Source organism: Pseudomonas sp. R38(2017), assembly GCF_002112395.1.
Classification (GTDB): domain Bacteria; phylum Pseudomonadota; class Gammaproteobacteria; order Pseudomonadales; family Pseudomonadaceae; genus Aquipseudomonas.
On record NZ_NEHN01000005.1, the window covers coordinates 396804 to 619838 of the forward strand.

Sequence of the window (223035 nt, forward strand, 5' to 3'; positions counted from 1 at the left end):
CACCCCGGTGCTGAACCTGCCGGAAGTGGCCATCGTCGGCGTGAACAAAATCGTCGAACGCCCAATGGTCGTCAAAGGCCAGGTGGTTATCCGCAAGATGATGAACCTCTCCAGCTCCTTCGATCACCGCGTGGTCGACGGCATGGACGCCGCGCTCTTCATCCAGGCCATTCGTGGTCTGCTCGAACAACCCGCGACCCTGTTTGTGGAGTGATGGCATGCAAACTCTGAACACCACGCTACTGATTATTGGTGGCGGTCCTGGCGGTTACGTCACAGCCATTCGCGCCGGGCAACTGGGCATTTCGACCATTCTGGTCGAGGGCGAATCGCTGGGCGGTACCTGCCTGAACATCGGCTGCATTCCGTCGAAAGCACTGATTCATGTGGCCGAGCAGTTTCACCAGACTCAACACCACAATCAGCATTCGGCACTGGGCATCAGTGTTTCCGCACCGACCCTCGACATCAGCAAAAGCGTCGAGTGGAAGGACGGCATCGTTGATCGCCTGACTACCGGCGTCGCCGCATTGCTGAAGAAAAACAAGGTTCAGGTCATCAACGGCTGGGCCAAGGTCATCGACGGCAAGACCGTGGAAGTCGGCGACACCCGCATCCACTGCGAACACCTGGTGCTGGCCACCGGCTCGAAAAGCGTCAATCTGCCGATCCTGCCGATTGGCGGGCCGATCATTTCGTCCACCGAGGCGCTCGCGCCGAAGTCGATTCCGAAACGTCTGATCGTGGTTGGCGGCGGTTACATCGGTCTGGAATTGGGCATTGCCTATCGCAAGCTCGGCGCCGAGGTCAGTGTGGTCGAGGCGCAGGATCGCATCCTGCCGGCCTACGACGCCGAACTGACCCAACCGGTGCACGAAGCGCTGAAACAACTGGGCGTGAAGCTGTACCTGAAGCACAGCGTGTTGGGTTTCGACAGCAAGTTGCAGGTGCGCGATCCGAACGGCGACACCTTGAACCTGGAAACCGATCAGGTGCTGGTGGCCGTCGGTCGCAAACCCAATACCCAGGGCTGGAACCTTGAAGCGCTGAACCTGGACATGAACGGCTCGGCGATCAAGATCGACAGCCGCTGCCAGACCAGCATGCGCAACGTCTACGCCATCGGCGACCTGAGCGGCGAGCCGATGCTGGCCCACCGCGCCATGGCTCAAGGGGAGATGGTTGCCGAGCTGATCAGCGGCAAGACCCGCGAGTTCAATCCGACCGCCATCGCCGCCGTGTGCTTCACCGACCCGGAACTGGTGGTCGTCGGCAAGACGCCGGACGAAGCCAAGGCGGCGGGGCTGGATTGCATCGTGTCGAACTTCCCGTTCGCAGCCAATGGCCGGGCGATGACCCTGGAATCGAAAACCGGCTTCGTGCGGGTAGTCGCCCGTCGTGACAATCATGTGATTGTCGGCTGGCAGGCGGTGGGTGTCGGGGTATCTGAGCTGTCGACCGCGTTCGCGCAAAGCCTGGAAATGGGCGCACGACTGGAAGACATCGGCGGCACCATTCACGCGCACCCGACCCTGGGTGAAGCGGTGCAGGAAGCAGCGTTGCGTGCCCTCGGGCATGCGTTGCACCTGTAAAAACCCGATGCGGGGGAGTTTTTTCATAAGCAGGCTAATAAATCTGCTGCTCCCCCCATCGCCCGGGCTGCGAAACCGCTCAAGAATGAAGTATTGTTGTGCCCATCCAAAAAAACGTCAGAAGCCTTGAACCGCTTCGGCGGTTGTTCAGTGATAGAGGGTGTCATGGGTAACGAAAGCATCAACTGGGACAAGCTGGGTTTTGACTACATCAAGACCGACAAACGCTATCTGTCGTACTTTCGCAACGGCGAGTGGGACAAAGGCACCCTGACCGAAGACAACGTGCTGCACATCAGCGAAGGCTCCACTGCCCTTCACTATGGCCAGCAATGCTTCGAAGGCCTGAAGGCCTATCGTTGCAAGGACGGCTCGATCAACCTGTTCCGTCCGGACCAGAACGCCGCGCGCATGCAACGCAGCTGCGCCCGCCTGCTGATGCCGCATGTGTCCACCGAGCAGTTCATCGAAGCGTGCAAGCAAGTGGTTCGCGCCAACGAGCGCTTCATCCCGCCTTACGGCACCGGCGGCGCGCTGTACCTGCGTCCTTTCGTGATCGGCGTGGGAGACAACATCGGCGTGCGTACCGCACCTGAGTTCATCTTCTCGGTGTTCGCGATTCCGGTTGGCGCCTACTTCAAGGGCGGCCTGACCCCGCACAACTTCCAGATCTCCACCTTCGACCGCGCCGCGCCACAAGGCACCGGTGCCGCCAAGGTCGGTGGCAACTACGCCGCCAGCCTGATGCCAGGCTCCCAGGCCAAGAAAGCGCACTTTGCTGACGCCATCTACCTGGATCCGCTGACCCACAAGAAGATCGAGGAAGTCGGTTCGGCCAACTTCTTCGGAATCACCCACGACAACAAGTTCGTGACCCCGAACTCGCCGTCGGTACTGCCGGGCATCACCCGTCTGTCGCTGATCGAATTGGCCAAGTCCCGTCTGGGCCTGGAAGTGGTCGAAGGCGACGTGTTCATCGACAAGCTGTCGGACTTCAAGGAAGCCGGCGCCTGCGGTACCGCTGCGGTGATCACCCCGATTGGCGGCATCAGCTACAACGACCACCTGCACGTGTTCCACAGCGAAACCGAAGTCGGCCCTGTGACCCAGAAGCTCTACAAGGAGCTGACCGGTGTACAGACCGGCGACGTCGAAGCGCCAGCTGGCTGGATCGTCAAGGTTTGATCTGACGGCCAGATGCACAAAAGCCCCCATCGAGTGATCGATGGGGACTTTTTCATGGGGTCTGTTTTTGCAGCCACGCCACAAACACCTGAGCCGATGCGGAGCCCTGCGGTGCAACGCCGTAGTAATAGCGTGGCAATGGCATGCGCAAGTCAGGCAACGGACAGAACAGCCGACCGCTCGACAAGTGCGTGCCCAATAACGTGGTCGGGCACAAGGCAATACCCTCGCCCGCGACTGCGGCCTCCAGCACCCGATGCATGTAATCGAACTGGCGAATCTCCTGGCTCGCACTCTGACTCTGGCCGAAGCGCAGCGCCCAGTGGTGCCAGTCCTCACGCCGGGCCTTGACGGTCAGCAAAGTGTGCCGCCCCAGATCAGCAAGATCCGCCAATGGGATTCGCTCGATCAGCTCGGGCGCTGCCACCATCAGCAATTCATCCTCAAACAGCGGGTGCGACTCGATGGTCGGTGCCCAATCGTCGCGACCACGGCGAATGACTATGTCGAAACTGTCCTGCGCCGGATCCGGGGATCGGGTCTGGGTGATCACCTGCGGTTCGATGTCCGGATGTTCTGCCGTGAAGTCATTTAGCCGTGGCATCAGCCACAACTGTGCAAACGATGGTCGGGTGTTGATGGTTACTGTCGGCCGTGCTGCCTGCTGCCGCAATTCGGCAGCCGCGCCGGCGATCTGCGCCAGGCCCGCGCTGACCTGCTGATAAAAACGCTGGCCGGCAGACGTTAGCAACGATTGCCGGATGCGCCGTTCGAACAGCAATATACCCAGGTGTTCTTCCAGCAATTTGATGTGCCGGCTTACGGCGCTGTGGCTCACATGCAGCTCTTCGGCCGCCAGCGTGAAACTCTGATGACGGGCGGCGACCGCAAAGGCACGAACCGCATTGAGCGGCGGGAGTGATTTGTTCATGGGTCTAATTTAGTCACGTATGCGCTGCATTTAAAGCGTTTGTCACACGCTCGTCGCCGCGCCAATCTGCCCGTACGCCCAATCCCGCGCCCTGACGGAGCCAGACATGCACAGTTACGGACTCTTTGTACTCTTCGCCACCCTGACTATTTTGAGCCCTGGCCCGGGTGTGATGCTGACCTTGTCCAACGCCGTGCGCCTGGGCTGGGCCGGAGCAGCGCCGGGAATTCTGGGGATTGCCTCGGGGGCGTTCGTGGTTGCCGCCCTCAGCGCTACCAGTGTCGGCCTGATCCTCAGTGCCTCGGCGACTGCCTTCGCAGTACTGAAATACGCCGGCGCCGCTTATCTGTTGTACCTGGGTCTCAAGAGCTGGCGTTCGGATCGTTTTCGCCCACTGCAACACGTTCGCCCCTCTCGCGCGAGTTACCGTTTTCTGGAGGCCGCGTCCCTGCAATTTCTCAATCCCAAAGCCATCTTCTTCTTTCTGGCGGTGTTTCCGCAGTTCATCGACACCGCACAGGCTTTCCACCCGCAGTTCTTCAAGCTGGTGGCTTCTTACGCCGTGCTGGTGATTCTGGTACACGGCACTTATGCGCTGCTTGCCAATGCTGCCAAAGGCTGGCTGTCGAGCCCGAAAGGTTCCTGGCTGGCGGCGAAAGTCTCGGGAGTGACATTTGCCGGTTTTGGTTTGTTGATGGCTTCGGCGACGCGCTGAACGGACGACGGATGCTCCACCTGTTTCAACGCAATACGCTTGCCGCCGCGCCCGGCAATCCCGTCGGCCTGCCCGTTCTGCTGCTTGCCCATGCGCGCCTGGGTAATCAACCCGGGGATCAACTCCCCCTCCGGCAGGTTCTTCCAGAAGCGCATGGGCAAGTGCCCTTGCATGAGCTTCTCGTTCAACCGCGCCGGGTTGAAGATGTGGCTGTAGTACGCCAGCCACAACTCGCCCTGTGGATCATCAACGTTCTGCGCCAGTTGCTGCCATTCCACCGGGCACTGGCGCTGATGAATCATTTGTTCGCCATCGTAATAAACCCCATCACGCGGCGTAGCGATCAGCCAGCGATGGCGCCCCATGCGCCCGATGAAGTGTTCACTGGCGCTGTGCAGGATGTCGTGGGCCGGTTCGTGCCACGCCACGTATTGCGGGCCCGACAGCTCTGACGGGCGCTCGATGAAACGCACGAACGCATGCAGATGATGGGCTTCGCGCTGCACTTGCTTGATCCGCCGCTGCAACTCGCTACCCAGTTTGTCGCCGGCCATCATTGCCGTGCGATCGCCATGGCTGACGCGCCAGAGCACTTCGTAAAGCAGACTCCAGCGCTGATCGCCACGGTAGCGTGACGCTTGTTCCAGGGTGTCGAGCAATGCGCGCGGAATACGCGCCTGAAATGGTCCCTGTCCGTCCGGCACCGACACATCACTGGCAAACAGATCACTCACCCCTTCCGAAGCCCAGCTCACCAGACTCGGATCGATTTCATGGCTGAGTAGCCAGCGCGCCTGTTGGCGCCAGGTGTCGAACAGGTCGTCGCAATCGAGATTGATCATCCCCACAACCCCATCTGCTGCGGCATCGGCCGGTCGCGCAACTGTTGATAGAGCATCTGGCTGGTGACTTCCGCCTGCTGCGGGTGATAGTCGCTGGTGATGATGAATGGCTTGGCTTTGGCCAGAACACAGCGCATGCGAGCCACATCTTCGTAACGAATGCGCCGTTGTTGACGCAGTTCCACCAATCGCTCGGTGGTACGCAGGCCGATGCCGGGAATGCGTGAAATCAACGCCGGTTCGGCGCGGTTGAGATCCAGCGGAAACACCTCGCGATTCTGAAGGGCCCAAGCCAATTTCGGGTCGATATCCAATGCCAGATTGCCCGGCCCAGTGAGCAACTCGCCGGCGCTGTAGCCATAGCTGCGCAGCAGAAAGTCGGCTTGATACAAACGGTGCTCGCGCATCAGCGGCGGCGCGGCCAGCGGCACGCTTTTCGGGCTGTCGGGAATCGGGCTGAACGCCGAGTAATAGACCCGACGCAGGCGGAAGTTGCCGTAGAGCGCCTGAGCGCTGTGCAGGATGGTGCTGTCGTCGGTGTCATCGGCACCGACGATCATTTGCGTGCTCTGCCCGGCCGGGGCGAACTTTGGTGCGCGGGGTTCGTTAAGCACCGCCTGCACACCGGTGTAGATGGTGTTCATCGCCTGCTTGATCGAGCCGATCTGCTTCTCCGGCGCCAGCGTCTGCAAACTGGCATCGGTGGGCAATTCGATGTTGACGCTCAAGCGATCGGCATAACGCCCGGCTTCTTCGATCAGCGCAGGATCCGCTTCGGGAATGGTCTTGAGATGGATGTAGCCACGGAATTCATGCTCTTCGCGCAACAGCTTCGCAACACGCACCAGTTGCTCCATGGTGTAGTCCGCCGAACGGATGATCCCGGAGCTGAGGAACAACCCGCTGACGCAATTTCGCCGGTAGAAATCCAGGGTCAGCGTCACCACTTCCTCGGGCGTGAAACGCGCACGTGGCACATCGCTGGAGCGACGGTTGACGCAGTATTGGCAGTCGTAGAGACAGAAATTGGTCAGCAGAACCTTGAGCAGCGACACACAACGCCCGTCCGGCGTGTAGCTGTGGCAGATGCCCATGCCATCGGTGGAACCCAGCCCGCTCTTGCCCTCGGAGCTGCGCTTGGGCGCGCCACTGCTGGCGCAGGAGGCATCGTACTTGGCGGCGTCGGCGAGGATGCTGAGCTTGTCGATGAGTTGCATGGCATGGACCTTATACTGTTCGTATATACAGTATAGAGTCCGCCCACGGGTCACAAGTCGTAAAACGACCCTTCGTCAGTCAGACTTATTACAGTCGGCTGTCAGCTGCGATGGTCGAGGATTTACGCACCGGGACAGGCTGCATCGCTTCGGGCCATTTCACCCCGAATCGCGCTGTCATCTCCTTACGCCCCACCGCCGTCAACGTCAGCGCCCGACTGTCCAGATCCTGCGTCACCCATTTGCGCTTCAACGCGGTCTGCAACAGCGCCGCTCCAAGCGATCCACCCAGATGCGGCCGGCGCATGCTCCAGTCCAGACATGGGCAGGCAAAGCGTCGGCGCAAGGTCGACAGATCCCTGACCTCGATTCCCAACCCTTCGAACAGCGCCTCTCCGCTCTCGCTCAAGCGATAAACCTGCTCATCGGTTTCCACCAGCCAACCCCGCTCCAGCAACCGGTCATGCAGCATTACCGCCAGCGTGCCGGCCATATGGTCGTAACAGGTGCGAGCGAATTGCAGGCGATCCGGCGTGTGCGGTTTGAAGGTCGGTGCGGGGTTCTGGCCGATCACCATCAGCGCTTCGAGCGCCTGGGCCACGCGTTTGTCGGCGAGGCTGTAATAACGGTGGCGGCCCTGCACGTGCAGGCGCACCAGCGCCAGGTCCTTGAGTTTGGCCAGGTGTGCACTGGCGGTCGAGGCGCTGACGTCGGCGAGGGTCGCCAGCTCCGTGGCAGTGCGAGCGTGGCCGTCCATCAGCGAGCACAGCATTTTGGTTCGCGCCGGTTCAGCGATGGCGGCGGCCACTTGCGAGACGCCGATGTCTTGATGTTCTGCGTGCATATTTCGCTCCCGGACGAATCATCGCCCTCAAGGACTGGAGATAGTAGCAACACTTTCCCCACCGACAAGGTTGCGATCCATGGACCCGATCATTGCTGCAACTCACTCCGATCCTTATCCCTACTACGCCGAACTGCGCGCGTCGGGTGGGCTGACTTTTCATCATGGACTGAAACTGTGGGTCGCCAGCAGCGCCCGGGCGGTTTGCGCGGTGTCGGCGCATCCGGATTGCCGGGTGCGCCCGGTGCAGGAACCAGTGCCCAAGGCCATCGTCGATGGCATGGCGGGCAAGGTGTTTGGCCTTTTGATGCGGATGAATGACGGCGAAGCTCAGCGCTGCCCGCGTTCGGCCATCGAGCCGCCCTTAGGCCTGTTTGATCGGGAAGAAGTCAGCGCTTTGGTGTCCGCGCGGCTGATAACGAACGACGCCGACGGCCTCTATAAAGCCATGTTTCGCGGCCCGGTGTGCGTGGTTGCATCACTACTCGGATTCACCCCGGCGCAAGCGCGGGTCATCAGTGAACTGACGGCGGATTTCGCGGCGTGTCTGTCGCCGTTGAGCAATGACCTGCAACTGGCGGCAGCCCATCGGGCGGCGGAGCAATTGCGCGGATACTTCATTGAATTGTTGGCGGATCCGAACCCGTTTCTCGCGGACATCCAACAGCGTTTTGTCGGCGATGAAGACATGTTGCTCGCCAACCTGATCGGCCTCTGTTCGCAGACATTCGAGGCCACCGCCGGGCTGATCGGCAATGCGCTGGTGGCTTTGCAGCGCCAGCCTGAATTACACGCGGCGTCAGTGGATTCGCTGCTGGCTGAAGTCCAGCGGTTTGATCCCTCGGTGCAAAACACCCGACGATTTGTCGCGACCACTTGCGAAATCGACGGCATGCGACTGGAAGCGGGCGATGTGATTCTGGTGTTGCTCGCCTCGGCCAACCGCGACCCGGCGCTGAATGAAAACCCGGATCAATTTCTGCCGGATCGCCCGAACCGCCGCAGCTTCACGTTCGGCAGCGGTCGTCATCAATGCCCGGGGCAAAGATTGGCGATGACGATTGCCAGCGCCACCGTAGGTAAAATCCTTGCTCATGACATCGACCTGAAGCGGTTCGCCTGGCATTACCGCCCTTCGCTCAACGGGCGAATTCCTCTGTTCAGCGAGAGACAGCCTTAGGCGTTGCGCAATTCGATCGTCAGGTGCGACAACTCATGCACCGGTGCCAGACGCTCGCGAATCGCTTCAGCAGTCACGCCAGCCGCCGCGACTACGCTGACAATCGCCGCCCGCGCCTGCGGGCCGACCTGCCAGACGTGCAGGTCGCTGATGCGCACGTCGTCGGAGGTTTCCAGCAGTTCGCGAATCTCTTCTGCCACCGGTTCATCGGTGGTGTCGAGTAGCACGGCGGCGCTGTCGCGCATCAGGTTCCAGGCCCATTTGGCAATGACGATGGAACCGACGATGCCCATCACCGGGTCCATCCACACCCAGCCCAGGTAGCGACCGGCAAGCAGCGCAGCAATTGCCAGCACCGACGTCAACGCATCGGCGAGTACGTGCACGTAAGCTGAACGCAGGTTGTTGTCGTGATGGTGGTGATGACCATGATCGTGGCTATGGCCGTGGTCATGATGACCGTGATGGCCGGCCAGCAAAAACGCACTGAGCAGGTTGACGCCCAGGCCGACCACGGCAATCAAGGTTGCTTCGCCGAACGCCACGCTGGTCGGTTGGAACAAGCGAAAAACCGATTCCCCGGCAATGCCCAGCGACACCAGCCCCAGCACCATGGCCGAGGCAAAACCCGCCAGATCACCGACCTTGCCGGTGCCGAAACTGTAACGGCGGTTATTGGCGTTGCGCCGGGCAAAACCATAGGCCGCCGCAGCGATGCCGAGGGCGCCGGCGTGGGTCGCCATGTGGAAACCGTCAGCCAGCAGCGCCATGGAGCCGGTGAAATAACCGGCGGCAATCTCGCCGATCATCATCACGAATGTCAGTGCCACGACCCATAAGGTGCGACGAGCATTGTCATCGTGGGATGCACCGAGGAACTGGTGATCGTGGGAAAACGTTTCAGCCTTGAGTGTCATGGCGTGGGTGCTCACTTGGAATAACGGCGAATGGCTTGCAGCAACTCTTCCACGCCTTGGGCGCGGGCTTCGTCGCTGAGGTCTGGATGGGCGACATGCTCGCGGGCGTGGGCCTCGATGAACTGCTCCATCAGGCCGTTGATTGCCCCGCGAACCGCCGCCATCAGGTGCAGCGTCTTGGCGCAATCTGCCTCGGACTCCAGCGCCCGTTCAACCGCCTGAACCTGCCCGGCAATGCGCCGGACCCGGTTAAGCAACTCGCCTTTGTGTTCGTGTGTGTGCGACATACCTATACCCCCTACCCCTATATGGCGAGCATAGTCGCTGTTCGGATTGAAAGGGGCAAGGTCTGTTTTCGACCGCCCGTCGCGGCCTGAAATTTTTTCGTGAAAGGATTGAGGCGGAGCGTCAGACGGTGCCGCCTCTGGAAGGCTTTTCAGATGCAGGGCCGTTGGGACCCCTTGTCTGTCAGGCCCATTGCAGCGGTGGGGACGACGAGAAACAGAGGTCTACGTCCAGTTTTGCAGCGGCCGACAAGTTGACCAGCGCATCCAGCGAGAACTTGTCGATTTTGCCGTTGAGTACGTCGTTGAGACGCGGCTGAGTGATGCCAAGACGCTTGGCCGCCTCTTTCTGAGGGAGCTCCCAGGCACGAATCGTTTCGCAAAGCGTACGCATCAGTTTGGCCCGCAGGCGCATGTTGGCCGCTTCCTGCGGCGTGTCTTCCAGTGCATCCCAGATGCTTGAGAAACGCTGGGGTGGGGTTTGATGATCCTTCATGGTTCAACCTATTTCCTGGTATCTGGCCCGTGCCAGTTCTATGTCTCGCGTCTCGGTTTTGCGCGTGGTCTTTTGCAGGGCGTGCAGCACATAAATCGCGTCAGGCCGGTTGACCACATAAAACACTCGAAACGCCCCTGAATACTCGGTGATTCTGATTTCATTGACGCCCCGCCCAACTGTTTTCATGGGGCGCCAGTCAAAGGGTTCGTCGCCCTGTTGCAACAGATCCAATTGGAATCCTGCTGCTCTGCGAGCATCGAGGGGAAAAGCTCTTAGATCCTTGAGCGCACTCCCGACAAATACCACGTCCTTGTGTCTTGGCATTGGCTTCTCCTGTGTTGGAAGGAAAAGCGTAATAGCCCGGACGGAATCGTGTCGCGGCGGTGTGTTGCAAGGAATGGCAGCTATCACATACCAGCAGACTATATCGAAACCGATATAAATCAAGTTTGAATTGGCTTATCTGACATTTGGTATCACAAAACAGAAATTCACGAGTCGGCACACCTGATAAGCCGACGCAGAAGCCTTGTGGGAGCGAGCTTGCTCACGATGGCGGACTGAAAAATGAAGCATCATTTTGCCCTCATCCGAGAGGCTACATCGCCTTGCGCCTTTGCCTACAACTACGCCAGAATCCGCCGGCTTGTGCGGTTTGGAGCCTACCCGTAACTTGATTCGCATCACTGAATTGGTCAGTGAACGGGTTTAGTCGCTCGGACGGTTTTAAGTTGCATGCAGTCCATTTAGTCAGGTGTTCATTTGCCTGTGCTCAATGGTAGCTGTGCGTAGGGCGTCTTCGGGCGCGCCGGGAATGCTTAGAACCACCGGTCGACTAACCTGCGCATAGCTGCCACCTAATTGTTTAGTCGCAATGACGGTGTAAGCCTCAATTAAAGGTTCTAGGCAAATGTTCAAATACGTTCCCGATCCACCCGAAACAGACGCACCCAACGAGTCCGATCCGACTTCGCCCTACTCCTCCACCGATTCAAAAAAACTCCACGAAGCCGCCGAGCGCGCCCTCGACCATTACCTGAAACCCACCGCCCCGAAACAACACTGCCCCGGCCGCATGTTCCTCGTCGCCCCCGACCTGGATCAACATGCCCTGCTGGCCCACGCCTGCGAATCGATGACTTCGGCCAGCGTGATGCTCAGCGACTTCGCCGCGCTGCTGGACCCGCCCTACCGCAGTACCGTCCTGGGCATCGCCCAAGTGGTGATGTGTGGCGAACTAGCCGTGAACCGGGCGCTGGACACTCTCGATGCCACGACCTGAGGGATCCCAATGGAAAGCAAATCCGATGCACACGTCGTCGCCGCCCTGATCTCCATCGACCTCAACGAGAAAGACAGCCAATGGGCCCAAAAAGCCTGTCTGCTGCTGCTCGAAAGCGAAAGAAAATCCATCGTCACCGCCGCTCTCGAGGCCCTCGTCCAGCTCGCCCGCGATCACGGCAAACTGGACCGCAACCGAGTAATGCCGGTACTTAACAGCGTAAAACGCAGATTTCCGAGCCTGACCAGCACGGTTGCCGCAACGCTGGATGAGATGGCTATAGCTGCGTAACGTCTCAGGTAAAAGGGAAAGAAAAAACCCGCTGTCTCCGTGAGGGGAGGCAGCGAGTTTTGTGTGCAAACGCGATCACCGCCGAAAGTCAGACAGAATGAAAGGCGTATTCCCCCTCAAGTAAGCCTCGACCTCCTCCAGCGAGTGCAGTCCGTCGCTCGAAGAAACAACGGAGCCTTGAACATCTTGTCGAGTCAGGGTCACGGTATAAGTCCCCTCTTCCTCCAGCAGAACGCCGGTGAATCTGATCTGTTGCCCGCCTTCTTCTGCAAAGGAAGTCGCTGTCAGGCTTCCAGACGCCAGCGTCGTCGTCACACGAGCCTTGAGCACTTTGCGCTTTGCAATCAGTTCCTTGGCCGCAACCCAAGTACCAACCGCCACAGCAGCGTTGAGTACAGCCATATACCCGTAAGACCAGCGCCCGTGCGACGAGTGTTTCTCGCCCAACCACTGGGCAATCTGGGAAATCATCTGCCACACGTCCATGCGCTAACCCCTGAATGCGATCATCTATTCTGCACGCCGGATTCAATCCTCCCGCGTCAACACTTCCAACAACTCAATCTCGAACACCAGATTCGAATTCGGCGGAATCTTGCCCATCGTCCGCTCGCCATACCCCAGATGCGCCGGTACCAGCAGTTTGCGCTTGCCGCCGACCTGCATGCCCATGATCCCCTGATCCCAACCCTTGATCACCCGACCGGTGCCGATCACACACTGAAACGGCTTGCCCCGGCTCCAGGACGAATCGAATTCGGTGCCGTCTTCCAGCCAACCGGTGTATTGGGTGGTGATCAACGCGCCTTTGACGGCGGCTTTTCCGTCGCCGGGCTGAAGATCGATTATCTGCAGTTCATCATTCATAACATTCACTCTATTGTTCCGCTGGCCGCCGTTTTCCCAGAAATGCCGGCCATTGGCAACCGTTTGACCCCACGTTGGCCGTGACGGATGATGGCCACCCGCTACCAATCCTGATCGATACGCCATGTCAGCACCGCTCGAATGACTCAACTCTGGATCAGTCTCGCCATTGTCGTTGTGTTGATGGTCGTGATCGTCGTGCTGATTCGTCGCGAGCGTGCCCTGCGCCGGCAGCTCGCCGAGTATCGCGAATTGCTCACCCGCGCCGCCGAAGGCCAGAACATCCGTCAGGATGGCGATGCCGAGCGCTTCAAGCGCAGCCAGTATTTTGCGCGGATCGGCACCTGGGACTGGGAAGTCGACACGGATCGACTGTATTGGTCCGACGCGATCTTCGGCATGTTCGGGTTCAAGATCGGCGAAGTGACGCCGTCCTACGCCTTGTTCTGCTCCTGCGTACACCCGGACGACCGCGCCAAAGTGCGCGCCGGGGAGTTGCGCTGCCTGGAAACCGGCGAAAACCACGACGAGGAATACCGCGTGGTCTGGCCCGACGGCACGATTCGCTGGCTGCGGGAAACCGGCAATATCGTGAAAAACGATCATGACGCGATGATCAAGATGATGGGCGTGGTGCGCGATATTACCGAAGAAAAGGCCTCGGCCAGCTACCTCCAGCACCTGGCTCATTTCGATCCGCTGACCGGATTGCCCAATCGGCTGGTGCTGGAAGAACGCCTGTCGGAAGCGCTGGAACATGCCCGCGCTACCGAGACTCGGGTGGCGCTGGTGTTTATCGATCTCAACAGTTTCAAAAGCATCAACGACCGCTACGGCCACGCCGCCGGCGACCGCGTGCTGATCACCACCGCCACCCGGCTGAAACGCATCCTGCGGGTCAGCGACACCGTCGCCCGGATCGGTGGCGACGAGTTCGTGGTCATCCTGCAAGGCCTCGTCCCCGGCCTGAACCTTCAGGACGAAGCCCGCAGCATTTGCCAGAAAATCTTCATCGAACTCTCCCCGCCCATCACCATCGGCAACGACCAACGCCACATCGGCACCAGCCTCGGCGTGGCGGTATTCCCCGACCATGCACCGACCATGGACCGGCTGCTGCATATTGCGGATCTGGCGATGTATGAGGCCAAGCGCAGCGGGAACAATCAGTATCGGTTGGGTGGCGGACAAGCGTTGAGCCATAGCCGGATCGACTGAATCTCAGCGCCCGGCAGTACCAAATACAACGCCATTGAAGGTATGCGTGCAGCACTGGCAGTTGGGCGTCATATCCTCTGCCTTGAGGTTGGGATTGACGATTTGCAGTCGTTTCTGCTCATCGACATACAGACCGTTGAAGTAACTCGACTCGCCGTGTCGCACTATTTCCTTACGGTCACTTTCAAGCACAGCGACCATCCAGAACACCGGTTCCTGCCGATCCAGCCGCGACACTGCCTCACTGAAAATCTCGTCCCAATCACCACCGACACACGACAGCAGAAAGCGAAACAACGGCGTGTAATCGTAGCCATGGTGCTTGATGCCATGCATCGAGCCACGTGTAGCCTCGCTGTGGATTTCCGCCTTGGTGTTTCGCTGATGCCGATAATGCCCGCCCGGGTTGTTGCGCCAGACGTTGTGGGCCGTGGTGTTTTCTTTGCGGTAAAGAGGTTTCTTTTCCAACGAATTGCTCCTGACATCCAGTCACTCGAAACGCCCCTCGCGTTTTACCCGAACGGCGCTCGAATGCAATCAACCGTCCATGGCCAATTGTTGCTGGCGGCCTAACGCTCCACCGGCTTGATATCCACAATCGTCCCGTTGGTGATCATCACCATCACGTACTTGTCATTCATCTGCACCCACTGCGCCTGAGGATCAGGTTGCTTGAGGCCTTTCTGTTTCCAGTTCTTTATGGCTTTTTCACTGCGCTGATAAATGTCCGGAGCGCGGTCGTTGACCTTCAGTTCGCGGCCGTCGGTGGGCGAGCGTTCGACGGTGTCGGTCGAGGGTTGCGCCGCTTGAACGATTGGGGTGATCCCGGCGATGCCGGCGACGAGGACCAGGCTGGCGATCAGGGTCTTGTTGTTCATCGGTGAACCTCCTTCAGATGTGTGATACCAGAACTCCGACTGCGGGGTTCTGGAATCATTCCTTGTTTATTGATGGAAGTTGAGATTGTAGCCACGCTCCGGAACGCGATCCGGGCTAACCCGCCACCGGGCCAATACAGTCAACGGCATCCATTTGCGATAAGATCGCGCCCCCCCCGCCGAGTGAATAAGGACATCACCGTGAAGATCTACCTCATCGTCAATCTGGTATTGCTTGCGCTTCTGGGGCTCTACGCTGTCAGTCTTTTCAACAAACTTGTTGCCCGGCGCAACGAGATAAAGAACGCATTTGCCCAGGTCGAAGTGCAGCTCAAACGCCGCTATGACCTGATCCCCAATCTGGTCAGCATCGCCAAGGGTTATCTGGCCCATGAGCGCGAAACTCTCGAAGCGGTGATCGCCGCGCGCAATGCCGCCGTGGCCGGGCTTGAGGCGGCACAGTCGAAACCGGGCAATGCCCAGAACATCGCGCAATTGGGGCTGGCGGACAGTGCACTCAGCAGCGCCGTGGGTCGACTGAACCTGACGCTGGAAGCCTATCCGGAGCTCAAGGCGTCGCAGAACATGCAACAACTGAGCGAAGAACTGAGCAGCACCGAAAACAAGGTTAGCTTCGCGCGTCAGGCGTTCAACGACGCGGTGATGGCCTACAACACGCTCAAGCAGAGTTTTCCGGCGGTGCTGCTGGCGACCAGTTTTGGCCATCGCGAGGACGCGGTTCCGTTGAAGTTTGCCGATACGCTGGCCATCAAGACCGCGCCCAACGTTTCTTTCTGATTGCTGCTCTCCATGGATGACCCGATGAACTTTTTTGAACGACAGACCCAAGCTCGAAACCAGACATCACGGCTGATTTACCTGATGATTCTGGCGATTGTCATGCTGATCGGGATGACCAGCCTGCCCTTCGTCTTCAATGGTTTTGAAGATTATCTGAGCGGGACTGGCACGCTGGCGGATGCGTTTCTGGCAATGGCCGTTATTGCATTGTTCATCAGCAGCATCGTGGTGATTGGCGGTCTGCTGAAATATCGGCAACTGCGCGCGGGCGGCAAAGTCGTCGCCGAGAAACTGGGTGGCCGCCTGCTCAACGGCAATGCGCGCACCCTGGGAGAGCAGCGGTTGATGAACGTCGTCGAAGAAATGGCGATTGCCTCCGGCACCTGCCTGCCGGCGGTGTATCTGCTACCGGACGAAAGCATCAACGCCTTCGCGGCCGGATTTACACCGGAAGACGCGGCCATTGGTGTGACCCGTGGCGCAGTGAAACTACTGACCCGAGAAGAACTGCAAGGGGTGATCGCCCACGAATTCAGCCACATCTTCAACGGGGACATGCGCCTAAATACGCAACTGGTGGCGGTAGTGCACGGCCTGTTGGTGCTGGGGCTGGCTGGCACTTACATACTGGCCAGCCTGCTCAAGCGCGACAAACGCGACGTGCGGTTGATGCTGGTGGTTTTTGCGCTCGGGGCCGCACTGTGCGTGGCCGGGTTTATCGGGAATCTATACGGCAATCTGATCAAGGCCGCTGTCAGTCGTCAACGTGAGTTCCTCGCCGATGCCAGCGCGGTGCAATACACGCGCAATCCGCAAAGCATTGTCGGCGCCCTGAAAAAAATCGGCGCCCATGCACAAGGCTCGGTGATCAGTTCGCCCCGTGCCGCCGAGTTCAGTCATTTGTTTTTCAGCACCGGCGGCTCAGGTTTGCTGAGCCGGATGTTTGCGACCCACCCTGATCTGAGCGTGCGGATTCGTCGAATCGATCCGCAGTGGGATGGGAGTTTTACGACAGGGGCTGCACCGAGCACTCCTGATCAGACGGTGAAAGCCGTTGTCGCCTCAACCTGAGGACGACCTGAGCAGTTTATTCCAACCCCAGCCAACGGATGGCCCAATGAATTTTTTTGAACAACAGCGCCAGGCAAAACGCCGTACAGCGCTGCTCGTGGTTTTGATGTTTTTTGCAGTACTGAGCCTGATCCTCGTTTCCTGCGTGCTGATGACCATTCCGGTCGAGGATGGTAATGGCAAAGTCCTGCTGGATCTGGAACTGGACTGGCGGCTGTTCTCGATTGTTTCAGCTGTCGTGATCAGCATCGTGCTGCTGGCCAGCCTGTCCAAGCATTCAGAGTTGTCCGCTGGCGGCAAGGTGATTGCGCGGCGCCTGGGCGGCCGTCTGATCAACCACAGTGCGCAGACTCTTGAAGAGCGTCGTTTACTCAATGTCGTCGAGGAAATGTCCCTCGCCTCCGGCACCGTAGTCCCTTCGGTGTACTTGCTTCCGGATCTGGGCATCAATGCGTTCGCCGCCGGACTCACACCGCAGGACGCCGTGATCGGGGTGACGCAAGGCGCGATCAACGTGCTGACCCGTGAAGAGCTGCAAGGTGTGATCGCCCATGAGTTCAGCCACATTTACAACGGCGACATGCGCCTGAATACGCGATTGGTGGCCATCGTCCACGGCATTCTGGTTCTTGGCCTGACTGGCAGCTACATCCTGCGGGGCATGGAGAACGTTCGCAAAACACCGGCCGAGCGCAGCCGGTTTGTCGCGTTGCCGATGCTGTTCGGTTTCGTGTTGTGTGTCGTGGGATTGGCCGGCACTTTCTTCGGCAATCTGATCAAGGCTGCGATCGGTCGGCAACGGGAGTTTCTGGCCGATGCCACTGCCGTGCAATACACCCGCAACCCACAAAGCATTGCCGGTGCGCTGAAAAAAATCGGCGGTTATCCATTGGGAGCGTCGATCAATTCCGCACACGCCGCCGAATTCAGCCATCTGTATTTCGGCTCGGGCACTTCGTCGATGGGCGACGATTTGATGGCGAGCCATCCAGATCTGAGCGAGCGAATTCGCCGGGTCGATGCAGAGTGGGATGGCACTTTCACAACAATCGCGGCGCCCTTGCAGCCCCACACAGAACCTGTGCCGGCAACCCCGGTGACCGATGCGTTCAGCGGTGTTCCGACTGATGCAATGGCTGTTCTCTACGATGTAAACGCCCTCCAGGGTTCAATCGAAACCATTGGCACGCCGCAATCCGCACACCTTGCTCAAGCTCGCAAGATGCTGCAAGACATTGCGCAGCCGCTCAAAACCGCGGCCCACAGCCCGGAAGGAGCCCAAGCCATCGTGTATGGCTTGCTGCTGTCACGTCTGCCGTCCCTGCAGGCCGTGCAACTGGATTTACTCCAGTCAGAAATCGACGACAACGTGTTCAACACCCTGAGTCTGCTGCGTGAACCGCTCTCGACACTTAACCCTGGACTGCGATTGCCACTGATCGATCTGGCGATTCCCTGCCTGAAAGAACTAGGCAAGAAACCTGTTGCAGCCATGAAGCGCAACCTGAATCTACTGGTCGAAGCGGACAACGAAACTGAATTGCTGGAGTGGACACTGCTGCGCATCATCGAACGCAATGTCGAGGGGGCAACGCCTGTGCAATTCAAGTTCGGCCTGTTCCAATGCGCCGAAGAACTGATGGTGCTATTGAATGCATTGACCCGGGCCGGACAGGAAAACCCTCAAGCGGCAGCACAGGCACTTGAACATGCCTGGAACGGTTTGCCGTTCGAGCAGCCGCAAGAGGTGCGCCCTGAGCTGGAAGATTTGGCCGGACTGGAAAGCGCAATCAAACGCCTGCGTCATCTCATGCCGGAAGAGCGTCCTGTCCTGCTCGATGCCATGACTCGCTGCGTGTTGCACGACGGCGTCATCACGGTGGCTGAAGCAGAACTTTTCCGCGCTCTGGCAGATTTGCTTGATTGCCCATTGCCGCCGTTGCTGGCTACGGGACAAGTACACGATGAGCAAACGCAAACAACGGTAGCGGCATAGGCGGATGCCGCTTTCTGAACAAGACATGCAAAGGATTGATCCGCCTCGAACATCAATCCATGCCAACTATGCAATTAACAAATCGATCCCTGCGCGCCACTATCCGCCCCAATAAGAACCGTGCGCCGCCTCCCCGTCGCGCACGTCATAAAAGCGGTGGAGTACTTTTCTATGACAGCCTCAATCCCACACGGCGGCTCGCGGGCCGGCGCCATTTTCCGGGTCACCTCGGGTAACTTCCTCGAACAGTTCGACTTCTTTCTGTTCGGTTTCTACGCCACGCAGATTGCGGCGGTGTTCTTCCCGGCGAGCAGTGAGTTCGCCTCTCTGATGATGACTTTTGCAGTGTTCGGCGCAGGCTTTTTGATGCGTCCGCTGGGGGCTATTGTGCTCGGCGCGTACATCGATGACGTCGGTCGTCGCAAGGGCTTGATCGTCACCCTGTCGATCATGGCCAGCGGCACGATACTGATTGTGCTGGTGCCCGGATATGAAACCATCGGTCTGTTCGCCCCGGCGCTGGTGTTGATCGGGCGGCTGCTGCAAGGGTTCTCTGCCGGTGCGGAACTGGGTGGGGTTTCGGTGTATCTCTCGGAGATCGCTACGCCCGGCCGCAAAGGCTTTTTCACCGCCTGGCAGTCGGCCAGCCAGCAGGTAGCCATCGTCGTCGCCGCTGCGCTGGGTTATGGCTTGAACCAGTGGATGGCACCGCAAGCAGTCGCCGATTGGGGCTGGCGGATTCCGTTTTTCGTGGGCTGCATGATCGTGCCGTTCATCTTCTTTCTGCGGCGCAATCTGGCGGAAACCGAAGAGTTCGCCGCCCGCAAACATCGCCCGAGCATGAAGGAAGTGTTCCGCACCCTCGGCCAGAACTGGGGCGTGGTGCTGGGCGGGATGCTGATGGTTGCCCTGACCACCACCGCGTTTTACTTGATCACCGTGTACGCACCGACCTTCGGCAAAACCGTACTGCACCTGAGCACATCGGATGCGTTGCTGGTGACCTTGCTGGTGGGCGTTTCCAACTTCTTCTGGCTGCCGATTGGCGGGGCGTTGTCCGATCGTGTCGGCCGCCGTCCGGTGCTGATCGCCATGGCGTTGCTGGCCCTGGCCACTACTTATCCGGCGCTGTCGTATCTGGTACAGGCGCCAAGCTTCAGCCACATGCTGCTGTCGCTGTTGTGGCTGTCGTTCATCTACGGCCTGTACAACGGCGCGATGATTCCAGCGCTGACCGAGATCATGCCGGTGGAAGTGCGGGTGGCCGGTTTCTCCCTGGCTTATAGCCTCGCCACTGCCGTATTCGGTGGATTCACTCCAGCCATGTCGACCTTCCTGATCCAGTACACCGGCGATAAAGCCGCACCGGGTTACTGGATGAGCATCGGCGCACTGTGTGCATTGTGCGCGACGCTGTATCTGTATCGCCGCGCCGGCGGTCGTCTGCAACCTGCTACTGCCTGAGAACATCACCATGAAAAAACTGTTTACCGTTACAGCCCTGCTCGCCGGTCTTGCGTTCAACGTTGCGGCCCAGGCCGAAGAGCTGCGGGTCATGACCTCCGGCGGTTTCACCGCTGCCTACAAGATCCTCGGGCCGAAATTCGCCGCTGCCACCGGCAACACCCTGGACACCCAACTCGGCCCGTCGATGGGCAAGGCACCGGAGGCAATCCCCAATCGCCTTGCCCGTGGCGAAAAGGCCGACGTGGTGATCATGGTCGGCTACGCCCTCGATGATCTGATCAAACAAGGCAAGGTCGACCCCGCGTCGCGGGTAGAACTGGCGGATTCGCGAATCGGCCTGGTGGTGCGCGAGGGTGCCCCGAAACCGGACATCAGCAACGTCGATGCCCTGAAGAAAACCCTGCTTGATGCAAAATCGGTGGCCTACTCCGACAGCGCCAGCGGCGTGTACATCGAGCAGCAACTGTTCAAGAAACTCGGTATCGAAGATCAGCTGAAACCGAAGGCCAAGATGATCCCGAAAATCCCGGTGGGTTCGGTGGTCGCGACCGGCGACTATCAACTGGGCTTCCAGCAGGTCAGCGAGTTGCTGCCGGTGCCTGGTGTGAGTTTTGTGGCGAAGATTCCTGAATCGGTGCAGTCGGTGACACGATTTGCTGCGGGTATTCCGGTGGGTGCGCAGCATCCGCAGGAAGCAAAAGCGTTGCTCGCCTACCTCGCGGCACCTGCCGCCCAGGCTGACGTGCAGGCCACCGGGCTGGATTCGGTCAAGCGCTGACCGTCGGCGGCTGGACTTTCATTTCCACGACCAGCCGCTCCAGTTCCAGTGCCGCCGGGGTCAGCGTACGACCCCGGCGCTTGATGATGCCGACGCTGCGCATCACTTGCGGATCGGTCAGCGGCACCCGCGTCAGGATCGGATGATCCGCCGCCGGCATCGCCATCAACGGCACCGCCGCCACACCCAGCCCCGCCTCCACCAGACCGATCATGGTCGTCACATGCCGCGTCTCGCAGATACTCGGACGCTGCGGCACCACTTTGGCCAGCGCCTGATCGAGCAGAAACCGGTTGCCCGAGGTCTTGTCGAGCGAGATGTAATCCTGCCGGTAGAACTCGTCCCAGGTCACGCTGCTGCGCCCGGCCAGCGGATGATCGCGGCGACAGGCAACCACGTAGCTCTCCTGCACCAGCGGCTCGAAATCCACGCCCGCCTCCTGGGTGCCCATGAAACTCAGACCGAAATCCGCCTCGCCATTGACCACCGCGCTCAGCACGTCGTGGGCGCTGGAATCGAGGACTTTGACTTTGATGCGCGGGAACTGCCGGTGATAGCGGGCGACCACGCTCGGCATGAAGTAATACGCCGCCGACGGCACGCAGGCGACAGTCACGTGGCCCTGCCGATTCGAGGCGACTTCACTGATGCCGAGCAACGCGACGTCCAGATCGTCCAGCAAACGCTCGACGCTAGGCATGAAACCGCGCCCGGCCTGAGTCAGGCTGACCTTGCGTGTGGTGCGTTCGAACAGCTTCACGCCGAGGGCGTCTTCGAGCTTTTCGATGCGTCGGCTCAGGGCCGGTTGCGACAGGCGCACGGTGTCGGCAGCCTTGCGGAAACTGCCCTGCTCGACCACAGCGCGAAAGGCTTGCAGGTCGTTGAGGTCGAAGTTGATGGCCATGGGAGACTCGAGAGGAATTGATTCGCTGAGGCTATAAATGTAACCAATTGATGCAATTTATTACAGAAGCACATCTGCTCAAGCAGGCTCTGCGCTGGATCTGCAATCATTTCAGCCTTTATCCTGTCGCCCCCCGCCGTACCGCGTTACTGGAGTTCCGCTCATGCCCCATGAAGGCAATCTGTTGCAAGCCGCTGTCGTGTTTCTGTTCGCGGCGGTGCTTACCGTTCCCCTGGCCAAGCGCCTGCAACTGGGCGCGGTGCTCGGTTATCTGTTTGCCGGGGTGATCATCGGCCCGTCGGTGCTGGGCCTGATCGGCAATCCGCAGAGCGTCAGCCATATTTCGGAACTGGGCGTGGTGTTGCTGCTGTTCATCATCGGCCTGGAACTGTCACCGCGACGTTTGTGGGTGATGCGCAAATCGGTGTTCGGCGTCGGTCTGGCGCAAGTGCTTTTGACCGGTTCGGTGATCGGCGTTCTGGCGTTGTCGGTGTTCGGCCAGCCGCTGAACAGCGCGATTGTCTTGGGTCTGGGCCTGGCGCTGTCGTCCACCGCGTTCGGCCTGCAAAGCCTCGCGGAACGCAAGGAACTGACCAGCCCCCACGGTCGTCTGGCGTTTGCGATTCTGTTGTTCCAGGACATCGCCGCAATCCCGCTGATCGCTCTGGTACCGATGCTCGCGGGCGTCGATCACCACACCAGCACCGCCGACGATGTGCGCCACAGTTTGCAGGTGCTGGGCAGCATCGCCGTGGTCGTGATCGGCGGGCGTTATCTGTTGCGCCCGGTGTTCCGAATCGTGGCGAAAACCGGTCTGCCAGAAGTCTCCACCGCCACCGCGTTGCTGGTGGTGATCGGCACCGCGTGGATGATGGACATGGTCGGCGTGTCGATGGCGCTGGGCGCATTCCTCGCCGGGTTGCTGCTGGCAGACTCGGAATATCGCCATGAACTGGAAGCGCAGATCGAACCGTTCAAGGGGCTGCTGCTGGGGCTGTTCTTCATCAGCGTCGGCATGGGCGCCAACCTCAGCCTGTTGCTCAGCGCACCGATCACGGTGCTCGGGCTGACGCTGCTGCTGATTGCGCTGAAGTTGCCGCTGTTGTTTGTGGTCGGGCGTCTGGCTGGCGGGTTGAGCAAGGTCAGTGCGATTCGACTCGGTATCGTGCTGGCGGCGGGCGGTGAATTTGCCTTTGTGGTGTTCAAGATCGGTCGCGATCAGGGTCTGTTCGAACCGCGTCTGTACGACTTGCTGGTGCTGACCATCACCCTGTCGATGGCGGTGACGCCGTTGCTGCTGTTGATCTGCGCACGACTGGTCAGCCCGAAGGTGCAGCCGGTGGAGGTGCCGGAGAAATTCCGCCAGATCGACACCGAAACTCCACGGGTGGTGATTGCCGGTATGGGCCGGATGGGCCAGATCGTGGCGCGGATCCTGCGGGCGCAGAACATCAAGTTCGTGGCGCTGGATACCTCGGTGGAAACCATCGAACTGTCACGCAGTTTCGGCGGCGTGCCGGTGTTCTACGGTGACCCGATGCGCCCGGAAATCCTCAGCGCGGCCAAGGTCGGGGAGGCGGAATATTTCGTGATTGCCACGGACGATCCGGAGACCAACATCAAGACCGCCGAAATCGTGCGCAAGCTTTACCCGCACATGAAGATCATTGCCCGGGCGCGTAACCGGCAGCATGTTCATCGTCTGGTGGATGTCGGCGCCGATCCGATCCGGGAGACCTATTACTCCAGTCTGGAAATGAGCCGTCGCACACTGGTCGGCCTCGGTTTGACCCAGGCCCAGGCCGATGCGCGGATAAAACGCTTCAAGCACCATGACGAACAGGTGCTTGAGGCTCAACACGCGGTGTACGACGACGCGGCCAAAGTCCTGCAGACCGCCCAGGAAGCACGGGCGGAACTGGCCAGACTGTTCGAGTCGGATCAACTGGAAGAACAATCGGGCAAGTCCTGAGCCCCGCAATCAATCCTTCCCACGCAATGCGTGGGAAGGTTCTGATCAGGCCATCTCCAGCGCCCGCTCTTCCTGCACAGGCGCCACTGCAAACCGGTCCGCCAGAAACGGTGTGATGTCCAGCGGCAGCGGTTCATCGTTGACCAGTTTGTCCAGCAATACCCCGGTGATCGCCGACGTCAGCACCCCGGTGCGGAAGTGCCCGCAGGCGTTGAGGTAACCTTCCACCCCGGCCATCGGCCCGAGAATCGGCAACTCATCCGGCGAGCCCGGACGCAACCCGGCCCAGGTGCGCTTGAGGTTGATGTCCGCCAGTTCCGGCAGGCATCGCACCGCGCCCTGCACCAGCCCGGCGATTTCCGGCCAGGTGGTGGTGACGTCGAAGCCCTTGTCCTCGGTGGTGCTGCCGATCAGGATTTCGCCGTTGTCCTTTTGCGCCATGTAGCAATCGCTGGTGGTCAGGCAACCGTTGAGGATTTTCGGCAGGCGCTCAGTGAGCAGGATCTGGCCTTTCACCGGTTTCACCGGAATCCGGATTCCCGTAGCCCACTCGCTGAGATCTGCCGCCCACGCGCCAGCGGCGTTGATCAGGGTCTTGCAGTGGAACACCCCGGCTTCGGCGGTTTGCACTCCGGTCACCCGCGTGCCGTGATGCAAAACGCCGGTGATGTTGGTGTTGACGTACATGTCCACGCCATTCTGCCGGGCGCCTTCGGCGTAGGCGTCGGCGAGGCGGAACGGGCTGACCTGGTGATCGCAGAGAAACTCCAGCGCGCCCCGCGCTTCATGGCTGACGCTCGGTTCGGACTCGCGCAATGCAGCCTGATCCAGCCAGCGCACCTGATCGGCCAGATGCGGAATGCAGCCGACGATGTGCTCGGCGTACAACCGGTCCTCGTCGTCATAAATGACGAATTTGAGCCCGGTCTTTTCGAACTTGAAATCCATCCCGTGATTGTCTTTCAACTCACGGTGCAGCGCCGGATACAGCGCGTTGGACTGCAAGGCAAAATCGAAGAACGACGGCGGCAGGATGTGCGGCGTGCTGGAATCCACCGCTACCGCCGCGCCCTGGGTTTCGCGCTTGCGATTGGCCGACATCATGCGGAAGAAAATCACCCCGCAGCCCAGCCCCACTGATTCACCGATGGCCCACAAACCGCCGGCCGAGGCGCGGGTCGCGTTGCCCGGACGTTTGGCGTCGATCATCGCGACCTTGAGGTTTTTGCGCTTGGACAACTGATAGGCGATGGACGCGCCGATCACACCGCCACCGGCGATGACCACGTCATAGAACTTACTCATGGGAAACGGCCTCCGTGCCGAGGGACTGGAACGCGGAAAAGGGAATCGGATCAACCGGGAAACGCGGTCGCAGCCAGCCGACATCCTTGCGCCCGGTGGCCTGACGCAAGCGGTCGCTGCAATAGCCGACGCACATGCGCCCCTGGCAGTCGCCCATGCTCACGCGGGTGCGCATTTTCAAGCTGGCGATGTCTTGCACGCCCTGCTCCAGCGCGCGGTCGATGTCGGCGCGGGTCGCATGTTCGCAGCGGCAGATCACCGTGTCCGCTGCTGGCAATGCGATTTGCCCGACACCGCGTTCGGTGTAGCGATCCACCGCCGCACGGAAACGCACGATGGCTTTGAGTTTGCTCAGGTAACGGTCACGACGGACCCGCGCCAGTTCCTCTTCCAGCACACCGCGTTGCAACAGGATCGAAGTGGCGGCGATCTTGCCGGTCAGCATTGCCGCTTCACCGCCGCGAATCCCGCCCATGTCACCGGCCAGATGCACGTGAGGCTCGCTGCTTTGCTGCCAGATGTTGGCGTTGGCGCGCAGGTAACCGTCGTCGCTGAAGCCGTGATCCAGGCCCATTTGCTGACTCAACTGAGTACGCGGAATGAAGCCGTAGCCGACCGCCAGCGTCTTCGCCTCGAAGCGTTCGATACGGCTCATGTCCGGTTCCCACGTCGCCGAGTACGGCGCCACGCTGACGCTTTTCAGCTCGCCTTCGCCGTGCGCTTCGACCACGCCCCAGCCGTAGTTCATCGGGATGCCGTGCAGTTTCAGGTAGGCGAGCATGCTCAAGCCATCGAGAAACAATTGCGGTTTGTTCAGCAGCGCCAGACTCTCCTTGGCGATCTTGCCGAACGCGCAGGCCTCGTAGACACCGGCAACACTCACGCCCGACGCGTGCAACTGGGTCGCCACCAGCGGCAACAGCGGCCCGGTGCCGGCGATGACCACCGGTCCCTGCGGCTTGACCACGCCACTTTTGATCTGCAATTGCAGACCGCCGAGCATGATGACGCCGGGCAGCGTCCAGCCGGGAAACGGTACGCTGCGTTCGTGACAACCGGCGGCCAGCACCAGTTGCGGGTAGCTGATTTCGTGCAGGCGCTCATCGCCATCGAGCACCACCAGCGAGCGGGTGCCTTCGACGCCGACCACCCGGTGATGCAGACGCACGTCGATCAGCCCGGCCTGCTCCTGAAAGTCGCCGTGCAGTTTGCTCAATGCCTCCGAGTAACGTGGCCCCAGATAATCCAGCTGCACGCCGTCACGCAGCGGCCCGCGATAGACCACGCCGCCAAGACGCGACGCCTCTTCAAGCAAGGTGCTGCGCACACCATGGCGCGCCAGTTCGATGGCCGCCGCCATGGCCGCCGGGCCGCCGCCGACAATAACCGGATGCTGACTCATGGCGCCTCCTGTCCGTGAATGCGGTTGACTTGGGTTTCGACCTGCATGCCGTCATGTACCACGGTCTGGCAGGCGCGGCGCTTGTGCCGGCCGTTGATTTTCACCAGGCAGCACTGGCACACGCCCATGCCGCAATAGGCACCGCTGATCTGGTTGTGATCGTTGCGTGCGACCTGGCGCACACCGAGGGACTGAATGACGCTGAGCACGGTTTCGCCGATGGCGGCAGTGACCGGCTGGCCGTTGATGTGGACAGTCATATCCGCCTGCGTCAAAGGCTGGATATCGAAGGTTCTTTCTAGGCAGTGCATTGCAATGATCATCCGTGAAAAGTTCAGGTGAGGTTGAAACAGCTCCTTGCTGCACTACACCTCGCCGGCACGTGGGGGTTGTCTCTCTATCGGGCCGGCAGGTTGGTTCCGCTCGCGCAGCAACGTGCGCGCAAGCAATGTAGTCGATCCAGCGGCAAGGGCCTGGAAATTTCACGGTAGGGGATATCGCACCGAGGAATATTGATCCAGGCCATGGAAATGACTGTACGGTTCTGCCGCCGATCAGTTGGAAAACACGAACTGCCCTTTGATCTTTTTCGAGCCGATGAAACCGAGGTCGGGGAACAGCTTGGTTTTCAGCCACGCGACATAAAACACCAGGGCCAGGGTGAGGCCTGCGCTGACCAGCGTGGCCACCGGATCTTCGGCGTAGTCCTTGAACAGACGTGAAAACTGGCTGAGCGAGAGGATCACGAAAACGGTGTAGGTCTGCGCGGAGTACTTGTAAAAACCCCACGCAAACAGCAGAGGGATAGCGCCCCCGATCAGCGTAAGCACCAGAGCCAACCCGAGACTGGAGTTCCAGCCCAGGGCAAATCCGATCAGGGCACCGATCAACGCCTGAATGCCGAATAAAACAATCAGAATCGTGACCTTGCGCGCATGCTGGCGTCGCAGTGCCGGGTCAATGCGCGAACCGATCCAGTAAGCCAACACTCGATCCTTGACCGCCCCACCCGACAACGCCTTGAAGGTTTCGGTCTTCGAACGACCGGCATCCAGCATTTCATCCAGTTGTCGCTTGGTTTCCTTCTTGTCCAACGTCTTCATCCTTAAACAGAAATTGAAGCGGCCGATCCGCTTCCGGCGTCGATTCTGGCTGCTGGCTCTCTGGAAAGCAAAAAGCCGCTTCAACCCGAAGGTGGAAGCGGCCGAGGCAAAAGCCCCAGAGGGATCAGTGCACGAACAGGGCGATCAGGATGATGATCGGGATTGGCACGCCGAGGAAAAACAGCAGTAATGAGCGCATGGTGATGCTCCTTGATTAGCGGACTGGGGGCACAGTGGTCGTGGTGTAGGTTTCGACTTCGACGTACTCGACCGCATCCCGGCGGCGACCGCCGAAGGTGGCCGACAGGCTGGCGAAGAACGCACCGGCCAGCAGTGCGATGAACATCCACAGCGAGGTCCAGGCAGCGACTTTGGCGGCGGTGTCAGCGGCTTGCTGTGCTTTGATCTTGGCGTCGGCAATGGCTTTTTGCGTACGGGCGTAGATTTCATCGACGCGACGTTCGGCATCAGCCTGGGTCAGGTTGGTACGTTGCGCGACCAGTTGTGCGAGATAGGTACGATCCTCGGGGCTGAGCTGACCGTTGGCCAGGCTCTGGGCGAAAATCCGGGTCACGGTGCCACGGGCGGCGTCATCGCTGACGGCGGCGGGACGGTCATCGCGGAACAGGCTGTCAACGAAGTAACCATACTGATTGCTGTCGGTGTTGGCGGCGGCAGTACCGGCCGCTTGGGTCATGGCACTGGCCGCACCACCGGCGACACTCGCACCGGCCTGCACACCACCGCTGACGATGCTGCTGACCGAACCGACCACCAAAGTAGCCGTGACCAGCGTGGCCACGCACCAGGCGAGAAAACCATGGGCGGTGTCGCGGAAATACACCTCGTCACCGTGCATGTTCGCCCACTTCACCCGCAGACGACCGGCAATGTAGCCACCCAGGCCGGAAGCGATGATTTGTGTAGCGGCCAGCCAGACAATCGTTGAAATGCCCAGGCCCTTGGCGCTGACACCCTCCCCGGCCCACGGTGAAACAGCAGAGAAGCCCAGACCGAAGCCAAGCAGCACCAGAATCATCGACAGTGCCGCAGCGGCTGCGGCCCCGGCGAAGATCGCGCCCCAGGACACCCCTGAGACGTTGCTCGACTCGCCATCAAAGGCAGGATAAAACCCATCAGAGGATCTATTCATTGTTGTTCTGCTCCCAGCATGAAAAATGGTGTTACAACTCGTCAGCAGATGAATTGCAGTGACCGTGCCAGTCGCCAACATTAAATAAATCTTTGAAATTCAATGATTTAAAAATAAGGAACTTCCCGGGACCATGCAATTTGCAACAACGGTGCAATCGCAGCGGGTTTTATGCATTGGCACAAAAAAACGGCCCGGGCCGTTTGTATCAACTACAACATGAAAGTTAATTTAAAGCGTTATTGCAAAATCTTGGCAAAATGCTGCCATTCCGTTTGAACCGATCAGCAGGCCCACCATGACTCGCATCCTGACCATCGAAGACGACGCCGTGACCGCCCGGGAAATCGTCGCCGAACTGAGCAGCCACGGCCTCGACGTGGATTGGGTCGACAACGGCCGCGAAGGCCTCGACCGCGCCGTCAGCGGCAATTACGACCTGATTACCCTCGACCGCATGCTGCCCGAACTCGATGGCCTGGCCATCGTCACCACCCTGCGTACCATGGGCGTGTCCACGCCGATCCTGATGATCAGCGCCCTGTCCGATGTCGATGAACGCGTGCGCGGCCTGCGCGCCGGCGGTGACGATTACCTGACCAAACCCTTCGCCACCGACGAGATGGCGGCCCGGGTCGAAGTATTGCTGCGCCGCCAGAACAACGGCGGCACTCAGCCGACTACTCTGCGTGTGGCGGACCTGGAACTGGACCTGATCAGCCACGAAGCCAGCCGTGCCGAACAGGTGCTGACGCTGTTGCCGACCGAATACAAACTGCTGGAATTCCTGATGCGCAACAGCGGCCAGATCCTGTCGCGGATGATGATTTTCGAGGAAGTCTGGGGCTATCACTTCGACCCGGGCACCAACCTGATCGACGTGCACATCGGTCGCCTGCGCAAGAAGATCGACCCGCCGGGCAACGTCCCGCTGATCCGCACGGTGCGAGGCTCGGGTTATGTCATTGCCGAACCCGTCTGACGGTTGGCGTTCCTCCAGCAGCCGGCTGCTGGCGCTTTACAGTTCGTTGTTCGTGGCCTGGAGCGGGATCCTCATGGGGGTCATGTATTTTGAGGTGTCCGGTTACCTCGACAACCTGGCCAAGCATTCGTTGATGCAGCGTCAGCACCTGTTCTCGCACTTTCGCGGCGAACAGCTGGAAGATGCACTCGCCGCCAGCATGACCTTCGATATTCGCGGAATCGACGCCTACGGCCTGTTCGCCGCCGACCACACTTACCTCGGCGGGGCTTTGCAGCAGATGCCTGCCGGCCTGCCGCTGGACGGCAAGATCCACGAACTGCGCGACTGCTCCGAATCCGACGACCCGACCCTGCCCGCCGACAGCTGCGATGCGGTCGCCACGCCGACCCGCGACGGTCGCTGGCTGGTGCTGGTGCGCGACAACGGCTCGCTGTTCGCCGTGACTCGGATCATTCTGCGCGCCCTGCTCTGGGGCGTTTCGCTGACGATTGTGCCGGGGATCATCGGCTGGCATTTGCTGCGTCGCCGGCCGTTGCGGCGAATCCGCGCGATTCAGGCCAGTGCCCAGTCAATCGTTGCCGGTGACCTGACCCACCGCCTGCCCGTGTCCAATCGCCGCGACGAACTGGACATGCTCGCGGCCATCGTCAACGCCATGCTCGATCGCATCGAGCGCCTGATGAACGAAGTCAAAGGCGTGTGCGACAACATCGCTCACGACCTGCGCACCCCGCTGACCCGCCTGCGAGCGCAGTTGTATCGCATGCAACAGCAGGCCGGCGAAGGCTCGCCGGAGGCCGCGCAACTGGATCTGGTGCTGGCCGAGGCGGATACGCTGATGGCGCGTTTTCGGGGTTTGCTGAGGATTTCCGAACTGGAAGACCGCCAGCGCCGTTCCGGATTCGTGGAGCTCGATCCGGTGCGGCTGCTGCAGGAGCTGCACGAGTTCTACCTGCCGCTGGCCGAGGAAGACGAACTGCGTTTCGAGCTGAACATGCCGGAAACCCTGCCGATGCTCAATGGTGACCGAGCGCTGTTGTTTGAGGCGCTGGCCAACCTGTTGAGCAACTCGATCAAGTTCACCCCGCCGGGAGGCACGGTGATTTTGCGTGGGGTCAATGATGCGGGACATACGCGGATCGAAGTGCACGATTCCGGCCCCGGCATTCCAGAGTCGGAACGGGAAGCGGTGTTCCAGCGTTTCTATCGCGCTGAGGGCGGGCAACCGCAAAGCGGTTTCGGGCTGGGGCTGTCGATCGTCGCGGCGATTGTCAGCCTGCACGGGTTCAGTCTTGAGGTGGGTCGCAGCGACCTGGGTGGGGCGAAACTGGTGCTTGATTGTCGACAGCGTCTGATTTCACAGTCCTGACTTTTGGGCAGTGATCGTTCCCACGTGCGTGGGAACGATCATGAAACTCAGGCCGGGTAGTTGGCCCGCAGCGCTTCCAGTCCACCCTGATAGATGCCGCTGAACAGCGCCACCACATCCTCATCGCTCACGCCCTTGGCGGTGAAGCGCCCCGACCACGTCACCTTCGCGCCCTGACCCTGGGCTTCGACGCGAATCGTCGCCAGATAATCGGTGGCCGGAAACGGTGCCTGGAGGATCGAATAGCTGTAGGTCTTGCCGGCGTTATCGAAGCTTTCCAGGCGCTCGACCACCTCCCCGCCATCGGCGGTTTGCAGGCTGCGCACACGCCCGCCCTCACTCAGTTCACTCTTGGGAATGAACGGCAGCCAGTCCGGCAGCGTGTTGAAGCCGCCGATCAATTGCCAGACCTGATCGGCCGAAGCCGGGATGTCGATGGATGCTGATGCTGTTGCCATAAATAAATGTCTCTCTCAAAAATTCAGATTGCCAGGCTGTCGACCACGCCGCCGTCGACGCGCAGTGCGGCGCCGGTGGTGGCCGAGGACAGCGGTGAAGCGATGTACGTCACCAGGTGCGCGACTTCTTCGACATTGGCCACGCGCTGGATGATCGAGGTCGGACGTGCTCGGCGCACAAAGGCGTCGGCTTCATCCCGCAGGCTGCGACCGGATTCGGCAGCGGCGTCCTTGAGCATCTCTTCGACGCCATCGGTGAAGGTCGGCCCGGGCAGGATTGCATTGACCGTAACCCCGGTGCCGGCCAGGCGTTTGGCCAGACCATGGGACACCGCGAGGTTGGCGCTTTTGGTCACGCCGTAGTTGATCATGTCGGCCGGGGTCGCCACGCCGGATTCCGAAGACAGGAAGATCACCCGGCCCCAGCCCTGCTCGACCATCGCCGGCACGTAATGCCGCGACAGGCGCACGCCGGAAATCACGTTGATTTCATAGAAGCGCGTCCACTCATCGTCGGGCGCGTCGAAGAAATCCACGGCGTTGTAGATCCCCAGGTTGTTCACCAGGATGTCGGCTTTCGGTTCGGCGGCAAACAGCTTTTGCGCGCCTTCGGCCGTGCCCAGATCCGCCGTCAGACCGCGCAGTTTCGCGCCCGGAACGGCTTGTCGAATGCTCGCCAGCGCCTGGTCGACCTTGGCCGAGTCTCGGCCGATCACCACCACCGTGGCGCCCGCCTCGGCCAGCGACTGGCTGATGCCCAAACCGATACCCGCCGTGCTGCCGCTGACAATCGCCAGTTTTCCGCTCAGATCGATCTTCATGCTTTCACCTCGTCGATAGGTAATGGTGCACGTTCGGACACCAGTTTCGCTTCACGCATGGCCTGCCAGAAACCGGCCGGAATGACCGCCGACAGCGCCGCCATGTCTTCGGCGATGCGCCCCGGTTTGCTCGCGCCGGGAATCACTGCCGCCACTGCCGGATTGGCCAGCGAGAATTGTAGTGCAGCCGCTTTGATATCCACGCCGTGGGCCGCGGCGATGCGTTTGATCTGTTCGACCTTGGCAATGATTTGTGGGCTGGCCTTCTGGTATTCGAAGTGCGCGCCACCGGCCAGGATCCCCGAGCTGTAAGGGCCGCCGACGACGATTTCAACGTTCTGCGCCCGCGCCGAATCCATCAGGCGCTGCAGGGCCCGTTCATGGTCCAGAAGAGTGTAGCGGCCGGCCAGCAGAAAGCCGTCGGGCTGCGCCTCGATCAGATCAAGGGTCAATTCGCAGGGTTCAACCTTGTTCACGCCCAGCCCCCAGCCCTTGATCACGCCCTCTTCACGCAGACGGGTCAGGACTTTGAAGGCGCCGGTGCGGGCCTGATTGAAGTACTCCAGCCATTGGTCGCCGTAGAAATCCTGAGCGATGTCGTGAACCCAGACGATGTCGAGGCGATCGGTTTTCAGGCGTTCGAGGCTGTCTTCGATCGAGCGCAAGGTGGCGTCGGCGCTGTAGTCGTTGACGATCTTGTTCGGGCGACCGTGTTCGAACACCCCGCTTTTCTCGCCCAGATCCCGGGCGGCGGCGTCTTCGACTTCATCGAGAATCACCCGGCCGACCTTGGTGCTGAGCACATAGTCGTCGCGCTTGTAGCGGGACAGTGCTTCGCCGAGGCGGATTTCCGAGAGGCCCGAGCCGTAGAACGGCGCGGTGTCAAAATAACGCACGCCGGCATCCCACGCCGCATGCACGGTGGCCTGGGCTTCTTCCTCAGGAATGGCACGGAACATGTTGCCCAGTGGCGCAGTGCCGAAGCCCAAATGGCCGGGCAGCTTGTCTTTCAAACTCATGGGGATTTCCTCGTAGTGTCTGGGTCGTGGATGACCGTTGAGCAGATCCTAGATTGCGACAATCAGACCGTCCAAGACATAATGCGCAGCACTTGAGTCCCTGAAGGTCTGACATGATCGATTTCCGCCAATTGCGCTACTTCGTAGTCGTCGCCGAAGAAGAGCACGTCGGCCGCGCGGCTGAGCGCCTGCATATTTCTCAATCGCCGCTGAGCCGGCAGATCGCCCAGCTCGAAGAGCGCCTGGGCCTGACCCTGTTCGAACGCAGCCAGCAGCGCATCCGCCTGACCCGCGACGGCCAGACGTTCCTCGCCGAGACCCGCGCCCTGCTGACCCACGCCAATCGCCTGGAATCCCTCGGCAAACGTCTGGGCCGTGGCGAAGAAGGTGGTTTGTGCATTGGCTATATCGAGAACGCCATGCATGCAGGTGTTTTGCCCAACGCATTGCGCGTGCTGCGGGGAGATCGGCCGAACGTGCATGTCGCGCTGTACAACCTCAGCTCCGCCGAACAACTTGAGGGCCTGCGTCAGCGTAGCCTCGATATTGCGCTGGTCAGCGAACCGCCGATGACCGACGATCCTGACTTGCTGGGCTTTCAGGTGTTGGACGATCCGATGTTGTTGGCGCTGCCGGAACAGCATCCACTGGCCGCACAGGCATCGCTGAGCCCGGAGGATCTGGCCACTCAGGAATGGATCGGCGTGCAACCGCGTCAGGATGCCTGCGACGACTTCCTCAGCGCCTGCCTGCGCGCCGGCTTCACCCCGGATGTGCGCATGCAGGCGACCGAGCCGTTTACCGCGTTGGGGTTGGTCGCTTCGGGGCTGGGGATTGCAATGATCCAGAAAGGCCTGAGCCACAACGCCCCGCCGGGTGTGGTGTTGCGGGAGGTGCCGTGGCTGGCGTTTACCACGCCGTTGTGGGCGGCTTGGCATCGGATCAATTTGCGGCCGTTGGTGGAGACATTCAGGACGATGCTGACGGGCCCGGACATCTCGGGGGCGTGACTAAAGGCGTGGTTCAAACGCCCAACCGCGCCCACCCCGCGACCAACTGCGCACTGATACTCACCCCGCCACACACCACAATCACCACATCCCGAGCCCCCGCCAGCGCTGGATGATCCAGATAAGCCACCGCCAGCGACACCCCGCATGCCGGCTCCACCAGTTGCCGCAGATCACTGGCATAATGCACCACGCCCATGATCGCGTCGTCATCGGACAGCACCAGACATTCGTGATCGAACTCGCCGATGTGTTGCACCGGCCACGCCGCTACCTGCGCGGCGCCAAGGGAGGTAGCGACGGTGTCGATCTTGCTCAGGCGTACCGGGTGGCCGGCCTGTACGGCGGCGGCAAACGAGGCGGCGCCCTGGGTTTCGCAGGTGATGATCCGACAGTCACGTCGGTGGTGGCGCAGCAGTCCGGTGAGGATCCCAGCCAGCAATCCCCCGCCGCCGACCGAGGTAACCACGCTGTCGACCTGCGGGCAGTCTTCGAGGATTTCGTCGATCATCGTGCTGTGCCCTTGCCACAACACCGGGTGGTCGAACGCCGGGACGTACTCGGTGTCTGCCGCGCTGGCCATTTCTCGCGCACGCTGGTTGGCTTCGTCCCAGACTTTGCCGTGGACGATGACTTCGGCGCCGGTGCGGCGAATCCGCGCACGGGTCGCTTCGGGGGTGGTGTGCGGCACCACGATGCAGGCTTGCAAACCCAGACTGGCCGCCGCCACCGCCGTAGCCAGGCCTGCATTGCCGCCGGACGGGCAGACGACTTTGCGTTTGCCCTGCGCCGCCGCCTGACTGCACAACAACCCCATGCCCCGCAGTTTGAAAGAGCCGCTGGGTTGCAGGTTTTCCAGTTTCAGCCAGATACGCCGGGAGGTGGTCGACAGAGTCGGATGGAGGATCAACGGCGTGCGGATGTGCAGCATGGCGGGCTCCTGTTGAGGCCACGTCCGGGCGACCGCTGCGTCGGAGCGTGGGCGGATGAAAGTGAAACGTCCCTGCCTGAAGCTTAGTTCACCTCGCCCACACAACGCTGAACGCCGGGGATCGTGCCCGGATCTACACTGAACGGAACAGCCGTGAGGTGCCTATGAAAATGTCAGCACAAATGACCGTGGTCGCGGTGCTTGCCACCCTCGCCTATCTCGGGCTGGCGATGTGGGGCATCGGTGGTGTGGCGGTGTTCTTTTCCCACGGCGCGCTGGTGGTAGTTGCGATGGCGACGCTGGCGATGGTCGTGGTGTCGTTGTTCAGCGAAGTGAACCTCAATTCCGGCGAGCGCGAGGACCGGGCCAATCGCTGGGTGATTCCGGCGTTCGGCGTGATCGGGTTGGTCAGTGCTTTTCTGCCGGCTTACTGCGACCGCGTCGGGTTCTGGACCGTGGGCCGTGAAGGCACCCGTTGGCTGGGGGCGTTGTTGTTCATCGCCGGCGGCGCGTTGCGGCTATGGCCGGTGTTTGTGCTGGGGCATCGGTTCAGCGGCCTGGTGGCGATTCAGCCGGGACATCGTCTGGTGACCGATGGCATCTACACCCGCCTGCGCAATCCCAGCTATCTGGGGCTGGTCGTCAATGCACTGGGCTGGGCACTGGCGTTTCGTTCGGTCGTCGGGATCTTGCTGGCGGCGCTGACGCTGATCCCGCTGATCGCCCGCATCCATTCAGAAGAAGCCTTGCTGCGCACCCAGTTCGGCGCCGAATACGATGCCTATTGCGCGCGCAGCTGGCGGTTGTTGCCGGGCGTTTACTGAGGTTGCAGGCGTAACTGGCCGTTGTTGTCGATGCTCAGCGCAACGTCGCGGTAACTGGCGATGGTCGCGTGTGAGGTCTCAATCGGATGCTGGTGAGTGGCGGTGATGATCATCAGCGGCGCACCGGCCGCTTCTGCCGCCTGAATACCGACAGTAGCGTCTTCGAAAATCAGGCAATCGGCCGGTTCAAGACCCAAACTTTTTGCGGCCAGTCGGTAGCCGGCCGGGTCTGGTTTGCCCGCCGTCACGTCTTCGGCCGTGATCATCACCGCAGGCTCGGGAATCCCCGCCGCCGCCATCCGTCGCAACGCCAGATCCCGTGGCGCCGAGGTCACGATGGCCCACTGGTTTGTCGGCAATGACTTGAGAAACGCCGCCGCACCGGGAATCTCGACAATGCCTTCAACGTCTTCGATTTCCGCTTCAGTGATGAACGCCGCTTGCGCCTCGGCGTCCACCCCCGGCAGATTCAGGCGAGTGATGGTATCGATGGCGCGCACGCCGTGGATGGTAGGCAGAAACGTTTCGACGTTCACCCCGTGGCGCTCGGCCCAGGCCGCCCAGATTCGCTCGGCAGCGGCGATGGAGTTGAGGACGGTGCCGTCCATGTCGAACAGGAACGCGCCGAACGCGCGATTGAAAACAGCATCATGAGCAGACAAGGGATCGCATCCTTAAGCAGAGCCGAGCAAATGTGTCCGGCAATGTAGCATCTGCCGCGGGCTTCAGTGCGGACGCGGCGCCTTGGATTTGAACGCGTCGTCCACACAATCGAGCAACTGGCCGATGGCCCAGGGCTTCTTGATGAACGCCACCGGATGGCGGACGCCGGAAGTTTCCGGCGTTTCATAGCCGGACATGACCATCACCGGTTTTTCCGGCCAGCGCTCGCCCACCAGATTGGCCAGGTCCGCCCCATTGAGAGTGCCGGGCATGGTGATGTCGGTGAGCAGCAGCGCGACTTCCGGCGCGTGCTCTTCCAGGTATTGCGACGCCGCATCGGCACTGGTCTGCGGCTCGACCTTGAAACCTTCCTCCTGAAGAATTTCGCACAGAAACTCCAGAATCAACGGATCGTCTTCCACTACCAGAATCAACCCGCTAGGAAGGTGCGCGCTCGAAGACGGAACTGGACACATGAACTGGCACTCCCTGAACAACATGAACGTTTTCAGCGGAATGAAACCGCTGCTTATCTGGTATGAGCGGCACCTTGTACAGAAATTCATTTTTGATACAGGTCTTTTCGATAACGGCGGTCGGCGGGCCATCGCCACGGCGCATTTGTGGTTAAAATGCCCGCCCTTTTTGCTGGCCGATCCCGATTGATGAACCCTCAAGCCCTCGCCGTTCTCCACGCCCACCTGCTCACCGCGCTGACTTCGGCACCGGCCGAAACCCGGCGCCTGTTCCATGGCCGTGGACGCTGCTGGCCGGGGCTGGAGCAAGTCACCGTGGACTGGCTGCAAGGCGTGGTGCTGGTGTCGCTGTTCAAGGAACCCGAGGCCTCGCAACTGGAAGACCTCAAGCATCTGTTGCTGGAGATCACTCATTCGGAGCAATGGCAGCAATCCGGTGCTCACACCCTGCTGATCCAGCACCGCTACCTGCCGCAGAGCACCGCCGAATGGCTGCTGGGGGACGAGATCGACGAGATGACCATCGTCGAGGACGGGCTGAAATACCGCGTGGATCTGGGCCGCAAGCAGAACGCCGGGCTATTCCTCGACATGCGTTACGGCCGCAACTGGGTGCGCGAGCATGCAGCCGGCAAACGGGTGCTGAACCTGTTCGCCTACACCTGCGGTTTTTCGGTAGCGGCCATCGAGGGCGGTGCCAGCCATGTGGTCAACCTCGACATGTCCCGCGCGGCGCTGAGCCGGGGCCGCGACAATCATCGTCTCAACGGCCATGACCTGAGCAAGGTGAGTTTCCTCGGCCACGACCTGTTCAAGTCCTGGGGCAAGGTGATCAACAGCGGCCCGTACGATCTGGTGATCATCGACCCGCCGTCCTTCCAGAAAGGCAGCTTCCTGCTGACCAAGGATTACCAGCGCGTGCTGCGCCGCCTGCCGGAACTGCTGACAGCACAGGGCACGGTGCTGGCGTGCATGAACGATCCTTCGTTCGGTTCGGATTTCCTGATCGACGGCGTGACCCAAGAGGCGCCGAGTCTGCGTTTCGAGCAGCGGCTGGAGAACCCGCCAGAGTTTCCGGATATTGACCCGGAAAGCGGCCTGAAGGCGCTGCTGTTCAAGCAGATCGGATGACCCCGTCAGAGCGGGCGCAACACCAGCGCAAACAATTCGCCATGCCCGGTGACGTTGAGCTTGTGATAGAGATTGCGCCGATGGACCTTCACGGTCTCCGGCGAAATGTTCATGTGCTGAGCCATGGCCTTGCTGGAAAAGCCCTGGAGAATCAGGCGTGCCGTGTCGATTTCGCGTGCGGTCAGCCGCGCGTCGAAACGATCCAGCAAGGCGGCCAGATCACCGACCGGTGCCTCGACGGCCGCGCCTTGCGGCGGCATCAACTGCACGTGCCGACGCATTGCTGACAACACCCAGTCCCGCACGCAGAGCAGGCGCCCCTGCTCCTGCAAACTGAACGCCGTCGAACGGCCCATCGACAAGCCCAGCACGCCGCCATCGAGGTTCACCATGAATTGCAGCTCATCCGCCCCGACCACCGAACGGAAGTAGCTCAGGTAGTACTCGCTGTGCAGAAACTGGTCCGGCGCCACGGCCGCGAGACTGTGCAAACCGTCGGCAATCCCGGCGACGGAGGCCTGATAGAACGGATCGAGCAAGTACATACCGGCACAGTAACCGGCCAGTTCTTCCTGCTCGTCGGCGCGACCCTGGCTGTCGAAGTCGATCAGCAATTGCGGCGGCCGCCCCGCCTGCATCACCGCCACCAGAGCATTGTCCAGCGGCACCAGCAGCCGCACCGTATCGACCAGCGCCCGCCAGAAGCCCTCCTGACCGACCGTGGCGAACAGCCGCGACAAGCTCTGATGCACCGGCAATTCCTGCAGCAACGCGTCCACGCACTACCCCTTTTGAGTAACCCATGATGGGAATGGGTGCGGCGCGGCCCGCCCGATAGGCTGACCACTCCTGTTCATCACCGGCCTGCCAACAGGCCAGGAGTGCCGCATCATGCGTTGTCATCGTGGGTATATCAACCTGGGCCTGGCGGGCGTTGTGTCCGTCGCACTGACCGCGCAAGCGGCCGAAGCGCCGAGCGTGCATGTTTACAACTGGTACGACTACATCGGCCCGAACACCCTGCATGATTTCAAGCGAGACAGCGGCATCGAACCGGTCTACGACACCTTCGACAGCGCCGAGGTACTGGAAGGCAAACTGATGACCAGTCACAGCGGATACGACGTGGTGGTGGCGAGCAACTTCAGTCTGCCGACCCTGATCAAGGCTGGCGCCCTCGCCCCGCTACCCCGCAATCAACTGCCGGGCTGGAAGAATCTCGACAACGATCTGCTCGGCAAACTGGCCAACAACGACCCCGGCAACCAGTACGCCGTGCCGTATCTGTGGGGCACCAACGGCATCGGCTACAACGTCGACAAGGTGCGCGCCGTGCTGGGCGACAAGGCGCCGGTGGATTCCTGGGATCTGGTGTTCAAGGAGGAGAACCTGGCCAAACTCGGCGAATGCGGCGTGGCGATGCTTGATTCACCATCGGAAATGCTCCCGGTCGCGCTGCACTATCTCGGCCTGCCGCCCAACAGCACCAACGCCGAGGACTATCAGAAAGCCGAAGCGCTGCTGCTGAAACTGCGCCCGCACATCGCCTACTTCAACTCTTCGAAATTCATCAGCGACCTGTCCAACGGCAACATTTGCGTGGCGGTCGGCTGGTCCGGCGCGATGCTCGAAGCCAAGACCAACGCCGAGCAGGCCGGCAACGGTGTGAAGATCCAGTACAGCCTGCCGAAAGAAGGCGCGCCGGTGTGGTTCGACACGCTGGTACTGCTCAAGGACGCGCCGCATCCGACTCAGGGCCTGGCGTTCATCGACTACCTGCTGCGGCCCGATGTGATTGCATTGGTCAGCGATCACCTGTCCTACCCCAACGGCAACCGCGCCGCCACCGCGCTGGTCGCCGAAGCCACCCGCGACAACCCGGCGGTGTATCCGTCTGCCACAGCGATGGCGACGTTGTTCACCCTCGAGCCCCTGCCCAAAGCCACCGAACGGGTGCGCACCCGGGTCTGGAGCAAGGTCAAGAACGGCCAATAATCAAAAATGAACAGAGAAGAAAACACCATGAATCCAAGAGCCCGCGACCTCGACATCCGCATCGGCCAACTGCAGCCCGGCCCGCTCAATGCCATCACCGACGTGCCCGGCGTGCGGGTCGGCCACAGCAATGTGCGGGGGCAAAGCGCCTCTGGGCGCGACATCTGCACCGGCGTTACCCTGATCGAACCCCGTGCCGGCTCGACCAATGCACAACCGTGTTTTGCCGGCGTTCACGTACTCAACGGCAACGGCGATGCCACGGGGCTGGAATGGATTCGCGAAGCCGGCCTGCTGACCAGCCCGATTGCCTTCACCAACACCCACAGCCTCGGCGTGGTGCGCGATGCCTTGATCGAACTGGATCGCGCGCAGCAACCGGACGACGGTCGTCTCTACTGGAACATGCCGGTGGTGCTGGAAACCTTCGATGGCTTGCTCAACGATATCAATGGCTTTCACGTGAAGCCCGAACACGTGGCCGAGGCGATGAGCAATGCCGTTGACGGCCCGGTGCAGGAAGGCGCGGTGGGCGGTGGCAGCGGCATGATCTGCCATGAATTCAAGGGCGGGATCGGCACCGCATCGCGCCGATTGAGCAAGGCTCAGGGCGGCTGGACGGTGGGCGCCATCGTTCAGGCCAACCACGGGATTCGCAGCGAATTGCGGGTCGACGGCTACCCGGTCGGGCGCTATATGGAACAGGTGGATTCGCCGTTCCTGCGCGCGTCATTGCCGCACCCGGGCATGGGTTCGATCGTGGTTTGCCTGGCCACCGATGCGCCGTTGTTGCCGCATCAATGCACGCGACTGGCACAACGGGCGAGCCTCGGTCTGGCGCGTACCGGCGGCGGTAACGAAGACCACAGCGGTGACATCTTCATCGCCTTCACCACCGGCAACGACCACATCCCGCCCGCCGCCTATGAAGGCAAAGGCGCGTCGACCTGTGACGGCTTGCGGATGGTCAACAACGACCACATCAGCGAGTTGTTTCTGGCGGCGACCGAGGCGGTTGAAGAGGCGATCATCAACGCCTTGCTGGCCAGCGACAGCACCGAAGGCAACGGGCATTCGGTGCCGGGGCTGGATGCTGCGACCTTGCTCGCCGCCCTCGAAAAAGCAGGCTGGCCCGGCGCTCGCTGAAACTGTTCCCAAAGACCATTAGCGGAACAACCCAAGTCCGAGTTCGCGCGCCGCCTGCAGTTGCACCGCAGGGTCGCGCAGCTCGGACTCCAGCAACAACGCCGAGCCGGCCACCGTCGCCCCGCAGTAGTCGAAGATGCCGTGATCGATCTGCACCTTCATCGCTGCGCCGTAGCCGTGGCGGTCGTAGGTGCGTGCATCGGCCCCGCCGAGTCCGACCAGATGCACGCGCAATCGTCCGGGCTTCTTCTGCGTCTTATCGCCGTCGAAATCAAACGCCCAGCCATTGCTGAACACCCGGTCGATCCAGCCCTTGAGCATCGCCGGCATCGACCACCAGAACACCGGATACACCAGCACCAGCGCATCGGCGCGGTCGATGCGTGCCTGTTCGGCCAAGACGTCGGCTGGCGGTGCGGATTCGCGATGATGCACGGCCCAATCGGCCACGCCAAAACGCGGATCGAATTTCTCGGCGTGCAGGTCAGCGATTTCGAAGGTGTTGGACGGATCACTCTCCGACAGGCCTTTGGCAATTTTCTGCGCCAGCGCATGGGTCAGCGAACGGGGGTCATCATGGGCCACAACTATCAATGCGTGCATGGGGAAATCTCCGGTTGGTGATTGCTGACCAAGGGCTTATCCTTTCGATAAGTTACACTTGGTAAGTTACCTTCAGTAAGTTACGTTTGGTATATAAGAAATGTCAACCACGGAAATCCCCGAACCCGTTCAACCCCGCCGACGCCTGTCCCGGGAAGACCGTCAGCGCCAGTTGCTCGACATGGCCTGGCAATTGATTCGCGAAGAAGGCACCGATGCCCTGACCTTGGGTTATCTGGCGGAAAAAGCCGGCGTGACCAAACCGGTGGTCTATGACCACTTCACCACCCGCGCCGGATTGCTCGCTGCGCTGTATCAGGATTTCGACAGGCGCCAGACCGCGCTGATGGATGTTGCGCTAGGTAATTGCGAGTCGACGCTAAGCGGCACCGCCTCGGTGATTGCCACGGCGTATGTCGACTGCGTGTTGACTCAAGGCAACGAGATTCCGGGGGTGATTGCCGCACTGGCCAGCACGCCGGAACTGGAGAAGATCAAGCGCGAGTACGAGGCGATCTTCCTGGAGAAATGCCGTCATGTGCTGTCGCCGTTCGCTGACGGGGGCGACATTACACAGGCGGGACTACGCGCCATGCTCGGTGCCGCCGAGGCTTTGTCTCAAGCAGCAGCGATCGGAGAAATCAGCGCCGCGCAGGCCCGCGACGAGCTGTTTGCAACCATCACCGCGATGGTCGAAAGGGCCGCCGTCAGCGCCGCCAAAGCAAGTGACTGACGGTACTTGAGAGCGCCGCCGCACCTTCCTAGGATAGGGATACGCAGTCGCTTGGTTCGCCAAACCATTGCGTAGGTGCGGGTGACCTGAACCCCAATCAAGCTCGCACCTTGTTCATGCGCATCTTGAGCCTCACGGGCTCTACTCCTCCCCATCAAAGAGTCTTGAGGCTCTTTTTTTGTCACTGAAAATCAGCGTTCCGGTTCGCGGCGGATTGAACGCCATGCCGCCTGCGCCAGCAACTCGCGATAAGCCTTCGGACTGCCCTGCACTCTTCCCGACAACCACGCGCGGCAATAGCTGTCGGCCTGGCCGACGATCAATGACGGCAGCAATTCGGCCGGGCAATCGTTGAGTTCGGCGGCGCGTCCGGACTCGGCGAGCCAGGTGCGCAGCCCCAGATTGCGCGTCTTGTTGCGAGCAGCAAGTTCGTCCTTGTGCGGCCCCCGGGTCACGGCATAACGCGCGTGATATTGGAACCGTGCCCATTCCGGCTGGTTCTCGACCCAATCGACGTAGCTGTAGACCAGCGCCTGCACGCCCTCTTCGGTTGTCGTTGCGTCGTTCAGATACGCGTCGCGCAAGCGCGCCTGATCTTCCAGCGCAGTGAAAAACAGTGCGGCCACCAGTCCTTCCTTGTTGCCGAAGTGGTGGTAGATCGCGCCGACGCTGGTGTCGCACTCGGCACGGATCATTTCGATGGTGGTGGCCTCGATCCCCTGTTCGTTGAACAGGCGCAAGGCCTCGCGAAAGATGTCGCGCTTGAGTTCGGCCCGGCGTCCGGGGTAGCTGCGCTCGAGGAGATCTGCGGTATCCATGGGGTTGAAGGCCTTGTAAATCCGGTTGAAAGGCACGCCCGTGCCGGTAATCGAAACGCGCCTAGGTTGACAGATTTCCCATGGACAGAATACCGTTCCGTTACAGAACAATATTCTGTAACGGAACATAATTCTGCAAATTCCCTAATCGCGAGGCTTCACCATGAGTCAGTTTCTCAGCATGTTCACCAGCGTCGGCCCCGAAGCGTTCAGCCAGATGGCCTGTCAGGTCGCGCCGTATTTCAGCAGCATCAATCCGTTGGTCAGCGAATTGCGCGCGGGTTCAGCGACGGTGCAGGTGCCGTTCCGCCGCGAGATCACCAACCACCTCGGCACCGTGCACGCCATCGCCATGTGCAACGCTGCCGAACTGGCGGCCGGGATGATGACCGACGTGTCGATTCCGGCCGGTGCACGCTGGATTCCCAAAGGCATGACCGTCGAGTACCTGGCCAAGGCCAAATCCGATGTGACCGCCGTGGCCAATGGCGAAGCGCTGGACTGGCAGACCGAAGGCGACAAGATCGTGCCGGTGGGCATCCACGACGCCGAGGGCAAGAAAGTGTTCACGGCGCGAATCACCATGAACGTGAAGCTGTCCTGAAATCACGGGCACAAAAAAGCCCTTGTTGCGGTCATCACAACAAGGGCTTTTTGCCTTTGGCCGGATCAGTGCACGGTCAGGCGCTGGCGGACAAATTCTTCGGTGTGCCGCGTGACTTGATCCAGATGCCGGTCACGTTGCTTCTCGGCATCGACCATCGCCCGTTTGCCGTGCTTTTGCAGCAAATAGGTGTGGATCTGCTGCACTTCGAGCGAGCGGTAGATCGGCGTGGTGTCGATAAAACCGCGCAAACCGTTGCTGCGGTAATGCCGGGTGCTCATCAGTACCTGAGTCTCCAACTGGCCCAGCACTTCAAAGCCCAGCGCCTCGAAATACGGGACTTTACCCACGCTGCACGTCAGCTCGGCATGCGGGTAACGCGTCAGCATGTCGGCGATCAACGCCCGAGCCACGCCCTGGCGGCGGTACGGCTGCTGTACCGCCAGATAGGCCACGTTGCACGCCTCCCAATCACCCTGCACCGGCAAGTACAACAGGAAGCCGATCACCTGCTCCGGGTCTTCGTCGTCGGTGGCCACCAGCAGTTCCACCTCGGTGCCCTTCTCGCCGTTCAACGCCTCCAGATACAAATGCACCTCGTAGCCCACCGCGTACTGATAAACGTTGTACAGCAGATTGCTCGGGCCCAGACCGATGGCGCTGATGTCGGTCAGGTAGTCGACCACCATTTGCAGGATCTGGCTGTTGACGCCTTCGGGGCACGGGGATTTGTAGTGGGTGATGCGGGGCATGGCGGGTGAACTCCGGGGGTAAACACAGGTTGCCGGGCGGGTTGAGCGACCGGCGAACCGCGACATCATACCCTGTGCAAGCCTGACAAAAATTTCATCTGCCGGTAAGCGGACTTTTCGCCCGTTTGGCGTCCAATTCTTCAGCTGCGTTCATTTCCCGACGCAGGCCCTGAGGAGTTGTCATGAACGTTTTGCGTTCCCTGTTCAAATGGCGAAAAGCCCTGCTGCTGTTGCCGCTGACGCTGGCCGCGCTGGCCAGTCCCCCAGTATTTGCCCAACCCGAAATGATCATCCGCGAAGCCCCGCCACCGATGCGCATGGAACCGATGCCCGGTCCACGGGCAGGTTATGCCTGGGATCGCGGCCACTGGCGCTGGGAAGGCCGGGGTTATGTCTGGATGCCCGGTCACTGGCAACCGGTGCGTCACCACGGCGCACGCTGGGAACCCGGCCACTGGCAGGCGCGCGGGCCGAACTGGTACTGGATTGAAGGCCATTGGGTGCGTTGATCGCGCAACCGTCTGCCAACGTTACCCACCAGGAACATCACCATGTCGAAAACCATAAAAACCTTGATCACTGCCACGCTGGTGGCAATCACCCTGTCGGGCTGTGTCGTCGAACCGGCGCGCCCGCACCGGCCACCACCGATCGTCGAAGTGGTTCCGGCGATGCCTGCGCCGGGTTATCACTGGGTCGCCGGGCATTACCGCTGGGCCGGCAACCAATGGCGCTGGGTGCCGGGGCATTGGCGGGCGTATTGAGGCCGGTCACTGGGCCGGTGCAACGACCTTGAACTTGATCGCGATGTCGTTCGAAACCACGGTGTCGGCCCACTCGCCGGCACCGAGGCCAAATGCGTCGCGCTTGAGCACAAGCTCACCGTCGAAGATGCCGATGCTGCTATCCGGTTTCAGTTGCACCGGCACCTGCACCTCGCGGGTGACACCTTTGAGCGTGAGTCGGCCGGCAACCAGGTAATGGTTTTCATCGACCCGACTGAAACGGGTCGATTCGAATACAGCCGTCGGAAACTTTTGCGTGTCGAACCACGCCGGTTTCACCAGTTCGGTATTGGCGTCTTCGCTGCCGGCGTCGATGCTCGTGAGGTCAATGTGCAACGTGGTGCGGGCGTTGCTCAGATTGGCAGTGTCGAAGTCCAGCGTCGCATCGAACTTGCCGAACGTGCCGTACATTCGCGAGCCCATCTGGTTGTAGGTAAAACTGATCTGGCTGGCGCTGGTATTGACCCGGGTGTACTCCACCGCCTGCGCCGCCGGCATGACGATCAGGCAACACACAGCAGCCAACAACAATCGAATCGACATGGGATGCTCCGGTGCCTCGATGGGCCTCGACTGACTTAAGCAAACATCCGGCGGTTATGCCAGCCCTTCCACGCCACGTCGATTATCCCGTCAAACCAGCCGCTCGATCTTCTGATGCTGCCAGACCAGTTTGTAGTACAGGGTCTGCAGCACCAGCATCCCGAGGTACGCCACCGGGAACGCCATCCACACACCCTGCAAGCCAAACTGCCCGTCCAGCCAGTACGCAGCCGGCAACTGCACACCGACCACGCAAATGATCGCGATCGCGACGGGCACCAACACTGTGCCGCTGGCGCGCATGATGCCGCCGATGATCGCCTGGAAGCCGAAGATCAACAGGCTCCACAGCATGATGTGCAGCAAGTGCTCGGCCATCGCCCGGGTCGAGTCTTCGGTGAGGAACAGCCCCAGCAACCAGTGTGACAACAGGTAACCGAGCACGATCAAGCCACCGGTCAGGCACACGTTGATCCACAGCCCGGTGCGCAGGATCGGCCCCATACGTTCCAACCGCCCGGCGCCAATCGCCTGGGCGCCGAGTATCGACGCGGTGATCGCAATCGACAGCGCCGGAAACTGCACGTAGTTGACGATCTGCGTCACCGCGCCATACGCCGCCGTCGCCTGGGAGCCGTGCTGGTTGACCAGCGCCAGAATCACCAGCTCCGACAGCGACAGCACGATCATCTGCACCCCGGTCGGCAGACCGATGCGCAATACCTTGCCGAGGATCTCGCCGTCCAGACGCAACGCTCCGAAGAACTCCCGATCCGGCGCCAGCGGATGCCCCTTGCGGATCAGGCTCCAAGCCAGCCACGCCATCGCCGCCAGCGTACCGGCCAGACCGGCGAACGCCGCGCTCTGAATGCCCAGTTGCGGCAAGCCGAACCAACCGCGAATGAACGCCGGGGTCAGCGCCAGACCGACAACGGTCGACAGCAGCAGCGCGAGCATCGGCGACAGCGTGTCGCTCACCCCGCGCAACAGCTGGGTGAACAACACGTATACCAGCACAAACGGCAAGGTCCACATCATCACCCGGGCGTAGGAAACCGCGTCATCCAGAACATCCGTCGGCGTGCCCAACCCCTGCAACGCCTGACGCGCAAACACACTGCCAAACACCGCCGCGACCAGCCCGATCAACACCCCCAGCAACAGCGTCGCCCCGGCAATCGCCTTCACCATATGCGACTCGCGTGCGCCCCACGCCTGACCGATCAACACCCCTGCCCCGGCCCCCAGACCGATGACCAGCGCGATGAAGAAAAAGATGATCGGAAACATCCCCGAGACCGCCGCCAGCGCCTGAGTGCCAAGCATCTGGCCGATGTAGATGCTGTTGACCGTGCCCGACATGGATTGCAGAAAGTTCGACAGCACCATGGGGGCGAGGAACAAAAGGTAGGTTTTCCAGAGGGTTTTTTGCGCGGGGCTTTGCATTGAGAGTCCGTCTCGGGAGGAGGCAATGTGGGAGAGTCTAAGGTATGCATAACCGTTCAGGTCGTACCCCTTTGCATTAAAACTTCGTAATCTCCACCACCTGTCCAAAATGGAAGTGAACCGATCCCATGTCCCGCGTCTCGACCCTGCTGACCTCTACCCTTTTTGCCGTTCTGGCGACGACAGCCAACGCTGCCCCGACACCAGCGCCTGAAGCGCTGCAAAGCCTGCTGAGTACCCTGAACGAACGTCTGAACATCGGCGACCTCGTCGCCCTGACCAAATGGGACAGTGGCAAGCCGATCCAGGACAGTCCCCGCGAAGCCCAAGTCATCGCCAATGCCAGGACGCTAGCCGCCGAACGCAAACTCGATCCGGAAGACGTGGCGCAGTTGATCGCCGCGCAAATGGAAGCCAACAAACTGGTGCAATACGGGTTGCTCGCGAAGTGGCAAACGGCGGGCGCCGCGCCTGACACGCCCCGCCCGGATCTGGGCAAGCAGATTCGGCCGCGCCTGGATGAGCTGCAAACCCGTCTGTTGCAGCAATACGCCGACTTCACGCCCTACCGTCACGACCCGAATTGCCCGATGTGGCTGGCCAACGCGCGTAGCAGTTTGACTCACGACGCGCTGCACGAACTTGCCCTGAGCCGCGCTACCGGTGAGCTATGTATTCGGGCAACAGCCCCGTGAATCGGGGCTCAGGCATCCATCGCTGGCGTCGATAGTCACCATCACGTCAATGAAGTTCTCATAAAAAATCCCGGGCGTAACATCGGCTCCATACCAACCAAACAACACCCCGGAGCACACGATCATGAAACGCCAAATCCTTCTCGGCATCGCTTTCTCGGTTCTCGCAGTCAACGCTTTTGCAGCAAAACCCGCTCACACCATGATCGCCGAAGGCGGTTCGGATCGATTGATCGAACAGCGTGTAGCCGAAGGTGGCTCGGATCGTCTGCTGGAACGCCGCGTTGCCGAAGGTGGCTCGGATCGTCTGCAAGAACGTCGCGTTGCCGAAGGTGGCTCGGATCGTCTGATCGAACGCCGCGTAGCTGAAGGCGGTTCGGATCGTCTGCAAGAACGTCGCGTAGCTGAAGGTGGCTCGGATCGTCTGATCGAACGCCGCGTCGCATGACCTGAAAACGCTTTCGCAAGACAAAGAAAAGCCCGGCCTGATCAGCCGGGCTTTTTCACATCCAGCCGTCGCTTATTGAACGGTTTTCAGCTTGACCACATCACCGGAAACCTTGGTGGTGTAGCCGCTCAGAACCCATGCCCAGAACCAGTTTTCCTGAACCTGGGTGTTGATCATGGCATCGCCGCCCTTGGCCTGGATGGCGGCCTCTTGCGCGCGGACGAAACGGCTGTTCTGCCGGATCGGGATCACGCCGAACAGCATCAGGCCGGTGGCGGTCGCTTCGCTGTGGCCGATCACGGTGTACTGGTTGCTATCGTAGTGCTTGGTATTCATCGGGGTGCCGGTGCAACCTGCCAGAACCACACCGAACAGTGCGGCGGCGACTACTTTGCTGAGGTATTTCACTGCAAGACTCCATGGGTAAACGCCCGGGATCCATCTCTCGGGCGGCGCACACTTTACTGGAGGCAGTGGCACATTGGTATCAATCTGGAAATGTTTCATGACGCGCGCGGAATACCGGCACTGCTCTCCACAACGCCCGGCCCCTCGTTATTGCTCAGTGAATGACTGAAGATATGCCAACAAATTATCGATCTTCTCCTCATCACTCAGCCCCCAGAAGATCATCCGCGTCCCCGGCACCACGCCTTTCGGATCTTTCAGATACGCCGTCACCGTTTCGCGGTTCCAGGTGATGCCGGAGTTCTTCATTGCATCGGAGTACACGTAGTTCGCCGACGTCCCCGCCGGACGGCCGATGATGCCGTTGAGTTGCGGGCCGAATCCGGGGCGGGCGGATTCGCCGACCTGATGGCAGCCGCCGCACAGGCGCGGGAAGATTTTGCCGCCGGCCTCGGCATCGCCAGCCGCCAGGGCAGGTGTGCTGAGCAGGCCTGCGTTGAGGATCAGGGCGAGGGTCAGTAACGCGGTGTTTTTCATCGGGAGCATCCAGATCTTCGGCGGCGCCAAGGGTAATCCTGCGGGGAGCGTTGCGCTACAGGTAAGCCGCGATCACCTGCCGGACTTTGAGCAAGGCTTGACGCAGGACAAGCATGTCCACCGAGCCCAGCGCCAGTCGTATCGCATGGGGCACATGGGCGGATACGGTGAACGGCTCGGCGTTGGTGACCGAGATCTGCGCCTTCATCAGCTCGATCACCACCTGATCGGACCTTGCGTCTTCCGGCAGCGGCAGCCAGAGGAAATACGAGGAAGAATGGCCAACCCTCGGCAAGCCTTGCAGGATTTCAGCTGCCAGCGCCTGACGGGCACGGGCGTCATCGCGCTTTTGCGCCTCCAGCAAGGTGACTGTGCCGTCGTCGAGCCAGCCGCAGGCCATCGCGGTCATCACCCCCGGCGTGTTCCAGGTCGTGGCGCGGATGATGCGCTCCAGTGCCGGGACGATTTTCAGGGGCGCGGCGATGAAGCCGACGCGCAGGCCCGTGGCGATGTTTTTCGAAAGCCCCGAGACGTACACCGTGCGCTCCGGCGCAAGATCCGCCAGCGGTGGCGGCGGGTTATCGACCAGAAAGGCGTAGGCAGCGTCTTCGATGATCGTCAGATCATGCTGTCGGGCAATCGCCACCAGTTGTTCACGCTGCGCCAGCGGCATTACCCAGCCCAGCGGATTGTGCAGGGTCGGCATGCTGTAGACGGCGCGCACCGGGCGGTTGCGGCAGAGTCTGTCGAGTGCCGCCAGATCCGGGCCGTTTGCGGTCACAGGAATCGCCACCACTTCCAGATGCAGTGCTTCGGCCAATACCTTGAAGCCCGAATAGGTCAGCGCATCGGCCGCGATCACATCGCCGGGGTTGAGCTGTGCCATCAACGTCACCGCCAGACCTTGCTGGGCGCCGTTGACGATCAACACCTGCTCGGCGTCGACGTTCAAGCCTCGAGCCTGCAAGTGCCGGGCAACCGAGGCCCGCTCATGCTGGCGCCCGGCGTGGGGTTGATAACGCAGCAGCGCTTCGAGGTCGCCGGACAGCGCCAATTGCCGCAAAGCGGTGCGCAACAGATCGGCCTGCCCCGGCAGCGACGGGTAGTTGAAGTTGAGGTCGATCATGCCGACGGCAATGTCTTTCTGATCAATGCCCTGCCCCGGCAACAACGAGGTTTCCCGGACAAACGTGCCGCGCCCGGTTTCGCCGCTGACCAGGCCCATGGCCTCAAGCTCCGCATACACCCGCGACGCCGTGACCAGCGCCAGCCCTTCGCTCACCGCCAGTTGCCGATGGGTCGGCAAACGCGTGCCGGGCAACAGGCGACCGCTGCGAATGTCGGCGGCATAGGTATCAACGAGAGTCTTGTAACGGGAGCGCGGCATGTCGGGATGTATCCATGACAATTCTTTGATTGTGCTGATTCTCGACCCTAGGATGAGCCACAAGCAACCCCACTCTTGAGCGTGACCGACATGGAACGAACCACGAATCTGCCCGCCCCGGCCCTGGAAAAAACCAGTGGCTGGATCAACGGTTTCATCGGCGTCGTGATTTTCAGCGGTTCGCTGCCGGCCACGCGGCTGGCGGTGCTGGAATTCGACCCGGTGTTCCTCACCGTCATCCGCGCCACCATCGCCGGGGTGTTGGCGTTGTGCCTGTTGTGGCTGTTTCGCGAACGACGTCCGGCGCGGGACCAGTGGTTCTCTTTGTTGATCGTCGCGCTGGGCGTGGTCGTGGGTTTCCCGTTATTGACCGCCCTTGCGCTGCAATACGTGACGTCGGCGCATTCCATTGTATTTGTAGGATTGCTGCCACTGGCGACGGCGATTTTCGGTGTGCTGCGCGGCGGTGAACGACCGCGCCCGGTGTTCTGGATCTTTTCGGTGTTGGGCAGTTCGCTGGTGGTCGGCTTTGCAGTATCCCAGGGACTGACCGCCTCGCCCACCGGGGATCTGTTGATGCTGGCGGCGATTCTCGCCTGCGGTCTCGGTTATGCCGAAGGCGCCAAACTGTCGCGCACCTTGGGTGGATGGCAGGTGATCTGCTGGGCGCTGGTGTTGTCGCTGCCGGTGATGGCCGTGTTCAGCGTATGGCGGGCGCCCGCCTCGTTCAGCGGCATCAGCGTGTCGGCTTGGGTGTGCCTGGCTTACGTTTCGCTGTTCAGCATGCTGATCGGTTTTGTGTTCTGGTATCGCGGACTGGCTCAGGGCGGGATTGCGGCGGTCGGGCAGTTGCAGTTGTTGCAGCCGTTTTTCGGTCTGGCGCTGGCGGCGACGTTGCTGCATGAACACGTCAGCCTCGGCATGCTGGTGGTCACTTTGGGCGTGATCCTGTGCGTGGCCGGGGCGAAGAAATTCGCCAAGTGATCAGCTCGTTCCCGCTTTCCATTCCCGTGGACTGAGCCCGGTCTTGCGTCGAAACGCCCGGGCCAGCGCCGAAGGACTTTCATAGCCGACCTCTTCGGCGATCAGGGCTATCGGTCGGCCTTCGCGCAGGCGTTTCTGCGCGAGGCTGATTCGCCAGCTCACCAGATAATCCACCGGCGTCTGCCCCACCACTCGCCGGAAATGCTCGGCAAAACCGGCACGGGACAAATGTGCGGTCGCGGCCAGTTCGGCGACGCTCCAGGCCTTGGCCGGCTGATCGTGCATCAGACTCAACGCACGGGAAATCTTCGGGTCGGCCAACCCCGCCATCATCCCCGGCTGCTGGTTGCGACTGCTGATGAGATGGCGCAGCAACAGAATCACCAGCAGTTCGAACAGCCGATCCATCACCGCTTCACGCCCGCAATGACCATCGAATGCCTCCTTGAACAGCCATTCCAGAGTGCTGGCCATTTCCGGAAGGTCGGCGAGTTTCAGCACCAGATAATCCGGCAGCGCCGCCGCCAGCGCATTGCCCGCGCCGCCATCGAAGGTCAGCGAGGCGCACACCAATTGTGTATTCATAGCCTCGTCGGCGAACAGTCGGTGGGCAAACGGTCGGGGGAAGAAAATCAGCGTCGGTTCACTGAGGGTGAGTTCGGGATCATTCCCCGGTTTGAGCAGCACTTGCCCGGCCTGCAACAGATGGACATGGCCACACAACTGATCGCCACCGTAGGCGCTGATGCCGCAGAAAGTACCGCTGTGGAAAGTGCCGGCATTCACGCCGAAGTGGCTGAGCAACGTGGACAAGCGATCCATGGGTGAATCCTCGACGACAGGTTTGGACGATCTGTCGCATATCCTCGACGATTTGCACCCAAGGCGCCAGCCTCACTCAATAACATGACCTCCATCCCCGGCGCACTTCGCACCGGACTTTCGGAGAGTCACCATGAGCCGCATTGCCCCGATCACCCTTGAAAACGCGACCGAAGCCACCCGTCCGACCCTGGAAGGCGTGCAGAAAAAAATCGGTTTCCTGCCGAACCTGTTCAAGACCCTGGCGGTTGCCCCCGCTGCACTGGATGCCTACGTGCAAGTCTCCGCCACGCTGGGCAAGACGTCGCTGAGCGCCAAGGAAAAAGAAGCGGTGTACCTCGCCACGTCGCAGGTCAACGGCTGTGATTACTGCCTGGCGGCGCACACCTTGTTTGCCGGCAAGGCAGGGCTGGCAGCAGAAGAAATCATCGACGCGCGTCACGGCAGGCTGAATGCCTTCGCCACCCTCGCTCATCAACTGACGGAAACCCGCGGTCACTTGAGCGATGAACAGATCGCCGCCGCCCGCGCTGCCGGTATCGACGACAAGAAGATCATCGAAACGATTGCCATCGTCGCCGTGCAGACCCTGACCAACTACCTCAACAACGTGGCGCTGACCGATATCGATTTCCCGGCCATCGATGCCTGATCCGTGACCGGGGTCGATCTCAGTCGTGATCGACCCCGGCGCGTTTCAGCAGTTTCTTGCAGCGCTCGGACAGGTGAAACACCTGCAACTGCTTGCCGGCCCTGGCGTAGCGTTCACGCAGGGTTTTCAGCGCAGCGATGGCCGAGTAGTCGACAAAGCTCAGGTGCCGGCAGTCCAAGGTTACCCGCTGAGGATCGTTGGCCGGGTCGAACTGATTGAGGAACGGCGTGGTCGAGGCAAAGAACAGCGTGCCGTGCAGGCGATACAGTTTGCTGCCGTCGGCTTCCAGATGTTCATCGGCGTACAACTCGCGTGCCTGCTGCCAGGCAAAGTTCAGCGCCGCGATGATGATCCCGCACAACACCGCCGTGGCCAGATCGGTGAACACCGTGATGGTCGTTACCGCGATGATCACCAGCACATCGTTGAGCGGCACTTTGTTCAGCACCCGCAACGAGGCCCAAGCGAAGGTCTGCTGCGACACCACGAACATCACCCCCACCAGCGCCGCCAGCGGAATCCGCTCGATCAGCGGCGACAGAAACAGAATGAACAACAGAATCAGCACGCCCGCCACCGCGCCGGACAACCGCCCGCGTCCGCCGGAACTGAGGTTGATCACGGTCTGGCCGATCATTGCGCAACCGCCCATGCCGCCAAACGCACCGGAGACCATGTTCGCCGCGCCCAGCGCTACGCATTCGCGATCCGGGTAGCCACGGGTTTCGGTGATTTCGTCGGTGAGGTTGAGGGTCAGCAGGGTCTCCAGCAGGCCGACCAGCGCCATCAGGATCGCGTAAGGCGCGATGATGTGCAGGGTTTCGAGGTTGTACGGGATGTCCGGCAGCGCGAACGTCGGCAGACCGCCGGCGATGTGTGCCATGTCGCCGAGGGTGCGGGTCGGCAGGCCGAACAGGTAGACCAGCAGTCCGACGCCGAGAATCGCCACCAGTGCCGGCGGAACGGCACGGGTCAGGCGCGGCAGGATGTAGACGATGGCCATGGTCAGCAGCACCAGCCCGGTCATCAGGTACAACGGCGTGCCGCTGAGCCACTGCTCGCCGCTCTTGAAATGCTCCAGTTGCGCCAACGCGATGATGATCGCCAGACCGTTGACGAATCCGAGCATCACCGGGTGCGGCACCATGCGCACCAGTTTGCCCAGCCGCAACAGCCCGAACGCCATCATGATCAAACCACCGAGCAACACCGTCGCCAGCAAGTACTGCACGCCGTGCTGCACCACCAGCGCGACGATCACCACCGCCATCGAGCCGGCCGCCCCGGAAACCATGCCCGGCCGGCCGCCGAACAACGCGGTCAGCGTGCAAATGATGAAGGCACCATACAGGCCCATCAGCGGATTGAGGTGAGCCACCAGCGCAAACGCAATGCATTCGGGCAACAGGGCGAACGAGGTGGTGAGTCCGGCCAGGACATCGGCGCGCAGACGAATCGGTTTCATGGTTTACCTGACAGCGCGGCCGAGACTGGCGGCCGCTTTATTCGCGGGAAAAAGAGGGTTGCGGATGTTACGCAATTGCCCGGGCACGGGCCAGCGATCGCTGACAGGGACGGCTCGGCGCTTTATGCTTGCGCGCTTCGTTGATCGACGGGTTTGAACATGTCACCGCTATCTACCCGCGAAGTCTGCCAGCGCCTGCGCGATGCGGCATTGGGCGTTTGCGCATTACGGCGTATTGCACACGAATCCGGGACCGGCCAGATGTCGGTCGAGATCGACGGCTGGCACCTGTCGCTCGACTTTGACGGCCAACGCCTGCACCACTGCCTGCGATGCCGCTGCCCGGAAGGTCGCGTATGGACGCTCGACACCACTCAACGTTTCGGCACCGACCCTGTCAGCCTGCTCAGCACCTGGGAACTGGCGCAGATCGAGCGACTACTGAGCCGGGCCGACTGACCGAATCAGCCCCGTCGCAGGTCCAGGTTGTAGGTGTAATAGCCTGTGTCACGCACCCAGCCAAGGGATTCGTACAGACGCTGAGCCGTGAAATTATCGGTGGCGGTTTCCAGCACCAGGCCCTTGGCGCCGGTTTCCACGGCAAAGTCCCGTGCAGTGTTCATCAGCAATCGCCCGACGCCACGACCTCGAGCGGCCGGTGTGGTGAACAGGTCGCTGAGCAGCCAGGTGCGGTGGGCGTCTATCGAAGAAAATGTCGGGTACAGCTGCACGAATCCCAGCGCCTCACCGTTTTCATCTTCAACCAGAAAAATCGCTGATTCATTGGCAGCCATGCGCTCGGCGATGAAGGCCCGCGATTGCTCAAGGTTCGATGGCTGGCCATAGAAGCCGCGATAACCGTCGAACAGTGTGGCCACCGCATCCAGATGTTCCGCGCTGGCGCGTATTGCCTGAAGACCCATATTCCCTCCCCGATCCCGTCAAATGATTGCAGCAGCATAGCGCTGCCCGTCGAGTTCGCTGGCTTAATCGCTATATAGTTTTGTATATTGCGAACCCGAAATCGCCAGACTTTCAATGTCTTCCATGAGCAGCATCCGCGAACGCAACCAGCAACAGATTCTCAAGGCCGCCAGCGAAGAGTTCGCCGCCAACGGCTTCGACGCGACCCAGACCCGCGACATCGCCGCCCGCGCCGGTGTGCCCAAGGCCAATCTCTATTACTACTTCCAGAGCAAGGAAAACCTCTACGGCAAAGTGCTGCTCGGCTTCGTCGAACCGCTGTTGGAAGCCTCGGCGGTGCTGCGCGAAAGTGACGACCCGCTGATCGGCCTGCGCGCCTATGTCGCGGCCCGCATCCGCATCGCCCGTGAGCATCCGGCGATCGCCAAAGTGTTCAGCGGTGAGTTGCTGCTCGGTGGCCGCCAGTTGCCCGACGAATGCCGCGACCTGCTTCACGGCGAAGCCCGGCGCAATGTCGAGTGCCTGCGCAGCTGGATCGACCGCGGTTTACTGGCCCCGGTCGATCCCGAGCATTTGATGTTGTTCATCTGGTCGGCGACGCGGACCTACACCAACATTGGCTGGCAGATGGGGCGCATCACCGGGCGGGAAGTGCCGCAGGATGAGGATTATGAAATGGCAGCGGATACCATTACGCGGTTGGTGCTGGGCGGTGTGGTGTCCGAGCCAATGAGTGATGTTCGCAGGTTGATGTTGGCGACTTGAGCAGAGGCGTCAAGGCATCAGGTCCAACGGAAGTGTCGCATCCACCGCCAAGCGTTCACGCCACGCCAACAGCACATCAGGCACCCGTTTTTTCCATTCGGGAACGTTGGTGTAATACCGCGCCCTGACTTTGCGTTGCTCATCGAAAACCAATAGCACCAGCCAAACTTTGCCTCCCGGCGCACTCATCAGAATCGCCGCATTGCTGGAAGCCAGCCCTCGTAGCCAGAACTCATTGACCTCACCCTCCGGCACATCACTAGAGGTCTCGCCGGCTGCCATTGATCCGCTATTTTGCAGCAGCGTCTGATAGTCATTTTTGAGCAACGTGCGTAATGCCTGATCTTCTTGCTGCGTACGTACAACGCCAAGGCTCAGCAAGTCGTATTCAATCGCGATCGGTTGCTCAGATGCCACATACCTCCCATCCTAATAAACGCCCATCCCGCCACCACAAGCCCCCTCACCTCCATCAGAATCAACATCCAGCAAACCGTTGAGCGCGCTGAACTTCAGGGTGCAGTTGCCTTCAGCGAAATGCGCTACGGCACCGTCGATTGTGGCCACACCGTCCATGTCGCCAGAGTTGCCACCATTTGACGCAGAAACATCAAAGGCAATATGAGTGGCGTCCACACGCTTGGTTGTGACTTCTGCCGCCGATGAAACGCCCCACGGGATCATCTGCCAGGTGGCATCCCAGCTGAAAGGCTTGGCCACGTATTCAAGCGCTTTCAGACGCATCAAATACTCACGGCGCAGGCAGGAGCTATTGGCAGCGCATTGATTGCGTTGTTTCAACCACGAACGTTGATCTGCCTTGAGCGCTTTCGGATCAGCGACCTGTACCACCGTTGTTCGCCATAATGCGCCAAGCTTTTCATCAAGACTTGATGTATACGGATCCGCACAAATGGCTTTTTCAACCGGGCTGGAAGCGCCAGCACAGTCAAAACTGGCAGCGTGGGTATGGGCAGCAAAAACGAGGGACGTCAGCAGCAAGGCGTGACGGAGATTGAAAGCGAGCATCGACAGATTCCATTCCTGAGGCGGCGGCAGTATGCCGGGCCCGGGCTATCGATGCTCTGGATTTTTCACCGGTTATCGGGGACGTCTGCAAGAGAGCGTCAGAACGCAATCTCGGCCGCCGGCTTCACATCGATCCGCGCCACGGAACCGGTCAGGTGCGCCCAGTCCTTGTTGTGTTCGGCGATGATGTCTTCCGCGCTCATGTTGCCGTTGTCGACGGTGGAATGCGCGTCGGCTGCCAGCTCCACGTCGTAGCCCAGTTGATGGGCCTGGCGCACGGTGGCGTTGACGCAGTAATCGGTCTGCAAGCCGCAGATCACGAGGCGATCGAAGTCTTCGCGGGGGATCAGCTTTTGCAGGTGGGTCTGGTAGAACGAGTCGTTGGCGGTCTTGTCGACGCGAAGGTCACTCGGTGCGGTGGTCAGGCCATCGGCCAGTTGCCAGCCCTCGGCTCCGTAGGCCAACGGGCTGCCCTTCTCGTTATGCTGGATCAGCACGACTGTGACGCCAGCCTTGCGCGCCCGGGCGCTGAGGCCGTTGATGGTGTCGATCACCCGTTTGATGTCGTGACACTCGTATTCGCCTGTGCACAGGGCGCGCTGGACATCGATGATCAGCAATGCGGTGGTCATGGGGAGCCTTCCTTGATCGGTCCTTGAGACAGGGGCGGACGTGTGCCCGCCCCCTTTTTACCCTTCTCAGTAACCCAAAGACAACCCGGTGTTGCGCCGTGGATCGTTGGCGCCGTAGAAGCGATTCTTGCCGACCGGTTTACCGCCCAGCGACGGTGCTCCGACCAGAATCGCCGCGATATGGTTGGCGTCCTGCGGACCCGCGAACTTATGACCCCAGCTCTCGAGAATTTTCTTCGTGTCGGGGCTGGCGGCGTAGTCCTCGAGGTTGGTTTGTTCCGGCATCCACTGCTGGTGGAAGCGCGGCGCATCGACCGCTTCCTGCAGGCCCATGCCGTAGTCGATGACGTTGAGCATGGTCAGCAGCGTCGCGGTGATGATGCGACTGCCGCCCGGCGTGCCGACTACCATCACCACTTTGCCGTCCTTGGTCACGATGGTCGGGCTCATCGACGACAGCGGCGCCTTGCCGGGCGCGATGGCGTTGGCTTCCCCCTGAACCAGGCCGTACATGTTCGGCACGCCCACTTTCGATGTGAAGTCGTCCATTTCATCGTTGAGGATCACCCCGGTCTTGCTCGCCATCACACCCGCACCGAACCAGTCGTTGAGGGTGTAAGTGACGGACACCGCGTTGCCCCATTTGTCGACGATCGAGTAGTGCGTGGTGTTGCTGCCTTCATGAGGCGCAACGCCAGGTTTCAGCTCGGCGGAGACACCGGCTTTCTGCGGCTGTATCGCGTTGCGCAGTTTGGTGGCGTAGTTCTTGTCCAGCAGGTGCTCGATCGGGTTTTTCACGAAATCCGGGTCGCCCAGATAGCTGTTGCGATCCACGTAGGCGTGGCGCATCGCCTCGATCTGGTAGTGCATGCCCTGGGCCGAATGGAAACCCAGATCCTTCATCGGATAACCTTCGAGGATGTTCATGATCTGGCAGATCACCACCCCGCCAGAGCTTGGCGGCGGCGCCGATACCACGTGGTAACCGCGATAGTCGCACTCCACCGGGGCCAGTTCGCGAGTCTTGTATTTGTCGAGGTCGGCCTGGGTGATGATGCCCTTGTTGGCCTGGCTGGAGGTGACGATGGCGTCGGCTACCCAGCCTTTATAGAAACCATCGGCGCCTTTCTCGGAAATGGTACGCAGGGTCTTGCCCAGATCCTTCTGCACCAGTTTCTGCCCGACCTGCATCGGCTCGCCGTTGTGGAGGAAGATCGAGCCGGAATCTTTCATGTCCTTCTTGAACACGTCGGTGGCGTAGTCCAGCAAATCGACGTCGCCCTGCTCCAGTTCGAAACCTTCTTCCGCCAATTTGATGGCCGGCGCGATCATGTCCTTGCGCGGCTTGGTGCCGTACTTGGTCAGCGCCAGTTCCATGCCGGACACGGTGCCCGGGACACCAACAGCGAGGTGGCCACGGGTACTCAGATCAGGAATGACGTTGCCCTGCTTGTCTAGGTACATGTCGGCGGTTGCGGCCAGTGGGGCCTTTTCCCGGAAGTCGAGGAAGGTCTTGCGTCCGTCCGCCAGTTGAATGGTCATGAAACCACCACCACCGAGGTTGCCCGCCGCCGGGTAAACCACCGCCAGTGCGTAGCCCACGGCGACCGCCGCATCCACCGCGTTGCCGCCACTTTTCAAGACGTCGACACCCACGTGGGTCGCCAGGTGCTGGGCGGTGACCACCATGCCGTTTTCGGCGGCGACCGGGGCAACCGAGGCGGCGTGGGCCATGAGGCAGCTGAGCGCCAATGAGGTCGCAATCAGCGATTTGGCAAAAGGTTCGTACTTCATGAGTCGGTCTCTTCTTTTTATAAGGTAGGAAAGCGCTTCAAGAGCAACAGCCAGTATGGTCGTGATTGCGGTTTGCGCCTCCCCGATCCGGCAGTATGCTGGGCGCCGTTGCCGACCCGACCCGGAGTTTTCCCCATGGCCTACACGTTCATCACCCTGCCCTCGCCCGTCGGCGAGTTGAAGCTGGTCGCGAACGGTTCACGACTGGCCGCCATCCTCTGGGAAAACGACAAACCGGACCGGGTGCGCCTCGGGCCGATGACCGAAGCACCGGACAACCCGGTGTTGATGAAAACCGCGCGACAGCTGGAAGAATATTTTGCCGGAACGCGAAACGCGTTCGATCTGGAGCTGGACTTTGCCGGCACCGAGTTCCAGAAAAAGGTCTGGGCCGCATTACTCACCATTCCGTTCGGCGAGACCCGCACCTACAGCCAGATTGCCGAACAGATCGGCCATCCCAGCGCGGTACGTGCCGTCGGCGCGGCGAACGGCAGAAACCCGATTTCTATCATCGCACCCTGTCACCGGGTGATTGGGGCTTCGGGAAAGCTGACCGGGTTTGCCGGAGGTCTTGAAGCCAAGGAGCGCTTGCTGACACTGGAAGGTGGCCAGTGGTCAGACATCGGCAAAACCGGCGAGCTGTTTTAAGCGTCGAAAAAGTTATTCATCGCCGCGTACTGCAACAGCATGATGGTCTTGGCATCGCAGATCTCGCCACGATGAAACGCTGCCAGTGCGTCGTCGAAGCGCCAATCCAGAACCTCCAGTTCCTCGGTTTCCTCCTCCAGGCCACCACCGTCGCTGACCTTTGACGCCGCGTCGTATTCGGCAACGAAGAAGTGCAGCTTCTCGGTCACCGAGCCCGGACTCATGTACGCCTCGAAGACTTTCTTCACATCGTGCACGCGATAACCGGTTTCTTCCTCGGCTTCGTCACGGATGCGCTGCTCCGGTGCCGCGCCTTCCAGCAGTCCGGCAGCCACTTCGATCAGCAGACCGTCATGGCCGTTGACGAACACCGGCAGGCGGAACTGGCGAGTCAGCACCACCGTGCGTTTTTCGCGATTGAACAACAGAATCGCCGCACCATTGCCGCGGTCGTAGACTTCGCGGGTCTGACGTTGCCATTCACCGTTGTTGCGCAGGTAGTCGAAGGTGATTTTCTTCAGCAGATACCAGTCGTGGGACAACACCTGAGTGTCGACGATGTTGATCCGCTCGGCGGTGTTGGGCATGACGCTTCATCCTTTGTCTTGACCGGAAAAGCCCCATGTTAGGCGAAAAAAAGCCCGGCAGCGCTACCGGGCTTTTTCATTCGATTACCGCTGACGGGCCATGTCGGCCATTGCGACATCTGGCACCTGCGTGGCTGCCGCCACGCCGTTGATCAGCGGTCCATAACGCCGGCTGAACTCCCAGTTGTACGGCACACGATCCTTGCTGGTGCCGTTGTCCCAGTTCACCGACCAGGTCATCAGGCCCTTGATCGGGTGCCCTTTGACCGCCAGGCGTTTCATCGCGTTGCCGACCGCATTCTTGTCGATCACATAACCGGTGGCGGCAGCGTCAACGTTGGCAGGCAGGCCGATGACAAACTTGTCCGCAGGGATCTTCGTGAACCCGCGCGTGCCGGTCACCAGACTTTCGGTCAGGTAGTAGAGGAAGTCCTCTTTCATCGCATCGTTGTTTTGCGCGATCCAGGCTCCGTTGCCATTGTTGGCCTCCGGCACCCAAACACCGTCACCGCCCTGGTTGTAGAACTGCGGCGCGATGAAGTCGTAGTAGCCTTCCAGTGCCTGCAGGTAACCGACGTATTTGCCGGAGGTGGTCAGGTATGGAAACTCCGGCGCCATGCTGATGATGAAATGCTTGCCCTGGCCTGCGTAGTGATCCTTGACCAGTTTCAGGGCGGCCGGCAGCACGGTCTTGTTGGCAGCGAAATCAATCGCGCTCTGTTCAAGATCGATGTCCAGCCCGTCGAAGCCGTAGGTTTCCACCAGACGGATGATTTCGTTGGCCAACGGCTGCTCCTGCCCGGCACGCAACTCGATGTGCGCATCGGCGCCGCCGAGGGAAATCAGTACTGCCCGGCCCTGACTGTTGAGTACGCCAACCTGACGGCGGAACTCGGCATCGGAGACGTTATAGGGCTTGAAAGTCGGAATCCCGCTGCCCTTCATGAACGCCACCGCGACCACGTTGTAGTCCTTGGGCACGTTTTCCAGGGCTATATTGGCGAACTGACCGCGCTGATAGCCATCGCTCGGGCCGGCCGGCCAGTTGTGCCAGAAGCCCATGAGGATCTTCTTGCCGGCGATACTCGGCATCAGCGAAGCCGCGTCGCTCGCCTGGTTTTGCAATAGGGTGAAGTCGATATTTGACATGTTCTAATCCTTCAGAACGTGTAGATGGGTGTTACGGACTTATTTGAAGTCCACATCGAAGGCCTGATAGAAGGCGTTGCCGGTGTTGGCGACGATCCACATCAGGACAACAACGTGATGCCCCTGCTTGTTGGCCGGAAGTTTCACCGCGTGATTGACCTTGGCCTTCAGCTCCGCCGAATGACTGTAGTACGGCACTTGCGGATAGAAGTCCTCGGCGAACGGTTTTGCTTCCAGTTGCGCGCGGGTGATGCGTTGTTTCGGGTCCCAGCCATCCTTGGTGATCAGCCAGCGGTAACCGCGAGTGGTGTGCGGCGCGGTGTATTCCCATTTGACCTCAAGGGTCTGGCCAGGGGTGACGTTGAGCAGCGGCCAGGTGAACGGGCGACCAAGCTTCTTGCTCATTTCCTCGTCGGTGAAGTTCACACAGTCACGGGCGTCGTCCTTGCCGCCGCTGAGAATGTGACCATCGGCCGGAGGCACGACACTCGGGTTGTCCGACTCGAAAGGCGCCGGGAACGGGCCGGCCACCAGTGCCGGGAAGTTCTTGCCGCCTTCCATCTCGTTGACCTGCCAGCCGCCGAGCAATCCTTGCTCGATGGCCACCGCACCGCGGCTTGCAGGGGAAATGACGCGACCGTGTCGCACTTGGGTTTGAGCGTGTGGTTGGTTCATGTTTTTCACTCCGTTGATTTAAGAACTCTCCTTTCCGGGGAGAGGCCTTCAAGCTAACGGAGGGGGATTTTTTGTCCATCGGCGGTTTTGTCGCAGCCTGTCGTGGTGAAACCCGTAAAACTCCGAAAATACTGGATATAAATACAGTGCATTGCGACGACGCTCACCCAACACATGGCAAAAAGCCTACACGGCGTCATTACAAAAACCTGCATTCAAGCACTCAGGGAAGCTGCGCCTTGAATTCCTTTTCATACTGCCCGGCAAGCTGTTCTTTCTGCTTATCGTCGAGCAACTTGCCGGCCATCTGAAAGAACTTCTGCTCCTCTTCCTTCAAGTGGTGATGGACCTTGTCCGAGAGCTTTTTCGCTGTGGCCAGCCAGGCCGGGCTGGACATTTCGGTCTCGTCGAGCTCCTCCATCATTTCGTCCATTTCATGGTGTTCGGCGATGGCGTGGCGGCTGAGGTCGACGCCGTTGTCGAACTCCATCAACGGGATGTAGAAGTGGCGCTCTTCGGCTGTCTCGTGGGCTTGCAGCTCGGCCTTCAGTTGCTTGTAGGCTTCGACGCGCTCCGGGGTGTCGCCGCTGGTCTTGATCAGGGTCCTGGCGTAGCCGCGTTGACGATCGTGGCTCTCGCGAAGGGCTTCGAAAATGTTCATGGACTCTCCCAGGCAAACGCATTCGGAATGAACGCCTTCAAGGGCTAGACCCCGGCGCGGGAGCAACGGTTCCGGGCGATTGCCTCAATCGACTGCCGCACGATAGGCTGCGGGTTCATCACTACAAGGAAGACAACATGACGTTGCGGATCGAGCTGTCACAGGACCCCACCGAAGAACAGCGCGCAGCCATCCTCGCGCCCCTGCGAGCCTATAACATCGCCAAGGCAGGGCCTTCGCTGTACGAGCCGGTCGCGCTGCTGGTGCGCGACGATAACGACGCAATCCTCGGTGGCCTTTATGGGCACACATTCTATCGGTGGCTGTTCATCGAGTTGCTGGCCGTGCCGGAAGAAGGCCGGGGCCAGGGTATCGGCTCGAAACTGATGCAGATGGTCGAGGAATTTGCGCGAGAAAAAGACTGCGTGGGAATCTGGCTCGACACCTTTGAGTTTCAGGCGCCCGGATTCTACAAGAAGCTTGGCTATGTCGAGTGTGGCGAGATCAAAGATTATCCGCTGGGGCACAAGCGGCACTTTTTCCAGAAACGCTTGATTGATTGAGTTCAGCGTCCCCCTCGCCAGCAAACTGGCGAGGGTCGCAGACATTTCAGCGCATTCAACCGCTCGTTACAGACAGGTCGCCAACGCCGCCAACCGGCGCTTGGCGACAAAGTCGTCCTTCTGCGCGTAATAGTTCAGCACCGTGCCCGACGCCTCAGTGGTCAAGTCGACGAACGACTCCGCCGAACGGGTATAAACCGTCGAGCCGCCCTTCTTGCCCGGTTGCAGATAGGCCGCCGCATCCACGCCGAACACCGCTTCGTCCTGCCAGGCGAATTGCACACACTGGGCCACAACTTTCTCGGGTTTGTCCGAGTTCAGGACTTTGTAAGGGGTTTGCGTGCGGGCGTCTTCCATCACCGAACCCGCGCAACCGGCCAGCAGGGTTGCCGCCAGTGCCACCATCAGCATTCGCATTGCATTCGCTCATTCGGAAAAAAGCGGACTGTATCACCGCAACGCGCAAAATCGTTCTGCTTTACTGCATTTAGCGCGCGACACCCGCCGACAGCTGCGGCACATTAAGGTCATCAGCCCTACAAGGAAGCCCCATGGCGCCTACCGACCAGCGACATGAACATGCCCTCAAACTGTTTCTCGACGCACGCCCCGAGCTACGAGAAACCCTCGACCATCTCAATCCGTTACTGGCCCAGGCCAAAGGCGAAACTCCGGCGCAGTACCGCGAGGAGCGTCTGCACGAGGCCTTTGAAGCCGAGGCCGAAAGCCAGGGTTTGTTCGCCTGGGAACTGACGCTGCAACTGACTGCAGCCACACCCGAGGAGTATCAGGCGCAACGCCTGGAAGTGCACCGCGAGGTGGCGGAGATGGCCGGGATGGAATGGTTGGAATATTGCGACCTTTATGGCATAGAACCCTGACCTCTACGCAAGGACATCCGCGCCAATGCTGCCAACTGCCTCGACTCACCGCGCCAGCCCCGGCCACTTGCATACACAGAAATGGCGCGGTCGCATAGGGCTGGCAATGGTCGCCGCGCTTTCGGTGCTGGCGGGGATGACCGATGCCATCGGCTTCATGGCCAGTGGCGACTTCGTTTCATTCATGAGCGGAAATACCACACGGCTGGCGGTGGCGATCAGTGATGGCGATGTGAGCCTGACGCTGCGGCTGGTGATCCTGGTCGCCACGTTCATCCTGGGCAACGCCCTCGGCGTGGTGATCGGTCGCTTGGGCGGGCGCCGCGCACTGCCCTTGCTGCTGTGCATCGCGACGCTGCTCTGCGGGGCCGCCGCCTGGCCGTCCGAGGTACAACTGCCGGCACTGCTGGCGGCGATCATCGCCATGGGCATGCTCAATGCGGCGGTGGAGGAAGTGAACGGTCTTGCGGTCGGGCTGACCTATGTCACCGGTGCACTTTCACGGTTCGGTCGCGGTCTGGGTCGCTGGATAATGGGCGAGCGACGCAATGGCTGGCGCGTGCAGCTGGTGCCGTGGAGCGGCATGTTCATCGGCGCCATCCTCGGTGCCGTGCTGGAGCATCATCTGGGGCTCAAAGCGCTGTACGCCAGCGGCTTGCTGGCTGCGCTGATCGGCCTGGTCTCGTTGAAAATCCCCCGGCGCTGGCAGTTGGGTTACATGCCGCGCTGAAGTCTGCGGCAACATCCGCTTCGCCGCCCCGTCGAGAAAGCTTTATCATGGCCGCAGTTTTGCTGATCGAGTCCGTCATGAAGTTCGCCATTGCGTTGTTTTCCGCCGCCCATGCCCCCTCCTCGCGCCGCGCCCTGCTGTTCGCGCAAGCTGCGCTGGCCGGTGGGCATGAAATTGTTCGGCTGTTTTTCTATCAGGATGGCGTCTACAACGCGTCCGACGCCGTGGTCACGCCGCAGGACGAACTGGACCTGCCCAAGCAGTGGCGCAACTTCATCGCCGAACAAAACCTCGACGGTGTGGTGTGCATCGCCGCAGCTCTGCGTCGTGGCGTGTTGAATGCCGAGGAAGCCGGGCGTTATCAGCGTGATGCCGTGGCCGTCAGCGCGCCGTGGGAATTGTCCGGCCTCGGCCAGTTGCATGATGCGGTGCAAGACGCCGACCGTCTGATCTGCTTCGGAGGCGCATGACATGGCCAAATCCCTCCTCATCATCAGCCGTCAATCGCCATGGTCCGGCCCCGGCGCCCGCGAAGCGCTGGACATCGTGTTGGCCGGCGGTGCCTTCGATCTGCCGATCGGTTTGCTGTTTCTCGACGACGGTGTGTTGCAACTGGCTGCCGGGCAGAACGCCAAGGCCCTGCAACAGAAAGACCTGAGCGCCAATCTGCAAGCGTTGCCGATGTTCGGCGTCGAAGAGCTGTTCTACTGCGCCGACAGCGCCAATGCCCGCGGCCTCGGCGATCGTTCGCTGGATGAAGCGCAGCCTTTGGCCGCCGAGCAAATCACCGCCCTTATTGACCGTTACGACCAGGTGATCACCCTCTGATGTCGACTTTGCATGTGTTGTCTCATTCCCCGTTCGGTGACGAACGCCTGACCAGTTGCCTGCGTCTGCTCGGTTCTGCCGATGCACTGTTGCTGTCTGGCGATGCCGTTTATGCGCTACAACCCGGCACCGCACCGTTCAGTTCATTGGAAACCCGTCGGGTGAAACTGTTCGTGCTGGCCGAAGACGCGCAAGCCCGTGCCGTGCAGGTTCCGGAATGGGCCGAAGCCATCGATTACCCGGCCTTCGTCGAACTGTCGATCCTCCACGACAAGGTCAACAGCTGGCTATGAATGCGCTGACTGTCGGCGCCCGCGCCATCGAACTGGACAAGGACGGCTTCTTGGTCGACCTGAACGACTGGTCGGCCGAAGTCGCCAGCGCCCTCGCTGCTGCCGAAGACATCGAACTGAGCGCCGAACACTGGGAAGTCCTCGAACTGCTGCGCAGCTTCTACGCCGAATTCCAGTTGTCACCGGCCACCCGGCCGCTGATCAAGTACACCGCGCTCAAGCTCGGCGCAGAGAAAGGCAACAGCCTGCACCTGAACCGACTGTTCAAAGGCACCCCTGCCAAACTCGCCGCGAAACTGGCGGGCCTGCCCAAACCGACGAATTGCCTATGACCGACTATCCAGCGCTGACCCTCGAAACGCCCGCCGAGCATCCGTTCGCCCAATTCGTGCGCATCCTCGGTAAGGGCAAGCGCGGCGCCCGTGACCTGACCCGCGAGGAAGCAAGGGAAGCCATGGGCATGGTGCTCGACGAAGCCGTCGAAGAAACCCAACTCGGCGCCTTCCTGATGTTGCTGCGGCACAAGGAAGAAAGCGCCGAGGAAATGGCCGGTTTCACCGAGGCCCTGCGCGAACGTCTGCAGGCGCCGGCGCTGAACGTGGATCTGGACTGGCCGACCTACGCTGGCAAGAAGCGTCACCTGCCGTGGTATCTGCTGGCGGCCAAGTGCCTGGCGCAGAACGGCGTGCGCATCTTCATGCACGGCGGCGGCGCACACACTGCCGGGCGTTTGTATTCCGAACAGTTGCTCGGCGAGCTGAACATCCCGCTGTGCCGCAACTGGCAACAAGTCGGCGCGGCGCTGGATAACGGTGGCCTGGCCTTCATGCCGCTGGTCGACTGGGCACCGCAGTTGCAACGGATGATCGACCTGCGCAACACCCTCGGTTTGCGCTCGCCGATCCACTCGCTGGCACGGATTCTCAATCCGTTGGGCGCGCGTTGCGGTTTGCAGAGCATTTTCCACCCCGGCTACCAAGCGGTGCACCGCGATGCCAGCGGTCTGCTCGGCGATACGGCGATCGTGATCAAGGGCGACGGCGGCGAAATCGAGATCAACCCGGATGCCGACAGCCACTTGTACGGCACCACCGGCGGCGAGAGCTGGGACGAGGAATGGCCGCAGTTGTCGGCGCAGCGTCACGTCAAACCGGCGTTGCTGGATATCGAGCATTTGAAGGCTGTCTGGCGCGGCGATGTGGTCGACAGCTACCCGCAAATGGCGCTGATTTCGACCATGGCGTTGGCGTTGCGCGGCCTCGGCCAGAGCCGTGAACAGGCTTTCGAAATCGCCGAGCAATACTGGGCTGCACGGAACAAATCGATTTAACCGATCATTCACGCCCGATCTTTGCGCTTTTTGTTCGAACTCATCGGAATAGACTCCACTCCAACGATTATTGGTTTCTGGAGTCTTGATCATGGGTTTACTCGTCGACGGCCGCTGGCAGGACAAGTGGTACGAAAGCAGCAAGGACGGCGCGTTCCAGCGCGAACAGGCGCAGCGCCGTAACTGGGTCACTCGCAACGGCGAGCCTGGCCCGAGCGGCGAAGGCGGTTTTGCCGCCGAAGCCGGGCGTTACCACCTTTATGTCTCCCTCGCCTGTCCGTGGGCGCATCGCACACTGATTCTGCGCAAGCTCAAGGGCCTGGAAAGCCTGATCGACGTTTCAGTCGTCAGCTGGCTGATGCTGGAAAACGGCTGGACCTTCGACCAGAACCTCGGCTCGACCGGCGACAAACTCGATCACTTTGACTTCATGCACCAGCGCTACACCGCTGACACCGCCGACTACACCGGCCGCGTCACCGTACCGGTGCTGTGGGACAAGAAACTCAAGCGCATCGTCAGCAACGAATCGGCGGAAATCATCCGCATGTTCAACAGCGCCTTCGATGATTTGACCGGCAACGATCTGGACTTCTATCCGGCGCCGTTGCGCAGCGAGATTGATGCGTTGAACGAGCGAATCTATCCCGCCGTGAACAACGGCGTATACCGCGCCGGGTTTGCCACTTCGCAGCAGGCCTATGAAGATGCGTTCGATGATGTGTTTGCCGAACTGGATCACCTGGAACAGGTGCTGGGCGCCAACCGTTATCTGACAGGGGAATACCTGACTGAGGCGGATGTACGGTTGTTCACCACGCTGATTCGTTTCGACGCGGTGTATCACGGGCATTTCAAATGCAATCTGCGGCGGATCAGCGATTATTCGAACCTGTCGAACTGGCTGCGTGAGATGTACCAGTGGCCGGGCATTGCCGAGACCGTGAATTTCCAGCACATCAAGAACCACTACTACGGCAGCCACAAGACCATCAACCCGACCGGGATTGTGCCGAAGGGGCCGAAGCAGGATTTCAATGTGGCCCATGACCGGAACCGGTTGGGCGGGAAAGGGGTTTGGCGCAGAGGTTGAGAACCAGATCGTTCCCACAGCGTGGGAACGATCCCTTCAGAGTCGTCAGATTTGACCCTGAGCGCCCTCGAACCACGCCAGTTTCTCGCGCAGTTGCACCACTTCGCCGACGATCACCAGCGTCGGAGCATGCACTTCATGCTCCGCCACCAGGCGCGGCAGATCGGCCAGTGTGCCGGTAAAGACTCGCTGATTGACCGTAGTGCCCTGCTGGATCAGCGCTGCCGGGGTATCGGCTGCGCGACCATGCTTGATCAATTGCTCGCAAATGATCGGCAACCCCACCAGACCCATGTAGAACACCAACGTTTGCGCCGGCGCGACAAGGTCGGCCCACGGCAGATCGGTGGAACCATCCTTCAAGTGCCCGGTAACGAAACGCACCGACTGCGCGTAATCGCGATGGGTCAGCGGTATCCCGGCATACGCCGCACAACCGCTGGCCGCCGTGATGCCCGGCACCACCTGGAACGGGATGCCATGGGCCGCCAGCTCCTCGATCTCTTCGCCGCCACGGCCGAAGATGAACGGATCCCCGCCCTTCAACCGCACCACGCGCTTGCCAGCCTTGGCCAGGTCTACCAGCTGCTGGTTGATCTGATCCTGCGGCACAGCGTGATCGGCGCGACGCTTGCCGACGTAGACACGCTCGGCATCACGACGGCAAAGCTCAAGAATCGCCGGTGCCACCAAGCGGTCGTACAGCACCACATCGGCTTGCTGCATCAGACGCAAGGCGCGGAAGGTCAGCAGATCCGGATCGCCCGGCCCTGCGCCGACCAGATACACCTCGCCAGTGGTAACACTCGCTTCGCCGTCGATTTTCGCCTGCAATAGACGCTCCGCCTCGGCGCCCTGCCCGGCCAGTTGCCGATCTGCAATCGGCCCCTGGAATACGTCTTCCCAAAAACCGCGACGTTGCTGCACATCCGGGAACAGACCTTTGACCTGATCGCGGAACCGCGCAGCCAGACCGGCCAGATGACCGTAGGTCGAAGGAATCCAGGTTTCGATCTTGGCGCGGATCAGCCGGGCCAGCACTGGCGCATCGCCGCCGCTGGAGACCGCAATGATCAGCGGTGAACGGTCGACGATCGCCGGGAAAATCACGCTGCACAGCGCTGGCGCATCGACCACATTGACCGGCACGCAACGCCGATGGGCATCGGCGGAGACTTGCGCGTTCAAGGCTTCATCGTCGGTGGCGGCAATGATCAGCCCGCAACCGTCCAGATCCGCTTCGGCGTAACCACGCAACCGGCATTCACCACCGCTAGTGGCAACCAGTTCGCGCAGTTGCGCCTCGATTTCAGGTGCGACCACCCGCAGCAGCGCACCGGCATCTGCCAGCAGGCGGGATTTGCGCAAAGCAATTTCCCCCCCACCGACAACCAACACACGACTGCCGCGCAGGTTGTGAAACAGCGGCAGATATTTCATTTAGCCGATGACCTCGAGGCCACCCATGTACGGCTTCAGCACGTCCGGTACGCGGATCGAACCGTCGGCCTGCTGGTAGTTTTCCAACACCGCAACCAAAGTACGACCGACCGCCAGACCGGAACCGTTCAGGGTGTGCACCAGCTCAGGCTTGCCGGTTTCCGGGTTGCGGAAACGCGCCTGCATGCGGCGGGCCTGGAAATCGCCGCAGTTGGAGCACGACGAAATTTCACGGTACTTGTCCTGGCTCGGGATCCACACTTCCAGGTCGTAAGTCTTGACCGCGCTGAAGCCCATGTCGCCGGTGCACAGCGCCAGAGTACGGTAAGGCAGACCCAGCAGTTGCAGGACTTTCTCGGCGTTGGCGGTCAGGCTTTCCAGCGCGTCCATCGACGTCGACGGCTCGACGATCTGCACCATCTCGACCTTGTCGAACTGGTGCTGGCGAATCATGCCGCGGGTGTCACGACCCGACGCGCCGGCTTCGCTGCGGAAGCACGGGGTGTGGGCGACGAACTTGATCGGCAGCTGTTTCGAATCGATGATTTCGCCGGCCACGATGTTGGTCAGCGACACTTCGGCGGTCGGGATCAAGTACAGATCGGCTTCGCCTTCACGGGCGATCTTGAACAGGTCTTCTTCGAACTTCGGCAACTGACCGGTGCCTTGCAGCGCAGGAGCCTGAACCAGATAAGGCGTGTAGGCCTCTTCATAGCCGTGCTCGGTGACGTGCAGGTTGATCATGAACTGCGCGAGTGCGCGGTGCAGGCGGGCAATCGGGCCGCGCAGCAGGGCGAAACGGGCGCCGGACAGCTTGGCGGCGGTTTCGAAGTCGAGCCAGCCGAACTTCTCGCCCAGGGCCACGTGGTCCTGAACCGGGAAATCGAAAGCAGTCGGAGTACCCCAACGGCGGACTTCGACGTTGCCGTCTTCGTCTTCGCCGACCGGTACCGATTCGTGCGGCAGGTTCGGGATGCCCAGCAGGATCGAGTCCAGTTCGGTCTGGATCGCGTCCAGCTCGATTTTACCGGCGCTCAGTTCGCTCGCCATGCGCTCGACGTCCGCCATCAGCGGCGCGATGTCTTCGCCGCGCTGCTTGGCCTGACCGATGGATTTGGAACGCGCGTTACGCTCAGCCTGCAGTGCTTCGGTGCGGGTCTGGACGGTCTTGCGCTGTTCTTCCAGCGCTTCGATGCGCGCGACATCCAGGGCAAAGCCACGGGAAGCCAGGCGGTCCGCTACGTCCTGGAGGTTGCTACGTAACAGTTTGGAATCGAGCATGTCGGTTTCTCGTTATCAAAGTTTGGTCAGGGACAGGCCGGCCCACGTCGCGAGCAGCCCGCCGAATACGCTGATGGCCGCATAGCCCAGGGCCAGCGGCACTTGCCCGCTTTCCAGCAGACGCACCGTATCCAGTGAAAAGGATGAAAAAGTCGTCAGCCCCCCGAGGAAGCCGACCATCAACCCGGCACGCACCTCGATGGGCACTTCCGGGCGTATCAAAAACAGGCCGTACAACACGCCGATCAACAGGCAGCCCACGATATTAACGGCCAGCGTCGCGGTATAGAAGTGCCGCGGCCAATTGGCGTTGACCCAATTGCCGGTGGCGAAGCGCAACAAGGTGCCGGCAATCCCGCCGACGGAGACTGCAACGATCAATGGAACCACTATTTTCTCCGCTGCCGGGGGCTTAAACGATCGAGTTGGGCGAGGTGGTTGAGCTTCTCGCCGATCTTCAGTTCCAGACCACGGGGCACCGGTTGGTAGAACGGAATCGGGTCGAGTTCTTCCGGGAAATAGTCTTCGCCGGCCGCATAGGCGTCCGGTTCGTCGTGGGCATAACGATATTCGTCGCCGTAGCCCAATTGTTTCATCAGTTTGGTCGGCGCGTTGCGCAGGTGCAGCGGCACTTCCAGGGAGCCATGTTCGGCGGCGGCGCGCAGCGCGGTCTTGAAGCCCATGTACACCGCGTTGCTTTTCGGCGCACAGGCCAGATAGGTAATGGCCTGAGCCACTGCCAACTCACCTTCCGGGCTGCCGAGACGCTCCTGCACTTCCCACGCGGCCAGGCACAAACTCAGGGCGCGAGGGTCGGCATTGCCGATGTCCTCGCTGGCCATGCGCACCACGCGGCGGGCCAGGTACAGCGGATCGCAGCCGCCATCGATCATCCGCGCGAACCAGTACAGCGCGCCATCAGGATTCGAGCCACGCACCGATTTGTGCAGCGCGGAAATCTGGTCGTAGAACGCTTCGCCGCCCTTGTCGAAACGCCGGCGAGTGTCGCCGAGCAGGCTCTGCAGCAGCTCGGTGCCCATCTCACTGTTGTCTTCGGCCAGGTCCGAGGCGTTTTCAAGCAGGTTGAGCAGGCGCCGGCCATCGCCATCGGCGGCGGACAACAGCATCTGGAAGCCTTCATCGCTGAGGGTCAGATGACGCTTGCCCAAACCACGCTCTTCGGTGAGAGCACGGTGCACCAACTTACGCAACGCCGCTTCGTCGAGGCTCTTGAGTACATAGACCCGCGCCCGCGACAGCAATGCGTTGTTCAATTCGAACGAAGGGTTTTCGGTGGTGGCGCCAATGAAAATCAGCGTGCCGTCTTCAACGTACGGCAGAAACGCATCCTGCTGGGACTTGTTGAAGCGGTGCACTTCATCGACGAACAGGATCGTGCGCCTGCCGTACTGGCCGGCCTGCTGTTTGGCGATCTCCACCGCCTGACGGATCTCCTTTACGCCGGCCAACACGGCCGACACCGTTTCGAAGTGCGCATCCGAGACTTCCGCCAGCAGCCGCGCCAGGGTGGTCTTGCCCACGCCCGGCGGGCCCCAGAAGATCATCGAATGCAGAGCGCCCTGCTCCAGCGCTTCGCGCAGTGGTTTGCCGCGAGCGAGCACGTGTTCCTGACCGACGTACTCATCCAGATTGGTCGCCCGCAAACGGGCGGCTAGTGGCTGGGCAATCGGTGCACTGCGAAACAGATCCATCACGTACCGTTGAAACCTCTGTGTTTATTCCTGGATCACATCGGCACCCTTCGGGATGTCGAACTTGAACTTCGAGGCCGGGACCGCTTCGTTGGCCTTCACCCCGGTGAACAGGATGTTGGTGCGCTGGCCGACACTGTCGATCAGTTGCATGTCATTGACCAGACCGTTACGGAACGACAGGCGCAGGCTGTCGAACAGGGTGTCCTTGGTTTTCGGCTTCAGCGTGAAGTCAATCACGCCGCCAGCTTCCTTGGCGCTGATGTCGAAGCTCTGGCTGATCTTCGACACATCACCGGACAGCAACAGAGCCGGGGTCTGGGTTAGACGCTCGTCCAGTTTCTTGATGGTGGCCTGCTCCAGGTCCGGGTCCCACAGGGTGACCTTCTTGCCGTCGGAGACCATGGTCTGCTCGGCCGGCGCATTGGTGTGCCAGTAGAACAGGCCTGGACGCTGCAGGGTCATGTCGCCGGTGGTTTCCTGCAACTGGGTGCCGCTGCCGTCGAGGGTCAGTTGGGAGAAATTGGCCGTCAGGGTCTTGGATGTTTCGAGCAATTGGGTCAGGCGAGCCACATCCTTGTCATCGGCGTGAGCCGTGAGGGTGGTCAGAGCCAGTACCGGCAGCAACATGCGGATAAGACGCATGGGAGTCCTCTTGAATACGCGTGGGAAAGTGGACGGCGCCTCATGCACCGTCCATTGCATTTGACTCAGTCGCGCACCGGGCCAGGGGCCAGGACTTCGCGGGAACCGTTGGTGTTCATGGACGTCACGACGCCGGCCATTTCCATGGCTTCGATCATGCGCGCGGCACGGTTGTAGCCGATCTTCAGCTTGCGCTGTACGGCGGAAATGGAGGCACGACGGCTTTCCAGCACGAACTGCACGGCTTCGTCGTACAGCGCGTCGGCTTCCGGATCATCACCGTCACCACCGCCGCTGCTGCCTTCGAAACCACTGCCCGCCTCTTCGACGCCGTTGAGGATGTCGTCGTTGTATTCCGGCGCGCCGCGCAGTTTCCAGGCTTCCACCACCCGATGCACTTCATCGTCGGATACGAAGGCGCCGTGAACCCGGATCGGCAGGCTGGTGCCCGGCGGCATGTAGAGCATGTCACCGTGGCCGAGCAGTTGCTCGGCACCGCCCTGGTCGATGATGGTCCGGGAGTCGATCTTGCTCGAAACCTGGAACGCCATGCGTGTCGGGATGTTGGCCTTGATCAGACCGGTGATCACGTCCACCGACGGACGCTGGGTCGCGAGGATCAGGTGGATACCGGCCGCACGCGCCTTCTGGGCGATACGGGCGATCAGTTCTTCAACCTTCTTGCCGACGATCATCATCATGTCGGCGAATTCGTCCACGACCACGACGATGGTCGGCAGCTTCTGCAACAGCGGCGCTTCGTCGTGGATGCTTTCGCGCTTGTACAGCGGATCGCTCAACGGCTCACCGGCGTCCTGGGCTTCCTTGACCTTGGCATTGAAGCCGGACAGGTTTCGCACGCCCATCTTCGCCATCAGCTTGTAGCGACGCTCCATCTCGGCAACGCTCCAGCGCAGGGCGTTGGCGGCATCCTTCATGTCGGTCACGACCGGGCACAGCAGGTGCGGAATGCCTTCGTAGATCGACAGTTCCAACATTTTCGGGTCGATCATGATCAGCTTGGCGTCGTCCGGGCCGGACTTGAACAGGATCGACAGGATCATCGCGTTCACACCCACCGACTTACCGGAACCGGTGGTACCGGCCACCAGCAGGTGCGGCATCTTCGCCAGGTCGGTGATGACCGGTTTGCCGCCGATGTCGTGGCCCAGGGCCAGGGTGACCGGCGATTTGAAGTTGTCGTACTCGGGCGTCGACAGCACTTCGGAGAAGCGCACGATCTGGCGGTCTTCGTTAGGGATTTCGATACCGACTGTGGTTTTGCCCGGAATCACTTCCACCACCCGCACGCTGGTCACGGCCAGCGAACGTGCAAGGTCTTTCGCCAGGTTGGCGATACGGCTGACCTTCACACCGGCAGCCGGCTGGATTTCGTAACGGGTAATGACCGGGCCCGGATGGATCGAGTCCACGGTGACTTCGACGCCGAACTCCTTGAGCTTGATCTCCAGCAAGTGGCCAACCGCCGCCAGGGATTCGGGCGAGTAGTTGAGCTGTTTCTTTTCCGCAGGATCGAGAATCGAGATAGGCGGCAAGGTGCCTTCCACGGCGCTGTCGACGAACAACGGCACCTGCTTCTCTTTCTGCACGCGCTTGCTCGGCTCCGGCGCCTTGACCGGGGCCGGGGCGATGACCGGCGGAACCTGCTTCTCGCGCTCGGACATGTGTTTGCTCAGGGCCTGCTCGCGCTCGATCAGACGTTCCTTGACCTTGGCCTGCTCGCGTTTGTCGGTGACGGTCGGAGCGACCACGTCGTGCACCCGGTCATCGACTTCACGCAGTTGCGCCACCAGTTGCTTGCGCTCGGTACGCGCCGACCACCAGCGATTGATCGCGCCCTGGAACAGTTCGAACAGGTCGAGGGTGATTTTGCCGGTGACATCCATCACCTTGAACCACGACAGGTCGGTGAACACGGTAAGGCCGAACAGGAACAGCGCAATGAACAGCAATGTGCTGCCCTGAATGTTCAGGGCGTTGCGGGCCAGGTCACCGAGGCTTTCACCCAGCGCGCCACCCGCACCGGCCGGTAACGCAGTGGCGGCATGGAAATGAATGTGTGCCAGCGCCGCGCCGGACAGCACCAGAAACACCAGGCCGATCAGGCGCCAGGAAAACAGCCAGCCACTCCACTGCCATGGTTCGTGGCGCTGACGGAAGATCTGATATGCCTTGATCGCCAGCAACAACGGGAAGATGTACGCGAAGTAACCCAGCACCATGAACAGGATGTCGGCGCTGTAGGAGCCCGCCGGGCCGCCGAAATTCTGCACGTCGTCGATCTTGCTGTTGTGGCTCCAGCCCGGATCATCCTTGCCGTAGGTCAGCAAGGCCATCATGAGGAACAGGCACAGAGCGCCGATGGCGATCAATGCACCTTCCTTGAGCCGGTAGTGCAATTGCTGGCGCCAAAGCGGAACGACTGTTTTTGGTGCTTCCGTGGATTTCTTCAAAACGCTTCTTTTCCTGCGCCAGCGGCGCGTCCATCTATTGAATGACGATAAAAACTGCCCAGTCCAGGCAGGTAAAAAATTGACGGGCGCAACTGAGACTACTTTTAACACTGCGCCCGCTCTTTTATAAACACGGCACACTGCGAATATTCTGTAACAGCCCGGCATTGTACGGGTTTGCGCGTTCGATGCCATGCTTCGAACCCCATGTTCAAGCATAGCCAAGCAGACAAAACCTGCGACGCAATTTGAGCATGCATTGTCTTTTGTGACAAAGGCTTATGAGGTGTATTTGATGAACGTGGCGAAGCATGCACCCTCAAGCTCGTCGCCCGTCTACGACCGCATCCCGGAAGGCAAGTTGCAGCAGCGTCGACTTTGCGCAGGTTCGGGAGGACATTCGCGACATTTAACGGCACACTTTGCAACGGGCCATGCCGCCCACCGCCCTCCCCTTCTGCAAGCCTGGACGCCATGCTGACTTGGTTACAACGCAACTCACTGACTTTCCCGCCACTGGAAAAGGCCATGCGCGACCCCAACGGATTGCTGGCGGCCGGTGGCGACCTGTCCGCCGATCGCTTGATCCAGGCCTATCGCCACGGCTGCTTTCCGTGGTTTTCCGAAGGTCAGCCGATTCTTTGGTGGTCTCCGGATCCGCGCACGGTCCTTTTTCCCGACGAACTGCACGTCTCGCGCAGCCTCGGCAAATTGATGCGCAAACAGCGCTATCGAGTGACCTTCGATCAGGATTTCAACGCCGTGATTCGAGCCTGCGCTGCCCCAAGGGAATACGCCGACGGTACCTGGATCACAGGGGCGATGCAGGACGCTTACATAGAATTGCATCGACGAGGTTTTGCCCACTCGGTGGAAGTCTGGGATGAGGGCGAACTGGTCGGCGGCCTTTACGGCCTGGCGATGGGGCAACTGTTCTTCGGCGAGTCGATGTTCAGCCGCGCGGACAATGCCTCCAAGTATGGTTTTGCGACGCTGGTGCAACATCTGAAAGAAGCGGGTTTCGTGCTGATCGACTGCCAGATGCCGACCGATCACTTGCACAGCCTCGGCGCGCGGGCCATTTCCCGCCCCGCCTTTGCCGAGTACCTGGCCCGACACCTCGACCAACCCAACCTTGCCACCTGGGTTTGCTGAGCGACTTTTGCGCGCGTGGCTTACACTTAATTCACCAGCTTACCCTCGAGGGTTGATCATGACCGAGTTGGCGCGGTTGAAGTTTTATGCCACTCAGCCTCACTCTTGCAGTTATCTGCCCGAGGAACAGGCCACGACCCTGTTTCTCGACCCGAGCCAGCCCATGGATGTGCATGTCTACGCAGACCTGTCGGAAATGGGCTTTCGTCGCAGCGGCGATCACCTGTACCGCCCGCATTGCCAGAACTGCAATGCCTGCGTGCCTGCGCGCATTCCGGTGGCGCAGTTCAACCCCAATCGGCAGCAAAAACGCATTTTCAAACGCAATGCCGACTTGCAGGTGCGCCCGGTCAAGCCTGGTTTCAGCGAAGAATATTTCGATCTTTATCAGCGCTACATCGAACAACGCCATGCCGACGGCGACATGTACCCGCCGAGCCGCGATCAATTCTCGACTTTTCTGGTTCGCGACCTGCCCTTCTCACGCTTCTACGAATTCCGGCTCGACGGACGGTTGCTGGCCGTCGCCGTCACCGACCTGCTGCCCAATGGCCTGTCGGCGGTCTACACCTTTTACGAACCGGAGGAAGAACGTCGTAGCCTGGGGCGCTATGCCATCCTTTGGCAAATCACCGAAGCCAGGCGACTGGGGCTCGAAGCGGTGTACCTGGGCTACTGGATCAAAAACTGCAAAAAGATGAACTACAAGACCCAATATCGACCGATCGAACTGCTGATTAATCAGCGCTGGGTCATCCTGAACTGAATGCAAGCCCTAAACCCCTTGGCGTAAACCCCATTTTTCGGGCACAATGCACGCCGCTTTTGCCTGGCGCAGTTGCACCGGGCCATTCACTGGACACCGAGGGCTTTACTGCATGTCGAAAGAAGACAGCTTCGAAATGGAAGGCACTGTCGTCGACACCCTGCCAAACACCATGTTTCGCGTGGAATTGGAAAATGGGCACGTCGTAACCGCGCATATCTCCGGCAAGATGCGCAAGAACTACATTCGTATTCTTACCGGTGACAAAGTGCGCGTCGAGCTGACGCCCTATGACTTGAGCAAAGGGCGTATTACTTACCGCGCTCGCTAATCAAGTCAATACAAGACGCCCGGCATTTGCCGGGCGTTTTTGTTTGTCTGGGATTTGGTTCTTTGGGTTTGAGTTTTGCGCGCATATCCGTTGCTTCGGGTGCCACTGGCGGTTTCGCTCTTACAGCGAGTCCCTTTTGGCAAACGCCAAAAAGGAACCAAAAGGCTTTTGCCCCGGCGTACGGCACTTCGCTTAGGCTCAGTGTTCCAGGGCGGAACCCTAAGCAGCCATAACCGCAGCAACGGATATACACACAAAACCCAAGAAACACCCAAAACAAAAAAGGCGCCCGAAGGCGCCTTTTCACTTATCAGCCATCAGGCCATTTCTGCAGTGGTTTCGAAGTCAAACGTCAGCTCACCATCCTTGATGTCGATGTGCACCACACCGCCATGCTCGGCCAATTCGCCAAACAGAATCTCCTCCGCCAGCGGACGCTTGATCTTGTCCTGGATCAGACGCGCCATCGGACGAGCACCCATGGCCGAATCGTAGCCACCGGCCGCCAGCCAGCTGCGCGCCGCGTCGGTAACTTCCAGAAGCACACGCTTGTCTTCCAGCTGCGCCTGAAGCTCAGTGAGGAATTTGTCCACCACGCTTTTGATGACCTCATGACTGAGGCGACCAAATTGAATGATGGTATCCAGACGGTTGCGGAATTCCGGCGTGAAGCTCTTCTTGATCACTTCCATCGCATCAGACGAATGATCCTGATGGGTGAAACCGATCGAAGCGCGTGCCGCCGTTTCAGCACCGGCGTTGGTGGTCATGATCACGATCACATTGCGGAAATCCGCCTTGCGTCCGTTGTTATCGGTCAGCGTGCCGTGGTCCATCACCTGCAGCAGCAGGTTGAAGACTTCCGGATGCGCCTTCTCGATTTCATCGAGCAGCAATACGCAATGCGGTTGCTTGGTGATCGCTTCGGTCAATAGACCGCCCTGGTCGAAACCGACATAACCCGGAGGCGCACCGATCAGACGCGACACGGTATGGCGCTCCATGTACTCGGACATGTCGAAGCGAACCAGTTCGATCCCCAAAGCCTTGGCCAATTGGCGCGCAGCCTCGGTTTTACCGACACCGGTAGGCCCGGCGAACAGGAACGAACCGACCGGTTTGTCCGGCGACTTGAGACCGGCACGGGACAGCTTGATCGCAGTCGACAGCGAATCGATCGCTGCGTCCTGACCAAACACCGTCAGCTTCAGATCACGCTCGAGGTTACGCAGCAGTTCCTTGTCGGAACTGGTGACGTGCTTCGGCGGAATCCGAGCGATCTTCGCCACGATATCCTCGACCTGCGGCACTTCGATGCGTTTCACACGCTTCTCGACCGGTTGCAGACGCTGATAGGCGCCCGCCTCGTCGATCACATCGATAGCCTTGTCCGGCATATGCCGGTCATTGATGTAGCGCGAAGCCAGTTCTGCAGCGGCGCGCAGCGACTCATCGCTGTATTCGATATTGTGGTGCTGTTCGAAACGCCCTTTCAGGCCACGCAGGATACCGATGGTGTCTTCCACCGACGGCTCGACCACATCAACCTTCTGGAAGCGACGCGCCAGAGCACGGTCTTTCTCGAAGATGCCACGGAACTCCTGGAACGTAGTCGAACCGATGCAACGAATGTCACCAGACGACAGCAGCGGTTTGAGCAGGTTCGAGGCATCCATGACGCCACCGGACGCAGCACCCGCACCGATAATGGTGTGGATCTCGTCGATAAACAGGATCGCCTGCGGACGTTTTTTCAGTTCGTTGAGCAACGCCTTGAAGCGCTTCTCAAAATCACCGCGATACTTGGTGCCCGCGAGCAAGGCGCCCAGATCAAGGGAATAAACAACGCTGTTGGCCAGCAGATCCGGCACCTGGTTGTCGACAATGCGCTTGGCCAGGCCTTCGGCAATCGCGGTTTTACCCACGCCCGCCTCGCCCACCAGCAGCGGATTGTTCTTGCGACGACGCGCGAGAATCTGCGCGACCCGCTCGACTTCCGTTTCACGCCCGACCAGCGGATCGATCCGGCCCTGGCGTGCGAGTTCGTTGAGGTTGCTGGCATACGCATCCAGCGGATTGCCTGAAGAAGAAGACTCACCGCCCTCGTCGTCCTGCATATCTTGTTCACCTTCAGAGTGATCGCCATGCCCCGGCACCTTGGAAATGCCATGGGCGATATAGTTGACGACATCAATGCGTGCAACGCTCTGCTGTTTCAGCAGGAACACTGCCTGACTCTCTTGCTCACTGAAGATTGCAACCAGCACATTGGCGCCGGTTACTTCGCGCTTGCCCGAGCTCTGTACATGAAAGACAGCACGTTGCAGCACACGCTGGAAGCCCAGGGTTGGCTGGGTTTCGCGATCTTCGTCATGGACGGGGATCAGCGGCGTGGTGGAGTCGATGAACTCCTGCAGGTCGTGCTTGAGTTTGTCGAGGTTTGCGCCGCAGGCACGCAATACGGTGGCGGCAGCCTCATTGTCCAATAGGGCCAGCAGCAGGTGTTCGACGGTCATGAACTCATGACGCTTCGAACGAGCCTCCTTGAAGGCAAGATTGAGGGTGACTTCGAGCTCGCGGTTTAACATAGCTTCACCTCATACCCAAGTGGTCGGCGATTAACCGTCCTTCTCGATTTCACAGAGTAGCGGATGCTGGCTTTCCCTGGCGTACTGGTTGACCTGCATGGCCTTTGTCTCGGCGATGTCGCGGGTAAACACTCCACATACTGCCCGCCCTTCTGTGTGGACGGCCAGCATGACCTTGGTCGCCAGCTCGCGATTCAGGTTAAAAAACACCTCGAGCACTTCGACGACGAAATCCATCGGTGTGTAGTCATCATTGAACAAAACCACCTTGTACATCGGCGGCGCCTGTAACGCAGGCTTTGCTTCCTGAACAGCAACGCCTGCCGAATCGTCGTCGTGCTCCTGTGGAAGATCCTTTTGGAGAAGCGGGCGATCCTGATTGAATGTTAGTCGAATCTGGCTGATTGCATGCATGGAAAGAAAGGTTCGTCAGTTGTGCAAATACAGTGGTGGGGGCGGCTTGACACGTTTTCAACTCCGACTGCCCGGTCACCTTGACTATCGGGAAAACGGTGTTACAACCAATAGAACCCACAGTGGGTAAAAAAGATCCGCGGAGTCAATCTTTTTAACGGATTCGACTGCGGATGAATTGGATGATACTCCAGCGATGGAGACTGTTGCAGAGGGATTTGAGCATGGCTGTCGGCAAGGTGAAATGGTTCAACAATGCCAAGGGGTTCGGTTTCATCAATACCGATTCCCGCGAGGGGAAGGATGAAGATGGCAAGGAGATTGATTTCTTTGCACACTACTCCGCCATTGAAATGGACGGATACAAAACCCTCAAAGCCGGGCAAATCGTCAAATTCGAGATCGTGCAAGGCCCTAAAGGGCTGCACGCCACAAAAATTCAGAATGCCGAGCCTGCGAAAGATGCCGTCTCGGCCACCGTTCAGCATCAATCAGTGACCAGCTGAAGCGACCAGAACACCTGCCAGAAAACAAACCGCCCGGCTCGATCACTCGAGCCGGGCGGTTTCGTTGCAGCAGCCTTTCTTACATGTGCTTGACGATCGCCTCACCGAAGCCCGACGACGACACCAGCGTGGCGCCTTCCATCAGACGTTCGAAGTCGTAGGTCACAGTCTTGGCCTTGATCGCGCCGTTGGTGCCCTTGATGATCAGGTCAGCCGCTTCGGTCCAGCCCAGGTGGCGCAGCATCATTTCCGCCGACAGGATTACCGAACCCGGGTTTACCTGGTCCTTGCCGGCATACTTCGGCGCAGTACCGTGGGTCGCCTCGAACATGGCCACGGTGTCGGACAGGTTGGCACCCGGCGCGATACCGATACCGCCCACTTCCGCCGCCAGGGCGTCAGAGAGGTAGTCACCGTTCAAGTTAAGGGTGGCAATCACATCGTATTCGGCCGGGCGCAGCAGGATCTGCTGGAGCATGGCGTCGGCGATGGCGTCCTTGACGATGACTTCACGGCCGGTTTTCGGGTTCTTGAATTTCATCCACGGGCCGCCATCCAGCAACTCGGCGCCAAACTCATCCCGCGCTACCTCGTAGCCCCAGTCCTTGAAGGCACCTTCTGTGAATTTCATGATGTTGCCCTTGTGCACGATGGTCAGCGACTTGCGGTCGTTGTCCACTACGTATTGCAGGGCCTTGCGCACCAGACGCTTGGTGCCTTCTTTCGAAACCGGCTTGATGCCGATACCGCAATCCTGGTCGAAACGGATCTTGGTGACGCCCATTTCTTCTTTCAGGAATTTGATGACCTTGGTGGCCTCAGGGGAGCCGGCCTTCCATTCGATACCGGCATAAATGTCTTCGGAGTTCTCGCGGAAGATCACCATGTCGACGTCACCGGGCTTTTTCACCGGGCTCGGTACGCCTTCGAACCACACCACCGGACGCAGACAGACATAGAGATCGAGTTGCTGACGCAGGGCCACGTTGAGGGAGCGAATACCGCCACCGACCGGGGTGGTCAGCGGGCCCTTGATGGAAACGACGTAATCTTTAACGGCGTCCAGGGTTTCCTGGGGCAGCCAGGTGTCCTGGTCGTAGACTTGAGTTGCTTTTTCGCCAGCATAAACCTCCATCCAGGAAATCTTGCGCTTGCCCCCGTAGGCCTTGGCCACGGCAGCATCAACCACTTTGATCATCACAGGGCTGACGTCGACGCCAATGCCGTCACCTTCGATGAAGGGAATGATCGGGTTATCAGGGACATTGAGAGAATGGTCTGCGTTGACGGTGATTTTGTCGCCGACGGCTGGAACCTGAATCTTCTTGTAACCCATGCTGAACTCCATTGTTTGGATTGAACATCTGGCTTGGTTCGAGCGTAACCCAGTTGAATCAACACGCAAACCCTCTGTTCCGGGCGCGGCCACATCTCGTTTCGTACAAGCCTGAAAGCAAAGGGAAAAGCGCCAATCTCAAGCATTCACGGCGACTCTACGCCCCACCCCGCCCTGCGACCTTTAGACCAATGGACGAGAATCGTTGCATATGAACCATCGGCAGATTGCCAGCTACCTATGTATAATGCCGCCCGCTGACCAAAGGGTCACGACGGCTGGCCTCTCTAGCACGAGACTTTCCGCCTGATTGGTTGAACTGTTACCGCAGTCCGACTGCTTGACGCTCTACTGATGCACCCAACATCACCGCGAAGAATCTCGACATTCGGTTCATGGATGACTTTGAACGAACGCGCTTACCCGGCGCCCCTCGAGTTTCTGCGCACGCTTTAGCAAAGAAGAGAGAGTTAATCCGAATATGCCCACCCGCTCGAAGATCATCTATACCTTCACCGACGAAGCTCCAGCCCTCGCCACCTATTCCCTGCTGCCGATCATCGAGGCTTACACCGCCTCGGCCGATATCGCCGTGGAAACCCGCGATATCTCTCTTGCAGCACGTATTCTGGCCAGCTTCCCCGAGCAACTGGGCGACAAAGCCGTAGCCGACCACCTCGCCGAACTGGGCAACCTGGCCGTTACGCCTGAAGCCAACATCATCAAGTTGCCGAACATCAGCGCCTCGGTTCCGCAACTGCAAGCCGCGATCAAAGAACTGCAAGCCCAGGGCTACAACCTGCCGGACTACCCGGAAACCGTGACCAACGACGCCGAAAAAGAAGCCAAGGCGCGCTACGACAAGGTCAAGGGCAGCGCCGTGAACCCGGTTCTGCGCGAAGGCAACTCCGACCGTCGCGCTCCGCTGTCGGTCAAGAACTACGCTCGCAAGCACCCGCACAAAATGGGCGCCTGGGCCAAGGACTCCAAGTCTCACGTCGCTCACATGAGCACCGGCGATTTCTACGGCAGCGAAAAAGCTGCCCTGATCGACGCCGCTGGCGCCGTGAAGATCGAGCTGATCGCCAAAGACGGTACCGCGACCGTTCTGAAAGAAAAAACCACCGTTCAGGCGGGCGAGATCCTCGACTGCTCCGTGATGAGCAAAAAGGCCCTGCGCGCGTTCATCGCCGCTGAAATCGACAGCGCCAAGCAACAAGGTGTGCTGCTGTCGGTTCACCTGAAAGCCACCATGATGAAGGTCTCCGACCCGATCATGTTCGGCCAGATCGTTGCCGAGTTCTACAAGGACGCCCTGACCAAGCACGCCGACGTGCTGGCCGAAATCGGCTTCAACCTGAACAACGGCATCGGCGACCTGTACGCCCGCATCAAATCCCTGCCGGCCGAACAGCAAGCCCAGATCGAAGCTGACATTCAAGCGGTCTACGCCGTTCGTCCGTCGCTGGCGATGGTCAACTCCGACAAAGGCATCACCAACCTGCACGTGCCGAGCGACGTCATCGTCGACGCCTCGATGCCGGCCATGATCCGTGACTCCGGCAAAATGTGGGGCACCGACGGCCAGTTGCACGACACCAAGGCCGTGATCCCGGATCGCTGCTACGCCACCATCTACCAGGCCGTGATCGAAGATTGCAAAGCCAATGGCGCTTTCGATCCGACCACCATGGGCAGCGTGCCAAACGTTGGCCTGATGGCTAAAAAGGCTGAAGAATACGGTTCCCACGACAAGACCTTCCAGATCAAGGCCGACGGCGTGGTTCGCGTGACCGACAGCAAAGGCACCCTGCTGATGGAACAGGCTGTTGAAGCCGGCGACATCTTCCGCATGTGCCAGACCAAAGACGCGCCGATCCAGGACTGGGTCAAACTGGCCGTCAACCGTGCTCGCGCAAGCAGCACCCCGGCCATTTTCTGGCTGGATCCGATGCGCGCTCACGACGGCGTGGTGATCGAGAAGGTTCAGGCTTACCTGAAGGATCACGACACCACTGGCCTGGACATCCAGATCATGGCCCCGGTCGACGCCATGAAGTACACCCTGCAGCGCACCCGCGAAGGCAAGGACACCATTTCGGTGACCGGCAACGTACTGCGCGACTACCTGACCGACCTATTCCCGATCATGGAACTGGGCACCAGCGCCAAGATGCTGTCGATCGTGCCGCTGATGAACGGCGGTGGCCTGTTCGAAACCGGCGCCGGCGGTTCGGCTCCGAAGCACGTGCAGCAACTGGTCGAAGAGAACTTCCTGCGCTGGGATTCGCTGGGTGAATTCCTGGCCCTGGCCGCTTCTCTCGAGCACCTGGGTGTGAACTACAACAACCCGAAAGCACTGGTTCTGTCCAAGACCCTGGACCAGGCCACTGGCCAGTTCCTGGACAACAACAAGTCGCCATCGCGCAAAGTCGGCAACATCGACAACCGCGGCAGCCACTTCTACCTGGCCATGTACTGGGCACAAGCCCTGGCTGCCCAGACTGAAGACGCTGCACTGCAAGCGCAGTTCGCAACTCTGGCCAAGACCCTGACCGAGAACGAAGCGACCATCGTCGCCGAGCTCAACGCCGTTCAAGGCAAGCCAGTGGACATCGGCGGTTACTACCACGCCAACGCCGAGCTGATCAGCAAGGCCATGCGCCCGAGCGCAACCCTCAACGCGGCGATTGCTGCGCTGGTATAAGGTTGTAAAGGGAACATCACAAGCCCCGGCCATGCGCCGGGGTTTGTGTTTCTGCCTTCCGCCCAGGAGATTCACATCATGCAATGGCTCCCCCACATCACCGTCGCCACCATCGTCGAGGACAACGGCCGCTTTCTGATGGTCGAGGAACACAAGGCCGGACGTAACGTGCTCAATCAGCCCGCCGGTCATCTGGACCCGAACGAAACCCTGATCGAAGCCGCCGTGCGCGAAACCCTCGAAGAAACCGGCTGGGACGTCGAACCCACCAGCGTGATCGGCATTTATCTGTACACCGCACCGAGCAATGGCGTGACTTACCAGCGCGTATGCTTCAGCGCCAAAGCCGTGAAACACCACCCGGATTACCAACTGGACGACGGCATAGTCGGCGCCAAGTGGCTGACCCGCGACGAATTATTGGCCCAGCGCGACAACTGGCGCAGCGAGCTGATCATCCGTTGCATCGATGATTATCTGGCCGGCAATCGCTTCGGCCTCGAACTGATCCGCCCTTCCCTTTAGCCTTGAGGCCGTGAGCCTGATAGAATCGCGTCCTTTTTCAAGACACTCATTGAATCCCTATGCGTGATCCAGCCCCTTCTGACACATCTAAGAAGCGCGTCATTGTCGGCATGTCCGGCGGCGTGGACTCTTCCGTTTCCGCTCTCCTGCTGATCGAGCAGGGTTATGAGGTGGAAGGCCTGTTCATGAAGAACTGGGAAGAAGACGACGGAACGGAATACTGCACCGCCATGGACGACCTGGCGGATGCCCAGGCCGTGTGCGACAAGATCGGTATCAAGCTGCACACCGCCAACTTTGCCGCCGAGTACTGGGACAACGTGTTCGAGCATTTCCTGGCCGAATACAAGGCCGGACGCACCCCGAACCCGGACATCCTGTGCAACCGCGAGATCAAGTTCAAGGCGTTCCTCGACTACGCCATGACGCTCGGCGCCGACCTGATCGCCACCGGTCACTACGTTCGCCGTCGCGACATCGATGGTCGCACCGAATTGCTCAAGGGCGTGGATCCGAACAAGGATCAGAGCTACTTCCTGCACGCCGTCGGCGGTGAACAGATCGCCAAGACCCTGTTCCCGGTCGGCGAGCTGGAAAAACCGGAAGTCCGTGCCATTGCCGAGAAATACGAGCTGGCCACCGCCAAGAAGAAGGATTCCACCGGGATCTGCTTCATCGGCGAGCGTCGTTTCAGCGATTTCCTCAAGCAATACCTGCCAGCGCAACCGGGTGAGATCAAGACCACCGAGGGCGAAGTCATCGGCCGTCACCACGGCTTGATGTACCACACCATCGGCCAGCGCCAAGGCCTGGGCATCGGCGGCCTGAAAGACGCCGGCGACGAGCCGTGGTACGTGCTGCGCAAGGATCTGGACACCAACGAGCTGATTGTCGGCCAGGGCAACAACCATCCGTGGCTGTTCTCCAGCGCCCTGCTCGCTTCGGAAATCTATTGGGTCAACCCGATCGATCTGAGCCAGCCGCTGCGCCTGACCGCCAAGGTCCGTTATCGCCAGAGTGATCAGACCTGCACCCTGGAAAAAACCGCGACCGGCTATCGCGCCGTATTCGACGAGCCACAACGTGCGGTCACACCGGGCCAGTCGGTGGTGTTCTATGACGGCGAAATCTGCCTCGGTGGCGGCGTGATTGAAGTTGCCGAGCCGTGGAGCGGCCAGGCATGAGCCCGACTCAGGAGCAACTAACGGCTTTGGGCGGCGTGTTTCTCGCCGCCGTGCTGGTCGACCGGATCGCCAAGACCGGCCAGACCAATGAGGCCGGCCTGAGCTGCATGCTCGGCAGCCTGTTGGTGCGCGATCCGAAGGACACACTGGACGTGTATGGCGGCGACGATATCAACCTGCGCGAGGGTTATCGCGCCCTGATCGGCGCCCTTGAGCGCGATCCGAGCACCTTGCAGCGCGAGCCGTTGCGCTACGCCTTGTCAATGCTCGGCCTTGAGCGCCAACTGGCCAAGCGCAACGACATGCTCGACGTGATCGGCAAGCGTTTGCCGCAGATCCAGTCGCAGGTCGAGCATTTCGGCCCGGCCCACGAAAACGTGATAGCGGCTTGCGGCGCGTTGTATCAGGACACCCTGAGCACGTTGCGCCAACGCATTCAGGTGCATGGCGACATGCGCAACCTGCAGCAGCCGAGCAACGCCTCGAAGATTCGCGCCCTGCTGCTCGCCGGCATTCGTTCGGCACGCCTGTGGCGTCAGCTCGGCGGTCATCGCTGGCAGTTGGTGATCAGTCGTCGCAAGCTGCTCAAAGAGCTGTATCCGTTGATGCGCAGCGAGTAAATCGCCGCGCAATAAAAGCTTTGTAGTCTGTAACGCGTAATACGCCGGTCAGTTGGTGACGGACCGGCGGATTTTTTCATGTATGATACGCGCCCCATTTCGTTGCCCGACTGTCCGAGAACACCCCATGCAGCTCTCTTCGCTCACTGCGGTTTCCCCTGTTGACGGCCGCTACGCCGGCAAAACCCAGGCCCTGCGCCCGATTTTCAGCGAGTACGGCCTGATCCGTGCCCGCGTTCTGGTTGAAGTGCGCTGGCTCCAGCGCCTGGCCGCTCACGCCGGCATCCCGGAAGTGCCAGCCTTCTCCGCCGAAGCCAACGCCGTTCTGAACGAACTGGCCGAAAACTTCTCGCTGGAGCACGCCGAGCGCGTAAAAGAGATCGAGCGCACCACCAACCACGACGTGAAAGCGATCGAGTACCTGCTCAAGGAGCAGGCGGCCAAGCTGCCGGAACTGGCCAAGGTCAGCGAGTTCATCCACTTCGCCTGCACCAGCGAGGACATCAACAACCTGTCCCATGCCCTGATGCTGCGCGAAGGCCGTGATGACGTGATGCTGCCGCTGATGCGCCAGACCGCCAACGCCATCCGTGAACTGGCCCTGCGCTTTGCCGACGTGCCAATGCTGTCGCGTACCCACGGTCAGCCGGCTTCGCCGACCACTCTGGGTAAAGAGCTGGCGAACGTGGTTTACCGTCTTGAGCGCCAGATCGCCCAGGTCGCTGCCGTTCCGCTGCTCGGCAAGATCAACGGCGCTGTCGGCAACTACAACGCTCACCTGTCGGCCTACCCGCAGATCGACTGGGAAGCCAACGCCCGCGCCTTCATCGAAGACGAGCTGGGCCTGGCCTTCAACCCGTACACCACGCAGATCGAGCCGCACGACTACATCGCCGAGCTGTTTGACGCCATTGCGCGCTTCAACACCATCCTGATCGACTTCGACCGTGACATCTGGGGCTACATCTCCCTGGGTTACTTCAAGCAGCGCACCATTGCCGGCGAAATCGGTTCGTCGACCATGCCGCACAAGGTCAACCCGATCGACTTCGAAAACTCCGAAGGCAACCTGGGCATCGCCAACGCGCTGTTCCAGCACCTGGCGAGCAAACTGCCGATCTCGCGCTGGCAGCGCGACCTGACCGACTCCACCGTGCTGCGTAACCTCGGTGTCGGCTTCGCCCACAGCGTGATCGCGTACGAAGCCAGCCTCAAAGGCATCAGCAAGCTAGAACTGAACGCTGAAAAAATTGCTGCCGATCTGGACGCTTGCTGGGAAGTCCTGGCCGAGCCGATCCAGACCGTAATGCGCCGCTACAACATCGAAAACCCGTACGAGAAGCTAAAAGAACTGACGCGTGGCAAGGGCATCAGCCCTGAAGCGCTGCAGACTTTCATCGATGGCCTGGACATGCCGGCCGCTGCGAAAGCCGAGCTCAAGCAACTGACTCCGGCCAACTACATCGGCAACGCTGTAGCGCAAGCCAAACGCATCTGATCGACTGCTTGACCCGTTTGAGACGCCCGGCCGCGCCGGGCGTTTTTATTCCCGTCTGAAAAATGCTTTTTTTCAATAGGTTACATATGAATCCCGATATTCCTCTTCAACTTCTGGGTGGTCTCACGGCGCGCGAATTCATGCGCGATTACTGGCAGAAAAAACCACTGCTGATCCGTCAGGCGATTCCTCATTTCGAAAGCCCGATCGACGCCGACGAACTCGCCGGCCTGGCCCTGGAAGAAGAAGTCGAATCGCGCCTGGTGATCGAGCATGGCGAGCGCCCGTGGGAACTGCGCCGCGGCCCGTTCGCCGAAGACGAATTCAGCAAACTGCCAGAGCGCGAGTGGACCTTGCTGGTGCAGGCTGTCGATCAGTTCGTGCCGGAAGTCAGCGAGCTGCTGGAGAACTTCCGCTTCTTGCCAAGCTGGCGCGTCGACGACGTGATGATCAGCTTCGCCGCCCCGGGTGGCAGCGTCGGCCCGCACTTCGACAACTACGACGTATTCCTGCTGCAAGGCCACGGCAAGCGCAACTGGAAAATCGGCCAGATGTGCGACTCCGAAAGCCCGCTGCTGCAACACGCGGACCTGCGCATCCTCGCCGAATTCCACGAGACCGAAGAGTGGGTCCTGGAACCGGGCGACATGCTCTACCTGCCGCCACGCCTGGCCCATTGCGGCGTTGCCGTCGATGACTGCATGACCTACTCGGTCGGCTTCCGCGCACCAAGCGCCGCTGAAGTGCTGACCCATTTCACCGACTTCCTCAGCCAGTTCCTGACTGACGAAGAGCGTTACACCGACGCCGATGCAAAACCGGTCAGCGATGATCCACACCAGATCCAGCACGATGCACTCGGCCGCCTGAAAGCGCTGCTCGCCGAGCACATGAGCGACGAACGCCTGCTGCTGACCTGGTTCGGCCAGTACATGACCGAGCCGCGCTATCCAGAACTGGTGGTCGGCCCGGAAGAAGTTGAGGAAGAAGACTTCCTCAACGCGCTCGAAGACGGCGCCATTCTGATCCGCAACCCGAGCGCGCGCCTGGCATGGTCGGAAGTCGATGACGATCTGCTGCTGTTCGCCAGCGGCCAGAGCCGTTACCTGCCGGGCAAGCTGCGCGAACTGCTGAAGCTGATCTGCTCCGCCGACGCCCTGCACACCGACAACCTCGGTGACTGGCTGAGCGACGAAGACGGTCGCGGTCTGCTGTGCGAACTGGTCAAACAGGGAAGCCTGGGGTTCGCCGACGATGAATAAGATTCGCGTACGTGTTGCAGACTGGCAAAAGGACAACGCCGAGATCCGCCGCATTCGCGAAACGGTGTTCATTGCCGAACAATCGGTTCCACCCGAGCTTGAGTGGGACGCCGATGACGCTACAGCGGTGCATTTCCTGGCCTTCGAAGGCGACTTTCCGATCGGCACCGCCCGCCTTTTGCCCGACGGGCACATCGGCCGGGTTTCGGTGCTCAAGGACTGGCGCGGGCTGAAGGTCGGCGATGCGCTGATGCAAGCGGTGATTGCCGAAGCGGAAGCACGGGGCCTGAAGCAGCAGATGCTCAGTGCCCAAGTGCAGGCCACGGCGTTCTATGAACGCCTGGGTTTCAACCTGGTCAGCGAGGAATTCCTCGAAGCCGGGATTCCGCATGTCGACATGGTTCGCCATTCGGCATAACGCTTGACGAGCACCACAAAACGCCCCGCCATCGACCGATGCCGGGGCGTTTTGCTGTCTACGATTCAACTTGCCCCACCCCGGGCCGACAAACTGGCAATATCAAGCCTTTCAAAAGCGGAGATAACGGACATGTCCCTACGCACCCTGCTCACCACCCTGCTGCTCGGCTGCAGTTTTTCGGTGATGGCAGCCACAGAAATCGTGCCCCTCAAGTACCACACCAGCGCCGACATGCTGCCGGTGGCTCAGGACTTCCTCGGCAAGGACGGCCAGGTCAGCGCTTATGGTAATCAACTGATCGTCAAGGCTGAACCCGGCAAGATCGAAGAACTCAAGGACCTGCTCTCGCAACTCGACACCGCGCCCAAGCGCCTGCTGATCACGGTCGACACCAACGAAAACAACGGTCGTGGCGATGAAGGCTATTCGGTCAACGGCGCGCAGACCCGCATCATCAGCCGCAGCACCGCCAGCCGTGACGGCGGCACTCAGCAGATCCAGGCCAGCGAAGGCGCACCGGCGCTGATCCAGGTCGGCCAGAGCGTGCCGATCACCAGCAGCCAGACCAACTCCTACGGCGATTACAGCAGCCAGACTCAATATCGCAACGTCACCCAAGGGTTTTACGTCACCGCCAGCGTCACCGGCGAAACCGTTCACCTGGCCATCAGTACCAACCGTGACCGCATGAGCCAGGAACGTCCCGATGTAGTGAACGTGCAAAGCACCGACACAACCGTCACCGGGCGCCTCGGCGAATGGATCACCCTCGCCGGCGTGAATCGCCAGACCCAGGCCGACAAACAGGGCCTGGCCCGCAGCTACTCGACTCAAGGCCGGGATGACATGACGTTGCGGGTGAAAGTCGACACGCTGGACTAAAGCACCAAAAACTGACTGATTAGTCGTATTAGACGAAAGATGTAGTGCTTGAAAAAAAGCACTACAAAACGTTTGACGAGCCAAAAAAGCGAAGGCATGATGGCCTCGCTCCCGCTAATCAGAGGCCCTGGCAAGGGCCTTCGAAGCGATGCTCGCAACCATCCCCGCGAGCCGTTTCGTGTCTGTACCGCCCACAAGGCGTGTTTGACGAGGTTGCCGACTGGAACGAAGTTGTCCCGAGGGACGGAAGCGTAATTAGGTAACCCGGCTTTACACTGTAGTTCGCATAAAGGCCCACGACGCCCGAATGCGCCCGCCAGTTCGCCTTTACCTGCTCACTTCCCCTCGAGCCCATCGTTCATCCCGTCGCCTGCCCCGCCGAACCCGACCTGACCACCTAAGCTTCTGGTCAGCGAGCGCAAGGAATTTTCCACCGCAGAACAACTTTTCATAAAGACGCGACGAGGTTTATCTCCATGGCACTGACACGCGAACAGCAAATTGCAGCCCTTGAAAAAGACTGGGCTGAAAACCCGCGCTGGAAAGGCGTGACTCGCAATTACTCCGCTGCTGACGTCGTCCGTCTGCGTGGCTCGGTTCAACCAGAGCACACCTTTGCAAAAATGGGCGCCGAGAAGCTGTGGAACCTGGTTACCCAAGGTGCCAAGCCGTCCTTCCGCCCAGAGAAAGACTTCGTCAACTGCATGGGCGCCCTGACCGGCGGCCAGGCTGTACAGCAGGTTAAAGCCGGTATCCAGGCGATCTACCTGTCGGGCTGGCAAGTCGCTGCGGACAACAACTCCGCCGAATCGATGTACCCGGACCAGTCGCTGTACCCGGTGGACTCGGTTCCAACCGTGGTCAAGCGCATCAACAACTCGTTCCGTCGTGCCGACCAGATCCAGTGGAAAGCCGGCAAGAACCCGGGCGACGAAGGCTACATCGACTACTTCGCGCCAATCGTGGCTGACGCTGAAGCCGGTTTCGGCGGCGTACTGAACGCCTACGAGTTGATGAAGAGCATGATCGAAGCAGGCGCCGCCGGCGTTCACTTCGAAGACCAGCTGGCTTCCGTGAAGAAATGCGGCCATATGGGCGGCAAGGTTCTGGTTCCAACCCAGGAAGCCGTACAGAAGCTGACCGCTGCTCGTCTGGCTGCCGACGTTGCTGGCGTACCGACCATCATCCTGGCCCGTACCGACGCCAACGCTGCCGACCTGCTGACTTCCGACTGCGACCCGTACGACCAGCCGTTCGTGACTGGCACCCGTACCCAGGAAGGTTTCTACAAGGTACGTGCCGGTCTGGACCAGGCAATCGCCCGTGGCCTGGCCTACGCACCGTACGCCGACCTGATCTGGTGCGAAACCGCCAAGCCGGACCTGGACGAAGCCCGTCGTTTCGCCGAAGCGATCAAGAAGGAATACCCGGACCAGATCCTGTCCTACAACTGCTCGCCTTCCTTCAACTGGAAGAAAAACCTGGACGACGCGACCATCGCCAAGTTCCAGCGCGAACTGTCCGCCATGGGCTACAAGCACCAGTTCATCACCCTGGCCGGCATTCACAACATGTGGCACAGCATGTTCAACCTGGCGCACGACTACGCCCGCAACGACATGACTGCCTACGTGAAGCTGCAGGAGCAAGAATTCGCTGACGCCGCCAAGGGTTACACCTTCGTGGCTCACCAGCAGGAAGTGGGCACCGGCTACTTCGACGACATGACCACCGTGATCCAGGGCGGTACGTCCTCGGTGACCGCGCTGACCGGTTCGACCGAAGAAGAACAGTTCCACTGATCGACTTCACCGAGTAAACGGCCTTTGCGGACCGTATAGAAAGCTAACCGCATAGCCGAAAGACTGACGCCCCGACTGGTTCGGGGCGTTTTTTTTGCCTGCGACCCGCTGAACGCCCCCGAGCTGGCACAGCCTTTCGGGCGAAACATTGATCCAGAGCGGTATCCGCGTCACAAAAATCGGTTAAAACGGGCGCCGCCGCTACTTGCAGTAACGCGGATATAAGACAACTTCCCAACTGCCCAATCGCTAAACAGTTACAAAACCACTCCAAACGATATCAATTATCATTTAGCAGCAACTATGTTCGTTACATTTCCTACAAAACATAATTCGTGAAAACCCGGCTAATGCCCGCAATGCATGGGCTACAGGGCCATAGAGGTGCGCTATGTCCTTATTCCAATAAATAATTTCGCTATAGGAATTTTACTTGCAGGGTGTTTAGCCATAAAATCAGCGCGATTGATTGCTGCGACATATCGTCACTGCCTTATTTCTTTATCAAGCTCAGAGACCTTTGCTCTCTGTTAAGGATTTCCAGCATGCCCGAAGCGACAGGACTCATGGCCCACAACTGGGGCTTTGCCATTTTCCTTCTGGGTGTAGTCGGCCTGTGTGCCTTCATGCTCGGCGTCTCCAGCCTCCTCGGGTCAAAAGCCTGGGGCCGCAGCAAAAACGAACCGTTCGAGTCCGGCATGCTACCTACCGGTGGCGCCCGCTTGCGGCTATCAGCCAAATTCTATCTGGTCGCGATGCTCTTCGTGATCTTCGATATCGAAGCCCTCTTTCTCTTTGCATGGTCTGTGTCCGTCCGCGAAAGCGGCTGGACCGGATTCGTCGAAGCTCTCGTTTTCATAGCAATTCTGTTGGCAGGTCTTGTCTACCTGTTCCGAGTGGGCGCCCTTGACTGGGCTCCGGAAGCTCGTCGCAAGCGGCAGGCGAAGCTGAAACAATGAGGCTTTGGCAATGCAATACAATCTCACCAGAATCGACCCCGATGCTCCTAACGAGCAGTATCCGATCGGCCAGCGGGAAACCGTTTCCGATCCGTTAGAAGATCAAGTCCACAAAAACATTTTCATGGGCAAGCTGGAAGACGTGCTGAGTGGCGCGGTCAACTGGGGACGTAAGAACTCCCTGTGGCCGTACAACTTCGGCCTGTCATGCTGCTACGTGGAAATGACCACCGCCTTCACGGCGCCCCACGACATCGCGCGCTTCGGCGCCGAAGTTATCCGGGCATCACCGCGTCAGGCCGACTTCATGGTTATCGCCGGGACCTGCTTCATCAAGATGGCGCCGATCATTCAGCGTCTCTACGAGCAGATGCTCGAACCGAAATGGGTTATCTCCATGGGTTCGTGCGCCAACTCCGGTGGCATGTACGACATCTACTCCGTGGTTCAAGGGGTGGACAAGTTCCTGCCCGTGGACGTCTACGTACCTGGCTGCCCGCCCCGTCCAGAAGCATTTCTGCAAGGTTTGATGCTGTTGCAGGAATCCATTGGCCAGGAGCGTCGCCCACTTTCCTGGGTCGTTGGCGATCAAGGCGTTTATCGCGCCGACATGCCTTCGCAGAAGGAACAGCGCCGCGAACAGCGAATCGCAGTCACCAATCTGCGTAGCCCTGACGAAGTCTGATCCAGATCTGTTTCAAAGAAACGAGAAGCTGGCTTCATTCTTTACGTTGACCGAAAGCGAAAAAATAACCATGACTACAGGCAGTGCTCTGTACATCCCGCCTTACAAGGCAGACGACCAGGATGTGGTCGTCGAACTGAACAACCGTTTTGGCGCCGAAGCGTTCACCGCTCAGCCGACCCGCACCGGCATGCCGGTGCTGTGGGTGGCCCGCGCCAAGCTCGTTGAAGTCCTGACTTTCCTGCGCAACCTGCCCAAGCCGTACGTCATGCTCTATGACCTGCACGGCGTGGACGAGCGTCTGCGCACCAAGCGTCAAGGGCTGCCGAGCGGTGCCGATTTCACCGTGTTCTATCACCTCATGTCGCTGGAACGTAATAGTGACGTGATGATCAAGGTCGCCTTGTCCGAGAGCGACCTCAGCTTGCCGACCGTCACCAGCATCTGGCCGAACGCCAACTGGTACGAGCGTGAAGTCTGGGACATGTACGGCATCGACTTCAAAGGTCACCCTCACCTGTCGCGCATCATGATGCCGCCGACCTGGGAAGGTCACCCGCTGCGCAAGGACTTCCCGGCGCGCGCCACCGAATTCGATCCGTTCAGCCTGAACCTGGCCAAGCAACAGCTCGAGGAAGAAGCCGCGCGCTTCCGTCCTGAAGACTGGGGCATGAAGCGTTCCGGCCCGAACGAGGACTACATGTTCCTCAACCTGGGTCCGAACCACCCTTCGGCTCACGGTGCGTTCCGCATCATCCTGCAACTGGACGGTGAAGAAATCGTCGACTGCGTTCCGGACATCGGTTACCACCACCGTGGCGCCGAGAAGATGGCCGAGCGTCAGTCCTGGCACAGTTTCATTCCGTACACCGACCGTATCGACTACCTCGGCGGCGTGATGAACAACCTGCCGTACGTGCTCTCGGTCGAGAAGCTGGCCGGCATCAAGGTGCCGGAGAAGGTCGACGTCATCCGCATCATGATGGCCGAGTTCTTCCGGATCACCAGCCACCTGCTGTTCCTGGGTACCTACATCCAGGACGTCGGCGCCATGACCCCGGTGTTCTTCACCTTCACCGACCGTCAGAAGGCGTACACGGTGATCGAAGCCATCACCGGTTTCCGTCTGCACCCGGCCTGGTACCGCATTGGTGGCGTCGCCCACGACCTGCCGCGCGGCTGGGACAAACTGGTAAAAGACTTCGTTGAATGGCTGCCAAAGCGCCTCGACGAATACACCAAGGCCGCCCTGCAGAACAGCATCCTCAAGGGTCGTACCATCGGCGTTGCCCAGTACAACACCAAAGAGGCCCTGGAATGGGGCGTCACCGGTGCCGGCCTGCGTTCCACCGGTTGCGATTTCGACCTGCGTAAAGCGCGTCCTTACTCCGGCTACGAGAATTTCGAGTTCGAAGTGCCGCTGGCTGCCAACGGTGATGCCTACGACCGCTGCATGGTTCGCGTCGAAGAGATGCGCCAGAGCGTCAGGATCATCGACCAGTGCCTGCGTAACATGCCGGAAGGCCCGTACAAGGCGGATCACCCGCTGACCACGCCGCCGCCGAAAGAGCGCACGCTGCAGCACATCGAAACCTTGATCACGCACTTCCTGCAAGTTTCGTGGGGCCCGGTCATGCCGGCCAACGAATCCTTCCAGATGATCGAAGCGACCAAGGGCATCAACAGTTATTACCTGACGAGCGACGGCGGCACCATGAGCTACCGTACCCGGATCCGTACTCCGAGCTTCGCCCACCTGCAGCAGATCCCTTCGGTGATCAAAGGCAGCATGGTCGCGGACCTGATTGCGTACCTGGGTAGTATCGACTTCGTTATGGCCGACGTGGACCGCTAAGCATGAACAGCACGCTTATCCAGACAGACCGTTTCACCCTGAGTGAAACCGAGCGCTCGGCCATCGAGCACGAGCTGCATCACTACGAAGATCCGCGCGCGGCGTCGATCGAAGCCCTGAAGATCGTTCAGAAGGAACGCGGCTGGGTGCCGGACGGCGCTCTGTACGCCATCGGCGAGATCCTCGGCATCCCGGCCAGCGACGTTGAAGGCGTTGCCACGTTCTACAGCCAGATCTTCCGTCAGCCGGTCGGCCGCCACATCATTCGCGTCTGCGACAGCATGGTCTGCTACATCGGCGGCCACGAGTCGGTGGTCAGCGAAATCCAGAACAACCTGGGTATCGGCCTGGGCCAGACCACCGCCGACGGTCGCTTCACCCTGCTGCCGGTCTGCTGCCTCGGCAACTGCGACAAGGCACCGGCGCTGATGATCGATGACGACACCTTTGGCGATGTCCAGCCTGCCGGCGTCGCCAAACTGCTCGAGGGCTACGTATGACCCTGACTTCTTTCGGTCCGGCCAACCGCATCCAGCGTTCGGCCGAGACTCACCCGCTGACCTGGCGCCTGCGTGACGACGGCGAAGCCGTGTGGCTCGACGAATACCAGGCCAAAAACGGTTACGCCGCAGCGCGCAAGGCCTTCACCGACATGGCGCAGGACGACATCGTCCAGACCGTGAAGGACTCTGGCCTGAAAGGCCGCGGCGGCGCAGGCTTCCCTACTGGCGTGAAGTGGGGCCTGATGCCAAAAGACGAATCCATCAACATCCGCTACCTGCTGTGCAACGCGGATGAAATGGAGCCGAACACCTGGAAAGACCGCATGCTGATGGAGCAACTGCCCCATCTGCTGATCGAAGGCATGCTGATCAGTGCTCGCGCGCTGAAAACCTACCGTGGCTACATCTTCCTGCGTGGCGAGTACACCACCGCCGCGAAGCACCTGAACCGCGCCGTGGAAGAAGCCAAGGCAGCGGGCCTGCTGGGCAAGAACATCCTGGGCAGCGGCTTCGATTTCGAGCTGTTCGTCCACACCGGCGCCGGGCGTTACATCTGCGGTGAAGAAACCGCACTGATCAACTCCCTCGAAGGTCGCCGCGCCAACCCGCGCTCCAAGCCGCCCTTCCCTGCCGCCGTTGGCGTGTGGGGCAAGCCGACCTGCGTCAACAACGTTGAAACCCTGTGCAACGTGCCGGCGATCATTGCCGACGGCGTGGACTGGTACAAATCGTTGGCCCGCGACGGCAGTGAAGACATGGGCACCAAGCTCATGGGCTTCTCCGGCAAGGTCAAGAACCCGGGCCTGTGGGAACTGCCATTCGGCGTGACCGGTCGCGAGCTGTTCGAAGACTACGCCGGTGGCATGCGCGACGGTTACAAGCTCAAGGCCTGGCAGCCAGGCGGCGCCGGTACCGGTTTCCTGTTGCCGGAACACCTCGATGCCCAAATGTACGCCGGCGGCATCGCCAAGGTGGGCACCCGTATGGGTACCGGCCTGGCCATGGCGGTGGACGACAGCGTCAACATGGTGTCCCTGCTGCGCAACATGGAGCAGTTCTTCGCCCGCGAATCCTGCGGTTTCTGCACCCCTTGCCGTGATGGCCTGCCATGGAGCGTCAAGCTGCTGATGGCCATCGAACAAGGCCGCGGCCAGCCAGGCGACATCGAGACCCTGCTGGGTCTGGTCAACTTCCTCGGCCCGGGCAAGACCTTCTGTGCTCACGCACCGGGTGCCGTGGAGCCGTTGGGCAGTGCCATCAAATACTTCCGTCCAGAGTTCGAAGCCGGTATTGCGCCTGCAAGCGCCGCCGTCCCGCCTCTGGCGAAGCCGATCACAGTCGGCGCGTAAACGCTTAAAAAAGGCGAAGGGTCCGTGCCCTTCGCCTTTCGTCCGATGACGCCTTTCGGGGCTGACTGGATTCGGACGGATAACAAGATTCCATTAGCCACGCCCGCTGACACCGGGCCAACGAAGACCTTTGAACCATGGCCACTATCCACGTAGACGGCAAAGCGCTCGAAGTCGACGGGGCAGACAACCTGTTACAGGCATGTCTGTCGCTGGGCCTCGACATCCCTTATTTCTGCTGGCACCCCGCGCTTGGTAGCGTCGGGGCCTGCCGCCAGTGCGCGGTCAAGCAGTACACCGACGAGAACGACACCCGTGGTCGCATCGTCATGTCCTGCATGACCCCTGCCACCGACAACACCTGGATCTCCATCGACGATGAAGAATCCAAGGCGTTCCGCGCCAGTGTCGTTGAATGGCTGATGACCAACCACCCGCACGACTGCCCTGTGTGCGAGGAAGGCGGTCACTGCCACCTGCAAGACATGACTGTGATGACCGGCCACAACGAGCGCCGTTATCGCTTCACCAAGCGCACCCACCAGAACCAGCAACTGGGCCCGTTCATTTCCCACGAGATGAACCGCTGCATCGCCTGCTACCGCTGCGTGCGTTTCTACAAGGACTACGCCGGTGGCACCGACCTCGGTGTATTCGGTGCCCACGACAACGTGTACTTCGGTCGCGTTGAAGACGGCACGCTGGAAAGCGAGTTCTCCGGCAACCTCACCGAGGTCTGCCCGACCGGTGTGTTCACCGACAAGACTCACTCCGAGCGCTACAACCGCAAGTGGGACATGCAGTTCTCGCCGAGCATCTGCCATGGCTGCTCGAGCGGTTGCAACATTTCCCCGGGCGAGCGTTACGGCGAACTGCGTCGCATCGAAAACCGTTACAACGGTTCGGTGAACCAGTACTTCCTGTGCGACCGTGGCCGTTTCGGTTATGGCTACGTCAACCGCACCGACCGTCCACGTCAGCCAATGCTGGCCGACGGCACCAAGCTTGGGCTGGATGCTGCGCTGGACAAAGCCGCCGACCTGCTGCGCGGTCGCAACATCGTCGGTATCGGTTCGCCACGTGCCAGCCTCGAAAGCAACTACGCGTTGCGTGAACTGGTCGGCGCCGAGCACTTCTACTCCGGTATCGAAGCCTCCGAACTGGAGCGCATCCGTCTGGTCCTGCAAGTGCTGAAAGACAGCCCGCTGCCAGTGCCGAACATGCGCGACATCGAAGACCACGACGCCGTGTTCGTCCTCGGTGAAGACCTGACCCAGACCGCCGCCCGCATGGCCCTGGCCCTGCGTCAGTCGGTCAAAGGCAAGGCCGAAGACATGGCTGAAGCCATGCGCGTTCAGCCTTGGCTCGACGCCGCGGTGAAGAACATCGGTCAGCACGAGCTGAACCCGTTGTTCATCGCCAGCCTGGCTGAAACCAAGCTCGACGATATCGCCGAAGAGTGTGTACACGCCGCTCCGGACGATCTGGCCCGCATCGGTTTCGCCGTGGCCCACGCCCTGGACGCCAGCGCACCGGCCGTCGAAGGCCTGGATGCTGAAGCCCTGGAACTGGCCAAGCGCATCGCCGACGCCCTGCTCGCTGCCAAGCGTCCGCTGATCATCGCCGGCACTTCGCTGGGTTCCAAAGCCCTGATCGAAGCGGCTGCGAACATCGCCAAGGCCCTGAAGCTGCGCGAGAAGAATGGTTCGATCAGCCTGATCGTGCCGGAAGCCAACAGCCTCGGCCTGGCCATGCTCGGTGGCGAATCGGTCGATGCCGCGCTGCAAGCGGTCATCGACGGTAAGGCCGACGCCATTGTCGTGCTGGAAAACGATCTGTACACCCGCACCTCGAAAGCCAAGGTCGATGCGGCACTGAACGCTGCGAACGTAGTGATCGTTGCCGACCACCAGAAGACCGCCACCAGCGATCGCGCGCATCTGGTTCTGCCAGCGGCCAGCTTCGCTGAAGGCGACGGTACGCTGGTCAGCCAGGAAGGTCGCGCCCAGCGCTTCTTCCAGGTTTTCGACCCGCAATACATGGACGCAAGCATCCTGGTACACGAAGGCTGGCGCTGGCTGCACGCCCTGCGCTCGACGCTGCTGAACCAGCCGATCGACTGGACGCAACTCGACCACGTGACCGCTGCCGTCGCTTCGAGCACCGAGCAACTGGCGCGCATCGTCGATGCCGCTCCGTCCGCTGCGTTCCGCATCAAGGGTCTGAAACTGGCGCGTGAGCCGCTGCGTTATTCCGGTCGCACCGCGATGCGCGCCGACATCAGCGTTCATGAACCACGCACCCCGCAAGACAAGGACACCGCGTTTGCCTTCTCGATGGAAGGTTACTCGGGCTCCGCCGAACCGCGTCAGCAAGTGCCGTTCGCCTGGTCGCCGGGCTGGAACTCGCCGCAAGCCTGGAACAAGTTCCAGGACGAAGTCGGTGGTCACCTGCGCGCTGGCGATCCGGGTACTCGCCTGATCGAAAGCACCGGTGATTCGCTGAACTGGTTCGCTGCTGCGCCACGCGCGTTCAACCCGGCACCGGGCACCTGGCAAGCCGTACCGTTCTTCCACTTGTTCGGCAGCGAAGAGAACTCTTCGAAAGCCGCTCCGGTTCAGGAACGCATTCCGGCAGCCTACGTTGCTCTGGCCAAGTCCGAAGCCGACCGCCTGGGCGTCAACGACGGCGCACTGCTGAGCCTCAACGTTGCCGGCCAGACCCTGCGTCTGCCGCTGCGCATCAATGAAGAGCTGGGCGCAGGTCTGGTGGCATTGCCTGCGGGCATCGCCGGCATTCCACCGGCATTCGCCGGCGTATCCGTTGATGGTCTGCAGGAGGCAGCGCAATGACCTGGTTCACCCCTGAAGTGATCGATGTGATCCTGACGGTCATCAAAGCCATCGTGATCCTGCTGGCCGTTGTGGTCGCAGGTGCGTTGCTCAGCTTTGTCGAACGTCGCCTGCTGGGCTGGTGGCAAGACCGTTACGGTCCGAACCGCGTCGGTCCGTTCGGCATGTTCCAGATCGCTGCCGACATGCTGAAGATGTTCTTCAAGGAAGACTGGACTCCGCCGTTTGCCGACAAGGTGATCTTCACCCTGGCGCCGGTGGTAGCCATGTCCGCCCTGCTGATCGCGTTCGCGATCATCCCGATCACCCCGACCTGGGGCGTGGCGGATCTGAACATCGGCCTGCTGTTCTTCTTCGCCATGGCAGGTCTCTCGGTCTACGCGGTGCTGTTCGCCGGCTGGTCGAGTAACAACAAGTTCGCCCTGCTGGGCAGCTTGCGTGCCTCGGCGCAGACCGTGTCCTACGAAGTGTTCATGGGCCTGGCCCTGATGGGCATCGTGGTGCAGGTCGGCTCGTTCAACATGCGCGACATCGTCGAGTACCAGGCGCAGAACCTGTGGTTCATCATTCCGCAGTTCTTCGGCTTCTGTACCTTCTTCATCGCTGGCGTGGCCGTGACTCACCGTCACCCGTTCGACCAGCCGGAAGCGGAACAGGAACTGGCCGACGGTTACCACATTGAATACGCCGGTATGAAATGGGGCATGTTCTTCGTCGGTGAATACATCGGCATCATCCTGATCTCGGCGCTGCTGGTCACCCTGTTCTTCGGTGGCTGGCACGGTCCGTTCGGCATCCTGCCGCAACTGTCCTTCGTCTGGTTCGCACTGAAGACTGCGTTCTTCATCATGCTGTTCATCCTGCTGCGCGCTTCCATCCCGCGTCCGCGTTATGACCAGGTGATGGATTTCAGCTGGAAATTCTGCCTGCCACTGACCCTGATCAATTTGCTGGTGACCGCTGCAATCGTGTTGTGGAACACGCCTGCGGTTGCGGTTCAGTGAGGATTTGACCCATGTTCAAATATATTGGCGACATCGTTAAGGGTACCGGTACCCAGTTGCGCAGCCTGGTCATGATCTTCGGCCATGGCTTTCGCAAGCGCGACACCCTGCAATACCCGGAAGAGCCGGTCTACCTGCCGCCACGCTACCGTGGCCGCATCGTCCTGACCCGCGACCCCGATGGCGAAGAACGCTGCGTAGCCTGCAACCTGTGCGCCGTGGCGTGCCCGGTGGGTTGCATCTCGCTGCAGAAAGCTGAAACCGAAGACGGTCGCTGGTACCCGGACTTCTTCCGTATCAACTTCTCGCGCTGCATTTTCTGCGGTCTCTGCGAGGAAGCCTGCCCGACCACCGCGATCCAGCTGACCCCGGATTTCGAGATGGCCGAGTTCAAACGTCAGGACCTGGTGTACGAGAAAGAAGATCTGCTGATCTCCGGCCCCGGCAAAAACCCTGATTACAACTTCTATCGTGTTGCAGGTATGGCCGTTGCGGGCAAGCCGAAAGGCGCCGCACAAAACGAAGCCGAGCCGATCAACGTGAAGAGCTTGCTGCCTTAAGGAAGAACGATGGAATTCGCTTTCTATTTCGCATCGGGTATCGCTGTTGTGTCCACACTGCGTGTGGTCACCAACACCAATCCTGTGCACGCCCTGCTCTACCTGATCATTTCGCTGATCTCCGTGGCCATGACCTTCTTCGCCCTCGGCGCACCGTTCGCCGGCGTGCTGGAAGTGATCGCCTACGCCGGCGCCATCATGGTGCTGTTCGTGTTCGTGGTGATGATGCTGAACCTGGGCCCGGCCTCGGTTCAGCAGGAACGCACCTGGCTCAAGCCCGGCATCTGGGCAGGACCGGTGATTCTCGCCGCCCTGCTGCTGGCCGAACTGCTGTATGTGCTGTTCGCTCACCAGAGCGGTCAAGCCATCGGTCAAACCACCGTGGACGCGAAAGCCGTGGGCATCAGCCTGTTCGGTCCGTACCTGCTGGTGGTCGAACTCGCCTCGATGCTGCTGCTCGCTGCAGCCGTCACGGCGTTCCATTTGGGCCGTAACGAGGCGAAGGAGTAAGACATGCCTGCTATCCCTCTCGAGCATGGATTGGCCGTTGCCGGCATCCTGTTCTGCCTTGGTCTGGTCGGCCTGATGGTCCGCCGTAACATTTTGTTCGTGTTGATGAGTCTGGAAGTGATGATGAACGCCTCTGCACTGGCCTTCATCGTTGCGGGCGCCCGCTGGGCGCAACCGGATGGACAGATCATGTTCATCCTGGTGATCAGCCTTGCAGCCGCCGAAGCCAGTATTGGCCTGGCGATCCTGCTGCAACTGTATCGCCGCTTCCACACGCTCGATATCGACGCTGCCAGTGAGATGCGCGGATGAACCTGATCTTTCTGACTTTCGTATTCCCTCTGATCGGTTTCCTGTTGCTGTCGTTCTCCCGTGGACGCTGGTCGGAAAACCTCTCGGCGCTGATCGGCGTGGGTTCCATTGGCTTGTCGGCGATTGTCGCTGCCTACGTCATCTGGCAATTCAACGTCGCGCCTCCCGAAGGCGGTCACTACACCCTGGTGCTTTGGCAGTGGATGGCGGTGGAAGGCTTCAAGCCGAACTTCGCCCTCTACGTCGACGGCCTGTCGATCACCATGCTCGGCGTGGTGGTGGGCGTGGGCTTCCTGATCCACCTGTTCGCATCCTGGTACATGCGCGGTGAAGCGGGTTACTCGCGCTTCTTCTCGTACACCAACCTGTTTATTGCCAGCATGCTGTTTCTGGTGCTCGGCGATAACCTGTTGTTCGTGTACTTCGGCTGGGAAGGCGTGGGCCTGTGCTCGTACCTGTTGATCGGTTTCTACTACAGCAACCGCAACAACGGTAACGCCGCACTCAAGGCTTTCATCGTGACTCGGATCGGCGACGTGTTCATGGCCATCGGCCTGTTCATCCTGTTCCAGCAAGTGGGCACGTTGAACATCCAGGAACTGCTGGTGCTGGCACCGCAGAAATTCCAGGTCGGCGACTTCTGGATCACCCTGGCGACTCTGATGCTGCTGGGTGGTGCGGTCGGTAAATCGGCTCAACTGCCGCTGCAGACCTGGCTCGCGGACGCGATGGCCGGTCCTACCCCGGTTTCGGCACTGATCCACGCTGCAACGATGGTTACTGCCGGTGTCTACCTGATCGCCCGTACCCACGGCCTGTTCACCCTGGCGCCGGACATCCTGCACCTGGTCGGCATCGTCGGTGGTGTGACCCTGGTACTGGCCGGTTTCGCCGCGCTGGTGCAAACCGACATCAAACGTATCCTCGCCTACTCGACCATGAGCCAGATCGGCTACATGTTCCTGGCGCTGGGCGTTGGCGCCTGGGATGGCGCGATTTTCCACCTGATGACCCACGCCTTCTTCAAGGCCCTGCTGTTCCTTGCTTCCGGTGCGGTGATCGTTGCCTGCCACCACGAGCAGAACATCTTCAAGATGGGCGGCCTGTGGAAGAAACTGCCGCTGGCCTACGCCAGCTTCATCGTCGGTGGTGCCGCTCTGGCTGCCCTGCCGCTGGTGACCGCAGGTTTCTACTCCAAGGACGAAATCCTTTGGGAAGCGTTCGCCAGCGGCAACCACGGTCTGCTCTACGCAGGTCTGGTCGGTGCATTCATGACTTCGCTGTACACCTTCCGCCTGATCTTCATCACGTTCCACGGTGAAGCCAAGACCGAAGCTCACGCCGGTCACGGCATCGCTCACTGGCTGCCACTGTCGGTGCTGATCGTGCTGTCGACCTTCGTCGGCGCCATGATCGTTCCACCGCTGCACGGCGTACTGCCCGAGAGCGTTGGCCATGCCGGTGGCGAAGCCAAGCACAGCCTGGAAATCGCCTCGGGCGCCATCGCCCTGGCCGGTATCCTGCTGGCGGCCCTGCTGTTCCTCGGCAAGCGTCGCTTTGTGACCGCGATCGCCAACAGCGGCATCGGCCGTTTCCTTTCGGCCTGGTGGTTCGCTGCCTGGGGCTTCGACTGGATCTACGACAAACTGTTCGTGAAGCCGTACCTTGCGATCAGCCACATGCTGCGCAAAGACCCGCTCGACCAGACCATCGGTCTGATCCCGCGCATGGCCAAGGGTGGTCACACCGCCCTGAGCCGTACCGAAACCGGTCAACTGCGTTGGTACGCTGCTTCGATGGCTGCTGGTGCCGTGTTGGTCATCGGCGCTGTCGTGCTGGTAGCGGTCTGATATGAACCTTGCGAATTTGCGAAAGGAAACGAGCCCGTCATGATTCTGCCTTGGCTAATCCTGATCCCCTTCATCGGCGGCCTGCTGTGCTGGATGGGTGAGCGCTTCGGCGCTACCCTCCCCCGCTGGATTGCGCTGATCACCATGTCCCTGCTGCTTGCCCTCGGCCTCTGGCTGTGGGCCCACGGCGACTACTCCTTTGCGCCGAAACCTGGCGCCGACCCGACCTGGGCGCTTGAGTTCAAGCACGTCTGGATCCAGCGTTTCGGCATCAACGTGCACCTGGCCCTCGACGGCCTGTCGCTGCTGATGATCCTGCTGACCGGTCTGCTGGGTATCCTGTCGGTACTCTGCTCGTGGAAAGAGATCCAACGTCACGTTGGCTTCTTCCACCTGAACCTGATGTGGATCCTTGGCGGCGTTGTCGGCGTGTTCCTCGCCCTCGACCTGTTCATGTTCTTCTTCTTCTGGGAAATGATGCTGGTGCCGATGTACTTCCTCATCGCGCTCTGGGGTCACAGTTCTTCGGACGGCAAGAAAACCCGGATCTACGCAGCGACCAAGTTCTTCATCTTCACTCAGGCTTCCGGCCTGATCATGCTGGTGGCGATCCTCGGTCTGGTACTGGTCAACTACAACAGCACCGGCGTGATCACCTTCAACTACGCCGACCTGTTGAAGACCAAGATGTCGATGACCACCGAGTACATCCTGATGCTCGGCTTCTTCATCGCCTTCGCGGTCAAACTGCCAGTGGTTCCGTTCCACTCCTGGCTGCCTGACGCTCACGCCCAGGCACCGACTGCAGGTTCCGTCGACCTCGCCGGTATCCTGCTGAAAACGGCGGCCTACGGTCTGCTGCGTTTCGCTCTGCCGCTGTTCCCGAACGCCTCGGCCGAGTTCGCGCCGATCGCCATGACCCTCGGTCTGATCGGGATCTTCTACGGTGCGTTCCTTGCGTTCGCGCAAACCGACATCAAGCGTCTGATCGCCTTCTCGTCCGTTTCCCACATGGGCTTCGTACTGATCGGCATCTACTCCGGCAGCCAACTGGCGCTGCAAGGTGCAGTGATCCAGATGCTGGCGCACGGTCTGTCGGCCGCCGCGCTGTTTATCCTCAGCGGTCAGCTGTACGAGCGTCTGCACACTCGCGACATGCGTGAGATGGGCGGTCTGTGGTCGCGTATCGCTTACCTGCCGGCGATCAGCCTGTTCTTCGCAGCCGCCTCCCTGGGTCTGCCGGGTACCGGTAACTTCGTCGGCGAGTTCCTGATCCTGATCGGCACCTTCGCCAGTGCGCCATGGATCACCGCGATTGCCACCTCCGGTCTGGTGTTCGGTTCGGTCTACTCGCTGATCATGATCCACCGTGCCTACTTCGGTCCGTCGAAATCGGATTCGATCCTGCACGGCATGGACGGTCGCGAACTGATCATGGTGCTGGGCCTTGCGGTACTGCTGATTTACCTCGGCGTCTACCCGCAACCGTTCCTCGACACTTCTGCCGCCACGATGCATGGCGTGCAGCAGTGGCTCGGCACCGCCTTCACTCAACTCGCTTCGGCCCGGTAAGAGCGCTATGGAATTCACGATTCAACACTTTATTGCGCTAGCGCCACTGTTGATCACCAGCCTCACCATTATCGTGGTGATGCTGGCAATCGCCTGGCGCCGCAACCACTCGCAGACCTTCCTGATTTCGGTGGCGGGTCTGAACCTGGCCTTGCTGTCGATCCTGCCGGCCCTGAAAGTCGCGCCTCTGGCCGTGACCCCATTGCTGCAGATCGACACCTTTGCCTGCCTGTACATGGCGCTGATCCTGGTCGCCACCCTCGCCTGTGTCACCCTCGCCCACGCCTATCTCGGCGATGGCGGTTCGGGTTACCCGGGCAACCGTGAAGAACTGTACCTGCTGATCCTGATGGCCGCCGCCGGTGGCCTGGTTCTGGTCAGCGCGCAGCACCTGGCCGGTTTGTTCATCGGTCTGGAACTGCTGTCGGTACCGGTCTACGGTCTGGTGGCCTACGCCTTCTTCAACAAGCGTTCGCTGGAAGCCGGCATCAAGTACATGGTGCTGTCGGCCGCCGGTTCCGCGTTCCTGCTGTTCGGTATGGCGCTGCTGTACGCAGACTCCGGCTCCCTGAGCTTCGTCGGCATCGGTCAGGCACTGGCCACCACCAACCTGCCAAGCTCGCTGGCGCAACTGGGCCTGGGCATGATGCTGATCGGTCTGGCGTTCAAACTGTCGCTGGTACCGTTCCACCTGTGGACGCCGGACGTGTACGAAGGTGCTCCGGCACCGGTGGCCGCGTTCCTCGCCACCGCGTCGAAAGTGGCCGTGTTCGCGGTAATGGTTCGTCTGTTCCAGATCTCCCCTGCCGCCAGCAGTGGCGTTCTGAGCAACGTGCTGACCATCATCGCCATCGCCTCGATCCTGTTCGGTAACCTGCTGGCCCTGACCCAGAGCAACCTCAAGCGTCTGCTCGGTTACTCCTCCATCGCGCACTTCGGCTACCTGCTGATCGCACTGGTGGCGAGCAAGGGTCTGGCGGTGGAAGCCATCGGCGTGTACCTGGTCACCTACGTGATCACCAGCCTCGGCGCCTTCGGCGTGATCACCCTGATGTCCTCGCCGTACAACGGTCGTGACGCAGACGCGCTGTACGAGTACCGCGGCCTGTTCTGGCGCCGTCCGTACCTGACCGCCGTACTGACCGTGATGATGCTGTCCCTGGCCGGTATCCCGCTGACTGCAGGCTTCATCGGCAAGTTCTACATCATCGCTACCGGTGTCGAGTCGCACCAATGGTGGCTGGTCGGTTCGCTGGTACTGGGCAGCGCCATCGGCGTGTTCTACTACCTGCGCGTGATGGTCACCCTGTACCTGATCGAACCGAACCTGCGCCGCCACGACGCCCAGCTGCACTGGGAACAGAAGGCAGGCGGCGTGATGCTGCTGGCCATCGCCGTGGTCGCGTTCTTCCTCGGTGTGTACCCGCAACCATTGCTGACCCTGGTTCAGCAGGCGGGCCTGGCGGGCTGATTGCTCTGCTGGAATGGTAACAAACAGAAACGGCACCTTCGGGTGCCGTTTTTGTTTTTGTGGAATCCTTTAATTTTCAACACCCTCCCCCTTTTAGGAATTTGCCTGCAAAACCATGAGCAACGGCTGACATCACGCAATGGCCTATGTCGTTAAATTCGAAAGTCATCCAGCAGATGGAAATCCGGGAAACATGAAACGAGATATTTTTTCAGACTTGATGGACGGCCTCGAGACATTAGCCGAAGAACGCAAAGGCAAAGTCACCTTGAAAAAAACGCGCGCTCAACGGATCGGAACCATGAAGGGCAAACTCACACTTCCCAAAGACATCGATACCTCTCTGCCAGAGGACTTGCTAGACACCTTCGAAAGGTAGAAACGCAAATCTGCATACATGGAGCGTTCAGCCCCGCCCTGTGTGTGAGTTTCGCCCGCACCCACCTAACAAATTTGTAATCCCCCAATCACCTCCCCGTTATCCGCAGCCTGCAACGATGTCACCCGGCGATTCTCCCGGCGGGCCCTTGCCCGTCGAACAATAAAACCCACGCCGAAGCACGTTCCCGTTCTGCCGAACCCAGGAGTGATTGATGGTTAACAACACAAAAATATCGATGGCCGCATTAGCAGTGGTCGTCGGCGCCGGGCCGTCCATGGTGTTTGCAGAAGAAAAACCCGAAGGGTTTATCGAAGGCAGCAGCCTGACAGTCCTCAACCGCAACTTCTATTTCAATCGTGATCACCGCAACGGCCAGTCCAGTCCCACCGGCAATGGTTATTCCGAGGCCTGGGCCCATGCGGTCATCAGCAAGTTCGAATCCGGTTTCACCCAAGGCACCGTTGGGGTCGGTGTCGATGCGTTTGCCATGATCGGCCTGAAACTCGACACCGGTGATGGTCGCAACGGTGGCCGCAGTTCGTTCGATGTGTTGCCGGTCGACAGCGACGGTAAAGCGCGGGACGAATACACCAAGATCGGTGGTGCAGCCAAAGTGCGGGCCTTCGATACGGTGGTGAAAATCGGCGATGTATTCCCGGCCAACCCGGTCGTTGCGGCGGGTGATTCGCGATTGCTGCCGGAAAGCTTTCGCGGTGTGACGGCGACCAACACCAGCATCGAGGGTCTGTCGATCCAGGGTGGCCGGTTGCATGCGATGAGCCAGCCGGTGTCCAGCGACATGCGCGAGAATTTCGCGACCTTCTATGCCGGCCCGGTCAACTCGCCCTGGATCGCTTACGGCGGCGGCGATTATGCGCTGAACAAAAACCTCAGTTTCAGCCTGTACTCCAGTCGCCTGAAAGATGCCTGGAACCAGTATTACGCCGGCACCGCCTGGACGTATCCGCTATCGGATGACCTGTCGCTGTTCGGTGGCCTGAACTATTACAAGGCGGTCGATGAAGGCAAACAACTGCTCGGCAAGTTCGACAACAACATCTGGAGCGGCCGGGTCGGCGTGAAACTCGGTGCCCATTCGGTCGCCCTCTCCCACCAGCGCAACAACGGCAACGACGATTTCGATTATCTGCGCCAGTCCGACTCGATCTTCCTCGACAACTCCATCCAGTACAGCGACTTCAACTCGCCGAAAGAGCGTTCGTGGATGGTGCGCTACGACCTCGACATGACCACCTATGGCGTGCCGGGCCTGTCGTTCATGACCCGTTATGCCCGCGGCACCGACGCCGATTACTCCAACGCCAACGCCGTGTACATGCGCCGCGATGCCGAAGGCAATCCGCTGACCGACCAAAAGCGCTGGGAGCGTGACATCGAAGTCAAATACGTGGTGCAAAGCGGTTCGATGAAAGACCTGTCACTGCGCCTGCGTCAGGCCACCACCCGAGCCACGGCGTTCGAGTCGGATCTGGATGAAGTACGGGTGATCGTCGAATACCCGCTGGCGATTCTCTGAGTTTCACGAGCAACACATTCACCTTTAGAAGCTCCTTGCTCCTTTGGTAAGAGGTGAATTTTTTGGCGTCCTTCGGGGCGCCTTTTTTATGCCTGAAAAAAAGCCCGACTCACTGAACATGAACCGGGCGCTTGTGCCACGACAGGCGCTATCCACCCTGTTGACGGCAGGTCCCCATGACGCTGTAGGTGACGGTGTTGAGTTGTCCTTTGGAGTCTTCATAAGTCATCGCAGCCGGCACCACCGCGCATTCATTTTTCGGCCGGACAACGCTCACCACTTTCTTCACATCCAGTTTCATTCCGTACGTATATTCCTTGACCACCGGCGCCGCTTTGCCCTGGGCCGCCGCGTATTGCTCCATGGCCTGGGCATTGGCGCTGAGCGCCCGGTCAAACGTTCTGTCGCCACCGCCTTCGGCCAAGGCATTCAAGGACATCGCCATGACACTGGTGAACGCCAACAACTTAAGAAATTTCATATTCAGTTCCTTCAAAACACGACTCATAAAAAAGCCCACCATCGATGCGCGATGACGGGCTCATTCACTGGCGGCACGCTTACAGGTCGCGGGTCTGTTCGGCCTTCTTGTCGTTCACGACAACGGGATCCCGGGCCTTTTCCTTGGCAACGAACAGCTCCATGGAGCGGTCGTTGTTGGTCATCATCCGGTCGAAAGTGCGGTCGCCGCCACCTTCGGCCATCGCCAGGGAAGACACCGCCAACGCCAACAAAAACGCACCGTTCTGTACAGGTTTCATGTTCGATTCCTCATTTAAGTAACTGACGGGATCAAGGTAACAATCCGAACCTTTCGTGACGGTGGCGCCGAAATTACATATCCGTTATGTAGAAAGGCCCGCAGTTGCGGGCCTTTTGTTAAAGCAAAAAATGACTAGGCTGTCGTGGGTGACTCCTCGTCCCGGCGATGCGCAATCTGATACAGCGCCGGCAGGATCAGCAGCGTGAGAATGGTCGAGGACAGGATTCCGCCGATCACCACCGTCGCCAGCGGTCGCTGCACCTCGGCCCCGGTGCCGGTCGCCAGGGCCATCGGAATGAAGCCCAGGGACGCCACCAGCGCGGTCATCAACACCGGTCGCAACCGCGTCAACGCACCGACATTGATCGCATCAGACAGCGAACGCCCCTCCTCCCGCAGATTGCGGATGAACGCAATCATCACCAGGCCATTGAGCACCGCCACACCGGACAACGCGATAAACCCGATACCCGCCGAAATCGACAGCGGAATGTCCCGCAGCCACAACGCCAAGACCCCGCCGGTCAGTGCGAACGGAATCCCAGTGAACACCAGCAAGCCGTCCTTGAGGTTGTTGAACATCATGAACAGCAACCCGAACACCAGCAGCAACGCCACCGGCACCACGATCTGCAAGCGCTTGGCCGCCGATTGCAGTTGTTCGAACTGCCCGCCCCAAGTGGTCCAGTACCCCGCCGGCACCTGCACATCGCGCTCGATCACTTCGCCCGCCTCGGCGACGAACGATCCGATATCACGCCCGCGTACGTTGGCGCTGACGATCACCAGCCGCTTGCCGTTTTCGCGGCTGACCTGATTCGGCCCCAGCACCAGATCGAGGCTCGCGACATCCTTCAGCGCAATGAAACCGATCTGACTGGCGGCATCACCACCCGCTGCCGGCACAGGAATCAGCAGCGCCGACAGCCCTTCGATGTCCTTGCGCATGGCGTCGGACAGGCGCACCACCATGTCGAAACGCCGGTCGCCCTCGTACATCGTCCCGGCCTTCTGTCCACCGACGGCCACCGCAATGGTGTCCTGCACATCGCCGACGTTGAGCCCGTAACGCGCGGCCTTGTCGCGGTCGATGTTGATGGTCAGCACCGGCAGACCGGTGGTTTGCTCGACCTTGACCTCGGACGCGCCGTTGACCTTCTGCATCGCGGCGGCAATCTTCGCCGCCGTGGCGTTGAGCACGTCCATGTCATCACCGAACACCTTGACTGCCATGTCGCTGCGCACCCCGGAGATCAGTTCGTTGAAACGCAGTTGAATCGGCTGCGACAGCTCATAGTTGCTACCAGGCAAGGTCGCGGCGGCTTGTTGCAATTCGGCCATCAGGGTTTCGCGGGACTTGCCAGGATCCGGCCATTGGTCTTTGGGTTTGAGCATCACGTAGCTGTCGGAAATGTTCGGCGGCATCGGGTCGGAGGCGATTTCCGCCGTGCCGGTGCGGGCGAACACGCGCTCGACTTCTGGCACTTTATTAAGGATCAACGTTTCCAGCCGCTGCTGCATGTCCACCGACTGTGTCAGGCTGGTGCCCGGTACGCGCAATGCCTGCAGGGCAAAATCGCCTTCGCTGAGACTCGGCACAAACTCGCTGCCCATGCGGCTGGTGACCACGCCACTGAGCACGATCACACCCAGCGCCGCACCCACGGCAACGGCACGATGCGACATCACCCAGGCCAGCGCGGGCGCATACACACGACGTGCACCGCGCATCACCACGCCTTCTTCTTCCTTGACCTTGCCGGTGACGAACAGCGCAATCGCGGCAGGCACAAAGGTGACGGACAAGAGCATGGCGCCAAGCAATGCAATGACCACGGTGAACGCCATCGGGTGGAACATTTTCCCTTCGACGCCGCTCAGGGCGAAGATCGGCAGGTACACGACCATGATGATCAACTGGCCGAAAATCAGCGGTCGCCGCGCCTCTTTTGCCGCCACGAACACTTCATGGAATCGCTCGGATCGCGTCAGCAGTCGCCCGTGATGCTGCTGCGCATGGGCCAGCCGTCGCAGGGTGTTTTCGACGATCACTACCGCGCCGTCGACGATGATGCCGAAGTCCAGCGCACCAAGGCTCATCAGGTTGGCGCTGACCTTGTTGCTGAACATGCCGGTGAAGGTAAACAGCATCGACAGCGGAATCACCATCGCGGTAATCAGCACGGCGCGGATGTTGCCGAGGAACAGAAACAGAATCGCGATGACCAGAATCGCGCCTTCGACGAGGTTCTTCTTCACCGTGGCGATGGCCTTGTCGACCAGATGGGTGCGGTCATACACCGGCACCGCGATCACGCCGGCGGGCAAGGATTTGTTGATCTGATCGAGTTTGGCGGCGACGGCCTGGGAGACCGTGCGACTGTTTTCACCGATCAGCATGAACACCGTACCCAGCACCACTTCACGACCATTTTCCGTGGCCGCGCCGCTGCGCAGCTCGCGACCGATATCCACGGTGGCAACGTTCTTGATGCGAATCGGTGTGCCGTCGACGTTGGCCATGACGATGTTGGCAATGTCCTCGGTGCTCGCCACCTGACCGGGTGCGCGAATAAGCAATTGCTCGCCGCTGCGTTCGATGTAGCCGGCGCCGACGTTGGCGTTGTTGCGCTCCAGCGCCGTCACCAGATCGGTGAGGGTCAGTTTGTAGGCCGCGAGTTTTTTCGGATCGGGGGCAATCTGGTACTCCTTGGCAAAGCCGCCGATGGTGTTGATCTCGGCCACGCCGGGGACGTTGCGCAGTTGCGGTTTGATGATCCAGTCCTGGATCACCCGCAGATCGGTCGGCGTGTAGGGCGTACCGTCATCTTTCAGCGCGCCCTCCCTGGTCTCGACCGTCCACAGGAAAATCTCGCCGAGCCCGGTGGAGATCGGCCCCATCACCGCCTCCACGCCCTCGGGCAACTGCTCCTTGGCGGACTGCAAGCGCTCGTTGACCAATTGCCGGGCAAAGAACAGATCGGTGCCGTCCTTGAAGATCACCGTGACCTGGGACAACCCCGAACGCGACAGCGAGCGCGTCTGCTCCAATGCGGGCAGGCCGGCCATCGCGGTCTCAATCGGAAAAGTAATGCGCTGCTCGGTTTCCAGCGGCGAAAACCCGGCCGCGCCGGTGTTGATCTGCACCTGGACGTTGGTGATATCGGGCACGGCGTCGATCGGCAGTTTTTGATAACTGGCGATGCCGAGGCCGGCCATGAGCAGAACGGCGAGCAGCACGATGATGCGCTGCTCGATGGCAAACTGGATCAGGCGTTCGAACATGGGAGTCTTCCGCGATTAGTGACTGTGCTCGGCCGAGGCTTTGCCCAGCTCCGATTTGAGGACGAAGCTGCCGGCGCTGGCGACTTGCACGCCCGGCGCAAGTCCGGCGGTGATTTCCACCTGACCCGCCGCGCGACTGCCCAGCTCCACCGCTTGCGCCTTGAAGCCGTCATCGGTGCGCACGAATACCGTGGGTTTGTCCTCGACGGTCTGGATCGCGGTTTCCGGTACAGCGACCTTGGCCTGACGGCTGTCGGTGGCGACCAGCGCGGTGACAAACAGACCCGGGCGCCATGAGCCTTGCGGGTTTTCCAGGGTGACGCGCACGGTCGCGGTACGGGTTTGTTCGCCGAGCAGGCTGCCGACGTAAGCCACGGTGCCGCTGACTTCAGCATTCAGTTCCGCCGCGCTGACGGTGACGGGTCTGCCCACTTGCACCTTGTTCAAGTCCTTCGGTGAAACGCCGAAGGTGACCCACACCCGCGACAAGTCCGAGAGCGTGAAGGCCGCCGTGGTTTCATCGACCACTTCCCCCGGCGTCAGGTGTTTTTCCACCACCACGCCATCGAACGGCGCCCGCAGTTCATAACGATTGCCGCCGGTGGCGACCACACTGCCGCTGAGCACGCTGATCTTTTGCCGGGCGTTGCTCACGGCGATCTCGGCTTCTTCCAGGGCCTGACGCGCCTGGAGGAAATCCTGTTCGGCGGAGATCTTGTCCTGCCACAGTTTTTTCTCGCGTTCGAACGTCGTGCGCGCCAGGGCCAGCCGGCGCTGCGCGGCTGCCTGCTCGCTGCGCTGATCGGAAATCTGCTGACTGGCGATTACGGCCAGCAACTGACCTTTCTTCACCGACTGCCCGAGATTGACCGACACCGACTCGACCACCCCCGGCACACGCGGTACCACATGGGCGGTACGGTCCTCGTCGAAGCGCACTTCGCCGGGGAACGGCAAGCCGAGACTGATGCGCTGCGCCTTCGCTGCAGCCACTTGAATACCCGCCGCCGTGATCTGCTCCGCCGTCAATTCGATGTGTCTTTCTTCGCCATGCTCGCCTTCGGCGGCTGCGCCTTCTTCAGCGTGATCCGCATGCTCGGAGGCTTCATCGGCATGCGCATCGATGCCCGAGTTGCCCGCCCACATCGAGCCGATACCAATGCCCAACGCCAAGGTCGCCGCAGCGACCACGATCAGTTTTTTATCCATGGAAACTCCTCTGCGCCGTGCCATCGCGCAGTGATCAGAAAATTGAAATTCAAGGGCTGACGCTGAGGTCGCCGAAAATGCGTTCGATGCGGACCCGGGCGTCGGTCGCCTCGCTCACCGCCTGGATATATTGGCTGCGGGCGCTGATCAGCGTGCGCTGCGCGTCGAGCACGTCGAGGAAGCCGAACTTGCCCATTTCGAAACCGCGAGTGGCGCTGTCGACCGCACTTTGCGCAGCGGGCAGGATTGTCCGGTCGAACGCCTGGATTTCGCCGTTGGCGGTCTGCCACTGCTCAAGCGTGGTCTGGATTTCCGTGCGCAGACGCAGCTCGGTAGCGTTGCGCAGGTCCCGTGCCTGATCGGCACGCCGCGCCGCCGCCAGCACATTGCCCTGATTGCGGTTGAACAGCGGAATCGGCATCGACAGCCCGACCACGTTGACCCGCTCGCGCTCGGTTTCGCTGTACTGACTGCCGATGCTGACGGTGAGATCGGGAATCCGCTGGAACTTCTCCAGTCCCAGCGATGCCTCGCGCTGATCGATCTGCAACTTGGCCAGACGCAACTCCGCCGTTTCGTTGAGGCGCTCAAGCAAACGGTTCGGCGGTGGGAGGCTTGGCAGGCTTTGAGCAGCGCTTTGCACCGTGGTCGAAGTCGGCAACGGTGCGCCCATGACCTGCGCCAGTTGCTGGTAGGCATTGGCCTGATCGCGCTCAGCGCGGCTCAGCTCCAGGCGCACTTCCGAGAGCTGCACTTGAGCGCGAGTGCCTTCCACCGGCGATGACTTGCCCGCCTCGATCCGCCCTTGGGCCACACGCAAACCGTGCTCGGCCAATTGCAGTGACTGGCGGCTCAGTTGCAAACGTTGTTGCGCGGTTTGCGCGCCGTTGAACGCTTGAATGACATCGGCGCGCAAGGCGTTGCGCTTGCGCTCCAGCTCGATGCCGGCGGCATCCTGCGCATGGCTCGCCACATCGATTCGCGCGCCACGCTTGCCGCCCAGCTCGATCGGTTGGCTGAGCATCACCGTAGTGGTGCGCGACTGGCGCCGGGTGTCTTCGGCCTCCCACGAAACCTCGGGGTTAGGGATCAGGCCCGCCTGCTTACGGTCACCTTCGGCAATGCCGATTTCCCACTGCGCAGCGGCCAGATCCGGGTTGCCGGCGAAGGCGGTTTGCAGGGCTTGATCCAGAGTCAGGGTCGAAGCACTGGCAAGGCTTGTACAGGCCAACAACAAGAGGCCGCTGGCGGTTTTTGTCAGGCGTGATCGCGCCGTCCGTTCTATTAAACCGGGCAATGGAAGACTTCCTTTAATCAAGAATCTTTGATTGCGCCACGGTAGGGTTTTGAACTTATCGACAAGGTGACTGGAAAATTACAAATCCGTTATCCACGGTTTAGCGAAGTTTTTTGCTCTAGGATTCGAAGTTCGAACGACCTTGCGGCAACACATCGAAACAAATGCACGTTAGTTATCCGCCGAACAACACTTGCCGAAATCGAAGTCATGAAAAATTCGCGTTCCCGCTGCGACAGGCTGTCGCGGACGGCCGTTTTAAAGGCCTCAGGCGTTGACTCTGTAGCCACTACAGCCTTTACCGTGCACAACATTCAGTGATCGAAACAATCCGGAAGATCCTACCAAAACAACAACTTCCACGACCGCCTTAATTAAATATCCATTAAATACAAGTGGTGAAGAATCATGCGAATCCTTGTCGTCGAGGACGAGCTTAAAGCTGCCGAATATCTGCATCAGGGCCTGACCGAAAGTGGTTATATCGTTGACCACGCCGTTAATGGCGCCGATGGATTGCATCTGGCGCAACAACAGGTTTATGACCTGATCATTCTGGATGTGAATCTGCCGGGACTCGACGGCTGGGGCGTGCTGGAACAGTTACGCCGCACCCACTCCACCCGGGTGATGATGCTCACCGCACGCGGGCGGCTGGCGGACAAGATCCGGGGGCTGGATCTGGGCGCCGACGACTATCTGGTCAAGCCGTTCGAGTTTCCGGAACTGCTGGCCCGGGTGCGCACCCTGATGCGCCGCAGCGAAAACATCCCGGTGCCGCAGGTGCTCAAGGTCGCCGATCTGGAACTCGATCCGGGCCGTCACCGGGCATTTCGTGGCACGCAGCGCATCGACCTGACCACCAAGGAGTTCGCCCTGTTGCATCTGCTGATGCGCCAGTCCGGCGAAGTGCTGACTCGCACCCAGATCATCTCGCTGGTGTGGGACATGAATTTTGACTGCGACACCAACGTGGTAGAAGTTTCGATTCGCCGTTTGCGGGCGAAAATCGACGATCCGTTCGACAGCAAACTGATCCACACCCTGCGCGGTGTCGGCTATGTGCTGGAGGCACGGGAATGAAGCCGGCCAGCCTGTCGCTGCGACTGGGGCTGACCGTGAGCACTCTTGGCGCGTTGCTTGTGGTCTTTCTGGCGATCCTCGCGTATTTCGCCCTGACCCATGAGCTCAATGCATTGTCCCGTGACAACCTGGAAAAGAAGATGGCGCAGGTGGAACACAGTCTGTCGCTGTACGTCGATGCCAATGAAGTCAGTGGCAAGCCGCACATTCTGCTCGATCAGGTCATGGGCCATGACAACCTCACGCTGACGATTTATGACCGGGGCAATTTGCGCTCGCCGCTGCTCAAGTCCGGCTCGGGACTGACAGACCCAAGGATTGAATTGAAAGCGGTACGGGCGACGACCGATCAACTGACTTACACCGACAGCGTCGATGCTGAAGGCGCGAAATATCTAACTGCGTCGAAGCTGATTCGCCTGAAGGACGGCAGCAACGTACCGGTGCTGCTGTCGATGGATAATGCCCACGATCAGGCCTTGCTCAGCGCCTACCTGCGCTCGACGCTGATTGCCTTGCCGTTGCTGCTGGTGTTCATCGGTCTGACAGCATGGGGCGCGGTGCAGCGCGGACTGGCGCCGCTGCGCGAGTTTCGCAAAGTGGCGGCCCGGGTGACCACCCAGGATCTCGACCATCGGCTTTCAGTGGTGAACATGCCTCAGGAGCTCAGCGAGCTGGCGCAAGGCATCAACGTCATGCTCGATCGCCTGGACAGCGGTGTGCAGCAGTTGTCGCAGTTCTCCGATGATCTGGCCCACGAACTGCGCACGCCGATCAACAACCTGATGGGCAAGGCACAGGTCACGCTCTCGCGGGAACGTACGGTCGACGAATACTCCGACGTCCTGGTGTCCTGCACCGAAGAACTGGAACGCGTCGCGCGAATTGTCTCGGACATGTTGTTTCTGGCCCAGGCCAGCCAGCCGATGACGCACGCGTCGTTCGAACCGATTGCACTGGAAGATGAGGCGTTCAGGGTGGCCGACCTGTTTTCCCTGTCGGCGCAGGACAAACAGATCCATCTGAAGGTGGTCGGTAGCGCGCAAGTCTCGGGCGACCGGCTGATGATCCAGCGAGCGATATCGAACCTGCTGTCCAACGCCCTGCGCCACTGCCCTGCCGGCAAAACCGTTTCGCTGTTCATCGAGCAGGCGCCGACACAGGTGGCTCTGCGAGTGAGCAATCCCGGCGCGGGCATCGAAGCGCAGCACTTACCACATCTGTTCGACCGCTTTTACCGCGTAGACAGCAGCCGTACCCGCTCACAGGGCAGCACCGGTCTGGGGCTGGCCATCGTGCGCTCGATCATGAGCCTGCATTCGGGCACCGCCCAGGTGCAAAGCCATCCGGGGGCGATGACGGTATTCAGTCTGGTTTTTCCCGCGTTGCCTTCCACACCCTATTGAAGCCTCAGCCATTTGTGCGGTGTTTTCTCAATTACCATCAGAAAATTCACCGCACAGATGCGCCATAAATCCACATAGTTCCTTCAGTGCGATTTTGCGTCGGCATTGCGATGAAACGTCTGACGAAGGTATGAAACAAAACTTCGTAGAGGGTTAATGCATCGTCGCGTCACTCGCCTACGGCGCCCCATTACAACCGCTCTAAAACGGGGCTTTTCTTCGGGCATGACGCGACTACTCACGATTTATCAGTACGTATTTCGGTACTCCCAAAAACCGCGATTGGAAACGTCTGGACATCTTTGACCCCACCCTCGCTGTGCTTCTAGATTCGGCTCGTGCTTGACACCGTTGACTCACAAGACAGCCAGGGAGAACACACCATGAGTGCAATCGAAAGAAGGAACACAAACCCGATCCGTAAACCCGATATCGCCTGACGGCCAAGTCGACATGACCTTTACCCTGCAAAGCAGAGGCTTTTACCCAACCGACGACGGTCATCAACTCTACTGGGAACGCCATGGCATTGCGGGAGGCGAACCGGTGTTTTTCCTGCATGGCGGCCCCGGCGGGCGCATCAGCCGTCATCATCTGGATTTCTTCGACCTGCGCCATTTCGACATCATCCTGTTTGACCAACGCGGTTGCGGGCGCTCGACGCCTTACGGCGAACTGCGCGGCAACACGACCGGGCTCTGCGTCGAAGACATCGACGCGCTGCGCCAGCACTTCGGCTTCGAAAAAATCAGTGTGCTGGGCGTTTCGTGGGGCAGTTGGCTGGCGATCCAGTACCAGCAGCGCTATCCGCAACACCTGCTGAAAACCACACTGGTGTCGGTGTTCGTACCTTTCGCAGCCAATATCCGGTCATACAATCAGGCACTCAATGACGGGTTGACACACTCGCCTCAAGCGACGTCAGGCAATCGCGCCAGGGACATCTACCGCATACTCGGTGAAGGTTGCCCATTGCAACAGCGTGTCGCCGCCATTGAATGGTTGAACGGAGTTTTGCGCCGCACGGGGCAGACGGTTTGCCCCGGCACGCTGGAGAGTTTCGTCGATCAGGAAGCGGTGCTCGCCATCCGTCTGGAACTGCATTACCACCTGCACGGCTATTTCTTCCAGCCAAGGAACCAGAAGCTGACACTCGACGACAACACCCTGCTGATCCAGGGCATTCGCGATACCTTCGGCATGGCCAGCGTGCGCTGGCTCCAGCAACGCATGGACATTCACTGCCGATTGCTGCATGCCGGGCACAACGCCTTCGAAAGCGCCATTCTCAAAGCCGTGCGCCGGGCGGTGAAACGTGAAATCGAGGGCTGAAAAAAACGGCACCCGAAGGTGCCGTCCCGTCCCGCAAAAACGCTTACTTGCGTGCTGCCTCCCACGACTTGAGCAGTTCGTTGTAGCTCACGGTCTCGCCTTTCGGTTTCTCGTTGGCCAGTTTCGGCTTCGGTGCACCCGGTTGGTCGAACCAGTATTGCGCGTCGCGCTCGGGGTTCATTTTCGGCGCGCAGGTGGCCTGAGCCTTGGAGCGTTCCAGACGGGTCATGATCGCGTCCTGATCCTTGGCCAGGCCGTCGAGCGCCTGTTGCGGGGTCTTGTCGCCGCTGGCGGCTTCGGCAATGTGGCTCCACCACAGTTGTGCCAGACGTGGGTAGTCCGGCACGTTGGTGCCGGTCGGCGTCCATTGCACCCGGGCCGGGCTGCGGTAGAACTCGACCAGACCACCGAGCTTCGGTGCCAGGTCGGTCATGGCTTGCGAGTTGATGTCCGACTCGCGGATCGGCGTCAGGCCGACGATGGTTTTCTTCAGCGACACGGTTTTCGAGGTCACGAACTGCGCGTACAGCCAAGCCGCGAGTTTCTGTTTCTCAGGCGTGGATTTCATGAAGGTCCAGGACCCCACGTCCTGATAACCCAGCTTCATCCCATCTTCCCAGTACGGTCCGCGTGGTGACGGCGCCATCCGCCATTTCGGCGTGCCGTCGGCGTTGACCACCGGCAGGCCCGGTTTGGTCATGTCGGCGGTGAACGCGGTGTACCAGAAGATCTGCTGCGCGATGCTGCCCTGGGACGGTACCGGGCCGGACTCGGAGAAGGTCATGCCCGCCGCTTCCGGTGGCGCGTAGGCCTTGAGCCAGTCCACGTACTTGGTCGTGGCAAACACCGCGGCCGGACCGTTGGTGTCGCCGCCACGGGTCACGCTGGAACCCACCGGGTGGCAGTCTTCGACGCGGATGCCCCACTCGTCCACCGGCAAACCGTTGGGCAGGCCCTTGTCGCCGCCACCGGCCATGGAGAACCAGGCATCGGTGAAACGCCAGCCCAGCGACGGGTCTTTCTTGCCGTAGTCCATGTGCCCGTAGATGCGTTTGCCGTCGATTTCCTTGACGTCTTCGCTGAAAAATTTGGCGATGTCTTCATAGGCCGACCAGTTCACCGGCACGCCCAGGTCATAGCCGTACTTTTCCTTGAACTTGGCTTTCAGGTCGGCGCGTTCGAACCAGTCGGCACGGAACCAGTACAGGTTGGCGAACTGCTGGTCGGGCAATTGATAGATCTTGCCGTCCGGCGCGGTGGTGAAGGAGATGCCGATGAAGTCCTTGATGTCGAGGGTCGGCGATGTGAAATTTTTGCCTTCGTTGGCCATCAGGTCGGTGATCGATTCAGTCTTGCCGTAGCGAAAGTGCGTACCGATCAGGTCCGAGTCGTTGACCCAGCCGTCGTAGATGTTCTTGTCCGACTGCATCACCGTCTGCATTTTTTCCACGACGTCGCCTTCCTGCAGCAGGTCGTGGGTCAGCTTGATCCCGGTGATTTCGCTGAAGGCCTTGGCCAGCACCTTGGATTCATATTCGTGGGTGGTCAGGGTTTCCGAAACGACCTTGATGTCCATCCCGCGAAACGGCTCGGCGGCCTTGATGAACCACTTCAGTTCTTCGAGTTGCTGCTCGGGTGTCAGGGTCGACGGCTTGAACTCGCTGCCGATCCATTTCTTTGCCGCGTCCTCGTAGGCATCGGCCCAGGCGGATGCGCTCAAACCGCTGAGTGCCAGCATGGCTGCCAATGAAATGCTATGTCGCAGCTTATTGTTTTTGTCGAACATAGAGACCTCCTGTTTAAGTTCTGGAGCAACATTGCCGAGCAATTCGACTAGCCCCAACGCATCACAGCCAACAGCCACACCAAGGACAACGCGGACGCCACCCAGATGCTCCAGTCGGTTACGCCGATCACCAGCAGATGCAGGTAGGCGCTGCCGAGAAGACCGATGAACAAGCGATCGCCACGGGTGGTGGCAATCGGCAGAAACCCGCGCCGCAGAATGCTCGGCGAGCGCAGTTCCCAGGTGGTCATGCCCACCAGGATCAAGCCAATCACGATGAAAAACGCTGCTGTCGGGACGGTCCAGCTCATCCATTCCATCATCAGTTCCTCAGACCCGGCCCAGGGCAAAGCCCTTGGCCACGTGGTTGCGAACAAACCAGATCACCAGCATGCCCGGCAGAATGGTCAGCACCCCCGCCGCTGCCAGTACGCCCCAGTCGATACCGGACGCCGACACCGTGCGCGTCATCACCGCCGCGATCGGTTTGGCGTTCACTGAGGTCAGCGTGCGCGCCAGCAACAGTTCGACCCACGAAAACATGAAGCAGAAAAACGCCGTCACCCCGATGCCGGAGCCGATCAGCGGGATGAAAATCTTCACGAAGAACTTGGGAAAGCTGTAGCCATCGATGTAGGCGGTTTCGTCGATTTCCTTCGGCACGCCGGACATGAAGCCTTCGAGAATCCACACCGCCAGCGGAACGTTGAACAGGCAGTGCGCCAGTGCCACCGCAATGTGCGTATCGAACAGACCAATCGACGAGTACAGCTGGAAGAACGGCAGCAGGAACACCGCCGGCGGCGCCATCCGGTTGGTCAGCAGCCAGAAAAACAGATGCTTGTCGCCGAGAAAGCGATAACGGGAAAACGCATAAGCCGCCGGCAACGCCACGCTCAGGGAAATCACCGTGTTCAGGCTCACGTAGTACAGCGAGTTGAGGTAACCGGTGTACCAGCTCGGATCGGTGAAGATCACCTTGTAGTTGTGGAAGGTGAAATCCTGGGGAAACAGCGTCAGGCCACCAAGGATTTCGGTGTTGCTCTTGAACGACATGTTCAGCAGCCAGTAGATCGGCACCAGCAGGAACAGGATGTAGAGCAGCAGCGGGATCACTTTTCTCTTGCTCATGGCCGGGCCTCAGCGGTTAGCGTCGCTGTGGGTCATGGCGGTATAGAACAGCCAGGACACCAGCAGGATGATCAGGAAGTACACCAGCGAAAACGCCGCCGCCGGCCCCAGGTCGAATTGGCCTACAGCCATCTGGGTCAGGGTCTGACTCAGAAAGGTCGTGGCATTGCCCGGCCCGCCGCCGGTGAGCACGAACGGCTCGGTGTAGATCATGAAACTGTCCATGAAGCGCAACATCACCGCGATCAGCAGCACGCTCTTCAGTTTGGGCAACTGGATGTGGCGAAACACCGCCCAGGCCGAAGCCCGGTCGATCCGCGCCGCCTGGTAATACACATCGGGAATCGCCCGCAGCCCCGAGAAACACAGCAGCGCCACCAGCGACGTCCAGTGCCACACGTCCATCACCAGCACGGTGACCCAAGCGTCCATGGTGTTGGCCGCGTAGTTGTAGCTGATGCCCATCGCATTAAGGCTCGATCCCATCAGGCCAATGTCGGCGCGACCGAAAATCTGCCAGATGGTGCCGACCACGTTCCATGGAATCAGCAGCGGGATCGCCAGCACAATCAGCACCACCGACGACCAGCGACCCTTGGTCGGCATGGTCAGGGCGATGGCGATCCCGAGGGGGATTTCGATCAGAAGCACACACGCCGAGTAGATGAACTGGCGCAGCAACGAGTCGTGCAGACGCGGATCGAGCAGCACCTGCTTGTACCAGTCGGCACCGACGAAGTAGCGGCTCGACTGGTCGAAGATGTCCTGCACCGAATAATTGACCACGGTCATCATCGGGATCACCGCACTGAAGGCCACCAGCAGAAACACCGGCAATACCAGCCACCAGGCCTTGTTGTTCTGCACCTTGTTCATGGCTGTACCTCTTCGCTGGCTTCGAGCAGGAACTCATCGGCGTAGACCATCAGCCACTGCGCCGGAAAACTGATGTACGCCGTGCCCTGGGGCACCGGTTTGTCCTCGGCCAGACGCACTTTCAGCGGAGCGCCGTCCAGGTCCAGGGTCATGATCTTGTAGGTGCCGAGGTCTTCGACGTGTACGACCCGCGCCTGCATCGCGTCATCGAACGGCTCGTCCCACACATGAATGAACTCGGGGCGGATGCCGACCTTCAGATTTTTCCATTGCCCGTGTTCGATATGGCGCTGCAGGGCGTCGGACAGCGGCAGATGGGTCGAATTGAAACCGACGCCGCCCGGTTGCGGCTGCACCTCGATCAGATTCATCCCGGGGCTACCGATGAAGTAGCCGACAAAGGTGTGGCTCGGCCGTTCGAACAATTCCCGGGGAGTGCCGAACTGGACGATCTGGCCGCCGTACATCACCGCGATCTTGTCGGCGAAGGTCGAGGCCTCCAGCTGATCGTGGGTGACGTAGACCATGGTGATGTTGAACTGCTCGTGGATCTGCTTGAGCTTGCGCCGCAATTTCCATTTCAGGTGCGGGTCGATCACTGTCAGCGGCTCATCGAAGAGAATTGCCGACACATCGTCGCGCACCAGCCCACGGCCCATGGAGACTTTCTGTTTTTCGTCGGCGGTGAGGTTGCGCGCTTTCTTGCCAAGCAAGTTTTGCAGATCGAGGACTTCGGCGATTTCCTGCACCTTGCTATGGACTTTGGCCTCGGCCATGCCCTGATTGCGCAGAGGGAAGGCCAGGTTGTCGAACACCGTCATGGTGTCGTAGACCACCGGAAACTGAAAAACCTGAGCGATGTTGCGCTTCTCCGGGGTCAGGTCGTTGACCGCTTTGCCATCGAACAGCACATGACCCTGAGACGGGCTGAGCAGGCCGGAAATGATGTTGAGCAAGGTCGACTTGCCGCAACCCGACGGCCCGAGCAAGGCATAGGCGCCGCCCTGCTCCCAGATGTGGTCCATCTCGCGGATCGCATAATCCTCGGACCCGCTCGGGGATTTGCTGTAACTGTGGGCGAGGTGCTGCAAACGGATTTCGGCCATCAGGCAACCCTCGCGACACGCCGGCCCGGTGCCTGCACCAGACGGCCCTGCGCATCGAACACAAACAGTTTATGGGTCGGGATATAGATGCGGATCGGCGCATCGACGTCGTATTCGTGAACCCCGGGCAAGTGCAGCACCAGCAGGAAATGCTCGTTGCGCACGTGCAGGAAGGTTTCCGAACCGCTGATTTCCGCCACCTCGACGGTCACCGCCAATTCGAGATCGTCGTCGTTGCTCGGCACCAGCGAGATATGGCTCGGACGCACACCGAAACGGAACTCGCCCCTGCCCACCGGCCGCAGATCGACGTTCAACGGGAAGTGCACGAAGTTGGCGAAACTCACTTCGTTACCGGCGATGCGCCCCGGCATCAGGTTGATCGGCGGCTCGGAGAACAATTCGGCGGCCAGCACCGTTTGCGGCTGGTGATAGACCTCGGTCGACGGGCCGCTCTGGATCACCCGGCCTTCGTGAAGAATGGTGGTGGTGCCGCCCAGCGCCAACGCTTCGTTGGGCTCGGTGGTGGCGTAGATGGCGATGGTGTGGCGGGCCTTGAACAGCTCGCGCATTTCCTGGCGCAGTTCTTCGCGCAGTTTGTAGTCAAGGTTGACCAGCGGCTCATCGAACAGAATCAGTTCGGCATCCTTGACCAGCGCCCTGGCCATGGCGGTGCGTTGTTGCTGGCCGCCTGACAGCTCCAGCGGATAGCGCTTCAGAAACTTCTCGATGCGCAGCATCTTCGCGGTTTCCTGCACCTTGCTCTGGATCTGCTCGTTGGAGATCCCGGCCTGGCGCAGTGGCGAGGCGATGTTTTCGAACACCGTCATGGTCGGGTAATTGATGAACTGCTGATAAACCATCGACACGTTGCGCAGACGCACCGGGCGTTGGGTGACATCGACGCCGTTCATCAGGATGCGACCGCTGTCGGGCTTGTCCAGACCGGCCATCAGGCGCATGAGGCTGGTCTTGCCGGACAGCGTGCGCCCGAGCAGGACGTTGAAGGATCCGGGTTCGAATTTCAGGCTCGCATCGTCGATCCAGGTCTGGCCCTCGACGGTGCGGCTGACGTGCTCCAGGGTGAGTGACATGGCTCGGCCTTTTTATTATTGGAGTCAAGCGACATGTGCAGTAGAGCGACATTCGTGCCAGAAATCCCAAGCCGTTGATTCGCCGCGAAAATCGCCGAAAACGCGGGCAAACCACCTTCATTGCTGAACACATTTGAACAGTTCAACGATTGACAATGAACAATAGTGAACAACACTCTATCGATGCTTTTCAGGTCCCGAGGGGCCTCATAACAATAATAAAAACGCTGCTTTCAGAGGCTGACTGTCATGGCCGCACCTGTCCCGCCACTTTCTCACGAGGCCATCGTTCAGGACTCTTGGTCCCGTTGCCGTGCCTTCGGCCTCAAGCATCAAAGTGCCCCGGCGTTCGACCAGTTACCTGCCTCCGGCATTGCGCAGTTGCTCGACAGTCACCATTCACTGGTGCAGACCACCCATCAGGAAGTGTTGCCGTACTACGAGAACATCCTGAGCAATTCCAACTGCCTGATCATGCTGGCCGACAATCAGGGCCAGGTCCTTACGTCCTGGGGCACCCAACGCTTTATCGAGCCGAATCTGGCGCGGGGGTTTCAGGCCGGGGCGAGCTGGATGGAACACGCCAGCGGCACCAATGCCATCGGCACGGCGCTGGCCTGCGAGCAGGCGGTGCACATCGAGCACGACGAACATTTCCTCAAGGCCAACCGTTTCATGACCGGCTCCGCCGCACCGATTTTCAACGCCGAGCGCAAGGTCATCGCCGTGCTCGATGTGTCCAGCGACAGCTATCTGCCGCCTTCGCACACCCTCGGCATGGTCAAGATGATGAGCCAGACCGTGGAAAACCGGCTGATCCTCAACCTGTTTCACGGCCAGCACTTTCAACTGACCTTCAACACCGGGTTGAACAACCTCGACAGCCAGTGGGCAGGGTTGCTGATATTCGATGAGAGCGGTCAGGTGCTGTCGGCCAACCGCCGGGCCGACAATCTATTGGGCGTGCGGCTGTCGCGGGTGAGTGTCGAAAGTCTGTTCAAAGTGTCGTTGCTGGAATTGCTCAATCAGCCGGATGGTTTGCCGTTTTCCTTGCAGACGTCTGGGCGCAACCGTTTCCAGTGCCTGTTGAAACGACCCAAGCAGGCCCCGATTCAGGCGCGGGTGTTCGCTGAAGCCAAAGCCCCTGAGCCGCAAGTCACCGCACCCACACCCATCAGCCTGAACACCCTGCACTTCGGCGACAGCCGCGTGGAAAAGGCCGTGCGTCAGGCCGAGCGGCTGCTGGAAAAAGACATTCCGCTGTTGATTCACGGTGAAACCGGGGTCGGCAAGGAAGTGTTCGTCAAAGCCCTGCACAAGGCCAGTTCTCGCAGCAAACAGGCGTTCATCGCTGTGAACTGCGCAGCGATCCCCGCCGAACTGGTGGAGTCCGAGCTGTTCGGCTACGAGAAAGGCGCCTTCACCGGCGCCAACCAGAAAGGCAGCATCGGCCTGATCCGCAAGGCCGATAAAGGCACGCTGTTCCTCGACGAAATCGGCGACATGCCGCTGCCGACCCAGGCCCGCCTGCTGCGGGTATTGCAGGAGCGTTGCGTGCAACCGGTGGGCAGCAGCGAATTGTTCCCGGTGGATTTGCGGATCATTTCCGCCACCAACCGCTCATTGCGCGAGCAGGTGCAACTGGGGCGCTTTCGCGAGGATTTGTACTACCGCATCGGCGGCCTGACCCTGGAATTGCCGCCGCTGCGCGAGCGCAGTGACAAGCAGGCGCTGTTCAAGCGGCTCTGGGAGCAACATCGAGAACCGACGCAGTGGGCAGGTTTGAGTCGCGAGGTACTGGAGCTGTTTGATCGTCACCCGTGGCCGGGGAATTTGCGTCAGGTCAGCAGCGTGATGCAGGTCGCACTGGCCATGGCTGAAGAGCAACCGGTGAGGCCCGAGCATTTGCCGGATGATTTCTTTGTCGATCTGGAGATGGAACCACTGGAAACGCCAGAGCCCTTGGGGATCGATCTGAATGACAGCGAGGCGTTGAATCGGGAGTTGCAGGCGGCCGGCGGCAATATTTCTCATCTGGCGCGGCGGTTGGGTGTCAGTCGCAATACGCTCTACAAGCGCTTGCGCCAGGCTGAGTGATCGTGGGCCGAAGACACGTCAATCGCCGCTCCCACATTAAATTTTCGTCATCTGCAGTTTTGTCTACGACACGAATCCCCCGTGGGAGTGAGCCTGCCCGCAAAGACGCCAGTGCGGCCATCAAAAACCATCCAGCCCACCCATTGACCACACCGACTAGACTGTGACGAAATGTTTCAGCTTATCGCTGCATGCCTTTGATCCAGACACCTCCCTCCTCCTGCCCCTCACAGGACAAGCTCTTTGACCAACATCTGCACCACCGGCCTTGATACAGGCTTTGCCTCTCTCGATTACCTGCAAATCGGCGTCCTCGGCATCATTCAAGGCATCACCGAGTTGTTGCCCGTTTCCTCCACCGCCCACATGCGCATCATCCCCGCCCTGCTTGGCTGGCCGGATCCCGGTTCTGCCTTTTCCGCCGCCATGCAGATGGCCGCACTGGCGGCGGTCATCAGCTACTTCTGGCGAGACGTGAGGCAGGTTGTCAGCGGCAGCGCCGAGGCTGTGCGGCAGCGCGATTTCAACAATCAGTGGTTCATCCTGGCGGTGGCCATCGTACTGGCGACCATTCCCATCGGTATTGCAGGCCTGGCCTTGTCCTCGACGCTCAACGCCTGCAACTCGCCGTTGCGCGGCTTGATGGTAATCGGGATTTCCTGCGTGGTGATGGCGGTGTTGTTGGCCATCGCAGAACTCACGTGTCGTCACCGCCGCACCGTTGGCGAAATGCGTTTGCGTGATGCGCTGATTGTTGGCATTGCGCAAATCGGGGCGCTGATTCCGGGCGTTTCGCGCTCCGGGTCAACGCTGACGGCGGCGCTTTTTCTCAATTTCAAACGTGAAGAAGCGGCACGCTTCTCCTTCCTGCTCGGATTGCCGGCCATCGCGCTGGCGGGGTTGAAGGAGTTGTGGGTGCTGTTCCATGCGCAACTGCCGGCGCAAGCCTGGGCGCACCTGATTTTCGGTCTGGTGATTGCCAGTATCTCGGCGTTTTTCGCGATCTGGGGCCTGATGCGCTTTCTGGAGAAGTTCTCCACCTGGCCTTTCGTGATTTACCGCGCGGTACTGGGGATTTTCCTGATCGTCGCGGTCAGCACCGGGCTCTTGAGTTAAGGCCCGCCACAAAAAACAAAACCCGCACTTGGCGGGTTTTGTTTTCTTGAAGCACTTACATTTGTTCCCAAGCTGAGCGTGGGAACAAACATGCCGAGCGGATCAGTCAGCCAGACGCCAGGTCGTGCCGCCCTTGCCGTCTTCCAGCACCACGCCCATGGCGGTGAGCTGGTCGCGGATGCGGTCGGATTCGGCCCAGTCCTTGCCGGCACGAGCCGCCAGACGCGCAGCGATCAGCGCCTCGACTTCGGCTGCATCGACACGCCCTTCGGCGCCGGCCTGCAGGAAGTCATCGGCTTCGAGCTGCAACACACCCAGCACGCTGGCCAGTTCTTTCAGGCGCGCTGCCAGACCGGCCGCTGCGTCAAGATCGCTCTCGCGCAGACGGTTGATCTCACGGACCATCTCGAACAGCACCGCGCAGGCTTCCGGCGTACCGAAGTCGTCGTTCATCACCGTGGTGAAACGCTCCACGAACGCTTCGCCGCCAGCCGGCGCCACGTTCGGCAGGCCTTTCAACGCATGGTAGAAGCGCTCCAGTGCGCCTTTGGCGTCCTTGAGGTTGTCTTCCGAGTAGTTGATCGCGCTGCGGTAGTGGCTCGACACCAGCAGGTAACGCACGACTTCCGGGTGGTACTTGTCGAGCACGTCGCGAATGGTGAAGAAGTTGTTCAAGGACTTGGACATCTTCTCGCCATTGATACGGATCATGCCGCAATGCATCCACGCGTTGGCGTAGGTCTTGCCGGTGGCCGCTTCGCTCTGGGCGATTTCGTTTTCGTGGTGCGGGAACTCGAGGTCGCTGCCGCCGCCATGAATGTCGAAGGTCTCACCGAGGCAGCAGGTGGACATCACCGAGCACTCGATGTGCCAGCCCGGACGCCCGGCGCCCCACGGCGACTCCCAGCTCGGCTCGCCCGGCTTGACGCCTTTCCACAGCACGAAGTCCAGCGGATCTTCCTTGGCTTCGTCGACCTCGATCCGCGCACCGATGCGCAGGTCTTCGATCTTCTTGCGCGAGAGCTTGCCGTAGCCCATGAACTTGCCGACGCGGTAGTACACGTCGCCATTGCCCGGGGCGTAGGCGAAACCCTTGTCGATCAGGGTCTGGATCATCGCGTGCATGCCAGGGATGTGATCCGTGGCGCGCGGTTCCATGTCCGGCTTCTGGATGTTCAGGCGCGCTTCGTCTTCGTGCATCGCCGCGATCATGCGCTCGGTCAACGCTTCGAACGACTCGCCGTTCTCGTTGGCCCGGTTGATGATCTTGTCGTCGATGTCGGTGATGTTGCGCACGTAGGTCAGGTCATAACCGCTGAACCGCAACCAGCGGGTCACCAGGTCGAACGCGACCATGCTGCGGCCGTGGCCCAGGTGGCAGTAGTCGTACACGGTCATCCCGCAGACGTACATGCGCACCTTGTTGCCATCCAGCGGCTTGAAGACTTCTTTGCTCTTGGTGAGCGTGTTGTAGATCGAAAGCACGGTCATTCCTTAAGACTTGATCACTGGCCCCACGAATCACGCAGGGTCACGGTACGGTTGAATACCGGCTGACCTGGTTTCGAGTCCTTGATATCCGCGACGAAGTAGCCTTCGCGCTCGAACTGGAAACGGTCTTCCGGCTGTGCATTGCCCAGCGAGGGTTCAGCACGACAACCGGTCAACACTTGCAGTGAGTCAGGGTTGATGTTGTCCAGGAAACTCGCGCTGTCTTCGGCCTTCTCCGGGTTTGGAGAACGGAACAGGCGATCGTACAGACGCACTTCGCACTCGACGCTGGCAGCGGCCGGCACCCAGTGGATCACGCCCTTGACCTTGCGGCCTTCAGGGTTTTTGCCCAGGGTGTCCGGATCGTAGGAGCAACGCAGCTCGACGATGTTGCCGTCAGCGTCCTTGATCGCTTCGTCTGCACGGATCACGTAGCTGCCGCGCAGACGCACTTCGCCGTTCGGCTCCAGGCGCTTGTAGCCTTTTGGCGGCTCTTCCATGAAGTCATCGCGGTCGATGTAGATTTCACGGGCGAACGGCAGCTTGCGCACGCCGAGTTCTTCTTTCTGCGGATGACGCGGCAGTTCGAGGTTCTCGACCTGGTCTTCCGGATAGTTGGTGATCACGACTTTCAACGGACGCAGCACGCACATGGCGCGCGGGGCGTTCGCGTCAAGGTCCTGACGGATGCTGAACTCAAGCATGCCGAAGTCGACCACGCCGTCGGAACGGTTGGTGCCGATCATCTCGCAGAAGTTGCGGATCGACGCCGGGGTGTAGCCACGGCGGCGGAAGCCCGACAGGGTCGACATGCGCGGATCGTCCCAGCCGTTGACGTGTTTCTCGTCAACCAGTTGCTTGAGCTTGCGCTTGCTGGTGATGGTGTAGTTGAGGTTCAGACGGCTGAACTCGTACTGACGCGGGTGTGCCGGCACTGGCAGTGCGTCGAGGAACCACTCGTACAGCGGACGATGGCTTTCGAACTCCAGGGTGCAGATCGAGTGGGTGATGCCTTCGATGGCATCCGACTGACCGTGGGTGAAGTCGTAGTTCGGGTAGATGCACCACTTGTCACCGGTCTGGTGGTGATGGGCGTGGCGGATGCGGTACATGATCGGGTCGCGCAGGTTCATGTTCGGCGAGGCCATGTCGATCTTGGCGCGCAGTACGCGGGCGCCATCCGGGAACTCACCCGCGCGCATGCGGGCGAACCAGTCCAGGTTCTCTTCCACAGAACGGTCGCGGAACGGACTGTTCTTGCCCGGCTCGGTCAGGCTGCCGCGGTATTCCTTGGCTTGCTCAGGCGTCAGGTCGTCGACGTAGGCCTTGCCGGCCTTGATCAGCTCGACGGCCCAGTCGTGCAACTGGTCGAAATATTGCGAGGCGTAGCGCACTTCGCCGGACCATTCGAAGCCCAGCCATTTGACGTCGCTTTCGATCGCATCGATGTATTCCTGGTCTTCCTTGGCCGGGTTGGTGTCGTCGAAACGCAGGTGCGTGACGCCGCCGAACTCCTGGGCCAGGCCGAAGTTCACGCAGATCGACTTGGCGTGGCCGATGTGCAGGTAGCCGTTGGGCTCAGGCGGAAAACGAGTAACGATCTGCGTGTGCTTGCCCGAGTCCAGGTCTGCCTGGATGATCGGCCGCAGGAAATTGACCGGCACGGCAGGGCCGGACTTGGCATTCGAGGTAGGGTCGACAGTGGGCTTGCTCATAGGATCCTTGACTTACATGTGCGCGGCCGCAAAGGGGGCCAGACAAAACAAAGCCGCTATCATAGCCGATGCTGTCAAGGGCCTGACAGAGCAGGCTCTTATAAAGGCATGCATTTAATCGCCGGCAATTGAAAAACTGCCTCGAAATTCGCGCCTGTCACGCTAAACTGCGCTCCTTGGCCGAAGCAGGCTGAACCGGTTGCGGGGCTTTAGCCTCCAAGACCACGAATTCCCTATAAAGAGTACTGACCATGACTCAAGTCAAACTGACCACCAACCACGGTGACATCGTCATCGAACTGAACGCTGAAAAAGCCCCGATCACCGTGGCCAACTTCATCGAATACGTCAAAGCCGGTCACTACGAAAACACCGTTTTCCACCGTGTCATCGGTAACTTTATGATCCAGGGCGGCGGTTTCGAGCCAGGCATGAAGGAAAAGAAAGACAAGCGTCCAAGCATCCAGAACGAAGCCGACAACGGTCTTTCCAACGACAAGTACACCATTGCCATGGCCCGCACCATGGAGCCGCATTCGGCTTCCGCGCAGTTCTTCATCAACGTGGCCGACAACAGCTTCCTGAACCACAGCGGCAAGAACGTTCAAGGCTGGGGCTACGCCGTATTCGGTAAAGTGACCGCCGGTACTGAAGTGGTCGACAGCATCAAGAAAGTCTCGACCGGCTCCAAGGCTGGCCACCAGGATGTACCAAACGACGACGTGATCATCGAGAAAGCCGAGATCATCGAAGCGTGATATTGCTGATTTCAGACTTGCATCTGGAAGAGGAGCGCCCGGACATTACCCGGGCGTTTCTGGATTTGCTCGCCGGACGCGCCCGCTCGGCGAGTGCGTTGTACATTCTGGGCGACTTTTTCGAGGCGTGGATTGGCGACGATGCCATGACCCCTTTCCAGCGTTCCATTTGCCAGGCCCTGCGCGGTTTGAGCGACAGCGGCACGGCCATATTTCTGATGCACGGCAATCGCGACTTCCTGCTCGGCAAGGCGTTCTGCAAGGAAGCCGGCTGCACGCTGCTGAAGGATCCGAGTGTCGTGCAGTTTTACGGCGAGCCGGTGCTGCTGATGCACGGCGACAGCCTCTGCACCCGCGACGAAAGCTATATGAAGCTGCGTCGCTACCTGCGCAACCCGATCACCCTGTTTATCCTGCGACATCTGCCGTTGAGCACCCGCCACAAACTGGCGCGCAAGCTACGCAGTGAGAGCCGTGCGCAGACGCGGATGAAGGCCAACGACATCGTTGATGTCACGCCGGAGGAAATTCCGCGGATCATGCAGGAATACGGAGTGAAAACCCTGGTTCATGGGCATACCCATCGCCCGGCCATCCACAAGTTGCAGATCGGCGATCAGGCGGCGAAACGGATTGTGCTGGGGGACTGGGATCGTCAGGGCTGGGCGTTGCAAGTGGATGAGAACGGGTTTGTGTTGGCGCCGTTTGATTTTGCACCGCCGCCTTCCCTGCCTGCCCCTGCCACTGTTTGATCGTTCCCACGGCGTGGGAACGATCTCCCGGAATCAGTGACCGCTGGCCGCCGGCCCTGCTTTGGCAGCAAACGGCGGCTTCGCCAGCCACACGATCAGAATCAACCCCATGAACCCCCACCCCAGCAACGTGAAGTAGTCCACGGTCGAAAGCATATACGCCTGGCTGGTCAGCACATGATCAAGCTGCGCATAGGCCGGATTACCGGCCCCGCCCAGGTTGTTCAGCGCTTCCCGGGTCGCCGGCTCATAGGTACTGATGCTTTCACTCATGTAGGCATGATGTTGATCCGCCCGACGAATCCAGATCCAGGTGGTCAGCGAAGCCGCAAAGCTGCCGCCCAGGGTCCGCAGGAATGTCGCCAGACCAGCGCCGTCGGCAATCTGGCTCGGCGGCAGGTCCGACATCAGGATGCTCAGGGTGGGCATGAAGAACAGCGCAACGCCAATGCCCATGAACAACTGCACCAGCGCGATGTGCTGGAAGTCCACCTCATTGGTGAACTCGGCACGCATGAAGCAGCTCAGGCCGATCGCCAGAAACGCCAGCCCGGCCAGCAGTCGCAGGTCGAACTTGTGCGCGTACTTGCCGACAAACGGTGACAGCAGCACCGGCAGAATTCCGATCGGCGCCACCGCCAGCCCGGCCCAGGTCGCGGTGTAGCCCATCTGGGTCTGCAACCACTGTGGCAGGATCAGGTTGATGCCGAAGAACCCGGCGTAACCCAACACCAGCACCAGCGTGCCGATGCGGAAGTTGCGGTGGGCGAACAGGCGCAGATTGACCACCGGATGCTGGTCGGTCATTTCCCAGATCACGAACACCGCCAGCGCTATCACTGAAATGGCCGCACCGATGATGATGAAGTTCGACTCGAACCAGTCCAGGTCATTGCCCTTGTCGAGGATCACCTGCAACGCACCTACGCCGATGATCAGCGTGATCAGCCCGACGTAGTCCATCGGCTGACGACTGGTGACCACCGGACGTTTCGCCAGCTGCGAACGCACCACCATCACCGCGAACACGCCAATCGGTACGTTGATGAAGAAGATCCACGGCCAGCTGTAACTGTCGGTGATCCAGCCGCCGAGAATCGGGCCGGCAATCGGCGCCACCACAGTGACCATCGCCAATAACGCCAGGGCCATGCCGCGCCTGGCGGGCGGATACACCGCGATCAGCAGCGTCTGGGTCATCGGGTACAGCGGCCCGGCCACCAGCCCTTGCAGGACCCGGAAGCCGATCAGCTCGGGCATCGACGTGGAAATACCGCAGAGAAACGAGGCCAGCACGAACAGCATGGTGGCCCAGAGAAACAGCTTCACCTCGCCGAAACGCCGGCTCAACCAGCCGGTGAGCGGCAGCGCGATGGCGTTGCTCACGGCGAACGAGGTGATGACCCAGGTGCCCTGCTCTGAACTCACGCCGAGGTTGCCGGAGATGGTCGGCAGCGCCACGTTGGCGATGGTGGTGTCGAGCACTTGCATGAAGGTCGCCAGCGACAGGCCGATGGTGCTGAGCAACAGGCTGGGCGGCGAAAAAGAGGCGTTATTGCTCATCGCGAATCCTTTGGAGCCGATTTTTTGGAGCGGGGACAGGCGCCGCGCCCGTTACGGAGCGCGGCGAAGGGATTGGCGAATCAGCGTTGCGCGGTCTTGCTGACCGCAGCGCTGTTGTCGTGGATCAGTTGGGCGATCATCGCGTCGGCTTCACCCAGTTGGCGGTCGTAGACGCTGGTGCTGAACGAGGCCTGTTGCGGCGGCTGCTGAGCCAATACCGGACCGCTCTGGTCGTGCAGGTTGACCTCGACATTGGTCGACAGGCCCACGCGCAGCGGATGCTTGGCCAGTTCTTCGGCGTTGATGTGAATCCGCACCGGTACACGTTGCACGATCTTGATCCAGTTACCGGTGGCGTTCTGCGCCGGCAACAGGGCGAACGCGCTGCCGGTGCCGGCACCGAGGCTGTCGACGGTGCCGCTGAATTTCACGTCGCTGCCATAGATGTCGGATTCGATGTCCACCGGTTGGCCGATGCGCATGTCGCGCAGCTGGGTTTCCTTGAAGTTGGCATCGATCCACAGCTGATCCAGCGGGATCACCGCCATCAGCGCGGTACCCGGCTGAACACGCTGACCAAGTTGCACGGTGCGTTTGGCAACGTAACCGGTAACTGGCGCGATCAGCGTGCTGCGAGCGTTGGTCAGGTAGGCCTGGCGCAGATCGGCAGCGGCCGACATCACGTCCGGGTGCGAGGAGACTACGGTGTCATCGACCAGCGCGCTGGTGGTTTTCAGTTGTTGCTGGGCGTTGGCCAGGGCGTTTTGCGCCGAGGTCAGGTCATCGCGAGCGTGGGACAGTTCTTCCTGGGAAATCGCGCCGCCGGCGGCGAGATTTTTCCGGCGGTTGTAGTTGTCCTGGGCTTTTTGCACGTTCGCCTGTTGCGCGTTGACCTGGGCTTTCATGCCGTCGACGTTGCTGTACAAGCCGCGAACCTGACGCACGGTGCGCGCCAGTTTGGCCTGGGCACTTTGCAGGCCGACTTCGGCGTCGTTCGGGTCGAAGTTGACCAGTACCTGACCTTCATGGACCAGATCGCCATCGTCGGCACCAATGCTGACCACGGTGCCGGTCACCAGCGGGGTGATTTCCACGACGTTGCCGTTGACGTAGGCGTCGTCGGTGCTTTCGTTCCAGCGACCGATGAATTCGTGATACGCCCAGACGCCGGCACCGGCGAGGGCAACCACGACGGCCAGCACCAGCAGCATCACTTTGCGTTTGCGCGGATTGCCGGTATCGGAGGTGTTGTCTTGAGCTTGAGTGTTTTCGGCAGTGGCCATGACAAATACCTTGAATTAGTTGTGCGTGGTGGCTGGGCTGGCGTTGCTGGCGGTCAGGGTTTGCCCCTGAAAGCCGCCACCCAGCGCTTGCATCAGTTGAATCGACAGGTCGATCTGCTCGGCATTCAGGTTCGCCAGTTGACGCTGGGCCTGCAGCAATTGCTGCTCGATGCTGAGCACGTCCAGGTAGTTGCCGATTCCGGAACCGTAACGCTGGACCACGGTGTTGTAAGAATCCTGGGCAATCTCGGTCGCGTGCTGCTGGGCGCCGATCTGCCGGCCGATGTCACGCAACTGGTTGATGGTGTCGCCGACATCACCCAGGGCTTTCACCAGACTTTTGTTGTACTGCGCCACGGCCAGGTCGTAATCGGCATCACGAGCGTCGAGGTTGGCGCGCAAGCGGCCACCGTCGAAGATCGGCAGCGAAATCGTCGGGGCGATGTTGAAGAAACGACTGGCGGACCCGAACATCGCGTCACCCAATAACGATTCGGCACCAGCGGAGGCCGACAGGTTCAAGTTGGGATAGAAGCGGGTCTTGGCCGAGTCGATGTCCTTGCTCGCGGCCTCGACACGCCAGCGTGCGGCAACCAGATCCGGGCGACGGCCCAACAATTCCGCCGGCAGTACCGAGGGCACAGCGACGGCACTGGCCTGCAGGACTTTCGGCCGGGCGATTTCGTTGCCACGATCCGGGCCTTTGCCGAGCAATACGGCCAGAGCGATTTTCGCGCTGTTCAGACGTTTTTCGGCGTCGATCAGGCTGGCTTCGGAGCTGGCTTCCAGACTTTGGGTCTGCTGGAACTGGTACTGGCTGTCGATCCCCGAGCTCAAACGACGCTGACTCAGGTCGAGCATCTGCTTGGTGCGCTTGAGGTCTTCGTTGGCCAGGTCATAAACGATATGCGCCTGCCCCAGATCGCTGTAGGCCCGGGCCACGTCGGCGGCGAGGGTCAACTGTGCGGCCTGACGGTCGACTTCAGCAGCGCGGGCCTGACCCAGTGCAGCTTCCCAGGCGTCACGCTGACCGCCCCAAAGGTCGAAGTTGTAATTGAAGCCGGCGCTGATATTGCGCGTAGTGGCGTAGGCATCGCCCTGCCCTCGCGGGTCCTGATCCTTGGCCAGACGCGAACGGGTAATGCCGGCGCTGGCGTCAAGGGTCGGATAACGCTCGGCATCGGCGGCATAGGCGGCGGCGCTGGCCTGATGGGCGCGGGCGTCGGCGATCTGCATGTCCGGGCTGTCATGCAGGGCTTCGCGAATCAGACCGTCGAGCTGCGGATCGCCGAGACTCGTCCACCAGTCGCTCTTCGGCCACGCGGCCGGCGACAGTGTCACGCCATTGAGGGATTGGCCGACCTTGAGGTCTTTCGCATCAAGGTTTTTGCCATGGGTATCGAGGCCGCTGTAGTTGGCGCAACCGGCGAGGATCATCGCCGACAGCACCAGTGTCAGGCTGCTGCGCAAGGATTTACCGCTCATTGTGTTCACCTAACCGCTGGATGGTGATCGGGTCACCAGCCGCCAGCAAAATTTTCTTGAGGATGTATTCCAGGGTTTTCAACTCATCCGGAGTAATCGCGCCGGCCAGCTCATTCATGGCGTCGGCACCGATGTGCGGCAGACGATCGGCCAGCGCCTGACCTTGCCCGGTGAGCTTCAACTGCACCTGACGACGATCGCCTTCGCTGCGCTGGCGGATCAGGAAGTCTTTCTGCTCCAGACGGTCGAGCATGCGGGTCATCGAACCGCTGTCCAGCGACAGGTGCCGACACAGCTCGGCCGGGGTGTCGACGCCGTACTGGGCCATGATGATCAACACCTTGAACTGCGCGGCAGTGATGCCGTGGGGTTCCATGTGGGTGTCGATGATCCTGTCCTTGAGCAAGGCTGCACGGCCGAGCAACAGGCCGAGGTGACAATGCTTGAATTCATCCGGGGTGAAATGCTTCATGTACGCACCTAATAACTGCCTAGGCAGTGAATGTATGTCGAGATGTTACTGCCTAGGCAGCGAATGTCAACGCAATAGTTAGGTTGCTTTGTAATTAGTTGACCAATGGACTGGGTTTTTCTATCGCCCATGCAGCCGCCATCGCGAGCAGGCTCGCTCCCACAGGGTTGTGAACGTCACAAAATCCTGTGGGAGCCAGCCTGATGGCGATTGCAGCAACTTGGTATCAGGGAGGGAAAAGCGGGCTAGAAATCCCGCTTGTAGAAGATGTCCAGCGAACTGGCCACGCCGCTGGCGGCTTCCAGGTAGACCTTTTTGCTCAGCTTGTAGCGCAAGGCGATGGTGTTGGCCGGCTCGAACACGCCGACGCCGTAACGCAGGCTGAGTTTTTCCGAAATGTTGCCGCTGGCCACCACGCTGGTGGTGTTGCCGCTGCCTTGGGTGTCGAGCTGGAAATCCTGGATGCCCAGATCCTTGGCCAGGTTGCTGGTCACCCCGGAACTGCCCATCAGACCCAGACCGAGCGCCGCTTGCGCGAGCATGTTGTTGTCTTCGCCGTTGCTGCTCAGCGGACGCCCCAGCACCAGATAGGACAGCGCCTGCTCCTGGCTCATCGCCGGCTCCGAGAAGATCTGCGTGGTCGGCTGTTCGGCGCTGCCGCTCAGGCGAATACCGGCGATCACGTCGTCGGTCTGGCGGATCGCTTCGATGTCCAGATACGGTTGATCGATCGGCCCGGCGAACAACAGACGCGCACGACGTACTGTCAGGCGCTGGCCGTAGGCGCGGTAGCGACCGTCGTTGAGCCACAGCTCGCCATGGGTGTCCATGTTGTCGCCGATGTGCACGTGACCTTGCAGATTGGCAGTCAGGCCAAACCCGGCGAAGCTCAGTTTGTCCTCGCCGGCCACCACGTCGATGTCCATCTTCATGGCCATCGGTGGTTTGCCTTCTTCGGTCTGCGCCCCCACGATGATCGTGTCATCGGAGACTTTCACCGTCGATGGCGGCAATTCGCGCACGGTGATTTCGCCTCGGGGCACCAGCACTTTGCCGGCAATCGCCAGTTCGTCGCCGGCCATGGAAATCTTCAGGTCCGGCGCCACTTCAAGCTTGGCGTAGGGTTCGACGGTGACCGGCAATTGCGTGCCCTTGAGCGCCAGATCCACCTTCAACGCCTGACCCCATGCGACGTTGCCGCTGAGGCTGCCCTGCCCGGTCTTGCCGCTTTTCCAGCCGCCGTCCAGGCGCACCGATTCGCCAGCGATCACCGCTTGCAGTCGCAGATCCTGCAACTGCAACGGCAGTTCCGGGCCGGACACTTCACCGTCACTGAGTTGCACGGTGCCGTTGACCAGCGGCGCGAGCAGGCCGCCGGAAATCGTGCCGCTGCCGTTCAGGCGCCCGGTGAGTTTCTCGACCATCGGCACGAACGGCCGCGCCACTGACAGATCCAGCCCGCTGAGGCGGAACGAGCCATTCAACGGTTTGTTCTTCGGCAACGGGTTGAGCTGCGCCTGTACCATCAGCTCGCCAAGCTTGCCACCGACGAAATTGAGGTCGGTGTCGATGCGTTTCGGCGTGAGTTTGCTGGTCAGCTTGAGGGTCTGGTACGGGAAGTCCAGCCACTGATCCTTTTCCTTCATGCGCAAGGTGCCGCCGCTGGCATCGACGCTGATCTGGCCGTTCGGGCCGCTGGCCGGCAGGTCCAGCTGCAGGTCGGCATTGAGCTTGCCCTGCCAGGCGAAATCCTTGGGCAGCCATTGCGCCAGGCTTTCGATCGGGAACTGCTTGAGGTGGTAGCGCAGCTTCGGCTCCGGCATCAACCGCTGGTCTTCGCCGCACAGGCTGGCATTGCCGGACATCCAGCAATGGGCGCCGAAGTTGATCTTGCCGTCGGCCAGACGTTCGAGTTTGGCCGGGTTTTGCAGCTTCCAGTCCTGACCGCCGGCCTGAATGTCACCGCTGGCCAGTCGCCCGCGCCAGTTGCCTTTGTCCAGATTGCCATCCAGCCCCAGCGCGAGTTTCAGCTTTGGCCCGAGCAGGTCGAGGTTGAGCTTCTGATTTTTGATATCGCCCTGAGCGCTGACGGTCAACACACCCAGGTTCGTGTCGCCAGCCTGGATGCCGCTACCCTTCAGATCGATTTTCGCCCGCTGCGCGCTGTCGAGGGTGGCGTCGAGGTTGAGGCTTTGCAGGCGGTTGTCCTGGAACACCAATTGCGAGCCTTGCAGGTCGAGCTTGCCTTGCGGTGCTTTCAGCGTACCGGCGACATCGACTCGACCGTTGATCTGCCCGCGCAACTGCGGCCAGAGCTGGGCCAGACGCGGCAGCTTGATATCGATCTGCCCGATGAGCTTCTGTTGCAGACTGCCCTTGCCATTGATGCTGTTGTCGCCGAGACGGATTTGCAGGGCATTCAGATTCCACTGTTCGCCCGCGCCGTCAGCCTTGGCTTGCAGCACCGCCGGTTGCCCGCGCAGTTTGCCTTTGAGATCGAGGTCGGCGTTGAGGCTCAGGCGCTCGTTCTTCATTTCGCCTTTGCTCTTCAATGGGCCGGCCAGCGTGCCCGGCAATTCCGCGACCCAATACGCCGGGTTGAGCGCCGACAGTTCCAGCGCGGTGTCCCAGGCGATGCCATCTGCGAACTGCACGTTCACATGGCCTTCGGCCTTGCCCTGCCCCGCTTCGAGCTTGAATTGCGGGAGGAAGATCTGCTTGAGATTGCCACTGAACGGACTGCTCAGGCTGAACGCCCCGGCCGGGCCATCCATTGCGGCGGCGAAATTGCCGAGGTATTGGCCGTCGGTGTAAGAGACTTCACCAGTGAACGTGCGCAAGGCGACTTGCGGTTCTTCGATCTCGGAATAGAGCCGATGCCACGGAAAGTCCTGCCAATTGATATTGGCCTGGGCGCTGAGGCCTTTGCTCCAATCCACGTTGCCGGTGAGCTTGAGGCTCTGTTTGTCATTGGCGGTCAGGTCGAGGCCGGCAATCTGTGCACCCTTGGCGTCAACCTTGCCTTTGAGCAACAGCGCTACCGGACCTTTATCCGCAGGCAACGTCGCATTGCCGAGCAATTGGTAACCGTTTTTCAGGTCGCCTTCGCCGGTCAATACCAGTTGATTCAATTGCAGGGTGTCCGGCAGATCGGCGCTCGGCTTGAACGCCTCGGAGGTGATGCGCACCTTGGCCGGCAGGTTTTCCGCCAGCGGTTTCAGCTCGCCGCTCAACTGGCCGTCGAGGTAGCCACGGCTGTCGGCGTGCAGATTGAGAGTCTTGAGCAGATCGCCGTCGACTTTGAGTGCAAGCGTCCATGGGCCGGTGCCCGGTGACGGCAGGGTCAGATCACCGGCGATGTTCAACGGCCAGTTACCGGTCGGTTGCAACAGGCCGGAGAGGTTCAGGCTCAGGTCGTCGCGTTGCAGTTTCACGCTATCGATCTGCATGCCCTTGGCAGTCCAGTGCGCCGCCAGTTGCAGGCCCTTGAGCTGCTCGCTGCCGTTGAACAACAGGCTGCCGACCTGAAAGTCGCCCAGTTCGATGGCTACCGGCAATTGCAGATCCGGGAGTTTAATCGGACCGCTGTCGGTGGTTTCTTCGCCAGGCGGGAATTGCAGGATGACCTGATCGGCCTTGAGCTGCTCGACGCATAGCGTCATACGTGTCAGGCACAGCGGCGACCATTCGAAGATCGGTTTGTTGAGCTCGACGCGACTGCTGTCCTGTTGCCACACCAGATGATCGGCGCTCCATTGTCCGCCGAGGCGCCCCTGAAAGTTATCCACGCTCAAGCCCGGCACCAGCCCCAGCACCCAACGGCTGCCGGCTTGTGTACCGAGTACGGCGGTGACGCTCAATACAATCAACAGCACCAGCGACAACAGCGCCAGAGCGGAAATCTTCAAACCACGCTTCACAGCTCAGGCCCCATGGAAAAGTGCAGCCGGATGCCGCCATCGTCGTCCAGCGCATGGGCCAGGTCGAGGCGGATCGGCCCCACCGGCGAGACCCAGCGCACACCGATACCGACCCCGGTCTTGAGGTTCGGCAGTTCGAGTTTGTTGAAAGAGTTGCCCTGATCGACGAAGGTCGCGACCCGCCATTTTTCGGCGATCGAGTATTGGTACTCGACGCTGCCGGCCACCATGTAGCGCCCGCCGATACGGTCGCCTTTGGCGTTTTCCGGGGACAGACTCTGATAGTCGTAACCGCGCACACTCTGGTCGCCACCGGCGAAGAACCGCAGCGATGGCGGCACCGAGCTGTAACCGTTGGTGGCACTGCCACCGACCTGGACACGTCCGAGGAATCGGTGGTTGTCGAACACCGTGGTCAGGCCTTTGATCAGCGCGGTGCCGTACAGCAGGTTGTTGTCCGAGCCGAGACCTTCTTTCGCCACCTTGCTTTCGAAGGTCAGGCGATAGCCGTTGTGCGGGTCGATACGATTGTCACTTTTCAGGTAGGAGTAACTGATGCCGGGCATCAGCAAGGTACTCAGACCCGAGTCGTCACCGAGCTGGTATTCCTCGCGCTGCCACTTCAGCGAGATCACCCGCTGCCAGCCGCTGGGCAACTTGCTGTGCCATTCCGGGCCGAAGGTCAGCAGCTTGCTCAAAGTGTCTGAGCCGTCGATGTCTTCGTACTGATAACCGCCGGCCCAGCGCAGCTTGTCGGTCAGCGGCGGGTCCAGCGGAATGTCGTAGAACAGGCCGACGTTCTGTCGTGGCGCCGACAATTCGGCTTCCCAACCATAACTGTCGCCTTGCGGGTTGACCCAGTGGCGGGTCCAGTTGGCCTTGATCCGCGGGCCGACGTCGGTGGAGTAACCGAGACCGAGGCCCATGGTGCGTGGCTTGCGGGTATCGAGTTTGACCGCGACCGGGATCACGTCGTCCTTGGCAGCAGTCGGCGCAGCGTCGACCCGCACGCCTTCAAAGTAACCACTCGATTGCAGGTCGCGGTTGAGTTCGGCGATCAGCTCGGAGTCGTAAGGCTCGCCCGGTTTGAATGGCACCATGCGTTGCAGCAGGTCTTCATCGAACGGCGTGTCGCCTTCGAAACTGACCTTGCCCAGCGCATAACGCGGGCCGCTTTCATAGATCAGCTCGACATCGGCGACCCCGGCGCGGGGATCGACCATCAGTTTCTGGCTGGTGAAATGACCACTGAAGAAACCGAAGCGCGAGGCCTGATTCTGGATCAGGCGCTTGGCGTCTTCGTAGCGGCCATGGTTGAGCACTGCACCGGGCTTGAGCACGTCGCTTTTCGGTACACGAAAGGATTTGAGGGCGGCAGCGGGTCCGTCGACCCGCACGGTGACATTGCGCAGGCGAATCGGCTCGCCGGGATCGATCTTCAGCACCAGACGCGGTTTTTCACCGCCCTTCACTTCGCTGTCGATCTGCGGCTGGTAGTAGCCCAAGGCCTGGGCGGCCTTGCGCGCCTGCTCTTCGGCGCCGCGACTGAAGCGCTGCAAGGCTTCTTCGTCACGATCGCCGAGGCTGCCGATATAGCCTTCTATATTGGCCTTGAGTTCATCGTTGGACGGTTTGACCCGCACATCCAATTCACTTTGCGCCAGCGCCGCGCAGCTGGTTAACAGCATGAGCACGCCACTGGTAAATCTTCCTGGAAACTTCATAGGCGCGGATGCTATCACGGGCTTGGGAGCGTGATAGAACAGGAAATTTCCCAAAAAGTTCGATGGTTATCCCGTTGCAGTTTGTAACACCTGCGGGTTGGCGTGGAAAAATACATGCTCGCGCACCGGTCCGACGGCGACTTCGCCGATTTCCTCATAGCCCTGACGCTTGTAAAACTCCAGGTAGCGCGGGTTGCCGGTGTCGAGGATTACCCCTTGGGAGCTTTCATCGACCGCGCACCAGTTGTGCACCGCTTGCAGTAGCTGCTCGCCGAAGTGCTTGCCCTGAAATTGTGGATGCACACCCAACAACGGCAGCATGTGAACCGAATCGGTGGGCACGCAGGCTTCAACGGCGGCGTGATACTCCAGATAGCGCCGGGTGCAGCGGAAACCGGTGCTCAACACCATGCGCAAACGCCAGGCCCAACTCTCGGTAACACCCAGACGCCGTTGCGGCGGCGCGATCAGGGCGATGCCGATCAGACGATCATTGACCAACAGGCCGATGGCCGGCAGATCCTGCAGGAAATGCTGTTTGACCAGTTCTCGCACCGTCGCGCGCACGCGTTGTTCATAACCCGGACGCTCGGCCTCGAACAGATAAGCGAAGGTCGGCTCGTGACGGTAAGCCTGATACAGCAAGGATCGTGCTTCACGGGAATAGCCGCGGTCGAGCATGTGGATGTCGGCGATGGCGGTCGAGGTTTCAGGCATGACGGTGATTCTCCCTGGACGGGACTCAACAGGCCCCGTTCTTGTTATACGAGCCTTGGGCTGAAGTGATCGTTCCCACACCCGAAAGACATTAGCAGCGCATATGGACTACCGCCACGCTGGCCCAGATCCTACATGTCAGCTAGCATCGCCCTTTTGCCAGGACTGCCGACCATGAAGATCGTTTCCTTCAACATCAACGGACTGCGGGCCCGCCCGCATCAGCTGGCGGCGCTGATCGAAAAGCATCAGCCGGACGTCATCGGCCTGCAGGAAACCAAGGTCCACGACGATCAGTTCCCTCTGGAAGAAGTGCGGGCCCTGGGTTATCACGTGTATTTCCACGGCCAGAAAGGCCATTACGGCGTCGCCCTGCTCTCGCGCCAGGAGCCGATTGCCGTGCACAAAGGCTTTGCCACCGATGAAGAAGACGCGCAGCGGCGCTTTATCTGGGGCACTTTCGCCGACGCCAACGGCGTTCCGGTGACGATCATGAACGGCTATTTCCCACAGGGTGAAAGCCGTGACCACCCAACCAAATTCCCGGCCAAGCAGCGTTTCTACAGCGATCTGCAAGCACTGCTGGAGAGCCAGTTCAACAATGAACAGCCGCTGGTGGTGATGGGCGATGTGAACATTTCGCCGGAAGACTGCGACATCGGCATCGGCCCGGACAACATGAAGCGCTGGCTGAAAACCGGCAAATGCAGCTTCCTGCCGGAAGAGCGCGAGTGGATGGCCCGCCTGAAAAACTGGGGCCTGACCGACAGTTTCCGCCACCTGAACCCGGACGTGGCCGATATCTTCAGCTGGTTCGACTACCGCAGCCGTGGTTTTGAAGACGAGCCGAAACGCGGTCTGCGGATCGACGTGATCCTGGCTTCCCACGGTTTGCTGCCACGGGTGAAAGCCGCCGGTGTCGACTATGAACTGCGCGGGATGGAAAAGCCTTCGGACCACGCGCCGATCTGGCTTGAATTGAGCTGATAGCGCAATCACCGCGAATCACTGTGGGAGTTCGCTCCCACAGCTTGAGCGCTGTCATCTTTCAGAAACGTCCCTGACTTAATCTCCCCGGCAATCCCCTTGGCTGCATTCGGTGTCGGCATGACCCTGCGCGTTCTGTTCGTCTTTCTCTTGAGTGCCTGGCTGCCGGTTTCGGCCACGGCATTGCCCATTCCCGAGAACGGTCCGGCCCTGCGCATCCAGGGTTCCAACACCATTGGCGCAGCCCTCGGCCCGGCACTGGTGGAAGGCCTGCTGGAAGAACAGGGGCTGGTGAACGTCCACAGCGAAACCCCGGACACCGCCAACGAGCAACGGGTCGTCGGCCTCACGGCTCATGGTAAACGTGTGGTGGTAGAAATCGCCGCCCACGGTTCCAGCACCGGTTTCTCGGCACTCAAAAGCAACAGCGCCGATCTCGCTGCCTCTTCGCGCCCGATCAAGGACAGCGAGCTCGCCAGCCTTGTTTCGCTTGGCGATCTGAAAAGTCCAGGCGCCGAGCAAGTCATCGCCATCGATGGCCTGGCGATCATCCTTCACCCCGACAATCCGCTGAATCAGCTGAACATCGAGCAACTGGCGCGGATCTTCAGCGGCGAGGCGAAGGCGTGGGAAGAACTCGGCGGCAAGGGTGGGACGATTCATCTGTATGCGAGGGATGATCAGTCCGGCACCTACGACACGTTTAAGGAACTGGTCCTCAGCCGTCGTGGGAAAACCCTGAACAGTTCGGCGAAACGTTTCGAGTCCAGCGAGCAATTGTCCGACGCGGTCAGTGCCGATCCGCAGGGCATCGGTTTCATCGGTCTGCCTTATGTGCGCCAGGCAAAAGCCGTGGCAATCGTCGACGGGCAGTCCCAAGCCATGCTGCCACTGGCCAGCCTGATCGCCACCGAAGACTATCCGCTGTCCCGCCGGCTGTTCTTCTATTTGCCACCCGATAATCAGAATCCATGGGCCGCAGCCTTGGTGGATTTTGCGCAAAGCCGCCAAGGGCAGGCGATTGTCGCGGCCAACGGTTTTATTGCCCAGACCGTGCATGCCATCTCGGTCACGCCGAATGCGCTGATGCCCGAGGGTTATCAATCCCTCAGCCGGCATGCCCAGCGTCTGACCGTGAACTTCCGCTTTGAAGAAGGCAGCGCCAGCCTCGACAACAAGGCCCGGCAGGATCTGGTTCGGGTGTTCGACTATATAAAGCACCATGACAAGACCGATCGCGCGGTCACACTGGTGGGTTTTGGCGATGCCAAGGATGACCCGGCCCGGGCGGATTTGCTGTCGAAGCTGCGGGCGATGGCGGTACGGCGGGAGCTGGTGAAGAACGGCGTGGTGTTGCGCGAAGTGCGCGGGTTTGGCGCGCTGATGCCGGTGGCGACCAACAGCGGGGATGAAGGCCGGATCAAGAATCGGCGGGTTGAGGTTTGGGTTTACTGAGCTGACGCTGTTCGATCCCATGTTTGTAGTGGGACCGAACAGGTGCTGGATCAGCGCTCGCTACGCAGCATTTCCTTCGGCACGTACTTGCCGATCTCGAACTTGCCGATCGCCGCGCGGTGCACTTCGTCCGGGCCGTCGGCCAGGCGCAGGGTACGTTGCATGGCGTACATGTAGGCCAGCGGGAAATCGTTCGATACCCCTGCCCCGCCATGAATCTGGATCGCCCGGTCGATCACCCGCAACGCGACATTCGGTGCGACGACCTTGATCTGCGCAATTTCGCTCTTGGCGACCTTGTTACCCACGGTGTCCATCATGTACGCCGCCTTCAGGGTCAGCAGACGTGCCATATCGATTTCCATCCGCGAGTCGGCGATCTTGTCAACGTTACCGCCCAGACGCGCCAGCGGTTTGCCGAACGCAGTGCGACTCACCGAACGTTTGCACATCAATTCCAATGCGCGCTCGGCCATGCCGATCGAACGCATGCAGTGGTGAATCCGGCCTGGGCCAAGGCGACCTTGAGCGATTTCGAAGCCGCGTCCTTCACCGAGCAGGACGTTTTCGTACGGCACCCGCACGTTGTCGAACAGCACTTCGGCGTGGCCGTGAGGCGCGTCGTCGTAACCGAACACCGGCAGCGGACGGACGATCTTCACGCCGGGGGTGTCGACCGGTACCAGAATCATCGAGTGCTGGGCGTGGCGCGGGGCATCGGGGTTGCTCAGGCCCATGAAGATCAGGATCTTGCAGCGCGGATCACAGGCGCCGGAGGTCCACCATTTCTTGCCGTTGATCACCCATTCATCGCCATCGCGCACGGCACGGGCAGCCATGTTGGTGGCGTCGGAGGACGCGACGTCCGGCTCGGTCATGGCGAACGCCGAACGGATTTCGCCGCGCAGCAGCGGTTCGAGCCAGCGCTGTTTCTGTTCTTCGTTGGCGTAACGCACCAGCACTTCCATGTTGCCGGTGTCCGGTGCCGAGCAGTTGAACGGCTCCGGGCCGAGCAGCGAACGGCCCATGATTTCCGCCAGTGGCGCATATTCGAGGTTGGTCAGGCCGGCGCCCAGTTCCGACTCAGGCAGAAACAAATTCCACAGCCCTTCGGCCTTGGCCTTGGCCTTGAGCTCTTCCATGATTGCGGTCGGCTGCCAGCGGTCTCCCTCGGCAACCTGCCGTTCGAACACGGCTTCGGCCGGGTAAACGTAAGTGTCCATGAACGCGGTCACGCGCTCACGCAGTTCTTGCACCTTGGGCGAATATGCGAAATCCATGAGCAATTACCTTTTTTCGGCAGGTTGTTTAAGTCATGCAATCGATGCTAGAACAGCGTTGATAATTTACCTAGCCTATTCTCGGCGTGTATAAACATTCATCACCGATATATGATTGGTTGATTTTCCTGGCCGCCCTGACCCGCGCCATCCACCTATAAAAAGAGAGCCGCGTAATGAATCTGAGCAAGGTCGACCTCAACCTTTTCATCGTCTTCGACGCGATCTACACCGAAGCCAACCTGACCCGCGCCGGGCAGATTGTCGGCATCACCCAGCCGGCGGTGTCCAACGCATTGGCGCGGTTGCGCGAGACCTTCAACGACCCGCTCTTCGTACGCACGGCCCAGGGCATGGTGCCGACGCCCATGGCGCAGAACATCATCGGCCCGGTGCGCAACGCACTGTCGCTACTGCGGGTGTCGGTTCAGGAAAGCCGGATTTTCAACCCTTCGCAAGCGGTCAAGACCTACCGCATCAGCATGACCGACCTGACCGAAGCGGTGATTCTGCCGCCGCTGTTCCAGCGTCTGCGTCGTCTGGCACCAACGGTGATCATCGAAAGCTTCCTGTCCAAGCGCCGGGAAACCACCAAGGAACTGGCCGCCGGGCGCCTCGACTTTGCCGTGGATGCGCCGCTCAACACCGACCCGCAGGTGCGCCACGTCAAGCTGATGGAAGACCGTTATGTCTGCGCGATGCGCAAGGGTCATCCGCTGGCGACCAAGGAAAAATTCACCCTCGACGATTACCTGTCGCTGACCCACATTCATATTTCCAGCCGCCGCAGTGGCTTGGGTCATGTCGATCTGGCGTTGGGCAAGATGGGCATCCAGCGCAAGATCGCCCTGCGCTCGCAGCACTATCTGATGGCGTCCCAGGTGTTACAGCAGACCGACATGGTGATGACCGTGCCGGAGCGTTTCGCCCGCCGCCATGACCTGCATGCGTTCAATCTGCCGGTCAACGATGTGCCGCCCGTGGAAACCCATTTGTACTGGCACGAAAGCACCGACCAGGACCCGGCCAACCGCTGGATGCGCGAGCAGATGATCGAGCTGTGCCAGCAAGTGACGGCGCACGAGAAGAAGCTCGACAAGCTGCAGGCGCCCGCCACTTGACGTAAACGTCAACCTGCCATTAGCTTAGCGCCAAGACCTTATTTCGAGCGCTTTCATGAGCAGCCAGACCTACAGCATTTCCGACCTCGCCCGCGAGCTGGACATCACCACCCGGGCGATCCGCTTCTATGAAGAACAAGGCCTGCTCAGCCCCGAGCGCCGAGGCCAGGAACGCATCTATTCGCCGCGCGACAAGGTCAGCCTGAAGCTGATCCTGCGGGGCAAGCGCATCGGTTTTTCCCTGGCCGAGTGCCGCGAGCTGATCGAGCTCTACGACCCCTCCAGCGGTAACACCAAACAACTCAACAGCATGCTGGCGAAAATCAGCGAGCGCCGGGAACAGCTTGAACAGCAACTGCTGGACATCGAACAGATGAAGCTGGAACTCGACACCGCCGAAGAACGCTGCGTGCAGGCGCTGGAGCAGACGCTCAAGAGTCAGCAAGTCGCGCAGTAGCCTCCCGACAATTACAACAGGTCAACGCCATGTCCCTCCCCTCCCAAGTACGCCTGATCGAAGTCGGCCCCCGTGACGGCCTGCAGAACGAAGCCCAGCCCATCAGCGTCGCCGACAAGGTGCAACTGGTCGACGCGCTGAGCGCCGCCGGCCTCGGCTATATAGAAGTCGGCAGTTTCGTCTCGCCCAAGTGGGTGCCGCAGATGGCCGGTTCCGCCGACGTGTTTGCGCAGATCCAGCGCAAACCCGGCGTGACCTATGGCGCGCTTGCGCCGAACCTGCGCGGCTTTGAAGATGCGCTGGCGGCCGGGGTCAAGGAGGTCGCGGTGTTTGCGGCTGCGTCCGAAGCCTTTTCGCAGCGCAACATCAATTGCTCGATCAGCGAAAGCCTGGCGCGGTTCGCGCCGATCATGGAATCGGCGAAACAACACGGCGTTACCGTGCGCGGTTACGTGTCCTGCGTGCTGGGCTGCCCTTATGAAGGCGAGGTCGCGCCAGAACAGGTGGCCATGGTCGCCCGCGAGCTGTACGCGATGGGCTGCTACGAAGTGTCGCTGGGCGACACCATCGGCACTGGCACCGCTGGCGCCACCCGCCGGCTGTTTGAAGTGGTATCGAAACAGGTGCCGAGAGAAAAACTCGCCGGCCACTTCCACGACACCTACGGCCAGGCCATGGCCAACATCTACGCCAGCCTGCTGGAAGGCATCGCGGTGTTCGACAGCTCGATCGCCGGCCTGGGCGGCTGCCCGTACGCCAAGGGCGCCAGCGGTAACGTCGCCACCGAAGACGTGGTGTACCTGCTCAACGGCCTGGGCATCAAGACCGGTATCGACCTCGACGCCTTGATTGCCGCTGGCCAACAGATCAGTGCAGTGCTGGGTCGCCCGACCGGTTCGCGCGTGGCCAAGGCCCGTAGCGCACAGTGAGGGGATGGTGTTACCGCCGAGCGCGAAACGTGGGCACAAGCGAGTAACACGGAAACAAATTGTCTGGTTTTGCCTGAAGGAAAAATCCTTCAAAAATCTCAAATCATTGATTTAAAAGGTTTTTTAAAAACTGGCACGGCTTCTGCTATCTCTATGGCATAACAAGAATAAAAAGCAGCAAACCAATAAAAATAAGACGTACCGACTCTGACATAACAAAAACAACACGGCAGAGACGCAGCTAACAGATTTTTTTGGAGAAGGTGTGCTTTTCAGGGTATTCCTCGGAATGACCCGCAACCGGGCAGAGAACAATAAAACTACCTTCAGGTAGCTCCCGAATCGGTTGGATCGCCTGGCGAGAAAGCAGATCAGCGCTCAAAAAAATACGTTTGCTCTTGACCCCGGATGGGGGTCGCCAAAAACAGCGGTAAAGGGCCACGGTTGCCAAAAACAACAACAGACCGCCCCTCAATAATAAAAAAGAGCACGCGACGACAAAATTAAAGGGGAGCTTCGGCTCCCCTTTGTGCTTTCTACGATTCCTGTTTTCAGCGCCGCCCCCTTGTGGGAGCGGGCTTGCTCGCTCCCACATTCGATCTTTGTCAGGCCTGCTTTTCTCGCAACTCCTCGATACTGATCTCACGCATGCGGAATTTCTGGATCTTGCCCGTCACCGTCATCGGAAACTCGTCTACAAACTTGAAGTAACGCGGCGTCTTGAAGTGGGCGATGCGCTCCTTGCACCACGCTTGCAGCTCTTGTTCGGTGGCGCTGTGGCCGGGATGGAATTTGATCCAGGCGACGATTTCCTCGCCGTAACGCGAGCAGGGAATGCCGATCACCTGCACGTCTGCCACCGCCGGGTGAGTGAAGAAAAACTCTTCCAGTTCACGCGGGTAAATGTTTTCGCCGCCACGGATGATCATGTCCTTGTTACGGCCGGCGATGCACACGTAACCCTCGTCGTTCATGCTCGCCAGGTCGCCGGTGTGCATCCAGCCCGCCGCGTCGATGGCTTCGGCGGTGGCCTGCGGGTTGTTCCAGTAGCCGAGCATCACGCTGTAGCCACGGGTGCACAGTTCGCCGATGGTGCCGCGTGGCACCGGGTTGCCAGCCTCGTCGATGATTTTGCTTTCGAGTTGCGGCTGGGTGCGGCCGACGGTGGTGACGCGCAGTTCCAGTTCGTCCGACGGACCGGTTTGCAGGGACACGGGGCTGGTTTCGGTCATGCCGTAGGCGATCTGCACTTCACTCATGTGCATTTCGCTGATGACCCGGCGCATCACCTCGATCGGGCAGGTGGCGCCGGCCATGATTCCGGTGCGCAGGGTCGACAGGTCGAACTCGGCGCGCTGCGGCTGATCGAGCATGGCGATGAACATGGTGGGTACGCCGTACAGCGCGGTGGACTTTTCTTCGGCGACGGTGCTCAGGGTCAGCAAAGGATCGAAGGCGTCGTTGGGATAAATCATCGTACTGCCGTGGGTGACGCAGCCAAGATTGCCCATGACCATGCCGAAGCAGTGATACAGCGGCACCGGGATCACCAAGCGATCGGCGGCAGTCAGGCCGAGGCTTTCGCCGACCATGTAGCCGTTGTTGAGGATGTTGTAGTGACTGAGGGTCGCGCCTTTGGGGAAACCGGTAGTGCCGGAGGTGTACTGGATGTTGACCGGTTGATCGAAGTGCAGGCTGTCGCTGCGTTCACGCAATTGTTCCGGGGAAACACTGGCGGCCAGATCGGCCAGTTGCGACCACGGAAGAAAACCCGAAGGCGGCTGAGGATCGAGACTGATCAGTCCGCGCAGCTCCGGCAAGCGCTCACTGTGGAGTTGGCCGATGGATTGCTCGGTCAGTTCCGGCAGCAGGCCCTGAAGCATGCCGTGGTAGTTCGAAGATTTGAAAGCACCGGCACAGACCAGCCATTGGCAGCCGGATTGCTTGAGCACGTATTCGAGTTCGGAGCTGCGATAAGCCGGATTGATGTTGACCAGAATCACGCCGAGCTTCGCGGTGGCGAATTGAGTGATGCACCACTGCGCGCAGTTCGGTGCCCAGATGCCGAGCCGGTCGCCGGCCTGCAAACCCAACGCCAGCAGGGCTCTGGCATGCACGTCCACCGCGTCGGCCAGTTGCCGCCAGGTGTAACGCAGCTGCTGATGGCGCACCACCAGCGCCTCGCCGTCCGGGTACTGCGCGACGGTCTCGTCGAACTTCTGCCCGATGGTCATCGCCAGCAAGGCTTTGTCCTGGGAACCACGGGTATAGCTGCGTTGCGGGTTTGCACTGGGTTGATCCATGACGACCCCTATTGTCTTTATTAGTGGGTGTTGGACCGGAGCCATGTCAGCTCCGACCGTTCAGAACTGGCCCTACTCTCGCTCAAGTTGACGTTAACGTAAAGGGTGATTGACAGCCATTCGTCACAGGCTTACGTTAACGTAAAGGTGAGAACTGAAACGCCCTTCTCCCCACCCTACAAAAAAGCCAAAAGGTGACCCATGAGCTACCCATCCCTGAACTTTGCCCTCGGTGAAACCATCGACATGCTGCGCGATCAGGTCCAGTCCTTCGTCGCCAAGGAGATCGCCCCGCGTGCCGCGCAGATCGACAGCGACAACCTGTTCCCCGCCGATCTGTGGCGCAAGTTCGGTGACATGGGCCTGCTCGGCATCACCGTGCCGGAACAGTACGGCGGCGCTGGGCTGGGTTACCTCGCACACGTTGTGGCGATGGAAGAAATCAGCCGCGGTTCGGCTTCCGTGGCGTTGTCCTACGGCGCCCACTCCAACCTCTGCGTGAACCAGATCAACCGCAACGGCAACCACGAACAGAAATCCAAATACCTGCCGAAACTGATCAGCGGCGAACACGTCGGCGCACTCGCCATGAGCGAGCCGAACGCCGGTTCCGATGTGGTCTCGATGAAACTGCGTGCCGATAAACGCGGCGACCGTTTCGTGCTCAACGGCAGCAAGACCTGGATCACCAACGGCCCCGACGCCAACACCTACGTGATCTACGCCAAGACCGATCTGGAAAAAGGCCCGCACGGCATCACCGCATTCATCGTCGAGCGCGACTGGAAAGGCTTCAGCCGCAGCAACAAGTTCGACAAGCTCGGCATGCGCGGCTCCAATACTTGCGAGCTGTTCTTCGATGACGTTGAAGTACCAGAAGAAAACATCCTCGGCGTGCTCAACGGCGGCGTGAAAGTGCTGATGAGCGGCCTCGATTACGAGCGCGTCGTGCTGTCCGGTGGCCCGACCGGGATCATGCAGTCGTGCATGGACCTGATCGTGCCGTACATCCATGACCGCAAACAGTTCGGCCAGAGCATCGGCGAATTCCAGCTGATCCAGGGCAAAGTCGCCGACATGTACACCCAGCTCAACGCCAGCCGCGCCTACCTCTATGCTGTGGCCCAGGCCTGCGAACGCAACGAAACCACGCGCAAGGACGCCGCTGGCGTGATCCTCTACACCGCCGAGCGCGCCACACAAATGGCTCTGGACGCGATCCAGATTCTCGGCGGTAACGGCTACATCAACGAATTCCCCGCCGGCCGTCTGCTGCGTGACGCCAAGCTGTACGAAATCGGTGCCGGCACCAGTGAGATCCGTCGCATGCTGATCGGTCGCGAACTGTTCAACGAAACCCGCTAAACGGAGCTGTCCATGGCTATCCTGCATACCCAGCTCAACCCTCGTTCAGCGGAGTTCGCCGCCAACAGCGCGGCGATGCTCGAACAGGTCGACGCCCTCCATACCCTGCTTGCCCAAGTGGCTCAGGGTGGCGGCGCGAAAGCTCAGGAACGTCACACCTCGCGGGGCAAGCTGCTGCCGCGTGAGCGGATCAACCGCCTCCTCGATCCGGGCTCGCCGTTTCTGGAAATCAGTCAATTGGCCGCCCACGCTGTGTATGGCGAAGACGTGCCGGCCGCTGGCGTGATTGCCGGGATCGGCCGCGTGGAAGGCGTCGAGTGCATGATCGTCGCCAACGACGCGACGGTGAAAGGTGGTTCGTACTACCCGCTGACCGTGAAGAAACACCTGCGCGCCCAGACCATCGCCCAACAGAACCGCCTGCCGTGCATCTATCTGGTGGACTCGGGCGGCGCCAACCTGCCGCGTCAGGACGAGGTGTTCCCGGATCGCGAACACTTCGGGCGGATCTTCTTCAACCAGGCCAACATGAGCGCCATGGGCATTCCGCAGATTGCCGTGGTCATGGGTTCCTGCACCGCCGGCGGCGCTTATGTACCGGCGATGGCTGACGAAGCGATCATGGTGCGCAATCAGGCGACGATTTTCCTCGCCGGTCCGCCACTGGTAAAGGCTGCGACCGGTGAAGTGGTCAGCGCCGAAGACCTCGGCGGGGCCGATGTGCATTGCAAGATTTCCGGCGTGGCCGACCATTACGCCGAAAGCGATGAGCACGCCCTCGCCCTCGCCCGCCGCAGCGTCGCCAACCTCAACTGGCGCAAGCTCGGCGAAGTGCAGCAGCGCACGCCGATTGCGCCGCTGTACGCCAGCGATGAGTTGTACGGAGTGGTTTCGGCGGACGCCAAGCAGCCATTCGATGTGCGCGAAGTGATTGCACGACTGGTCGACGGTTCAGTGTTCGATGAATTCAAGGCGCTGTTCGGTACGACGCTGGTGTGCGGCTTCGCCCACCTGCACGGCTACCCGATCGCGATCCTCGCCAACAACGGCATCCTGTTCGCGGAAGCCGCGCAAAAAGGCGCGCACTTCATTGAACTGGCCTGCCAGCGCGGCATTCCGTTGTTGTTCCTGCAGAACATCACCGGCTTCATGGTCGGCCAGAAATACGAGGCCGGCGGCATCGCCAAGCACGGCGCGAAACTGGTAACCGCCGTGGCGTGCGCCAAGGTGCCGAAATTCACCGTGATCATCGGCGGCAGCTTCGGCGCCGGTAACTACGGCATGTGCGGGCGGGCCTACGATCCTCGTTTCCTGTGGATGTGGCCGAATGCGCGGATCGGCGTGATGGGCGCCGAACAGGCGGCCGGCGTGTTGGTACAGGTCAAGCGCGAGCAGGCCGAACGCAGTGGCCAGGCGTTCAGTGCCGAGCAGGAAAGCGAGATCAAGCAGCCGATTCTCGACCAATACGAAGAGCAGGGTCACCCCTACTATTCCAGCGCTCGGCTGTGGGACGACGGCGTCATCGATCCGGCGCAGACCCGCGATGTGCTGGCCCTGGCCTTGTCCGCGTCGTTGAACGCGCCAATCGAACCGAGCCGCTTCGGCGTGTTCCGGATGTGATCGGGAGAACCTCATGAGCGACTTCAACACCCTCGAATTGCACAGCGATCCACGGGGTTTCGCGACCTTGTGGCTGAGCCGCGAAGAAAAGAACAACGCGTTCAACGCCGAAATGATCCGCGAGTTGATTTTGGCTTTGGACAAGGTTGCCAGCGACGCCAGCCTGCGTTTCCTGCTGGTGCGCGGACGCGGCAAACACTTCAGCGCCGGCGCCGATCTGGCCTGGATGCAGCAATCGGCCGAACTCGATTACCACACCAACCTTGACGACGCCCGGGAACTGGCGGAGCTGATGTACAACCTCGCCAAACTGAAAATCCCGACCATGGCCGTGGTGCAAGGCGCGGCGTTCGGCGGCGCGCTGGGTCTGATCAGTTGCTGCGATATGGCGATTGGCGCCGATGACGCGCAATTCTGTCTGTCGGAAGTACGCATTGGCCTGGCGCCGGCGGTGATCAGCCCGTTCGTGGTGCAAGCCATCGGCGAGCGCGCGGCGCGGCGTTATGCGCTGACAGCCGAGCGTTTCGGCGGTCAGCGGGCGCGGGAAATCGGTTTGTTGTCGGAAAGCTATCCGGCGACCGAGCTTGAACAGAAAGTCGAGCAATGGATCGACAACCTGCTGCTCAACAGCCCCGCCGCCATGCGCGCCAGCAAGGATCTGCTGCGTGAGGTCGGCAACGGCGCGTTGACCCCGGCCCTGCGTCGCTACACCGAAAATGCCATCGCCCGCATCCGCGTCAGCCCGGAAGGCCAGGAAGGTCTGCGGGCCTTTTTGCAGAAGCGTCCGCCGAGCTGGCAAGCCGCAACCACCACCAAGGAGCCGCGTTGATGAGCGCACCTGTTCTCACCACCCTGCTGGTGGCCAACCGTGGCGAAATCGCTTGTCGGGTCATGCGCACCGCCAAGTCGCTGGGCCTGACCACCGTTGCCGTGCACAGCGCCACCGACCGGGAAGCCCGGCACAGCCGTGAAGCGGATATTCGCGTCGACCTGGGCGGCAGCAAAGCGGCCGACAGTTACCTGCAAATCGACAAACTGATCGCGGCGGCCAAGGCCAGCGGCGCTCAGGCGATTCATCCGGGTTACGGCTTTCTTTCAGAAAACGCCGGGTTTGCCCGCGCCATCGAAGCGGCCGGCCTGATCTTCCTCGGCCCGCCCGCCTCGGCCATCGACGCGATGGGCAGCAAGTCCGCCGCAAAAGCGTTGATGGAAACCGCCGGCGTGCCGCTGGTGCCGGGTTATCACGGCGAAGCCCAGGATCTGGACACTTTCCGCGATGCTTGCGAACGCATCGGCTACCCGGTGCTGCTCAAGGCCACGGCTGGCGGTGGCGGCAAGGGCATGAAGGTGGTTGAAGACGTCAGCCAACTGGCTGAAGCGCTGGCCTCGGCTCAGCGTGAAGCGCAGTCGTCGTTCGGCGATTCGCGGATGCTGGTGGAAAAATACCTGCTCAAGCCGCGCCACGTGGAAATCCAGGTGTTTGCCGATCAGCATGGCAATTGCCTCTACCTGAACGAGCGCGACTGCTCGATTCAGCGTCGGCATCAGAAGGTCGTTGAAGAAGCGCCGGCACCGGGCCTGAGTCCAGAACTGCGTCGGGCGATGGGCGAAGCCGCTGTGCGTTCAGCGCAGGCCATCGGTTACGTCGGCGCCGGCACGGTGGAGTTTCTGCTGGACGCTCGCGGCGAGTTCTTCTTCATGGAAATGAACACGCGGTTGCAGGTTGAACACCCAGTCACCGAGGCCATCACCGGGCTCGATCTGGTGGCCTGGCAGATTCGCGTCGCCCGTGGCGAAGCGTTGCCGATCACTCAGGATCAAGTGCCGCTGAACGGGCATGCGATTGAAGTGCGGCTATATGCGGAAGATCCATCGAATGATTTTCTTCCGGCGACCGGTCGCCTGGATCTGTATCGCGAATCCGCCGCCGGGCCAGGGCGCCGTGTGGACAGCGGCGTTGAGGAAGGCGACGAGATTTCGCCGTTCTATGACCCGATGCTCGGCAAGTTGATTGCCTGGGGCGAGGATCGTGAGCAGGCGCGTTTGCGACTGCTGAGCATGCTCGATGAGTTTGCGATTGGCGGGTTGAAGACCAATATCAACTTCCTGCGGCGGATCATAGGTCATCCGGCGTTCGCGGCGGCGGAGCTGGATACCGGGTTCATTCCGCGCTATCAGGAACAGTTGCTGCCAGCGCCTGCTGCACTGAGTGATGAGTTCTGGGATGCGGCGGCGCAGGCTTTTGCGCAGAGTTTGCCGGGGATGACTCGGGCAGATGATCCCGCTTCGCCCTGGGCGCTTCAGAGCGGTTTGCGCGCCGGTTTGCCTCGCGAAATCACTCTGCATTTGAGCTGCGAGGAGCAGGATCGGGCGTTGACGCTCGGAGCTGGCGGCAATGCAAAACTGATCGGCGAGCTACTGGTGGTCGAGCACGATGGACTGCGTCGACAGCTGCGGGCGATTCGTCGTGGAGAGGTTCTGTTTCTGCAATGGGACAGCGAGTTGCGGCGCGTTGAAATGTACGACCCGATCAGCGCTGTTGAAGCCAGTCACAGCCATCAGGGCGGTCTGACTGCACCGATGAACGGCAGCATCGTGCGAGTGCTGGTGGAGGCCGGACAAGCGGTTGAAGCCGGTGCGCAACTGGTGGTGCTGGAAGCGATGAAGATGGAGCACAGCATCCGCGCGCCCCACGCCGGCGTGATCAAGGCGCTGTATTGCCAGGAAGGCGAAATGGTCAGCGAAGGCAGCGCGCTGGTCGAACTGGAAGAAGCGTGAAAGGTGGATCGATCCTACGCCTGGCGAGGATCGATCTGACTAATATTTGGCCGTTGCCTGAACCACGACACCGATAATTCGGCACTCGTCGGTAAACAAGGCCTTCGGCCAGGTCGGATTGAGCGGCATCAGGTAACGCTGGCCGCCCTCTTCGATCAATTTACGAAAAATCGCCTCGTCACTGTCCTGCCACTGGGCGATCACCAGTTTGCCGGGCTCCGCCTCCACCGCAGGATCCACAAGGATCAGCATCCCTTCGCCGATGCTTTGCCCCGTGGGCGCGGTCATCGAATTGCCCGCCACTGTGAGCCAGAACGCCGGGCCTCGGGCGTGGTAATCCGTCAGCTCGAAGCGTCGCTTGTCCTTACCACTCGAATACACAGGTTGGCTCTCGCGGGCCTCGATCGGCACATTCCAGTCGCTGACCGGATAGCGGAAGTAAGGGTTGTACTTCTGCGCCAGTGGCATTTCGTCGTCCTTGTCGACTTGCGGTTCGCGGATCACCACCGCGACTTCGAGAAACTCCATGCCCAGCGCTTTCAGCACGCGGTTCATTTGCGTGATGCCGGGCTCACGGCGCTTGTTCAGCCAATGGCCGATACCGCCCTGAGACATGCCGACGCGCTCGCCGAGCTCGACTTGAGTGACGTTGAGTTCACTCATTTTGGCCTTGACCAACTCAATCCATTTATCCATGTGCGGCACCATACGTGCCCGTCCCGAGCCATCAAAACACATATTGTAGTATTTAAATTCTGGTCACAAATACTCTAAGTACTATTCTAGGTTCACGGATTTGAATCGACCAAGGAGTGACCTTTCCCCATGAATATCACCAGCAAAGACCTGCCCGACCTGCAAATGGACACCACCTTCACGTCTCCGCAAGGGTGCGCCGCTGCGCAACGCGCATTGGACTATTACTTGAAACCGGCTGTGTCAGAACCGGAAGTGGAGGAACGCTTTTTCGGCGTGAACAATAACCTGAGTGGCGAAGAATCCCTGGTCCACGCCTCGGATTTGCTGCGATGTGCAGCAGCCACGGCGTTCAAGGCAGCAGACGGCTTGCAGGGCGTCAGTCGGGATTTGGCGTTTTCGGTCGTGCACATGGTCGACATGGCACGAGCGATGGTCGATCACTCGCTCGATGGCGGGGTTCGCTGAAGACGGACAGGAAAGAATTTTCCAATCGCGCAGATAAAAACGTTTGACTTGCAAATGATAATGATTACTATTGCAAGCAACTGGTCGCAAGATCAGTCGATGGACCAGAGACCTTAGGTCGGTCTTCTGGACTATCTCCTCATCAGGCTAATCACGGTTTTTGACCCGGCTTTTTGCCGGGTCTTTTTTTGCCAGTTTTCTGGCTTGTGGCTTCAGGCTAATGAAGTCTTTAGGTGCTGCAAATTCGATGGCGCGGATAATATCAAAAGAATATCGCTTGGCAAGCGAACCCCGGCCGCATTGGGGAAAAGTAATGCCAATTAGCACTTGAGAATCAATCGCACAGCTACTAAGCTGCATCCGCGTCATGGAGGACGCCCCCCCCCGCCACACCCCGCAATTTCCCTCGGTTTCACCCCAGTCTTGCGTGTAAAGTAGCCGCCATAAAAATCATATTCAGGAACCGATTATGACCGTGGCCAAATCTTCGTTCGACATCAGCGCCAACTTCGACAGCGGCAACATCCAAGTCATCGATATCAGCAACCCGCTCAGTCCGGTTCTGGCCATTCGCCCAGATACCCGCAGCGCCCACTTCCAGTGGTTCCACTTCAAGGCCAGCGGCCTGCATGTACATCAAGAACACTGGTTCCGCCTGGTCAACGCCAGCCAGTCCTCCTACAACAAAGCCTGGACCGGCTATCAGGCCGTCGCGTCCTACGACCACGTCAACTGGTTCCGCATTCCAACCCAATTCGAAGGCGACAGTCTGCGCTTCTGTCTCGAAGCCGAGCAGACCCACGCCTGGTTCGCCTACTTCGAACCCTACAGCCGTGGCCGTCATGACTGGCTGATCGAGCAAGCGCTGACCAAGGCCGGCACCGAACTGCTGGCCACTGGCAAAAGCGTCGAAGGCCGTGACATTCAACTGCTGCGCAAAGGCACCGGCGCTGAAGGCCGTCGCAAGATCTGGATCATCGCCCAGCAGCATCCCGGCGAACACATGGCCGAGTGGTTCATGGAAGGCGTGATCGAACGTCTGGAGCATCACAACGATCCAGTGTTGAACAAGTTGCTGGAAAGTGCCGATCTGTACCTGGTGCCGAACATGAACCCGGACGGTGCCTTCCACGGCCACCTGCGCACCAACGCCATGGGCCAGGATCTGAACCGCGCCTGGCAGAACGCCAGTCAGGAAGTCAGCCCGGAAGTCCTTTTCGTACAGCAGCAGATGGAAAAGTACGGCGTCGATCTGTTCCTCGACATACACGGCGACGAAGAAATACCCCACGTATTCACCGCTGGTTGCGAAGGAAACCCGGGCTACACCCCGCGAATCGAGAAACTCGAAGAGCACTTCCGCAGCCACCTGAAACACACCACCAAAGATTTCCAGACCAAGTACGGCTACACCCGCGACGAACCGGGCCAGGCCAACATGACCCTGGCCTGCAACAGCGTTGGCCAGAAGTTCGACTGCCTGTCGCTGACCCTGGAAATGCCGTTCAAGGATCACGATGACGCGCCGAACCCGCTCACCGGCTGGTCGGGCCAACGCTCAAAACAATTGGGCAAAGATGTGCTGACCACCATCGCCGACATGGTCGACACCCTGCGCTGATCCCTTCCTGTTTTTCGCTTCACGAAAGATCGCAGCCCGTCTGCGATCTTTTTTTGTGCCGTCTTTTACCCAATCAGGTTGCAAATAAAAACCGGATTACTTACCGTCAATCAAGTTTCAACTTGAAACCTGAAAGGATCCGGGACATGAAAACTTCAACACTCGATAACGGTGTCGTACTGCTTTTCGCTATCGCTTGCGGCCTCGCGGTGGGCAACGTGTATTACGCCCAGCCGCTGCTGGATGCGATGGCCGACGCCTTCGGTCTATCGCCGGGCAGCATCGGCATCGTCATGACCTTGACTCAGATCGGTTATGGACTCGGTCTGTTATTGCTCGTGCCCCTCGGCGATCTGCTCAATCGGCGGCGGCTGATCGTCACGCAAACGCTGTTGTCCGCCGCGGCCTTGCTGATGATTGCGCTGGCCCCGAACGGCGCCTGGCTGCTGATCGGCGTCACCCTGACCGGTCTGCTTGCGGTGGTCACCCAGGTGCTGGTCGCCTACGCCGCAACCCTTGCCGTTCCCGCGCAACGCGGAAAAGTTGTCGGCGTGATCACCAGCGGCATCGTCGTCGGCATTCTGCTCGCGCGCACGGTAGCGGGCGGCATGGCTGATCTGGCCGGCTGGCATTCGATCTATCTGTTGTCGGCAGGATTGACGCTGGTGATGGCCGCGCTGCTGTTTCGGGTATTGCCCAAGGACGAAGAAGCACGACCGGACACGCGTTACGTGGCACTGATCACTTCAGTGTTCACTCTGTTTCGAGAGGAGCCGGTGCTGCGCCGACGAGCGATCCTGGCGCTGCTCACCTTCGCCAGCGCCATGGTGCTGTGGACGCCAATGGTTTTGCCGTTGGCCGCCCCGCCGCTGTCGCTTTCCCACAGTGAAATCGGATTGTTCGGACTGGCCGGCGCGGCTGGCGCATTGGCCGCCGCAAGAGCCGGACACTTGGCGGATCGCGGATTCGGGCAATGGGTCAGCGGCTTGTCCCTGCTGCTGATGCTCGGTTCGTGGCTACCGATCGCATTTACCCAATCCTCGTTGTGGGGGCTGTTACTCGGGGTAATCACCCTGGATCTGGGCTTGCAGGCTGTGCACGTCACCAGCCAGAGCATGATCTACAGCGTCCGCCCACAGGCACAGAGCCGACTGACCGCCGGCTACATGCTGTTTTATTCAATTGGCAGCGCCTTGGGCTCGATCGCCTCGACGGCCATGTACGCCTGGGCAGGATGGCCGGGCGTCTGCTGGCTGGGTGCCGGAATAAACATCGTCGCGCTGATGTATTGGTGGCGAACATTGGCACCGCAAAAACGTGGCGAGCAAATGTGCTCCCTCGCCACGCCGGATTAACGTCTGCAGTCAGTTGCGATTGCGTCCCCGCAGCATGCTGTCGAGCACCTCGTCGCGACGCACCCAGCCATGAAACAGCGCCGCCGCCAGATGCAGCAGCACGGTCAGGAATAACAAATACGCCAGATACCCGTGAGCCTTGCGCAGCAACGCAAACACCTGCGCATCCGCCGGCACGATCGACGGCAATTGCAGGGACGCGCCGAGCATCACCGGATCCCCCGCCGCGCTGATCATCGCCCAGCCCAGCAGCGGCAACACCAGCATCAGCGCGTACAGCAACAGATGAGAGGCCTTGGCCGCCATCACCTGCCAGCCCGGCAGATCCTCCGGCAGTGGTGGCTGACGCGTGCCCAGTCGCACCAGAATGCGCACGATCACCAGCAACAGGATCGCAATACCCAGCGGCTTGTGCAGGTTGATCAGCCATTCATGCCGCGCCGACACCGAGGTCACCATGCCGGCGCCGATGAACAACATCGCGATGATCATCAACGCCATCAGCCAGTGCAACAGCCGCGCCAGCGGATTGAAATGAGTCGGTTGCGTGCTCATGGACGAGCCTCCTTTTTGCCGGTCGGCAGTTGGCTGACTTCGCTGGTGCGACGCAGGTAGGAATCGGCGTAACCGGCCGAGCGCGCGGCCAGCAACGGATCGTCGGAACCCTGAATACCGGCCGGCAGCACCAGCGGATCGTAGTTGATGTCACGGCATTCACCGCTGAGCTGCGGCTGGGTCTTTTCCAGTACCAGAGTGCCTGCATTCAACACTTTGCGGCCGGCGGGCCAGGTCTTGCTCGCGTCGTTCACCGGATCGTCGGCGTTGGCCAAGGTGATGTTCAACTGAAAGCGCAGCGGCCCTTCGGCCAGGCGTTGCACCAGGTCCTTCTCAAGAAAGTCGCTACCTTCAGGCGCAGTCGCACCGGCAGCATCCTGAGCCAGAGGCGTCATGTTCCAGCGCACCGCCTGCTTTTTGCCACTGGCATCCACCAGATAAAACGCGTTGATGCTGTTGTAGGTTTCCGTCGCGTAACTGGCCGACGGTTTGGCGGTTTTTATCCAGGTCAGAAACGGCACGGCTTCCGGGTGTGCGGCAAAAAATGCCGGCACCTTGGCCGGATCCGGTTTTCCCGTCGCCGGATCCGGCGATTGCGCCTGCTGCAACTGATAGAACGCTTCGGGTGTGCCGACCGGGAACACCGACATACTGTTCATCCCGGTGCGCCATTGCTGGCCGTTGGCCTGGGTGAAACGCAGCGCCAGGCTGCGAATCGGTACGGCGCTGTCCGGTGCATAAGGATTACCCGCCGGCAGCGCGAATCGCCCGACTACCGGGGTGCGTGGCTCATTGAACACCTGCGCGACAGAGTAAGGACGCGCCTCACCACTGCTTTCAAAATGGCCGATGACGCAAACGCCCTTGGCGTGATTGCGACGAAACCCCGGGTGCACGCCGTTGTTCTTTTCCAGTACATCAACCAACGCCTTGGGCGTCAGGCGTTGTGGGTCAAACGAGCCATGAACGTAGGCAAAAGCCCCGGCCACTGCTGCGACCACCACGGCGATACCGCCGAGACGCAACACCAGGCTCGCGGCACTCAATGGCGGGCGTTGTGGCCCGCCGGGCGGTGAGCTGCGATCAACCATGAAAGACTCCAGGGCCATCGGCCACAAGTAGGAAGAATCAGCAAGACGCACGCCATCAGGATTTATTCCACGGCCCGGTATTTATTTTTCCGAACGTGGAATAACCTCGAATGCCGGACGTCTTCCTAGTCCACAGCGTAGTGACTAGCAGAACTTCATGAGCGAATTCGACGAACAACTGAGAGAAATCATTCCCAGATTGCGGCGCTTTGCCGTGTCGTTGACGCGCAACGGCAGCAGCGCCGACGATCTGGTTCAGGCCAGCCTGGAGCGAGCCCTGTCCAGTTGGCGCGACAAGCGCGCCGAGGGCGATCTTCGCGCGTGGCTGTTTTCGATCCTGTACCACCAGTTCCTCGATGCGCACCGGCGCTCCCGGCGCTACGCCCGAATGCTCGAATTCTTCACCGGCCGCGATGACGCCGAACCCTCGGTGGAGCGCACGGTGATTGCCCAATCTACCCTGCAAGCCTTCGATCGCCTGCCCACCGAACAGCGCGCGCTGTTGCTGATGGTGTCGGTGGAAGGCTTGACCTATAAGGAGGTCGCCGAGATTCTCGACGTCCCCACCGGCACCGTGATGTCGCGCCTGTCCCGCGCCCGCCAGGCTTTGCGCCAGCTCAGCGACGGCGAAATCAGCAGCCCTTCCTTGCGGATACTCAAATGATCAGCCTGCCCCCCAGCGAGCGTGATTTGCACGCCTACATCGACCACCAGCTCAGCGACGCCGACCGGCGTGTGCTGGAAAACTGGCTGGCCAGCCACCCGGAAGACGCCGCGTTGATCCGCGCCTGGCAACAGGATGCCCAACACCTGCGCGCCGCCCTCGGCGGTGCCTTGCAGCAACCGGTCAATCCGGATCTGGACCCGGCGCTGATCCGCCAACGGCTCAAGCATCGATCGCGCCGCCAATGGGCCAGCGCAGCGGTGCTGTTGATTGCCGTCAGCCTCGGCGGTGTCGGGGGCTGGAAGGCTCGGGACATGACCGTGTTTCATCCCCCCGCACCGATGACGGATGCCTTGCAGGCGTACCGTTTGATCGCCCAGCAAGGGCTTCTGCCGGCGGACTACAAGGTCGATGGTGACGGCGATATCCAGCGCTGGCTCGACCGCTATTTCACTCAGGCCAATCGCCTGCCGGACCTGACGTCGGCCGGATTTGCACCGGTCAGCGGCCGTCTGCTGAGCACCGATGAAGGCCCGGCGGCGATGGTGATGTATGAAGACCAGAGCGGGCACAAGGTCAGTTTCTACGTGCGTCCACCGGGACCGAAAAATACCTTTCTGCCCCGGGGCAGTCGCCAGGACGGGGATCTTCAGGCCGAATATTGGTCGGGCAAGGGTTACAACTACGCAATGGTCAGCCCGACCGATACGCCTGCGGCAGAAATGCTCAAGCAATCCCTGAGTTTCTAGCCGGCTCAGAACCCCACATCCAGCACCACATTGTCCAGGTAGGTGCCAGCGGGCGGCGTGGTCTGGTCGGTGTAGATCTTCGCGTTGTAGTTGAAGATCTGGCTGCCGGTACCCAGACCATTGCCGGGATTGACCTCGGCATCACTGCTGGCTCGACGTGCAGCGCCAACACTGCCCCAGCGGGTGGTGCCGGCGCTTTTGAAAATGTCGTAGGCCAGGTAATTGCTGCCGGAAATCATTCGTCGTCGACCGCCGACGCTGACTGCGTTCTGGCCGTCGTTCAAACCCACGGTATAGGCGCTGCCCTTGGTGCAGGCCAGGTTGATGGTCTGCCCCGTGACCGGGGTAAACGCACTGATCACCGGCGCGCTGCCGAACGCGATGTTGGGCGCGGTGATGGTGCAATCGTTGGCCACGGTCAGGTTGACTGTCAGCGTCGTGGTGCCGCTGTTGATGTCGCGGCCCAGGCAGAGTCCGCCGACCCCGATGCCCGAACAGTAATTCCAGTTCCAGAAAATGCTCAGGGTTTCGGTGTACACCCCGGCTGCCACATTGCTGCCAATCGTTGTGCCGAAATACAGCGGCACGGTTTTCGGTACGGTACCGTTGAGCAATCCCAGCGCATCGATAATGCCGTTGCGGGCGAAGTCGTAGGCCGTGCCGCGGGTCAACGGGTAGCTGGTGCTGTTGTTGGCGTAGATCGTATAGCCGATGACGTCTCCGGCGGGCCCGAGCAAGCCGCCCTGGGTGGAGGTTACCGTGGCCCAGAAGTGATCGTTGTTGGCCAACAGCGACAACAGCGAACCTGTACAACTCAACCCGCCGTTGAGTGTGGAACTGGGTTGCGACGTGGTGCGAACCGCAATCGAACTGATCGTGCCGAACGCCGCCGGCGTGGTGGTGACCACCGAACACAGCGCCTGCGCCGCCCCCGGCAACATCAGCGCCAGCCACAGGCAGAGCCGTGCCCACATCATTGGCACACCAACGGCCCGATCAGGGGGATCTGATCCTGCTGCAGGTCAACTTTGAACTGCACCTGGCAGCTCTTGCCATCCGCCAGAGTCACTCTCAGCGAGTTCTGCGCCTGCAGGTTTTCCAGGTAGACCAGCCCGTCCCAGCCCACCACCGTCCGCGTGCCGCTCTCCTCGTGCAGTACACCGCTGCCCAGTAGCAATTCCTGCTGCTGTGCATCCACCAACACGATGCTCGCGGCGATCACCCGGCTCAGCGGAAACTCCAGCAGATAACCGCTGCCACGGCGCACGGCAATGCGCTGTTCGACATTCGGGGTGCGCACGTTGGCCGGCAGGTTCAACGGATCGATTTCATATTTGCCACGGTAGTAGGCACTGCTCCACGGCACCAGTAAATGACCGTTGCGATCCGTCTGGCCGACCTGCTGGTTCTCGTAACGCACCGGAACATCCGCGTAACCATCGGTGCTGACCACCACGAACGCATCGTCGATGCGGTTGGCCGCGAACACTTGGTGATCCATCCACACCAGCGAACCACTGGCATCGGCCCAGCGGGTTTCGGCATCCGAAGTACCGTAGACACCGGCCTGCAATTGCACCGATTGCAGTCGCCAGGTCACGTCAGCCTGACGGTAATCAGGCCCGTCGCCGTTGGCGTAACCGAGATTGAAACCCACCCCTCCCTGGGATGGCACGGCGCGGCTGTAATTGACGCGCTGTTGAGTCTGCCCGGTCTTGCTGCGTTCGCTGCTGATGGCGAGACTACCGCGCAGGTCGAAGGGGACCACCAGTTGTGCCTGCACCGCCCAGTTGGCGTCGCCGATTTCGCGGTTGGCCGACAGGTAGAAACTGCTGTTGCGCCACAACGGCTTGCTCCAGCTCAGGTTGAGCAACCGCGTGCGGGAATCGTCCGCCGCCCGGATATCGAAGTAGCCGACACCCAGACTGCCCCAGCGCTCAAGGTTGAGGCTCAGGGTCGCCTGCTCGCTGCGCTTGCTAAGGCTGGTGTAAGGACTGTCGACCACCGTAAGGTCGGCGTATTGGTCGCGGCGTTGCAACCGTTGCCAGGAAAAGCTGAAACGCTGGGCGCTGTACTGATAACCGAGGCTGTATTGCTGACCGCCCTCACCGTCGAAACGGCTCTGGCTGATCGCACTGTTGAGAACCCCGAAATTGCCCAGCCGCAGATTTCCACCGAGCCCGCCAAGGGTCAGTGAGTCGGCCGCTTCGGCGTGGCTTTCCAGCGTGAAGCTGTCGCTGATGCCATAACGCAGGCTGCCGGACGTTACGCCCGGCCCGTAGCTGAAATCCTTCAATCCGTAATCACGTCGAAGCGTACCGGCGCTTATCGAGAAATCGCTCAAGCCCTTCTGCAACAAGCTGCTGGTGACATAGAACGGCACGGTGGTCGATACCTGCCGACCCAGTGCATCAGTGGTCACCACCACAGCTTCGCCCGCACCGTTGATGAAGGGGATGTTGGTCAGGGTGTACGGGCCCGGTTGCAAATCGGTGCTGCTGGACTTGTAGCCGTTGATGAACAGATCCACCGAGGACGGCACCGCCGCTTCACCGGCGAACTGTGGCAGCGGATAGGTCACCAGATCCGGGCGCACCGCGAAATCCCGGGAGAACTGCACGCCCCCCAGACGCACCGAACTGCTCCAGGGCAAGGCGCCGCTGACCACGTCCCCTGCCTCGTAGGTCAGCATCCGCTCGTCATCGGAGTAGCGCCACGTGGTGTCGTAGCGCAGATACCCGTTGCTCAGCGTGCTGACCGAATCACCCGACAAGGTGCGCCGGTACTGCCCGGTGCTGGAAAGCGTGCCCCAACTGTCGAACACCCGGATTTCATTCCATGCCGCCAGATAAGTACCGGCATCATCGGTGTCGTTGAGGTACAGGTCGTAGTTGAACAAAGCGCCGAAACTGCTCAGCGCCGCGGTACGTGGATAGACCTGACGATTGCCGATGAACTGCTCCGGCAGCCAGTCCGGCGGCACATCGAGCAGCAGTCGCTGGCCGACGCTGTCGTAGTCGCTGTGCAGCCCCGGCAGACCGTCGAGATCGACTTCGGTACCGGCACTCTCGGGCAGTTTCATGCCGGTGTCGCGCAACACACTGGCCGGCAGGAACAACTGCCCGCCGCGCTGCTCCACCGCCACTACGCGTCCGGTATTCATCTGGTTGACCACCAGTTCCAGAAACAACTGTGCATCGCTGACAGCCTCCATGCCGCTGGGAGGCGGCGGCAGTTCGCCGGCCCTGGATGGATGAATGAACATCAGGCAACACGCGCCGGTGACAAGCCACAACGGACGCTGAATACGACGAGCCCATCCCGGCCCCATTAGCGTGCTTCGTCCGTCAATGGACTGGTTCCTCCTGAAACCGCTGCTGCCCGCAGGCCTGTCGCTTGCCCGGCGGCCCCGCACTACCCGGCCCGCAGGCCGAAATCCTTACTTCGCCGGAGCGATGCTCTGTACCTGTGCCGCGCCATTGATCCGACCGGCCAGTTCTCCCGTTGTTGATCCCGGCGCCGGCCAGCGCATGACCGCGCCGGGCAACACATAACCCAACAGCCCTTCCGCCAACGGCTTGCTCTGCCCGCCCTGCTTGAGCGCCACATCGGTCAACCGCGCATGCACCGCGCCCTGGTTGCGCACTTCCACATAGGGTTTGCCGTCGACCGAAACCGTGCGCCAGCTCAATTGCGGCAGGCCGATGCCCTTGGGATCACGCTGTCGGGTCGTGTCTTCCTTGCTCCACAGGCCGGCACCGTATGCAAACAAGGGCACCGAATAGCGCATCTGGAAGCGGATTGCGGCGGCGGTTTTCCCGGTATCGGCGGCAGGAGGCTGGGCCGAGGGAATTTCGTCGATGATGATCCGGTAGGCCAGTTCCTGGCCGGGCGGCACGTCTTTGGTGCGGGTCAGGCGCACCAGTTGTTTCTGTCCCGGTTCGATCTTCGCCACCGGCGGACTGCCGATCACGTCACGCTGGTTCTGGTATTGCTCCTGGAAGCCGTTCTGACTCCAGCCGAACACCCTGATCTGCAGATTGGCGGTTTCGCTGCCACGATTCTCCAGCCACAGCGCGCTGGCCTGCTGGTCGGCTTCGAGCACCGGATCGATGGGCCAGATCAGCACCGAACTGGCCGCCTGCGCCTTGACCCCAGCAAGCAAAGCCAACATCAACATCGCGCAACGCACGAGCCATCGCCGTGACGTGATAAACCCCATAAACCCGCTCCTTGTGCCTTGCATCACCACGACAGTTGCACTTGCAACACATCGCTGTACGTCCCCCCAGGCTGATTGCCCGGCAACTGCGCCTGACCGTAGATCGGCAGGCTGATGTTGTTGGCGTCGCTATAGGCCACCGCCACGCTCTGCCCGATGCCCAGGCTCTGGCTGTAGGCCGCATCGCGAAACAGCGCATACGCCACCTTCGCGCTGCCGCCAATGATCTGCATGCGGCGCCCGCCGCTGTTGTACTGCCCGCCATCGACCGTCATGTTCAGCGTCACCCCCGGCGTGCATTGCAACTGCACGCCGCCGGTCAATGCCACTTGCACCGTGCCGGTGGCCAGCGCCGAACTCGAACCGAAATTCAGTCCGCCATAGTTCGACACGCCCCCCACTACCAAGCAGCCCGGTGTGATCGTCGCGCTGACCTGAAAGCTCTGGCTGGTCACCGCCGCCAACGGCAACGGCACAGCCCCCGCGCACAGCAGGAGCAGCGCCGCACAACCATGTCGGCCCATGGCACTAGAACGTCAGCTCAACTGAAATCGTGTCGGTGTAAGTGCCCGCCGGCAGGCCGGCCTTGCCCACCGCCTGACCGTAGATGTTCACCGTTTGCGCCACACCGGTGCTGGCGGCGAGGTTGATCACGCCGTCGATGGCCAGCAATTGCGAGTGCCCGGCATCGGTGTACAGGTCGTAGGGCACGTAGTTGGCAACACCGTCGTAAAGCGCACGGGTGCCGCCAGGCGACAATCCGTCGTGGGCGCCGGCCCGCACCTTGACCGACGGCGTTGTGCCGGCCGAGCAGAGAATCGACAAGGCTCCGCCACCGCCGCCCAGCACCTGCCCGGTCGCAGTGGTGAACAGGCTGTTGGCGGTACCGAAGTTCAGGGCACCGAAGTTCAGGCCTGTGGAACCGCCGGAACCGTTGACCTGGCAACTGCTGGTCAAGATCAGGCTGGAGGTGATCTGCCCGGTGACCGTGGTGGCCGCGTTGACGCTGGAGGCGAGCGTCAGGCCGAGCAACGACAAACCTATCCTTGATGCAATCGTACGCATGGTGTCCTTCCTCTACGGTTTACCAATCGAGCGTCACCGTCAGGGTGTCGGTGTAGACACCAGCCGGTACCGCACGGGTGTTCGCCACCACCGAGCCAAATACCGGGATAGGTATCTGCGCGCCGCTGGTGACAGCGAAATTGTGTTGTTGGCCGATGCTGTAGCTCTGGCTGCCCGAAGCATCGAGAAACAGCTGATAGGGAATGGTCTGGCGACCGTTGCTCAAGCGGCGGGTGCTGCCGTCGCCATGGGCGCCACCGTCGATGGTCACGGTAAAACCAGTCACTGAAGGGTTGCAGGCAACGTTAAGCCGGCCGCTGCTGTCATTGGCCAGGCTGGCCTTGATCGGCGCATTCCAGGTCGGGCCCTGCTGGCCGAAATCGAGTTTGCCGAAATCGCCCACCGGACTGGCGGGGCTTGTGGAATTGGTCACCTCACAGCCGGCGATCAGTATCAGTCGCGCATGAATCTGCCCGTTGATCGTGGCTTGTGCATCCTCCGTGAGCAACAGCAATGCGCCTGTGGCGACTACCAGCCAGTGCTTGCCTGTCATTGCGTCCCTACTCCTTCTGATCCTTCAGCATCAATCGACCTCCGCGTTCGTCATTGAACGTCGATTTCCTGTTGCATCCCGCTCGATCACCAGGTGACCGTTACCTTGACCAGATCCGAATACCGGCTGACCCACGGAACTTCCGCCATCCGCTCGATCCGCCCATAAAGCGGCAATTCAACCGAACCGCTGTCCGGCACTCGCCCGCTGACCGGCACGTCCACCACCAGCGGCACCCGCCGCGCGGCATCCTGATACAAGCGGTAAGGGATGGCTTTGCCTCCCGACTCGCCTGCCATGTAACGCACTTCGCCAGTCCCGCCGTGCAGGCCGCCATCGACGCGCAGCTGATACGGCGTGTCCGGGTTGCATTCCAGGCGCGGCAATCGCGAATTGATCAGCACCGCCCCGAGCGGCCCGGCCGAATCATCGAGGCGCGCCGTGCTGCCGAAGTCGAGCACGCCCAGTTGCTCGATACCGGCTTCCCGCTGCTGACCGATCAACTGGCAACCGCGCCGTACATCGACGCGCACTTCGACCTGCAGGTCGGCGGCCTGTACCGTTGTTGCGAGCCCGCCCAGCAATGCCCAGACCATCCCTGCATTCACTGCCCGTTCCTTGTTGGCGACAGCTTCTCTGCCGTTACAGTGTTTCAGGTTAGCAACGGACGCCGATTGCGCCAGTCGATTGGATCCACTGAATGTGCGGGATATGTTTCGAAAAGTTGTCGATCCGTTACCCCATGGCACTGAAAAAACCTGTACGCACCGCAGATTACTGTGCAGAAAGACTGTTGGCCGATAAAGCGCAGTGGAAGGCAAACTATCCATCTGGTTACACTACGTCGCCGCGCTCGGGGGGAGCCGGCCCGACGATGACGGAGTGACCTCACCGTGCCCGCCCGACCGCCCGAACGTTCGCGTCTGTCCCAGCGCCTTTCAGGGTTGCGCCGTTTGTTCGGCAAGCGAAACCTGGCCAGTGCTGGCCATTGCGCCAGCGCCCAGTCAATCCGCGATTACTTCCGGCTTAAGGCCCATGGCCAGGGCTATACCCTCAGCCACAGCCAGCAGCGGGTGATCGACTGCATGGCACAACAGGCCGGTCTGTTGTTCGGCCCTTCGGCGCAAACCCCGCCCAGTCTCTACCTGCACGGTGCCGTCGGGCGCGGCAAGAGCTGGTTGCTCGACGGTTTCTTCCAGGCGTTGCCGATCCAGCAGAAACAACGCCTGCACTTTCATGAGTTCTTCGCCCGCCTGCATCAGGGGATGTTCCGGCATCGCGAACAGGACGACGCCCTCGGCACCACCCTTGATGAGTTGCTGCAGGACTGCCGGGTGCTGTGCTTCGACGAATTCCATGTGCATGACATCGGCGACGCGATGCTCATCACCCGGTTGTACAAGGCCTTGTTCCAGCGTGGAATTCTGTTGCTGGTGACCTCCAACTATCCGCCGGAAGGCCTGTTGCCCAATCCGCTGTATCACGCGCGGTTCAAACCGGTGATCGACCTGATCAACGCCCGCATGCAGGTCATGGAAGTTGGCGGCCCCCACGACTACCGCAGCCAGGCGCGCAATCACGCGCATCAGTTGTTCACCCAGGGCCATTACGTCTGGCCGGCCACACCGGCACAACGGCTGGCGCTGGATTTGCCGCCACGGGATACCGCACCGCAGCCGTTAACGGTCGGCAATCGGGTTTTACAGGCGCGTCTATTCGAAGGCCGCCGCGCTGCCTTTACCTTCAATGACCTGTGCGAGCAGCCCACGGCCGTGATGGATTATCTGGAGCTGTGCCGGCGCTTCGACCAGTGGATCATCGATGAACTGCCGGAACTGGACGAATGCTCGATCGCCGTCCAGCAGCGTTTCATCAACCTGATCGATGTGCTCTACGACCAGGACAAACACCTGACGCTGCTCGGACAACTGCCTCTGCACGAAAGCCTGGCCGGCAACGCCATTGACCTGGCCCGCACCCGTAGCCGGCTGGGGCAATTGGCGGAAGTGCGCGAACCGGCCTGATTTGCCGTTATCATGCCGCCCATTCCCGGCGTCATGGCGCCCTCTCGATAGCGACCTTTTACATGCACACCCTTGCTCAATTGCGCGCCGGCGAACTGTCGGGCATCACCCGGCTGGACCTGGTCGAAGGCTTGACCGAGTTCCCACAAGAGATCTTCGAACTGGCCGACACGCTTGAGGTACTTAACCTCAGTGGCAACGAACTGAGCAGCCTGCCGGACGATTTGCACCGTCTGCCGCACTTGCGCGTGCTGTTCTGTTCCGATAACCGGTTCACCGAGTTACCCGAATGCCTTGGCCAGTGCCAGGCCCTGAGCATGATCGGCTTCAAGGCCAACGGGATCGTCCGAGTGTCCGGCACCGCCCTGCCACCGCAGTTGCGCTGGCTGATCCTGACCGACAACCTCATCGAAACCCTGCCAGCCGAACTGGGCGAGCGCCCGCTCCTGCAAAAGCTCATGCTCGCCGGTAACCGTCTGCGCGCCCTGCCGCCATCGTTGAGTCAGTGCCATCGACTGGAGCTGATCCGCATCGCTGCCAATCAGCTGACAGAATTGCCGCAATGGCTGTTGACCCTGCCGAGCCTGACCTGGCTGGCCTACGCCGGCAACCCGCTGGAAACCGAGGCCGACGCCGCCGCACTCCAGGCCACGCCGCTGATCGACTGGTCGACCCTGCTTCTGGAGCAACGGTTGGGCGAAGGCGCGTCCGGGGTCATTTCCCGTGCGTCGTGGCAGCCGGTCGGCCAGCCTGAGCGTTCCGTGGCGGTAAAGCTCTACAAGGGCGAAATGACCAGCGACGGTTCACCGTTGCACGAGATGAATGCCTGCATCACCGCCGGGCTGCACCCCAACCTGATCCGGGTCGAAGGACGCATCGACAATCACCCAAATGGCCAGCAAGGATTGGTGATGCAACTGATCGACCCGAGCTATCGCAACCTCGCCGCATTGCCGAGCCTGGCGTCCTGTTCGCGGGATATCTACACCGATGACTGCCGGTTCAGTGCCGATGTCGCCTTGCGCATCGCCAAGGGGATTGCGTCGGTCGCCGAACATCTGCATGAACAAGGCATCACCCATGGCGACCTCTATGGGCACAATATCCTGTTGAATGATCGGGGCGATTGCCTGCTGGGAGACTTTGGCGCGGCGTCGTTTCATGCCACCACGGACAACCCGGAAACCCGCGCGCTGCAACGCATCGAAGTACGTGCCTTCGGCATTTTGCTGGGGGAACTGCTGGCGCGAATCGACTCGGGTCTGAGCGCGGATCGACGTGTGCGGCTGGAGGCACTGGAACAGCGCTGCTGTCAGCCGGAGGTGCTGGCGCGGCCGGGTTTCAACGAGGTCGTGCAGCAGCTGGAATCGTTATAACCGCTACACCGCCATCGCGAGCCGGGCTCGCGATGGCAGCACTTTTGACGCAGCGGATCAGCCGGCCAGGCCGACGAACATTTCCTGCACGTCGTCGTGGTTGTCGAGGCCTTCGAGGAACGCTTCGACTTCAGCCATCTGCTCATCGCTCAGGCCGCTGACCGGGTTCTTCGGCTGATAGCCCAGCTTGGCCGACAGCACGGTGAAACCTTGCTCCGGCAGGGCTTTCTGCACGGCGTCGAGGTCGGTCGGATCAGTCAGGAACAGGGTTGCACCGTCTTCGCCCGGCTCGAAGTCCTGAGCACCGGCTTCGATCGCGGCCATTTCCGGATCGGCGTCCGGGGTGTCCGGCGAGGCTTCGATCATGCCGACGTGGTTGAAGTCCCACGCTACAGAACCGGAAGCACCCAGCTGGCCCTTGCGGAACGCCACGCGGATTTCCGCGACGGTGCGGTTGATGTTGTCGGTGACGCACTCGACGATCAACGGAACCTGGTGCGGAGCGAAACCTTCGTAAGTCACGCGATGGTACTGAACGGTCTCGCCCAGCAGGCCCGCGCCTTTCTTGATCGCGCGATCCAGGGTTTCCTTGGGCATCGAGGCTTTCTTGGCCTGTTCGACCACCAGACGCAGGTGTGCGTTGGTGGCGGTATCGGCACCGTTGCGGGCAGCGATGGTGATTTCTTTCACCAGTTTGCCGAAGATCTTGCCCTTGGCGTTGGCTGCCGCTTCTTTGTGTTTAACCTTCCACTGTGCGCCCATTACTCACTCTCTTGATCTGTGGCGCCGAGACATCTATTGGCCGACGCGTGGCGCCAAGTTTATACGGCCTAAAGTCGGCAATCGACCAAAAATTCCGTCACGTGTCGACATCTTCTACACACCTCGTAGGGCGATTCTGAAAAACCGGTTTGTCATGACCATTTCGTACTGCGGTTTCGTACCCTCTGTGGCCCGTATTACCCAACAGAGCCCATCCGAATGCTCAATGACAAGGAAAGTCCCTTCACGCTGAACCTCATCGAGGGTGGTCTGCGCCTGCCGGTACTGCGCTTCAGCGGCCACGAAGGCCTGAACCGGCCCTTTCGTTTCGAGATAGAAGTCGTTGGTCTTGCCCCAGCCCTCGCCCCCGCTACCCTGCTGCATCGGTCGGCCTTCCTGCAGTTGAGTGAAAGCCATGGCCTTCACGGCACCCTTCACAGCGCCAGTTGCGAACATCGCGGCGCCCATCGGATCGGTTACAGCGTTGTGCTGGTACCGCACCTGCAGAGGTTGGAGCAGCAACCCAGGCGCCGGGTGTTCACCCGTTTGAGCGTGCCGGACATTCTCGAACGACTGCTCACCGAACATCGCCTGCCCGCAGACGGTTACCGGCTCGACCTGACGGTGGGACACTATCCGCCGCGCCCATTCTGCATCCAGTACGACGAGTCCGACCTGGCGCTGTTGCATCGACTGTGCGAGGAAGAAGGCATCCACTATCACTTCGAGCACCGGCCGGATGGCCATGTCGTGGTGTTCGCCGATGACAGCCTGAACCTTCCGCAGTCACCGATACCCGTGCCCTTCAGCCCAGAGAGCGAGGCTCAATCCCCCGCCCTAAGCACGCTGTTCCTGCGTCACGACGCGGTCATGACGCAAGTGTCACCCACCGTCCGTGAGCGCGGGCAACCGAGCAACGACGATGACGCTGCCAATCACCCGGTGACAGGCGTCATACCCCTGCGAGGATTCCCGCCCTCCGGGCAACGCCACGCCGATCAACGCAGCCGTCGACAGCTGGAGCGCCAGCGCTGCCAATACCGTTGCATTCAGGGACGCAGTGACTGCACGCAATTGCTCAGTGGCCACTTGTTGCAGGTCACGGATCATCCGCTGGGCGCGTTCAACGAGCAGTGGCTGATCACCGAATTGCGTCATCAGGGCCAGCAACCGTCGATTCTCGACCCGATGTCCGCGCCCCGCCGATATCACAACGACTTCACCGCACAGCCTTGGTCGACGGAGTTTCGCCCACTGCTGCGACAGCCGCGCCCGAGCATTCCTGGGTATCACCCGGCGCAAGTGCTGGGCTCGCCCGGGCAACCTCCACAGCTGGACGATCTGGGCCGAATCGCTATCCGGTTATGGCCCGCGCTGACGCAGAATACCGACAGTGAGGGGTTATGGCTGGCGGTTGCCTTGGTCGGCAGTGGCGGCCGGATCGCCAGGGAAGCGCTGCCCCGTGCCGGCAGCGAAGTGTGGGTGAGTTTTCTCGACAGCGATCCGGATCGACCGATCCTGTGCCTGGACGTCAGCCAGCCTCGTCCGGCGCGCAAAAAACCGGAACCGCACGATGACGGCCTGTTGCTCGACTGGTTGCTCAACCGCCCCTCGCCTTCGTCCTGACGTTCAACCCTTGTCGGCCTTGCCGGCGGCGGCAGCGAATTTCGCCAGACGCACATCGAGGTGCCGAGGCCGCCGCCCGTGATCTTCGGCGCGTTCTTTGCGGCGAATGGCGTTGCGCACCATCAGCGAGCCGAGATAGCGGATCGGTTCCGGCGGGAAATAGCCCAGCGGCCCGCTGACCAGCGGCGAGCGTGTCCACGGGTTGTCGAGCCCCTGCACCAGCGAGGCGAGAATCTGCCCGCCCATGTGACACGGCCCGACGCCGCTGCCGGAATAACCGAATCCGTAGAACACATTGCCGCTGGCACTCATCTGGCCAAAAAACGGCAGGCCGGTGACCGAGCGATCCGACGGGCCGTTCCACGTTGCGTCGACTTTTACATTGGCGTAGGCCGGGAAGAAATCGTCGAGGCTGCGCTTGAGCAACCCGGCGTAAGGTGATGGCTGATCGAACACCGGCAGCATCCGCCCGCCGTAAGCGAAGGTGTTACCGCCCTTGCCGAGCATGATCCGGCCGTCCGGGGTGTTGTGGTAGTAGTGCACGAAAATCCGCGAATCGAGCACAGTCACGCCGCTGGTCAGGCCGATTTCCTGCAAAAGCTCCGGGCGCGGCTCGGTGATCAGCATGTCACTGGAGACAATCGCCACACTGCGCTCGAACTGTGGAAAAGCCCGCGCCATCCAGGCATTCATCGCCAGCACCACGCGGTCAGCGACCACACTGCCGCTGGTCGTCTGGAGGCGTAGCGGACGCCCTTCCTCCAATCCGGTCATCGCTGTGTTCTCGTGAATTTTCACGCCCAGTTGCAATGCGACTCTGCGCAACCCGCGCACCAGCTTGCCCGGCTGCACACTGGCGGCCGCCGGCGAAAACCAGCCTTCCAGATGTTTATCGGAGCCGGCCATGCGCTGAACATCGGCGAGCGGACGCTGGGTGAACGAGTTGATGCCGTTGCGCTCAAGCGCCGCAATCACTGCATCGGTCGAGCCGCATTGCGCCCGATTGGTCGCGGTGTAAAGCGTACCGTCGAGCCGGTAATCGGCATCGACGCCGTACTGCCCGCAGAACTCGCCGATGGCGTGAATGCTGCGCTCGGACTCCTGGACCAGCCGCACCGCCTCTTCGACGCCAAACAGCCGCTCGAGGGTGAAATACTTCGCCGACCATGACAGCGCACAACCGCCGTTGCGCCCACTGGCGCCGGCGCCGCAAATATCGGCCTCGATCAGCAACACATCGAGTTCGGGGTTCTGCTGCTTGAGCATGATCGCCGTCCACAACCCGGTGTAACCACCGCCGACGATGCACACGTCGGTGCGCACTTCGCCTTGCAGCGGCGGGCACGGTTCGGACGAATCGAGCTGCAAGGCCTGCTCCAGCCAAAACGGTCTCATGAAAATTCTCCAGTCAGTCGGCCACGGCACAGCCTGCCGCGAATGCCGCAGCAGGCCGCGAGGCAGGGATTGTTCAGTTACGCAGAGGTTTGATGGTCAGGGCCCGATTGGGCACATAGGCACGAGGCTCCATGACGCCGACAGGGCGGCTGTTCCAATGCGGAATCAACACCAGCGCCGAGAACAGCGCGCAACCAGCGAAGACAATGAAAACCGTCACCGAGTCGAAATAGCCCGGCAGCAATCCACCGAGCACCGCACCGACCGAACCGCAGCCGTTGACAAATCCGGCCGCCGTGGCGCCTGCCTTGGCCTTACCGAAGTCGATGGCGGCCGCACCGCTGATCATCGAATCCGGGCCGTACAGGGTCAGGCCCATCACGAACAGCAGCGCCACCACGAGCATCACGCTGCCGGTGTGCAAGGCGCCCATGAACAGCGCCAGGGTTATGGTCAGCGCCAGCAGGCTCAGTACGCAGGCCGGCATGCGCCGGGCGCCGAACAGTTTGTCCGAGGCCAAGCCGATCATGATCGGGCCGAGAAGACCTGCCAATTCAAACGCGGTGGGAATGATCGCAGCACCGACCTTGCCCACGGTGGGCATCTGTTCAAAAACGATCACCGGGCCCCACAACAGAATCGCGTAACGCGCCGGTTTCAGCAGGAAATACGCCAGCCCGAGCACCAGCACCGTGCGGTTGCGCAGGATTTCCTTGAGCGGTTCCCAGACGCTGAGTTTGCTGTTGGCTTCGGCTTCCTCGGCGCTGATGACCGGCTCCGGCTCCACGGCGGGCAAGCCGACATCTTCCGGTTTGTTGCGCTGAAAGATGAAGAACAGCACCGCCACCAACGCGACCACCGCCGCACTGGAAATGAACGCCGCGTGCCAGGTACCGACCAGTGTGTAAGCCCACCAACCGGCGAACGGCGACGCCACCAGGCCGCCAAACGCGTAGCAGGAACTCCATAACCCAAGCACCCGCCCGCGCTGTTCGGCGGGGAAGAAACTGCCGAGGTTCTTGCACAATCCCGACCATCCGGTGGACTGCGCCAGCCCCTGAATCAGCATGCAGGTCGCGAAGATCGGCAAGGTCGCGAAGCTGCCCATCACCAGCGCCGCAGCGGCGGAAATCAGCAAGCCGCCGAGGACCACGACCCGTGGACCAAAGCGGTCGGCGAGCATGCCCCAGGTGAACTGACCGATGGCGTAAGCCGCCAGATAAATCGCGTCGAGGTTGGCCATCGCCATTTTGTCGAGCATGAAGGTGGGGTCTTCTGCGATGCCCAGTTTGGCCACCGAAAAGGCTTTGCGGGTGAAATAGAACGCGGCGTAAGCGAGCCAGGTGACAGCGAAGATCTGCATGCGCCAACGCGCAAGGGTGCCGATGTGCTTGTTCATTGTGGTTCTGACCTCAGGGTGTGAGTGTGCCGGCAGAATCGTTAAGTAAACGCCTGTGTTTTTATTGTTGAGCACTGCGATATCACCCCGTCCCTTCGGCGATACCGGTCAGATGAGTCCTGGTGTTGCACGCACAGGCTCATGGCCAGCGTCGCTGCCCGACCGGGCAGTCAGCGTTGGCGTGAGCGGATCAAAGCAATTACTGTTTAATAAATAAAATCGATTTATCGTATTTCACACATAAGCTCAGCTTGTTACTGGAGTCAGAGATGTCTGTTTCCCACGCCCAGCTCAAAGCCTTTCACGCCGTGGCCGTGCACGGAAGCTTCACCAAAGCCGCCGAGCGGCTGTATCTGACGCAACCGGCGATTTCCGACCAGGTGCGCAAGCTCGAAGAACGCTTCGGTGTGTTGCTGTTCCATCGCAACAAACGTTCGGTACGCCTGACGGATCTCGGCGAGCGTTTGCTGGCAATCACCCAGCGTCTGTTCGTGGTCGAGGCCGAAGCCCAGGAGTTGCTGCAGGAATCCCAGGCCTTGCAGACCGGCAGCCTGATTCTGGCGGTGGATGCTCCGGTGCATGTGCTGCCGCAGATCGCCCGATTCTGCGAGCGTTACCCGGGGATCAGCGTGAAGGTCGAAACCGGCAACACCGATGAATCGCTGTTTCGCCTGTTCAACTATCAGGCCGATCTGGCGTTGCTCGGACGCGATGTCAGCGATGAGCGCCTGCTGTGCGTGCCGTTGCGCAACGATCCGATGGTGGCATTCGTCTCGCGCCATCATCCGTGGGCCGAGCGCGAGTCGATCTGTCTGGAGGATCTGGACGACACGCCGCTGGTGCTGCGCGAACACGGTTCGGTGACCCGCCAGACCCTGGAAGAAGAAATGGCCCGCGCCGGTTTCCGCATCCGCCCGGCGATTCAGGTCGAAGGCCGGGAAGCGGCGCGTGAGGCGGTGGTCGTGGGGATTGGCGTGGGCGTGGTGTCAGCGGCGGAGTTCGGTGCGGACTCACGGGTCTGCGCGCTGCCGATCACCGATTGCACCCGGCGCTTGACCGAAACGCTGGTGTGCCTGCGGGAGCAGAGTTCGCGGCGGGTAGTGGCGACGTTTCTCGATATGGTGCGCGAGAGTCTTGTTCAGACCGGGGCCAATCCGAAAAACGCCTGAATCAACCGCAGCTCCCGCCGGCGCTCCAGGCAACCGATCATGTGCCGGTTCACCAACCCTTCTCCCGCGATGGGGATCGCGACGACACGGGGGTCGTGGCTGACTTCCACCGATGACACCACGCCAACCCCCAATTCAGCCGCCACCGCCTCCGTCACCGCCTCACGGCTGTCCAGCTCCAGCAACACCCGTGGATTGACTGACGCCTGGGCACAGGCCTGATCGAAGGTGCGTCGGGTAATTGAACTCGGCTCGCGCAGGACCATGATCACCTGATCCAGCTCCTTGAGCCTGACCTCGCCACTTCGAGTCGCCCACGGATGCCCGGCGGGCACCAGTGCGCAGATCCGCGACTCACTCAGCGCTTGCAGGTGTAGGCCCTTGCGCGGCTCGACTTCGGTCAGCACCGCCACGTCCGCATGTTCGGACAACAACGCCGCCAGGGTTTCCTGGGCATTGCCCAATCGCAGGTTCACCGTGATCCCCGGATACCGCGCTCGCAGGCTGGCAAGCATCGGCATGACCATGTGCGGGCCGTCCGCCGCGACCTCCAGACGCCCGGTCAGCAACTGCCGATTGGCTTCGAGCAGCGCCTGGGCCTCTTCGGCCATGCCGAACATCGCCCGGGTGATCGCCGCCAGTTTGGTGCCCTCTTCAGTCAACTCGACCCGGCGCGCCGTCCGTCGCAACAGGGTGATCTGGTAATGCTCCTCCAGCGCCTTGATGTGTCCGGTAACCGCCGGTTGGCTGATGAACAACCGCGCGGCGGCACGGGTGAAGCTGCCCTCCCGGGCCACGGCGTCGAAGGCACGGAGCTGGAACAGGTTCATGAATAACCCTCACTGATGGCTGGCATAACAACAAACAATTTGATTGATGATCCGCCGAATTGCAACGTATGCCCCGTAGCTTCATCCCACAGCGCTATCGCGAGGACACACGAATGAGTACTGCCGCACCCATCCTGCTCACTCCCGGCCCGTTGACTACCTCGGCCCGCACCCGTCAGGCGATGATGGTCGACTGGGGTTCATGGGATGACCGCTTCAATCAACTGACCGCCAGTCTCTGCGAACAACTGCTGGCCATCCTCAACGGCGCCGACAGCCACCACTGCGTGCCTTTGCAGGGCAGCGGCACCTTCGCCGTCGAAGCCGCGATCGGCACTCTGGTGCCTCGCGACGGCAAGGTGCTGGTGCTGATCAACGGCGCCTACGGCAAGCGTCTGGCGAAAATCTGCGAAGTGCTGGGCCGCTCGTTCAGCACCTTTGAAACCGCTGAAGACGAGCCGACCACCGCCGCCGACGTCGACCGCCTGCTGCGCGCCGACAGCGACATTACCCACATCGCGCTGATCCATTGCGAAACCAGCACCGGCATCCTCAATCCGCTGCCGGAAATCGCCCAAGTTGTCGAGCAACACGGCAAACGCCTGATCATCGATGCCATGAGTTCCTTCGGCGCGTTGCCGGTGGATGCACAGCAAGTCCCGTTCGATGCACTGATCGCCGCCTCCGGCAAATGCCTGGAAGGCGTGCCGGGGATGGGCTTCGTATTTGCCCGCAAGGAATCCCTGGCCGCTGCCGCCGGCAACTCGCATTCGCTGGCGATGGACCTGTTCGACCAGCACAGCTACATGAAGAAGACCGGCCAGTGGCGCTTCACCCCACCGACCCACGTGGTCGCGGCGTTGCATGAAGCCCTGCTGCAATACAACGAAGAAGGTGGCCTGCCGGCGCGGCATGCGCGTTACGCCGCCAACTGCCAGGCGCTGATGGAAGAGATGGGCAAGCTCGGCTTGCGCAGCTTCCTGCCCGCCGCGATCCAGGCCCCGATCATCGCGACCTTCCATGCACCGAAAGATCCGCGCTACCAGTTCAAGGACTTCTACGAACGGGTCAAGGCCAAGGGTTACATCCTCTACCCCGGCAAGCTGACCCAGGTCGAGACCTTCCGCGTCGGCTGCATCGGCCACGTCACCCCGGCGCAGATGCGCGAAGCCGTCGCGGCGGTGGGTGAAGTGTTGCGCGAGATGGAAGTGCTCGACATCTGATTCATCCGGCCCGCTCCCCTATTTGAATTGCATTGCCCACTCAGGAATTTGATTGCCATGAACTACAACAACCCAAGCAAACTGCAAGCCGCCATCCTCGACTGGGCCGGCACCGTGGTCGATTTCGGTTCTTTCGCACCGACCCAGATCTTCGTCGAAGCCTTCGCCGAATTCGATGTCCAGGTCTCCATTGACGAAGCTCGTGGCCCGATGGGCATGGGCAAGTGGGATCACATCCGCACCCTGTGCGATCAGCCGCAGGTTGCCGAGCGCTACCGCAGGGCATTCGGTCGCACCCCGACCGACGATGACGTCACCGCGATCTACAACCGCTTCATGCCGCTGCAGATCGAAAAAATCGCCGAGCACTCGGCGCTGATTCCCGGCGCACTGGAGACCATCGCCAACCTGCGCCAGCAAGGGATCAAGATCGGCTCCTGCTCCGGTTATCCGAAGCAAGTGATGGACAAGGTCGTGGAGCTGGCCGCCACCAACGGCTACGTCGCCGACCACGTCGTGGCCACCGACGAAGTGCCGAACGGCCGACCATGGCCGGCCCAGGCCCTGGCCAATGTGATTGCGCTGGGCATCGACGATGTTGCCGCCTGTGTGAAGATCGACGACACCGTGCCGGGAATCCTCGAAGGTCGTCGCGCCGGGATGTGGACCGTGGCGCTGATCTGCTCCGGCAACGCGCTGGGCCTGGATTACGAAGGCTACCGCGCACTGGGCAGCGACGCGCTGGCCAGCGAACGCAAGCGCATTCACGCGATGTTCGAAGGCTCGCGCCCGCACTACATGATCGACACCATCACCGACCTGCCGGAAGTGATCGCCGACATCAACAAGCGCCTGGCCAAGGGTGAGATGCCGCAAAGCAGCTGATAACGCGGCCTGCAGCAAACAAAAACGCCAGTGTCTGCCCGACACTGGCGTTTTTTTATGGGCAAACCCCTGATTTCGCGCAATGAAAGAGTTTTTAGACACGCGCAAATCGGCCAAAGCGGATTACAGTTAAAGCATGCCGTCGCTCAAGAACGGCACGTTTCGACCCTGATCAGTGAGGAAACACCGTATGCCGTGGACAAGTTCCGAATCACGCTACAGCACCGTGTCGGTCCTGTTGCACTGGTTGATGCTGGTGTTGTTGGTGCTGGTGTATGCCAGCATGGAATTGCGAGGCATCTTTCCCAAGGGCAGTGGCGGCCGCTCGCTGATCCGCGAAGTGCATTACATGCTCGGCCTGACCGTGTTCGTGCTGGTGTGGTTTCGCCTGCTGGCGCGCAGCCTCGGCCCGGCGCCGAAAATCTTCCCGGCTTCACCGCAGTGGCAGATCGCACTGGCCCGGCTAATGCACTGGGCGCTGTACCTGTTCATGATCGCCATGCCGATTCTTGGCTGGCTGATCACCAGCGCCGAGGGCCATCAAGTGATGTTCTACGGTTTCGACCTGCCGTTGCTGGTGCACGAGGACAAAGCCTTCGCCAAACAGGTAGAGCACTGGCACGTACTGATCGGCAACATCGGTTACTGGCTGATCGGCCTGCATGCGCTGGCCGGGCTGTATCACCACTACGTGGTGGGCGATAACACGCTGCTGCGGATGATGCCCAAGCGCAACCAGGTTTAGCCGTCGAGTCCACGCCGGCCCTGCAAGCCGCCGGTGTGGACGAAGATCAGTCGCGTTCCACTCTTTAAACGACCCGCCTCGGTGTGTTGTTTGAGCGCCAGCAAAGCCTTGCCGGTGTACAGCGGTTCGAGGGGGACGCCGCTGACATGTTCAGCGTGCGCGATGAACTCAAGCAACGGCGCATCGACTTTGGCGAAGCCGCCACGGCTGGCGTCGATCAGTTCGTAGCCCTCGATGTCACCGACAATCGCCTCGACATTGGCCGCGACGCCGTGATCGTCGGGCACGGCCATTGCGCCATACACCGGGTGTTCACCCGCCTCTGCCAGCACCAGTCCCGCAAGAGTGGTGCCGGTGCCACAAGCCAGCCACCAGCCGTCATGGTCGTCCCAACCGAGCTTGCCGAGTTGATTACTCACTTGATCCTTCAGTGATGCGCAACCCTGCGCACCGGGCACCCCGCCACCACCTTCGGGCACCGGATGCAACGTCGGATATTGCGTCAGCCACGGCTGCCAGAACCCCGGCTCGTGCCGCGCCCGATAACCGCCATAACCGAGCCAGTGCAATTGCATGCCGAAGTCCTGCAGATCCCTGACCGTCGGCGTGTCCTGCGGATGTCCGCGCAACAGCCCGACCGTTGTGAATCCCAGGCGCTTGCCCGCAGCGGCCAGTGCATGCAGATGATTGGAGTGCGCGCCCCCCAGGCTGATGATGCCTTCGGCGCCCGCACGGTCGGCAGCCTTGAGGTGTTCAACGAGTTTGAACCACTTGTTGCCGCTGATCAGCGGGTCAATCCGGTCCAGACGCAGTATCGCGACTTCAATGCCGGCGGCAGTGAGCCAGTCCAACTGAAGCGGTTCGAGGGGGGCTGGGGCCAGCCAATCGGTGGGAGGCAGAAACATGAAGGCCGGCTCTGTGCAAAGAGCCGGCATTCTAGGGTGGATCAGAGCTCGGCGGCCAGACGCGAACCTTGATTGATCGCACGTTTGGCATCCAGCTCGGCGGCCACGTCAGCGCCGCCGATCAGGTGCACGTTCTGTCCGGCTGCCACCAACCCTTCTTGCAGCTCGCGCAGTGGATCCTGGCCGGCGCAGATGACGATGTTGTCCACCGGCAGCACTTGCGGCTCGCCGGTTTCGCCGATGCGGATGTGCAGGCCTTCGTCGTCGATCTTCAGGTACTCGACGCTGTTGAGCATCTGCACCTGCTTGTTCTTCAGACCGGTACGGTGAATCCAGCCAGTGGTCTTGCCCAGGCCGTCGCCGACCTTGGATTTCTTGCGTTGCAGCAGGAACACGTCACGGGCCGGTGCGTGCGGTGCAGCCTTGATCCCGGCCACGCCACCACGAGCTTCCAGGTTCGTGTCGATGCCCCACTCTTTCCAGAACGCAGCGCGATCCTGGCTGGTGGCCACGCCTTCATGAACGAGGAATTCCGACACGTCGAAACCGATACCGCCGGCGCCGATCACCGCCACACGCTTGCCCACCGGTTTGCGCTCGAGCAGCACATCCAGATAGCTCAGCACTTTGGCGTTCTCGATACCCGGAATCGCCGGCACTCGCGGCGCAATGCCGGTGGCCAGAATGACTTCGTCGTAACCGCCCTCAACCAGTTTTGCCACATCGACGCGGGTATTCAGGCACACCTCGACATTGGTGGTCTGCAACTTGCGTTTGAAATAACGCAGGGTTTCGTAGAACTCTTCCTTGCCCGGCACGCGTTTGGCGACGTTGAACTGGCCACCGATCTCGCTGGCCGAATCGAACAGCGTCACCTGATGCCCGCGCTCGGCAGCCACGGTGGCAGCGGACAGACCCGCAGGGCCGGCACCGACCACGGCGATTTTCTTGATCTGCTTGACCGGCAGATAGTTGAGTTCGGTCTCGTGGCAGGCACGCGGGTTGACCAGGCAACTGGTGAGCTTGCCGCCGAAGGTGTGATCGAGACAGGCCTGGTTGCAACCGATGCAGGTGTTGATTTCGTCAGCGCGGCCTTCAGCGGCTTTGTTGACGAAATCCGGGTCGGCGAGGAACGGCCGCGCCATCGACACCATGTCGGCATCGCCTTCGGCGAGGATCTGCTCGGCGACTTCCGGGGTGTTGATGCGGTTAGTGGTGATCAGCGGAATGCTCACCGAGCCACGCAGCTTGGCCGTGACCTTGCTGAACGCCGCACGCGGCACTTTGGTGGCGATGGTCGGAATCCGTGCTTCGTGCCAGCCGATACCGGTGTTGATGATGGTCGCACCGGCCTGCTCGATGGCTTTGGCCAAGGTAACGATTTCTTCCCAGGTGCTGCCGCCTTCCACCAGATCGAGCATCGACAGGCGGAAGATGATGATGAAGTTCGGCCCCACCGCCTCACGCACCCGGCGAACGATTTCCACCGGCAGGCGCATGCGGTTTTCGTAGCTGCCGCCCCAGCGGTCGGTACGGTGGTTGGTGTAAGCCGCCAGGAACTGGTTAATGAAATAACCTTCCGAGCCCATGATTTCCACGCCGTCGTACTCGGCGGTCTGGGCCAGTACCGAGCAGGTGACGAAATCGCTGATCTGTTTCTCGATGCCTTCCTCGTCCAGCTCTTTGGGCTTGAACGGGTTGATCGGCGCCTGGATTGCACTCGGTGCGACTTGTTTCGGGCTGTAGGCATAACGGCCGGCGTGGAGGATCTGCATGCAGATCTTGCCGCCCGCATCGTGCACGGCACGGGTGACGATGCGGTGCTTGAGCGCTTCTTCCTCGGTTGTCAGCTTGGCTGCGCCGGAGTACACACCGCCCTCGTCGTTCGGGCCGATACCGCCGGTCACCATCAGGCCGACGCCGCCACGGGCGCGCTCGGCAAAATACGCCGCCATCCGCTCGAAACCACCCGGTTTCTCTTCCAGGCCGGTGTGCATCGAGCCCATCAGGGTGCGGTTGCGCAACGTGGTGAATCCCAGGTCCAGCGGGGCCAGCAGGTGCGGGTAAGTGGCGGTCATCGGTAACTCCACAGCGAGCGATCACGGAAAATGCGGGAGCTCTGCGTCCCCCGTCAGTCATGTTCGACAGACTAAGAGTCGCATCGCTGTCACTCAATGACCGTAACTGACAAGTTATTGATCCAAATGCGCAGCACCCCTTGGCAATCGCAGGCATGGGCCCTACCCTAGTCCCACACCCTGTACCCGGTTGTTGTTGGTTTTCATGCGCAAACTTTTGTACCTGACCTTATCCATGGCGCTCGTCGCCGCGCTCACCTTCTACGCCATGTGGGCGGCTGACCGCCCGGCCGGTCATTACCTGTCGGACCTGAGGATCAAACTGGCGGTCGATCAGGGTACCCGCGCCGACCGTGGCAATCTGCTGGGCATTCAGCCGGAACTGTTCCCCACCGACTACCAAAGCTCCGAGCGCCTGCACCGCAAACTCGCCGCCTATCTGCAGCAAGCGCAGGATCAGGGTCTGCTCAATGACAAAACCATCGTGGTGCTGCCCGAGCACGTCGGCACCTGGCTGATGATCAGCGGCGAAAAAGACGAGTTGTACCAGGCGCCCACCCTCGAAGAGGCGATGAACTGGCTGGCCGCCAGCAACCCATTGAAGTTCGCCCGCGCCTGGCTCACCGCCAGGGGCAGCAGCCGTCTGGATGACGCCCACCTGCGGATGAAATCCCGAGACATGGCCAAGGACTATCAGTTGTTGTTCGGCGGTCTGGCCAGGGAATTCCATATCACTCTGGTGGCCGGCTCGATCGTGCTGCCGGAACCGAACATCATCGACGGCCGGCTCAAGGCCGGCAGTGGCGCGCTGTACAACACCAGTGTGGTGTTTGGTCGTGACGGCGCCCCGATTGGCCAGCCACAGCGACAGATGCGCCCGATCTTCGATCAGGATGAAACGACCGACACCGGCGAGGCTTCACAGATCAACGTGGTCGACACCCCCGCCGGACGTCTCGGCGTGCTGATTGGTAACGACAGCTGGTATCCGGACAACTATCGCAAGCTCGACGCGCAAGGTGCGCAACTGATCGCAGTGCCGGCGTTCGTCATCGGTCACGGTGTGTGGGACCAGCCCTGGCAGGGTTACAGGGGCTTGAACGTGCCGGACTCGGTCAGCCTCAAACCGGGAGAGGTCAGCGAAGGCCAGGCCTGGCATCGCCTGACCCTGACGGCACAACCGCCGGGCAGCCGTGCGATTGCCGGCATGAGCGTGTTCCTGCGCGGGCAGTTCTGGGACAAGCCGAGTTCCGGGCAGAGCTTCCTCAGCAGCAATGGCCAGCAGTTCGCCGACGGCGAAGCCCGTGGCGCGCGCTTGCTCAATCTCTGGTTGTAGACCATGAAGCCGCTGCCGATGCGTCTTGGGGATCTTTCGGTAGGCTTCGTCCATAGCCTGGCCGATGCCGTGCGTAGCCATGACGCCGACCCGCAGCCGTTGCTCGAACAATATGGGCTCGACACCGCGCGAATGGCCGAGGCCGGCGCACGCCTGTCGATCCCGCGCTACATGCGCCTGGGGCATGCTGCGATCCAGTTGACCGGCGATTCGGCGCTGGGTTTGCGCATGGGCCGGCTCAGTCGTCTGAGTCAGGCCGGACTGGCGGGCGTCACGGCAGCGCAGGCGCCGACCGTGCGCGAAGCCGCCCGCTGCCTGACGCGCTTTGAGCCGCTGTACGGCTCCAATTATCGCGGCCAATCGAGTTTCCACGAGGATGCCAGCGGAGCCTGGCTGCGCTTCTATTCGATCAGCCCGTACAACGCCTACAACCGCTTTGTGGTGGATTCAATCATCGCCGGCTGGCTGCATCAGTTGTCCAGCCTCAGCCCCGAACTACTGCGCGCCGAACGGATCGAGATCGAATTCGACACCCCGGATTATCGCGACGCCTACGCCGTACTCGGCGAATGCCCGATCCAATTCGGCGCCGAACACAATCAACTGCGTCTTAGCCTCACCAGCCTGGCCGCACGTAACCCGGAGCATTGCCCCAGCACCTGGAAGCATCTGCTGCAACTGTGTGAACGGGAGCTGGAGCAATTGACGCGAACCCGCAGCCTGCGTGAACGCATCACACAATTGCTCGGGCCGTTGCTCAATGGTGGCCGGGAACCCGACCTGGAAGAAGTGGCGGCACGCCTGAAGCTGCCGACCTGGACGTTACGGCGCAAGCTGGCCGAAGAAGGCACGCAGTTTCGCGCGATCCTCAACGACACTCGCCGTGATCTGGCGATGACCTACATTCGCGACACTGAACTGGCGTTCGGTGAAATCGCCTACCTGCTGGGCTTTGCCTCGGCCGAAGCTTTCCAGCGCGCCTTCAAGCGCTGGAACAGCCAGACACCGGGCGAGTTCCGCCGCAGTCACCGCAAGACCGGTTGAAGCCTCAGAGCTCGGTGGCGTCTTCCGCAGGCTCGGGCGAATCCAGTTCGTAAGCCTGGAACTCAAGCAGTTCTTCTTGATAGTCATCCATCGTGTAATCCCCCTCACTGCTTTGCTGAAATGGCCTGGAGCAAATGACCAGTGCCTCGAGCATAAAGTGCCCGTATGAAGGAAAAATGAAACACGGCCTTCATGAAATAAACGTAGCAGGCGGTCAGGGATTTATCGCGGGGATATTTTCAGAATATGTGAACCGAAATTTCAGCTCACACAGGTAGCGAAGCGGGAGCGACGTTGCGTCGCTCCCGCAACCGGTCAATGCCCGCTTGGCATCGCCGGGATCGGCTCTGATGGCGGCGGCAAGTCAGCCGGGTTGGCAGGTGGTGTGATGACTTCCGGAGCCGGCGCTGCTGTTGGAACCAGCTCCGAACCCGGGGCCGGAGTGATCGGCGGCGCCTCGGCTGGCGGAACGACCGGTTCCGAGCTGACCGGACCAGCCTCTGCGGGAGCAGGCGCCGGCGTCGCGGCAGGTTCGGCGGCCGGGGCTGGCGCCGGAGTCGGCTCGGCCGCTGGCGTTGGGGCCAGCGCGGCCGGCGCAGCCTTGGCTTCCGGCACGCCCAGATCGGTCTTCGGCTTCTCGGTGATGTGCGCAGCTTTCTTCGCATCCGCCGGCAGGAACAGCTCCACCAGGGTGAAGAAGCGCTCGTAGAATTTCTGCGAGGACACGGTTTCGCTGGCCACCTTGACCATTGAGTCGTCAGAGGAGCCGATCGGCATCGACACCGAGCCCAGCACACCAACTCCGAGGCTGGCCGAGTTGTTGGTCTTCTTCAGCGCGTAACGGTCCTGCAGGGCGTTGGCGAACACCGTCGCGTGGTGCGCGGCACTGCCGTCATCGGTGCACACCACGTTGAAGCTGATCTCCATGTGGGTTTCACCGGTCTGCTGGAAGCTTTTGTGGCCGCTGACCAGTTTCGGGTCGCTGCTGGTGATGATGTAGCCCTGGCTGAGCAACGCGCGGCGCGCCGCTTCGCAGCTGGCGGCATCGGTGACCGGATAGTTGCGCGAAAAGGTGCCGGAATCGTCGAAGTTCTCATGCTCGTAGATAGGCTTGTCCTTGGAGCAGCCGGCAGCGGCGGTCAGCAACAACGCCAACCCGAAAAAACGCACGGGAATAGAATTCAACATTAAACATCCTGAGGGAAAACGGTCCGGGGCGTATTGTGCAACATATCGCTGCCCCGCGGCGTACGGATTAGTGTCTTAAAACAGTTACAACTCTACCGGTCATGGGTAAAGGGAAAAAGGCAAACCGGCCATTGGTCGATGAAAATCCTGTCACCCAGTGATTGATAGGCAAAAAAAAGCCCCGAATGTTCATTCGGGGCTTTTTTTATCGCTCAGTCAGGCATCAGAAACGCTTGATGTCCGCTTCGCTTTCCAGCTGCTTGCGGTACGCCGCGAAGTCTTGCTGGCCTTCACGCGAGGCAAGGAAGCGACGATATTGCGCTTTCTCTTCATCGGTCGGCGCAGCGGCTTCGTTCACAGCGTTCAGACGCACGATGGTCAGGCTGCCATCAGGCAGTGTCACGCTACTGAAAGTCGGCTTGTCCTTGCCTGCCGGTTTCGGCATGCGGAACAACGCTTGCAGCACTGCAGGATCAACACCTTCCTGGGCGCGGGTTGCCGCCTGGGTAACTTTCCAGTTCTGGCCGTCGATGGCCTTGTCCAGCGGAGTCTTGCCATCGCGCAGACCGGCGATCAATTGCTCGGCCTTGGTCTTGGCAGCCGCGCTGGCGTGCTCTTTGGCCAACTGGGTACGAATGGCAGTCGCCACGGCTTCCAGCGGCAGTTGCGCAGGCTTGAGGTGCTCCTTGGCGCGCAATACGATCACGGTTTCCGGATCCAGCTCGATGGCGGTGCTGTTGGCACCCTCTTCCAGTACTTCAGTGCTGAACGCTGCTGTTACCACCGCGCGGTTGGCTGTAACACCTTCGCCACCTTCACGGCCGAACGGCTTGGAGGTGTGCACGGTCAGTTTCAGATCCTGCGCCGGCTGAGCCAGGTCAGACGATTCGAACGAGGAGTCTTCCAGCTGCTTGGTCGCCTCGACAAAACGCTGCTCGACCTGTTGGGTTTTCAACTCTCGGGTCAGCTTGTCTTTCAGACTGGCGAAAGTCGGAACTTCCGGTGCTTCGACGCCCAGCAGCTTGATCAGGTGGAAACCGAAGTCGGTGCGAACCGGCTCGGACACTTGATCTTTGTTCAACGAGTACAGGGCTTTCTCGAAGGCCGGGTCGTAGACGCCAGGACCGGCATAACCCAGGTCGCCGCCGTTGTTGGCCGAGCCCGGATCCTGCGAGAACTCCTTGGCCAGCGCTTCGAACTTCTCGCCCTTGGCCAGACGGGCCTGAACGTCTTCAATCTTCGCCTTGGCCTGGGCCTCGGTGGTCTTGTCGTTCACTTCGATCAGAATATGCGCCGCTCGACGCTGTTCCGACAGGTTGGCGATCTCTTTCTGATACGCCGCCTGCAGGTCTTCGTCCTTGACGGCGACCTGATCGAAGAACGAAGCCTTCTTCAGTTCGAGGTAATCGATGACCACCTGATCCGGGGTCATGAATTCCTTGGCGTGTTCGTCGTAGTAAGCCTTGACCTCATCGTCGGTCAGCTTCACGGCGGCCGGGTCGGCCTTGATGCTCAGCGAGGCGAAGTCACGGGTCTGTTTTTCCAGACGGGCGAAAGCCAGCACTTGAGCATCAGTCACGAAACCACTGCCCGCCACACCGGCGCGCAGTTGGCCGATCAGCATTTCCTGAGCCAGCATCTGGCGGAATTGCATACGGCTGTAGCCAAGCTGACGGATCACCTGGTCAAAACGTTCGGAGCTGAACTTGCCGTCAACCTGGAATTCAGGTGTTTGCAGGATCACCTGGTCCAGCGCCGCGTCGGAGAAGGCGAACTTCGATTTTTCTGCGCCTTGCAGCAGCAGCTTGCGATCGATCAGACCCTTGAGGGCCGATTCGCGCAGCATTTTTTCGTCCAGCAAGGAAGCATCGAAGTCCTTGCCCAGCTGTTGCATCAGCTGACGGCGTTGCATGTCAACGGCCTGGCTCAGCTCGTTCTGGCTGATTTCTTCACCATTGACCTTGGCCGCCTCGTTGGTGTGAGTCGTGGCCTTGAAAATGGCATCGAAACCGGTCAGGGCCATCAGTGCAACGATGACCCCGATAATGGTCTTGGCAATCCAGCCTTGTGAATTGTCCCTGATATTCTGCAGCATGCGTCCCCCAGAAACGGTTGAACTTCAAAAATTAGGCAACCGTGGAGCGTGGGTAGAATCCGGATAGAAGAAAGGCGCATCCGAGGATGCGCCTTCTCGTAACTGGCGGAGCGGACAGGGCTCGAACCCTCGATCCCGGCGTAGCAGGCAATTATTCCAAACCGCCTGCTCTACCGCTCCGCTGCCAAGTCAGGCATGACCCCGACCCGGATGGGTAAAAACCTGAATCAAACTTAGTTGACGGCTTCTTTCAGGGCTTTACCGGCTTTGAAACCTGGCTTCTTGGCTGCCGCGATTTCCAGAGTCTTGCCGGTCTGTGGGTTACGACCGATGCGAGCTGGACGATCGGTTACCGAGAAAGTACCGAAACCTACCAGAACTACGGAGTCCCCAGCCTTCAGAGCGCCAGTGACGGATTCGATTACAGCGTCCAGCGCACGGCCAGCAGCAGCTTTCGGGATATCAGCGGATGCAGCGATAGCATCAATCAGTTCCGACTTGTTCACTCTAAGTCCCCTTATATCTATTTGAGTATGATTCTAAGTTTTTTGGTGAAAGCAAAAACGAGTGCTGAATGGCCTACAGACACTTAAGAGCCGCTTTATAACAAGGGCTCTAAAAAGCTGTCAAGGAAGCCCCCCAGGCAAAAGCGTATTAATGCGTGCTAATTCTTTCCTTAGAGTCAGACTCACGTTTTTCATCCTTGGCAACTATCTCCGGAGCCACATCCGGCAAGGGCTCCGGCGCGTATTGCAGCGCAATTTGCAGGACCTCGTCAATCCATTTAACCGGTTTGATCTGCAGATCCTGCTTGATATTGTCAGGAATCTCCTTCAGATCGCGCACGTTCTCGTCCGGAATAATCACTGTCTTGATTCCGCCACGGTGAGCGGCCAGCAGTTTTTCCTTCAGACCGCCAATGGCGAGGACTTGACCACGCAGGGTGATCTCGCCGGTCATGGCGACATCGGCACGCACAGGAATCCCCGTCAAAGCCGACACCAGCGCAGTACACATGCCTACACCGGCGCTAGGACCGTCTTTCGGCGTAGCACCTTCCGGCATATGGATGTGCGTGTCGCGCTTCTCGTGGAAGTCCAGGGGAATGCCCAGACTCTTGGCACGGCTGCGCACCACGGTCAGGGCCGCAGTGATCGATTCGACCATTACGTCACCCAGCGAACCGGTCTTGATCAGTTGCCCTTTACCCGGCACGACGGCCGCTTCGATGGTGAGCAATTCACCGCCGACCTGAGTCCAGGCCAAGCCGGTCACCTGACCGATCTGATCCTGTTGCTCGGCCAGACCGTAGCGGAATTTGCGGACACCGAGGAAGTGTTCCAGCAGATCAGCTGTCACTTTCACCGAGAAGCGTTTTTCCAGTGCATGCTCTTTCACTGCCTTGCGGCAGACCTTGGCAATCTGCCGCTCGAGGCCACGCACACCGGCTTCACGGGTGTAATAACGGATGATGTCGCGGATCGCTTCCTCGTCGAACTCCAGCTCGCCTTTCTTCAGGCCGTTGGCGGCAATCTGCTTTGGCGACAGGTACTTGACGGCGATGTTGATCTTTTCGTCTTCTGTGTAGCCCGGCAGACGGATCACTTCCATCCGGTCCAGCAGCGCCGGCGGAATGTTCATCGAGTTCGAGGTGCAGAGGAACATCACATCCGACAGGTCGTAATCGACTTCCAGATAGTGATCGTTGAAGTTGTGGTTCTGCTCCGGATCGAGCACTTCCAGCAACGCCGACGCCGGATCGCCACGCATGTCGCTGCCCATTTTGTCGATTTCATCGAGCAGGAACAGCGGGTTGCGAACGCCCACCTTTGTCATCTTTTGAATCAATCTTCCTGGCATCGAACCGATGTAAGTCCGACGGTGACCACGGATTTCCGCTTCATCACGCACGCCACCCAGGGCCATGCGCACGAATTTGCGGTTGGTGGCATGGGCGATCGACTCGGCCAGCGAGGTTTTACCCACGCCCGGAGGACCGACCAGGCACAACACCGGGCCACGAATCTTCTTCACGCGCTTCTGCACGGCGAGGTATTCAAGGATGCGCTCCTTGACCTCTTCGAGGCCGTAGTGATCGGCATCGAGAATGTCTTCGGCGCGAGCCAGGTCCAGACGCACCTTGCTCTGGGCCTTCCACGGCACCTGTACCAGCCAGTCGATGTAGGAACGCACGACGGTGGCTTCGGCCGACATCGGCGACATCTGCTTGAGCTTGTTCAGCTCGGCGGTAGCCTTGGCCAGGGCATCTTTCGGCAGACCGGCAGCGTCGATGCGCTTTTTCAGGTCTTCGATTTCGTTGTGACCTTCGTCGCTGTCGCCGAGCTCCTTCTGAATGGCCTTCATCTGCTCATTCAGGTAGTACTCGCGCTGACTGCGCTCCATTTGCTTCTTGACGCGGCCACGGATGCGTTTTTCGACCTGCAGCAGGTCGATTTCGGCGTCCAGCAGAGCCAGAACGTGCTCGACCCGAGCAGCCAGATCGATGATTTCGAGGATTTCCTGCTTCTGCTCGATCTTCAGCGCCATGTGCGCAGCCATGGTGTCTACCAGACGGCCCGGCTCATCGATGCTGTTGAGCGACGACAGGACTTCAGCCGGGACTTTCTTGCCCAACTGAACATATTGTTCGAACTGCGACAGCAGCGTACGAACGAAGACTTCGGACTCGCGCTCAGCGGCATCGACTTCGTCGATCAAGGAAACTTCGGCACGGCAGTGGCCATCGACCTCGCTGAAACGCTCGACAGTACCGCGCTGCTCGCCTTCGACCAGAACCTTGACGGTGCCGTCAGGCAGCTTGAGCAGTTGCAGAACGGTGGCAATGGTACCGACGCGATACAGTGCGTCTTCTCCGGGATCGTCGTCAGCCGGGTTTTTCTGGGCCAGCAGGAGGATCTGCTTGTCGCCCGTCATCGCGGCCTCGAGGGCTTCGATGGATTTCTCGCGCCCCACGAACAGCGGGATAACCATGTGCGGATACACAACGACATCACGCAATGGCAGGAGAGGCAATTCGATGGTGGTCTTCATGATTTCGCCTCTACGGCGGCCATATGGCCGTAATCAGATGGAATTAAGCTTGAAGCCAAGATGGGGGCTGCCTTGAAAAAAAACAAGCGTAAAGCGGATGTAAAAAACGACATAAAAAAAAAGAGGCCCGAAGGCCCCTTCTTGTTCCGGCAGAGTGGACACTTATGCGTCCGGCGCTGCCTTGGCCGTCGGCTCACTGTTTTCGTAGATATACAGTGGCTTGGACTTGCCTTCGATCACGCTTTCATCGATCACGACTTTGCTCACCTCGGACTGCGAGGGGATTTCATACATCGTGTCGAGCAACACACCTTCGAGAATCGAACGCAGGCCACGGGCACCGGTTTTACGCTCCAGGGCACGTTTGGCGACCGACTTCAGCGCGTCGGAACGGAATTCCAGATCCACGCCTTCCATCTCGAACAGCTTGGCGTACTGTTTGGTCAGGGCATTTTTCGGCTCGGTGAGAATCTGCATCAATGCAGCCTCATCCAGCTCGTCCAGCGTCGCGAGGACCGGCAGACGACCGACGAACTCCGGGATCAGACCGAACTTGACCAGATCGTCAGGCTCGACTTCACGCAGGGATTCACCAACCTTCTTGCCTTCTTCCTTGCTGCGCACTTCTGCGTTGAAACCGATGCCACCCTTGGTGGAACGGTTCTGAATCACTTTCTCCAGACCGGAGAACGCACCACCGCAGATGAACAGGATGTTACGGGTGTCGACCTGCAGGAACTCCTGCTGCGGATGCTTGCGGCCACCTTGCGGCGGAACGGAAGCGACCGTGCCTTCGATCAACTTCAGCAAGGCCTGCTGCACGCCTTCACCGGAAACGTCCCGGGTGATCGACGGGTTGTCGGACTTGCGCGAAATCTTGTCGATTTCATCGATGTAGACAATGCCCATCTGGGCCTTTTCCACGTCGTAATCGCACTTCTGCAGCAGCTTCTGAATGATGTTCTCGACGTCTTCACCCACGTAACCCGCCTCGGTGAGGGTAGTTGCGTCGGCGATGGTGAACGGAACGTTCAGCAAGCGGGCCAGGGTTTCGGCCAGCAGGGTTTTACCAGAGCCTGTCGGGCCGATCAGCAGGATGTTGCTCTTGCCGAGTTCGACGTCGTCAGCCTTTTTGTCACGCTGGTTCAGACGCTTGTAGTGGTTGTACACCGCTACCGCGAGAACCTTCTTCGCACGCTCCTGACCGATTACGTACTGGTCAAGGATGCCGCTGATTTCTTTAGGCGAAGGCAATTTATGCGCGCTGCTTTCGGCCTGTGCTTCCTGCACCTCCTCACGGATGATGTCATTGCACAGGTCGACGCACTCGTCGCAGATAAAGACCGAGGGGCCGGCAATCAATTTGCGCACTTCATGCTGGCTTTTGCCACAGAAGGAGCAATAGAGCAGCTTGCCGTTGTCCTCGCCGTTGCGGGTGTCAGTCATTCGTTCGATCCAAATCCGATAGGCTTGCAACACAAGATGAAGGCTATTGCGGGCTTTTTCAAGCCCGCCACTGATCGGACCAGCCGATCAGGCCTGTTTTGAGCTGCTTATTTTAAGCTGGACGCTGGTTGATCACTTCGTCGATCAAGCCGTATTCCTTCGCAGCTTCTGCACTCATGAAGTTGTCGCGGTTGGTGTCGCGCTCGATTTCTTCAAGCGTACGGCCGCTGTGCTTGGCCATCAGCGTGTTCAGACGCTCGCGGATGAAGAGGATTTCCTTGGCATGGATTTCGATATCCGACGCCTGGCCCTGGAAACCGCCCAGTGGCTGGTGAATCATCACACGCGAGTTCGGCAGGCAGTAACGCTTGCCCGGTGCACCTGCGGTCAGCAGGAATGCGCCCATGCTGCAGGCTTGACCGATGCAGGTGGTCGACACGTTTGGCTTGATGAACTGCATGGTGTCGTAGATCGACATGCCTGCAGTGACCGAGCCGCCCGGGGAGTTAATGTAAAGATGGATGTCCTTGTCCGGGTTTTCCGCTTCAAGGAACAGCAATTGCGCGCAGATCAGGTTGGCCATGTAGTCCTCTACCGGCCCCACCAGAAAGATCACTCGTTCCTTGAGAAGACGCGAGTAGATGTCATAGGCGCGCTCGCCACGAGCAGATTGCTCGACAACCATCGGGACCAGGCCGCCGGCGGCCTGAATATCAGAGTTCTGCTGAATATAGGAATTACGGAACATGCTCTGCAGTCACTCCCAAATAGTCATGTCTTGAATACGCATAAGCCAGCTCGAAGGCTGGCTTATGGTGTGTGCTTCTAACGCAGAAACAATCAGTCGGCTTTTGGAGCTTCTACCGGCTTGACCGCTTCTTCGTAAGAGACCGATTTGTCGGTCACGCTAGCTTTCTGCAGAACAGTATCCACAACTTGTTCTTCCAGCACAACCGAACGGACTTCGTTCAGTTGCTGCTCGTTCTTGTAGTACCAGGACACGACCTGCTCAGGCTCTTGGTAAGCCGAAGCCATTTCCTGAATCATTTCGCGAACGCGGGCTTCGTCTGGCTTCAGGTCGAATTGCTTGACCACTTCAGCCACGATCAGACCCAGGACAACGCGGCGTTTGGCTTGCTCTTCGAACAGCTCGGCCGGCAGTTGGTCAGGCTTGATGTTGCCGCCGAACTGCTGAACAGCCTGCACGCGCAGACGGTCAACTTCGTTGGACAGCAGAGCCTTTGGCACTTCGATCGGGTTGGTGGCCAGCAGACCGTCCATTACCTGATTCTTGACCTTGGATTTGATGGCCTGACGCAGCTCACGCTCCATGTTCTTGCGAACTTCGGTGCGGAAGCCGTCGATGCCGCTTTCCTTGATACCGAACTGGGCGAAGAACTCTTCGTTCAGCTCTGGCAGTTTTGGCTCGGAAACGGTGTTGACGGTCACGGTGAACTCGGCGGCTTTGCCAGCCAGGTCCAGGTTCTGATAGTCCTCTGGGAAGGTCAGGTTCAGAACGCGCTCTTCGCCGGCTTTAGCGCCAACCAGGCCTTCTTCGAAGCCTGGGATCATGCGGCCGGAACCCAGCACCAGCTGAGTGCCCTTGGCGGAACCGCCGGCGAAGACTTCGCCGTCAACCTTGCCAACGAAATCGATGTTCAGTTGGTCTTCGTTCTGGGCAGCGCGATCGGCCACTTCGAAACGGGTATTCTGCTTGCGCAGGATGTCCAGCATCTTGTCCAGATCGGCGTCAGCCACTTCAGCGCTCAGACGCTCAACGGTGATACCTTCGAAACCGGCAACGGTGAACTCAGGGAACACTTCGAATACGGCTACGTATTCCAGGTCCTTGCCAGCTTCGAGCGACTTAGGCTCGATCGACGGCGAACCGGCCGGATTCAGCTTCTGCTCAACCACAGCTTCGTAGAAAGAGGACTGGATCACGTCGCCGATCGCTTCCTGACGCGCATCAGCACCAAAACGGCGCTTGATTTCGCTCATAGGCACTTTGCCTGGACGGAAGCCAGCAATCTTGGCCTTCTGGGCAGTCTGCTGCAGACGCTTGTTGACCTGAGTCTCGATGCGCTCAGCCGGCACGGTGATGCTCATGCGGCGCTCAAGAGCAGTAGTATTTTCAACAGAAACTTGCATGGATATTCCTCGTTGCACAGACGTTAGCCGGCCGTTTCCGACCCAAGAATCAAGGGCAAGCATTCTAGTAGGTCAAACTCAAGAAGTCACCCTACTGAAAACGGGTAAAAAAACAGCAGGCAAATTGAAGGCGGGGACAAACGGTTGCGCCTCGCCCTGTTAGCAAATACAGCCAATCAAGCCAGGGCCCTGCGCCAACCTCTTCTATATATAGAGGCGGTTGAATCATCTCCCTGACAGCCGACCTCGCAAGCAAGATCGGCGGGCAACGCAGCATCATCGAGTAACATTAGTACGACGAAGCACCCTGCCCTGCGACCCGAAACCGGCAGTCGCCAGAAACTCGAATTCCTGAAACAAAAAAGGCGCCAGACTGTTAAATCTGGCGCCTTTCGAAATATGGGGTGGACGATGGGGATCGAACCCACGACAACGGGAGTCACAATCCCGTGCTCTACCAACTGAGCTACGCCCACCATATTGCGTGCCAAAGAAGCCAAACAACTTCTTTGTAGAACTTCACCCTACCAACGGCATGAATGAAGCTTTGATTGGTGCGGATGAAGAGACTCGAACTCTTACGCCTCGCGGCGCTGGAACCTAAATCCAGTGTGTCTACCAATTCCACCACATCCGCGGATGAAGCTTTTTAAAGCAAAGGCGCCAGACTGTTACATCTGGCGCCTTTCGAAATATGGGGTGGACGATGGGGATCGAACCCACGACAACGGGAGTCACAATCCCGTGCTCTACCAACTGAGCTACGCCCACCATATCGCGTTACTTGTGCCAAAGCTGCCTAATGGCGCACCCGGCAGGACTCGAACCTGCGACCATCCGCTTAGAAGGCGGATGCTCTATCCAGCTGAGCTACGGGCGCCTTGTTAGCTGTACCCTTGGAGGACTACAAACTAAGTGCTTTCCAGCCTCGCAAAACCTTGATTTCGCTCGACCTTCTTAACCAGTGCTAGGCTGTGCCCGACAAGTGCGACGAATAGTATAGAGCGACCTGCAGGTCGTCAAATCCTTTTTGAAAAAAATTCATTTAATTAAAGGGCTTAGGGGAATTTGCTGACCAAGCGCCTTTGCCCTCACCGTTTGACATGCGAGAATGCGTTCTCTTTTTTTCCCCTCTCGATGGTTAATCACGCGCAATGACTGCACAACTAATCGACGGCAAATCAATCGCCGCCAGCCTGCGCCAGCAGATCGCCCAACGGGTAGCCGAACGTCGCGAGCAAGGCTTGCGCACTCCCGGCCTCGCGGTGATCCTGGTCGGCAGCGATCCTGCCTCTCAGGTTTATGTCTCGCACAAGCGTAAAGACTGTGAAGAGGTCGGCTTCCTCTCCCAAGCCTACGACCTGCCTTCCGAAACCACTCAGGAAGCACTGACCGATCTGATCGATCGACTGAACGACGACCCGGCAATCGACGGCGTTCTGCTTCAACTTCCTCTGCCTGAGCACCTGGACGCGTCCAAGCTGCTGGAGCGCATCCGCCCGGACAAGGATGTCGACGGTTTCCATCCTTATAACGTCGGTCGCCTGGCCCAGCGCATTCCGCTGCTGCGTCCGTGCACGCCGAAAGGCATCATGACCCTGCTGGAAAGCACCGGTGTCGATCTGTACGGAATGGATGCAGTGGTCGTCGGCGCTTCCAACATTGTTGGTCGCCCGATGGCCATGGAGCTGCTGTTGGCCGGCTGCACCGTGACCGTGACCCACCGTTTCACCAAGGACCTGGCCGGCCATGTCGGCCGCGCCGATCTGGTGGTGGTTGCCGCCGGCAAGCCGGGCCTGGTCAAGGGCGAGTGGATCAAGGAAGGCGCGATCGTGATCGACGTCGGCATCAACCGTCAGGACGACGGCAAACTGGTCGGTGACGTCGTGTACGAAACCGCCCTGCCCCGTGCCGGCTGGATTACTCCAGTACCGGGTGGCGTCGGCCCGATGACCCGTGCCTGCCTGCTGGAAAACACCCTCTACGCGGCAGAAACCCTGCACGCTTAAGCGCTTTTTCCGCTTCAGGAGAACCCCGCCTTGTGCGGGGTTTTTCGTATCCTCGAAAAAACCTTTACCGTTCGCCGGAAACCCCTATTTTCACAGGGCTTTTCACGACTTTTTCATACCCTTCAAACAACCATCGACAGTTCTTCAGCCATACTCCTAAAATGCGTCGTTTTACGACACAGTCCGTTACAAAAAACGGCATTTCCAACCTTCATGAGTTCGCCCGCGTGAATATTCGTCTGTCCATCCTGAGCCTGGTTTTTGCATTTTCAGGCACACTCCTCACGCCAACGGTCAACGCCGCCGAAACCACCGCTGCCCCCCGAGACGCCTCGCAACTGAAAATTGCCTCCGGCAGCGCCCTGCTGATGGATCTGCAGACCAACAAAGTCATCTATTCCAGCAACCCGGACGTGATCGTGCCAATCGCCTCCGTCAGCAAGTTGATGACCGGTTTGGTTGTGGTTGAAGCGCACCAGAACATGGACGAATGGATTGACGTCGACATCAGCCACACCCCGGAAATGAAAGGCGTATTTTCCCGGGTCAAGCTGCGAAGTGAATTGCCGCGCCGGGAGATGCTGCTGATCGCTTTGATGTCCTCGGAAAACCGCGCCGCCGCCAGTCTCGCCCATCACTATCCGGGCGGATATGCAGCCTTCATCGCAGCAATGAACGCCAAGGCCAAGGCGCTGGGCATGACCAGCACCCACTTTGTGGAACCGACCGGCCTATCGGAGCGCAACGTCTCCACCGCGCGCGACCTGAGCAAGTTGCTGATGGCTGCGCAAAAGCATCCGATCCTGACCGAACTCACCACCACCAAGGAAAAAACCGTCTCGTTCCGCAAACCCAATTACACCCTGGGTTTTCGTAACACCGACCACCTGGTGAACAAGGCCGACTGGGACATCAAGATCACCAAGACCGGCTTCACCAATCCGGCCGGCCATTGCCTGGTGCTCGTGACTCGGATGAGCAACCGCCCGGTCGCCCTGGTGATTCTCGATGCGTTCGGCAAGTACACCCACTTCGCCGATGCCAGCCGCATCCGCAGCTGGGTGGAAACCGGTCGGAGCACCAACGTTCCGGCAGTGGCCCAGCAATACAAGGCCGAGAAAAACCTCAAGGGTCGCCAGAGCGGCGTGGTCGAAGCGTCCAAGTAAATCGCGACACAAGAAAAAGCCCCGAACATTCGGGGCTTTTTTTCGTCTGCCGGTTCAGTCGTTGGGCAGCGGCATCTGGTCATCATCGGGAATGCCGTCGCCGGCACTGGAGTCACGCCGATGTTCCGGGGTTACTACCGCAGGACGCGCCAATGGATCGCGTAGCGGGCTGTCCGGATCCAGCACCGGATCAACGTCCGGCTCCGGCGTAGTCGGCACACTGTCCGGCTTATGGTCGTCAAAGCTCGAATCGGTACTCATACGCACCTCTCATTCGGGTAATCACCCGAAAAAACCGGGCGTTACCCTTAAGAGCATAGCTGCGCGTCAGGGTGCCCGTCAGGAGACGGACGGAACCTCACTTCGCGTCCAGTGCCTTGCGCGCCTGCGCCGCCTCGCGTTCCTGGCCAGCCTGCGCCAGCTCATCAGCGGCTTTCAGCCAACGCTGGCGATCGACCGCTGCCGGGAGCTGCGAAGGCTTCTGAATCAATACCGCCCAGCCACCCGACTTCTCGAGCGCCGATTCAAAAGAACTGAAACTCATCAGTTCACGACGATTCATCCCCGCGCGCAACAGAACCTTCTGCTTCTTGCGGTCATAACCGGAAAGAATCGCGTACCGCGGCTCGGCCCAGAACGCCGATCCTTCGCTAAAGCGCACCATCACCGGATAACCTGCCGCCACCTGGGTCAGCAGCGCCGGCAAACGTGCATCTACCGGGTATACGACCATGCCGTATTCACGCGCCAGGTTCTGCATATTCTGTTGCAGCTTGTCCTCGGCGCCCGGTAGGTGCAGCGGCTTTTCCAGCAAGCCCGGCGTGATGACTATGCCCTGCTGCGACAGCAAGCTGGCGAGCACTTGCGGCCCACTCTGATTGGCTTCGCCACGATAGAAAGTGCCGCTGAGTTCGACGCGCTCCGGCAGGCGCTGGACTTCCGGCGCCACACTGCCCGCACACCCCACCAAAGCTGTCACGCAACCGGCCACCAGCAGTGCCATGCGAATCCGGGAAAATAGCTGCACCATCGTCACTCTCTTGATCAGTTACCGGTCATCGTGTTCCGGCTTGGTCGAGGATCATAGGACGGCGCAACGCTGCGGTATAGCCCAAAGGGGCAGATGCATCGGCTGCATAGAGCGAAGTGATTGGTCACCACCGACCTTTGGTCAATAGCCTGAAACACGCCAGCGACTAGACTGTCACTCGAAAGACAGCAAAAGAGTGAGCGCCCGACGCAGGGCAAAGAGGAGGCACCGATGAGCCTGACCATGACCATTGTGATGTTGATTGCCGGCTGGCTGGCCGTTGCCGGCGCCATGCTGTGGGGCGTACTGCGGATTTCCCGCCGCCATCACCACCCTGTGCAACCTGCACCGATCAAGAAGATCGAAAAACACAGCGCCCGTCACGCCACCGCGCACTGACGTCTTTCAACCGATTCAAACGACAAAGGCCGCGTTACTCTTGCGAGTGACGCGGCCTTCGATTTTCCAGCGGTTACGCCTGGGCAGCCAGTTTCTTCTGCTTCGCCCGACGGGACATCATGTTCAACACCTCGATCGCAGCCGAGAACGCCATGGCGGCATACACATAACCTTTCGGTACGTGGGCGCCGAAGCCTTCTGCGATCAGCGTCATGCCGATCATGATCAGGAAGCCCAGAGCCAGCATCACCACCGTCGGGTTGTCGTTGATGAACTTGGCCAACGGATCAGCCGCAAACAGCATCACCAGTACCGAAACCACCACCGCGATCACCATGATCGGCAAGTGTTCGGTCATACCGACCGCGGTAATGATGCTGTCGATCGAGAACACCATGTCCAGCATCAGGATCTGCCCGATGGCGGCAGCGAAGCCCAGGGTGACCGTCGACGTCGCGGACTTCGGATCTTCCGGCGCCGGGTCCATGCTGTGATGGATCTCGGTCGTCGCTTTCCACACCAGGAACAGGCCACCGGCAATCAGGATCATGTCCTTCCAGGAGAACGCCTGACCGAGGATCTCGATGACCGGAGCGGTCAACTGAACGATGAACGCGATAGTGCTCAGCAAGGCCAGACGCATGATCAGCGCCATGCCGATGCCCAGGCGACGGGCCTTCTGCCGGTACTGCTCGGGCAGTTTGTTGGTCAGGATCGAGATGAAGATCAGGTTATCGATGCCCAGCACGATTTCCATCACCACCAGTGTGGCCAAGGCAATCCAGGCGGTCGGGCTGGAAGCGAGTTCTAACAGATATTCCATGGGTCAGTCCTGACTCTTGTAAGACGGTTTAAATTTCCTTGGAGGAAGATTCGGATTTTTCCGCATCTTTTTCCGATGATTCCTTCTTGCCGATCAGATCGCCCGTGGCGTCACTGAGTGCCTGTTCGGCGGCTTTATGGGTGTCATCGATGGCTTGCTTGGCGCTCTCGGCGGCCTTGCCCATCAGTTGTTGCGCGCTTTTCTCGGCCTGGTCGCAACCAGCCATAAGCAGTAAAGACGTAAGCATCAGTGCCGGGATCGTGTATTTCATAAGGCTTCCTTCGAATGAACAGACAGGGTCACAGACCGCCCGTCGATGGCTGGGCATTCTAGGGAGACAAACACTTCAGAAAAATTCGTATTTTTAGCAGCTATACTTCGGTTTATACGAACTGTATTTGATGGACCAAACCCCATGCTCAATTACCGACAACTGCATTACTTCTGGGTGGTGGCCAAGACCGGCAGCATCGTGCGCGCCTGCGAGCAACTGAACCTGACGCCGCAGACCATCAGCGGGCAGATTTCCCTGCTCGAACAGACTTACGGCATCGAATTGTTTCAACGGGTCGGCCGGCAACTCGAACTCACCGAAGCCGGACGCCAGGCCCTGCCCTACGCCGAGCAGATGTTCCAGCTCGGCGGTGAACTGGAATTGATGCTGCGCGCACAGCCCAACGAACAGCAGATCCTGTTCCGGGTCGGCGTGGCGGACGTGGTGCCCAAATCCATCGTCTATCGCCTGATCGCACCGACCATGGAGCTCAGCGAACCACTGCGCATCACTTGCCGTGAGGACAAACTCGAACGCCTGCTGGCGGATCTGGCGATCCAGCGTCTGGACCTGGTGATCTCCGACAGCCCGATGCCCTCGCACCTGGACATCAAGGGCTACAGCCAGAAGCTTGGCGAATGCGGAATCAGTTTTTTCGCCACCGCCGAACTGGCGACGTCATACGGTCAGGACTTCCCGCGCAGCCTGCACGGTGCGCCGCTGTTGATCCCCGGCGCGGAGACCGTGGTGCGCAGCCGTTTACAGCGCTGGTTCGCCGAGCAACAGATTCAGCCAAGGATTGTCGGGGAGTTCGATGACAGCGCCTTGATGCAGGCGTTCGGTCAGTCCGGCAGCGGGATCTTTATCGGCCCGAGCGTGATTGCCGATGAGGTGAAGCGCCAGTACGGCGTCGAGTTGATCGGTCAGACCGATGCGGTGAGCGAGTCGTTTTACGCGATTTCGGTGGAGCGCAAGGTCAAGCACCCCGGCATCAAAGCGATTACCGAAGGTGCCCGACGCGAGCTGTTTATCGAGTTTTAAGCCTGTGCGCAGACCTCGCGCGGCTTGAGCACCATCAACACCATGGCGAGGAAAATCGACAGCAGGATGAATGCGGCCGCCGCAAATCCTACGAAGCCCAGCCCGGCACTGTCGATCACTCGACCGCCAATGATCGCGCCCAGGCCGATCCCGAGGTTGGCCCCGGCAATGTTCAGCGACGCGGCGAAAGCCGGCGCTTCAGGAGCCGCTTTCATCAAGCGCACGTGGCTGACCAGAAACAGCGCAGCCTGCGTCACGCCCCAGATACCCATTGCCGCTGCCAGACCCAGCGACGAATTGATGTTGGGCACCAGCGCCACCATCCCGGGGATCATGAATGCGCAGAACATCACCGAGGCCATCAGCGGATGGCGATCCACCGCGCGACCGCCCAACGAGTTGCCGATCAGGCCGACCGCGCCAAAGCCCATCAGGCACCAACCGACCACAGTGCCATTGAAGCCAGCCAGACGTTCGAGGATATCCGCCAGATAGGTGTAGGCGGTGAACATGCCGCTGAACACCAGGATCGACAGCAACACATGGCCAAGCATCAGCGGACTGCGCAGGATCTTGAACTGCGAAGCGAAGCTTACCTGATGCTGGTGCAGGCTGGTTTTCGGCAGATAGACAAACAGCAGCAACGCCTTGGCGAACGCGATCACCGCCAGAATGGCGAACGCACTGCGCCAGCCGAACGCATCGGAAATCAGCGTGCCGACTGGAATGCCGAATACCGTGGCGCAGACGATGCCGAAGCCGATCTTGGCAATGGCGCGACCGGCGAAGTCCGGGCCGACGATGTCCACGGCAGTTTCACTGGCCAAGGCCCAGAACACCGGCAAACCCAGCGCCGGGATCAACCGGGCAATGGCCATGACCCAGATGTTCGGCGCCAGCGCCGCCACCGTATTAGCCAGACCGAACATGATCAGGATGGTGATGAACAGTTTGCGTCGTTCGAAACGGGCGAAATATGCGGTCAAGAAAGGACCGAACATGGCCACGGTGAAGGCGAATAGAGTCACCAGCAACCCGGCTTGCGGGATGGTGACGGCCAGGTCGCGGGCAATCGCCGGCAGCAGGCCGACGATGACGAACTCCGTGGTCAGCACCGTGAATCCGGCGGCAGACAACAGAAGGATGGGCAACAGCATGAGGAACTCCAGCAAAACGACGACACCAGCGTTGACCCGAAGGCCCGCCGGCAGAACTTGAAAATAAGGATGCGCAATCTTAACAGAGTGTTTCCCGAGTGACTTGCACAAACCTGTCTATGTTGCCGAACGTTTCGGTGGCAGATCGTCACAGGCCTGAAGGATAAGGCCCACGCTGTGATAAAGTCCGCGCCCTGAAAAACGTACACCCTGTTCAGCCACCCGTTTAACGGCGTGGCTGTCGCGTCATTCCTTTCGGTTCGTGTCTGTGGCCTGCCCCCGATTCAACCCCCGGATCACGCAACCTTGCACCCTATAAAAAAGCAGAGATGCCGTTATGACCGCTTCATCCCCTTCTCTAATGCAACGCCTGAAACGCCTCAGCCTGGTCACGCAGATCCTGATCGGTCTGATTGCGGGTATTGCCCTGGCTCTCCTCGCGCCCGAGGCCGCCAAAGGCACCGCGTTCATCGGCAAGGTGTTCGTCTCGGCGCTCAAAGCCGTGGCGCCGATTCTGGTGTTCGTGCTGGTCATGGCCTCGATCGCCAACCACAAGCACGGCCAGGAAACCCATATCCGGCCGATTCTGTTCCTCTATCTGCTGGGCACTTTTGGCGCTGCGGCGGTGGCCGTGGTTGCCAGCACCCTGTTCCCGTCGCATCTGGTGCTGTCCACCGACAACGTCGCCGTGACGGCACCGGGCGGCATCGGTGAAGTCCTGCAAAGCCTGCTGTTGAGCGTGGTCGACAACCCGCTCACGGCGCTGATGAACGCCAACTTCATCGGCATTCTGGCCTGGGCCATCGGCATGGGCGTCGCCATCCGCCACGCCGGTGACACCACCCGCGAAGTGGTCAGCGATTTGTCCAACGGCGTGACCCTGATCGTGCGCGTGGTGATCCGCTTCGCACCGCTGGGGATTTTTGGCCTGGTGGCTTCGACCCTGGCCACTTCCGGTTTTGGCGCACTGGTCGGTTACGCCCACCTTTTGGCGGTGCTGTTGGGCTGCATGGCGTTCGTGGCGCTGGTGATGAACCCGCTGATCGTGTTCTGGAAGCTGCGCCGCAACCCGTACCCGCTGACGCTCAAATGCCTGCGTGAAAGCGGCATCACCGCGTTCTTCACCCGCAGCTCGGCAGCGAACATTCCGGTCAACCTGGAATTGAGCAAACGCCTGGGCCTGCATGAAGACACCTATTCGGTATCGATTCCACTGGGCGCGACCATCAACATGGCCGGTGCATCGATCACCATCACCGTGCTGACTCTCGCCGCCGTGCACACCCTGGGCATCGCGGTAGACATCCCGACCGCGATCCTGCTCAGTGTTGTCGCTGCAATCTGTGCGTGCGGCGCGTCCGGTGTAGCGGGTGGTTCGCTGTTGCTGATCCCGCTGGCGTGCAGCCTGTTCGGCATCCCGAGCGAAATCGCCATGCAGGTGGTGGCAGTCGGCTTCATCATCGGCGTACTGCAGGATTCGGCCGAGACGGCGCTGAACTCCTCCACCGACGTGCTGTTCACCGCTGCGGCTTGCCTGGGCGAAGAACAGAAAGCACAGCGCCCGGCGTAAACACCGAGCGCAACAAAAAGCCCGCCAAGGCGCAAACCTTGGCGGGCTTTTTTATGCGTCGGGTTTAGAACGCACCCATGTAATCGCGCTTGCCGATTTCAACGCCGTTGTGACGCAGCAGGTCGTAAGCAGTGGTGACGTGGAAGAAGAACTGCGGCAGGCCGTAGCTCAGCAGGTAAGCCTGGCCACTGAAGCGCTTCTCTTTCGGGGTGCCCGGACGGGTCACGATCTCGATGCCTTCCTTGCCGTTGATTTGCTCAGGCTTGATCTCGCCGATGAAGGCCAGCACCTTGGTGATCAGCGCTTGCAGCTCGGCGAAGGTGGTTTCGGTGTCGTCGTATTTCGGGATTTCGACTTCAGCCAGACGCGAGGAAACGCCTTTGGCGAAGTCCACGGCGATCTGCACCTGACGCACCAGCGGGAACATGTCCGGGTACAGACGCGCTTGCAGGAAGGCGTTCGGGTCGATGTTTTTCGCGGTGGCGTGGGCTTCGGCTTTTTTCAGCACATCGCTCAGGGCGTTGAGCATTTGTTGAAAAACCGGGACGGATGCGGCGTACAGGGAAATGGTCATGGCAGTCTCACGTGGTGGCTGGGTGAATCGTGGGCCGATTATAGCCATGCTCGCGGGCCGCGCGACTTGTCTTTTATCCAGCAAGGATTAGGCTAGGCGCCTTCGACTGCAGAGGGAACGCGCGATGTCCACAGAACTTGAAACCAACGTCAACGAACCACGGCTCAACGCCACGGAAATCCGCATCCTGGGTTCGCTGATCGAGAAACAGGCCACCAGCCCGGAAACCTATCCGCTGACCCTCAACGCGCTGGTACTGGCCTGCAATCAGAAAACCAGCCGGGAACCGGTGATGAACCTGACCCAGGGCCAGGTCGGCCAGAGCCTGCGCGCCCTCGAAAGCCGCGGTTTCGCCAAACTGGTGATGGGCAGCCGCGCCGACCGCTGGGAGCACAAGGTCGACAAGGCGCTGGAACTAGTGCCGGCGCAATTGATCCTGACCGGCTTGATGTTCCTGCGCGGCCCGCAGACCGTCAACGAACTGCTGACCCGCAGCGGTCGCATGCATGAATTCGAAGATGCCGAACAAGTGGTGCATCAGCTGGAACGCCTGATCGCTCGGGACCTGGCGGTACTGATTCCGCGTCAGGCCGGCCAGCGCGAAGACCGCTACACCCATGCACTTGGCGATCCGGCAGACATCGAGGCGATTATCGCGGCGCGGCAGAATCCGAGTGAGCGAGGGACTGTCAGCGGTGTTTCTGTCGAGCGCATCGAAGAGCTGGAAGCGCGGATTGCAGCGCTGGAAGAGCGTCTGGCCCGCCTCGAAGAATAAGCGCACCCGGGGCGGCGTTATTCGCCGTCCCAGTAATCCACCCCGTCCGCCTGCCGCGCCACCGCGACGAAGCCCGAGGCCTTGCCTTCGGCATCGATGCTGAAATTATCCATTACCGCGTATTTGTTCGAATCCGGGTACTCACAGATTTCCGGCTGTTGCTGAGTGCTTACCGCCAGATAGCGCAGTTCTTGCGAGCTGGTATTGATGATCTGATGCGCCGCTTCAGGACCGCCCGGTGGACAGGCGATCACGTCGCCGGCGCGTATCGGGAAACGCTCAGCGCCAAGGCGCACCTCCCCTTCCCCGGCCACCACGTAGAACATTTCCTCATTGACCCGATGACTGTGAAACGGACTGCCGCGCATCCCCGGCGGCAGCGCATACAGCCGATAACCAAGCTTCTGCGCGCCCAGTTGCTGGCCGACCCGGGCGAACCTCTGCTGATAACGCCCGGCGGTTTCGCCTTCGGGGGCCAGGGATTCGGGGAATGGTTCGAGTTCGACATCATTCAGGTTGAGAATCGGCGGGTGCATGCAAACCTCGGTTCTTGTGATGGGCAAGTCTGTACTTGCTGATCCAGCAGTATAGGCAACGGCAAATCCGGGCGGATTTGCCGTTGCTCAGGCCCCATCAACTGCGGGCAAACGCCACGGCCGCATCGAACTGCTCGACCGTCGGTCGCACGCCGGTGTACAGCACGAACTGCTCCAGCGCCTGGATCGCGATCACTTCCAGCCCGGTGATCACTTTTTTACCTTCAGCACGGCCGCGCACGATCAGCGGGGTTTCCGAGGGGATCGCCACCACATCGAACACGGTGTCGGCAGACTTGATCACATCCACCTCAAATGCCAGCTGCCCCGCTTCCGGACCGCCGTCCATGCCCACAGGCGTTACGTTGATCAGCATCTGCGGGCGTTCCTCGCCCAGTTCCGCCTGCCAGCGATAACCCAGGGAATCTGCCAGCGCACGGCCGGCGCGCTCGTTGCGGGCGACGATCAGACCGTTCTTGTAACCGCCATCGCGCAAGGCACTGGCCACTGCCTTGGCCATACCGCCGCTGCCGCGCAGGGCGAAAGTCGAGCCTTTCGGCACCGCGTGGGTTTCCAGCAATTGGGCGATGGCGATGTAATCGGTGTTGTAGGCCTTGAGATGGCCGTTGGTGTTGACGATGGTGTTGATCGACTGAATCGCCGCTGCCGAGGCATCCAGTTCATCGACCAGCGCAATGCTGGCCTCCTTGAAGGGCATCGACACCCCGCAACCGCGAATGCCCAGCGCCCGGATCCCGCCGACGGCGCCCGGCAGGTCCTGGCTGCTGAAGGCCTTGTAGTAGAAATTCAGGCCCAGTTGCTCGTACAAATGGTTATGAAAACGCAGACCGAAATTCCCGGGACGCCCAGACAGGGACATGCACAGTTGGGTGTCTTTGTTGGGGTTCATCTGCATGGGAGGCTCCTTCGAATGCACTTTCGGATGGACGGGATTAGCCAGACCATCGGGTTCTGAACGATCATAAGGCGGTCTGTTCCGGGCATCACAGCCGTTGCCTGAAACCCGGTAAGCAAGCCGGTACAGACCTTACACAAAATTTACCCAGCCGCCGTGCTGTTTTTCCAAATGTTGCTGTCTTAGAAGTATCCCCGCGCTATCCCGAGCCTGTTGCAGGCCCGGACGCCGGGTCGAAGAACCGAGGATTAATCATGATTCGTAAACTCCCCATCGTGGCCTTGTTGATTGGTGCATTCGCGATCACGGGTCAGGCAGAAGCCCACGGCGGTGGCTGGCAGGGTCCGGCGGTATTTGGTGCGATCGTCGGCTCGGCCATCATCGGCTCGGCGCTCATCAACCAGGATCGGCCGGTGTACGTCCAACAGCCTGTTTACGCTCAACCGGCACCGGTCTACGTGCAGCAACCGCCGCCACCGGTCTACTACCAGCCGGCCCCGGTTTATGTGCAGCAACCGGTTTATGTTCCGGGCCCGGTCTACTACGGTCCGCCCCGTGGTTATTACGGCCACCCGCACTACTACGGTGGTCGCTGGTAAGCACACAGACAAAGCCCCGCTTTTACAGCGGGGCTTTTTTTGGCCTTGAGCAAGCCGACCGTCCGTCGGCCAACGTCTGAAAAAATCTCGCCAAGGTCGCTGTGGAGACAGTTCCACCCGTTAAAGTCGGCATGATGGACTCGACTGTTGAGCCGAAACACACAACGGTCATCTATTTGTCATGACGGAACCGCAATCTGAATCCGTCCGCATACAACAGGTTGATAAAAACAAGGACGACTGGAATGCCAACACAGAATCCGCACCGCATCGTCGGTTTATGCACCTCAAGCAAGGTGTACAACGCCCTGACCGAGCTCAAGCACCTGGAAGGCCACCGCACGGCGAAGTTTGTGTCGCTGCTGGCGGAAAACCTGGTGCGCAAGGGTTTGCTCAACGAGCACGAGATTGTGCACATGCTCGATCAAGTGGTCGATTGAGCCAGTCCTCAACGGCATCAATGTCCACTATCGAAAGCGTTGATTGTCCCTGAAACGGCCAAGTCCCTAAGGTAGCTCCATAGATTGATGGAGGTACTTTTCATGGCACAGGTTCAAATCATGTCAGTTGTCGGCAGCGCGGTTCCCGCATCCCTCAGAGAGCTTGGATTGCTCGCCTGCTGGTATCTGGTACGCGACGGCGAGCCGGTCAGCGGCCCGCTCACTTCGCTGCCAGCTGCCCAAGCGTTGTCGCAACGACTGATCAACGGCCCGTTCAAGGCTTAAGGCAACTGCACCTTCGGTCTGGTTTCGACGAACAGCGCCCAGCTCGACATGAACAATGCAGCGATCAGCGGCCCGATCACGAAACCATTGAGACCGAACACCGCCATCCCGCCCAGCGTCGAGATCAGGATCATGTAGTCCGGCATGCGCGTGTCCTTGCCCACCAGCACCGGACGCAGCACATTGTCCACCAGGCCGATCACGAATATCCCGAACAACCCCAGCACCACGCCCTGCCAGATCATCCCGCTGAGCAGGAAATACACCGCCACCGGCGCCCAGACAATGCCCGCCCCCACTGCCGGCAACAGCGACAGAAACGCCATCAACACCGCCCAGAGCAACGCGCTGGGAATATCGAGAAACCAGAAAATCGCCCCGCCCAATGCGCCCTGAGTGATAGCCACCAGCAGGTTGCCTTTCACCGTGGCGCGCACCACCCGGTTGAATTTCAGTTGCAGCCGACGCTTGTGATGCTCTTCCAGCGGCACCGCCGTACGCACTTTGCGCGCCAGTTCGGCACCATCGCGCAGAAAGAAGAACAGCAAGTACAACATGATGAAAAAACTCACCACAAAATCGAATGTGCCCTGGCCGAAGCTGAACGCCTGGCTCGCCAGCACCTGACTGCCTTGCATCGAGGCCTTGACGATTTTCTCGCGCAAGGCATCGAGTTCGCCCACACCAAACCGGTCGAGCAAGTGCTGAAAGTACGGCGGAAGGCTATGCTTGAACTGCGCCAGATAGGCGCCGATATCGAGCTTGCCGCTTTCGATATTGTCGTAGAGCGTCGCCCCTTCCTGCACCAGCAACACACTGATGACGATCACCGGCAAGATCGCGATCACCAGGCAGACACTCAGGGTGCACAGTGACGTCAGGTTGCGTTGCCAGCCGAATTTCTGCTGCAACCGGCGCTGCATCGGCGCAAACAGAATGCCGAGAATCACCGCCCAGAACACCGCACCGTAGAACGGCAGCAGGATCCAGATAAAGGCCACCGTCACCAGCAACAACAGCACGGTGAGGGATTTGAATTGCAGACTCTTTTGGTTCATGTCCGGTCCATGTCAGTCAGGCGCCACGCGCACCCGCCCAACTTAGTCAGCCCGCGCCCGCGCGAGTGCCATCTTTGTTCATGGAGCATAGATCCAGATCAATAAACCCTCGCCGCACCTCGTTTACCCTCCCGCGCTTTTGCGACCGACACCGCCATGATGCCCTCCTTCACCCCGGAACTGCTCGCCCCCGCCGGCACCCTGAAAAACATGCGCTACGCCTTCGCCTATGGCGCCGATGCGGTTTATGCCGGCCAGCCGCGCTACAGCCTGCGGGTGCGCAACAACGAGTTCGACCACGCCAATCTCGCCCTCGGCATTCGTGAAGCCCAGGCCCAGGGCAAGCGTTTCTATGTGGTGGTCAACATCGCGCCGCACAATGCCAAGCTCAAGACCTTCCTCAAGGATCTGGCGCCGGTGATCAAGATGGCGCCGGACGCACTGATCATGTCCGACCCCGGCCTGATCATGCTGGTGCGCCGGCACTTTCCGCAGATGCCGATTCACCTTTCAGTACAGGCCAACACGGTGAACTGGGCGAGCGTCGAGTTCTGGCAGCAACAGGGGCTGAGCCGGATCATTCTGTCCCGGGAACTGTCACTGGAAGAGATCGGCGAAATCCGCGAGCAGGTGCCGGGCATGGAGCTGGAAGTGTTCGTCCACGGCGCGCTGTGCATGGCTTATTCCGGCCGCTGCCTGCTCTCGGGTTACATGAACAAGCGCGACGCCAATCAAGGCACCTGCACCAATGCCTGCCGCTGGAAATATTCGGCCCAGGAAGCCACCGAAAACCAGCTCGGCGAGATCGTGCAGACCTTCGAACCGCAGCCGACCCTCGGCCTCGGCGCCCCCACCGATCAGGTATTCCTGTTGCAGGAAGCCAACCGCCCCGGAGAGATGATGCCGGCCTTCGAAGACGAGCACGGCACCTACATCATGAACGCCAAGGACCTGCGTGCGGTGCAGCACGTCGAGCGCCTGACCCGCATGGGCGTGCACTCGCTGAAGATCGAAGGCCGGACCAAATCCCACTTCTATTGCGCCCGCACCACTCAGGTTTACCGCCGGGCCATCGACGATGCGGTGGCCGGTCGCGAATTCGACCGCAGCCTGATGACCGATCTGGAATCTCTCGCCCAGCGCGGCTACACCGAAGGCTTCCTGCGCCGGCACGTGCATGACGAATACCAGAACTATCAGAACGGCAGCTCGGTGTCGGAACGTCAGCAATTCGTTGGCGAGCTGACTGGCGAACGCCGGGATCGTCTGGCCGAGGTCAAAGTGAAGAACCGCTTTGCCCTGGGCGATCATCTGGAACTAATGACGCCCAAGGGCAACTTCCATTTTGATCTGCATGAATTACAGAGCCTAAAGGGCGAGGCCATCGACGTGGCGCCAGGGGACGGGCACACGGTGTACCTGCCGATTCCGGATGCGGTGGATCTGCGCTTCGGCTTGTTGATGCGCGACGTGAGCGGGACCTGATCCGGCTCAGGCAAACTCCTCGCGCAACATCGCCACAAACGCCTCACGCGCCGGGTGCACCCCGGCGTTTTCATGCCAGTAGAACAAGTTGTCGATGGCGGTCAGTTCGGAGAATTCGTAACCCGCACACCCCGCGCCTTTGGCGTATTGCTCGAACACGCCTTTGGGCACCAGCGCTACGCCAGCGCCGGCACTCACGCAACCGACAATCGCCCCGTAACTGGCCAGACTGACAATCGGCAACGACAGGCCCTGACGCAACAGCCAGTGTTCCAGCGCGGCGCGATACGGACAGCCTTGGGGCCACATGAACACGGTCTTGTCCTGCAAATCGTCGAGGTCGCGTATCGGCCCGAAAGAAGTCGAAGCGATCAGCAGAAGTTCCTCTCGATACATCGGCGTGCGTTTGAGCTGGGAGCGCTCGACGTCCACCGCGACGATCGCGCCGTCCAGACGATGACTGACCGTATCGTCGAGCAACTGGCCCCAAGTGCCAGTAGTCAGTTCCAACGCCACATTCGGATAGCGCTTGTGAAATTTCGCCAGCAGGCGTGGCAGACGCCCGGTGGCCGAAGACTCGATGGCGCCGATGCGCAGCGGCCCGGACGGCTCGGCGGCGGGATCGACTGCGCGTTTGGCTTCGGCCGTCAGCGCCAGAATCTTCTCCGCGTAGGCGAGAAAGGTCTGTCCCGCCGGACTGATCCGCAGCCCGCGCCCTTCGCGCAGAAACAGCGCAACCCCCAGTTCCGCTTCCAGGGATTTGATCCGCGCCGTGATGTTCGACGGTACGCAAAACAGCTTTTCAGCCGCTTTGGCGATGCTGCCGACCTCGGCCACGGTCTTGAACATGCGGATTTGCGCCAGCTCCATAATCATCACTCTGAGTGAATGGTTCGCGCAGTATAAGTCAGTTGTGGCGAATGATTGGCCACCCGGATACTCGACGCATCAATCCTCCTGGTGCCTCGCTCATGCCTTCCACTTCGCCTTTGAAAATTCTGTTGGCCATGGCTTTCGTCGTCGGCTGCTGGGCCTATTCGCCGACCGGCATCCATATCGGCCTGCAAGCCTACGATCCGGGTCATCTGGCGTTGCTGCGGTTTCTGCTGGCGTCGCTGTTCATGGCGGTGATTGCTGGTTTCAAAGGCATTCATCTGCCGCGCCTACAGGATTTGCCACTGTTACTGGCCCTGGGCTTCTTTGCCGTCAGCCTGCATCACGTGGTGCTGAACATCGGCCAGCAAAGCGTCAGCGCCGGCGCGTCCAGTGTGCTGGCGCAATCGACGCCGCTGTTCAGCACGCTGCTGGCGCGGTTTCTGTTCAAGGATCGGGTCAGCGTCTGGCGCTGGGGCTGTGTGCTGACGGGATTCGTCGGCGTGGTGATTGTGGTCAGCGGTGATCGCGGCCTCGGCAGCATCGACGCCCATGGTCTGCTGATCCTGCTGGCGGCGGTGTCGTGGAGCGTTTACTTCGCCCTGCAAAAACACCACGCCCGGCGCTATGACGGGCTGACGCTGGTTTGCTACACGGTGTGGTCCGGCACGCTGCTGTTGTTGATTTACTTGCCGGAGCTGGCCGACAGCGTGGCCAGTGCGCCGCTGCGAGTGCAATGGGCGGTGCTCGCTCTGGGGGTGTTTCCCAGCGCCCTCGCCTATCTGGCGTGGGCGTTCGTGCTCAAGCATGTGGACCTGAGCCGGGCTACGATGACGCTGTACCTGATTCCGCCGACCGCAATGGGGATTGCTTCCGTGGGCCTGGGCGAACGCCCGACGCAGCTGGTGCTGGTGGGTTCGGCGGTGGTGTTGATTAGCGTGCTGGCGTTGAATCTGGAACGGCCGGCGGTGGTCCGGGCCATCGAGACTTGAGTCGCAGCGTCAGGCACCGCCCGCCGAAAACCGGTCGCGGCTGTTGCTCAGGTGCAGCCACATCGCTGCCCGGGCCGCTTCCGGATCCTGGCGTTTGATCGCGTTGAAAATCGCTTCATGTTCGAGATTCGCCAGTTGCCCGAGCTTGCTCAAATCCACCGCCCCGCGCTCGGCCGCATTGACTCGAGTGCGCGGGATCATCGCGCTGCCCAGCTGCTGCATGATTTCGGTGAAACAGACATTGCCGGTGGCTTCGGCAATCAGCAGGTGAAAGCGCCGGTCGGCCTCGACGCAACTGTCGTTGTTGGCCAATAGACGCTGGTAGTCGTCCAGCGCCTGACGCATCTGCATCAGTTGCTGTTCGGAACGACGCTGCGCGGCCAGTGCTGCTGCTTGCGTCTCCAGCCCCATGCGCAATTCGAGAATGCTGCGCACGCCCAGCGCGGTGTCGACATTCAGCCGCAACCCCTGCTCCGGCACGCGCTCGATCACAAAGGTGCCGATGCCGTGCCGCGTCTCCACCAACCCCGACGCCTGCAATTTGGAAATCGCCTCACGCACTACGGTGCGGCTGACGCCGTGCTCCTGAACGATCGAGTTCTCCGACGGCAACTTGTCACCGGGCAACATCTGGCCGAGCAGGATGCTCTGGGTGAGTTTTTCCACCAGGTCATGGGCCAGGTTGTGCGCGCGTTTACGGGCGGGGGCGTCGAGGTCTTCTTGCATGGTCGGTTCCGGTGATCGGGGCAAGCCGATCGTAGCACTGCAGGC

222 protein-coding genes, 4 tRNA genes and 2 pseudogenes (1 of these 228 cut by a window edge) are annotated in these 223035 nt (G+C 60.4%); 112 read left to right on the top strand and 116 right to left on the bottom strand.

What is annotated here, in order from left to right; all coding sequences use genetic code 11:
• The 3 genes from CAF87_RS14860 to CAF87_RS14870 form a co-directional block, all read left to right on the top strand.
• Nucleotides 1–214, top strand: the 3' portion of a protein-coding gene (locus CAF87_RS14860; RefSeq protein WP_085732066.1) for a dihydrolipoamide acetyltransferase family protein. Its footprint begins 1058 nt before the window's first position; the window shows 214 of its 1272 coding nt (coding positions 1059–1272); its start codon lies beyond the left edge, outside the window; it ends in the stop codon at nucleotides 212–214.
• A gap of 4 nt (nucleotides 215–218) precedes the next feature.
• A complete protein-coding gene (gene lpdA, locus CAF87_RS14865; protein ID WP_085732067.1) occupies nucleotides 219–1592 on the top strand; it encodes a dihydrolipoyl dehydrogenase in 1374 nt (457 codons plus the stop codon).
• A gap of 165 nt (nucleotides 1593–1757) precedes the next feature.
• Nucleotides 1758–2777: a branched-chain amino acid aminotransferase gene (locus tag CAF87_RS14870; RefSeq protein WP_064597568.1), complete on the top strand. Its 1020-nt coding sequence runs from the start codon at nucleotides 1758–1760 to the stop codon at nucleotides 2775–2777.
• 52 nt (nucleotides 2778–2829) lie between these two features.
• Here CAF87_RS14870 and CAF87_RS14875 read toward each other — a convergent pair whose 3' ends face one another.
• On the bottom strand, nucleotides 2830–3708 hold the full coding sequence (locus tag CAF87_RS14875; protein ID WP_085732068.1) for a LysR substrate-binding domain-containing protein: 879 nt from the start codon (nucleotides 3706–3708) through the stop codon (nucleotides 2830–2832).
• 106 nt (nucleotides 3709–3814) lie between these two features.
• On the opposite strand from CAF87_RS14875, the gene CAF87_RS14880 reads away from it, so the two are divergent.
• On the top strand, nucleotides 3815–4423 hold the full coding sequence (locus CAF87_RS14880) for a LysE family translocator (protein ID WP_085732069.1): 609 nt from the start codon (nucleotides 3815–3817) through the stop codon (nucleotides 4421–4423).
• 23 nt (nucleotides 4424–4446) lie between these two features.
• Here the strand turns inward: CAF87_RS14880 and CAF87_RS14885 are convergent.
• The 3 genes and pseudogenes from CAF87_RS14885 to CAF87_RS14895 all read right to left on the bottom strand — a co-directional run.
• Nucleotides 4447–5265: pseudogene (locus tag CAF87_RS14885) on the bottom strand (TIGR03915 family putative DNA repair protein); the annotation flags it as partial.
• A complete protein-coding gene (locus tag CAF87_RS14890) occupies nucleotides 5262–6482 on the bottom strand; it encodes a putative DNA modification/repair radical SAM protein (RefSeq protein WP_085732070.1) in 1221 nt (406 codons plus the stop codon). The gene CAF87_RS14890 and the pseudogene CAF87_RS14885, both read right to left, overlap by 4 nt.
• Before the next feature lie 88 nt (nucleotides 6483–6570).
• Complete coding sequence (locus tag CAF87_RS14895; protein WP_085732071.1) at nucleotides 6571–7326, bottom strand: helix-turn-helix transcriptional regulator; 756 nt, start codon at nucleotides 7324–7326, stop codon at nucleotides 6571–6573.
• Nucleotides 7327–7405: 79 nt separating this feature from the next.
• Here CAF87_RS14895 and CAF87_RS14900 point away from each other — a divergent pair, with 79 nt between their 5' ends.
• Nucleotides 7406–8506, top strand: a complete 1101-nt coding sequence (locus CAF87_RS14900) for a cytochrome P450 (RefSeq protein WP_085732072.1) — start codon at nucleotides 7406–7408, stop codon at nucleotides 8504–8506.
• On the opposite strand, the gene dmeF is transcribed toward CAF87_RS14900, so the two are convergent.
• From dmeF to CAF87_RS14920, 4 genes are all read right to left on the bottom strand, one after another.
• Nucleotides 8503–9423 carry a CDF family Co(II)/Ni(II) efflux transporter DmeF gene (gene dmeF / locus CAF87_RS14905; protein ID WP_085732073.1) on the bottom strand — a complete coding sequence of 307 codons (921 nt, stop codon included), beginning with the start codon at nucleotides 9421–9423 and terminating at the stop codon, nucleotides 8503–8505. The two genes, CAF87_RS14900 and dmeF, sit on opposite strands and share 4 nt — an antisense overlap.
• Nucleotides 9424–9434: 11 nt before the next feature.
• Complete coding sequence (locus tag CAF87_RS14910) at nucleotides 9435–9710, bottom strand: metal/formaldehyde-sensitive transcriptional repressor (RefSeq protein ID WP_085687529.1); 276 nt, start codon at nucleotides 9708–9710, stop codon at nucleotides 9435–9437.
• A 181-nt stretch (nucleotides 9711–9891) separates the two neighbouring features.
• Nucleotides 9892–10203 (bottom strand): helix-turn-helix domain-containing protein, encoded by a 312-nt coding sequence (locus CAF87_RS14915; RefSeq protein ID WP_085687527.1) that lies wholly within the window; start codon nucleotides 10201–10203, stop codon nucleotides 9892–9894.
• A 3-nt stretch (nucleotides 10204–10206) separates the two neighbouring features.
• Nucleotides 10207–10530 carry a type II toxin-antitoxin system RelE/ParE family toxin gene (locus CAF87_RS14920; protein WP_085732074.1) on the bottom strand — a complete coding sequence of 108 codons (324 nt, stop codon included), beginning with the start codon at nucleotides 10528–10530 and terminating at the stop codon, nucleotides 10207–10209.
• Between the two features lie 586 nt (nucleotides 10531–11116).
• Between CAF87_RS14920 and CAF87_RS14925 the strand changes: the two genes are divergently transcribed.
• Complete coding sequence (locus CAF87_RS14925) at nucleotides 11117–11488, top strand: DUF6124 family protein (protein ID WP_085732075.1); 372 nt, start codon at nucleotides 11117–11119, stop codon at nucleotides 11486–11488.
• A 9-nt stretch (nucleotides 11489–11497) separates the two neighbouring features.
• Entirely contained in the window at nucleotides 11498–11779 is a 282-nt protein-coding gene (locus CAF87_RS14930; RefSeq protein ID WP_085732076.1) for a hypothetical protein, read from the top strand.
• A 75-nt stretch (nucleotides 11780–11854) separates the two neighbouring features.
• Here CAF87_RS14930 and CAF87_RS14935 read toward each other — a convergent pair whose 3' ends face one another.
• Entirely contained in the window at nucleotides 11855–12265 is a 411-nt protein-coding gene (locus CAF87_RS14935) for a hypothetical protein (RefSeq protein WP_085732077.1), read from the bottom strand.
• A 42-nt stretch (nucleotides 12266–12307) separates the two neighbouring features.
• Nucleotides 12308–12646, bottom strand: coding sequence for an FKBP-type peptidyl-prolyl cis-trans isomerase (locus tag CAF87_RS14940; RefSeq protein ID WP_007952931.1), 339 nt, complete (start codon nucleotides 12644–12646; stop codon nucleotides 12308–12310).
• Nucleotides 12647–12787: 141 nt separating this feature from the next.
• On the opposite strand from CAF87_RS14940, the gene CAF87_RS14945 reads away from it, so the two are divergent.
• Nucleotides 12788–13864, top strand: coding sequence for a sensor domain-containing diguanylate cyclase (locus tag CAF87_RS14945; protein WP_085732078.1), 1077 nt, complete (start codon nucleotides 12788–12790; stop codon nucleotides 13862–13864).
• Between the two features lie 3 nt (nucleotides 13865–13867).
• Here the strand turns inward: CAF87_RS14945 and CAF87_RS14950 are convergent, their stop codons facing one another.
• Together CAF87_RS14950 and CAF87_RS14955 are read right to left on the bottom strand one after the other, a co-directional pair.
• Nucleotides 13868–14332, bottom strand: a complete 465-nt coding sequence (locus tag CAF87_RS14950) for a hypothetical protein (RefSeq protein ID WP_085732079.1) — start codon at nucleotides 14330–14332, stop codon at nucleotides 13868–13870.
• 101 nt (nucleotides 14333–14433) lie between these two features.
• Nucleotides 14434–14742 (bottom strand): RcnB family protein, encoded by a 309-nt coding sequence (locus CAF87_RS14955; protein ID WP_085732080.1) that lies wholly within the window; start codon nucleotides 14740–14742, stop codon nucleotides 14434–14436.
• Between the two features lie 201 nt (nucleotides 14743–14943).
• Here CAF87_RS14955 and CAF87_RS14960 point away from each other — a divergent pair, with 201 nt between their 5' ends.
• The 5 genes from CAF87_RS14960 to CAF87_RS14980 all read left to right on the top strand — a co-directional run bounded on the left by CAF87_RS14960 (nucleotide 14944) and on the right by CAF87_RS14980 (nucleotide 20855).
• Nucleotides 14944–15540 carry a LemA family protein gene (locus CAF87_RS14960; RefSeq protein ID WP_085732081.1) on the top strand — a complete coding sequence of 199 codons (597 nt, stop codon included), beginning with the start codon at nucleotides 14944–14946 and terminating at the stop codon, nucleotides 15538–15540.
• 24 nt (nucleotides 15541–15564) lie between these two features.
• A complete protein-coding gene (locus tag CAF87_RS14965; RefSeq protein ID WP_085732082.1) occupies nucleotides 15565–16614 on the top strand; it encodes a M48 family metallopeptidase in 1050 nt (349 codons plus the stop codon).
• A gap of 46 nt (nucleotides 16615–16660) precedes the next feature.
• Nucleotides 16661–18610, top strand: coding sequence for a M48 family metallopeptidase (locus CAF87_RS14970; protein WP_085732083.1), 1950 nt, complete (start codon nucleotides 16661–16663; stop codon nucleotides 18608–18610).
• A gap of 171 nt (nucleotides 18611–18781) precedes the next feature.
• Entirely contained in the window at nucleotides 18782–20074 is a 1293-nt protein-coding gene (locus tag CAF87_RS14975) for an MFS transporter (protein ID WP_085732084.1), read from the top strand.
• A gap of 10 nt (nucleotides 20075–20084) precedes the next feature.
• Nucleotides 20085–20855 (top strand): substrate-binding domain-containing protein, encoded by a 771-nt coding sequence (locus CAF87_RS14980; protein ID WP_074688852.1) that lies wholly within the window; start codon nucleotides 20085–20087, stop codon nucleotides 20853–20855.
• Here CAF87_RS14980 and CAF87_RS14985 read toward each other — a convergent pair.
• A complete protein-coding gene (locus tag CAF87_RS14985) occupies nucleotides 20845–21759 on the bottom strand; it encodes a LysR family transcriptional regulator (protein ID WP_011334875.1) in 915 nt (304 codons plus the stop codon). The genes CAF87_RS14980 and CAF87_RS14985 overlap by 11 nt on opposite strands.
• Before the next feature lie 163 nt (nucleotides 21760–21922).
• On the opposite strand from CAF87_RS14985, the gene CAF87_RS14990 reads away from it, so the two are divergent.
• On the top strand, nucleotides 21923–23731 hold the full coding sequence (locus tag CAF87_RS14990) for a monovalent cation:proton antiporter-2 (CPA2) family protein (protein WP_085732085.1): 1809 nt from the start codon (nucleotides 21923–21925) through the stop codon (nucleotides 23729–23731).
• A gap of 45 nt (nucleotides 23732–23776) precedes the next feature.
• Here the strand turns inward: CAF87_RS14990 and hcnC are convergent, their stop codons facing one another.
• From hcnC to CAF87_RS15010, 4 genes are all read right to left on the bottom strand, one after another.
• Complete coding sequence (gene hcnC / locus CAF87_RS14995; RefSeq protein ID WP_085732086.1) at nucleotides 23777–25036, bottom strand: cyanide-forming glycine dehydrogenase subunit HcnC; 1260 nt, start codon at nucleotides 25034–25036, stop codon at nucleotides 23777–23779.
• Nucleotides 25029–26438: a cyanide-forming glycine dehydrogenase subunit HcnB gene (gene hcnB / locus CAF87_RS15000; RefSeq protein WP_085732087.1), complete on the bottom strand. Its 1410-nt coding sequence runs from the start codon at nucleotides 26436–26438 to the stop codon at nucleotides 25029–25031. Before hcnB ends, hcnC begins: the two co-directional genes overlap by 8 nt.
• Nucleotides 26435–26749: a cyanide-forming glycine dehydrogenase subunit HcnA gene (hcnA, locus tag CAF87_RS15005; protein WP_085732263.1), complete on the bottom strand. Its 315-nt coding sequence runs from the start codon at nucleotides 26747–26749 to the stop codon at nucleotides 26435–26437. The genes hcnB and hcnA overlap by 4 nt, the downstream gene beginning before the upstream one ends.
• A 243-nt stretch (nucleotides 26750–26992) precedes the next feature.
• Nucleotides 26993–27532 (bottom strand): hypothetical protein, encoded by a 540-nt coding sequence (locus tag CAF87_RS15010; RefSeq protein WP_085732264.1) that lies wholly within the window; start codon nucleotides 27530–27532, stop codon nucleotides 26993–26995.
• Between CAF87_RS15010 and CAF87_RS29040 the strand changes: the two genes are divergently transcribed.
• Nucleotides 27525–27731, top strand: coding sequence for a hypothetical protein (locus CAF87_RS29040; protein WP_139831730.1), 207 nt, complete (start codon nucleotides 27525–27527; stop codon nucleotides 27729–27731). The genes CAF87_RS15010 and CAF87_RS29040 overlap by 8 nt on opposite strands.
• 24 nt (nucleotides 27732–27755) lie before the next feature.
• Here the strand turns inward: CAF87_RS29040 and CAF87_RS15015 are convergent, their stop codons facing one another.
• On the bottom strand, nucleotides 27756–28694 hold the full coding sequence (locus tag CAF87_RS15015; RefSeq protein ID WP_085732088.1) for a hypothetical protein: 939 nt from the start codon (nucleotides 28692–28694) through the stop codon (nucleotides 27756–27758).
• 298 nt (nucleotides 28695–28992) lie between these two features.
• Between CAF87_RS15015 and CAF87_RS15020 the strand changes: the two genes are divergently transcribed.
• Nucleotides 28993–29676: a response regulator transcription factor gene (locus CAF87_RS15020; RefSeq protein WP_085711556.1), complete on the top strand. Its 684-nt coding sequence runs from the start codon at nucleotides 28993–28995 to the stop codon at nucleotides 29674–29676.
• Nucleotides 29654–31048 carry a HAMP domain-containing sensor histidine kinase gene (locus CAF87_RS15025; protein WP_085732089.1) on the top strand — a complete coding sequence of 465 codons (1395 nt, stop codon included), beginning with the start codon at nucleotides 29654–29656 and terminating at the stop codon, nucleotides 31046–31048. Before CAF87_RS15020 ends, CAF87_RS15025 begins: the two co-directional genes overlap by 23 nt.
• A 47-nt stretch (nucleotides 31049–31095) precedes the next feature.
• Here the strand turns inward: CAF87_RS15025 and CAF87_RS15030 are convergent, their stop codons facing one another.
• The 3 genes from CAF87_RS15030 to CAF87_RS15040 are packed head-to-tail and all read right to left on the bottom strand — an operon-like array spanning nucleotide 31096 to nucleotide 33346.
• Nucleotides 31096–31506, bottom strand: coding sequence for an SRPBCC family protein (locus CAF87_RS15030; protein ID WP_085732090.1), 411 nt, complete (start codon nucleotides 31504–31506; stop codon nucleotides 31096–31098).
• Between the two features lie 23 nt (nucleotides 31507–31529).
• On the bottom strand, nucleotides 31530–32327 hold the full coding sequence (locus CAF87_RS15035) for an SDR family NAD(P)-dependent oxidoreductase (protein WP_085732091.1): 798 nt from the start codon (nucleotides 32325–32327) through the stop codon (nucleotides 31530–31532).
• Nucleotides 32324–33346, bottom strand: a complete 1023-nt coding sequence (locus CAF87_RS15040; protein WP_085732092.1) for an aldo/keto reductase — start codon at nucleotides 33344–33346, stop codon at nucleotides 32324–32326. Before CAF87_RS15040 ends, CAF87_RS15035 begins: the two co-directional genes overlap by 4 nt.
• Nucleotides 33347–33459: 113 nt before the next feature.
• On the opposite strand from CAF87_RS15040, the gene CAF87_RS15045 reads away from it, so the two are divergent.
• Nucleotides 33460–34356, top strand: coding sequence for a LysR substrate-binding domain-containing protein (locus CAF87_RS15045; protein WP_085732093.1), 897 nt, complete (start codon nucleotides 33460–33462; stop codon nucleotides 34354–34356).
• Nucleotides 34357–34369: 13 nt separating this feature from the next.
• Here CAF87_RS15045 and CAF87_RS15050 read toward each other — a convergent pair whose 3' ends face one another.
• Nucleotides 34370–35287, bottom strand: coding sequence for a pyridoxal-phosphate dependent enzyme (locus tag CAF87_RS15050; RefSeq protein WP_085732094.1), 918 nt, complete (start codon nucleotides 35285–35287; stop codon nucleotides 34370–34372).
• Between the two features lie 164 nt (nucleotides 35288–35451).
• Here CAF87_RS15050 and CAF87_RS15055 point away from each other — a divergent pair, with 164 nt between their 5' ends.
• Nucleotides 35452–36111 carry an isoprenylcysteine carboxylmethyltransferase family protein gene (locus CAF87_RS15055; protein WP_085732095.1) on the top strand — a complete coding sequence of 220 codons (660 nt, stop codon included), beginning with the start codon at nucleotides 35452–35454 and terminating at the stop codon, nucleotides 36109–36111.
• On the opposite strand, the gene CAF87_RS15060 is transcribed toward CAF87_RS15055, so the two are convergent.
• Nucleotides 36105–36773, bottom strand: coding sequence for an HAD-IA family hydrolase (locus CAF87_RS15060; protein WP_085732096.1), 669 nt, complete (start codon nucleotides 36771–36773; stop codon nucleotides 36105–36107). The genes CAF87_RS15055 and CAF87_RS15060 overlap by 7 nt on opposite strands.
• A 63-nt stretch (nucleotides 36774–36836) precedes the next feature.
• A complete protein-coding gene (locus CAF87_RS15065; RefSeq protein ID WP_085732097.1) occupies nucleotides 36837–37250 on the bottom strand; it encodes a response regulator in 414 nt (137 codons plus the stop codon).
• On the opposite strand from CAF87_RS15065, the gene CAF87_RS15070 reads away from it, so the two are divergent.
• Entirely contained in the window at nucleotides 37249–37440 is a 192-nt protein-coding gene (locus CAF87_RS15070; protein WP_085732098.1) for a hypothetical protein, read from the top strand. The genes CAF87_RS15065 and CAF87_RS15070 overlap by 2 nt on opposite strands.
• Nucleotides 37440–38381: a class I SAM-dependent methyltransferase gene (locus CAF87_RS15075; RefSeq protein ID WP_085732099.1), complete on the top strand. Its 942-nt coding sequence runs from the start codon at nucleotides 37440–37442 to the stop codon at nucleotides 38379–38381. The genes CAF87_RS15070 and CAF87_RS15075 overlap by 1 nt, the downstream gene beginning before the upstream one ends.
• Before the next feature lie 5 nt (nucleotides 38382–38386).
• Here the strand turns inward: CAF87_RS15075 and CAF87_RS15080 are convergent, their stop codons facing one another.
• The gene (locus CAF87_RS15080) at nucleotides 38387–39160 is read right to left on the bottom strand and encodes a helix-turn-helix transcriptional regulator (RefSeq protein WP_085732100.1); all 774 of its coding nucleotides are present in this window, start codon (nucleotides 39158–39160) and stop codon (nucleotides 38387–38389) included.
• Nucleotides 39161–39272: 112 nt separating this feature from the next.
• On the opposite strand from CAF87_RS15080, the gene CAF87_RS15085 reads away from it, so the two are divergent.
• Together CAF87_RS15085 and CAF87_RS15090 are read left to right on the top strand one after the other, a co-directional pair.
• A complete protein-coding gene (locus tag CAF87_RS15085; protein WP_085732101.1) occupies nucleotides 39273–40376 on the top strand; it encodes an extracellular solute-binding protein in 1104 nt (367 codons plus the stop codon).
• 27 nt (nucleotides 40377–40403) lie between these two features.
• A complete protein-coding gene (locus CAF87_RS15090) occupies nucleotides 40404–41522 on the top strand; it encodes a P1 family peptidase (protein ID WP_085732265.1) in 1119 nt (372 codons plus the stop codon).
• A gap of 18 nt (nucleotides 41523–41540) precedes the next feature.
• Here CAF87_RS15090 and CAF87_RS15095 read toward each other — a convergent pair whose 3' ends face one another.
• A complete protein-coding gene (locus CAF87_RS15095) occupies nucleotides 41541–42125 on the bottom strand; it encodes an NAD(P)H-dependent oxidoreductase (protein ID WP_085732102.1) in 585 nt (194 codons plus the stop codon).
• Nucleotides 42126–42225: 100 nt separating this feature from the next.
• Here CAF87_RS15095 and CAF87_RS15100 point away from each other — a divergent pair, with 100 nt between their 5' ends.
• The gene (locus CAF87_RS15100; RefSeq protein WP_085732103.1) at nucleotides 42226–42858 is read left to right on the top strand and encodes a TetR/AcrR family transcriptional regulator; all 633 of its coding nucleotides are present in this window, start codon (nucleotides 42226–42228) and stop codon (nucleotides 42856–42858) included.
• 191 nt (nucleotides 42859–43049) lie between these two features.
• Here the strand turns inward: CAF87_RS15100 and CAF87_RS15105 are convergent, their stop codons facing one another.
• Nucleotides 43050–43676 carry a TetR/AcrR family transcriptional regulator gene (locus CAF87_RS15105; RefSeq protein ID WP_085732104.1) on the bottom strand — a complete coding sequence of 209 codons (627 nt, stop codon included), beginning with the start codon at nucleotides 43674–43676 and terminating at the stop codon, nucleotides 43050–43052.
• 163 nt (nucleotides 43677–43839) lie between these two features.
• Here CAF87_RS15105 and CAF87_RS15110 point away from each other — a divergent pair, with 163 nt between their 5' ends.
• Entirely contained in the window at nucleotides 43840–44280 is a 441-nt protein-coding gene (locus CAF87_RS15110) for a hotdog fold domain-containing protein (RefSeq protein ID WP_085732105.1), read from the top strand.
• Nucleotides 44281–44345: 65 nt separating this feature from the next.
• On the opposite strand, the gene CAF87_RS15115 is transcribed toward CAF87_RS15110, so the two are convergent.
• Nucleotides 44346–45032, bottom strand: coding sequence for a GNAT family N-acetyltransferase (locus CAF87_RS15115; RefSeq protein WP_085732106.1), 687 nt, complete (start codon nucleotides 45030–45032; stop codon nucleotides 44346–44348).
• A 182-nt stretch (nucleotides 45033–45214) separates the two neighbouring features.
• Here CAF87_RS15115 and CAF87_RS15120 point away from each other — a divergent pair, with 182 nt between their 5' ends.
• Both CAF87_RS15120 and CAF87_RS15125 read left to right on the top strand, forming a co-directional pair.
• A complete protein-coding gene (locus CAF87_RS15120; RefSeq protein ID WP_085732107.1) occupies nucleotides 45215–45541 on the top strand; it encodes a YXWGXW repeat-containing protein in 327 nt (108 codons plus the stop codon).
• 42 nt (nucleotides 45542–45583) lie between these two features.
• Nucleotides 45584–45796: a YXWGXW repeat-containing protein gene (locus CAF87_RS15125; RefSeq protein ID WP_085732108.1), complete on the top strand. Its 213-nt coding sequence runs from the start codon at nucleotides 45584–45586 to the stop codon at nucleotides 45794–45796.
• Between the two features lie 6 nt (nucleotides 45797–45802).
• Here CAF87_RS15125 and CAF87_RS15130 read toward each other — a convergent pair whose 3' ends face one another.
• Both CAF87_RS15130 and CAF87_RS15135 read right to left on the bottom strand, forming a co-directional pair.
• Nucleotides 45803–46360, bottom strand: a complete 558-nt coding sequence (locus tag CAF87_RS15130; protein WP_085732109.1) for a YceI family protein — start codon at nucleotides 46358–46360, stop codon at nucleotides 45803–45805.
• A 90-nt stretch (nucleotides 46361–46450) separates the two neighbouring features.
• On the bottom strand, nucleotides 46451–47806 hold the full coding sequence (locus tag CAF87_RS15135; RefSeq protein WP_085732110.1) for an MATE family efflux transporter: 1356 nt from the start codon (nucleotides 47804–47806) through the stop codon (nucleotides 46451–46453).
• 128 nt (nucleotides 47807–47934) lie between these two features.
• Between CAF87_RS15135 and CAF87_RS15140 the strand changes: the two genes are divergently transcribed.
• Both CAF87_RS15140 and CAF87_RS15145 read left to right on the top strand, forming a co-directional pair.
• On the top strand, nucleotides 47935–48501 hold the full coding sequence (locus CAF87_RS15140; protein ID WP_085732111.1) for a chorismate mutase: 567 nt from the start codon (nucleotides 47935–47937) through the stop codon (nucleotides 48499–48501).
• A 124-nt stretch (nucleotides 48502–48625) separates the two neighbouring features.
• Nucleotides 48626–48949 (top strand): hypothetical protein, encoded by a 324-nt coding sequence (locus CAF87_RS15145; protein ID WP_085741066.1) that lies wholly within the window; start codon nucleotides 48626–48628, stop codon nucleotides 48947–48949.
• 72 nt (nucleotides 48950–49021) lie between these two features.
• Here the strand turns inward: CAF87_RS15145 and CAF87_RS15150 are convergent, their stop codons facing one another.
• The 3 genes from CAF87_RS15150 to CAF87_RS15160 form a co-directional block, all read right to left on the bottom strand.
• Nucleotides 49022–49357 (bottom strand): hypothetical protein, encoded by a 336-nt coding sequence (locus tag CAF87_RS15150; protein ID WP_085711582.1) that lies wholly within the window; start codon nucleotides 49355–49357, stop codon nucleotides 49022–49024.
• A gap of 147 nt (nucleotides 49358–49504) precedes the next feature.
• Nucleotides 49505–49894 carry a cytochrome c family protein gene (locus tag CAF87_RS15155; protein WP_085732266.1) on the bottom strand — a complete coding sequence of 130 codons (390 nt, stop codon included), beginning with the start codon at nucleotides 49892–49894 and terminating at the stop codon, nucleotides 49505–49507.
• A 55-nt stretch (nucleotides 49895–49949) separates the two neighbouring features.
• Nucleotides 49950–51281, bottom strand: a complete 1332-nt coding sequence (locus CAF87_RS15160; RefSeq protein ID WP_085732113.1) for a PLP-dependent aminotransferase family protein — start codon at nucleotides 51279–51281, stop codon at nucleotides 49950–49952.
• A gap of 90 nt (nucleotides 51282–51371) precedes the next feature.
• Between CAF87_RS15160 and CAF87_RS15165 the strand changes: the two genes are divergently transcribed.
• The gene (locus CAF87_RS15165; RefSeq protein ID WP_085732114.1) at nucleotides 51372–52265 is read left to right on the top strand and encodes a DMT family transporter; all 894 of its coding nucleotides are present in this window, start codon (nucleotides 51372–51374) and stop codon (nucleotides 52263–52265) included.
• On the opposite strand, the gene CAF87_RS15170 is transcribed toward CAF87_RS15165, so the two are convergent.
• Nucleotides 52266–53087, bottom strand: a complete 822-nt coding sequence (locus CAF87_RS15170; RefSeq protein ID WP_085732115.1) for an AraC family transcriptional regulator — start codon at nucleotides 53085–53087, stop codon at nucleotides 52266–52268.
• A 133-nt stretch (nucleotides 53088–53220) separates the two neighbouring features.
• On the opposite strand from CAF87_RS15170, the gene CAF87_RS15175 reads away from it, so the two are divergent.
• Nucleotides 53221–53739 carry a carboxymuconolactone decarboxylase family protein gene (locus CAF87_RS15175; RefSeq protein WP_085732116.1) on the top strand — a complete coding sequence of 173 codons (519 nt, stop codon included), beginning with the start codon at nucleotides 53221–53223 and terminating at the stop codon, nucleotides 53737–53739.
• 19 nt (nucleotides 53740–53758) lie between these two features.
• Here CAF87_RS15175 and CAF87_RS15180 read toward each other — a convergent pair whose 3' ends face one another.
• Entirely contained in the window at nucleotides 53759–55204 is a 1446-nt protein-coding gene (locus tag CAF87_RS15180) for a SulP family inorganic anion transporter (protein WP_085732117.1), read from the bottom strand.
• A 159-nt stretch (nucleotides 55205–55363) separates the two neighbouring features.
• On the opposite strand from CAF87_RS15180, the gene CAF87_RS15185 reads away from it, so the two are divergent.
• Nucleotides 55364–55663 carry a hypothetical protein gene (locus CAF87_RS15185; protein WP_085732118.1) on the top strand — a complete coding sequence of 100 codons (300 nt, stop codon included), beginning with the start codon at nucleotides 55364–55366 and terminating at the stop codon, nucleotides 55661–55663.
• Between the two features lie 5 nt (nucleotides 55664–55668).
• Here the strand turns inward: CAF87_RS15185 and CAF87_RS15190 are convergent, their stop codons facing one another.
• Nucleotides 55669–56127: a GNAT family N-acetyltransferase gene (locus CAF87_RS15190; RefSeq protein WP_085732119.1), complete on the bottom strand. Its 459-nt coding sequence runs from the start codon at nucleotides 56125–56127 to the stop codon at nucleotides 55669–55671.
• Between the two features lie 124 nt (nucleotides 56128–56251).
• Here CAF87_RS15190 and CAF87_RS15195 point away from each other — a divergent pair, with 124 nt between their 5' ends.
• The gene (locus tag CAF87_RS15195; protein WP_085732120.1) at nucleotides 56252–56893 is read left to right on the top strand and encodes a TetR/AcrR family transcriptional regulator; all 642 of its coding nucleotides are present in this window, start codon (nucleotides 56252–56254) and stop codon (nucleotides 56891–56893) included.
• Nucleotides 56894–56902: 9 nt separating this feature from the next.
• Here CAF87_RS15195 and CAF87_RS29525 read toward each other — a convergent pair whose 3' ends face one another.
• From CAF87_RS29525 to ggt, 4 genes are all read right to left on the bottom strand, one after another.
• Nucleotides 56903–57310, bottom strand: a complete 408-nt coding sequence (locus tag CAF87_RS29525) for a hypothetical protein (RefSeq protein ID WP_256576016.1) — start codon at nucleotides 57308–57310, stop codon at nucleotides 56903–56905.
• Between the two features lie 12 nt (nucleotides 57311–57322).
• Nucleotides 57323–57922 (bottom strand): lysozyme inhibitor LprI family protein, encoded by a 600-nt coding sequence (locus CAF87_RS29530; protein ID WP_256576017.1) that lies wholly within the window; start codon nucleotides 57920–57922, stop codon nucleotides 57323–57325.
• Between the two features lie 98 nt (nucleotides 57923–58020).
• Nucleotides 58021–58554, bottom strand: coding sequence for a cysteine hydrolase family protein (locus CAF87_RS15205; RefSeq protein ID WP_085732121.1), 534 nt, complete (start codon nucleotides 58552–58554; stop codon nucleotides 58021–58023).
• A gap of 66 nt (nucleotides 58555–58620) precedes the next feature.
• Complete coding sequence (ggt, locus tag CAF87_RS15210) at nucleotides 58621–60348, bottom strand: gamma-glutamyltransferase (RefSeq protein WP_085732122.1); 1728 nt, start codon at nucleotides 60346–60348, stop codon at nucleotides 58621–58623.
• Between the two features lie 135 nt (nucleotides 60349–60483).
• On the opposite strand from ggt, the gene CAF87_RS15215 reads away from it, so the two are divergent.
• Nucleotides 60484–60999, top strand: coding sequence for a methylated-DNA--[protein]-cysteine S-methyltransferase (locus tag CAF87_RS15215; protein ID WP_085732123.1), 516 nt, complete (start codon nucleotides 60484–60486; stop codon nucleotides 60997–60999).
• Here CAF87_RS15215 and CAF87_RS15220 read toward each other — a convergent pair.
• From CAF87_RS15220 to CAF87_RS15235, 4 genes and pseudogenes are all read right to left on the bottom strand, one after another.
• Nucleotides 60996–61586, bottom strand: coding sequence for an NUDIX domain-containing protein (locus CAF87_RS15220; protein ID WP_085732124.1), 591 nt, complete (start codon nucleotides 61584–61586; stop codon nucleotides 60996–60998). The two genes, CAF87_RS15215 and CAF87_RS15220, sit on opposite strands and share 4 nt — an antisense overlap.
• Before the next feature lie 120 nt (nucleotides 61587–61706).
• Nucleotides 61707–62735 (bottom strand): annotated as a pseudogene (locus tag CAF87_RS15225) (chitinase); the annotation flags it as partial.
• Nucleotides 62736–62774: 39 nt separating this feature from the next.
• A complete protein-coding gene (locus CAF87_RS15230) occupies nucleotides 62775–63410 on the bottom strand; it encodes a lytic polysaccharide monooxygenase auxiliary activity family 9 protein (protein WP_085732126.1) in 636 nt (211 codons plus the stop codon).
• A 223-nt stretch (nucleotides 63411–63633) separates the two neighbouring features.
• On the bottom strand, nucleotides 63634–64071 hold the full coding sequence (locus CAF87_RS15235; protein ID WP_085732127.1) for a hemerythrin domain-containing protein: 438 nt from the start codon (nucleotides 64069–64071) through the stop codon (nucleotides 63634–63636).
• 137 nt (nucleotides 64072–64208) lie between these two features.
• On the opposite strand from CAF87_RS15235, the gene CAF87_RS15240 reads away from it, so the two are divergent.
• Nucleotides 64209–64634, top strand: coding sequence for an N-acetyltransferase (locus CAF87_RS15240; protein ID WP_085712366.1), 426 nt, complete (start codon nucleotides 64209–64211; stop codon nucleotides 64632–64634).
• 66 nt (nucleotides 64635–64700) lie between these two features.
• Here the strand turns inward: CAF87_RS15240 and CAF87_RS15245 are convergent, their stop codons facing one another.
• On the bottom strand, nucleotides 64701–65051 hold the full coding sequence (locus CAF87_RS15245; RefSeq protein WP_085732128.1) for a hypothetical protein: 351 nt from the start codon (nucleotides 65049–65051) through the stop codon (nucleotides 64701–64703).
• Between the two features lie 134 nt (nucleotides 65052–65185).
• Between CAF87_RS15245 and CAF87_RS15250 the strand changes: the two genes are divergently transcribed.
• The 8 genes from CAF87_RS15250 to CAF87_RS15285 all read left to right on the top strand — a co-directional run bounded on the left by CAF87_RS15250 (nucleotide 65186) and on the right by CAF87_RS15285 (nucleotide 69789).
• A complete protein-coding gene (locus CAF87_RS15250) occupies nucleotides 65186–65515 on the top strand; it encodes a DUF6388 family protein (RefSeq protein WP_085732129.1) in 330 nt (109 codons plus the stop codon).
• Between the two features lie 25 nt (nucleotides 65516–65540).
• Entirely contained in the window at nucleotides 65541–66245 is a 705-nt protein-coding gene (locus CAF87_RS15255) for a YoaK family protein (RefSeq protein ID WP_085732130.1), read from the top strand.
• A 77-nt stretch (nucleotides 66246–66322) separates the two neighbouring features.
• A complete protein-coding gene (gene tusD, locus CAF87_RS15260; RefSeq protein WP_085732267.1) occupies nucleotides 66323–66715 on the top strand; it encodes a sulfurtransferase complex subunit TusD in 393 nt (130 codons plus the stop codon).
• Nucleotide 66716: 1 nt separating this feature from the next.
• Nucleotides 66717–67073, top strand: a complete 357-nt coding sequence (tusC, locus tag CAF87_RS15265) for a sulfurtransferase complex subunit TusC (RefSeq protein WP_085732131.1) — start codon at nucleotides 66717–66719, stop codon at nucleotides 67071–67073.
• The gene (gene tusB, locus CAF87_RS15270) at nucleotides 67073–67366 is read left to right on the top strand and encodes a sulfurtransferase complex subunit TusB (RefSeq protein ID WP_085732132.1); all 294 of its coding nucleotides are present in this window, start codon (nucleotides 67073–67075) and stop codon (nucleotides 67364–67366) included. Before tusC ends, tusB begins: the two co-directional genes overlap by 1 nt.
• Nucleotides 67363–67698: a TusE/DsrC/DsvC family sulfur relay protein gene (locus CAF87_RS15275; RefSeq protein WP_085732133.1), complete on the top strand. Its 336-nt coding sequence runs from the start codon at nucleotides 67363–67365 to the stop codon at nucleotides 67696–67698. Before tusB ends, CAF87_RS15275 begins: the two co-directional genes overlap by 4 nt.
• On the top strand, nucleotides 67695–68696 hold the full coding sequence (locus tag CAF87_RS15280; RefSeq protein ID WP_085732134.1) for a glycosyl transferase family protein: 1002 nt from the start codon (nucleotides 67695–67697) through the stop codon (nucleotides 68694–68696). The genes CAF87_RS15275 and CAF87_RS15280 overlap by 4 nt, the downstream gene beginning before the upstream one ends.
• A gap of 91 nt (nucleotides 68697–68787) precedes the next feature.
• Nucleotides 68788–69789, top strand: a complete 1002-nt coding sequence (locus tag CAF87_RS15285) for a glutathione S-transferase family protein (protein ID WP_085732135.1) — start codon at nucleotides 68788–68790, stop codon at nucleotides 69787–69789.
• Nucleotides 69790–69834: 45 nt separating this feature from the next.
• Here CAF87_RS15285 and cysG read toward each other — a convergent pair whose 3' ends face one another.
• The 6 genes from cysG to CAF87_RS15315 all read right to left on the bottom strand — a co-directional run bounded on the left by cysG (nucleotide 69835) and on the right by CAF87_RS15315 (nucleotide 77341).
• Entirely contained in the window at nucleotides 69835–71229 is a 1395-nt protein-coding gene (gene cysG, locus CAF87_RS15290) for a siroheme synthase CysG (RefSeq protein WP_085732136.1), read from the bottom strand.
• Complete coding sequence (gene serS, locus CAF87_RS15295; protein ID WP_085732137.1) at nucleotides 71230–72510, bottom strand: serine--tRNA ligase; 1281 nt, start codon at nucleotides 72508–72510, stop codon at nucleotides 71230–71232. It lies immediately after the preceding gene.
• Between the two features lie 15 nt (nucleotides 72511–72525).
• Nucleotides 72526–72900 carry a fluoride efflux transporter CrcB gene (gene crcB / locus CAF87_RS15300; protein WP_007958188.1) on the bottom strand — a complete coding sequence of 125 codons (375 nt, stop codon included), beginning with the start codon at nucleotides 72898–72900 and terminating at the stop codon, nucleotides 72526–72528.
• Nucleotides 72900–74222, bottom strand: a complete 1323-nt coding sequence (locus CAF87_RS15305; protein WP_085732138.1) for a replication-associated recombination protein A — start codon at nucleotides 74220–74222, stop codon at nucleotides 72900–72902. Before CAF87_RS15305 ends, crcB begins: the two co-directional genes overlap by 1 nt.
• Nucleotides 74223–74246: 24 nt before the next feature.
• Entirely contained in the window at nucleotides 74247–74867 is a 621-nt protein-coding gene (gene lolA, locus CAF87_RS15310; protein ID WP_007958184.1) for an outer membrane lipoprotein chaperone LolA, read from the bottom strand.
• 65 nt (nucleotides 74868–74932) lie between these two features.
• The gene (locus CAF87_RS15315; protein ID WP_085712378.1) at nucleotides 74933–77341 is read right to left on the bottom strand and encodes a DNA translocase FtsK; all 2409 of its coding nucleotides are present in this window, start codon (nucleotides 77339–77341) and stop codon (nucleotides 74933–74935) included.
• 474 nt (nucleotides 77342–77815) lie between these two features.
• Between CAF87_RS15315 and aat the strand changes: the two genes are divergently transcribed.
• The 3 genes from aat to infA all read left to right on the top strand — a co-directional run bounded on the left by aat (nucleotide 77816) and on the right by infA (nucleotide 79593).
• Complete coding sequence (gene aat / locus CAF87_RS15320) at nucleotides 77816–78496, top strand: leucyl/phenylalanyl-tRNA--protein transferase (protein WP_085732139.1); 681 nt, start codon at nucleotides 77816–77818, stop codon at nucleotides 78494–78496.
• Between the two features lie 58 nt (nucleotides 78497–78554).
• A complete protein-coding gene (locus tag CAF87_RS15325) occupies nucleotides 78555–79262 on the top strand; it encodes an arginyltransferase (protein WP_085732140.1) in 708 nt (235 codons plus the stop codon).
• Between the two features lie 112 nt (nucleotides 79263–79374).
• Nucleotides 79375–79593 carry a translation initiation factor IF-1 gene (infA, locus tag CAF87_RS15330; RefSeq protein WP_002553999.1) on the top strand — a complete coding sequence of 73 codons (219 nt, stop codon included), beginning with the start codon at nucleotides 79375–79377 and terminating at the stop codon, nucleotides 79591–79593.
• Nucleotides 79594–79910: 317 nt separating this feature from the next.
• Here the strand turns inward: infA and clpA are convergent, their stop codons facing one another.
• Nucleotides 79911–82181, bottom strand: coding sequence for an ATP-dependent Clp protease ATP-binding subunit ClpA (clpA, locus tag CAF87_RS15335; protein ID WP_085732141.1), 2271 nt, complete (start codon nucleotides 82179–82181; stop codon nucleotides 79911–79913).
• A gap of 30 nt (nucleotides 82182–82211) precedes the next feature.
• A complete protein-coding gene (gene clpS / locus CAF87_RS15340) occupies nucleotides 82212–82595 on the bottom strand; it encodes an ATP-dependent Clp protease adapter ClpS (RefSeq protein WP_011334948.1) in 384 nt (127 codons plus the stop codon).
• Nucleotides 82596–82819: 224 nt separating this feature from the next.
• Between clpS and CAF87_RS15345 the strand changes: the two genes are divergently transcribed.
• On the top strand, nucleotides 82820–83101 hold the full coding sequence (locus CAF87_RS15345; RefSeq protein WP_085732142.1) for a cold shock domain-containing protein: 282 nt from the start codon (nucleotides 82820–82822) through the stop codon (nucleotides 83099–83101).
• 79 nt (nucleotides 83102–83180) lie between these two features.
• Here the strand turns inward: CAF87_RS15345 and icd are convergent, their stop codons facing one another.
• Nucleotides 83181–84437, bottom strand: a complete 1257-nt coding sequence (gene icd, locus CAF87_RS15350; RefSeq protein ID WP_085712383.1) for an NADP-dependent isocitrate dehydrogenase — start codon at nucleotides 84435–84437, stop codon at nucleotides 83181–83183.
• Between the two features lie 481 nt (nucleotides 84438–84918).
• Here icd and CAF87_RS15360 point away from each other — a divergent pair, with 481 nt between their 5' ends.
• From CAF87_RS15360 to CAF87_RS15475, 24 genes are all read left to right on the top strand, one after another.
• Nucleotides 84919–87144, top strand: a complete 2226-nt coding sequence (locus CAF87_RS15360; RefSeq protein ID WP_085732143.1) for an NADP-dependent isocitrate dehydrogenase — start codon at nucleotides 84919–84921, stop codon at nucleotides 87142–87144.
• Between the two features lie 78 nt (nucleotides 87145–87222).
• The gene (locus CAF87_RS15365) at nucleotides 87223–87669 is read left to right on the top strand and encodes an NUDIX hydrolase (RefSeq protein ID WP_085732144.1); all 447 of its coding nucleotides are present in this window, start codon (nucleotides 87223–87225) and stop codon (nucleotides 87667–87669) included.
• A 59-nt stretch (nucleotides 87670–87728) separates the two neighbouring features.
• Nucleotides 87729–88853, top strand: coding sequence for a tRNA 2-thiouridine(34) synthase MnmA (gene mnmA / locus CAF87_RS15370; protein ID WP_085732145.1), 1125 nt, complete (start codon nucleotides 87729–87731; stop codon nucleotides 88851–88853).
• Nucleotides 88850–89473, top strand: coding sequence for a high frequency lysogenization protein HflD (hflD, locus tag CAF87_RS15375; RefSeq protein WP_064380694.1), 624 nt, complete (start codon nucleotides 88850–88852; stop codon nucleotides 89471–89473). Before mnmA ends, hflD begins: the two co-directional genes overlap by 4 nt.
• 127 nt (nucleotides 89474–89600) lie before the next feature.
• Nucleotides 89601–90971 carry an adenylosuccinate lyase gene (gene purB, locus CAF87_RS15380; RefSeq protein ID WP_085732146.1) on the top strand — a complete coding sequence of 457 codons (1371 nt, stop codon included), beginning with the start codon at nucleotides 89601–89603 and terminating at the stop codon, nucleotides 90969–90971.
• An 86-nt stretch (nucleotides 90972–91057) separates the two neighbouring features.
• Complete coding sequence (locus tag CAF87_RS15385; RefSeq protein WP_085732147.1) at nucleotides 91058–92233, top strand: cupin domain-containing protein; 1176 nt, start codon at nucleotides 91058–91060, stop codon at nucleotides 92231–92233.
• Nucleotides 92226–92651 carry a GNAT family N-acetyltransferase gene (locus CAF87_RS15390; RefSeq protein ID WP_085712389.1) on the top strand — a complete coding sequence of 142 codons (426 nt, stop codon included), beginning with the start codon at nucleotides 92226–92228 and terminating at the stop codon, nucleotides 92649–92651. Before CAF87_RS15385 ends, CAF87_RS15390 begins: the two co-directional genes overlap by 8 nt.
• Before the next feature lie 132 nt (nucleotides 92652–92783).
• Nucleotides 92784–93536, top strand: a complete 753-nt coding sequence (locus tag CAF87_RS15395; protein WP_085732148.1) for a secretin N-terminal domain-containing protein — start codon at nucleotides 92784–92786, stop codon at nucleotides 93534–93536.
• Between the two features lie 476 nt (nucleotides 93537–94012).
• A complete protein-coding gene (gene aceA, locus CAF87_RS15400; protein WP_011334956.1) occupies nucleotides 94013–95338 on the top strand; it encodes an isocitrate lyase in 1326 nt (441 codons plus the stop codon).
• 545 nt (nucleotides 95339–95883) lie between these two features.
• Nucleotides 95884–96297 (top strand): NADH-quinone oxidoreductase subunit A, encoded by a 414-nt coding sequence (locus CAF87_RS15405; RefSeq protein ID WP_003223812.1) that lies wholly within the window; start codon nucleotides 95884–95886, stop codon nucleotides 96295–96297.
• Between the two features lie 10 nt (nucleotides 96298–96307).
• The gene (locus tag CAF87_RS15410; RefSeq protein ID WP_007951456.1) at nucleotides 96308–96982 is read left to right on the top strand and encodes an NADH-quinone oxidoreductase subunit B family protein; all 675 of its coding nucleotides are present in this window, start codon (nucleotides 96308–96310) and stop codon (nucleotides 96980–96982) included.
• Between the two features lie 70 nt (nucleotides 96983–97052).
• Nucleotides 97053–98837: an NADH-quinone oxidoreductase subunit C/D gene (gene nuoC, locus CAF87_RS15415; protein ID WP_085712391.1), complete on the top strand. Its 1785-nt coding sequence runs from the start codon at nucleotides 97053–97055 to the stop codon at nucleotides 98835–98837.
• A 2-nt stretch (nucleotides 98838–98839) separates the two neighbouring features.
• Nucleotides 98840–99337, top strand: a complete 498-nt coding sequence (gene nuoE / locus CAF87_RS15420; protein ID WP_003223804.1) for an NADH-quinone oxidoreductase subunit NuoE — start codon at nucleotides 98840–98842, stop codon at nucleotides 99335–99337.
• The gene (gene nuoF / locus CAF87_RS15425; RefSeq protein WP_085732149.1) at nucleotides 99334–100689 is read left to right on the top strand and encodes an NADH-quinone oxidoreductase subunit NuoF; all 1356 of its coding nucleotides are present in this window, start codon (nucleotides 99334–99336) and stop codon (nucleotides 100687–100689) included. The genes nuoE and nuoF overlap by 4 nt, the downstream gene beginning before the upstream one ends.
• Nucleotides 100690–100826: 137 nt before the next feature.
• A complete protein-coding gene (gene nuoG, locus CAF87_RS15430) occupies nucleotides 100827–103541 on the top strand; it encodes an NADH-quinone oxidoreductase subunit NuoG (protein WP_085732150.1) in 2715 nt (904 codons plus the stop codon).
• A complete protein-coding gene (gene nuoH, locus CAF87_RS15435) occupies nucleotides 103538–104545 on the top strand; it encodes an NADH-quinone oxidoreductase subunit NuoH (RefSeq protein ID WP_007951460.1) in 1008 nt (335 codons plus the stop codon). The genes nuoG and nuoH overlap by 4 nt, the downstream gene beginning before the upstream one ends.
• An 11-nt stretch (nucleotides 104546–104556) precedes the next feature.
• Nucleotides 104557–105105, top strand: coding sequence for an NADH-quinone oxidoreductase subunit NuoI (nuoI, locus tag CAF87_RS15440; RefSeq protein ID WP_085690002.1), 549 nt, complete (start codon nucleotides 104557–104559; stop codon nucleotides 105103–105105).
• A gap of 9 nt (nucleotides 105106–105114) precedes the next feature.
• Entirely contained in the window at nucleotides 105115–105615 is a 501-nt protein-coding gene (nuoJ, locus tag CAF87_RS15445) for an NADH-quinone oxidoreductase subunit J (protein WP_085690004.1), read from the top strand.
• Nucleotides 105616–105618: 3 nt separating this feature from the next.
• Nucleotides 105619–105927 carry an NADH-quinone oxidoreductase subunit NuoK gene (nuoK, locus tag CAF87_RS15450; RefSeq protein WP_003180046.1) on the top strand — a complete coding sequence of 103 codons (309 nt, stop codon included), beginning with the start codon at nucleotides 105619–105621 and terminating at the stop codon, nucleotides 105925–105927.
• Nucleotides 105924–107777, top strand: coding sequence for an NADH-quinone oxidoreductase subunit L (nuoL, locus tag CAF87_RS15455; RefSeq protein WP_085732151.1), 1854 nt, complete (start codon nucleotides 105924–105926; stop codon nucleotides 107775–107777). Before nuoK ends, nuoL begins: the two co-directional genes overlap by 4 nt.
• Nucleotides 107778–107816: 39 nt before the next feature.
• Complete coding sequence (gene nuoM, locus CAF87_RS15460; protein WP_085732152.1) at nucleotides 107817–109349, top strand: NADH-quinone oxidoreductase subunit M; 1533 nt, start codon at nucleotides 107817–107819, stop codon at nucleotides 109347–109349.
• A gap of 7 nt (nucleotides 109350–109356) precedes the next feature.
• Nucleotides 109357–110820, top strand: coding sequence for an NADH-quinone oxidoreductase subunit NuoN (gene nuoN, locus CAF87_RS15465; RefSeq protein WP_085712396.1), 1464 nt, complete (start codon nucleotides 109357–109359; stop codon nucleotides 110818–110820).
• Nucleotides 110821–110959: 139 nt separating this feature from the next.
• Nucleotides 110960–111199: a hypothetical protein gene (locus CAF87_RS15470; protein ID WP_256576018.1), complete on the top strand. Its 240-nt coding sequence runs from the start codon at nucleotides 110960–110962 to the stop codon at nucleotides 111197–111199.
• 214 nt (nucleotides 111200–111413) lie between these two features.
• Complete coding sequence (locus CAF87_RS15475; RefSeq protein ID WP_085732154.1) at nucleotides 111414–112739, top strand: OprD family porin; 1326 nt, start codon at nucleotides 111414–111416, stop codon at nucleotides 112737–112739.
• 148 nt (nucleotides 112740–112887) lie between these two features.
• Here CAF87_RS15475 and CAF87_RS15480 read toward each other — a convergent pair whose 3' ends face one another.
• The 5 genes from CAF87_RS15480 to CAF87_RS15500 all read right to left on the bottom strand — a co-directional run bounded on the left by CAF87_RS15480 (nucleotide 112888) and on the right by CAF87_RS15500 (nucleotide 119293).
• The gene (locus CAF87_RS15480; RefSeq protein ID WP_085732155.1) at nucleotides 112888–113220 is read right to left on the bottom strand and encodes a DUF2790 domain-containing protein; all 333 of its coding nucleotides are present in this window, start codon (nucleotides 113218–113220) and stop codon (nucleotides 112888–112890) included.
• Between the two features lie 79 nt (nucleotides 113221–113299).
• Nucleotides 113300–113500, bottom strand: coding sequence for a co-regulatory protein PtrA N-terminal domain-containing protein (locus CAF87_RS15485; protein WP_085732156.1), 201 nt, complete (start codon nucleotides 113498–113500; stop codon nucleotides 113300–113302).
• A 134-nt stretch (nucleotides 113501–113634) separates the two neighbouring features.
• Nucleotides 113635–116787: a CusA/CzcA family heavy metal efflux RND transporter gene (locus CAF87_RS15490; protein ID WP_085732157.1), complete on the bottom strand. Its 3153-nt coding sequence runs from the start codon at nucleotides 116785–116787 to the stop codon at nucleotides 113635–113637.
• 15 nt (nucleotides 116788–116802) lie between these two features.
• Complete coding sequence (locus tag CAF87_RS15495) at nucleotides 116803–117996, bottom strand: efflux RND transporter periplasmic adaptor subunit (RefSeq protein WP_085732158.1); 1194 nt, start codon at nucleotides 117994–117996, stop codon at nucleotides 116803–116805.
• A gap of 49 nt (nucleotides 117997–118045) precedes the next feature.
• Nucleotides 118046–119293: a TolC family protein gene (locus CAF87_RS15500; RefSeq protein WP_085732159.1), complete on the bottom strand. Its 1248-nt coding sequence runs from the start codon at nucleotides 119291–119293 to the stop codon at nucleotides 118046–118048.
• A gap of 408 nt (nucleotides 119294–119701) precedes the next feature.
• Between CAF87_RS15500 and CAF87_RS15505 the strand changes: the two genes are divergently transcribed.
• The 3 genes from CAF87_RS15505 (at nucleotide 119702) to CAF87_RS15515 (ending at nucleotide 123114) form a co-directional block, all read left to right on the top strand.
• Nucleotides 119702–120376 carry a heavy metal response regulator transcription factor gene (locus CAF87_RS15505; protein WP_085732160.1) on the top strand — a complete coding sequence of 225 codons (675 nt, stop codon included), beginning with the start codon at nucleotides 119702–119704 and terminating at the stop codon, nucleotides 120374–120376.
• On the top strand, nucleotides 120373–121782 hold the full coding sequence (locus tag CAF87_RS15510) for a heavy metal sensor histidine kinase (protein ID WP_085732161.1): 1410 nt from the start codon (nucleotides 120373–120375) through the stop codon (nucleotides 121780–121782). Before CAF87_RS15505 ends, CAF87_RS15510 begins: the two co-directional genes overlap by 4 nt.
• Nucleotides 121783–122235: 453 nt before the next feature.
• On the top strand, nucleotides 122236–123114 hold the full coding sequence (locus CAF87_RS15515; protein ID WP_085732162.1) for an alpha/beta fold hydrolase: 879 nt from the start codon (nucleotides 122236–122238) through the stop codon (nucleotides 123112–123114).
• Nucleotides 123115–123157: 43 nt separating this feature from the next.
• Here CAF87_RS15515 and CAF87_RS15520 read toward each other — a convergent pair whose 3' ends face one another.
• Genes CAF87_RS15520 through CAF87_RS15545 form a run of 6 tightly spaced genes read right to left on the bottom strand, consistent with a single transcriptional unit; the run spans nucleotide 123158 to nucleotide 129107 of the window.
• The gene (locus CAF87_RS15520) at nucleotides 123158–124900 is read right to left on the bottom strand and encodes an ABC transporter substrate-binding protein (RefSeq protein WP_085732163.1); all 1743 of its coding nucleotides are present in this window, start codon (nucleotides 124898–124900) and stop codon (nucleotides 123158–123160) included.
• A 47-nt stretch (nucleotides 124901–124947) separates the two neighbouring features.
• Nucleotides 124948–125220 (bottom strand): DUF2160 domain-containing protein, encoded by a 273-nt coding sequence (locus CAF87_RS15525; protein ID WP_039767461.1) that lies wholly within the window; start codon nucleotides 125218–125220, stop codon nucleotides 124948–124950.
• Between the two features lie 10 nt (nucleotides 125221–125230).
• Entirely contained in the window at nucleotides 125231–126031 is an 801-nt protein-coding gene (locus CAF87_RS15530; RefSeq protein WP_085732164.1) for a carbohydrate ABC transporter permease, read from the bottom strand.
• Between the two features lie 9 nt (nucleotides 126032–126040).
• Nucleotides 126041–126907, bottom strand: a complete 867-nt coding sequence (locus CAF87_RS15535) for a carbohydrate ABC transporter permease (protein ID WP_085712412.1) — start codon at nucleotides 126905–126907, stop codon at nucleotides 126041–126043.
• Entirely contained in the window at nucleotides 126904–128013 is a 1110-nt protein-coding gene (locus tag CAF87_RS15540; protein WP_085732165.1) for an ABC transporter ATP-binding protein, read from the bottom strand. The genes CAF87_RS15535 and CAF87_RS15540 overlap by 4 nt, the downstream gene beginning before the upstream one ends.
• Entirely contained in the window at nucleotides 128013–129107 is a 1095-nt protein-coding gene (locus CAF87_RS15545) for an ABC transporter ATP-binding protein (RefSeq protein ID WP_085732166.1), read from the bottom strand. Before CAF87_RS15545 ends, CAF87_RS15540 begins: the two co-directional genes overlap by 1 nt.
• Before the next feature lie 249 nt (nucleotides 129108–129356).
• On the opposite strand from CAF87_RS15545, the gene CAF87_RS15550 reads away from it, so the two are divergent.
• Nucleotides 129357–131204 carry a sigma-54-dependent Fis family transcriptional regulator gene (locus CAF87_RS15550; RefSeq protein ID WP_085732167.1) on the top strand — a complete coding sequence of 616 codons (1848 nt, stop codon included), beginning with the start codon at nucleotides 129357–129359 and terminating at the stop codon, nucleotides 131202–131204.
• Between the two features lie 243 nt (nucleotides 131205–131447).
• Entirely contained in the window at nucleotides 131448–132320 is an 873-nt protein-coding gene (locus CAF87_RS15555; protein WP_085732168.1) for an undecaprenyl-diphosphate phosphatase, read from the top strand.
• 102 nt (nucleotides 132321–132422) lie between these two features.
• Here CAF87_RS15555 and cysS read toward each other — a convergent pair whose 3' ends face one another.
• Nucleotides 132423–133805: a cysteine--tRNA ligase gene (gene cysS, locus CAF87_RS15560; protein WP_085732169.1), complete on the bottom strand. Its 1383-nt coding sequence runs from the start codon at nucleotides 133803–133805 to the stop codon at nucleotides 132423–132425.
• A gap of 20 nt (nucleotides 133806–133825) precedes the next feature.
• Complete coding sequence (locus CAF87_RS15565) at nucleotides 133826–135526, bottom strand: glutamine--tRNA ligase/YqeY domain fusion protein (RefSeq protein WP_085732170.1); 1701 nt, start codon at nucleotides 135524–135526, stop codon at nucleotides 133826–133828.
• Nucleotides 135527–135777: 251 nt separating this feature from the next.
• Here CAF87_RS15565 and CAF87_RS15570 point away from each other — a divergent pair, with 251 nt between their 5' ends.
• Nucleotides 135778–136284, top strand: a complete 507-nt coding sequence (locus tag CAF87_RS15570) for a peptidylprolyl isomerase (RefSeq protein WP_085732171.1) — start codon at nucleotides 135778–135780, stop codon at nucleotides 136282–136284.
• A complete protein-coding gene (lpxH, locus tag CAF87_RS15575) occupies nucleotides 136281–137036 on the top strand; it encodes a UDP-2,3-diacylglucosamine diphosphatase (protein ID WP_085732172.1) in 756 nt (251 codons plus the stop codon). The genes CAF87_RS15570 and lpxH overlap by 4 nt, the downstream gene beginning before the upstream one ends.
• 33 nt (nucleotides 137037–137069) lie before the next feature.
• On the opposite strand, the gene CAF87_RS15580 is transcribed toward lpxH, so the two are convergent.
• The 7 genes from CAF87_RS15580 to CAF87_RS15610 form a co-directional block, all read right to left on the bottom strand.
• Nucleotides 137070–138599 carry a DHA2 family efflux MFS transporter permease subunit gene (locus CAF87_RS15580; protein WP_085732173.1) on the bottom strand — a complete coding sequence of 510 codons (1530 nt, stop codon included), beginning with the start codon at nucleotides 138597–138599 and terminating at the stop codon, nucleotides 137070–137072.
• Nucleotides 138600–138679: 80 nt separating this feature from the next.
• The gene (locus CAF87_RS15585; RefSeq protein WP_085732174.1) at nucleotides 138680–139882 is read right to left on the bottom strand and encodes an efflux RND transporter periplasmic adaptor subunit; all 1203 of its coding nucleotides are present in this window, start codon (nucleotides 139880–139882) and stop codon (nucleotides 138680–138682) included.
• A gap of 15 nt (nucleotides 139883–139897) precedes the next feature.
• A complete protein-coding gene (locus CAF87_RS15590) occupies nucleotides 139898–141367 on the bottom strand; it encodes an efflux transporter outer membrane subunit (RefSeq protein ID WP_085732175.1) in 1470 nt (489 codons plus the stop codon).
• Complete coding sequence (locus CAF87_RS15595) at nucleotides 141357–141839, bottom strand: MarR family winged helix-turn-helix transcriptional regulator (protein ID WP_085699069.1); 483 nt, start codon at nucleotides 141837–141839, stop codon at nucleotides 141357–141359. Before CAF87_RS15595 ends, CAF87_RS15590 begins: the two co-directional genes overlap by 11 nt.
• A 245-nt stretch (nucleotides 141840–142084) precedes the next feature.
• Complete coding sequence (locus CAF87_RS15600) at nucleotides 142085–145759, bottom strand: translocation/assembly module TamB domain-containing protein (protein ID WP_085732176.1); 3675 nt, start codon at nucleotides 145757–145759, stop codon at nucleotides 142085–142087.
• The gene (locus tag CAF87_RS15605) at nucleotides 145756–147483 is read right to left on the bottom strand and encodes an autotransporter assembly complex family protein (protein WP_085732177.1); all 1728 of its coding nucleotides are present in this window, start codon (nucleotides 147481–147483) and stop codon (nucleotides 145756–145758) included. Before CAF87_RS15605 ends, CAF87_RS15600 begins: the two co-directional genes overlap by 4 nt.
• A gap of 66 nt (nucleotides 147484–147549) precedes the next feature.
• The gene (locus CAF87_RS15610) at nucleotides 147550–148200 is read right to left on the bottom strand and encodes an N-acetyltransferase (RefSeq protein ID WP_085732178.1); all 651 of its coding nucleotides are present in this window, start codon (nucleotides 148198–148200) and stop codon (nucleotides 147550–147552) included.
• A gap of 174 nt (nucleotides 148201–148374) precedes the next feature.
• Between CAF87_RS15610 and xthA the strand changes: the two genes are divergently transcribed.
• Both xthA and CAF87_RS15620 read left to right on the top strand, forming a co-directional pair.
• Nucleotides 148375–149187, top strand: coding sequence for an exodeoxyribonuclease III (gene xthA, locus CAF87_RS15615; RefSeq protein WP_085732179.1), 813 nt, complete (start codon nucleotides 148375–148377; stop codon nucleotides 149185–149187).
• Between the two features lie 120 nt (nucleotides 149188–149307).
• Nucleotides 149308–150642 (top strand): substrate-binding domain-containing protein, encoded by a 1335-nt coding sequence (locus tag CAF87_RS15620; protein ID WP_085732268.1) that lies wholly within the window; start codon nucleotides 149308–149310, stop codon nucleotides 150640–150642.
• Between the two features lie 50 nt (nucleotides 150643–150692).
• Here the strand turns inward: CAF87_RS15620 and CAF87_RS15625 are convergent, their stop codons facing one another.
• Nucleotides 150693–151922: an acyl-CoA dehydrogenase gene (locus CAF87_RS15625; RefSeq protein WP_041075051.1), complete on the bottom strand. Its 1230-nt coding sequence runs from the start codon at nucleotides 151920–151922 to the stop codon at nucleotides 150693–150695.
• Nucleotides 151923–152098: 176 nt separating this feature from the next.
• On the opposite strand from CAF87_RS15625, the gene CAF87_RS15630 reads away from it, so the two are divergent.
• Genes CAF87_RS15630 through CAF87_RS15640 form a run of 3 tightly spaced genes read left to right on the top strand, consistent with a single transcriptional unit; the run spans nucleotide 152099 to nucleotide 154429 of the window.
• Nucleotides 152099–153043, top strand: coding sequence for a LysR family transcriptional regulator (locus CAF87_RS15630; RefSeq protein WP_011334997.1), 945 nt, complete (start codon nucleotides 152099–152101; stop codon nucleotides 153041–153043).
• Between the two features lie 55 nt (nucleotides 153044–153098).
• Nucleotides 153099–153500, top strand: a complete 402-nt coding sequence (locus CAF87_RS15635) for a MerR family DNA-binding transcriptional regulator (RefSeq protein WP_007951507.1) — start codon at nucleotides 153099–153101, stop codon at nucleotides 153498–153500.
• Nucleotides 153501–153529: 29 nt separating this feature from the next.
• Complete coding sequence (locus tag CAF87_RS15640) at nucleotides 153530–154429, top strand: hydroxymethylglutaryl-CoA lyase (RefSeq protein ID WP_085732180.1); 900 nt, start codon at nucleotides 153530–153532, stop codon at nucleotides 154427–154429.
• Nucleotides 154430–155034: 605 nt separating this feature from the next.
• Here CAF87_RS15640 and CAF87_RS15645 read toward each other — a convergent pair.
• On the bottom strand, nucleotides 155035–156732 hold the full coding sequence (locus tag CAF87_RS15645) for an AMP-binding protein (protein ID WP_085732181.1): 1698 nt from the start codon (nucleotides 156730–156732) through the stop codon (nucleotides 155035–155037).
• 201 nt (nucleotides 156733–156933) lie between these two features.
• On the opposite strand from CAF87_RS15645, the gene CAF87_RS15650 reads away from it, so the two are divergent.
• Genes CAF87_RS15650 through CAF87_RS15665 form a run of 4 tightly spaced genes read left to right on the top strand, consistent with a single transcriptional unit; the run spans nucleotide 156934 to nucleotide 162495 of the window.
• Nucleotides 156934–158097 carry an isovaleryl-CoA dehydrogenase gene (locus CAF87_RS15650; protein ID WP_085732182.1) on the top strand — a complete coding sequence of 388 codons (1164 nt, stop codon included), beginning with the start codon at nucleotides 156934–156936 and terminating at the stop codon, nucleotides 158095–158097.
• A gap of 12 nt (nucleotides 158098–158109) precedes the next feature.
• Nucleotides 158110–159717 (top strand): carboxyl transferase domain-containing protein, encoded by a 1608-nt coding sequence (locus CAF87_RS15655; RefSeq protein ID WP_085732183.1) that lies wholly within the window; start codon nucleotides 158110–158112, stop codon nucleotides 159715–159717.
• 13 nt (nucleotides 159718–159730) lie between these two features.
• Nucleotides 159731–160546: a gamma-carboxygeranoyl-CoA hydratase gene (locus CAF87_RS15660; protein WP_085732184.1), complete on the top strand. Its 816-nt coding sequence runs from the start codon at nucleotides 159731–159733 to the stop codon at nucleotides 160544–160546.
• Nucleotides 160546–162495, top strand: coding sequence for an acetyl/propionyl/methylcrotonyl-CoA carboxylase subunit alpha (locus CAF87_RS15665; RefSeq protein WP_085732185.1), 1950 nt, complete (start codon nucleotides 160546–160548; stop codon nucleotides 162493–162495). Before CAF87_RS15660 ends, CAF87_RS15665 begins: the two co-directional genes overlap by 1 nt.
• A gap of 39 nt (nucleotides 162496–162534) precedes the next feature.
• Here CAF87_RS15665 and CAF87_RS15670 read toward each other — a convergent pair whose 3' ends face one another.
• On the bottom strand, nucleotides 162535–163191 hold the full coding sequence (locus CAF87_RS15670; protein ID WP_085732269.1) for a LexA family transcriptional regulator: 657 nt from the start codon (nucleotides 163189–163191) through the stop codon (nucleotides 162535–162537).
• Nucleotides 163192–163320: 129 nt separating this feature from the next.
• On the opposite strand from CAF87_RS15670, the gene CAF87_RS15675 reads away from it, so the two are divergent.
• Entirely contained in the window at nucleotides 163321–163659 is a 339-nt protein-coding gene (locus CAF87_RS15675; RefSeq protein WP_085732186.1) for a DUF6124 family protein, read from the top strand.
• 147 nt (nucleotides 163660–163806) lie between these two features.
• Here the strand turns inward: CAF87_RS15675 and CAF87_RS29050 are convergent, their stop codons facing one another.
• Nucleotides 163807–164028 carry a hypothetical protein gene (locus tag CAF87_RS29050; RefSeq protein WP_139831732.1) on the bottom strand — a complete coding sequence of 74 codons (222 nt, stop codon included), beginning with the start codon at nucleotides 164026–164028 and terminating at the stop codon, nucleotides 163807–163809.
• Nucleotides 164029–164128: 100 nt separating this feature from the next.
• On the opposite strand from CAF87_RS29050, the gene CAF87_RS15680 reads away from it, so the two are divergent.
• Together CAF87_RS15680 and CAF87_RS15685 are read left to right on the top strand one after the other, a co-directional pair.
• Nucleotides 164129–165280, top strand: a complete 1152-nt coding sequence (locus CAF87_RS15680; protein WP_085732187.1) for a M14-type cytosolic carboxypeptidase — start codon at nucleotides 164129–164131, stop codon at nucleotides 165278–165280.
• A 146-nt stretch (nucleotides 165281–165426) separates the two neighbouring features.
• Nucleotides 165427–166635, top strand: a complete 1209-nt coding sequence (locus CAF87_RS15685; protein WP_085732188.1) for an MFS transporter — start codon at nucleotides 165427–165429, stop codon at nucleotides 166633–166635.
• Between the two features lie 9 nt (nucleotides 166636–166644).
• Here CAF87_RS15685 and CAF87_RS15690 read toward each other — a convergent pair whose 3' ends face one another.
• A complete protein-coding gene (locus tag CAF87_RS15690; protein WP_085732189.1) occupies nucleotides 166645–167190 on the bottom strand; it encodes a cytochrome b in 546 nt (181 codons plus the stop codon).
• Nucleotides 167187–168281: a catalase family peroxidase gene (locus CAF87_RS15695; protein ID WP_085732190.1), complete on the bottom strand. Its 1095-nt coding sequence runs from the start codon at nucleotides 168279–168281 to the stop codon at nucleotides 167187–167189. The genes CAF87_RS15690 and CAF87_RS15695 overlap by 4 nt, the downstream gene beginning before the upstream one ends.
• A 157-nt stretch (nucleotides 168282–168438) precedes the next feature.
• On the opposite strand from CAF87_RS15695, the gene CAF87_RS15700 reads away from it, so the two are divergent.
• Nucleotides 168439–168945: an RNA polymerase sigma factor gene (locus tag CAF87_RS15700; protein ID WP_085732191.1), complete on the top strand. Its 507-nt coding sequence runs from the start codon at nucleotides 168439–168441 to the stop codon at nucleotides 168943–168945.
• The gene (locus CAF87_RS15705) at nucleotides 168942–169694 is read left to right on the top strand and encodes an anti-sigma factor (protein WP_085732192.1); all 753 of its coding nucleotides are present in this window, start codon (nucleotides 168942–168944) and stop codon (nucleotides 169692–169694) included. The genes CAF87_RS15700 and CAF87_RS15705 overlap by 4 nt, the downstream gene beginning before the upstream one ends.
• Before the next feature lie 5 nt (nucleotides 169695–169699).
• On the opposite strand, the gene CAF87_RS15710 is transcribed toward CAF87_RS15705, so the two are convergent.
• The 7 genes from CAF87_RS15710 to CAF87_RS15740 form a co-directional block, all read right to left on the bottom strand.
• Nucleotides 169700–170671 carry a spore coat U domain-containing protein gene (locus tag CAF87_RS15710; protein ID WP_085732193.1) on the bottom strand — a complete coding sequence of 324 codons (972 nt, stop codon included), beginning with the start codon at nucleotides 170669–170671 and terminating at the stop codon, nucleotides 169700–169702.
• The gene (locus CAF87_RS15715; protein ID WP_085732194.1) at nucleotides 170668–173025 is read right to left on the bottom strand and encodes a fimbria/pilus outer membrane usher protein; all 2358 of its coding nucleotides are present in this window, start codon (nucleotides 173023–173025) and stop codon (nucleotides 170668–170670) included. The genes CAF87_RS15710 and CAF87_RS15715 overlap by 4 nt, the downstream gene beginning before the upstream one ends.
• Before the next feature lie 108 nt (nucleotides 173026–173133).
• On the bottom strand, nucleotides 173134–173916 hold the full coding sequence (locus CAF87_RS15720) for a molecular chaperone (RefSeq protein ID WP_085732195.1): 783 nt from the start codon (nucleotides 173914–173916) through the stop codon (nucleotides 173134–173136).
• Between the two features lie 23 nt (nucleotides 173917–173939).
• Nucleotides 173940–174440, bottom strand: coding sequence for a spore coat U domain-containing protein (locus CAF87_RS15725; protein WP_085732196.1), 501 nt, complete (start codon nucleotides 174438–174440; stop codon nucleotides 173940–173942).
• Between the two features lie 4 nt (nucleotides 174441–174444).
• Complete coding sequence (locus tag CAF87_RS15730) at nucleotides 174445–174981, bottom strand: spore coat protein U domain-containing protein (RefSeq protein WP_085732197.1); 537 nt, start codon at nucleotides 174979–174981, stop codon at nucleotides 174445–174447.
• A 19-nt stretch (nucleotides 174982–175000) separates the two neighbouring features.
• Nucleotides 175001–175534, bottom strand: coding sequence for a spore coat U domain-containing protein (locus CAF87_RS15735; protein WP_085732198.1), 534 nt, complete (start codon nucleotides 175532–175534; stop codon nucleotides 175001–175003).
• A gap of 86 nt (nucleotides 175535–175620) precedes the next feature.
• The gene (locus tag CAF87_RS15740) at nucleotides 175621–176130 is read right to left on the bottom strand and encodes a spore coat U domain-containing protein (RefSeq protein ID WP_085732199.1); all 510 of its coding nucleotides are present in this window, start codon (nucleotides 176128–176130) and stop codon (nucleotides 175621–175623) included.
• A 297-nt stretch (nucleotides 176131–176427) separates the two neighbouring features.
• Here CAF87_RS15740 and zapE point away from each other — a divergent pair, with 297 nt between their 5' ends.
• Nucleotides 176428–177558, top strand: a complete 1131-nt coding sequence (gene zapE, locus CAF87_RS15745) for a cell division protein ZapE (RefSeq protein ID WP_085732200.1) — start codon at nucleotides 176428–176430, stop codon at nucleotides 177556–177558.
• Nucleotides 177559–177620: 62 nt separating this feature from the next.
• A complete protein-coding gene (locus CAF87_RS15750) occupies nucleotides 177621–178934 on the top strand; it encodes a leucine-rich repeat-containing protein kinase family protein (RefSeq protein WP_085732201.1) in 1314 nt (437 codons plus the stop codon).
• 57 nt (nucleotides 178935–178991) lie between these two features.
• Here CAF87_RS15750 and CAF87_RS15755 read toward each other — a convergent pair whose 3' ends face one another.
• On the bottom strand, nucleotides 178992–179696 hold the full coding sequence (locus CAF87_RS15755; protein WP_085732202.1) for a YebC/PmpR family DNA-binding transcriptional regulator: 705 nt from the start codon (nucleotides 179694–179696) through the stop codon (nucleotides 178992–178994).
• A gap of 219 nt (nucleotides 179697–179915) precedes the next feature.
• Between CAF87_RS15755 and CAF87_RS15760 the strand changes: the two genes are divergently transcribed.
• Nucleotides 179916–181322, top strand: coding sequence for a type VI secretion system Vgr family protein (locus tag CAF87_RS15760; protein WP_085732203.1), 1407 nt, complete (start codon nucleotides 179916–179918; stop codon nucleotides 181320–181322).
• A gap of 3 nt (nucleotides 181323–181325) precedes the next feature.
• Here CAF87_RS15760 and CAF87_RS15765 read toward each other — a convergent pair whose 3' ends face one another.
• Nucleotides 181326–182723, bottom strand: coding sequence for an FAD-dependent oxidoreductase (locus CAF87_RS15765; RefSeq protein ID WP_170929604.1), 1398 nt, complete (start codon nucleotides 182721–182723; stop codon nucleotides 181326–181328).
• A 67-nt stretch (nucleotides 182724–182790) separates the two neighbouring features.
• On the bottom strand, nucleotides 182791–184116 hold the full coding sequence (locus tag CAF87_RS15770; RefSeq protein ID WP_085732205.1) for an MFS transporter: 1326 nt from the start codon (nucleotides 184114–184116) through the stop codon (nucleotides 182791–182793).
• Nucleotides 184117–184385: 269 nt separating this feature from the next.
• Between CAF87_RS15770 and CAF87_RS15775 the strand changes: the two genes are divergently transcribed.
• Nucleotides 184386–185285 carry a LysR family transcriptional regulator gene (locus CAF87_RS15775; protein ID WP_085732206.1) on the top strand — a complete coding sequence of 300 codons (900 nt, stop codon included), beginning with the start codon at nucleotides 184386–184388 and terminating at the stop codon, nucleotides 185283–185285.
• Here CAF87_RS15775 and CAF87_RS15780 read toward each other — a convergent pair.
• Complete coding sequence (locus tag CAF87_RS15780; protein WP_085732207.1) at nucleotides 185255–186115, bottom strand: LysR substrate-binding domain-containing protein; 861 nt, start codon at nucleotides 186113–186115, stop codon at nucleotides 185255–185257. The two genes, CAF87_RS15775 and CAF87_RS15780, sit on opposite strands and share 31 nt — an antisense overlap.
• Nucleotides 186116–186228: 113 nt before the next feature.
• Here CAF87_RS15780 and CAF87_RS15785 point away from each other — a divergent pair, with 113 nt between their 5' ends.
• From CAF87_RS15785 to CAF87_RS15795, 3 genes are all read left to right on the top strand, one after another.
• The gene (locus CAF87_RS15785) at nucleotides 186229–187338 is read left to right on the top strand and encodes a 2-aminoethylphosphonate--pyruvate transaminase (RefSeq protein WP_085732208.1); all 1110 of its coding nucleotides are present in this window, start codon (nucleotides 186229–186231) and stop codon (nucleotides 187336–187338) included.
• Nucleotides 187339–187395: 57 nt separating this feature from the next.
• Nucleotides 187396–188223, top strand: coding sequence for a phosphonoacetaldehyde hydrolase (phnX, locus tag CAF87_RS15790; protein WP_085732209.1), 828 nt, complete (start codon nucleotides 187396–187398; stop codon nucleotides 188221–188223).
• A gap of 190 nt (nucleotides 188224–188413) precedes the next feature.
• Nucleotides 188414–188968, top strand: a complete 555-nt coding sequence (locus CAF87_RS15795; RefSeq protein WP_085732210.1) for a cytochrome b — start codon at nucleotides 188414–188416, stop codon at nucleotides 188966–188968.
• On the opposite strand, the gene CAF87_RS15800 is transcribed toward CAF87_RS15795, so the two are convergent.
• Entirely contained in the window at nucleotides 188965–189873 is a 909-nt protein-coding gene (locus CAF87_RS15800; protein ID WP_085732211.1) for a 1-aminocyclopropane-1-carboxylate deaminase/D-cysteine desulfhydrase, read from the bottom strand. The genes CAF87_RS15795 and CAF87_RS15800 overlap by 4 nt on opposite strands.
• A gap of 41 nt (nucleotides 189874–189914) precedes the next feature.
• A complete protein-coding gene (locus CAF87_RS15805; protein ID WP_085732212.1) occupies nucleotides 189915–191951 on the bottom strand; it encodes an FAD-dependent oxidoreductase in 2037 nt (678 codons plus the stop codon).
• Between the two features lie 205 nt (nucleotides 191952–192156).
• Between CAF87_RS15805 and CAF87_RS15810 the strand changes: the two genes are divergently transcribed.
• Both CAF87_RS15810 and CAF87_RS15815 read left to right on the top strand, forming a co-directional pair.
• The gene (locus CAF87_RS15810; RefSeq protein ID WP_085732270.1) at nucleotides 192157–193287 is read left to right on the top strand and encodes a carbon-nitrogen hydrolase family protein; all 1131 of its coding nucleotides are present in this window, start codon (nucleotides 192157–192159) and stop codon (nucleotides 193285–193287) included.
• A 3-nt stretch (nucleotides 193288–193290) separates the two neighbouring features.
• On the top strand, nucleotides 193291–194331 hold the full coding sequence (locus CAF87_RS15815; protein WP_085732213.1) for an AraC family transcriptional regulator: 1041 nt from the start codon (nucleotides 193291–193293) through the stop codon (nucleotides 194329–194331).
• Nucleotides 194332–194335: 4 nt separating this feature from the next.
• Here the strand turns inward: CAF87_RS15815 and CAF87_RS29305 are convergent, their stop codons facing one another.
• From CAF87_RS29305 to CAF87_RS15870, 12 genes are all read right to left on the bottom strand, one after another.
• The gene (locus CAF87_RS29305) at nucleotides 194336–194485 is read right to left on the bottom strand and encodes a hypothetical protein (RefSeq protein WP_170929600.1); all 150 of its coding nucleotides are present in this window, start codon (nucleotides 194483–194485) and stop codon (nucleotides 194336–194338) included.
• Nucleotides 194486–194646: 161 nt separating this feature from the next.
• Nucleotides 194647–195519 carry a DUF2242 domain-containing protein gene (locus tag CAF87_RS15820; RefSeq protein ID WP_085732214.1) on the bottom strand — a complete coding sequence of 291 codons (873 nt, stop codon included), beginning with the start codon at nucleotides 195517–195519 and terminating at the stop codon, nucleotides 194647–194649.
• Between the two features lie 223 nt (nucleotides 195520–195742).
• The gene (locus CAF87_RS15825) at nucleotides 195743–197614 is read right to left on the bottom strand and encodes a SurA N-terminal domain-containing protein (protein WP_085732215.1); all 1872 of its coding nucleotides are present in this window, start codon (nucleotides 197612–197614) and stop codon (nucleotides 195743–195745) included.
• A gap of 233 nt (nucleotides 197615–197847) precedes the next feature.
• Complete coding sequence (locus CAF87_RS15830) at nucleotides 197848–198120, bottom strand: HU family DNA-binding protein (RefSeq protein ID WP_002552737.1); 273 nt, start codon at nucleotides 198118–198120, stop codon at nucleotides 197848–197850.
• A gap of 148 nt (nucleotides 198121–198268) precedes the next feature.
• Nucleotides 198269–200665, bottom strand: coding sequence for an endopeptidase La (gene lon / locus CAF87_RS15835; protein ID WP_085732216.1), 2397 nt, complete (start codon nucleotides 200663–200665; stop codon nucleotides 198269–198271).
• A gap of 162 nt (nucleotides 200666–200827) precedes the next feature.
• On the bottom strand, nucleotides 200828–202111 hold the full coding sequence (gene clpX, locus CAF87_RS15840) for an ATP-dependent Clp protease ATP-binding subunit ClpX (RefSeq protein WP_016775335.1): 1284 nt from the start codon (nucleotides 202109–202111) through the stop codon (nucleotides 200828–200830).
• A gap of 112 nt (nucleotides 202112–202223) precedes the next feature.
• On the bottom strand, nucleotides 202224–202859 hold the full coding sequence (gene clpP / locus CAF87_RS15845) for an ATP-dependent Clp endopeptidase proteolytic subunit ClpP (protein ID WP_053161532.1): 636 nt from the start codon (nucleotides 202857–202859) through the stop codon (nucleotides 202224–202226).
• Between the two features lie 92 nt (nucleotides 202860–202951).
• Nucleotides 202952–204262 carry a trigger factor gene (gene tig / locus CAF87_RS15850; protein WP_085732217.1) on the bottom strand — a complete coding sequence of 437 codons (1311 nt, stop codon included), beginning with the start codon at nucleotides 204260–204262 and terminating at the stop codon, nucleotides 202952–202954.
• Nucleotides 204263–204662: 400 nt separating this feature from the next.
• A tRNA-His gene (locus tag CAF87_RS15855) sits at nucleotides 204663–204738 on the bottom strand.
• A gap of 76 nt (nucleotides 204739–204814) precedes the next feature.
• Nucleotides 204815–204899, bottom strand: a tRNA-Leu gene (locus tag CAF87_RS15860).
• A 58-nt stretch (nucleotides 204900–204957) separates the two neighbouring features.
• Nucleotides 204958–205033: transfer RNA gene (locus CAF87_RS15865), tRNA-His, on the bottom strand.
• A 32-nt stretch (nucleotides 205034–205065) separates the two neighbouring features.
• Nucleotides 205066–205142, bottom strand: a tRNA-Arg gene (locus tag CAF87_RS15870).
• 274 nt (nucleotides 205143–205416) lie between these two features.
• On the opposite strand from CAF87_RS15870, the gene folD reads away from it, so the two are divergent.
• Complete coding sequence (gene folD, locus CAF87_RS15875) at nucleotides 205417–206271, top strand: bifunctional methylenetetrahydrofolate dehydrogenase/methenyltetrahydrofolate cyclohydrolase FolD (RefSeq protein WP_085712473.1); 855 nt, start codon at nucleotides 205417–205419, stop codon at nucleotides 206269–206271.
• Nucleotides 206272–206498: 227 nt separating this feature from the next.
• Nucleotides 206499–207437, top strand: a complete 939-nt coding sequence (gene pbpG, locus CAF87_RS15880) for a D-alanyl-D-alanine endopeptidase (protein WP_085712474.1) — start codon at nucleotides 206499–206501, stop codon at nucleotides 207435–207437.
• Between the two features lie 54 nt (nucleotides 207438–207491).
• On the opposite strand, the gene CAF87_RS15885 is transcribed toward pbpG, so the two are convergent.
• Complete coding sequence (locus CAF87_RS15885; RefSeq protein WP_085732218.1) at nucleotides 207492–207698, bottom strand: hypothetical protein; 207 nt, start codon at nucleotides 207696–207698, stop codon at nucleotides 207492–207494.
• A 97-nt stretch (nucleotides 207699–207795) separates the two neighbouring features.
• Nucleotides 207796–208467 (bottom strand): peptidase C39 family protein, encoded by a 672-nt coding sequence (locus CAF87_RS15890; RefSeq protein WP_085732219.1) that lies wholly within the window; start codon nucleotides 208465–208467, stop codon nucleotides 207796–207798.
• Between the two features lie 231 nt (nucleotides 208468–208698).
• On the opposite strand from CAF87_RS15890, the gene CAF87_RS29310 reads away from it, so the two are divergent.
• A complete protein-coding gene (locus CAF87_RS29310; RefSeq protein WP_170929601.1) occupies nucleotides 208699–208866 on the top strand; it encodes a hypothetical protein in 168 nt (55 codons plus the stop codon).
• 73 nt (nucleotides 208867–208939) lie between these two features.
• Here CAF87_RS29310 and CAF87_RS15895 read toward each other — a convergent pair whose 3' ends face one another.
• Both CAF87_RS15895 and CAF87_RS15900 read right to left on the bottom strand, forming a co-directional pair.
• Nucleotides 208940–209689 carry a TerC family protein gene (locus CAF87_RS15895; RefSeq protein WP_085732220.1) on the bottom strand — a complete coding sequence of 250 codons (750 nt, stop codon included), beginning with the start codon at nucleotides 209687–209689 and terminating at the stop codon, nucleotides 208940–208942.
• A 28-nt stretch (nucleotides 209690–209717) separates the two neighbouring features.
• On the bottom strand, nucleotides 209718–209960 hold the full coding sequence (locus CAF87_RS15900) for a hypothetical protein (protein ID WP_085732221.1): 243 nt from the start codon (nucleotides 209958–209960) through the stop codon (nucleotides 209718–209720).
• A 144-nt stretch (nucleotides 209961–210104) separates the two neighbouring features.
• Here CAF87_RS15900 and nhaR point away from each other — a divergent pair, with 144 nt between their 5' ends.
• Nucleotides 210105–211004, top strand: coding sequence for a transcriptional activator NhaR (gene nhaR, locus CAF87_RS15905; RefSeq protein WP_085732222.1), 900 nt, complete (start codon nucleotides 210105–210107; stop codon nucleotides 211002–211004).
• Here the strand turns inward: nhaR and CAF87_RS15910 are convergent.
• Entirely contained in the window at nucleotides 211001–212161 is a 1161-nt protein-coding gene (locus CAF87_RS15910; protein WP_085732223.1) for an MFS transporter, read from the bottom strand. The two genes, nhaR and CAF87_RS15910, sit on opposite strands and share 4 nt — an antisense overlap.
• A gap of 337 nt (nucleotides 212162–212498) precedes the next feature.
• Here CAF87_RS15910 and sstT point away from each other — a divergent pair, with 337 nt between their 5' ends.
• Nucleotides 212499–213731, top strand: a complete 1233-nt coding sequence (gene sstT, locus CAF87_RS15915) for a serine/threonine transporter SstT (protein WP_085732224.1) — start codon at nucleotides 212499–212501, stop codon at nucleotides 213729–213731.
• Nucleotides 213732–213795: 64 nt separating this feature from the next.
• Here the strand turns inward: sstT and CAF87_RS15920 are convergent, their stop codons facing one another.
• The gene (locus tag CAF87_RS15920; protein ID WP_085732225.1) at nucleotides 213796–214305 is read right to left on the bottom strand and encodes a DUF1993 family protein; all 510 of its coding nucleotides are present in this window, start codon (nucleotides 214303–214305) and stop codon (nucleotides 213796–213798) included.
• Nucleotides 214306–214429: 124 nt separating this feature from the next.
• On the opposite strand from CAF87_RS15920, the gene CAF87_RS15925 reads away from it, so the two are divergent.
• Nucleotides 214430–215080, top strand: a complete 651-nt coding sequence (locus tag CAF87_RS15925; RefSeq protein ID WP_085732226.1) for a YceH family protein — start codon at nucleotides 214430–214432, stop codon at nucleotides 215078–215080.
• A gap of 17 nt (nucleotides 215081–215097) precedes the next feature.
• Here the strand turns inward: CAF87_RS15925 and CAF87_RS15930 are convergent, their stop codons facing one another.
• The gene (locus CAF87_RS15930; protein ID WP_085732227.1) at nucleotides 215098–215616 is read right to left on the bottom strand and encodes a cupin domain-containing protein; all 519 of its coding nucleotides are present in this window, start codon (nucleotides 215614–215616) and stop codon (nucleotides 215098–215100) included.
• Between the two features lie 97 nt (nucleotides 215617–215713).
• A complete protein-coding gene (locus CAF87_RS15935; RefSeq protein WP_085732228.1) occupies nucleotides 215714–216532 on the bottom strand; it encodes a shikimate 5-dehydrogenase in 819 nt (272 codons plus the stop codon).
• Between the two features lie 254 nt (nucleotides 216533–216786).
• Here CAF87_RS15935 and CAF87_RS15940 point away from each other — a divergent pair, with 254 nt between their 5' ends.
• The 3 genes from CAF87_RS15940 (at nucleotide 216787) to CAF87_RS15950 (ending at nucleotide 217856) form a co-directional block, all read left to right on the top strand.
• Nucleotides 216787–217131, top strand: a complete 345-nt coding sequence (locus tag CAF87_RS15940; protein WP_025108898.1) for a hypothetical protein — start codon at nucleotides 216787–216789, stop codon at nucleotides 217129–217131.
• A 245-nt stretch (nucleotides 217132–217376) separates the two neighbouring features.
• Nucleotides 217377–217571, top strand: coding sequence for a hypothetical protein (locus CAF87_RS15945; protein ID WP_085712486.1), 195 nt, complete (start codon nucleotides 217377–217379; stop codon nucleotides 217569–217571).
• Between the two features lie 102 nt (nucleotides 217572–217673).
• Nucleotides 217674–217856: a hypothetical protein gene (locus CAF87_RS15950; RefSeq protein WP_085712487.1), complete on the top strand. Its 183-nt coding sequence runs from the start codon at nucleotides 217674–217676 to the stop codon at nucleotides 217854–217856.
• Here CAF87_RS15950 and CAF87_RS15955 read toward each other — a convergent pair.
• On the bottom strand, nucleotides 217853–218914 hold the full coding sequence (locus CAF87_RS15955; protein ID WP_085732229.1) for an AI-2E family transporter: 1062 nt from the start codon (nucleotides 218912–218914) through the stop codon (nucleotides 217853–217855). The genes CAF87_RS15950 and CAF87_RS15955 overlap by 4 nt on opposite strands.
• A 156-nt stretch (nucleotides 218915–219070) precedes the next feature.
• Between CAF87_RS15955 and yegQ the strand changes: the two genes are divergently transcribed.
• On the top strand, nucleotides 219071–220399 hold the full coding sequence (gene yegQ, locus CAF87_RS15960; protein WP_085732230.1) for a tRNA 5-hydroxyuridine modification protein YegQ: 1329 nt from the start codon (nucleotides 219071–219073) through the stop codon (nucleotides 220397–220399).
• Between the two features lie 6 nt (nucleotides 220400–220405).
• Here yegQ and CAF87_RS15965 read toward each other — a convergent pair whose 3' ends face one another.
• On the bottom strand, nucleotides 220406–221269 hold the full coding sequence (locus tag CAF87_RS15965) for a LysR family transcriptional regulator (RefSeq protein WP_085732231.1): 864 nt from the start codon (nucleotides 221267–221269) through the stop codon (nucleotides 220406–220408).
• Between the two features lie 101 nt (nucleotides 221270–221370).
• Here CAF87_RS15965 and CAF87_RS15970 point away from each other — a divergent pair, with 101 nt between their 5' ends.
• Complete coding sequence (locus CAF87_RS15970; protein ID WP_256576019.1) at nucleotides 221371–222264, top strand: DMT family transporter; 894 nt, start codon at nucleotides 221371–221373, stop codon at nucleotides 222262–222264.
• 9 nt (nucleotides 222265–222273) lie between these two features.
• On the opposite strand, the gene CAF87_RS15975 is transcribed toward CAF87_RS15970, so the two are convergent.
• Nucleotides 222274–222990 (bottom strand): FadR/GntR family transcriptional regulator, encoded by a 717-nt coding sequence (locus tag CAF87_RS15975; protein WP_085732233.1) that lies wholly within the window; start codon nucleotides 222988–222990, stop codon nucleotides 222274–222276.
• Between the last annotated feature and the right edge of the window lie 45 nt (nucleotides 222991–223035).

Bases quoted from the DNA above. Each gene is read 5' to 3' on its own strand.
- CAF87_RS15255 (WP_085732130.1), top strand. From the start codon at position 65,541: ATGCTGCCAACTGCCTCGACTCACCGCGCCAGCCCCGGCCACTTGCAT.
- nuoF (WP_085732149.1), top strand. From the start codon at position 99,334: ATGACCCTGACTTCTTTCGGTCCGGCCAACCGCATCCAGCGTTCGGCC.
- CAF87_RS15700 (WP_085732191.1), top strand. From the start codon at position 168,439: ATGAGCGAATTCGACGAACAACTGAGAGAAATCATTCCCAGATTGCGG.
- CAF87_RS14980 (WP_074688852.1), top strand. From the start codon at position 20,085: ATGAAAAAACTGTTTACCGTTACAGCCCTGCTCGCCGGTCTTGCGTTC.
- hflD (WP_064380694.1), top strand. From the start codon at position 88,850: ATGAGCCCGACTCAGGAGCAACTAACGGCTTTGGGCGGCGTGTTTCTC.
- CAF87_RS15115 (WP_085732106.1), bottom strand. From the start codon at position 45,032: ATGCCCCGCATCACCCACTACAAATCCCCGTGCCCCGAAGGCGTCAAC.
- CAF87_RS15720 (WP_085732195.1), bottom strand. From the start codon at position 173,916: ATGGGGTTTATCACGTCACGGCGATGGCTCGTGCGTTGCGCGATGTTG.
- xthA (WP_085732179.1), top strand. From the start codon at position 148,375: ATGAAGATCGTTTCCTTCAACATCAACGGACTGCGGGCCCGCCCGCAT.
- CAF87_RS15975 (WP_085732233.1), bottom strand. From the start codon at position 222,990: ATGCAAGAAGACCTCGACGCCCCCGCCCGTAAACGCGCGCACAACCTG.
- CAF87_RS15105 (WP_085732104.1), bottom strand. From the start codon at position 43,676: ATGGATACCGCAGATCTCCTCGAGCGCAGCTACCCCGGACGCCGGGCC.
- CAF87_RS15215 (WP_085732123.1), top strand. From the start codon at position 60,484: ATGGCCTACACGTTCATCACCCTGCCCTCGCCCGTCGGCGAGTTGAAG.
- CAF87_RS14900 (WP_085732072.1), top strand. From the start codon at position 7,406: ATGGACCCGATCATTGCTGCAACTCACTCCGATCCTTATCCCTACTAC.
- CAF87_RS15395 (WP_085732148.1), top strand. From the start codon at position 92,784: ATGTCCCTACGCACCCTGCTCACCACCCTGCTGCTCGGCTGCAGTTTT.
- CAF87_RS14990 (WP_085732085.1), top strand. From the start codon at position 21,923: ATGCCCCATGAAGGCAATCTGTTGCAAGCCGCTGTCGTGTTTCTGTTC.
- lpdA (WP_085732067.1), top strand. From the start codon at position 219: ATGCAAACTCTGAACACCACGCTACTGATTATTGGTGGCGGTCCTGGC.
- nuoM (WP_085732152.1), top strand. From the start codon at position 107,817: ATGATTCTGCCTTGGCTAATCCTGATCCCCTTCATCGGCGGCCTGCTG.
- CAF87_RS15715 (WP_085732194.1), bottom strand. From the start codon at position 173,025: ATGGGGCCGGGATGGGCTCGTCGTATTCAGCGTCCGTTGTGGCTTGTC.
- CAF87_RS29305 (WP_170929600.1), bottom strand. From the start codon at position 194,485: ATGCTCGAGGCACTGGTCATTTGCTCCAGGCCATTTCAGCAAAGCAGT.
- CAF87_RS15140 (WP_085732111.1), top strand. From the start codon at position 47,935: ATGTCCCGCGTCTCGACCCTGCTGACCTCTACCCTTTTTGCCGTTCTG.
- CAF87_RS15175 (WP_085732116.1), top strand. From the start codon at position 53,221: ATGAGCCGCATTGCCCCGATCACCCTTGAAAACGCGACCGAAGCCACC.
- CAF87_RS15020 (WP_085711556.1), top strand. From the start codon at position 28,993: ATGACTCGCATCCTGACCATCGAAGACGACGCCGTGACCGCCCGGGAA.
- nuoI (WP_085690002.1), top strand. From the start codon at position 104,557: ATGTTCAAATATATTGGCGACATCGTTAAGGGTACCGGTACCCAGTTG.
- clpS (WP_011334948.1), bottom strand. From the start codon at position 82,595: ATGCATGCAATCAGCCAGATTCGACTAACATTCAATCAGGATCGCCCG.
- CAF87_RS15950 (WP_085712487.1), top strand. From the start codon at position 217,674: ATGGCACAGGTTCAAATCATGTCAGTTGTCGGCAGCGCGGTTCCCGCA.
- CAF87_RS15810 (WP_085732270.1), top strand. From the start codon at position 192,157: ATGCGCAAACTTTTGTACCTGACCTTATCCATGGCGCTCGTCGCCGCG.
- aat (WP_085732139.1), top strand. From the start codon at position 77,816: ATGCTGACTTGGTTACAACGCAACTCACTGACTTTCCCGCCACTGGAA.
- CAF87_RS15470 (WP_256576018.1), top strand. From the start codon at position 110,960: ATGGCCTATGTCGTTAAATTCGAAAGTCATCCAGCAGATGGAAATCCG.
- CAF87_RS14880 (WP_085732069.1), top strand. From the start codon at position 3,815: ATGCACAGTTACGGACTCTTTGTACTCTTCGCCACCCTGACTATTTTG.
- CAF87_RS15820 (WP_085732214.1), bottom strand. From the start codon at position 195,519: ATGTTGAATTCTATTCCCGTGCGTTTTTTCGGGTTGGCGTTGTTGCTG.
- CAF87_RS15825 (WP_085732215.1), bottom strand. From the start codon at position 197,614: ATGCTGCAGAATATCAGGGACAATTCACAAGGCTGGATTGCCAAGACC.
- CAF87_RS15660 (WP_085732184.1), top strand. From the start codon at position 159,731: ATGAGCGACTTCAACACCCTCGAATTGCACAGCGATCCACGGGGTTTC.
- CAF87_RS15730 (WP_085732197.1), bottom strand. From the start codon at position 174,981: ATGCGTACGATTGCATCAAGGATAGGTTTGTCGTTGCTCGGCCTGACG.
- CAF87_RS15205 (WP_085732121.1), bottom strand. From the start codon at position 58,554: ATGACCACCGCATTGCTGATCATCGATGTCCAGCGCGCCCTGTGCACA.
- CAF87_RS15240 (WP_085712366.1), top strand. From the start codon at position 64,209: ATGACGTTGCGGATCGAGCTGTCACAGGACCCCACCGAAGAACAGCGC.
- CAF87_RS15755 (WP_085732202.1), bottom strand. From the start codon at position 179,696: ATGGGCGCACAGTGGAAGGTTAAACACAAAGAAGCGGCAGCCAACGCC.
- CAF87_RS15050 (WP_085732094.1), bottom strand. From the start codon at position 35,287: ATGCTGCACATCCGCACGCCGTTGATCCTCCATCCGACTCTGTCGACC.
- CAF87_RS15015 (WP_085732088.1), bottom strand. From the start codon at position 28,694: ATGAATAGATCCTCTGATGGGTTTTATCCTGCCTTTGATGGCGAGTCG.
- CAF87_RS15305 (WP_085732138.1), bottom strand. From the start codon at position 74,222: ATGGATCTGTTTCGCAGTGCACCGATTGCCCAGCCACTAGCCGCCCGT.
- infA (WP_002553999.1), top strand. From the start codon at position 79,375: ATGTCGAAAGAAGACAGCTTCGAAATGGAAGGCACTGTCGTCGACACC.
- CAF87_RS15590 (WP_085732175.1), bottom strand. From the start codon at position 141,367: ATGAGCGGTAAATCCTTGCGCAGCAGCCTGACACTGGTGCTGTCGGCG.
- CAF87_RS29050 (WP_139831732.1), bottom strand. From the start codon at position 164,028: ATGACGCGGATGCAGCTTAGTAGCTGTGCGATTGATTCTCAAGTGCTA.
- purB (WP_085732146.1), top strand. From the start codon at position 89,601: ATGCAGCTCTCTTCGCTCACTGCGGTTTCCCCTGTTGACGGCCGCTAC.
- CAF87_RS14985 (WP_011334875.1), bottom strand. From the start codon at position 21,759: ATGGCCATCAACTTCGACCTCAACGACCTGCAAGCCTTTCGCGCTGTG.
- CAF87_RS15365 (WP_085732144.1), top strand. From the start codon at position 87,223: ATGCAATGGCTCCCCCACATCACCGTCGCCACCATCGTCGAGGACAAC.
- hcnA (WP_085732263.1), bottom strand. From the start codon at position 26,749: ATGCACTGCCTAGAAAGAACCTTCGATATCCAGCCTTTGACGCAGGCG.
- CAF87_RS15750 (WP_085732201.1), top strand. From the start codon at position 177,621: ATGCACACCCTTGCTCAATTGCGCGCCGGCGAACTGTCGGGCATCACC.
- CAF87_RS14910 (WP_085687529.1), bottom strand. From the start codon at position 9,710: ATGTCGCACACACACGAACACAAAGGCGAGTTGCTTAACCGGGTCCGG.
- CAF87_RS15040 (WP_085732092.1), bottom strand. From the start codon at position 33,346: ATGAGTTTGAAAGACAAGCTGCCCGGCCATTTGGGCTTCGGCACTGCG.
- clpA (WP_085732141.1), bottom strand. From the start codon at position 82,181: ATGTTAAACCGCGAGCTCGAAGTCACCCTCAATCTTGCCTTCAAGGAG.
- CAF87_RS15525 (WP_039767461.1), bottom strand. From the start codon at position 125,220: ATGGAATGGATGAGCTGGACCGTCCCGACAGCAGCGTTTTTCATCGTG.
- nuoE (WP_003223804.1), top strand. From the start codon at position 98,840: ATGAACAGCACGCTTATCCAGACAGACCGTTTCACCCTGAGTGAAACC.
- hcnB (WP_085732087.1), bottom strand. From the start codon at position 26,438: ATGAGTCAGCATCCGGTTATTGTCGGCGGCGGCCCGGCGGCCATGGCG.
- CAF87_RS15075 (WP_085732099.1), top strand. From the start codon at position 37,440: ATGAACCCTCAAGCCCTCGCCGTTCTCCACGCCCACCTGCTCACCGCG.
- CAF87_RS15640 (WP_085732180.1), top strand. From the start codon at position 153,530: ATGTCCCTCCCCTCCCAAGTACGCCTGATCGAAGTCGGCCCCCGTGAC.
- CAF87_RS15795 (WP_085732210.1), top strand. From the start codon at position 188,414: ATGCCGTGGACAAGTTCCGAATCACGCTACAGCACCGTGTCGGTCCTG.
- CAF87_RS14945 (WP_085732078.1), top strand. From the start codon at position 12,788: ATGACTCAACTCTGGATCAGTCTCGCCATTGTCGTTGTGTTGATGGTC.
- CAF87_RS15190 (WP_085732119.1), bottom strand. From the start codon at position 56,127: ATGGGTCTTCAGGCAATACGCGCCAGCGCGGAACATCTGGATGCGGTG.
- CAF87_RS15485 (WP_085732156.1), bottom strand. From the start codon at position 113,500: ATGAAACCTGTACAGAACGGTGCGTTTTTGTTGGCGTTGGCGGTGTCT.
- CAF87_RS15195 (WP_085732120.1), top strand. From the start codon at position 56,252: ATGAGCAGCATCCGCGAACGCAACCAGCAACAGATTCTCAAGGCCGCC.
- CAF87_RS15025 (WP_085732089.1), top strand. From the start codon at position 29,654: ATGTCATTGCCGAACCCGTCTGACGGTTGGCGTTCCTCCAGCAGCCGG.
- CAF87_RS15665 (WP_085732185.1), top strand. From the start codon at position 160,546: ATGAGCGCACCTGTTCTCACCACCCTGCTGGTGGCCAACCGTGGCGAA.
- cysG (WP_085732136.1), bottom strand. From the start codon at position 71,229: ATGAAATATCTGCCGCTGTTTCACAACCTGCGCGGCAGTCGTGTGTTG.
- CAF87_RS14870 (WP_064597568.1), top strand. From the start codon at position 1,758: ATGGGTAACGAAAGCATCAACTGGGACAAGCTGGGTTTTGACTACATC.
- CAF87_RS15510 (WP_085732161.1), top strand. From the start codon at position 120,373: ATGAAGCCGGCCAGCCTGTCGCTGCGACTGGGGCTGACCGTGAGCACT.
- phnX (WP_085732209.1), top strand. From the start codon at position 187,396: ATGAACTACAACAACCCAAGCAAACTGCAAGCCGCCATCCTCGACTGG.
- CAF87_RS15545 (WP_085732166.1), bottom strand. From the start codon at position 129,107: ATGTCACTCACCCTGGAGCACGTCAGCCGCACCGTCGAGGGCCAGACC.
- clpP (WP_053161532.1), bottom strand. From the start codon at position 202,859: ATGTTCCGTAATTCCTATATTCAGCAGAACTCTGATATTCAGGCCGCC.
- CAF87_RS15930 (WP_085732227.1), bottom strand. From the start codon at position 215,616: ATGCACCCGCCGATTCTCAACCTGAATGATGTCGAACTCGAACCATTC.
- CAF87_RS15135 (WP_085732110.1), bottom strand. From the start codon at position 47,806: ATGCAAAGCCCCGCGCAAAAAACCCTCTGGAAAACCTACCTTTTGTTC.
- nuoJ (WP_085690004.1), top strand. From the start codon at position 105,115: ATGGAATTCGCTTTCTATTTCGCATCGGGTATCGCTGTTGTGTCCACA.
- CAF87_RS15690 (WP_085732189.1), bottom strand. From the start codon at position 167,190: ATGAGCACGCAACCGACTCATTTCAATCCGCTGGCGCGGCTGTTGCAC.
- icd (WP_085712383.1), bottom strand. From the start codon at position 84,437: ATGGGTTACAAGAAGATTCAGGTTCCAGCCGTCGGCGACAAAATCACC.
- CAF87_RS15595 (WP_085699069.1), bottom strand. From the start codon at position 141,839: ATGAAGCATTTCACCCCGGATGAATTCAAGCATTGTCACCTCGGCCTG.
- CAF87_RS15805 (WP_085732212.1), bottom strand. From the start codon at position 191,951: ATGACCGCCACTTACCCGCACCTGCTGGCCCCGCTGGACCTGGGATTC.
- CAF87_RS15480 (WP_085732155.1), bottom strand. From the start codon at position 113,220: ATGAAATTTCTTAAGTTGTTGGCGTTCACCAGTGTCATGGCGATGTCC.
- CAF87_RS14895 (WP_085732071.1), bottom strand. From the start codon at position 7,326: ATGCACGCAGAACATCAAGACATCGGCGTCTCGCAAGTGGCCGCCGCC.
- CAF87_RS15900 (WP_085732221.1), bottom strand. From the start codon at position 209,960: ATGAAATACACGATCCCGGCACTGATGCTTACGTCTTTACTGCTTATG.
- CAF87_RS15495 (WP_085732158.1), bottom strand. From the start codon at position 117,996: ATGGATAAAAAACTGATCGTGGTCGCTGCGGCGACCTTGGCGTTGGGC.
- sstT (WP_085732224.1), top strand. From the start codon at position 212,499: ATGACCGCTTCATCCCCTTCTCTAATGCAACGCCTGAAACGCCTCAGC.
- hcnC (WP_085732086.1), bottom strand. From the start codon at position 25,036: ATGAGTAAGTTCTATGACGTGGTCATCGCCGGTGGCGGTGTGATCGGC.
- lolA (WP_007958184.1), bottom strand. From the start codon at position 74,867: ATGCGTCTTATCCGCATGTTGCTGCCGGTACTGGCTCTGACCACCCTC.
- CAF87_RS15775 (WP_085732206.1), top strand. From the start codon at position 184,386: ATGTCTGTTTCCCACGCCCAGCTCAAAGCCTTTCACGCCGTGGCCGTG.
- CAF87_RS15120 (WP_085732107.1), top strand. From the start codon at position 45,215: ATGAACGTTTTGCGTTCCCTGTTCAAATGGCGAAAAGCCCTGCTGCTG.
- nuoL (WP_085732151.1), top strand. From the start codon at position 105,924: ATGAACCTGATCTTTCTGACTTTCGTATTCCCTCTGATCGGTTTCCTG.
- CAF87_RS15780 (WP_085732207.1), bottom strand. From the start codon at position 186,115: ATGAACCTGTTCCAGCTCCGTGCCTTCGACGCCGTGGCCCGGGAGGGC.
- tusC (WP_085732131.1), top strand. From the start codon at position 66,717: ATGGCCAAATCCCTCCTCATCATCAGCCGTCAATCGCCATGGTCCGGC.
- CAF87_RS15540 (WP_085732165.1), bottom strand. From the start codon at position 128,013: ATGGCCGAAATCCGTTTGCAGCACCTCGCCCACAGTTACAGCAAATCC.
- CAF87_RS15760 (WP_085732203.1), top strand. From the start codon at position 179,916: ATGCTCAATGACAAGGAAAGTCCCTTCACGCTGAACCTCATCGAGGGT.
- CAF87_RS15125 (WP_085732108.1), top strand. From the start codon at position 45,584: ATGTCGAAAACCATAAAAACCTTGATCACTGCCACGCTGGTGGCAATC.
- CAF87_RS15740 (WP_085732199.1), bottom strand. From the start codon at position 176,130: ATGGTCTGGGCATTGCTGGGCGGGCTCGCAACAACGGTACAGGCCGCC.
- CAF87_RS29310 (WP_170929601.1), top strand. From the start codon at position 208,699: ATGAGCCTGACCATGACCATTGTGATGTTGATTGCCGGCTGGCTGGCC.
- CAF87_RS15695 (WP_085732190.1), bottom strand. From the start codon at position 168,281: ATGGTTGATCGCAGCTCACCGCCCGGCGGGCCACAACGCCCGCCATTG.
- CAF87_RS15280 (WP_085732134.1), top strand. From the start codon at position 67,695: ATGACCGACTATCCAGCGCTGACCCTCGAAACGCCCGCCGAGCATCCG.
- CAF87_RS15325 (WP_085732140.1), top strand. From the start codon at position 78,555: ATGACCGAGTTGGCGCGGTTGAAGTTTTATGCCACTCAGCCTCACTCT.
- CAF87_RS15385 (WP_085732147.1), top strand. From the start codon at position 91,058: ATGAATCCCGATATTCCTCTTCAACTTCTGGGTGGTCTCACGGCGCGC.
- CAF87_RS15645 (WP_085732181.1), bottom strand. From the start codon at position 156,732: ATGGATCAACCCAGTGCAAACCCGCAACGCAGCTATACCCGTGGTTCC.
- lon (WP_085732216.1), bottom strand. From the start codon at position 200,665: ATGAAGACCACCATCGAATTGCCTCTCCTGCCATTGCGTGATGTCGTT.
- CAF87_RS15090 (WP_085732265.1), top strand. From the start codon at position 40,404: ATGAATCCAAGAGCCCGCGACCTCGACATCCGCATCGGCCAACTGCAG.
- CAF87_RS15360 (WP_085732143.1), top strand. From the start codon at position 84,919: ATGCCCACCCGCTCGAAGATCATCTATACCTTCACCGACGAAGCTCCA.
- CAF87_RS15725 (WP_085732196.1), bottom strand. From the start codon at position 174,440: ATGGGCCGACATGGTTGTGCGGCGCTGCTCCTGCTGTGCGCGGGGGCT.
- nuoH (WP_007951460.1), top strand. From the start codon at position 103,538: ATGACCTGGTTCACCCCTGAAGTGATCGATGTGATCCTGACGGTCATC.
- CAF87_RS15735 (WP_085732198.1), bottom strand. From the start codon at position 175,534: ATGACAGGCAAGCACTGGCTGGTAGTCGCCACAGGCGCATTGCTGTTG.
- CAF87_RS15565 (WP_085732170.1), bottom strand. From the start codon at position 135,526: ATGAGCAAGCCCACTGTCGACCCTACCTCGAATGCCAAGTCCGGCCCT.
- tusD (WP_085732267.1), top strand. From the start codon at position 66,323: ATGAAGTTCGCCATTGCGTTGTTTTCCGCCGCCCATGCCCCCTCCTCG.
- CAF87_RS15405 (WP_003223812.1), top strand. From the start codon at position 95,884: ATGCCCGAAGCGACAGGACTCATGGCCCACAACTGGGGCTTTGCCATT.
- CAF87_RS15285 (WP_085732135.1), top strand. From the start codon at position 68,788: ATGGGTTTACTCGTCGACGGCCGCTGGCAGGACAAGTGGTACGAAAGC.
- CAF87_RS15095 (WP_085732102.1), bottom strand. From the start codon at position 42,125: ATGCACGCATTGATAGTTGTGGCCCATGATGACCCCCGTTCGCTGACC.
- CAF87_RS15895 (WP_085732220.1), bottom strand. From the start codon at position 209,689: ATGGAATATCTGTTAGAACTCGCTTCCAGCCCGACCGCCTGGATTGCC.
- CAF87_RS15585 (WP_085732174.1), bottom strand. From the start codon at position 139,882: ATGGCCACTGCCGAAAACACTCAAGCTCAAGACAACACCTCCGATACC.
- CAF87_RS15520 (WP_085732163.1), bottom strand. From the start codon at position 124,900: ATGTTCGACAAAAACAATAAGCTGCGACATAGCATTTCATTGGCAGCC.
- CAF87_RS15935 (WP_085732228.1), bottom strand. From the start codon at position 216,532: ATGCAGATGAACCCCAACAAAGACACCCAACTGTGCATGTCCCTGTCT.
- CAF87_RS15635 (WP_007951507.1), top strand. From the start codon at position 153,099: ATGAGCAGCCAGACCTACAGCATTTCCGACCTCGCCCGCGAGCTGGAC.
- nuoG (WP_085732150.1), top strand. From the start codon at position 100,827: ATGGCCACTATCCACGTAGACGGCAAAGCGCTCGAAGTCGACGGGGCA.
- aceA (WP_011334956.1), top strand. From the start codon at position 94,013: ATGGCACTGACACGCGAACAGCAAATTGCAGCCCTTGAAAAAGACTGG.
- CAF87_RS15605 (WP_085732177.1), bottom strand. From the start codon at position 147,483: ATGAAGTTTCCAGGAAGATTTACCAGTGGCGTGCTCATGCTGTTAACC.
- CAF87_RS15705 (WP_085732192.1), top strand. From the start codon at position 168,942: ATGATCAGCCTGCCCCCCAGCGAGCGTGATTTGCACGCCTACATCGAC.
- nuoC (WP_085712391.1), top strand. From the start codon at position 97,053: ATGACTACAGGCAGTGCTCTGTACATCCCGCCTTACAAGGCAGACGAC.
- CAF87_RS15230 (WP_085732126.1), bottom strand. From the start codon at position 63,410: ATGAACCAACCACACGCTCAAACCCAAGTGCGACACGGTCGCGTCATT.
- CAF87_RS15655 (WP_085732183.1), top strand. From the start codon at position 158,110: ATGGCTATCCTGCATACCCAGCTCAACCCTCGTTCAGCGGAGTTCGCC.
- CAF87_RS14975 (WP_085732084.1), top strand. From the start codon at position 18,782: ATGACAGCCTCAATCCCACACGGCGGCTCGCGGGCCGGCGCCATTTTC.
- CAF87_RS15535 (WP_085712412.1), bottom strand. From the start codon at position 126,907: ATGAACAAGGTGCAGAACAACAAGGCCTGGTGGCTGGTATTGCCGGTG.
- CAF87_RS15940 (WP_025108898.1), top strand. From the start codon at position 216,787: ATGATTCGTAAACTCCCCATCGTGGCCTTGTTGATTGGTGCATTCGCG.
- CAF87_RS14940 (WP_007952931.1), bottom strand. From the start codon at position 12,646: ATGAATGATGAACTGCAGATAATCGATCTTCAGCCCGGCGACGGAAAA.
- CAF87_RS15170 (WP_085732115.1), bottom strand. From the start codon at position 53,087: ATGGATCGCTTGTCCACGTTGCTCAGCCACTTCGGCGTGAATGCCGGC.
- CAF87_RS15890 (WP_085732219.1), bottom strand. From the start codon at position 208,467: ATGGTGCAGCTATTTTCCCGGATTCGCATGGCACTGCTGGTGGCCGGT.
- CAF87_RS15885 (WP_085732218.1), bottom strand. From the start codon at position 207,698: ATGAGTACCGATTCGAGCTTTGACGACCATAAGCCGGACAGTGTGCCG.
- CAF87_RS15675 (WP_085732186.1), top strand. From the start codon at position 163,321: ATGAATATCACCAGCAAAGACCTGCCCGACCTGCAAATGGACACCACC.
- CAF87_RS15580 (WP_085732173.1), bottom strand. From the start codon at position 138,599: ATGAGCAATAACGCCTCTTTTTCGCCGCCCAGCCTGTTGCTCAGCACC.
- CAF87_RS15685 (WP_085732188.1), top strand. From the start codon at position 165,427: ATGAAAACTTCAACACTCGATAACGGTGTCGTACTGCTTTTCGCTATC.
- CAF87_RS15550 (WP_085732167.1), top strand. From the start codon at position 129,357: ATGGCCGCACCTGTCCCGCCACTTTCTCACGAGGCCATCGTTCAGGAC.
- serS (WP_085732137.1), bottom strand. From the start codon at position 72,510: ATGCTCGATTCCAAACTGTTACGTAGCAACCTCCAGGACGTAGCGGAC.
- CAF87_RS14955 (WP_085732080.1), bottom strand. From the start codon at position 14,742: ATGAACAACAAGACCCTGATCGCCAGCCTGGTCCTCGTCGCCGGCATC.
- CAF87_RS15030 (WP_085732090.1), bottom strand. From the start codon at position 31,506: ATGGCAACAGCATCAGCATCCATCGACATCCCGGCTTCGGCCGATCAG.
- CAF87_RS15045 (WP_085732093.1), top strand. From the start codon at position 33,460: ATGATCGATTTCCGCCAATTGCGCTACTTCGTAGTCGTCGCCGAAGAA.
- CAF87_RS15055 (WP_085732095.1), top strand. From the start codon at position 35,452: ATGAAAATGTCAGCACAAATGACCGTGGTCGCGGTGCTTGCCACCCTC.
- CAF87_RS15220 (WP_085732124.1), bottom strand. From the start codon at position 61,586: ATGCCCAACACCGCCGAGCGGATCAACATCGTCGACACTCAGGTGTTG.
- CAF87_RS15145 (WP_085741066.1), top strand. From the start codon at position 48,626: ATGAAACGCCAAATCCTTCTCGGCATCGCTTTCTCGGTTCTCGCAGTC.
- tig (WP_085732217.1), bottom strand. From the start codon at position 204,262: ATGCAAGTTTCTGTTGAAAATACTACTGCTCTTGAGCGCCGCATGAGC.
- CAF87_RS14875 (WP_085732068.1), bottom strand. From the start codon at position 3,708: ATGAACAAATCACTCCCGCCGCTCAATGCGGTTCGTGCCTTTGCGGTC.
- CAF87_RS15110 (WP_085732105.1), top strand. From the start codon at position 43,840: ATGAGTCAGTTTCTCAGCATGTTCACCAGCGTCGGCCCCGAAGCGTTC.
- CAF87_RS15165 (WP_085732114.1), top strand. From the start codon at position 51,372: ATGGAACGAACCACGAATCTGCCCGCCCCGGCCCTGGAAAAAACCAGT.
- CAF87_RS15970 (WP_256576019.1), top strand. From the start codon at position 221,371: ATGCCTTCCACTTCGCCTTTGAAAATTCTGTTGGCCATGGCTTTCGTC.
- CAF87_RS15035 (WP_085732091.1), bottom strand. From the start codon at position 32,327: ATGAAGATCGATCTGAGCGGAAAACTGGCGATTGTCAGCGGCAGCACG.
- CAF87_RS15920 (WP_085732225.1), bottom strand. From the start codon at position 214,305: ATGACCATTTCCCTGTACGCCGCATCCGTCCCGGTTTTTCAACAAATG.
- nuoK (WP_003180046.1), top strand. From the start codon at position 105,619: ATGCCTGCTATCCCTCTCGAGCATGGATTGGCCGTTGCCGGCATCCTG.
- CAF87_RS15955 (WP_085732229.1), bottom strand. From the start codon at position 218,914: ATGAACCAAAAGAGTCTGCAATTCAAATCCCTCACCGTGCTGTTGTTG.
- CAF87_RS15965 (WP_085732231.1), bottom strand. From the start codon at position 221,269: ATGGAGCTGGCGCAAATCCGCATGTTCAAGACCGTGGCCGAGGTCGGC.
- CAF87_RS15515 (WP_085732162.1), top strand. From the start codon at position 122,236: ATGACCTTTACCCTGCAAAGCAGAGGCTTTTACCCAACCGACGACGGT.
- CAF87_RS14915 (WP_085687527.1), bottom strand. From the start codon at position 10,203: ATGAAGGATCATCAAACCCCACCCCAGCGTTTCTCAAGCATCTGGGAT.
- CAF87_RS15670 (WP_085732269.1), bottom strand. From the start codon at position 163,191: ATGGATAAATGGATTGAGTTGGTCAAGGCCAAAATGAGTGAACTCAAC.
- CAF87_RS15650 (WP_085732182.1), top strand. From the start codon at position 156,934: ATGAGCTACCCATCCCTGAACTTTGCCCTCGGTGAAACCATCGACATG.
- CAF87_RS14965 (WP_085732082.1), top strand. From the start codon at position 15,565: ATGAACTTTTTTGAACGACAGACCCAAGCTCGAAACCAGACATCACGG.
- mnmA (WP_085732145.1), top strand. From the start codon at position 87,729: ATGCGTGATCCAGCCCCTTCTGACACATCTAAGAAGCGCGTCATTGTC.
- CAF87_RS15130 (WP_085732109.1), bottom strand. From the start codon at position 46,360: ATGTCGATTCGATTGTTGTTGGCTGCTGTGTGTTGCCTGATCGTCATG.
- CAF87_RS15180 (WP_085732117.1), bottom strand. From the start codon at position 55,204: ATGAAACCGATTCGTCTGCGCGCCGATGTCCTGGCCGGACTCACCACC.
- tusB (WP_085732132.1), top strand. From the start codon at position 67,073: ATGTCGACTTTGCATGTGTTGTCTCATTCCCCGTTCGGTGACGAACGC.
- nuoN (WP_085712396.1), top strand. From the start codon at position 109,357: ATGGAATTCACGATTCAACACTTTATTGCGCTAGCGCCACTGTTGATC.
- CAF87_RS15100 (WP_085732103.1), top strand. From the start codon at position 42,226: ATGTCAACCACGGAAATCCCCGAACCCGTTCAACCCCGCCGACGCCTG.
- CAF87_RS15410 (WP_007951456.1), top strand. From the start codon at position 96,308: ATGCAATACAATCTCACCAGAATCGACCCCGATGCTCCTAACGAGCAG.
- CAF87_RS15085 (WP_085732101.1), top strand. From the start codon at position 39,273: ATGCGTTGTCATCGTGGGTATATCAACCTGGGCCTGGCGGGCGTTGTG.
- CAF87_RS15245 (WP_085732128.1), bottom strand. From the start codon at position 65,051: ATGCGAATGCTGATGGTGGCACTGGCGGCAACCCTGCTGGCCGGTTGC.
- CAF87_RS15505 (WP_085732160.1), top strand. From the start codon at position 119,702: ATGCGAATCCTTGTCGTCGAGGACGAGCTTAAAGCTGCCGAATATCTG.
- CAF87_RS15620 (WP_085732268.1), top strand. From the start codon at position 149,308: ATGACCCTGCGCGTTCTGTTCGTCTTTCTCTTGAGTGCCTGGCTGCCG.
- CAF87_RS15345 (WP_085732142.1), top strand. From the start codon at position 82,820: ATGGCTGTCGGCAAGGTGAAATGGTTCAACAATGCCAAGGGGTTCGGT.
- CAF87_RS15710 (WP_085732193.1), bottom strand. From the start codon at position 170,671: ATGATGTGGGCACGGCTCTGCCTGTGGCTGGCGCTGATGTTGCCGGGG.
- CAF87_RS14935 (WP_085732077.1), bottom strand. From the start codon at position 12,265: ATGGACGTGTGGCAGATGATTTCCCAGATTGCCCAGTGGTTGGGCGAG.
- CAF87_RS15275 (WP_085732133.1), top strand. From the start codon at position 67,363: ATGAATGCGCTGACTGTCGGCGCCCGCGCCATCGAACTGGACAAGGAC.
- CAF87_RS15235 (WP_085732127.1), bottom strand. From the start codon at position 64,071: ATGAACATTTTCGAAGCCCTTCGCGAGAGCCACGATCGTCAACGCGGC.
- CAF87_RS15625 (WP_041075051.1), bottom strand. From the start codon at position 151,922: ATGGATTTCGCATATTCGCCCAAGGTGCAAGAACTGCGTGAGCGCGTG.
- CAF87_RS15250 (WP_085732129.1), top strand. From the start codon at position 65,186: ATGGCGCCTACCGACCAGCGACATGAACATGCCCTCAAACTGTTTCTC.
- CAF87_RS15065 (WP_085732097.1), bottom strand. From the start codon at position 37,250: ATGTGTCCAGTTCCGTCTTCGAGCGCGCACCTTCCTAGCGGGTTGATT.
- CAF87_RS15160 (WP_085732113.1), bottom strand. From the start codon at position 51,281: ATGCCGCGCTCCCGTTACAAGACTCTCGTTGATACCTATGCCGCCGAC.
- CAF87_RS15815 (WP_085732213.1), top strand. From the start codon at position 193,291: ATGAAGCCGCTGCCGATGCGTCTTGGGGATCTTTCGGTAGGCTTCGTC.
- CAF87_RS15610 (WP_085732178.1), bottom strand. From the start codon at position 148,200: ATGCCTGAAACCTCGACCGCCATCGCCGACATCCACATGCTCGACCGC.
- CAF87_RS15475 (WP_085732154.1), top strand. From the start codon at position 111,414: ATGGTTAACAACACAAAAATATCGATGGCCGCATTAGCAGTGGTCGTC.
- yegQ (WP_085732230.1), top strand. From the start codon at position 219,071: ATGATGCCCTCCTTCACCCCGGAACTGCTCGCCCCCGCCGGCACCCTG.
- CAF87_RS15390 (WP_085712389.1), top strand. From the start codon at position 92,226: ATGAATAAGATTCGCGTACGTGTTGCAGACTGGCAAAAGGACAACGCC.
- nhaR (WP_085732222.1), top strand. From the start codon at position 210,105: ATGCTCAATTACCGACAACTGCATTACTTCTGGGTGGTGGCCAAGACC.
- CAF87_RS15925 (WP_085732226.1), top strand. From the start codon at position 214,430: ATGTCCACAGAACTTGAAACCAACGTCAACGAACCACGGCTCAACGCC.
- CAF87_RS15070 (WP_085732098.1), top strand. From the start codon at position 37,249: ATGAACTGGCACTCCCTGAACAACATGAACGTTTTCAGCGGAATGAAA.
- CAF87_RS15680 (WP_085732187.1), top strand. From the start codon at position 164,129: ATGACCGTGGCCAAATCTTCGTTCGACATCAGCGCCAACTTCGACAGC.
- CAF87_RS15770 (WP_085732205.1), bottom strand. From the start codon at position 184,116: ATGAACAAGCACATCGGCACCCTTGCGCGTTGGCGCATGCAGATCTTC.
- CAF87_RS14890 (WP_085732070.1), bottom strand. From the start codon at position 6,482: ATGCAACTCATCGACAAGCTCAGCATCCTCGCCGACGCCGCCAAGTAC.
- clpX (WP_016775335.1), bottom strand. From the start codon at position 202,111: ATGACTGACACCCGCAACGGCGAGGACAACGGCAAGCTGCTCTATTGC.
- CAF87_RS15945 (WP_085712486.1), top strand. From the start codon at position 217,377: ATGCCAACACAGAATCCGCACCGCATCGTCGGTTTATGCACCTCAAGC.
- CAF87_RS15785 (WP_085732208.1), top strand. From the start codon at position 186,229: ATGAGTACTGCCGCACCCATCCTGCTCACTCCCGGCCCGTTGACTACC.
- CAF87_RS14920 (WP_085732074.1), bottom strand. From the start codon at position 10,530: ATGCCAAGACACAAGGACGTGGTATTTGTCGGGAGTGCGCTCAAGGAT.
- dmeF (WP_085732073.1), bottom strand. From the start codon at position 9,423: ATGACACTCAAGGCTGAAACGTTTTCCCACGATCACCAGTTCCTCGGT.
- CAF87_RS14930 (WP_085732076.1), top strand. From the start codon at position 11,498: ATGGAAAGCAAATCCGATGCACACGTCGTCGCCGCCCTGATCTCCATC.
- CAF87_RS15530 (WP_085732164.1), bottom strand. From the start codon at position 126,031: ATGAGCAAGAGAAAAGTGATCCCGCTGCTGCTCTACATCCTGTTCCTG.
- CAF87_RS15630 (WP_011334997.1), top strand. From the start codon at position 152,099: ATGAATCTGAGCAAGGTCGACCTCAACCTTTTCATCGTCTTCGACGCG.
- CAF87_RS15570 (WP_085732171.1), top strand. From the start codon at position 135,778: ATGACTCAAGTCAAACTGACCACCAACCACGGTGACATCGTCATCGAA.
- CAF87_RS14970 (WP_085732083.1), top strand. From the start codon at position 16,661: ATGAATTTTTTTGAACAACAGCGCCAGGCAAAACGCCGTACAGCGCTG.
- CAF87_RS15185 (WP_085732118.1), top strand. From the start codon at position 55,364: ATGTCACCGCTATCTACCCGCGAAGTCTGCCAGCGCCTGCGCGATGCG.
- CAF87_RS14925 (WP_085732075.1), top strand. From the start codon at position 11,117: ATGTTCAAATACGTTCCCGATCCACCCGAAACAGACGCACCCAACGAG.
- CAF87_RS15910 (WP_085732223.1), bottom strand. From the start codon at position 212,161: ATGCTGTTGCCCATCCTTCTGTTGTCTGCCGCCGGATTCACGGTGCTG.
- CAF87_RS15490 (WP_085732157.1), bottom strand. From the start codon at position 116,787: ATGTTCGAACGCCTGATCCAGTTTGCCATCGAGCAGCGCATCATCGTG.
- CAF87_RS29530 (WP_256576017.1), bottom strand. From the start codon at position 57,922: ATGCTCGCTTTCAATCTCCGTCACGCCTTGCTGCTGACGTCCCTCGTT.
- CAF87_RS15155 (WP_085732266.1), bottom strand. From the start codon at position 49,894: ATGAAAAACACCGCGTTACTGACCCTCGCCCTGATCCTCAACGCAGGC.
- folD (WP_085712473.1), top strand. From the start codon at position 205,417: ATGACTGCACAACTAATCGACGGCAAATCAATCGCCGCCAGCCTGCGC.
- CAF87_RS15800 (WP_085732211.1), bottom strand. From the start codon at position 189,873: ATGTTTCTGCCTCCCACCGATTGGCTGGCCCCAGCCCCCCTCGAACCG.
- ggt (WP_085732122.1), bottom strand. From the start codon at position 60,348: ATGAAGTACGAACCTTTTGCCAAATCGCTGATTGCGACCTCATTGGCG.